The organism is Fulvivirga sedimenti (assembly GCF_020328055.1).
On sequence record NZ_JAIXNE010000004.1, the window covers coordinates 692,056 to 922,741 of the forward strand.

At 45.1% G+C, this 230,686-nt stretch carries 210 protein-coding genes, 3 tRNA genes, 1 other RNA gene and 1 riboswitch (2 of these 215 running past the window's edge); of the genes, 132 read left to right on the forward strand and 82 right to left on the reverse strand.

The genetic code is table 11. The annotated features are described in order from the left end of the window. Positions 1 to 915, forward strand: the 3' portion of a protein-coding gene (gene solA / locus LDX50_RS21095) for an N-methyl-L-tryptophan oxidase (protein WP_225698190.1). 300 nt of this gene lie to the left of the window's left edge; 915 of the gene's 1,215 nt are visible here — the last part of the coding sequence; its start codon lies off the left edge, out of view; the stop codon is at positions 913 to 915. A 96-nt stretch (positions 916 to 1,011) separates the two neighbouring features. Continuing rightward, positions 1,012 to 1,779, forward strand: coding sequence for a gluzincin family metallopeptidase (locus LDX50_RS21100; protein ID WP_225698191.1), 768 nt, complete (start codon positions 1,012 to 1,014; stop codon positions 1,777 to 1,779). A 16-nt stretch (positions 1,780 to 1,795) separates the two neighbouring features. On the opposite strand, the gene LDX50_RS21105 is transcribed toward LDX50_RS21100, so the two are convergent. Next, positions 1,796 to 2,656, reverse strand: coding sequence for a phytanoyl-CoA dioxygenase family protein (locus LDX50_RS21105; protein ID WP_225698192.1), 861 nt, complete (start codon positions 2,654 to 2,656; stop codon positions 1,796 to 1,798). 351 nt (positions 2,657 to 3,007) lie between these two features. Here LDX50_RS21105 and LDX50_RS21110 point away from each other — a divergent pair, with 351 nt between their 5' ends. The 16 genes from LDX50_RS21110 (at position 3,008) to LDX50_RS21185 (ending at position 20,206) form a co-directional block, all read left to right on the forward strand. Continuing rightward, positions 3,008 to 4,297, forward strand: coding sequence for a Gfo/Idh/MocA family protein (locus tag LDX50_RS21110; protein ID WP_225698193.1), 1,290 nt, complete (start codon positions 3,008 to 3,010; stop codon positions 4,295 to 4,297). 50 nt (positions 4,298 to 4,347) lie between these two features. Then, positions 4,348 to 5,841 (forward strand): glycoside hydrolase family 30 protein, encoded by a 1,494-nt coding sequence (locus LDX50_RS21115; protein WP_225698194.1) that lies wholly within the window; start codon positions 4,348 to 4,350, stop codon positions 5,839 to 5,841. Between the two features lie 21 nt (positions 5,842 to 5,862). Next, positions 5,863 to 6,642: a 3-keto-disaccharide hydrolase gene (locus tag LDX50_RS21120; RefSeq protein ID WP_225698195.1), complete on the forward strand. Its 780-nt coding sequence runs from the start codon at positions 5,863 to 5,865 to the stop codon at positions 6,640 to 6,642. A 65-nt stretch (positions 6,643 to 6,707) separates the two neighbouring features. Further along, positions 6,708 to 7,883: an NAD-dependent epimerase/dehydratase family protein gene (locus LDX50_RS21125; protein ID WP_225698196.1), complete on the forward strand. Its 1,176-nt coding sequence runs from the start codon at positions 6,708 to 6,710 to the stop codon at positions 7,881 to 7,883. Positions 7,884 to 7,910: 27 nt separating this feature from the next. Further along, positions 7,911 to 9,887 (forward strand): serine hydrolase, encoded by a 1,977-nt coding sequence (locus tag LDX50_RS21130; RefSeq protein ID WP_225698197.1) that lies wholly within the window; start codon positions 7,911 to 7,913, stop codon positions 9,885 to 9,887. Positions 9,888 to 10,182: 295 nt separating this feature from the next. Continuing rightward, the gene (locus LDX50_RS21135) at positions 10,183 to 12,189 is read left to right on the forward strand and encodes a copper-translocating P-type ATPase (protein ID WP_225698198.1); all 2,007 of its coding nucleotides are present in this window, start codon (positions 10,183 to 10,185) and stop codon (positions 12,187 to 12,189) included. A gap of 114 nt (positions 12,190 to 12,303) precedes the next feature. Beyond that, positions 12,304 to 13,023: a DUF6090 family protein gene (locus LDX50_RS21140; RefSeq protein ID WP_225698199.1), complete on the forward strand. Its 720-nt coding sequence runs from the start codon at positions 12,304 to 12,306 to the stop codon at positions 13,021 to 13,023. Positions 13,024 to 13,106: 83 nt separating this feature from the next. After that, positions 13,107 to 13,766, forward strand: coding sequence for a DUF6090 family protein (locus tag LDX50_RS21145; protein ID WP_225698200.1), 660 nt, complete (start codon positions 13,107 to 13,109; stop codon positions 13,764 to 13,766). A 127-nt stretch (positions 13,767 to 13,893) separates the two neighbouring features. Further along, the gene (locus LDX50_RS21150; RefSeq protein WP_225698201.1) at positions 13,894 to 14,079 is read left to right on the forward strand and encodes a prominin family protein; all 186 of its coding nucleotides are present in this window, start codon (positions 13,894 to 13,896) and stop codon (positions 14,077 to 14,079) included. 237 nt (positions 14,080 to 14,316) lie between these two features. Continuing rightward, positions 14,317 to 15,126: a hypothetical protein gene (locus LDX50_RS21155; protein ID WP_225698202.1), complete on the forward strand. Its 810-nt coding sequence runs from the start codon at positions 14,317 to 14,319 to the stop codon at positions 15,124 to 15,126. A gap of 101 nt (positions 15,127 to 15,227) precedes the next feature. Beyond that, complete coding sequence (locus LDX50_RS21160; RefSeq protein ID WP_225698203.1) at positions 15,228 to 16,205, forward strand: NAD(P)-dependent alcohol dehydrogenase; 978 nt, start codon at positions 15,228 to 15,230, stop codon at positions 16,203 to 16,205. Between the two features lie 23 nt (positions 16,206 to 16,228). Next, a complete protein-coding gene (locus LDX50_RS21165; RefSeq protein ID WP_225698204.1) occupies positions 16,229 to 17,761 on the forward strand; it encodes an alpha/beta hydrolase in 1,533 nt (510 codons plus the stop codon). Positions 17,762 to 17,797: 36 nt separating this feature from the next. Beyond that, positions 17,798 to 18,376 carry a hypothetical protein gene (locus tag LDX50_RS21170; protein ID WP_225698205.1) on the forward strand — a complete coding sequence of 193 codons (579 nt, stop codon included), beginning with the start codon at positions 17,798 to 17,800 and terminating at the stop codon, positions 18,374 to 18,376. A gap of 35 nt (positions 18,377 to 18,411) precedes the next feature. Further along, positions 18,412 to 18,750 (forward strand): VOC family protein, encoded by a 339-nt coding sequence (locus LDX50_RS21175; protein WP_225698206.1) that lies wholly within the window; start codon positions 18,412 to 18,414, stop codon positions 18,748 to 18,750. 9 nt (positions 18,751 to 18,759) lie between these two features. After that, the gene (locus tag LDX50_RS21180; RefSeq protein ID WP_225698207.1) at positions 18,760 to 19,077 is read left to right on the forward strand and encodes a TfoX/Sxy family protein; all 318 of its coding nucleotides are present in this window, start codon (positions 18,760 to 18,762) and stop codon (positions 19,075 to 19,077) included. Between the two features lie 28 nt (positions 19,078 to 19,105). After that, positions 19,106 to 20,206, forward strand: coding sequence for a serine hydrolase domain-containing protein (locus LDX50_RS21185; protein ID WP_225698208.1), 1,101 nt, complete (start codon positions 19,106 to 19,108; stop codon positions 20,204 to 20,206). A 71-nt stretch (positions 20,207 to 20,277) separates the two neighbouring features. Here LDX50_RS21185 and LDX50_RS21190 read toward each other — a convergent pair whose 3' ends face one another. The 3 genes from LDX50_RS21190 to LDX50_RS21200 form a co-directional block, all read right to left on the reverse strand. Then, positions 20,278 to 21,006, reverse strand: a complete 729-nt coding sequence (locus LDX50_RS21190) for a DUF6090 family protein (RefSeq protein ID WP_225698209.1) — start codon at positions 21,004 to 21,006, stop codon at positions 20,278 to 20,280. Between the two features lie 115 nt (positions 21,007 to 21,121). Then, positions 21,122 to 21,784 carry a hypothetical protein gene (locus LDX50_RS21195; RefSeq protein ID WP_225698210.1) on the reverse strand — a complete coding sequence of 221 codons (663 nt, stop codon included), beginning with the start codon at positions 21,782 to 21,784 and terminating at the stop codon, positions 21,122 to 21,124. A 127-nt stretch (positions 21,785 to 21,911) separates the two neighbouring features. Next, on the reverse strand, positions 21,912 to 23,744 hold the full coding sequence (locus tag LDX50_RS21200; protein ID WP_225698211.1) for a helix-turn-helix domain-containing protein: 1,833 nt from the start codon (positions 23,742 to 23,744) through the stop codon (positions 21,912 to 21,914). Between the two features lie 141 nt (positions 23,745 to 23,885). Here LDX50_RS21200 and LDX50_RS21205 point away from each other — a divergent pair, with 141 nt between their 5' ends. The 26 genes from LDX50_RS21205 to LDX50_RS21330 all read left to right on the forward strand — a co-directional run bounded on the left by LDX50_RS21205 (position 23,886) and on the right by LDX50_RS21330 (position 55,208). Then, positions 23,886 to 25,094, forward strand: a complete 1,209-nt coding sequence (locus LDX50_RS21205) for an MFS transporter (RefSeq protein WP_225698212.1) — start codon at positions 23,886 to 23,888, stop codon at positions 25,092 to 25,094. A gap of 34 nt (positions 25,095 to 25,128) precedes the next feature. Continuing rightward, on the forward strand, positions 25,129 to 26,094 hold the full coding sequence (locus LDX50_RS21210) for a proline iminopeptidase-family hydrolase (RefSeq protein WP_225698213.1): 966 nt from the start codon (positions 25,129 to 25,131) through the stop codon (positions 26,092 to 26,094). Positions 26,095 to 26,153: 59 nt separating this feature from the next. Beyond that, on the forward strand, positions 26,154 to 28,682 hold the full coding sequence (locus tag LDX50_RS21215; RefSeq protein WP_225698214.1) for a c-type cytochrome: 2,529 nt from the start codon (positions 26,154 to 26,156) through the stop codon (positions 28,680 to 28,682). Positions 28,683 to 28,835: 153 nt separating this feature from the next. After that, complete coding sequence (locus tag LDX50_RS21220) at positions 28,836 to 29,765, forward strand: hypothetical protein (RefSeq protein WP_225698215.1); 930 nt, start codon at positions 28,836 to 28,838, stop codon at positions 29,763 to 29,765. 51 nt (positions 29,766 to 29,816) lie between these two features. Further along, complete coding sequence (locus LDX50_RS21225) at positions 29,817 to 30,584, forward strand: NIPSNAP family protein (RefSeq protein WP_225698216.1); 768 nt, start codon at positions 29,817 to 29,819, stop codon at positions 30,582 to 30,584. Positions 30,585 to 30,690: 106 nt separating this feature from the next. Further along, positions 30,691 to 32,850, forward strand: coding sequence for a DUF5916 domain-containing protein (locus tag LDX50_RS21230; RefSeq protein ID WP_225698217.1), 2,160 nt, complete (start codon positions 30,691 to 30,693; stop codon positions 32,848 to 32,850). A gap of 6 nt (positions 32,851 to 32,856) precedes the next feature. Next, positions 32,857 to 34,104 (forward strand): DUF418 domain-containing protein, encoded by a 1,248-nt coding sequence (locus tag LDX50_RS21235; RefSeq protein WP_225698218.1) that lies wholly within the window; start codon positions 32,857 to 32,859, stop codon positions 34,102 to 34,104. Between the two features lie 16 nt (positions 34,105 to 34,120). Beyond that, positions 34,121 to 35,443 carry a polysaccharide deacetylase family protein gene (locus LDX50_RS21240; RefSeq protein WP_225698219.1) on the forward strand — a complete coding sequence of 441 codons (1,323 nt, stop codon included), beginning with the start codon at positions 34,121 to 34,123 and terminating at the stop codon, positions 35,441 to 35,443. 14 nt (positions 35,444 to 35,457) lie between these two features. Next, positions 35,458 to 37,074, forward strand: coding sequence for a M28 family metallopeptidase (locus LDX50_RS21245; protein ID WP_225698220.1), 1,617 nt, complete (start codon positions 35,458 to 35,460; stop codon positions 37,072 to 37,074). Positions 37,075 to 37,183: 109 nt separating this feature from the next. Continuing rightward, on the forward strand, positions 37,184 to 38,470 hold the full coding sequence (locus LDX50_RS21250; protein ID WP_225698221.1) for a serine hydrolase domain-containing protein: 1,287 nt from the start codon (positions 37,184 to 37,186) through the stop codon (positions 38,468 to 38,470). 48 nt (positions 38,471 to 38,518) lie between these two features. Next, a complete protein-coding gene (locus LDX50_RS21255) occupies positions 38,519 to 39,547 on the forward strand; it encodes a DUF3500 domain-containing protein (protein WP_225698222.1) in 1,029 nt (342 codons plus the stop codon). Next, on the forward strand, positions 39,547 to 39,960 hold the full coding sequence (locus LDX50_RS21260) for a VOC family protein (RefSeq protein WP_225698223.1): 414 nt from the start codon (positions 39,547 to 39,549) through the stop codon (positions 39,958 to 39,960). The genes LDX50_RS21255 and LDX50_RS21260 overlap by 1 nt, the downstream gene beginning before the upstream one ends. A gap of 187 nt (positions 39,961 to 40,147) precedes the next feature. Then, on the forward strand, positions 40,148 to 40,948 hold the full coding sequence (locus tag LDX50_RS21265; RefSeq protein WP_225698224.1) for a dioxygenase family protein: 801 nt from the start codon (positions 40,148 to 40,150) through the stop codon (positions 40,946 to 40,948). Between the two features lie 118 nt (positions 40,949 to 41,066). Continuing rightward, positions 41,067 to 42,836 (forward strand): NAD(P)H-dependent oxidoreductase subunit E, encoded by a 1,770-nt coding sequence (locus LDX50_RS21270; protein ID WP_225698225.1) that lies wholly within the window; start codon positions 41,067 to 41,069, stop codon positions 42,834 to 42,836. Between the two features lie 5 nt (positions 42,837 to 42,841). Beyond that, positions 42,842 to 44,110 (forward strand): NADH-quinone oxidoreductase subunit B family protein, encoded by a 1,269-nt coding sequence (locus LDX50_RS21275; protein WP_225698226.1) that lies wholly within the window; start codon positions 42,842 to 42,844, stop codon positions 44,108 to 44,110. A gap of 1 nt (position 44,111) precedes the next feature. Beyond that, entirely contained in the window at positions 44,112 to 45,569 is a 1,458-nt protein-coding gene (locus LDX50_RS21280) for a Ni/Fe hydrogenase subunit alpha (RefSeq protein WP_225698227.1), read from the forward strand. Beyond that, a complete protein-coding gene (locus LDX50_RS21285) occupies positions 45,559 to 45,993 on the forward strand; it encodes a hydrogenase maturation protease (RefSeq protein ID WP_225698228.1) in 435 nt (144 codons plus the stop codon). The genes LDX50_RS21280 and LDX50_RS21285 overlap by 11 nt, the downstream gene beginning before the upstream one ends. A 97-nt stretch (positions 45,994 to 46,090) precedes the next feature. Beyond that, positions 46,091 to 46,654, forward strand: coding sequence for a nuclear transport factor 2 family protein (locus LDX50_RS21290; protein ID WP_225698229.1), 564 nt, complete (start codon positions 46,091 to 46,093; stop codon positions 46,652 to 46,654). Between the two features lie 85 nt (positions 46,655 to 46,739). Beyond that, the gene (locus tag LDX50_RS21295) at positions 46,740 to 48,269 is read left to right on the forward strand and encodes a sulfatase family protein (protein WP_420828562.1); all 1,530 of its coding nucleotides are present in this window, start codon (positions 46,740 to 46,742) and stop codon (positions 48,267 to 48,269) included. Between the two features lie 15 nt (positions 48,270 to 48,284). Continuing rightward, positions 48,285 to 49,919 (forward strand): hypothetical protein, encoded by a 1,635-nt coding sequence (locus tag LDX50_RS21300; protein WP_225698230.1) that lies wholly within the window; start codon positions 48,285 to 48,287, stop codon positions 49,917 to 49,919. Positions 49,920 to 50,030: 111 nt separating this feature from the next. After that, the gene (locus LDX50_RS21305; protein ID WP_225698231.1) at positions 50,031 to 50,222 is read left to right on the forward strand and encodes a hypothetical protein; all 192 of its coding nucleotides are present in this window, start codon (positions 50,031 to 50,033) and stop codon (positions 50,220 to 50,222) included. Between the two features lie 51 nt (positions 50,223 to 50,273). After that, complete coding sequence (locus LDX50_RS21310) at positions 50,274 to 50,792, forward strand: nuclear transport factor 2 family protein (protein ID WP_225698232.1); 519 nt, start codon at positions 50,274 to 50,276, stop codon at positions 50,790 to 50,792. Positions 50,793 to 50,795: 3 nt separating this feature from the next. Next, on the forward strand, positions 50,796 to 51,716 hold the full coding sequence (locus tag LDX50_RS21315) for an alpha/beta hydrolase (protein ID WP_225698233.1): 921 nt from the start codon (positions 50,796 to 50,798) through the stop codon (positions 51,714 to 51,716). Positions 51,717 to 51,750: 34 nt separating this feature from the next. Further along, the gene (locus LDX50_RS21320; RefSeq protein WP_225698234.1) at positions 51,751 to 52,515 is read left to right on the forward strand and encodes an alpha/beta hydrolase; all 765 of its coding nucleotides are present in this window, start codon (positions 51,751 to 51,753) and stop codon (positions 52,513 to 52,515) included. Beyond that, positions 52,515 to 53,966, forward strand: a complete 1,452-nt coding sequence (locus LDX50_RS21325; RefSeq protein ID WP_225698235.1) for a leucyl aminopeptidase family protein — start codon at positions 52,515 to 52,517, stop codon at positions 53,964 to 53,966. Before LDX50_RS21320 ends, LDX50_RS21325 begins: the two co-directional genes overlap by 1 nt. A gap of 27 nt (positions 53,967 to 53,993) precedes the next feature. Continuing rightward, positions 53,994 to 55,208, forward strand: coding sequence for an ATP-grasp domain-containing protein (locus LDX50_RS21330; RefSeq protein ID WP_225698236.1), 1,215 nt, complete (start codon positions 53,994 to 53,996; stop codon positions 55,206 to 55,208). A 65-nt stretch (positions 55,209 to 55,273) separates the two neighbouring features. On the opposite strand, the gene LDX50_RS21335 is transcribed toward LDX50_RS21330, so the two are convergent. From LDX50_RS21335 to LDX50_RS21355, 5 genes are all read right to left on the reverse strand, one after another. Further along, complete coding sequence (locus tag LDX50_RS21335) at positions 55,274 to 56,470, reverse strand: hypothetical protein (protein ID WP_225698237.1); 1,197 nt, start codon at positions 56,468 to 56,470, stop codon at positions 55,274 to 55,276. Next, positions 56,467 to 57,288: a type 1 glutamine amidotransferase gene (locus tag LDX50_RS21340; protein WP_225698238.1), complete on the reverse strand. Its 822-nt coding sequence runs from the start codon at positions 57,286 to 57,288 to the stop codon at positions 56,467 to 56,469. The genes LDX50_RS21335 and LDX50_RS21340 overlap by 4 nt, the downstream gene beginning before the upstream one ends. Positions 57,289 to 57,293: 5 nt before the next feature. After that, entirely contained in the window at positions 57,294 to 58,394 is a 1,101-nt protein-coding gene (locus LDX50_RS21345; protein WP_225698239.1) for a carboxylate-amine ligase, read from the reverse strand. Positions 58,395 to 58,458: 64 nt separating this feature from the next. Next, the gene (locus LDX50_RS21350; RefSeq protein WP_225698240.1) at positions 58,459 to 59,607 is read right to left on the reverse strand and encodes an ATP-grasp domain-containing protein; all 1,149 of its coding nucleotides are present in this window, start codon (positions 59,605 to 59,607) and stop codon (positions 58,459 to 58,461) included. A gap of 9 nt (positions 59,608 to 59,616) precedes the next feature. Further along, positions 59,617 to 60,324 carry an esterase family protein gene (locus LDX50_RS21355; RefSeq protein WP_225698241.1) on the reverse strand — a complete coding sequence of 236 codons (708 nt, stop codon included), beginning with the start codon at positions 60,322 to 60,324 and terminating at the stop codon, positions 59,617 to 59,619. A 184-nt stretch (positions 60,325 to 60,508) separates the two neighbouring features. Between LDX50_RS21355 and LDX50_RS21360 the strand changes: the two genes are divergently transcribed. Together LDX50_RS21360 and LDX50_RS31100 are read left to right on the forward strand one after the other, a co-directional pair. After that, complete coding sequence (locus tag LDX50_RS21360; protein ID WP_225698242.1) at positions 60,509 to 61,369, forward strand: alpha/beta hydrolase; 861 nt, start codon at positions 60,509 to 60,511, stop codon at positions 61,367 to 61,369. A 112-nt stretch (positions 61,370 to 61,481) separates the two neighbouring features. Next, complete coding sequence (locus LDX50_RS31100; protein ID WP_225698243.1) at positions 61,482 to 61,598, forward strand: copper amine oxidase; 117 nt, start codon at positions 61,482 to 61,484, stop codon at positions 61,596 to 61,598. Here LDX50_RS31100 and LDX50_RS21370 read toward each other — a convergent pair whose 3' ends face one another. Next, positions 61,599 to 63,104 carry a Gfo/Idh/MocA family protein gene (locus LDX50_RS21370; protein WP_225698244.1) on the reverse strand — a complete coding sequence of 502 codons (1,506 nt, stop codon included), beginning with the start codon at positions 63,102 to 63,104 and terminating at the stop codon, positions 61,599 to 61,601. Between the two features lie 155 nt (positions 63,105 to 63,259). On the opposite strand from LDX50_RS21370, the gene LDX50_RS21375 reads away from it, so the two are divergent. The 5 genes from LDX50_RS21375 (at position 63,260) to LDX50_RS21395 (ending at position 69,068) form a co-directional block, all read left to right on the forward strand. Next, positions 63,260 to 64,216 carry a succinylglutamate desuccinylase/aspartoacylase family protein gene (locus LDX50_RS21375; protein WP_225698245.1) on the forward strand — a complete coding sequence of 319 codons (957 nt, stop codon included), beginning with the start codon at positions 63,260 to 63,262 and terminating at the stop codon, positions 64,214 to 64,216. Further along, the gene (locus tag LDX50_RS21380; RefSeq protein ID WP_225698246.1) at positions 64,213 to 65,766 is read left to right on the forward strand and encodes an FG-GAP repeat domain-containing protein; all 1,554 of its coding nucleotides are present in this window, start codon (positions 64,213 to 64,215) and stop codon (positions 65,764 to 65,766) included. The genes LDX50_RS21375 and LDX50_RS21380 overlap by 4 nt, the downstream gene beginning before the upstream one ends. A 36-nt stretch (positions 65,767 to 65,802) precedes the next feature. Next, entirely contained in the window at positions 65,803 to 67,290 is a 1,488-nt protein-coding gene (locus tag LDX50_RS21385) for a pyridoxal phosphate-dependent decarboxylase family protein (RefSeq protein ID WP_225698247.1), read from the forward strand. A 138-nt stretch (positions 67,291 to 67,428) separates the two neighbouring features. Continuing rightward, a complete protein-coding gene (locus LDX50_RS21390; RefSeq protein WP_225698248.1) occupies positions 67,429 to 68,070 on the forward strand; it encodes a DUF2306 domain-containing protein in 642 nt (213 codons plus the stop codon). Positions 68,071 to 68,165: 95 nt separating this feature from the next. Next, entirely contained in the window at positions 68,166 to 69,068 is a 903-nt protein-coding gene (locus LDX50_RS21395; RefSeq protein ID WP_225698249.1) for an alpha/beta hydrolase, read from the forward strand. 112 nt (positions 69,069 to 69,180) lie between these two features. Here the strand turns inward: LDX50_RS21395 and LDX50_RS21400 are convergent, their stop codons facing one another. Then, on the reverse strand, positions 69,181 to 71,214 hold the full coding sequence (locus LDX50_RS21400; protein WP_225698250.1) for a S9 family peptidase: 2,034 nt from the start codon (positions 71,212 to 71,214) through the stop codon (positions 69,181 to 69,183). Between the two features lie 156 nt (positions 71,215 to 71,370). On the opposite strand from LDX50_RS21400, the gene LDX50_RS21405 reads away from it, so the two are divergent. The 10 genes from LDX50_RS21405 to LDX50_RS21450 all read left to right on the forward strand — a co-directional run bounded on the left by LDX50_RS21405 (position 71,371) and on the right by LDX50_RS21450 (position 80,986). Continuing rightward, complete coding sequence (locus tag LDX50_RS21405) at positions 71,371 to 71,928, forward strand: RNA polymerase sigma factor (RefSeq protein ID WP_225698251.1); 558 nt, start codon at positions 71,371 to 71,373, stop codon at positions 71,926 to 71,928. After that, positions 71,929 to 72,702, forward strand: a complete 774-nt coding sequence (locus LDX50_RS21410; protein ID WP_225698252.1) for a HEAT repeat domain-containing protein — start codon at positions 71,929 to 71,931, stop codon at positions 72,700 to 72,702. A 6-nt stretch (positions 72,703 to 72,708) separates the two neighbouring features. After that, positions 72,709 to 73,551: a DUF4097 family beta strand repeat-containing protein gene (locus LDX50_RS21415; protein ID WP_225698253.1), complete on the forward strand. Its 843-nt coding sequence runs from the start codon at positions 72,709 to 72,711 to the stop codon at positions 73,549 to 73,551. A gap of 33 nt (positions 73,552 to 73,584) precedes the next feature. Beyond that, entirely contained in the window at positions 73,585 to 74,391 is an 807-nt protein-coding gene (locus LDX50_RS21420) for a DUF4097 domain-containing protein (protein WP_225698254.1), read from the forward strand. A gap of 122 nt (positions 74,392 to 74,513) precedes the next feature. Beyond that, the gene (locus LDX50_RS21425; RefSeq protein WP_225698255.1) at positions 74,514 to 75,500 is read left to right on the forward strand and encodes a hypothetical protein; all 987 of its coding nucleotides are present in this window, start codon (positions 74,514 to 74,516) and stop codon (positions 75,498 to 75,500) included. 145 nt (positions 75,501 to 75,645) lie between these two features. Continuing rightward, positions 75,646 to 77,469 (forward strand): DUF885 domain-containing protein, encoded by a 1,824-nt coding sequence (locus tag LDX50_RS21430; RefSeq protein ID WP_225698256.1) that lies wholly within the window; start codon positions 75,646 to 75,648, stop codon positions 77,467 to 77,469. A gap of 109 nt (positions 77,470 to 77,578) precedes the next feature. Next, the gene (locus LDX50_RS21435) at positions 77,579 to 79,141 is read left to right on the forward strand and encodes an amidase (protein WP_225698257.1); all 1,563 of its coding nucleotides are present in this window, start codon (positions 77,579 to 77,581) and stop codon (positions 79,139 to 79,141) included. A gap of 4 nt (positions 79,142 to 79,145) precedes the next feature. Beyond that, positions 79,146 to 80,120 (forward strand): substrate-binding periplasmic protein, encoded by a 975-nt coding sequence (locus LDX50_RS21440; protein ID WP_225698258.1) that lies wholly within the window; start codon positions 79,146 to 79,148, stop codon positions 80,118 to 80,120. Between the two features lie 35 nt (positions 80,121 to 80,155). After that, positions 80,156 to 80,443 (forward strand): TIGR03643 family protein, encoded by a 288-nt coding sequence (locus tag LDX50_RS21445; protein WP_225698259.1) that lies wholly within the window; start codon positions 80,156 to 80,158, stop codon positions 80,441 to 80,443. Between the two features lie 36 nt (positions 80,444 to 80,479). After that, positions 80,480 to 80,986, forward strand: a complete 507-nt coding sequence (locus LDX50_RS21450) for a GNAT family N-acetyltransferase (RefSeq protein WP_225698260.1) — start codon at positions 80,480 to 80,482, stop codon at positions 80,984 to 80,986. Positions 80,987 to 80,993: 7 nt separating this feature from the next. Here LDX50_RS21450 and LDX50_RS21455 read toward each other — a convergent pair whose 3' ends face one another. Continuing rightward, positions 80,994 to 81,722 carry an NYN domain-containing protein gene (locus LDX50_RS21455; protein ID WP_225698261.1) on the reverse strand — a complete coding sequence of 243 codons (729 nt, stop codon included), beginning with the start codon at positions 81,720 to 81,722 and terminating at the stop codon, positions 80,994 to 80,996. Positions 81,723 to 81,882: 160 nt separating this feature from the next. On the opposite strand from LDX50_RS21455, the gene LDX50_RS21460 reads away from it, so the two are divergent. From LDX50_RS21460 to LDX50_RS21475, 4 genes are read left to right on the forward strand one after another with little or no spacing between them, the layout of a single operon-like run. Next, the gene (locus LDX50_RS21460) at positions 81,883 to 82,503 is read left to right on the forward strand and encodes a class I SAM-dependent methyltransferase (protein ID WP_225698262.1); all 621 of its coding nucleotides are present in this window, start codon (positions 81,883 to 81,885) and stop codon (positions 82,501 to 82,503) included. Between the two features lie 48 nt (positions 82,504 to 82,551). Beyond that, complete coding sequence (locus LDX50_RS21465) at positions 82,552 to 83,340, forward strand: N-formylglutamate amidohydrolase (RefSeq protein ID WP_225698263.1); 789 nt, start codon at positions 82,552 to 82,554, stop codon at positions 83,338 to 83,340. Then, positions 83,324 to 84,685, forward strand: a complete 1,362-nt coding sequence (gene hutF / locus LDX50_RS21470) for a formimidoylglutamate deiminase (RefSeq protein ID WP_225698264.1) — start codon at positions 83,324 to 83,326, stop codon at positions 84,683 to 84,685. The genes LDX50_RS21465 and hutF overlap by 17 nt, the downstream gene beginning before the upstream one ends. Further along, a complete protein-coding gene (locus tag LDX50_RS21475) occupies positions 84,682 to 85,131 on the forward strand; it encodes a hypothetical protein (RefSeq protein ID WP_225698265.1) in 450 nt (149 codons plus the stop codon). Before hutF ends, LDX50_RS21475 begins: the two co-directional genes overlap by 4 nt. Before the next feature lie 3 nt (positions 85,132 to 85,134). On the opposite strand, the gene LDX50_RS21480 is transcribed toward LDX50_RS21475, so the two are convergent. After that, a complete protein-coding gene (locus LDX50_RS21480; protein ID WP_225698266.1) occupies positions 85,135 to 87,999 on the reverse strand; it encodes a M16 family metallopeptidase in 2,865 nt (954 codons plus the stop codon). Positions 88,000 to 88,135: 136 nt separating this feature from the next. On the opposite strand from LDX50_RS21480, the gene LDX50_RS21485 reads away from it, so the two are divergent. Further along, positions 88,136 to 88,882 carry a hypothetical protein gene (locus LDX50_RS21485; protein WP_225698267.1) on the forward strand — a complete coding sequence of 249 codons (747 nt, stop codon included), beginning with the start codon at positions 88,136 to 88,138 and terminating at the stop codon, positions 88,880 to 88,882. Positions 88,883 to 88,936: 54 nt separating this feature from the next. Here LDX50_RS21485 and LDX50_RS21490 read toward each other — a convergent pair whose 3' ends face one another. Then, positions 88,937 to 90,121: a 1-acyl-sn-glycerol-3-phosphate acyltransferase gene (locus LDX50_RS21490; protein WP_225698268.1), complete on the reverse strand. Its 1,185-nt coding sequence runs from the start codon at positions 90,119 to 90,121 to the stop codon at positions 88,937 to 88,939. Beyond that, a complete protein-coding gene (locus tag LDX50_RS21495; protein WP_225698269.1) occupies positions 90,094 to 91,020 on the reverse strand; it encodes a bile acid:sodium symporter family protein in 927 nt (308 codons plus the stop codon). Before LDX50_RS21495 ends, LDX50_RS21490 begins: the two co-directional genes overlap by 28 nt. A gap of 157 nt (positions 91,021 to 91,177) precedes the next feature. Between LDX50_RS21495 and LDX50_RS31045 the strand changes: the two genes are divergently transcribed. Next, entirely contained in the window at positions 91,178 to 91,879 is a 702-nt protein-coding gene (locus LDX50_RS31045; RefSeq protein ID WP_225698270.1) for a CPBP family intramembrane glutamic endopeptidase, read from the forward strand. Here LDX50_RS31045 and LDX50_RS21505 read toward each other — a convergent pair. Together LDX50_RS21505 and LDX50_RS21510 are read right to left on the reverse strand one after the other, a co-directional pair. Further along, a complete protein-coding gene (locus LDX50_RS21505) occupies positions 91,867 to 92,085 on the reverse strand; it encodes a helix-turn-helix domain-containing protein (protein ID WP_225698271.1) in 219 nt (72 codons plus the stop codon). The two genes, LDX50_RS31045 and LDX50_RS21505, sit on opposite strands and share 13 nt — an antisense overlap. 4 nt (positions 92,086 to 92,089) lie before the next feature. Continuing rightward, positions 92,090 to 92,851 carry a DUF2975 domain-containing protein gene (locus tag LDX50_RS21510; protein ID WP_225698272.1) on the reverse strand — a complete coding sequence of 254 codons (762 nt, stop codon included), beginning with the start codon at positions 92,849 to 92,851 and terminating at the stop codon, positions 92,090 to 92,092. A 220-nt stretch (positions 92,852 to 93,071) separates the two neighbouring features. On the opposite strand from LDX50_RS21510, the gene trhO reads away from it, so the two are divergent. The 9 genes from trhO (at position 93,072) to hisF (ending at position 101,732) form a co-directional block, all read left to right on the forward strand. Next, positions 93,072 to 94,127, forward strand: coding sequence for an oxygen-dependent tRNA uridine(34) hydroxylase TrhO (gene trhO / locus LDX50_RS21515; RefSeq protein WP_225698273.1), 1,056 nt, complete (start codon positions 93,072 to 93,074; stop codon positions 94,125 to 94,127). A 63-nt stretch (positions 94,128 to 94,190) separates the two neighbouring features. Beyond that, positions 94,191 to 95,171 (forward strand): peptidoglycan DD-metalloendopeptidase family protein, encoded by a 981-nt coding sequence (locus LDX50_RS21520; protein ID WP_225698274.1) that lies wholly within the window; start codon positions 94,191 to 94,193, stop codon positions 95,169 to 95,171. A gap of 203 nt (positions 95,172 to 95,374) precedes the next feature. After that, on the forward strand, positions 95,375 to 96,235 hold the full coding sequence (gene hisG, locus LDX50_RS21525; protein WP_225698275.1) for an ATP phosphoribosyltransferase: 861 nt from the start codon (positions 95,375 to 95,377) through the stop codon (positions 96,233 to 96,235). Beyond that, on the forward strand, positions 96,235 to 97,533 hold the full coding sequence (gene hisD, locus LDX50_RS21530; protein WP_225698276.1) for a histidinol dehydrogenase: 1,299 nt from the start codon (positions 96,235 to 96,237) through the stop codon (positions 97,531 to 97,533). Before hisG ends, hisD begins: the two co-directional genes overlap by 1 nt. Continuing rightward, the gene (hisC, locus tag LDX50_RS21535; RefSeq protein ID WP_225698277.1) at positions 97,523 to 98,554 is read left to right on the forward strand and encodes a histidinol-phosphate transaminase; all 1,032 of its coding nucleotides are present in this window, start codon (positions 97,523 to 97,525) and stop codon (positions 98,552 to 98,554) included. The genes hisD and hisC overlap by 11 nt, the downstream gene beginning before the upstream one ends. Positions 98,555 to 98,556: 2 nt before the next feature. Then, entirely contained in the window at positions 98,557 to 99,678 is a 1,122-nt protein-coding gene (gene hisB / locus LDX50_RS21540) for a bifunctional histidinol-phosphatase/imidazoleglycerol-phosphate dehydratase HisB (protein WP_225698278.1), read from the forward strand. Continuing rightward, positions 99,678 to 100,265, forward strand: a complete 588-nt coding sequence (hisH, locus tag LDX50_RS21545) for an imidazole glycerol phosphate synthase subunit HisH (protein WP_225698279.1) — start codon at positions 99,678 to 99,680, stop codon at positions 100,263 to 100,265. Before hisB ends, hisH begins: the two co-directional genes overlap by 1 nt. Beyond that, positions 100,262 to 100,984 carry a 1-(5-phosphoribosyl)-5-[(5-phosphoribosylamino)methylideneamino]imidazole-4-carboxamide isomerase gene (gene hisA, locus LDX50_RS21550; RefSeq protein WP_225698280.1) on the forward strand — a complete coding sequence of 241 codons (723 nt, stop codon included), beginning with the start codon at positions 100,262 to 100,264 and terminating at the stop codon, positions 100,982 to 100,984. The genes hisH and hisA overlap by 4 nt, the downstream gene beginning before the upstream one ends. Next, positions 100,977 to 101,732, forward strand: a complete 756-nt coding sequence (hisF, locus tag LDX50_RS21555; protein ID WP_225698281.1) for an imidazole glycerol phosphate synthase subunit HisF — start codon at positions 100,977 to 100,979, stop codon at positions 101,730 to 101,732. The genes hisA and hisF overlap by 8 nt, the downstream gene beginning before the upstream one ends. Before the next feature lie 197 nt (positions 101,733 to 101,929). Here the strand turns inward: hisF and LDX50_RS21560 are convergent. From LDX50_RS21560 to LDX50_RS21575, 4 genes are all read right to left on the reverse strand, one after another. Continuing rightward, positions 101,930 to 102,003, reverse strand: a tRNA-Cys gene (locus LDX50_RS21560). Between the two features lie 154 nt (positions 102,004 to 102,157). Next, positions 102,158 to 104,179 (reverse strand): 30S ribosomal protein S1, encoded by a 2,022-nt coding sequence (rpsA, locus tag LDX50_RS21565; protein WP_225698282.1) that lies wholly within the window; start codon positions 104,177 to 104,179, stop codon positions 102,158 to 102,160. A 199-nt stretch (positions 104,180 to 104,378) separates the two neighbouring features. Beyond that, complete coding sequence (locus LDX50_RS21570) at positions 104,379 to 105,740, reverse strand: TolC family protein (protein WP_225698283.1); 1,362 nt, start codon at positions 105,738 to 105,740, stop codon at positions 104,379 to 104,381. After that, positions 105,740 to 106,432 carry an ABC transporter ATP-binding protein gene (locus tag LDX50_RS21575; protein ID WP_225698284.1) on the reverse strand — a complete coding sequence of 231 codons (693 nt, stop codon included), beginning with the start codon at positions 106,430 to 106,432 and terminating at the stop codon, positions 105,740 to 105,742. Before LDX50_RS21575 ends, LDX50_RS21570 begins: the two co-directional genes overlap by 1 nt. Positions 106,433 to 106,674: 242 nt before the next feature. On the opposite strand from LDX50_RS21575, the gene LDX50_RS21580 reads away from it, so the two are divergent. The 3 genes from LDX50_RS21580 to leuS all read left to right on the forward strand — a co-directional run bounded on the left by LDX50_RS21580 (position 106,675) and on the right by leuS (position 113,447). Continuing rightward, positions 106,675 to 107,883 carry a serine hydrolase domain-containing protein gene (locus LDX50_RS21580; RefSeq protein ID WP_225698285.1) on the forward strand — a complete coding sequence of 403 codons (1,209 nt, stop codon included), beginning with the start codon at positions 106,675 to 106,677 and terminating at the stop codon, positions 107,881 to 107,883. A gap of 115 nt (positions 107,884 to 107,998) precedes the next feature. After that, the gene (locus LDX50_RS21585; RefSeq protein WP_225698286.1) at positions 107,999 to 110,464 is read left to right on the forward strand and encodes a zinc-dependent metalloprotease; all 2,466 of its coding nucleotides are present in this window, start codon (positions 107,999 to 108,001) and stop codon (positions 110,462 to 110,464) included. A gap of 214 nt (positions 110,465 to 110,678) precedes the next feature. Beyond that, positions 110,679 to 113,447 (forward strand): leucine--tRNA ligase, encoded by a 2,769-nt coding sequence (gene leuS, locus LDX50_RS21590; RefSeq protein ID WP_225698287.1) that lies wholly within the window; start codon positions 110,679 to 110,681, stop codon positions 113,445 to 113,447. A gap of 62 nt (positions 113,448 to 113,509) precedes the next feature. Here the strand turns inward: leuS and LDX50_RS21595 are convergent, their stop codons facing one another. The 4 genes from LDX50_RS21595 to LDX50_RS21610 are packed head-to-tail and all read right to left on the reverse strand — an operon-like array spanning position 113,510 to position 120,347. Then, positions 113,510 to 115,915 carry an ABC transporter permease gene (locus LDX50_RS21595; RefSeq protein WP_225698288.1) on the reverse strand — a complete coding sequence of 802 codons (2,406 nt, stop codon included), beginning with the start codon at positions 115,913 to 115,915 and terminating at the stop codon, positions 113,510 to 113,512. 41 nt (positions 115,916 to 115,956) lie between these two features. Then, the gene (locus tag LDX50_RS21600) at positions 115,957 to 118,332 is read right to left on the reverse strand and encodes an ABC transporter permease (RefSeq protein ID WP_225698289.1); all 2,376 of its coding nucleotides are present in this window, start codon (positions 118,330 to 118,332) and stop codon (positions 115,957 to 115,959) included. A gap of 50 nt (positions 118,333 to 118,382) precedes the next feature. Beyond that, the gene (locus LDX50_RS21605; protein WP_225698290.1) at positions 118,383 to 119,072 is read right to left on the reverse strand and encodes an ABC transporter ATP-binding protein; all 690 of its coding nucleotides are present in this window, start codon (positions 119,070 to 119,072) and stop codon (positions 118,383 to 118,385) included. Between the two features lie 24 nt (positions 119,073 to 119,096). Further along, positions 119,097 to 120,347 carry an efflux RND transporter periplasmic adaptor subunit gene (locus LDX50_RS21610; protein ID WP_225698291.1) on the reverse strand — a complete coding sequence of 417 codons (1,251 nt, stop codon included), beginning with the start codon at positions 120,345 to 120,347 and terminating at the stop codon, positions 119,097 to 119,099. 240 nt (positions 120,348 to 120,587) lie between these two features. On the opposite strand from LDX50_RS21610, the gene LDX50_RS21615 reads away from it, so the two are divergent. Then, the gene (locus tag LDX50_RS21615; protein ID WP_225698292.1) at positions 120,588 to 121,973 is read left to right on the forward strand and encodes a sigma-54-dependent transcriptional regulator; all 1,386 of its coding nucleotides are present in this window, start codon (positions 120,588 to 120,590) and stop codon (positions 121,971 to 121,973) included. Then, positions 121,963 to 123,306 carry a sensor histidine kinase gene (locus LDX50_RS21620; RefSeq protein ID WP_225698293.1) on the forward strand — a complete coding sequence of 448 codons (1,344 nt, stop codon included), beginning with the start codon at positions 121,963 to 121,965 and terminating at the stop codon, positions 123,304 to 123,306. The genes LDX50_RS21615 and LDX50_RS21620 overlap by 11 nt, the downstream gene beginning before the upstream one ends. On the opposite strand, the gene LDX50_RS21625 is transcribed toward LDX50_RS21620, so the two are convergent. The 5 genes from LDX50_RS21625 to LDX50_RS21645 all read right to left on the reverse strand — a co-directional run bounded on the left by LDX50_RS21625 (position 123,303) and on the right by LDX50_RS21645 (position 126,348). Next, positions 123,303 to 123,677: a hypothetical protein gene (locus tag LDX50_RS21625; protein WP_225698294.1), complete on the reverse strand. Its 375-nt coding sequence runs from the start codon at positions 123,675 to 123,677 to the stop codon at positions 123,303 to 123,305. The two genes, LDX50_RS21620 and LDX50_RS21625, sit on opposite strands and share 4 nt — an antisense overlap. Before the next feature lie 93 nt (positions 123,678 to 123,770). Next, positions 123,771 to 124,319, reverse strand: coding sequence for an HNH endonuclease (locus LDX50_RS21630; RefSeq protein ID WP_255647361.1), 549 nt, complete (start codon positions 124,317 to 124,319; stop codon positions 123,771 to 123,773). Then, positions 124,319 to 125,113, reverse strand: coding sequence for a C40 family peptidase (locus LDX50_RS21635; RefSeq protein ID WP_225698295.1), 795 nt, complete (start codon positions 125,111 to 125,113; stop codon positions 124,319 to 124,321). The genes LDX50_RS21630 and LDX50_RS21635 overlap by 1 nt, the downstream gene beginning before the upstream one ends. Further along, complete coding sequence (gene smpB, locus LDX50_RS21640) at positions 125,110 to 125,580, reverse strand: SsrA-binding protein SmpB (protein ID WP_225698296.1); 471 nt, start codon at positions 125,578 to 125,580, stop codon at positions 125,110 to 125,112. The genes LDX50_RS21635 and smpB overlap by 4 nt, the downstream gene beginning before the upstream one ends. A 105-nt stretch (positions 125,581 to 125,685) precedes the next feature. Continuing rightward, positions 125,686 to 126,348 (reverse strand): peroxiredoxin, encoded by a 663-nt coding sequence (locus LDX50_RS21645; protein WP_225698297.1) that lies wholly within the window; start codon positions 126,346 to 126,348, stop codon positions 125,686 to 125,688. Between the two features lie 26 nt (positions 126,349 to 126,374). Between LDX50_RS21645 and LDX50_RS21650 the strand changes: the two genes are divergently transcribed. Beyond that, a complete protein-coding gene (locus LDX50_RS21650) occupies positions 126,375 to 126,566 on the forward strand; it encodes a hypothetical protein (protein ID WP_225698298.1) in 192 nt (63 codons plus the stop codon). Positions 126,567 to 126,592: 26 nt separating this feature from the next. Here LDX50_RS21650 and LDX50_RS21655 read toward each other — a convergent pair whose 3' ends face one another. Genes LDX50_RS21655 through tsaD form a run of 4 tightly spaced genes read right to left on the reverse strand, consistent with a single transcriptional unit; the run spans position 126,593 to position 129,512 of the window. After that, positions 126,593 to 127,435: a 1,4-dihydroxy-2-naphthoyl-CoA synthase gene (locus LDX50_RS21655; protein ID WP_225698299.1), complete on the reverse strand. Its 843-nt coding sequence runs from the start codon at positions 127,433 to 127,435 to the stop codon at positions 126,593 to 126,595. A 60-nt stretch (positions 127,436 to 127,495) separates the two neighbouring features. Beyond that, positions 127,496 to 128,125 (reverse strand): DUF2306 domain-containing protein, encoded by a 630-nt coding sequence (locus LDX50_RS21660; RefSeq protein ID WP_225698300.1) that lies wholly within the window; start codon positions 128,123 to 128,125, stop codon positions 127,496 to 127,498. After that, on the reverse strand, positions 128,122 to 128,511 hold the full coding sequence (locus LDX50_RS21665) for a thioesterase family protein (RefSeq protein ID WP_225698301.1): 390 nt from the start codon (positions 128,509 to 128,511) through the stop codon (positions 128,122 to 128,124). Before LDX50_RS21665 ends, LDX50_RS21660 begins: the two co-directional genes overlap by 4 nt. Further along, positions 128,508 to 129,512 carry a tRNA (adenosine(37)-N6)-threonylcarbamoyltransferase complex transferase subunit TsaD gene (gene tsaD, locus LDX50_RS21670; protein ID WP_225698302.1) on the reverse strand — a complete coding sequence of 335 codons (1,005 nt, stop codon included), beginning with the start codon at positions 129,510 to 129,512 and terminating at the stop codon, positions 128,508 to 128,510. Before tsaD ends, LDX50_RS21665 begins: the two co-directional genes overlap by 4 nt. 14 nt (positions 129,513 to 129,526) lie before the next feature. Here tsaD and LDX50_RS31050 point away from each other — a divergent pair, with 14 nt between their 5' ends. The 4 genes from LDX50_RS31050 (at position 129,527) to LDX50_RS21690 (ending at position 136,565) form a co-directional block, all read left to right on the forward strand. Further along, on the forward strand, positions 129,527 to 134,068 hold the full coding sequence (locus LDX50_RS31050) for a translocation/assembly module TamB domain-containing protein (protein ID WP_225698303.1): 4,542 nt from the start codon (positions 129,527 to 129,529) through the stop codon (positions 134,066 to 134,068). Continuing rightward, positions 134,055 to 134,933 (forward strand): DUF2279 domain-containing protein, encoded by an 879-nt coding sequence (locus LDX50_RS21680; RefSeq protein WP_225698304.1) that lies wholly within the window; start codon positions 134,055 to 134,057, stop codon positions 134,931 to 134,933. Before LDX50_RS31050 ends, LDX50_RS21680 begins: the two co-directional genes overlap by 14 nt. A 66-nt stretch (positions 134,934 to 134,999) precedes the next feature. Continuing rightward, an RNA gene (gene rnpB, locus LDX50_RS21685) (RNase P RNA component class A) lies at positions 135,000 to 135,382 on the forward strand. A 22-nt stretch (positions 135,383 to 135,404) separates the two neighbouring features. Further along, the gene (locus LDX50_RS21690; RefSeq protein WP_225698305.1) at positions 135,405 to 136,565 is read left to right on the forward strand and encodes a sigma-54-dependent transcriptional regulator; all 1,161 of its coding nucleotides are present in this window, start codon (positions 135,405 to 135,407) and stop codon (positions 136,563 to 136,565) included. An 8-nt stretch (positions 136,566 to 136,573) separates the two neighbouring features. Here the strand turns inward: LDX50_RS21690 and LDX50_RS30865 are convergent, their stop codons facing one another. Together LDX50_RS30865 and LDX50_RS21695 are read right to left on the reverse strand one after the other, a co-directional pair. Continuing rightward, positions 136,574 to 136,699: a hypothetical protein gene (locus LDX50_RS30865; protein ID WP_255647362.1), complete on the reverse strand. Its 126-nt coding sequence runs from the start codon at positions 136,697 to 136,699 to the stop codon at positions 136,574 to 136,576. A 98-nt stretch (positions 136,700 to 136,797) separates the two neighbouring features. After that, positions 136,798 to 137,730: an acyl transferase gene (locus LDX50_RS21695; RefSeq protein WP_225698306.1), complete on the reverse strand. Its 933-nt coding sequence runs from the start codon at positions 137,728 to 137,730 to the stop codon at positions 136,798 to 136,800. A gap of 108 nt (positions 137,731 to 137,838) precedes the next feature. Here LDX50_RS21695 and LDX50_RS21700 point away from each other — a divergent pair, with 108 nt between their 5' ends. Further along, positions 137,839 to 138,645, forward strand: coding sequence for a hypothetical protein (locus LDX50_RS21700; RefSeq protein WP_225698307.1), 807 nt, complete (start codon positions 137,839 to 137,841; stop codon positions 138,643 to 138,645). A gap of 40 nt (positions 138,646 to 138,685) precedes the next feature. On the opposite strand, the gene LDX50_RS21705 is transcribed toward LDX50_RS21700, so the two are convergent. Further along, on the reverse strand, positions 138,686 to 141,088 hold the full coding sequence (locus LDX50_RS21705; protein WP_225698308.1) for an alpha-ketoacid dehydrogenase subunit alpha/beta: 2,403 nt from the start codon (positions 141,086 to 141,088) through the stop codon (positions 138,686 to 138,688). A gap of 309 nt (positions 141,089 to 141,397) precedes the next feature. On the opposite strand from LDX50_RS21705, the gene ald reads away from it, so the two are divergent. Further along, positions 141,398 to 142,513 carry an alanine dehydrogenase gene (ald, locus tag LDX50_RS21710; RefSeq protein WP_225698309.1) on the forward strand — a complete coding sequence of 372 codons (1,116 nt, stop codon included), beginning with the start codon at positions 141,398 to 141,400 and terminating at the stop codon, positions 142,511 to 142,513. An 18-nt stretch (positions 142,514 to 142,531) separates the two neighbouring features. Here ald and LDX50_RS21715 read toward each other — a convergent pair whose 3' ends face one another. Continuing rightward, complete coding sequence (locus LDX50_RS21715; protein ID WP_225698310.1) at positions 142,532 to 142,990, reverse strand: type I restriction enzyme HsdR N-terminal domain-containing protein; 459 nt, start codon at positions 142,988 to 142,990, stop codon at positions 142,532 to 142,534. 34 nt (positions 142,991 to 143,024) lie between these two features. Here LDX50_RS21715 and LDX50_RS21720 point away from each other — a divergent pair, with 34 nt between their 5' ends. Continuing rightward, on the forward strand, positions 143,025 to 144,908 hold the full coding sequence (locus LDX50_RS21720) for an SLC13 family permease (RefSeq protein ID WP_225698311.1): 1,884 nt from the start codon (positions 143,025 to 143,027) through the stop codon (positions 144,906 to 144,908). Here LDX50_RS21720 and LDX50_RS21725 read toward each other — a convergent pair. From LDX50_RS21725 to LDX50_RS21760, 8 genes are all read right to left on the reverse strand, one after another. Next, entirely contained in the window at positions 144,905 to 146,227 is a 1,323-nt protein-coding gene (locus LDX50_RS21725) for an MFS transporter (protein WP_225698312.1), read from the reverse strand. The genes LDX50_RS21720 and LDX50_RS21725 overlap by 4 nt on opposite strands. Positions 146,228 to 146,270: 43 nt before the next feature. Then, positions 146,271 to 146,729, reverse strand: a complete 459-nt coding sequence (locus LDX50_RS21730; protein WP_225698313.1) for an ExbD/TolR family protein — start codon at positions 146,727 to 146,729, stop codon at positions 146,271 to 146,273. 1 nt (position 146,730) lies between these two features. Then, positions 146,731 to 147,321: an ExbD/TolR family protein gene (locus LDX50_RS21735; protein ID WP_225698314.1), complete on the reverse strand. Its 591-nt coding sequence runs from the start codon at positions 147,319 to 147,321 to the stop codon at positions 146,731 to 146,733. After that, entirely contained in the window at positions 147,321 to 147,647 is a 327-nt protein-coding gene (locus LDX50_RS21740; protein ID WP_225698315.1) for a hypothetical protein, read from the reverse strand. The genes LDX50_RS21735 and LDX50_RS21740 overlap by 1 nt, the downstream gene beginning before the upstream one ends. A 30-nt stretch (positions 147,648 to 147,677) precedes the next feature. Continuing rightward, complete coding sequence (locus LDX50_RS21745) at positions 147,678 to 148,517, reverse strand: MotA/TolQ/ExbB proton channel family protein (RefSeq protein ID WP_225698316.1); 840 nt, start codon at positions 148,515 to 148,517, stop codon at positions 147,678 to 147,680. 100 nt (positions 148,518 to 148,617) lie between these two features. Next, a tRNA-Ser gene (locus LDX50_RS21750) sits at positions 148,618 to 148,705 on the reverse strand. Positions 148,706 to 148,774: 69 nt separating this feature from the next. After that, on the reverse strand, positions 148,775 to 149,857 hold the full coding sequence (locus tag LDX50_RS21755) for an asparaginase (RefSeq protein ID WP_225698317.1): 1,083 nt from the start codon (positions 149,855 to 149,857) through the stop codon (positions 148,775 to 148,777). Continuing rightward, complete coding sequence (locus LDX50_RS21760; protein ID WP_225698318.1) at positions 149,854 to 150,618, reverse strand: TatD family hydrolase; 765 nt, start codon at positions 150,616 to 150,618, stop codon at positions 149,854 to 149,856. Before LDX50_RS21760 ends, LDX50_RS21755 begins: the two co-directional genes overlap by 4 nt. A gap of 104 nt (positions 150,619 to 150,722) precedes the next feature. Between LDX50_RS21760 and LDX50_RS21765 the strand changes: the two genes are divergently transcribed. Both LDX50_RS21765 and LDX50_RS21770 read left to right on the forward strand, forming a co-directional pair. Beyond that, on the forward strand, positions 150,723 to 151,073 hold the full coding sequence (locus tag LDX50_RS21765) for a helix-turn-helix transcriptional regulator (RefSeq protein WP_225698319.1): 351 nt from the start codon (positions 150,723 to 150,725) through the stop codon (positions 151,071 to 151,073). Positions 151,074 to 151,141: 68 nt separating this feature from the next. Next, on the forward strand, positions 151,142 to 151,303 hold the full coding sequence (locus LDX50_RS21770; RefSeq protein ID WP_225698320.1) for a hypothetical protein: 162 nt from the start codon (positions 151,142 to 151,144) through the stop codon (positions 151,301 to 151,303). On the opposite strand, the gene LDX50_RS21775 is transcribed toward LDX50_RS21770, so the two are convergent. The 5 genes from LDX50_RS21775 to LDX50_RS21795 are packed head-to-tail and all read right to left on the reverse strand — an operon-like array spanning position 151,296 to position 156,298. After that, entirely contained in the window at positions 151,296 to 152,357 is a 1,062-nt protein-coding gene (locus LDX50_RS21775) for a glycosyltransferase family 2 protein (protein ID WP_225698321.1), read from the reverse strand. The genes LDX50_RS21770 and LDX50_RS21775 overlap by 8 nt on opposite strands. A gap of 11 nt (positions 152,358 to 152,368) precedes the next feature. Further along, positions 152,369 to 153,001, reverse strand: coding sequence for a polysaccharide deacetylase family protein (locus LDX50_RS21780; RefSeq protein WP_225698322.1), 633 nt, complete (start codon positions 152,999 to 153,001; stop codon positions 152,369 to 152,371). Continuing rightward, positions 153,001 to 154,221: a GAF domain-containing SpoIIE family protein phosphatase gene (locus LDX50_RS21785; protein ID WP_225698323.1), complete on the reverse strand. Its 1,221-nt coding sequence runs from the start codon at positions 154,219 to 154,221 to the stop codon at positions 153,001 to 153,003. Before LDX50_RS21785 ends, LDX50_RS21780 begins: the two co-directional genes overlap by 1 nt. A gap of 38 nt (positions 154,222 to 154,259) precedes the next feature. Further along, a complete protein-coding gene (locus LDX50_RS21790) occupies positions 154,260 to 155,372 on the reverse strand; it encodes a glycosyltransferase (RefSeq protein ID WP_225698324.1) in 1,113 nt (370 codons plus the stop codon). After that, positions 155,369 to 156,298, reverse strand: a complete 930-nt coding sequence (locus LDX50_RS21795; RefSeq protein WP_225698325.1) for a lysylphosphatidylglycerol synthase domain-containing protein — start codon at positions 156,296 to 156,298, stop codon at positions 155,369 to 155,371. The genes LDX50_RS21790 and LDX50_RS21795 overlap by 4 nt, the downstream gene beginning before the upstream one ends. 17 nt (positions 156,299 to 156,315) lie before the next feature. On the opposite strand from LDX50_RS21795, the gene ruvC reads away from it, so the two are divergent. After that, complete coding sequence (gene ruvC / locus LDX50_RS21800; RefSeq protein ID WP_225698326.1) at positions 156,316 to 156,882, forward strand: crossover junction endodeoxyribonuclease RuvC; 567 nt, start codon at positions 156,316 to 156,318, stop codon at positions 156,880 to 156,882. A 30-nt stretch (positions 156,883 to 156,912) separates the two neighbouring features. Continuing rightward, complete coding sequence (locus LDX50_RS21805) at positions 156,913 to 158,373, forward strand: lipopolysaccharide biosynthesis protein (protein ID WP_225698327.1); 1,461 nt, start codon at positions 156,913 to 156,915, stop codon at positions 158,371 to 158,373. Here LDX50_RS21805 and LDX50_RS21810 read toward each other — a convergent pair. Both LDX50_RS21810 and LDX50_RS21815 read right to left on the reverse strand, forming a co-directional pair. Next, positions 158,338 to 159,552: a glycosyltransferase family 4 protein gene (locus LDX50_RS21810; RefSeq protein ID WP_225698328.1), complete on the reverse strand. Its 1,215-nt coding sequence runs from the start codon at positions 159,550 to 159,552 to the stop codon at positions 158,338 to 158,340. The genes LDX50_RS21805 and LDX50_RS21810 overlap by 36 nt on opposite strands. Positions 159,553 to 159,615: 63 nt before the next feature. Continuing rightward, complete coding sequence (locus tag LDX50_RS21815; protein WP_225698329.1) at positions 159,616 to 160,527, reverse strand: sulfotransferase domain-containing protein; 912 nt, start codon at positions 160,525 to 160,527, stop codon at positions 159,616 to 159,618. Between the two features lie 22 nt (positions 160,528 to 160,549). On the opposite strand from LDX50_RS21815, the gene LDX50_RS21820 reads away from it, so the two are divergent. Continuing rightward, positions 160,550 to 161,185 carry an O-methyltransferase gene (locus LDX50_RS21820; RefSeq protein ID WP_225698330.1) on the forward strand — a complete coding sequence of 212 codons (636 nt, stop codon included), beginning with the start codon at positions 160,550 to 160,552 and terminating at the stop codon, positions 161,183 to 161,185. A 1-nt stretch (position 161,186) separates the two neighbouring features. Here LDX50_RS21820 and LDX50_RS21825 read toward each other — a convergent pair whose 3' ends face one another. The 4 genes from LDX50_RS21825 to LDX50_RS21840 all read right to left on the reverse strand — a co-directional run bounded on the left by LDX50_RS21825 (position 161,187) and on the right by LDX50_RS21840 (position 164,986). Beyond that, on the reverse strand, positions 161,187 to 162,302 hold the full coding sequence (locus tag LDX50_RS21825) for a DegT/DnrJ/EryC1/StrS family aminotransferase (protein WP_225698331.1): 1,116 nt from the start codon (positions 162,300 to 162,302) through the stop codon (positions 161,187 to 161,189). Continuing rightward, a complete protein-coding gene (locus tag LDX50_RS21830; protein ID WP_225698332.1) occupies positions 162,292 to 163,575 on the reverse strand; it encodes a glycosyltransferase family 4 protein in 1,284 nt (427 codons plus the stop codon). The genes LDX50_RS21825 and LDX50_RS21830 overlap by 11 nt, the downstream gene beginning before the upstream one ends. 29 nt (positions 163,576 to 163,604) lie before the next feature. Then, positions 163,605 to 164,288, reverse strand: a complete 684-nt coding sequence (locus tag LDX50_RS21835) for a TIGR04283 family arsenosugar biosynthesis glycosyltransferase (RefSeq protein WP_225698333.1) — start codon at positions 164,286 to 164,288, stop codon at positions 163,605 to 163,607. Between the two features lie 188 nt (positions 164,289 to 164,476). Next, on the reverse strand, positions 164,477 to 164,986 hold the full coding sequence (locus tag LDX50_RS21840) for a hypothetical protein (RefSeq protein ID WP_225698334.1): 510 nt from the start codon (positions 164,984 to 164,986) through the stop codon (positions 164,477 to 164,479). Positions 164,987 to 165,038: 52 nt separating this feature from the next. Here LDX50_RS21840 and LDX50_RS21845 point away from each other — a divergent pair, with 52 nt between their 5' ends. The 5 genes from LDX50_RS21845 (at position 165,039) to paaD (ending at position 168,665) form a co-directional block, all read left to right on the forward strand. Continuing rightward, a complete protein-coding gene (locus tag LDX50_RS21845; protein WP_225698335.1) occupies positions 165,039 to 165,617 on the forward strand; it encodes a TetR/AcrR family transcriptional regulator in 579 nt (192 codons plus the stop codon). A 42-nt stretch (positions 165,618 to 165,659) separates the two neighbouring features. Then, entirely contained in the window at positions 165,660 to 166,646 is a 987-nt protein-coding gene (gene paaA / locus LDX50_RS21850) for a 1,2-phenylacetyl-CoA epoxidase subunit PaaA (RefSeq protein ID WP_225698336.1), read from the forward strand. Between the two features lie 138 nt (positions 166,647 to 166,784). Then, positions 166,785 to 167,396, forward strand: coding sequence for a phenylacetic acid degradation b (locus LDX50_RS21855; RefSeq protein ID WP_225698337.1), 612 nt, complete (start codon positions 166,785 to 166,787; stop codon positions 167,394 to 167,396). Next, complete coding sequence (gene paaC, locus LDX50_RS21860; protein WP_225698338.1) at positions 167,393 to 168,148, forward strand: 1,2-phenylacetyl-CoA epoxidase subunit PaaC; 756 nt, start codon at positions 167,393 to 167,395, stop codon at positions 168,146 to 168,148. Before LDX50_RS21855 ends, paaC begins: the two co-directional genes overlap by 4 nt. A 31-nt stretch (positions 168,149 to 168,179) precedes the next feature. Beyond that, the gene (gene paaD / locus LDX50_RS21865; RefSeq protein WP_225698339.1) at positions 168,180 to 168,665 is read left to right on the forward strand and encodes a 1,2-phenylacetyl-CoA epoxidase subunit PaaD; all 486 of its coding nucleotides are present in this window, start codon (positions 168,180 to 168,182) and stop codon (positions 168,663 to 168,665) included. A 5-nt stretch (positions 168,666 to 168,670) separates the two neighbouring features. On the opposite strand, the gene LDX50_RS21870 is transcribed toward paaD, so the two are convergent. After that, a complete protein-coding gene (locus LDX50_RS21870; RefSeq protein ID WP_225698340.1) occupies positions 168,671 to 169,309 on the reverse strand; it encodes a DUF6503 family protein in 639 nt (212 codons plus the stop codon). A 138-nt stretch (positions 169,310 to 169,447) separates the two neighbouring features. Here LDX50_RS21870 and LDX50_RS21875 point away from each other — a divergent pair, with 138 nt between their 5' ends. From LDX50_RS21875 to argH, 12 genes are all read left to right on the forward strand, one after another. After that, the gene (locus LDX50_RS21875) at positions 169,448 to 170,509 is read left to right on the forward strand and encodes an alkane 1-monooxygenase (RefSeq protein WP_225698341.1); all 1,062 of its coding nucleotides are present in this window, start codon (positions 169,448 to 169,450) and stop codon (positions 170,507 to 170,509) included. Continuing rightward, on the forward strand, positions 170,443 to 172,854 hold the full coding sequence (locus tag LDX50_RS21880; protein ID WP_225698342.1) for a TonB-dependent receptor: 2,412 nt from the start codon (positions 170,443 to 170,445) through the stop codon (positions 172,852 to 172,854). The genes LDX50_RS21875 and LDX50_RS21880 overlap by 67 nt, the downstream gene beginning before the upstream one ends. After that, the gene (locus LDX50_RS21885; RefSeq protein ID WP_225698343.1) at positions 172,838 to 173,908 is read left to right on the forward strand and encodes a DUF4249 domain-containing protein; all 1,071 of its coding nucleotides are present in this window, start codon (positions 172,838 to 172,840) and stop codon (positions 173,906 to 173,908) included. The genes LDX50_RS21880 and LDX50_RS21885 overlap by 17 nt, the downstream gene beginning before the upstream one ends. Before the next feature lie 234 nt (positions 173,909 to 174,142). Then, positions 174,143 to 174,796, forward strand: coding sequence for a GNAT family N-acetyltransferase (locus tag LDX50_RS21890; protein ID WP_225698344.1), 654 nt, complete (start codon positions 174,143 to 174,145; stop codon positions 174,794 to 174,796). Next, positions 174,793 to 176,004 carry an argininosuccinate synthase gene (locus LDX50_RS21895; RefSeq protein ID WP_225698345.1) on the forward strand — a complete coding sequence of 404 codons (1,212 nt, stop codon included), beginning with the start codon at positions 174,793 to 174,795 and terminating at the stop codon, positions 176,002 to 176,004. The genes LDX50_RS21890 and LDX50_RS21895 overlap by 4 nt, the downstream gene beginning before the upstream one ends. After that, positions 175,997 to 176,959 (forward strand): N-acetyl-gamma-glutamyl-phosphate reductase, encoded by a 963-nt coding sequence (gene argC / locus LDX50_RS21900; protein WP_225698346.1) that lies wholly within the window; start codon positions 175,997 to 175,999, stop codon positions 176,957 to 176,959. The genes LDX50_RS21895 and argC overlap by 8 nt, the downstream gene beginning before the upstream one ends. Continuing rightward, positions 176,959 to 177,786 (forward strand): pyrroline-5-carboxylate reductase, encoded by an 828-nt coding sequence (proC, locus tag LDX50_RS21905; protein ID WP_225698347.1) that lies wholly within the window; start codon positions 176,959 to 176,961, stop codon positions 177,784 to 177,786. The genes argC and proC overlap by 1 nt, the downstream gene beginning before the upstream one ends. Further along, complete coding sequence (locus tag LDX50_RS21910) at positions 177,773 to 178,936, forward strand: aspartate aminotransferase family protein (RefSeq protein ID WP_225698348.1); 1,164 nt, start codon at positions 177,773 to 177,775, stop codon at positions 178,934 to 178,936. The genes proC and LDX50_RS21910 overlap by 14 nt, the downstream gene beginning before the upstream one ends. After that, positions 178,911 to 179,849, forward strand: a complete 939-nt coding sequence (locus LDX50_RS21915) for an N-acetylornithine carbamoyltransferase (RefSeq protein WP_225698349.1) — start codon at positions 178,911 to 178,913, stop codon at positions 179,847 to 179,849. Before LDX50_RS21910 ends, LDX50_RS21915 begins: the two co-directional genes overlap by 26 nt. Then, positions 179,846 to 180,619 (forward strand): acetylglutamate kinase, encoded by a 774-nt coding sequence (gene argB / locus LDX50_RS21920; protein ID WP_225698350.1) that lies wholly within the window; start codon positions 179,846 to 179,848, stop codon positions 180,617 to 180,619. The genes LDX50_RS21915 and argB overlap by 4 nt, the downstream gene beginning before the upstream one ends. Next, a complete protein-coding gene (locus tag LDX50_RS21925; protein WP_225698351.1) occupies positions 180,612 to 181,676 on the forward strand; it encodes a M20 family metallo-hydrolase in 1,065 nt (354 codons plus the stop codon). Before argB ends, LDX50_RS21925 begins: the two co-directional genes overlap by 8 nt. Positions 181,677 to 181,680: 4 nt before the next feature. Then, positions 181,681 to 182,967: an argininosuccinate lyase gene (gene argH, locus LDX50_RS21930; RefSeq protein ID WP_225698352.1), complete on the forward strand. Its 1,287-nt coding sequence runs from the start codon at positions 181,681 to 181,683 to the stop codon at positions 182,965 to 182,967. On the opposite strand, the gene LDX50_RS21935 is transcribed toward argH, so the two are convergent. Then, complete coding sequence (locus tag LDX50_RS21935) at positions 182,956 to 185,250, reverse strand: FdhF/YdeP family oxidoreductase (protein WP_225698353.1); 2,295 nt, start codon at positions 185,248 to 185,250, stop codon at positions 182,956 to 182,958. The two genes, argH and LDX50_RS21935, sit on opposite strands and share 12 nt — an antisense overlap. A gap of 214 nt (positions 185,251 to 185,464) precedes the next feature. After that, a riboswitch (SAM riboswitch) is annotated at positions 185,465 to 185,571 on the forward strand. Between the two features lie 151 nt (positions 185,572 to 185,722). On the opposite strand from LDX50_RS21935, the gene LDX50_RS21940 reads away from it, so the two are divergent. Next, positions 185,723 to 186,913, forward strand: coding sequence for a trans-sulfuration enzyme family protein (locus LDX50_RS21940; RefSeq protein ID WP_225698354.1), 1,191 nt, complete (start codon positions 185,723 to 185,725; stop codon positions 186,911 to 186,913). 5 nt (positions 186,914 to 186,918) lie between these two features. On the opposite strand, the gene LDX50_RS21945 is transcribed toward LDX50_RS21940, so the two are convergent. From LDX50_RS21945 to LDX50_RS21960, 4 genes are all read right to left on the reverse strand, one after another. After that, a complete protein-coding gene (locus tag LDX50_RS21945; protein ID WP_225698355.1) occupies positions 186,919 to 188,676 on the reverse strand; it encodes a glycoside hydrolase family 2 protein in 1,758 nt (585 codons plus the stop codon). Between the two features lie 103 nt (positions 188,677 to 188,779). Next, complete coding sequence (locus LDX50_RS21950) at positions 188,780 to 189,148, reverse strand: DUF7009 family protein (RefSeq protein WP_225698356.1); 369 nt, start codon at positions 189,146 to 189,148, stop codon at positions 188,780 to 188,782. Then, positions 189,145 to 189,978, reverse strand: a complete 834-nt coding sequence (gene fdhD, locus LDX50_RS21955) for a formate dehydrogenase accessory sulfurtransferase FdhD (RefSeq protein ID WP_225698357.1) — start codon at positions 189,976 to 189,978, stop codon at positions 189,145 to 189,147. Before fdhD ends, LDX50_RS21950 begins: the two co-directional genes overlap by 4 nt. Next, complete coding sequence (locus LDX50_RS21960) at positions 189,978 to 191,648, reverse strand: formate--tetrahydrofolate ligase (protein WP_225698358.1); 1,671 nt, start codon at positions 191,646 to 191,648, stop codon at positions 189,978 to 189,980. The genes fdhD and LDX50_RS21960 overlap by 1 nt, the downstream gene beginning before the upstream one ends. A gap of 61 nt (positions 191,649 to 191,709) precedes the next feature. Here LDX50_RS21960 and LDX50_RS21965 point away from each other — a divergent pair, with 61 nt between their 5' ends. The 3 genes from LDX50_RS21965 to LDX50_RS21975 all read left to right on the forward strand — a co-directional run bounded on the left by LDX50_RS21965 (position 191,710) and on the right by LDX50_RS21975 (position 194,089). Next, complete coding sequence (locus tag LDX50_RS21965) at positions 191,710 to 192,417, forward strand: tRNA1(Val) (adenine(37)-N6)-methyltransferase (RefSeq protein WP_225698359.1); 708 nt, start codon at positions 191,710 to 191,712, stop codon at positions 192,415 to 192,417. A 118-nt stretch (positions 192,418 to 192,535) separates the two neighbouring features. After that, a complete protein-coding gene (locus tag LDX50_RS21970) occupies positions 192,536 to 193,663 on the forward strand; it encodes an NAD(P)/FAD-dependent oxidoreductase (RefSeq protein WP_225698360.1) in 1,128 nt (375 codons plus the stop codon). Between the two features lie 174 nt (positions 193,664 to 193,837). After that, complete coding sequence (locus LDX50_RS21975; protein ID WP_225698361.1) at positions 193,838 to 194,089, forward strand: RNA recognition motif domain-containing protein; 252 nt, start codon at positions 193,838 to 193,840, stop codon at positions 194,087 to 194,089. 43 nt (positions 194,090 to 194,132) lie between these two features. Here LDX50_RS21975 and LDX50_RS21980 read toward each other — a convergent pair whose 3' ends face one another. Next, positions 194,133 to 194,654, reverse strand: a complete 522-nt coding sequence (locus tag LDX50_RS21980) for a D-glycero-alpha-D-manno-heptose-1,7-bisphosphate 7-phosphatase (RefSeq protein WP_225698362.1) — start codon at positions 194,652 to 194,654, stop codon at positions 194,133 to 194,135. Between the two features lie 123 nt (positions 194,655 to 194,777). On the opposite strand from LDX50_RS21980, the gene LDX50_RS21985 reads away from it, so the two are divergent. Beyond that, positions 194,778 to 195,521, forward strand: a complete 744-nt coding sequence (locus LDX50_RS21985; protein WP_225698363.1) for a polyprenol monophosphomannose synthase — start codon at positions 194,778 to 194,780, stop codon at positions 195,519 to 195,521. Here LDX50_RS21985 and LDX50_RS21990 read toward each other — a convergent pair. The 5 genes from LDX50_RS21990 to LDX50_RS22010 are packed head-to-tail and all read right to left on the reverse strand — an operon-like array spanning position 195,509 to position 201,530. Further along, entirely contained in the window at positions 195,509 to 197,425 is a 1,917-nt protein-coding gene (locus LDX50_RS21990) for a RecQ family ATP-dependent DNA helicase (RefSeq protein WP_225698364.1), read from the reverse strand. The two genes, LDX50_RS21985 and LDX50_RS21990, sit on opposite strands and share 13 nt — an antisense overlap. Next, on the reverse strand, positions 197,425 to 198,204 hold the full coding sequence (locus LDX50_RS21995) for an enoyl-CoA hydratase/isomerase family protein (RefSeq protein WP_225698365.1): 780 nt from the start codon (positions 198,202 to 198,204) through the stop codon (positions 197,425 to 197,427). The genes LDX50_RS21990 and LDX50_RS21995 overlap by 1 nt, the downstream gene beginning before the upstream one ends. Continuing rightward, positions 198,201 to 200,105: a ComEC/Rec2 family competence protein gene (locus LDX50_RS22000; protein ID WP_225698366.1), complete on the reverse strand. Its 1,905-nt coding sequence runs from the start codon at positions 200,103 to 200,105 to the stop codon at positions 198,201 to 198,203. Before LDX50_RS22000 ends, LDX50_RS21995 begins: the two co-directional genes overlap by 4 nt. Before the next feature lie 29 nt (positions 200,106 to 200,134). Then, positions 200,135 to 200,590 carry a GNAT family N-acetyltransferase gene (locus LDX50_RS22005; RefSeq protein WP_225698367.1) on the reverse strand — a complete coding sequence of 152 codons (456 nt, stop codon included), beginning with the start codon at positions 200,588 to 200,590 and terminating at the stop codon, positions 200,135 to 200,137. Further along, positions 200,547 to 201,530, reverse strand: coding sequence for a PhoH family protein (locus tag LDX50_RS22010; protein WP_225698368.1), 984 nt, complete (start codon positions 201,528 to 201,530; stop codon positions 200,547 to 200,549). The genes LDX50_RS22005 and LDX50_RS22010 overlap by 44 nt, the downstream gene beginning before the upstream one ends. Positions 201,531 to 201,663: 133 nt before the next feature. On the opposite strand from LDX50_RS22010, the gene LDX50_RS22015 reads away from it, so the two are divergent. From LDX50_RS22015 to LDX50_RS22025, 3 genes are all read left to right on the forward strand, one after another. Continuing rightward, positions 201,664 to 202,437 (forward strand): SAM hydrolase/SAM-dependent halogenase family protein, encoded by a 774-nt coding sequence (locus LDX50_RS22015; RefSeq protein ID WP_225698369.1) that lies wholly within the window; start codon positions 201,664 to 201,666, stop codon positions 202,435 to 202,437. After that, complete coding sequence (locus LDX50_RS22020) at positions 202,437 to 202,733, forward strand: putative quinol monooxygenase (protein ID WP_225698370.1); 297 nt, start codon at positions 202,437 to 202,439, stop codon at positions 202,731 to 202,733. The genes LDX50_RS22015 and LDX50_RS22020 overlap by 1 nt, the downstream gene beginning before the upstream one ends. 82 nt (positions 202,734 to 202,815) lie before the next feature. Further along, positions 202,816 to 203,811, forward strand: a complete 996-nt coding sequence (locus tag LDX50_RS22025) for an NADP-dependent oxidoreductase (RefSeq protein WP_225698371.1) — start codon at positions 202,816 to 202,818, stop codon at positions 203,809 to 203,811. Between the two features lie 39 nt (positions 203,812 to 203,850). Here LDX50_RS22025 and LDX50_RS22030 read toward each other — a convergent pair whose 3' ends face one another. Next, on the reverse strand, positions 203,851 to 204,816 hold the full coding sequence (locus LDX50_RS22030) for a hypothetical protein (RefSeq protein WP_225698372.1): 966 nt from the start codon (positions 204,814 to 204,816) through the stop codon (positions 203,851 to 203,853). 75 nt (positions 204,817 to 204,891) lie between these two features. On the opposite strand from LDX50_RS22030, the gene LDX50_RS22035 reads away from it, so the two are divergent. Next, positions 204,892 to 205,212: a hypothetical protein gene (locus LDX50_RS22035; RefSeq protein WP_225698373.1), complete on the forward strand. Its 321-nt coding sequence runs from the start codon at positions 204,892 to 204,894 to the stop codon at positions 205,210 to 205,212. On the opposite strand, the gene LDX50_RS31105 is transcribed toward LDX50_RS22035, so the two are convergent. Both LDX50_RS31105 and LDX50_RS22045 read right to left on the reverse strand, forming a co-directional pair. Beyond that, complete coding sequence (locus LDX50_RS31105; protein ID WP_225698374.1) at positions 205,182 to 205,529, reverse strand: four helix bundle protein; 348 nt, start codon at positions 205,527 to 205,529, stop codon at positions 205,182 to 205,184. The two genes, LDX50_RS22035 and LDX50_RS31105, sit on opposite strands and share 31 nt — an antisense overlap. Before the next feature lie 206 nt (positions 205,530 to 205,735). Next, a tRNA-Leu gene (locus LDX50_RS22045) sits at positions 205,736 to 205,817 on the reverse strand. Positions 205,818 to 206,003: 186 nt separating this feature from the next. Between LDX50_RS22045 and LDX50_RS22050 the strand changes: the two genes are divergently transcribed. Then, a complete protein-coding gene (locus tag LDX50_RS22050; protein WP_225698375.1) occupies positions 206,004 to 207,485 on the forward strand; it encodes a M20 family peptidase in 1,482 nt (493 codons plus the stop codon). 39 nt (positions 207,486 to 207,524) lie between these two features. Here the strand turns inward: LDX50_RS22050 and LDX50_RS22055 are convergent, their stop codons facing one another. Next, positions 207,525 to 207,911 carry a hypothetical protein gene (locus LDX50_RS22055; RefSeq protein WP_225698376.1) on the reverse strand — a complete coding sequence of 129 codons (387 nt, stop codon included), beginning with the start codon at positions 207,909 to 207,911 and terminating at the stop codon, positions 207,525 to 207,527. A 134-nt stretch (positions 207,912 to 208,045) separates the two neighbouring features. Here LDX50_RS22055 and floA point away from each other — a divergent pair, with 134 nt between their 5' ends. Together floA and LDX50_RS22065 are read left to right on the forward strand one after the other, a co-directional pair. Next, positions 208,046 to 208,951: a flotillin-like protein FloA gene (floA, locus tag LDX50_RS22060; protein WP_225698755.1), complete on the forward strand. Its 906-nt coding sequence runs from the start codon at positions 208,046 to 208,048 to the stop codon at positions 208,949 to 208,951. A gap of 72 nt (positions 208,952 to 209,023) precedes the next feature. Then, entirely contained in the window at positions 209,024 to 209,833 is an 810-nt protein-coding gene (locus tag LDX50_RS22065) for an FRG domain-containing protein (protein ID WP_225698377.1), read from the forward strand. A gap of 111 nt (positions 209,834 to 209,944) precedes the next feature. Here LDX50_RS22065 and LDX50_RS22070 read toward each other — a convergent pair whose 3' ends face one another. The 3 genes from LDX50_RS22070 to LDX50_RS22080 all read right to left on the reverse strand — a co-directional run bounded on the left by LDX50_RS22070 (position 209,945) and on the right by LDX50_RS22080 (position 212,196). Continuing rightward, entirely contained in the window at positions 209,945 to 210,544 is a 600-nt protein-coding gene (locus tag LDX50_RS22070) for a nitroreductase family protein (RefSeq protein ID WP_225698378.1), read from the reverse strand. A 3-nt stretch (positions 210,545 to 210,547) separates the two neighbouring features. Next, positions 210,548 to 211,258: a pirin family protein gene (locus LDX50_RS22075; RefSeq protein WP_225698379.1), complete on the reverse strand. Its 711-nt coding sequence runs from the start codon at positions 211,256 to 211,258 to the stop codon at positions 210,548 to 210,550. A 95-nt stretch (positions 211,259 to 211,353) separates the two neighbouring features. Continuing rightward, the gene (locus tag LDX50_RS22080) at positions 211,354 to 212,196 is read right to left on the reverse strand and encodes an AraC family transcriptional regulator (RefSeq protein ID WP_225698380.1); all 843 of its coding nucleotides are present in this window, start codon (positions 212,194 to 212,196) and stop codon (positions 211,354 to 211,356) included. Between the two features lie 117 nt (positions 212,197 to 212,313). On the opposite strand from LDX50_RS22080, the gene LDX50_RS22085 reads away from it, so the two are divergent. From LDX50_RS22085 to LDX50_RS22105, 5 genes are all read left to right on the forward strand, one after another. Then, positions 212,314 to 213,054 (forward strand): hypothetical protein, encoded by a 741-nt coding sequence (locus LDX50_RS22085; RefSeq protein WP_225698381.1) that lies wholly within the window; start codon positions 212,314 to 212,316, stop codon positions 213,052 to 213,054. 228 nt (positions 213,055 to 213,282) lie between these two features. Further along, positions 213,283 to 213,600 carry a hypothetical protein gene (locus LDX50_RS22090; RefSeq protein ID WP_225698382.1) on the forward strand — a complete coding sequence of 106 codons (318 nt, stop codon included), beginning with the start codon at positions 213,283 to 213,285 and terminating at the stop codon, positions 213,598 to 213,600. A gap of 73 nt (positions 213,601 to 213,673) precedes the next feature. Continuing rightward, the gene (locus LDX50_RS22095; RefSeq protein ID WP_225698383.1) at positions 213,674 to 215,230 is read left to right on the forward strand and encodes a SulP family inorganic anion transporter; all 1,557 of its coding nucleotides are present in this window, start codon (positions 213,674 to 213,676) and stop codon (positions 215,228 to 215,230) included. 66 nt (positions 215,231 to 215,296) lie between these two features. Further along, positions 215,297 to 215,947, forward strand: a complete 651-nt coding sequence (can, locus tag LDX50_RS22100) for a carbonate dehydratase (protein WP_225698384.1) — start codon at positions 215,297 to 215,299, stop codon at positions 215,945 to 215,947. A gap of 163 nt (positions 215,948 to 216,110) precedes the next feature. After that, positions 216,111 to 217,769 (forward strand): S41 family peptidase, encoded by a 1,659-nt coding sequence (locus LDX50_RS22105; RefSeq protein ID WP_225698385.1) that lies wholly within the window; start codon positions 216,111 to 216,113, stop codon positions 217,767 to 217,769. Between the two features lie 478 nt (positions 217,770 to 218,247). Here the strand turns inward: LDX50_RS22105 and LDX50_RS22110 are convergent, their stop codons facing one another. Next, complete coding sequence (locus LDX50_RS22110) at positions 218,248 to 220,407, reverse strand: glutamine synthetase III family protein (RefSeq protein WP_225698386.1); 2,160 nt, start codon at positions 220,405 to 220,407, stop codon at positions 218,248 to 218,250. Positions 220,408 to 220,883: 476 nt separating this feature from the next. On the opposite strand from LDX50_RS22110, the gene LDX50_RS22115 reads away from it, so the two are divergent. Both LDX50_RS22115 and LDX50_RS22120 read left to right on the forward strand, forming a co-directional pair. After that, positions 220,884 to 221,864: a glycosyltransferase family 2 protein gene (locus tag LDX50_RS22115; RefSeq protein ID WP_225698387.1), complete on the forward strand. Its 981-nt coding sequence runs from the start codon at positions 220,884 to 220,886 to the stop codon at positions 221,862 to 221,864. Next, positions 221,836 to 222,711: a lysylphosphatidylglycerol synthase transmembrane domain-containing protein gene (locus LDX50_RS22120; protein ID WP_225698388.1), complete on the forward strand. Its 876-nt coding sequence runs from the start codon at positions 221,836 to 221,838 to the stop codon at positions 222,709 to 222,711. The genes LDX50_RS22115 and LDX50_RS22120 overlap by 29 nt, the downstream gene beginning before the upstream one ends. Here the strand turns inward: LDX50_RS22120 and LDX50_RS22125 are convergent. After that, positions 222,703 to 223,755: a DUF4407 domain-containing protein gene (locus tag LDX50_RS22125; RefSeq protein WP_225698389.1), complete on the reverse strand. Its 1,053-nt coding sequence runs from the start codon at positions 223,753 to 223,755 to the stop codon at positions 222,703 to 222,705. The genes LDX50_RS22120 and LDX50_RS22125 overlap by 9 nt on opposite strands. Positions 223,756 to 224,200: 445 nt before the next feature. Beyond that, positions 224,201 to 224,893 (reverse strand): head GIN domain-containing protein, encoded by a 693-nt coding sequence (locus tag LDX50_RS22130; protein ID WP_225698390.1) that lies wholly within the window; start codon positions 224,891 to 224,893, stop codon positions 224,201 to 224,203. A gap of 173 nt (positions 224,894 to 225,066) precedes the next feature. Here LDX50_RS22130 and LDX50_RS22135 point away from each other — a divergent pair, with 173 nt between their 5' ends. Beyond that, positions 225,067 to 225,462 carry a tellurite resistance TerB family protein gene (locus tag LDX50_RS22135; protein ID WP_225698391.1) on the forward strand — a complete coding sequence of 132 codons (396 nt, stop codon included), beginning with the start codon at positions 225,067 to 225,069 and terminating at the stop codon, positions 225,460 to 225,462. Between the two features lie 15 nt (positions 225,463 to 225,477). On the opposite strand, the gene LDX50_RS22140 is transcribed toward LDX50_RS22135, so the two are convergent. Next, entirely contained in the window at positions 225,478 to 226,563 is a 1,086-nt protein-coding gene (locus tag LDX50_RS22140; RefSeq protein WP_225698392.1) for an alanine racemase, read from the reverse strand. Further along, entirely contained in the window at positions 226,553 to 228,283 is a 1,731-nt protein-coding gene (locus LDX50_RS22145) for an amidohydrolase (RefSeq protein WP_225698393.1), read from the reverse strand. Before LDX50_RS22145 ends, LDX50_RS22140 begins: the two co-directional genes overlap by 11 nt. A 75-nt stretch (positions 228,284 to 228,358) precedes the next feature. On the opposite strand from LDX50_RS22145, the gene LDX50_RS22150 reads away from it, so the two are divergent. Continuing rightward, entirely contained in the window at positions 228,359 to 229,057 is a 699-nt protein-coding gene (locus tag LDX50_RS22150) for a hypothetical protein (protein ID WP_225698394.1), read from the forward strand. On the opposite strand, the gene LDX50_RS22155 is transcribed toward LDX50_RS22150, so the two are convergent. Continuing rightward, on the reverse strand, positions 229,058 to 230,686 hold the 3' portion of the coding sequence (locus LDX50_RS22155; protein WP_225698395.1) for a PD-(D/E)XK nuclease family protein. Its footprint extends 1,158 nt past the window's final position; 1,629 of the gene's 2,787 nt are visible here — the last part of the coding sequence; its start codon lies beyond the right edge, outside the window; it ends in the stop codon at positions 229,058 to 229,060.

Here is a 230,686-nt window from a genome sequence, read left to right on the forward strand (position 1 = left end):
ACAGGTGAACAGGTTTATTTCCAGACCGGTCTCGCCTACTTCGGAAGCCGGGAAAATCCATTCTTCGAAACCATCCGGCAATCAGCACAGGATTACGATATACAGTTAAATCAATTGACTTCGGAGGAATCTAAAAAGCAGTTTCCTCAATTTAACCTTCCCGACGGTCATCAAAAGCTATTTGAACCTGACGCAGGATTCCTAACTTCTGAACGTTGTATTCTGTTATATATCCGCCAGGCTCTTTCAAAAGGAGCGGTAATACGAACCAATGAAAAAGTGACCGACTGGAGATATGCACAGGGAATGGTGAATGTAAAAACCACGGCAGGAAACTACAGCGCCAAAAAGCTAATCATCACCACAGGGGCATGGGCCGGCAAAACTGTGCCGGAATGGTCAGACCTTTTCCGTGTCACCCGGCAGGTACTCGCCTGGGTTGAACCGAAAAACCCTGAAAGCTTCCGGCTGGGTTCACTCCCATGCTGGTACATGGAGGAGAATGGCTTTGACTTTTACGGGTTCCCTATGCTGGAGCAAGAAATATTCGGCGGTCCGGCCGGACTCAAGGTAGCACTGCACTATCCCGGAATGAAAGTATCTGATCCCGATCAGGTTGACAGGCATACGGGTTCTTCGGATGAAAAAGTGCTGATTGATTTCCTGGAGAAATACCTGCCCGGTTCATACAGCAGGACAGTGGAGCTGAAAACTTGTCTTTACACCTATTCACCAGATGAAAACTTCGTCATTGACCATCTACCTGGCTTTGACGGGAATGTTATCTTTTCCGGGGGCTTTAGCGGCCACGGCTTTAAGTTTGCCAGTGCCGTTGGAGAACTGCTGGCTGAGATGGCTGAGTCGGGCAAAACATCACCGGCAGCAGCATTCCTCGCTGGTAACCGGTTCAAATAAGTCCTGATTTTAACGCTGAATAGCCTTCCACCGGGTTGGGCCGCGAAAGGATTAAAAGGATGGCAGAATGGTTTATATAATTTAACTTTATTGGCCATGCGCAGCCTGATTATTTCCCTGATTCTCTCACTCTCTTTTTCACAAGAAATTTTATGCCAGGATCCGTTGTCAGAAGAACTCAGAAGGAGTCCGTTTGAATGGAACAAAGACAGTATCGAAGGTTTTACCATCTATTTTATTGCTGCGAGCTGGACGGAGGAAAATCTCGGGACAATCCGGCAGCGCTTACCGGAAATGAAAACTGCTATTTTAGAATTCATGAAGAGCCCGGAATATGACCACAAAGTGCATGTTTATATAGTTAATTCCCGTGCTCAAATGAAAGACCTCCTGGGTTATGAAACCAATGGAACGGCCTTTCACAAACTGAATGCATTCACAGCCATAGGCTCAGGCGGAATTCGGAGCATATATTCATCTCATGAATTGTTCCATGTTATGGCCATGAACGAGTGGGGTGTTCCTGACAGATGGATCAACGAGGGTATGGCCGTCTATTCCGATGGAGGATGGTTCGGCTATGAACTGCATGCACTGGCCCATTACCTGAAGGATTCCGGCCGTTTTTTAACACTGAAAAAACTTACCGGTCAATTTGGAAAAACAGACGACCTGCTCTCCTATCCGTTAGCGGGAAGCTTTATGAAATTTCTCGATGAAACGTATGGCAGACCGGTTGTACAGGATATCTGGCAAGGCAACAGGAAAAGTCTTACCGACAGAACGGGTAAAAGTCTGAAGGAGCTTGAGACAGAATGGATCGAAACCATCAATCAGACAGATTACAGCAACATTACCTATTAACGGGGAATCTAAAAGGTCACTTAATGATTTCATCCCAATTCACCTTATCGTTATGTGAATGGGTGAAACCCATAGCCCTTTCTTCATCAATAGTTTTGGTATCTCTGTAGGCCACTACATATGTTTTGCGCCAGTGAGGCGAGCTGTTACCTCCTGATCCATGCACAATGCGTTCATCGTGAATGGTCACGCTTCCCCGCTTGACCGGCAAATAAACCACCTCATCGTCCGGATTTGTCTCAATTACAAGGGTATGCGAATCTTCCCTGTTTATTCCCGCATTACCGTCACCATCACTGTATTTCTTCGGAACATGTTTGCGCAGTTCGGGCTCCTTGTTGGTGCCGGGCAGCACCTGCAAGCACCCATTCTCCAGGTCTGAATCCGTCAGGGCCAGTGAAAACGTAGCCGTCCATGTATTCTTCGTTTTTGGCCAATAGCCCAAATCCTGATGCATGGCAAATTCTGCCCCCTCTTTTGATGGTTTTTTGGCCAGAAATTGCTCATAATCGATAGCTGCCTTTCCTCCGGAATACAATTGATCAGCTATATTTTGGGTGATCTGGTGAAAGATATTATTTTCCAGCTCCTTCCTGTAGGTACTAGGAAGCATCGCGTTCACCAGCTGAAAATCCTCCATAGGAGTGCCATACGGCTGGGACATATCACAAAAATCCCTTCCCATCCGATCCATTTCCTTTCCCTCGACAAAATGATCGAACCACGGCTCGAGAAAAGCCACCTCCTCCTCGGTAAGGACATCATTCAAGACCAGGTATCCCTGCTCATGATATTGCTCAATTTCTTTGTTCGTGAGTTTATACTGAAGTCCTTTTCTGCGGTGCGCACCCGAGTCGTCATTGGCTATTCGTTTCATGGCCGAAAATTCTTTTTGATGTTTATCAACCATAATATACATTGATTATTTTATTGACAATTCAAATCGATGCCATAATCCTTTCTTAAAAAATCTTCCTGCCATCTTCGAAAGAGGTCTATGAACATGAGAGGCCGGCGTAGCGAGCAAAATCATAAAAATACCTTCTGGGGAACTTGCGCTATGGGACTAGCAGCTCTTGTCGGATATTTATTTGGCGTAAATGTCGCCTGAGCCCGTTAGATACGCGAGATTCAAAATCAAAAATATATATTGAACAGACCGGGCTTGTATTTCCACTGTACTATTTACATATTTCAACCAGGAATCACCTCTTAACCATACCATCCCATGAAAAGAAGACATTTTATAAAATCTGCCGCAGCGTTTTCATCCATTACCCTACTGCCTTCCCATGTCTGGTCCACTGTAAAAAAATCCACCTTACGAACCGCTCATATCGGCGTGGGCGGAATGGGACTGGCCGATCTTGGAGATATATCCTCCCATGAAATGGTGAAAGTGGTTGCTTTGTGTGATGTGGACAGCAATAATCTCGCGGCCGCCTCATCTCTTCATCCAAAAGCAAAGACATTCAGTGATTACCGGGTTCTCTTTGATAAAATGGCCAAAAAGATCGATGCTGTGATCATATCTACTCCCGATCATACACATGCCCCGGCATCCTTAATGGCTATGGAAATGAATAAACCTGTATATTGTCAGAAGCCTCTTACCCATCATGTACTTGAGGCCCGGGCAGTGCGGAAGATGGCAGCAGACAAAAACCTGACAACTCAAATGGGGATACAGATCCATTCCTTCAAGGAATATCGCTCCGCAGTTCACCTCATCCAGAACGGAATCATCGGGAAAGTCCATACGGTTCGGGCCTGGTCTCCGAAAAACTGGGGGTACGACGGCCCCATACCCACCGGCAGCGACCCTGTTCCGGCAAACCTCGACTGGAATCTTTGGTTGGGAACTGCCCCTCAACGTGAGTATAAAGATGGATACTATCATCCCGGCAACTGGCGCAAGGTCCTCGATTTTGGATGCGGAACCCTGGGTGACATGGGTGTGCATATCTTTGATACACCCTACACGGCTCTTTCGCTGGACGTTCCGGCAACCATCACGACCCAATGCCGGGAACCCAACGGATTTGGCTACCCCGAAAACAACGTCGTCACTTATGAATTCCCGGGAACGGAGTTTACAACCGATACCTTGAAATGGGTCTGGTATGATGGGCCGGGAGCACCAACGGACCATGAAGAACTTCGGTTGCCAAACATGGAAAGTTTACCCGAACAGGGTTCTATGTTTATCGGCGAAAAAGGTCGCCTCCTGCTTCCACACTGGGATTTCCCAAAATTGATCGTTGATGGTAAATATGAGCCGGTTGATTATCCTGATCTGGAACCGGCAAATCATTACCACCAGTTTGTTGACGCCTGCCTGGGAAATGATACCTGCAGTGCGCCATTTTCATACGCGGCAAGGCTTACAGAAGCCATACTCCTAGGAGTTGTAGCAAACCGATTTCCAAATAAAACTCTCCATTGGAATAACGGCACCCAACTGTTCGATGAATCTGAAGCAAATCAATACCTGACAAGTTCATATCGTAAATTTTGAGGTATCCTTACACGAAACCGTTCCAATATATAAAGGTAAATACACAAGCTATGAATACACTCTTTCGCTCCCTGATCATAATCGGATTATTTTGCTCCTGCAGCACAGAAAACAGCAGCAGCACGGAAACAGACTCGTCTTCACCATCAGAAAATTCGCAAACCGATTTTGTCATAACCGGTCGGAAATCTGTTGTATATACCACGGCCAGCAACTCAGAACTGCGGCTTGCAAATACAAATACATTGTCTTTTGAAGCAGCCGCCCAACCGCTGGAAAATGAAGTATCTGTATTCGTAAATCCACATGTTAAATTCCAGTCTCTTGTCGGAATCGGAGGGGCGATAACAGATGCCTCTGCAGAAGTATTCGCCAAACTGCCGCCGGAAAAGCAGGCTGAATTTCTGAAGGCATATTATGACATTAACGATGGCATCGGATACTCTCTATGCAGAACCCCAATTCACAGCTGTGATTTCAGCAGTGAAAGCTATACCTATATTGAGGAAGGTGACGCCGAACTGAGCACATTCAGTATCGATCACGACAAAGCCTATAAGATCCCAATGATCAAACGTGCTATAGAAGCAGCCGGAGGTGAACTTATGTTGTATGCGAGTCCGTGGAGCCCCCCGGCATTCATGAAAGACAACAATAACATGCTGCAAGGAGGAAAACTTCTCCCGGAATATGCCGATGCATGGGCTCTTTATTATACAAAATTCATTAAAGCCTACGAGGCCGAAGGAATGCCGATATGGGGAATTACTATACAAAATGAACCCATGGCTACCCAGCGATGGGAATCATGCATATACACTGCCGAAGAGGAACGTGATTTTCTGAAAAATCACCTCGGACCAACAATGGAGCGCGAAGGATTGGGTGACAAGAACATTATCGTTTGGGATCACAACAGGGATTTAATCAATCACAGGGCCAATGTAATCTTCGAGGATCCGGATGCAGCAAAATACGCCTGGGGCGTGGGCTTTCACTGGTATGAGACCTGGACCGGCGGCACGCCGATGTTTGAAAACCTGGGGATAATAAAGGATGCCTTTCCGGATGTAAATCTTATGTTTACCGAAGGATGCCAGGAAGGTTTTACTCAGGAACGATACCAGTTCTGGGCTCATGCAGAAAGATACGGACGGTCGATGATCAATGACTTCAATCAGGGTACCAGGGGATGGACCGACTGGAATATCCTTCTGGATCAGAACGGCGGCCCCAACCATGTGGGTAATTTCTGTTTCGCTCCTATTCATGGTGATACCGACTCCCAGGAATTGATCTACACCCCATCCTATTATTATATCGGTCACTTTTCAAAATTCATTCGTCCTGGTGCCAGTCGCGTAAGTACCGCCAGCAGCAGAAGTCCGATATTGAGCACTTCGTTTTTAAATGAAAATGGAAGCCTGATCACGGTGGTAATGAATCAAAGTGATCAGGATATCGAATACAAACTGTATGTTGATTCAGAAGCCGTAACCGTTACAATTCCCGCGCATGCCATACAAACACACGTAGTGGGATAAAGTGTTAACTAATAAATGACCTTGAAATTCATTTGTACTGTCTGGGTATACTTGCTTTCTGTTTGTTCCGTTCTCGCACAAGGGCAAACCTGGGAAACAATTTTCAATGGAAAGGACCTCACGGGATGGACAATCAAAATTTCAGGTCAGGAACTGAACGACAACTATAAAAATACCTTTCGGGTTGTTGATGGTAAACTCGTTGTTTCCTATGATGAATATGTCACATTCGATGAGAAATTCGGTCATATCTTCTATGACGAGAAATTGTCTCACTTTAAACTCCGACTGGAATACCGGTTTATCGGCGATCAGGTGGCAGGAGCACCTGAATGGGCCTACAAAAACAGCGGGGTAAAATTTCATTCCCAGCCTCCTGAAGATATTCCAAAAGACCAGCGATTACTGGTTGCCATTGAAGCCCAGCTGCTGGGAGGCAACGGCACAGATCCCCGGCCTACCGGTAATGTTTGCACTGCAGGCACTCATATTGAAATGAACGGAGAGCTTATCACTGAACACTGCATTAATTCAACCTCGGAGACTTTTCATGACGACCAATGGGTTTCACTGGAAATTGAAGTGCATGGGAATGATCAGATTATTCACAGGATAAACGGGAGAACAGTACTTGAATATTCACATCCCCAGCTCGATGATTCCGACCCATTCTCTGCACATCTGCTCGAGCAAGGTATTCCACGTATGCTTAAGGAGGGATATATTGCCCTTCAGGCGGAGAGCCATCCGGTGGAATTCAGAAATATACAGCTGCTTCGCCTACAGGAAGCAGATCAATGAAAATGTAAAAGCATTTTTGGTTTTAGTATCTTTTTCTCTTCTTGTGCATGTAAACCCCTAATCATATGAAAGATCAAATCTCCAGAAGAACTTTCGTGGAAAAGAGCCTTGCCATTGGTGTTGCATTGCCGCTGGCCGGTTCTCAGCTGCTCTCATGTGCATCTCCGTCTGAAAAGGATCGACCCGTTGATTCCCTGAAAAAACTAAATATTCTGATACTGGGAGGAACAAGTTTTTTAGGTCCGCACCAGATCGCCTATGCCATGGAACGTGGCCACTCCATTACCACTTTCACCCGTGGAAAGACCATGCCAACAATTCACCAGGATCTCTTCGATCGTGTTACCATGCTTGCAGGTGACCGTGCAAGCGACCTCTCAGCCCTCGAATCAGGCAAATGGGATGCCGTCATTGATAATTCCGGACATAATGTGGACTGGGCAGTGGAAAGTGCGAAGCTCCTGAAGGATAAGTGTGACCTGTACCTGTTCACCTCCTCAACCGGTGTTTACTATCCCTACCTCAGCAGTGATATCAAAGAAGATACAGAGTTACTGACAGCAGAACCGGAGGGAATTGAGGATGAAGAAATGAAAATCGAGTACTGGTATGGCGTCATGAAAACGAATTCGGAAATAGCAGTTCGTGAAAATTTTGGTGCCGACAGAACCATTGTGGTTCGCCCAACCTATATGATCGGTCCGGCCGACAAATCCAACCGGTTTATTCACTGGCCCGTACGCCTTGCGCGTGGTGGTGAAGTGCTCGTTCCCGGAATGCCGGAGGATCCTGTACAATATGCCGACGTGCGGGATGTGGCAGAATGGATGATACGACTTATAGAAGAGAAGAATACAGGCACCTTTAATGCGGCAGGCCCGGCCTCACCCCAGGGAATACAGGATTTTGTACAAAAGGCAGCCGGAGTTTTTGATGCTGAATCAACCTTTGTAAACATCTCAGATTATGACTTTCTGAAGGCAAACCGTGTAACAGATATCGTTCCCTGGATTATCCCAATTGGTAATAATTACGGTTCCGCAAGGATCAACAATGCTAAAGGAATGACGAACGGACTTACTTTCAGAAAGCTTCAGGATACCGTTGCAGATACATATGAGTGGTGGTATTCTGACGCCCTTACGGATGAGGATAGAATTAAATTTGAACAGGATCCTGATTCTGTACTTGCCAGGGAAAAAGATCTGCTCGAGCGGTGGAAAAAAGTTGCGCAATCCTGATTATTGAAATGAACATTAAATATCACCATGAAGCACCCTAAAAGACTCTTATTCCTGCTGGCGCTCACCATCACCTGCGCAAGTGCCCAAACTGAAAAGGGACATATTAGCCCCGAAACCATCATCAAGTCTGATATCGAACCCGCCGCGAAACATCGGTATACAATTTCAATCCAGAAAGATCAGTTTGTAATTCTGAAGGTTAATCAGATGGAGGCAGACGTCGAGGTTGTCACCTATGATCCATCAGGAACCAGGCTGGAGACATTCGACGGTCCGAACAGCATCGAACATATAACCATTGGTTCAGAAACATCCGGGGATTACTCACTCGAGATTACCTCTCTGGAAGAAAATGATACCGGCATGTACTCCATTACTGTGGTTGAGACCCGGAAACGAGCCACTGCCCAGGCGGGTAAGGTGGATGAAATATTCAGCGCATGGGATACTGACCACACTCCTGGCGCCTCGGTTGCGGTTATGAAAGAGGGGAAGATTATCTTTTCTAAAGGCTATGGAATGGCCACACTGGAATATGATGTACCGATTACACCTGCCACAATCTTTCATATCGCATCTGTATCCAAGCAATTCACTGCTTTTTCGATATTGCTGTTACAGGATGAAGGTAAATTATCGCTTGATGACGATATCCGTACATATATCCCCGAGGTTCCTGACTTCGGCACAACGATCACACTTCGGCATCTTGCATCACATACAAGCGGACTTCGGGATCAATGGAACCTGCTGGCAATGGCAGGGTGGCGCCTCGATGATGTAATAACAACCGAACAGGTTCTTAAACTTGTAAGCCGGCAAAAGGAGCTGAATTTTCAGCCAGGGGAAAAGTATACTTATTGCAATACAGGATTCACGTTGCTTGCAGAAGTAGTCGCCCGCGTTTCAGGCAAATCATTTCCGGAATTTACAGAAGAGCAAATTTTCAAGCCGTTAGGAATGAAGAATACCTTATTCTATGATGATCATGAGCGAATTGTACCAAACCGCGCCTACTCGTACGGATCATCTGAAGATGGATATGAGAAACGTGTATTGAGCTACGCAATTGCAGGTGCAACCAGTCTTTTCACTACCGTTGAAGACCTGAGCCTGTGGGCTGATAATTTCAGGACACTAAAAGTTGGAAATGCCGGAATCGTAGAGGAAATGAATACACCCTATGTACTCAATAATGGCGAAACGTTTGGCGGTGCGCTGGGTCAGTTCGTCGGTGAATATAAAGGCCTGAAAGAAATTCAGCATGGAGGGGCCGATGCCGGGTACCGCACGTACCTGGCGCGTTTTCCGGATCAGAACGTGGCAGTTTCGGTATTTAGCAACGACGGAGGATTCAATTCCGGGGCAATGGCGCATAAAGTGACTGATGTTTTTCTGTCTGATCTGCTGATTGAAGACGTTAAATCCACCGATTCAGAAATGGCGGATGTTCCGTTGGATGATACAATTCTGGAGCGTTATATCGGAAATTATGAAATGGATGCCGGTTTTATTGCCAAAATAACCAGTGAGGATCAACACCTGTTCTTCCAAACAACGGGTGGAAAGAATAAATTGCTGGCCCGAAATGAGAACACCTTTTACATACCAAACGCAGATGTGGTATTCAACTTTGAGAACATCACCGAAGAAAAGGCAGCCACGCTACGGGTAGAGGCCGACGGAGAAACTTATCCGGGAAAGCGCATAGCACCTTTCGAGCCTTCAAGCGTGGATCTGTCAGAATATGAGGGCGAATATTTCAGTGAAGAGTTGTTAACCACTTATACATTCAAGGAGGTTGATGGTAAACTGATGGCTCAGCATATCCGTCATAGCGATTTTGAACTTATCCCTGAAAAACCAGATGCATTCCGTTCCACCACCTGGTTCTTTGGACAGGTCGAGTTTTTACGTAATGAAAAAAATGAAATTACCGGATGCCAGGCATCATCGGGACGGGTTCAAAACCTCAGATTTAAAAAAGTTGGAAATGAATAAGGTTAGTATTCTCTTGTATCGCGCGGGCTTTTTGAGTTGCCCGGATACCTTATACACTGGATATTAATGATACTTTCAACCACTGTGGTGTAGATGTTTTTACACTGTTCAAAATGAACGAGGGATGGAAAATCCTGAATATTTCCTTTACAGTGGAGCCTGAGGGATGTGCGGCCCTCGAATAGTATTTAAAAGAGTTCATGAATTTGTCTTTGATTCTTTGGATTTGAACCATTTATAGTGGTAGCTTATCTATATCTCTTACCATTAATCAGAGTACCCTACCCATACCGTCATGAATAGTCATGCTCACCATACAAATTCAAAACCAGAAAAGTCAAATGATCACCATGATCATCACGATCACATGATCGGTGACTTCCGAAAACGTTTCTGGATTTCCTTAATCATAACAATTCCCATCATTGTTCTTGCGCCGATGATTCAAAGCCTGCTGGGCTATGAACTTGGTTTTAAAGGAGACCGGTATGTTCAATTTGTGCTGTCATCGATAATATTCTTCTATGGCGGCTGGCCGTTTCTTAAAGGAATGGCAGATGAAATAAGGGAAAGGTCACCGGGAATGATGACCTTGATCGCACTGGCAATTTCAGTTGCATATTTCTATAGTTCTGCAGTGGTTTTTGGGCTCGAGGGAAAAATATTCTTCTGGGAACTCGCCAGCCTGATAGTTATTATGCTTTTAGGTCATTGGATTGAAATGAAATCGGTGATGAGCGCATCTAATTCATTACAGGAACTTGCTAAAATGATGCCATCAGAAGCCCGAAAAATAAATGAAAACGGCGAAGATCAGGATGTGCCAATCTCTGAATTAAAGAGTGATGACATCATCCTGGTAAGACCCGGCGAAAAAATTCCAGCCGATGGTCTCATTATCAACGGCGAAAGTAATGTTAATGAATCTATGCTTACCGGTGAATCCATGCCCGTCCCTAAGAAGGAAGGAGACGAGGTCATTGGCGGGTCGATCAATGACAACGGATCTCTTAAAATCCGGGTAAAGCATGGCAGCGAGGATTCCTACCTGTCGAAAGTGATCACAATGGTCAGGGAAGCCCAGCAATCCAAATCAAAAACACAAAACCTGGCAGATAAAGCAGCTTCATGGCTCTTTTATTTAGCACTTGGCGCAGGGATCATTACATTGATTGTGTGGCTCCTGTTGGGGAAGGATTTTGAGTATTCACTTGAAAGAATGGTGACTGTAATGATTATTTCTTGTCCGCACGCGCTGGGGCTTGCCATTCCCCTCGTGGTAGCAATTTCTACGGCCGTTTCAGCAAAAAATGGATTATTGGTTCGAAACAGAACAGCGTTTGAAAATTCAAGAAAGATCACGACTGTCATATTTGATAAAACCGGAACGCTAACCAAAGGTGAATTTGGGGTAACCCGGTTTAAAAGTACTCAGGATGGCATGAGTGATGATGAACTTCTCCAGGTAGCCGCGTCCATCGAAAACAACTCAGAACACCCGATTGCTGCAGGGATTGTTAACAAATCCAAATCCGGTAACCTTGAATTGGATGAAGCAGAGAATTTTAAAAATATAACCGGAAAAGGAATACAGGCTTCCGTAAATGGGAAGGAATACAAAATTGTAAGTCCCGGAATGCTTTCCGAATTGGGAATAGATCAACCGGAGGATGCATTCAAATCAGATGATGAAACAGTGGTATTCGTTGTTTCTGAAGATAAACTACTGGGTTACATCGCGCTGGCTGATGAAATACGTGAAGACTCTTTCGAGGCAATCAAAACACTAAAAAACAGGGGAATCAAGGTTTTAATGGCCACCGGAGATAATGAAAAAGTGGCCAGGGCAGTTAGCGAAACACTTGGCCTGGACGATTATTATGCTGAGGTTCTTCCGGAAGACAAGCAACAAATCATTAAGGATTTGCAGGAAAAAGGTGAATTTGTGGCTATGACGGGTGATGGTGTGAATGATGCCCCAGCACTGGCTCAGGCGAACGTTGGAATTGCAGTTGGTTCGGGCACTGATGTAGCAGCTGAAACTGCGGATATTTTACTGGTCAACAGTAATCCGAAAGACATCTCCAACCTCATTCTTTTTGGTACTGCTACCTATAAAAAGATGATGCAAAACCTGTGGTGGGCGGCTGGATATAACATCGTTGCGGTACCGCTTGCTGCCGGTGTGCTGGCAGGTATCGGGATCATTCTAAGCCCGGCAATTGGTGCTGTCCTGATGAGTCTGAGTACTGTTATCGTGGCGCTGAATGCCCAACTGTTACGCAGGCAAATGAAGCATTGACCCTAGCATGAGTCTGGTACAGGTTCATTACTGGAAGACCCGGGAAAAATTATTCCTATATTACGATCACAACTAAGCTAAGACTGAATGCTGAAAAGGGTCAAATTTGCTCAAATGGGAAACGAAAAAGTATCCAGGTATTTAAAATATGCCATTGGAGAGATCATACTTGTTGTAATCGGAATTCTGGTTGCACTCCAGGTAAATAACTGGAACCAGGAACGTATTACACGCATTAATACCCGAAATCTGCTGATTGCCCTTGAGTCGGAGGTGCAACAGAATAAAGCTCAGCTGCAAATTGTTTTTTCAAAGCATTATGAAAACCTGGAAGCAGGAAAGAAACTGATGCAACTTTTTGGCCGGCCGGTGGATCACCTTAACCAGGATAGTCTTTTTCAACTATTCAATAAATTCGGAGAAAACTTTACGTTTGACCCAAACAAAGGGGTATTAAAATCGGCCGTTTCAACAGGTCAGATCGGGAACATTCGAAATGAGGAATTACGGTCATTGCTGGCATCATTTGAGGATTATGCATTAGATGCCGGGGAAAGTGCACTGGAATTCAAGGATGTTCGCAACAATCAGTTTCGGCCCATACTTTTCAACTATATTGGATTCAGTGATGCCTGGCATCAACGGTACTCCTCCATACCGGTAAGCCAGTTTCCACATGAAATGAATAAAGTCTTTATGAGCCAAACGCTTGAGTCCTATACGGCAAATCTGCTTGTGTTGCGGCATGAATCCATTGAAGAGGAAGAAAGTCTCATGGCTTCCATCGACAGTATGCTGGTCCTTTTGTCCGAAGAAAAAGAGAGACTACGGTAGGTATTGCTCTTCCGGAAAACATCCAATATGGGATGTGAAAAAATTCCAAAGCTTATTATATTATCATTCTGAAATATGGAGCAATGAAAAAAAACAGGATCAACTGGACCAATCATTTAATCGAATTATTCATCGTAATCATTGGCATTACCATTGCATTCTGGCTGAATAATGTGTCGGTACGTGAAAAAGAACGTGTTCAGGAGATCGTTTATTTAAAAGACATTCTTCATGATCTGAAAATTGACAGCGCACGGTTGTCCAGAAACGTACGTATTAATGAATTAAAACAGGAAAAGCTTTCCGCGGGTCTTGAATTAATTTCAGCCAGGGCACCCGTTGACAGCATCTTATTTAAGGTGATCGAAATTGGAAGCTATGATTTTTTCACTCCTGACAATCTCACCCTCATATCGATGATGCAAAGCGGAGACCTGAAACTTATCCAATCGGAGGAAATTAAACGGGAGCTGCTTCGATTGCTGAAAATCTATGAAAATATTGACTTCATGCAGAAGAATTTTCTTCAGGCACTGGATGATAATTATTTCCCGATGCTGTTGAGGCAGGTGGATATGTCAAATCTGGAAGTGGCGGATCCCGATTTTTTCTATGGTATAGAAATTCGAAACTATACGATCTTCGCACTCAATGAGACAGATCAGCATATTAATTCCTACAACCATGCACAAAGGCAGATTGGAAATCTGATGACCCTGATTAAATCTGAAATTTCGAACTGAATTGTAGTATCTTCCTGCCACCCTTGTCCAAAGGTCTTCTGATTAAAGTAGTTTTTCGCATTGATGATCATCAGGTTAAAATTCATCTGATGATGGTAATTTATCTCATCATCAAAACCATTTTACCATGTCTGCGCAACAAAAACAGGATCGGAGCACATGGGTCATCGGCGGAACGACCCTGATGGGGCTTGGAGTTGGATTTATTTTCCTCACCATATCGCCTTTTATCATGGTTGCATCGCTGTTGATCGGCATTGGACTGGGGCTGGTCATCGTTCCCTTCCTCTCGCATTACAGTGAGACGCATTAGCGGTGTACCCCATTCCCCCTTCAGGGGAAAATATAGGTACCTAAACGGACAACCACAAAATTGATCCGTACGGGATTTAAGTATCTAAGAAAAAACTATCGCTGTTCAGAAAAATACAGCAACAAGCATAGAAAGTGCCCAAAGCGGCAAGCCTGCCTCATCAAAATCCAGCCTGCAGATATTCTGCCAACAAAAACCACGTGAGCTAATTAAATATTTTAGTACCTTTTGATCCATATGCTAAAATTATTCAGAAAGGATCGGTTAAAGCTTCTGTCCGAAAACAGAATAAGCAAATACCTCGTCTACGCGACAGGTGAAATTATTCTGGTTGTAATCGGCATTTTAATAGCTCTTCAGATCAATAGTATGTACGCCGAATCTGTACGGCTGGCCGCTGGAAACCAAGCCAGGAACCGGCTCGCACAGGACCTCAGGAGCGATCAGGAAATTTATGCCATCCGCACACGTTATTTCATGGAAGCGTTGGCCTTTGGAGAAAAAGCGCTTCCCTTGCTCAACGGTGATCCGGAAGCATTGAACGACCCCTGGGAATCTGTCTACGCCGCATACCAGGCAAGTCAGATCTGGCCTTTCCGTCCGAAAGATCAAACATACGTGGAACTGCAGAACGCTGGAAACCTGGATCTTATAGGCGGCCCGCTGGTTCAGGATGTGATGGCTTCCTATTACAAGGATGCCCAGGAAGAAATAGGCATAACATTCGGAGGACCCGATTTCTACAGGAAAATGATCAGGGAGCGGACTCCCTGGCGAATCCAGCGTTATATTTGGGAAAATTGCTATTCATTTGAACAGGTGGCAAATACCGCTACGAATATCAGTGAAAGCGCCAAATACCTTCCTGCCTGTCCTCCACCCCCGAATTCAGATGATGTTTTGAGGACCGCCCAGGCTTTGTCTGGTGATCCGGAACTGGCCAATGCACTTCGCGGCAGACTGGCCGAACTTCATGTAACTTTGAGTTATATCAGGAATCGCCAGGCTGAGGTCGACTCATTACTAATCATGGTTCGAAATAACTGAAGTGTGCATCACTTTAAAATCATGATTCATCGCTGAACTTTGAATAAACCCATTTATCATCAGACCGTTTGAATCCTGATCAAAAATGAATTACTAGCAGTATGAAAGCCGCATACCGCACATCCTATGGAAACCAGGAAGTTCTTCAAATCAAGGAATTACCGGTTCCTGGCCCCTCCGAGAATGATGTGATCATTAAAGTGACAGCAACCACAGTGAACCGCACCGATTGCGCCAATCTCACGGGGAAACCGCTGATCATGCAACTTATCATGGGACTCGTCACGCCCAAATACCCGGTTCCCGGAACAGATTTCACCGGTGAAATTGTGGAAGTCGGCGAAAAGGTAAAAAAATTCAAACCAGGTGACAGGGTTTGGGGGTTTGATGATTCCGGAAAGGCTGCTTCCCAGGCGGAATATATGATATTCAATGAAAACAGGGGTATCGAATTGATGCCTGACTCCATTAACCCAATTGAAGGAGTCGCTTGTATTGAAGGTGTTCATTATGCCTATAATTTCATAAACAAAGTATCCTTAAAACCCAGCCAAAAAGCCATGGTGAATGGCGGCACCGGCGCCATTGGCTCAGCCCTTATTCAGATGCTGAAATACCATGGTCTCAGTGTAACTGCCACCTGCAGAGGTGAACATGCAGATATCGTAAAAGAACTTGGCGCGGACAGAATTATTGATTACACCTCTGCCGACTTTACCAAAGAGAATGAAATTTATGATTATGTTTTTGATGCGGTAGGCAAAAGCAGCTACGGAAAGTGCAAGCGACTCCTGTCCGCCAGGGGAATATACATTTCTTCAGAATTAGGACCGAATTATGAAAACCCGTTTCTTGCAATGATAGCACCAGTATCAAGCGGGAGAAAAGTTAAATTCCCGATACCTCTCAACATAAACGAAAGCCTGAAATTTTCCGCGGAACTGATCAGTGCGGGAGCATTCAAGCCTCTTATCGACCGGATGTATTCATTGGAAGAAGTAAAAGAAGCCTATGCCTATGTACTCTCAGGACAAAAAACAGGAAATGTAATTCTGAAGGTCCAAAACCCGGAAACTTAACGCACGCAAAACCATTACCAATCATGAAAATTATATACCGCAGTGCTGCGCTCATGTTCATCCTGATGACGTTCTCTTTTGGATCTCATGCGCAGGAGAGTAAACTCACCATCACTATTTCCGTTTCAGATCAAATGAAAGATGACTTCAGGGACGCCGGGCGATTGTATATCTTTCTGTCGCAGAATCCTCAGGTCGAACCAAGAACTCAAACCTGGCCAAACCCGATGTCACGAACTGAAATTTTCGCTAAAAATTTATCGGGATGGGATATGACCAATCCCCTGATTATTGGAAAAACGGAGGACTGGTCTTCCACAGCAAGCTGGAATCTGGATAATGTTCCGGCTGGTGAATACTTCGTGCAAGTATTGTGGGATCAGGATGAAGAGGAATCCCGAATCAATGCGCCGGGAAACCTATATTCAGAAAAACAACCGGTCAATTTGTCCGACGATGCGACCGCGGTATTTTCACTTGATAAAAAAATAGGTGAAAGGTCGATCACTGAAAGTCCACTTGCCACGGTAATAGATTTCAAAAGCGATACGTTGTCGAGCTGGTGGAAGAAACCAGTTCACCTGAAAGCATCGATCCTGTTTCCACACAACTATCAACCGGGGAATGTCTATACCATTCGCTACAATGTAGCGGGGTATGGAGGCCGTTATACCAGGATCAATTACCTGCTGAACGATGAGAAATTTATGTCCTGGTGGGATTCAGAAGAAGCTCCGCAAATCATCAGCGTATTCCTCGATGGAGAAGGTCCATACGGTGACTCCTACCAGATGGATTCTGAAAACAGCGGTCCGTACGGCTATGCTCTCATCAATGAACTGATTCCCTATATCGAAAGCAAATACCGCGGTACCGATGACGCGGCTACACGGTTTGTTGACGGATGCTCAACTGGCGGATGGGTATCACTGGGTCTGCAGCTTTATTACCCTGATACATTCGGGGGTGTTTTTTCCTTCAGTCCGGATGCCATTGAATTTGAGAATTATCAACTCATTAACATTTACAAGGATGAAAATGCCTATTACAATGAATTCGGATACAAGAGACCTGTGATGCGTAGTGTCCTGGGCGAGCCGATGCTTTCCCTTCAGGATTTTATTAACTATGAAAATGTTTTGAGCACAACGAATACTTATGTCAAGTCTGGCGGCCAATTCAGTGCACACACCGCACTGTACAGTCCCAAAGGGTCTGATGGTTTACCCCTGCCGGTATTCGATCCCGAATCGGGTGAAATAGATCATGAGGTTGCTGAACACTGGAAAAAATATGATTTTAAGATCCATGCAAAGGAGAACTGGGAAACACTGGGGCCGAAAATTCAGGGCAAAGTATATATCTGGATGGGTGATATGGATAACTTCTATCTTAATCCCGCAACCCGTGCCTTTGCTGATTTCCTGGAAACTACTGAAAACCCGAAGTCAGACGCGGTCGTGGAATTTTCCCCGATGAAAGGACATTGCGAGAACTATAACTACCAGTTGACCCTTCTTAAAATACAGGAAAAAATGGCCGAATCCGTACGCTAAACAGAAATTTTATCGCGTATTTCATTAACTTCTCCTATGAAATACGATATGCTTGTTATCCTGATACTTATTGTCGCAGGGTGTCAGAAAAATAGTAACTCAACAGAAGCTGGTAATGACAATCAGTTTGCTGAGGCAGTCATTGATATGTCAGGTCTTTCAGTCTTTCAGACAGATGGAATGACGCTGGACAGTATTTATGCCTACGGCGGCGGTGATTGTTTTGGGGACGTTTATCATTTCACAGGAAATAAAAGGATCATCGTGGTTGATTCCCTGACCTGTGGAGAATATGGATTTACATTCACCCATTACCTGTTGAATAGAAGTAACGATATACAGGCTGTTCGGAAATTGAAATGGGAATCCATCATCAATAATGATGCAACGGGTTACACGCATATTCTTTCGGAGCATCTCTATGATTTCCAGGGGGAAACACCAACTTTCTATAACAAAAGGGATACGATGGATAACCATTTTATTTCAATGGGGCACTACCCTGACAGTGTTTCACTTAAGTTCAGCACTGAATCTTCGGAAGATTATCAGCCCGTTTATGAACAATTAAGAGCGCAACTTGAAAATTTATGGAAAAGGGAATTGGTTGAATAAAGGCTAACCATACTAACGATAATACATTCTACGCTATGGAAATAATCAATTGTAACCTGACAATCATGGTCCATTCGTTGGAAGCATCGATACGATTCTATACCGAAACCCTCGGTTTTACACTGAAACACCGGTTTGGCAACAACTGGGCAGACATTGAAGGCCCGGGCATTAACCTGGGACTTCATCCGACTGCCGATGAAATTATTCAGGGAAATAACCTTCAGATAGGAATCAGGGTATCGGATTTAAAAAAAGCTACGTCAGACTTAATGGAAAAAGGGTTAAGGATGCAACCAAATAAAAATGATCAGGCGAATCTGAATTCCTTTTGCGATCCCGATGGTAATATTTTGTACCTTATCGAAATTTAATTCGGATTTATGGCTTCAGACCAGGAATTTGTTTCTTTCGTTACAGACCAGCTTGAAGCTGCCGGAGACGTGTTTGCTAAAAAAATGTTCGGGGAATATGGCGTCTACCTCGACGGGGTGTTTTTTGGTTTGATTTGTGACAATCGATTTTTTGTAAAACCAACGGAAGGCGGAAGGGCATTTATTGGAAAACCGGCTGAAGCTCCCCCCTATCCCGGGGCAAAAAACAGTTTTTTAATAGAGGACAAACTGGAAGACAGGGACTGGCTTTGTGAACTTGTAAAAATTACTGTGAAAGAACTTCCTCCACCAAAAAGGAAAAAATAACCACTTTACCACCCACACTTAAATTCATATGAATCCAGCCCGAATCCTCCTGATCATACTGCTCACTTTTTCAATTGGATGTAATACTTCGGAACCACCCACGAATGAACCGGACAAATCCGTGGACATCGGCCTGGATATGGCTAATATTAATTTACTCCTTGACAGTATCCGATCGGGGGTTTATCCGAATCGCCATAGTCTGCTTATTTACAAGAATGATAGCCTGGTTGTCGAAGAATACTTTCCGGGAGAAGATGAGATCTGGGGTGAAAAGATTGGTTTTGTTCAGCACACAGATACAGTTCTTCATGATATGCGGAGTGTTTCAAAAAGTGTCGTTTCGGCTTGTATAGGAATAGCTATCGATATGGGCTTGATTAAAAGTACTGACCAATCCGTATTCGACTTTTTTGAAGACTATCAGCAGTACAAAAATGATGGCCGCGAAAATATTACGATCAGGGATTTGCTTACAATGACTGCGGGATTGGAGTGGAATGAAAATGTTCCCTACACAAATCCAGAAAACAGCGAAATCCAGATGGATGAAAGCCCGGATAAGGTGGACTTCATTCTGAGTAGAAAGATGGTCACCTCCCCGGGAACCGAATGGAATTACAGCGGTGGGACCACAGAGATTCTGGCGGAAATTATTCATAAAGTGAGCGGAAAAAATGTCCATGAATTTGCGAAGGAATACGTTTTCACTCCAATAGGAATCACGCGGTCTGAATGGACAACCTTTCCTGGTTCAGAGATGCCTGCCGCAGCATCCGGCTTACGACTCACTTCGCCGGATTTGTTGAAATTAGCAATTCTTTATCACAACAAAGGGATGTATAATGGAGATCAGATTATTCCCGCTTCCTGGGTTGAAGAATCACTTAGCCCCCATGTAGAAAGACCCGGTGGCGGAGGATATGGTTACCAATTCTGGACGTACAATTTAAAAGACTCAAATGGAGAACATGTAATTCCTGCTGCTGTCGGAAATGGTGATCAGCGCATTTTCTTTGACTCCGAAAATGATATGGTCATTGTTACCACAGCAGGAAACTACAACCAGTGGGACATTGAAAAAAATTCATGGAGTATTCTGAAGAACATACATACTTCGATTAAATAATTTAGGCTGCTGACAGGAAGGTTCTTCCCGAAGCCGTTCAAACAACCTTTTGCCGATGGACAAACCAGAACTCAGCTGTCCTCCAACTCTTTGTCAATCATTTCAACAGTATCCAGTATTTCCTGCCTGAGGTTTAGCAATGTCCTGCTGATATTTCTAAAATTTAGCCGTGCCGTCTGAACCGTATTCAGGAAAAGCTGATCCTGGCGCAATGTGATATAATCGATCGGGTAATATTGAACTGAGTCCAAATCTTTATAAGCGAAAACAAATCGATCCCTCATCATTGGCCTGAAATATTCAATAAGATTATTTCCAAAATTGTCAACGGCATTCCTGGCAGAAGGAAATTTAACATTGTATAGTTCTACAATTCGTTCTTTCAGCAATGGATTCTGGATGACCTTAATGCCCTCATTCTCCAGTGTTTTGTTGGCAGTCACCCCCCAAACGAGGTCCTTGCTAAACATAAATGAACGGAATTTAAGACTTATGGAATCAGGCATTTCCTTCATATTATCCAATACAAACAGAATCTCATTCGAATTCCTGACGTCCTGAAGCGCCTGGTCAATTTCCGGTTGTAACTCATATTCGATGTCTGAAAGAAGTGATTTTTTAATTTCTACCAGGATCTCTTTTTCAAGATTCCTCTCCTTTCTGAATCCATTCCAGTTATTGATTTGAAGGGCAATCAGAATACCAATCACTACCAGGACAATCTCACCTACCGCATAACCCAGGTAGTGCCGAATCCGGTCAAGAGACTTTCTTCTATTACCTTTTAAAAAAGTACGCATGGCCGTCAAGATGCAGGAAAAAATATATATTTCAAATTCTCCATTTGATAATAACACAGGTCTGTAAAATGAAAGCGCGGACCAAAATGATCCGCGCTTTGCTTAAGTAAGCCAACTATCGGAGCTTATATTTTCCTAAACCCGGACTTAGAGGGCTTTTGAAATAAGGTGGTTGACCGGCGTCATGGACTTCTATCATTATGAGCGTATCCCAATCGTGAAATATTCCAATAAGATTACCATCCTGGTCGTACCACATACCGTCTTTTATATAATCCGTTGATTTTGCCGCCACAAACTTTTGAAATTGAAACCATTTATCACTTCCCTTACCAAGCTTGTAGTGGAATGTGATCCATGCGTCTGAATCCAGCCAATCCTGATATTCACCATCCTTTGAAATCAGACCCTCATTCCAGTGCATGACGAGTTCCATATTCCTGTATGCCCAAAATGGCATCTGATCAGCCCACGGATATTTTTCAAGATAGGATTCATCATCCCCGGTATAGGGATCAATCCGCCAGAAGAACTCACCCTGGTAGAGGTAATCTGCAACGATAGCATTCCAGACATTACCATTAAAGTGATGCGCATTCCAGTTATAGCCCCACTGGTCAAACCCATAGACCCTGGATTGATCGTTGCCTTTTTGATCGGAAGAAACTGTTTCACTAACGGGTTCTTCAACAATTTCATCATAGACACTGTCTTCACATGCTGTTATAAGCAAGAAAGACAAAGCCCAAATTCCTGTAAAAATTATAAAGTTTCTCATAGCTCTGATTGTTTAATTTACAGGATCAATTTCGCTAAACAGGCTATGTCATTCTTATCAAATTTGCAGCGAATCATGTCAATTTTAATACCAAAATAAGACTGATGGCGCAGCAGGCAATTTCATTTCAGAGATCAGTACTGAAGGCGGGTTCCGGCAGGGTTATATCCAGTTGACCGGCAATGAATTTGAACCTCGGATTAATTCTAAGATTATAGAAATCCGGTCTTATCAGCATTAGCGGAAGCCTTTCATCCCGAAACTCAAAGGCGATTTCAAGATAATCAATGGCCTCCACAGGTTGATCCAGCATCATATATACTGTCGCAACTACTGTCGGGTTTGAACAGGTCTGAGGTGTTGGGCCCATTGCTTTCTCCAGCCAATAGCGCAGACTGCTGTTAAAGGATTGTTCCGTATAAAATTCTGCGATAACTTCATTGCCAATGACATTCTGAAAATTTTGCCAGCACTTTAAGGCTTGTTGTTTATTGCCTGAGTAAAAATATGCGTAACCCAGACCGTCCCAGGCATAGCTGTAATCAGGAAAAAGCTCCAATACCCCCTGATAGGTGTCGATGGCATTTTCGAGTTCAGATGCAATATAATATCGATCAGCCAGTAACGTTCCGGCTGCAGGGTTTAATGGATCCAGTCTGCGGGCTGTAGCGGCCTCTTCAATGGCTTGTGAATATTCACCCTGCAAGGCGTAATAATGAGACATCAACTCATGAGCTTCTGAAAGGCTTGGATTGATCATAAGGGCTTGCTGCAAATTCCTCTTTAACGCGCCCCAATCCCAGTCGATCAATAGATTAACCCTGGCCATCGCTATGTAGGCCGATGCGGAATTTTTATTTAATGCCAATGCATTTCTTGCAGCCTTGAGACTTTTTTCGTGATTTATTTTCTTTTCCCCGATATCCTGTAGAAAACGGTTTTGTGAAATATACGCCCTGGAAAGTGCCGAAAAGGACGGGCTATATGTTGAATCCAGCTGGATAGATTGAAGCAGATATTTTATCGACTTTTCCAGTCCAGCAGGGGTTTCATGTTGCAGGAAGTAAGCGCCCTTCAGATACAACTCTCTTGATTCTGAATACTCATTTATTTCCATTTCTGAAAGCACCGGAAATTCAGGGTCAAGTTGATTTTTAATATCGGCAGATATAAGTTCCGAAAGACTCAATATATCAATGTTGGAAAAGGAATATCGCTTAATCCATCGTTGATGTTCTTCAGGCAAAGGTTTTATGAGCTGAATATTTACCCAGATACTGTCCTTTATTTGCTGAATGGAGCCACTAACGATCAGGTCAACATCCAGTTGCCTGGCAATTTCCGCAGTTCCTGGAAAATCATCCTTAAAGCGCATTACCGATGCCCGCGATATAACGCGCCACCTGTCTGCACTTGCAAGATCATTTATGACCGATTCAGTAAGGCCATCGGAAACAAATTCCTCCGCTTCACTCAGGTTTGAGAATGGCAATACCGCAATTGAATCTGGTACCTCATCGCGATTCAGGGGAAAATATATTCCCAGCAAGATCGCCAGAATTAAAAATACACCTGTTAGTGAAATAATGCCCAGCATAGGAACCGATCTTCGACGTTCCGGCGTCCCGGTTAATTCAGACGGTCCTGACCGAAAATCCCCGGGCGTTTCACCATAGCTATCATGAAAGCATTTGACAAAATAGGAAGGGCTGCTGAAGCCAACCAAATAAGCAATTTCAGAAATTGAATGGTCACTTGTTTTTAATAAAACTCGTGCCTCTCCGAGTCTTTCATTTCGAATAAATTCTGAGACAGAAAGCCCTGTGGATTCCTTAATCCGGCGCAAAAGCTGTGATCTGCTCATACCCATATCCACTGCCAACTCATTCACCCCATAATGCTCCCTGGAGAGATTGTTCTGTATGGTAGATCTCACGGCCTCAATAAACATGGTAGGCATGATTACACTTCTTGTTATTCCGGCAGGTTTAATGTAAACCAATCAGGACTCTTTTACACTGATTTAAGTCATTCGCAACGGTAACTATTTTAATGATTCCTGATACCCCCATTGATAATTAAATCTTTTTATCTTACGGCCATGCCTGTGCGAAGCCATATCCTTCCTGTCATCGTATTTTCACAGTTTTGTTGTACCTCGCTTTGGTTTGCCGGTAATGGCGTGATGGCATCACTTGTTGCCACGTATGACCTGCCCTCCTCAGCACTTCCACACCTTACTTCGGCTGTTCAATTCGGTTTCATTTGCGGAACGCTTGTATTTGCCCTGCTCACTATATCCGACCGGTACTCCCCTTCCCGGGTCTTTTTTATCAGCGCTCTATTTGGCGCTTTGTTTAATGGCTTAACCATATTGGATTTTAACACTTTCGCCACGCTGATCAGCTGGCGTTTCGCTACCGGATTCTTCCTTGCAGGGATTTATCCGGTGGGCATGAAAATAGCTTCAGACTATTTTGACAAGGGACTGGGTAAATCTTTGGGATTTCTCGTTGGAGCTCTTGTACTGGGTACGGCTTTTCCCCACCTGCTGAATCAATGGACCGGTTCCCTGCCCTGGAAATCTGTGCTGATCATAACATCAATACTTGCAATTCTTGGTGGAACGCTGATATTAATTTTAGTTCCTGATGGCCCCTTTCGAAGGAAAAGTCAGAAACTCCAGTTTTCAGCTTTTTTTAAAGTATTCAGTGCGCCTGATTTCCGCTCAGCCGCTTTTGGCTATTTCGGACACATGTGGGAACTGTATGCCTTTTGGGCTTTCGTTCCGGTAATGCTCACAACCTATAAGTCACTTCACCCGCAGGCAACATTTTCAATACCGCTCTGGTCATTCCTGATTATCGGCGCAGGCAGCCTCGCATGTATTGCGGGAGGATATCTCTCACAACTCTTCGGAACGAAACGTACCGCACTTACCGCCCTTTCGCTTTCCGGAATTTGCTGTCTGATCAGTCCGGTTGCCTTCATGTCCGGCTCGCAGTTAGTTTTTCTCATATTTCTTCTTTGCTGGGGAATGGTGGTCATCGCAGATTCACCCCTCTTCTCTACACTTGTAGCTCAAAACGCGATCCCGGAAAACAAAGGAACAGCACTAACCATTGTAAATTGTATTGGCTTTTCTATTACCATATTCAGCATCCAGCTTCTGAATGTTTTGCAAAACAACATCCCTGTCCAATATATATTTTTAGCCCTGCTCATCGGACCTCTCACAGGTCTGCTATCAGCTAAAAGTAGGAAAAAGAATTTATTGAGGCCTGATCAGGACGCCTTCCAAACTCAATAGTTTTTGTATATTGTTTCAATCAAAAAACACGTTTATGACAAAAAGAAATCACTACCTCATTCCTTTTGCACTCGCTTTACTCACACTCATCCTCGTTGCAGGATGTCAACCTAAGGAATCCACCAACACTCTTCAAGCAGGGGAAGGTTTCGCAGAAGTCGAAGGAGGAAAAATATGGTATAAAGTTTCCGGCAGCGGTGATGCCGTTCCGTTGGTATTATTACACGGTGGACCAGGTGTGGGAAGCATTTACCTGAAACCATTTGAGGATCTGAGTTCAGACAGGCCCGTGATACGATACGATCAACTGGGATGTGGAAAATCTGATTATATCAGTGATACAACCTTATTTACTGTGGACAGGTTCGTTGGTGAACTGGAAGCATTGAGAAACCATCTTGGTATTTCAAAATGGCACATTATGGGTCATTCATGGGGCACTATGCTGGCCGCAGCCTATTATGAAGCGCACCAGGATGCCGTAGCATCCCTTACCTTTGCCAGTCCGTGCCTGGTAAGCCAGGACTGGATGAGCAGTACCCGGGAATTACTGGAGTCCTTCCCTGATTCCCTGAAACAAGCAATCAATGAAGCAGAAATTTCTGGTGATTTCAGTAACCCTGGTTATGAAACGGCCATGAATATGTTTTACGAAAATTATGTCTGGGGAGCTAATCCGCCAGCGGCTGATTTTGACAGTACAATTACAACGATGAACAATGAGATTTATGGGTATATGTGGGGAGCCAGCGAGTTTAACGTTACTGGCACACTGGAAACGTTTGACGCTACTGAAACCCTGAAAAAGATCAATGTACCAACCCTGTTCACTGCGGGCGAATTCGACGAAATAAAGGAAAGTTATGTACGTAAATGGGCAGACATGGTCCCCGGATCAAAGGTGGAAATAATAGATAATGCAGTTCATCTCACTACCTGGGGCAACCCCGAAAAAACGATTGCTGTCCAGCGAACCTTCCTGAATCAACTTGAAGAATGAGCTGTTCCAATTCAGTCACAGTGAACTCGTAAAATTTTAACCTCCCTGAATCGACCCGAATGAAATTTTTGAATATTACCCTCGTCTTTTGCATAATTTACTGTTCCTGTTCCACAAAAGAGACAGGCAATCCTGCTAATGGCGATTACCCCATAATCACTGTTCCTGAAGGATTCGAAGCCACTATGTTATACTCTCCAACAGAACACGGACAGGGTTCATGGGTTTCTCTGACCTATGATGACAATGGCCGGTTAATTACTTCAGATCAATATGGCCGCTTGTATCGCATTACCCTGGAAGGTGCCGGGGTAACCGTAGATAGCATTAACCTTAATATCGGAAGCGCCCAGGGACTTCTCTGGAAAGACGGAGGTCTGTTCGTTTCCGTAAACGCCCGCCCCAATGATACCTTCAATGGAAGCGGGGTTTACAGGATCACTGATTCAGATGGTGACGATGAACTGGATGATGTGAAACAATTGATTTCCCTGGAAGGCGAAGGCGAACACGGTCCACACGCCATTATTGAAGGCCCCGACGGGAAGTCACTTTATCTCATTGCCGGAAACCATACACTGGTACCCGAAAACTCCACATCAATTTTAAATGCGAACTGGAAAGAGGACCGGTTGTACCCGGCAATTCTGGACCCCCGCGGACATGCCAACAACATAAAGCCTCCGGGAGGATGGATTGCGCGATCAGACGATGATGGACAATCCTGGAACGTCATTGCTTCAGGATTTCGAAATGCCTATGATATTGCTTTCAACGTTGAAGGTGAGCTTTTCACCTATGACTCAGATATGGAATGGGATCTGGGATCTCCCTGGTATCGGCCAACACGAGTATGTCATGTCATACCCGGTGCAGAATTTGGGTGGCGAACAGGCTCAGGGAAATGGCCCGCATATTATCCCGACAACCTGCCTCCCGTTATCGACATCGGACAGGGCTCACCTACCGGAATCACGTTTGGTTATGGCGCAAAATTTCCAGCTGAATATCAGAGCAGTCTGTATATTTCCGACTGGAGTTTCGGAACGATCTATAAAGTCGATCTGTCGGAAAACGGAGCCTCCTACTCCGCTAAAAAGTCGGAATTCCTATCCGGCACACCTTTGGCAATCACCGATCTGGTTATCGCTCCGGATGGCAATATGTATTTCACCACCGGGGGAAGAAGAGGAACTTCCTATCTCTACCGTGTCCGGTATACCGGTAATGCTGCAACCGATCCTGTTCAAATGGCTTCCGCCAATAGTTCGGCACGCACAGCGATGCATGCGCTTATGGAACCTGCTGTGCCGTTGGACGAAATCTGGAACGGACTTTCAAGCGATGACCGTTTCATCCGTTATTCAGCGCGCGTTGCCCTGGAGAAACATCCTGCAGATTCATGGCTTTCCAAACTTGAGGCAGAAAGTCAACCCTCCATCATATTTGAAGCTGCCATCGCGGCTGCACACTCGAATGATGTCCGTCTGAAGAATCCCTTACTTTCAAAACTTAAATCAGTCGATCCCGAAAAGCTGGATCTCCAGAGTAAGCTGGCCCTCGTACGCGTATATGCCCTGATTTTTTCAAGGCTCGGCGCACCAGACAATGACATCCGTTCAAACCTGCCCGCATATCCAGGCGGCAATGCCGCCCTTGACCGGGAGATGAGCGAAATGCTTGTCTATCTCGACCATGCGGAAGTAATTGAGCCTACACTCACCTTAATGGAGCAGGCCGAGGCGACCATTGAAGCCGACCTCACCCCGGTAGATGTGCTGGAACGAAGTGAACAATACGGTCCTACCATCAAAGCGATGCATGAAAACAGGCCAGCTGAGCAGGGAATCGCCCTGGCACGAGCACTCAGCCATCAGGAGTCCGGCTGGACGCCGGAACTTCGGGAACGATATTTCCGGTGGTTCTATCGGGCTTTACAAAAAAGCGGAGGGTGGAGTTATATTGGTTTTGTAGAGCGCATCCGCCTGGAGGCGCTGGATCAGGTTCCGGCTGATGAACGTAAACAACTGGCTGAGATTTCGGGGGAAGCACTTTTGAACCAGCCCTCGTACGATTCAAATGTTCCTCCTCCATCAGGTCCTGGAAAAAACTGGCAAATCAGCATGGCACTGGAGGCTGTGAACGGTCAGCTCGAAGGAAAAGACCTGAAACGTGGCGAGGAGTTATACAAAGCGCTGCTCTGCGCATCCTGCCACAGCATGGATGGCCTGGGCGGTAATGTAGGTCCGGACCTCACACAGGCAGGTACGCGTTTCTCCAATTATGACCTGTTAATGGCAATGATCTCGCCAAGTATGTCAATTTCAGACCAATATGCTGCAACATTATTTGCGCTGAGAGACGGGAATACTGTAGTCGGAAGAACAACACGAACAACCGATGATACTGCATATGTGAATGTGAATCCATTTGGAAATGATGAAATTTCCATTGCTGCCGATAACATTGAATCCCAGGTGCCATCTCCGGTATCGTTGATGCCCGGGGGCCTGATCAATTCACTCAATGACGAAGAATTGCGCCAACTGATGGCCTATCTGAGTAAAAGCAGAAACGATTCTAAATAAGACCTGCGATATTGAAACGCTCTGCGAGATTTTTGGTGACCGTCTTTATAGCTTTGATGTTGATTCTATGATAAAATTTAATTGGCGAACTCGAACCTGTCACTTGACATAAAAGCCGCATACTTACTATATTATTGGAAAAAAACCTTTCTAATGAAACACCTTCATATACTGATCGGCTTTTCTTTGGTTCTGTTTTGTGGATGCAGCACTGAGACAAGCAATGATAAAGCTGAAACTCCTGCTTACACCCCGATAGTTGTGACTACCCGATCGATGGAGTTCAACCTGCCGGATACGATTCCATCGGGCTGGCATACTTTTGAATACGACAACCAGTCGGGGGACATCCATTTTTTTGTTTTTGAAAAATTACCGGAGGGCATCACCCTGGAGAATTATAAAAGCGATATTGTTTCTGTTTTTGAAAATGCACTTGATCTTTTCGACGAAGGCAAAATGGATGAAGGGTTCCAGGAATTCGGCAAGATACCGGAATGGTTTAGCCAGGTAGAAAATGTAGGTGGCGTCGGTCTTCTCGGCCCTGCCAGTAAAGCAGATGCCACATTTTTCCTGGAGCCGGGCAGATATGCCATGGAATGTTATGTTCGTATGCCCAATGGCCGGCCTCATGCACTGATGGGTATGCTGAATGAAGTTATCGTAACCGATGCTGTATCTTCCCTGAAAGATCTTCCATCTGATTTGGGAATCTCTGTTTCCAGCACAAATGGAATTCAATTCAACGATACTATTCCGGCTGGTGAGTATACATTTTCAGTCCATTTTGAGGATCAGAAGAAGTACGAAAATATGATGGGACATGATGTTAACATTGTCCGCCTTGACGCTGCCGATACAGATATCGCTCCCCTGGCTGCCTGGTTGAACGCAGCAGATTTTACAGCATTGCGAACACCGGCACCAGAAGGTTATACTTTTCTGGGGGGCATACAGGAATTACCGGGCGGTCAGACGGGTTACTTCAGCGCTTCTCTTCAAACCGGGAGCTACCTGCTTATATCTGAAGTGCCACAAGCGCTTGAGCGAAATATGTATAAACGATTTGAGGTTATTGAATAAAGTCATTCAAGGGTTATTTGTAACTTACACCTGAACTAAAGACCATGCCTCATGAAACGACGCAAATTTATTCAGGCCGCTTCCCTTACTTCAGCAATACCTCTTTCCATGACATTTGGAAAGGCATCGGCCACCTCATCTCTTGCCGAGGAAAAAGAGCTTTATGAGCTCAGAACGTATGAGGTGAAATTTGGAAGCAACCAATCTTTACTTGTCAATTATCTGAAGGATGTGCTACAGCCGGCATTGAAGCGAACAGGTGTCAATCATTTCATCCTTTTCAGCGAATATGGCATGAGCAACCCTTCAAATCTGCACGTATTGATTTCCTATCCTACAGTAGCCATTTACCTGGCCGGGCAAAATCTGCAAAACGATCAAACCTTCAATTCTGCCGCACAGGAATATGATGCTATACCCGCAGACCGCCCGTTGTATAATCGATACACTTCATCACTCCTGCTTGCATTTGACGGTCTTCCAAAAATGAATAACCCGATTGAAGGGGCATCAATTTTTGAACTGCGCACCTACGAAGGCTACTCGGAAGATGCAACACGCCGTAAAATAAAGATGTTTAATGTCGAAGAAATCGATCTCTTCTATAAAACCGGACTTCATCCTGTGTTTTTCGGGGATATGATCAGCGGACCGTTCCGGCCAAGCCTCGTTTACATGCTTGGGTTTAAAGATATGGAAGAAAGGGACGCCAACTGGAAGGTATTCGTTGACCATCCGGAGTGGAAACGGATGTCGGCGAAACCGGAATATGCCAATTCGGTTTCCAATATTCGCCGGTTGTTTCTACAACCTGTTTAGGACGCATCCGGCGATACCGGTTCAATTCAAAACATTTATATACCTGTCATAAAAATTGAATTTGAAATCTATTGGCATTTAACTAACCTTCCTGTTTACAATCATAGTGAACAGAGCTCTTCTCATATTTTTAATACTGATATCTCCCGCTGGAATACTCCGGGCCCAGGAGAATAATTCTGAAAAATTTCATCTGAATATCAAGGAAGCAATAGATCCGATCAGAATTGATGGTATTCTGGATGAGAAAAGTTGGGAGACAGCAGATGTTGCAAAGGATTTTTACAGAATTACCCCTATGGATACTGGTTTTGCGGAAGCAAAAACAGAAGTTATGATGACCTATGACCAGGAAAACATATATGTGGCAGTAATTTGCTGGGATGATCTGCCCGGCAAGAACCTGATCGCATCGCTGCGCCGTGATTTTAATTTTTCCGCTAACGATAATTTCATCTTTTTCATGGACACGTTTCAGGATAAAACCAACGGCTTTTCCTTTGGTGCATCTGCAGGCGGGGCACAATGGGATGGTTTGCAATCCGACGGTGGTACAGTCGGACTTGAGTGGGACAATAAATGGTTTTCAAAAGTTAACCGGGAAGAGGGACGCCAGGTACATGAATATATGATACCTTTCAAATCGATCCGGTACAAGGAAGGTATAGATGAGTGGGGCATCAATTTCTCACGTTTAGACAACAAGCGAAATGAAAAATCCTCCTGGGCCCCGGTTCCCAGGCAATTTCCAAGCGCTTCACTGGCTTTCGTTGGTACCCTTCACTGGGATAAGCCACCTCCACCACCAGGAACAAATATATCTGTAATACCCTATGTATCCGGAAGAGCAATCAAGAATCAGGAAGAAGGCAGTGAAACCGACTATACCTTTGATGCGGGATTTGACGCCAAGATCGCCGTTACCTCCTCGCTTAATCTGGACCTTACCCTGAACCCGGATTTTTCACAGGTTGAAGTGGATCGCCAGGTGACGAACCTGAGCAGGTTTGAATTATTCTTTCCGGAACGCCGGCAGTTTTTCCTCGAAAACAGTGACCTGTTTGCCAACTTTGGTGACCGCAATATTCGCCCGTTCTTTTCACGACGAATCGGGCTTACCAATCCGATCCTTACAGGGGCACGCCTGAGCGGAAAGATCAATAAGGACTGGCGGATCGGCGTGCTGGACATGATCACCAATCGGGTAGACAGCGTGAATTATCCCGGACAGAATTATTTTGTGGCGGCCTTCCAGCGGCGCGTAATGGAGCGATCCAATATTGCATTCATGGTGGTGAACCGTGATGGCCTTGACGTGATGCAGGGCGATAGCCTGGCCAATAAATGGAACAGGGTCGTGGGTGCCGACTTCAATCTCTTCTCTGCAAACAATCTTTGGCAAGGAAAAGTATTTCTACATGGGTCTTTCACACCGGATCAGCAGGATCTTTCGCATGGATTACAACTGGAATACACGGGTCAGAACCTCACGTTCGAATGGGAACATCAATATGTGGGAAGTGATTATGTCGCCGAGGTAGGATTTGTTCCCCGAACGGGATACCTGCGGCTTAATCCGGATGTCGGTTATAAATGGTTCCCTAAATCAACCGTGGTGAACCGACATGGCCCCACCCTGCGCAATCAATTCTATTTCACCGAAGGATGGGGGTTTACCGATCATATTCTGAGTCTGAACTATGAGCTGTTATTATTGAATACCGCAAGCTATCAGGTTGGTTACGAAGAAAGTTTTATCCAGCTGACCGAACCATTCGATCCTACTAATAACGATAAAGAGCCCCTGCCGGCCGGATCAGAGCACCGTTTTCGCCAGGTTGAGTTTCAAATGACATCAGACCGACGCAACCGGTGGACCTATAATGCCGGCGTGAAGTATGGGGGATTTTTCAATGGAACGCTTACAAACCTCCAGGGTTCGCTCAGTTATCGTTTTCAACCCTATGGAAGTATCGCTGTGACGGCCGATTTTAACCGTCTGACTTTCGATGAAGAAGAAAATAATTCAGACTTTCTGCTGGTTGGGCCCCGTCTCGATGTCACATTTACCGACAAGATATTTCTCACTACCTGGCTTCAGTACAATAACCAGATCGATAATGTAAATCTTAACGCCCGTTTTCAATGGCGATATGCCCCTGTATCTGATCTATTCATTGTCTACACGGATAACTACTATTCCAATAATTTTAAGGTGAAAAACAGGGCGATAGTGATTAAACTTAACTACTGGCTCAATCTTTAACATCAAATGCAGGGTAATCTAAATGATCCTCAGCCCATACAGGCGACCAAACGACTTGGTTCATTGGATTTCCTTCGGGGAATTGCAGTCCTCGGAATACTGGTGATCAATATTGAATCATTTGCCTATGATGACCCATGGAGTCCGTTCAAATATGGATTTGATTCCGCGGTCGATGCAAATACCCGTTTCTGGGTTTACTTTCTGGCACAGGGAAAGTTCTTCAGCATGTTTACATTGCTTTTTGGAGTAGGCTTCTTCATGTTCCTGGAGCGGCTACAGGGGCTCGGACTGAAAGCCATGGACATTTATGCCCGACGTCTCCTTTGGCTCTTTATTTTCGGAGTAATACATGCTTACGTGATCTGGGATGGAGACGTATTATATCATTATGCCATCTGCGGTTTTTTGCTGTTCCCGTTCAGATCATTCAAGTTGAAACAGTTGATGATTACGGTCCTCATTTTTACTGGTATTTTGTTCTACAACAGTTATCAGAATGCCAAAAGGATAGAATTTCTCCATGAGCAGGCAATACTGGCACAGCGTCTGCCCGCTGAAGACCGTACGGGGCAACAGGCTGAAGATATTGAGATATGGAAAAAGAGGACATCAAAAGGTATTGCCGTAACCGATACTGCCACTGTGAGAAAAAGCCTTGTTGAAAGTATCACGATAAACGCTGACCACTCAGGGGTACATAAGGGAAACATACTATACCCCGGAATACTCTTCAGAACCCTGATCATGATGATACTTGGTATTATTCTCTATAAAACCGGAATTTTTTCAGACATCAGGAATAAAAAATTGTATTGGTCAACCACTCTCCTTCTGTTTTTCGTTGCCCTTGTAATCAATTATTTACGCTATGATCACTGGACATTTCACTACTTCGAACCGGTAGAAAATGTATGGCAATCATGGTTGTTCACGCTGCCAAAGGAAACGTTGGGAGTTGCCTATATCCTGGTGCTGAATGGTTTATACCACCAGGTTTTGAAAGGAAAAGACCTCAACCCTATTTCGCTTGCCGGGCGAATGGCGTTGACAAACTATATTATGCAAAGCATTATTTGTGCCCTGATATTCTATGGATATGGATTCGGAAGGTATAATACCTTCAACAGGTATGAGCTTCTGTTTATCGTATCGGGTATTTGGATATTCCAGCTGATAGCAAGTACATGGTGGATGAAAACCCATAAACAGGGGCCGCTGGAAGCATTGTGGCGCAAACTAACTTACCGTTAATTATAATTTCACAGAAATGAAAAACGCTCTTACAGTATTATTTTTATCATGTCTTGTACTTGCCTGCTCCCCGGAGAAAGAAGGACACTCCGGTGAAACCGTCATTACCAAATGGCCGGACGACAAAAAGGCGGCTTTGTCCATCACCTTTGATGACGGCATTATAAACCAGCTGACCGTTGCCAGACCTATCATGGATCAATATAATTTGAAGGGTACCTTCTTTATTATTACCGGAAAGGTTGAGGGTTCTCAACCAGGTAAATTTATTGGCCGATCACCGGAAGAGATCATCAAAGAGACTGCTGATATTGAAACGAACGAAAACAATTTTTTTGAACGTGCTTCCCTCATCGCCTTTACCGGCACTTCCGAGGCAGAGGACTATCACGCCCGTGTAGGATCGCTTTATGAACAGGGCAAAGTAGAGGAAGCATATCAATTGCTGGATGAGGGTTACTCGAAAATCCGGAATGGTTCGATGAAGGATACTAATGATGTTGTTTTTCACAATAACGTGGAAGACACCACCACCTGGGAACAATATCGTTCCTACGCTGCAGATGGCCATGAAATCGCCAGCCATACGGTTACTCATCCCCGGCTGGCAGTACTGGATGAGATTAACATGAAATATGAACTGGAGCAGAGCAAGGCTGATATTGAAAAATTCCTGGGCCCTGAATACACATTTTCTGCCGAAGGACCGTACGGCACTGAAAACGAACGGGTTATGTCTTATGCCTATGACATTTATCCCGCACTGCGAAACAGGATGCCCGAACCCTATCTTGAAGAATTAAACAGATCCAGCGATAAATCACCGCTGGATTCCGACGAGGAGTATGTACAATGGCAGCGTGGTGCACTTACCCGCCACAGTGTCGACGATATGAAAGGTTGGGTGAATACAGCCTTATCCGGTTCGGGTGTATGGCTCGTGCTTGTTTTTCATGGAGTCGACCAGTTTGGCTGGGAGCCCAAAACGGGAGAAGAGCTGGATCAATATTTCAGTTTTGTGAACGATCAGCGCGACTCCTTATGGGTAGATACGTTTGGGAATGTCACTAAATATATCCGGGAGCGGAAAAATACCGTAATTGAAACGAAATCTGAAGATAACCGCATTTCTATCCGGCTAAGCACTGAACTTGATCCAGAGTCATACAACGTACCTGTAACCCTTAAAACCTATATTCCTGAATCCTGGACAAAGATATCGATCACCGATCCAACCGGTAAAAATATTCAGGCTATCTTTAAGGATGATGCGAATGGTAAATACGTTCTTTTCAATGTGATACCATCCGCAGGAGAACTCGTTTTACAGAAAAATTAACCTCAATTATAAACATGAAACACACTTCATTAGTGCTGCTGGTTGCTATCGCTGCGGCATGCTCAACAAAAACAACGGAAGAGACATCGACTGCCACGGTTTCGGAAGAGTCGATTGGACGACACATAGAACGTCTGGCGTCTGATGAGTTCATGGGCAGAATGCCCTTCTCAGAAGGCGAAACAAAAACCGTTGATTACCTGGAAAAGGAATTTTCAGCACTGGGTCTTGAGCCCGGAAACAATGGAAGTTTCTTTCAGGAAGTACCGCTTGTGGAAATTACCGGAACCCCTTCCGAAACCATGCGAATTACAGGATCAGAAGAATTTGATCTGGCCTTTTTTGATGATTTTGTAGCCAATACGACAAAGGTTGTGAACGAGGTAAGCCTTAATAATTCAGAGCTCGTGTTTGCGGGTTATGGCATCGTTGCCCCGGAATATGACTGGAATGACTATGAGGGAATTGACTGGGCAGGCAAGACTGCTGTTGTACTTGTGAATGATCCTGGTTTTGAATCCGGGGATTCCAGCTTGTTCAAGGGAAATGAGATGACCTATTATGGCCGCTGGACCTACAAGTATGAAGAAGGTGGCCGGCAGGGTGCCGCCGGAGTCCTGATCATTCACGACACCAAACCTGCCAGCTATGGCTGGAATGTGGTGCAGTCAAGCTGGACTGGTCCACAGCAAAGCCTCGAAAGTAATGCCCCTAAGTCGGATGTAATCGGGTGGGTAACGGGCGATGCTACAGCAAAGCTCTTTAGCGGTACAGGCATTTCGGTAGATGATCTCAGAACCCTCGCACGCCAGCCCGACTTTAAACCTGTCCCGTTAGGAAAAAGCGCTTCAGTAAACATTACCAATACCATCAAACGTGATGAGTCTAAAAATGTGATCGCTGTACTGCCGGGCACGACACGGCAAGATGAATACATTTTATATTCAGCACATTGGGACCATCTTGGTATTGGCAGACCCATCAATGGAGATTCAATCTATAACGGTGCTGTGGACAATGCGTCAGGAACAGCTTGCCTGCTTGCCATAGCAGAAGCATTTACCAAGGGGCCGCAACCGGAACGATCCATTATTTTCCTGGCAGTAACGGCAGAGGAACAGGGTCTGCTCGGATCTGCATACTATGCAGAAAATCCTATCTATCCTCCGCAGAAGACAGTGGCAAATATCAACATGGACGCATTGGAAAGTCCGGGTCCAATGAAGGATCTAACCATTACAGGCTTCGGTCATTCAGAAATGGATGAATATGCAGCGCGCGCTGCCGAGAAACAGGGCCGCTATATTATACCGGATCCCGATGCTGAAAAAGGATATTTCTTCCGTTCCGATCATTTTAACTTCGCGAAAATTGGAATACCCGCATTGTATGCAAGCGGGTCCTATGAAGATTTCGAACATGGAGTAGATTATATTGCCGAGCAGAAGGAAGATTACCTGCAAAATAAATACCATCAGCCTGCTGATGAATATGTCCCGGGAGAAACGCCGCTTTCAGGAATTCAATTCGATGCTCAACTTTTATATGAGGTTGGTAACACCCTGGCCAGCGAAGATTATTTCCCGAAATGGTACGAAACCAGTGAGTTCAGGGCCGCCAGGGAAAAGTAATCTTCTCAGATACCGCATTTGCATCCGCCATTGCTTTTCAGCAATGGCGGTTTTTTTTATAAAAAAGATTATCTTATAAAATCAAACCTCTCGCTATAACTTTCAATACATGAAATACTTATGCCTTATTGCCATGCTCACCGTCTCAATCACGGTGAATGCCCAGACTAAGTCAATCAAAAATTCCCCTCCCCTCACTGAAGCTTCCCCTGAAAGCGTTGGCATGTCCTCTGAAAGACTTGCAAGAATTGATAAGATGCTTCAGGAATCAATAGAAAAAAATGAGATCCCTGGAGCTGTTGCCCTCGTAGCCCGCAATGGCAAGATAGTATATCTTAAAGCCTTTGGAATGAACAAAAGTAATGACCCATTCAAAACAGATGATATTTTCAGGATTGCATCACAGACAAAGGCTATTACCGCAACCGCGGTTATGATGCTTTGGGAAGAAGGAAAATTTCAACTGGATGACCCAATCGCAAACTATATCCCTGAGTTTGAAAATGCGGGTATTCTGGCCTCGTTCAATGAGGCTGATTCTACCTTTACTATCTCACCAACGGATAAACCCATAACCATTCGGCACCTGATTACTCACACATCCGGAGTGGGCTATGGTGTGATCGATGGCGACAAAAGATTTACCAAAATATATCAGAAAGCAGGGATTGTGGATGGCATTACAAAAGAACCTGTTCTGCTGGCCGACAACATAAAGAAGCTTGCAACTATGCCCCTTCACCATAATCCCGGTGAAAAATTCACCTATAGTGAAGGGCTGGATATATTGGGCAGGCTGATTGAAATTATTTCCGGGAAACCATTGGACCAATTTTTTCAGGAAAGAATATTCAAACCCCTGAACATGAATGATACTTATTTCTATCTCCCGGAAAACAAATATGATCGTCTGGTAAACGTTATGACAAGAAAAGACGGCAAACTGGTAGCCTATGAGTCGGGCGGACTGGGTGATTCCGACTTCCCTAAAGCCGGGGCTAAATCCTACTTTGGCGGGGGAGCGGGACTGGTAAGTACTGCCACTGATTATGCTTCATTTTTACAGATGTATCTGAATAAAGGCGAATTGAATGGCGTTCGCCTTCTAAGCCGCACAACCGTTCGTTCGATCATGAGCAATCAAATTGGTAATATCTGGGGTAATTCAGGGGCATATTATGGTCTCGCCTTTAGAGTAATTGATGAACACGGCGAAGGAATTGGAGGAGAAGGTAGCGAAGGCACATTCAGTTGGGGAGGCGCATTCAACACCCAGTATTTTGCCGATCCGAAAGAAAACATTATTGGAATATTACTGAAACAAACCCTGAATATCGGGGAAGAGCCTACCGGCTGGAAATTCAAGGTATTAGTTGAAGCAGCAGTGGATGACTGATCATTTCAAATAAACACGCCAACACCTTAACCCTTAACCGCTACATTCATGAACTATCGATTTATTCCCCTTTGCATAGCGCTGACCCTCACAGCAGGCTCAGCCATCACTTCTTATGCGCAAAATCTGGCCGCAGAAGCCAACACGTTGATCAGAAACCTATCCGAACCTTTGAAGGAGCGCATGCTCTTCAGTCTCAATGACGAGGAACGCATGAATTTTCACTTTGTTCCACGCGAAAGGAAAGGGATTAACTTTCATGACCTGAATGAAAGTCAGCAGGATATGGCTTTCTCCCTGATCAGATCCTCACTCAGCGATGAGGGACTTCGTAAGACAACAGAAATTATGGCCCTGGAAAATGTATTGTACAAGATCGAGAATAACCGTTTTAAATGGCCTGATGGAAGCCCGGGCAGGGATCCGCTGAATTATTTTTTTTCAATTTTCGGAACACCTTCTGATACTGGGTTTTGGGGCTGGCGCTTTGAAGGACATCACATATCGCTCAATTTCATGCTGAATGATAATCAGATCGTTTCCTCAACACCATCCTTTTTCGGCACGAACCCGGCTAAAGTGGATGTAGAAGGTTTTGACAAAATCGAGGTGCTGAAGCTTGAATCCGACCTTGGTTTTAGGTTACTCGGTACCATGAGTGATGAGCAGATGAAAATTGTACGGTTTTCCGAAGAAGCGCCGGAAGGCATATTTTCGGGAGCTAACCGGACTGCTACGGCCCTGGAACCAAGAGGTATACTGTATCCTTCCATGACACAGGATCAACAGGAGATTTTCATGGACCTGCTAAATGTTTATATCGACAATTATGAGCTTGGATTTTCAAAACGACTTCGCGCTAAAATTGAAGCGGCCGGAATTGACAACCTGTCATTTTCCTGGGCTGGCAGCCTCACAGAAGGTAGTGGCCATTACTATCGCATCCAGGGACCTTCCCTGCTCATTGAATTTGATAATACGCAGAACAATGCCAATCATATCCACTCGGTGGTTCGTGACCTCACAAATGATTTCGCAGAAGATCTGCTGAAACAACATTATGAAAATCACCATTAATGCATGAATCCCGGGATCCGTTTCAAGGTTCTGAAATCACGACCATACTCGTTACTTCAGACCTTGAAAAGTCAAAAGACTTTTATCTTCAAGCATTAGGCGCCAGCCTCTTCAGGGAATATGGCGGCGATTCTGCGGTTATCCAACTCATGGGACATTGGATTTTATTGGTAAAACCCGGCGGGCCAACAGACGACAAGCCCGGTACGTATTTTAAAACACCGGGCAATAAAGAAGTCGTGAGCCACTCCTTTACCATCCGAGTTAACAATTGCTGGCAATCCTATGAAATTCTTTCAGGCCGTGGGGTTGAATTCATTACACCTCCAATTAGCCGGGGGAATGAAACCCGGTGTTTCTTCTATGATCCGGATGGGCACCTGTTTGAGATCAGTGAATATCGTATTGACTGATTGTTCAGTTTTTGCAGAATCAATACCTAATTCAGTTGTCTATTAATTTATACCTTCAGAGGGCATTGAACGACTGCCATGAATACCACCTTCGAGGGTATAAGGTAATCGTGTGATCGTAACTCTTTTCTTGGTTATTTACCTGATTTTGATGTAATTACCGCGAATCTCTTCCTCTTCACAACTTATGGCAAAATCAAACAGACGAAAATTTATCATTGGGACAGCAGGTATTTTAGGCACGACTGTTCTGGGCACCTGGCTCCTCCGAAGGCCTATATTAAGGCAACTGATGAAAGGTGATTTTAATCCGGAATTACTTACCTCAGCCCCCGGCGAAGAAGACTATTGCATTCTTACCGTTCAGCAGACTGAGGGGCCCTTTTTCTTTCCTTCTCCGGCCCGATCGGATATCCGGGAAGACCGCAAAGGAAAAGAACTTCAGCTAAAATTTCAAATAGTAAATCACCCCGACTGCACCCCGGTTGAAGGCGCCAACGTAGAAATCTGGCATTGTGATGCCGAAGGCACCTACAGCGGATATCCGGAAGAAATAACGCATGATGAATGGGCCTCTGCTATGTTTTTATTGAACAACAGTGAAACCATGGATGACAAGATGCACGTGAATCCTGTGAATGAAAATAAGTTCTTACGTGGAAGACAGCAATCTGATTCGAATGGTGAAGTGGCCTTTACAACCATTTTTCCTGGATGGTATGTAGGACGTGTTCCGCACATCCATGTGAAAATTACCACCCGTGAAAACAGGGAGGTACTGTCCCAGTTTTATTTTGATACCAACCTTTGTGATGAAATTTACACATCAATTGAGCCGTACTCCCAATATGGCAAATGTCCGCTCAAAATAGAAAATGACGGAGTTCTTGCTTCGACGGAAAATGCATTCGGACTGATGTTCAGTATCGCTCCGAATGAGAATCAGGTCCTTTCCACAGTTACCAAAATTGGAATTGTAAACTCCTGACAAGAACATCCCGGACAAGCTCATTATTCACTGTTCATTGACATCTGAAGAAATGATAGAGGTCATGTGACGCCGACTGAATATGCGGTAAATTCAATCATTACGCATTCACGTTGTCATGCATACCCTTTCCCGACAGAAATTTTTCCCTATCGATCCGCCAGGAGCGCGATTACTTTCAGAATTATGGCATTACCAGCGCCAGGACAGATATATTTCCGCAGATACCATCCGGGTTTTGGCCAGGAAGCATCGTGTATCTGAAATTGAAATACAGGGAGTTGCCTCTTTCTATCACTTCTTTCACCTCAAGCCAGCCGGTAAGCATACCATTTACCTGAATACCAGTGTAATTTCAGAATTCCGGGGATACGAACGGGTTAGAACAGCATTTGAGCAGGCTACCGGTGCGCGTATGGGCAGTACCGATATATCTGGTACATTCGGGCTCTTTCCTACCGCGTGCATCGGATTATCAGATCAGGAACCCGCTGCGCTCATCGACTTCTATCCCTTTACCAATCTGAACGTGGTTCGGGTAAAGGAAATCATTCAGCAAATACGAGAAGGAATTCATCCGGCTGAAATTTGTGATCATCCCGCAGATCATATACGATTTACCCCGCCCGATGGCAAGTCAGTTTTCTTCACACCCTACCTCCGGGGAAATGGAATCCGGCGTGCCCTGAAAATCGGTCGCCAGGCAATTATTGAAGAAATTAAAATTGCCGGTCTCTCCGGACGTGGCGGTGCATTTTTTCCCACCTGGAAAAAATGGGATGCTTGCAGAAGTTTTACCTCAGATCCCAAGGTGATCATATGCAATGCCGATGAAGGTGAGCCGGGAACCTTCAAGGACCGGGTACTTCTCAATAAACAGGCCGGATCTGTGATCGAGGGAATGATCATTGCCGCATTTGCCGTTGGCGCGACTTATGGAATGATCTATCTCCGCGGTGAGTACCAGTGGCTACTGAATCACCTTGAAGATGAATTGGTCGCCTTTCGGGAAGCCGGATTGCTCGGAAAGAATATTGCCGGTACCGACGGCTTTGATTTTGATATCCGGATTGAACTTGGCGCGGGCGCCTACGTTTGCGGAGAAGAGACCGCACTTCTCGAATCCATGGAGGGGCGCAGGGGCGAGCCCAGAACCAAGTGGTTCTACCCGGTGGAACGTGGTTATCTCCAATTGCCTACAGTGGTAAACAATGTTGAAACATTTGCTGCGGCATGCAGAATACTTGAAATGGGATCCGGAGAGTATTGCAAAAGAGGAATCCCCTCTTCGCCCGGTACCAAAATTATCAGCGTCGCTGGTGATTGCCAAAAACCCGGCATCTATGAGATTGAATACGGCACCTCTGTTGGCGAATTACTTGACATGTCAATGGCGATCGACCCGCTCTTCATACAAGTGAGCGGGCCTTCCGGGGAAACGCTGACAACCACAGACAGGGACCGAATTTTTATTCCACGCTCAATTAACCCTGAACGGGAGATTCGCTGCGGCGGATCTTTGATGGTTTTCAGTAAAGAACGGGATATACTTCAGATCATTATGAATTTCAATGCTTTCTTCAAGCATGAGTCCTGCGGAGTCTGCACACCCTGCCGGGCTGGAAATTTCATCATTCAGCGGAAACTGGAAAAATTACGGTCGGGGCTTGCCGATCATCATGACCTCCATGAACTGAAGAGCTGGACTCATATTATGCGCAAATCCAGCCGTTGCGGATTAGGCAAGACTGCTGGTAACCCTGTACTGACCGCCCTGGAAAAATTCGGTGAATATTTTGAAGGTACTTATGGCGCCTATCACAATGACCTGATTCACCCGTTTGACTATACCCGGGCAATCGCACCTTTTGAACAATACAAACCCTGAGAATTGTGGCTCAATGTACATTCTATATCGATGGTAATCCGTGTTATTCCGAGGAAGGAACCAACCTGGTGGATGCAGCAAAGGCAAATGGAATTTTCATACCCTCCTTGTGTTATTATGAACACATCGATCCCCCACTGGGTACCTGCCGTACCTGTACCTGTAAGATCGATGGCCGGTATGACCCTGCGTGCACGGCAAGTGTTAAAGAAGGACTTTCGGTAGAAGTAAATACCGAAGAACTAATCGATTTGCGCAAAGCGCTCATAGAAATGATGTTTGCCGAAGGAAATCATTTCTGTCCGGCCTGTGAGAAAAGCGGTAATTGCGACCTGCAGCACATGGGCTACGAACTCGGAATTTCTGTAACCAGATTCCCGCACCTCTTTCAGGACCGACTGATCGACTTTCAACCTAAAAGGCTCGTACTGGAACACAGCAGGTGTATTAAATGCAAAAGATGTATCGAGGAAATCCACACGTCAGACGGCCGGCGGGTTTTCACCTCTGTGAACAGGGGATATCATACTTCCATTGGTATTGATTATAATGCAGAGGCGTCGCTTACCACTGAACAGGCTGAAAATGCAGCCATGATTTGTCCGACAGGCGCAATTCTTGTCAGAGGCAAAACCATGACCAGGCCATTTGGTGAACGTGCATTCGATACGGCCTCCTCGCAATCGGATTTCAAATCCAGGATTGTTCCAAAAGGGCACAAAGGTCCACTCGAAAAGAAAACGATTGCAACCGTTTCACTTGCCGGGTGTTTCGGCTGCCATATGTCGATGCTGGATATTGATACAGAATTACTTGATATCATTGAACTTGTTGAATTCAACAAATCTCCGTTAACCGATATCAAGACCTTCACACGCCGGTGTCACCTGGGAATCGTGGAAGGAGGATGCTGCAATACTGAAAATATTGAAACCCTCCGCACATTCCGGGAAATGTGCGATATACTGGTGGTAATGGGAGAATGTGCAGCCTGGGGCGGCCTTCCGGCAATGAGAAATACCATACCTCTCGGAGAATGCCTGGAGGAAGCATATCTCAATTGCGTTACAGCAGAGCCCGGCGAGCACACAATCCCCTACCACGAAGACCTGCCGAAGATTCTCGACAGGGTATATGGCTGCAGCGAAATCGTTAAAGTCGATTATACGATCCCCGGGTGCCCGCCGAATGCCGCACATATCTGGAAGGTGATAAAAAGCCTTCTTTGGGGTGAATCATTCTCCGTACTTTATTCCGAATTCAAATATGACTGACATGAGCCGTAAAGTGGTAATTGATCCCGTAACACGGGTAGAAGGACATGGACGTGTAACCATACACCTGGATGAATATGGTAAAGTTGAAGATTCATTCTTCCATATCGTTGAATTCAGGGGATTTGAACGCTTTATTCAGGGACGTCCTTACTGGGAAGCACCTGTACTGGTACAGCGTTTGTGCGGAATTTGCCCGGTGAGCCACCACCTTGCAGCCGCCAAAGCAATTGATCAGATCGTTGGTGTTGATCCTGAGGATTTATCACCTACTGCGACTAAACTCCGCAGACTCATGCACTACGGACAGATCTTCCAGTCACATGCGCTGCATTTCTTCTACCTGGCATCACCGGATCTGCTGTTTGGTATGGATGCACCGGTTCAAAAACGAAACGTTTTCGAAGTTGCCATTGAAAATAAGGAGCTGGCAAAAAAAGGTATCCTAATGCGGAAATTTGGCCAGGAGATCATAAAAGCAATTGCCGGCAAGAAAATTCATGGGGTGGCCGCTGTTCCCGGGGGAGTTTATAAAGTTTTCAATCCGGAGGAAAGAGAATATTTCCTGAACGGTAAGGATATCCCGAATATTGAAACCATGATCCAATGGTCTCAGGAAGTGCTGGCATTCATAAAAGCCTATGCAGAAAAACACCATAGCCTGCTGGATACTTTTGCCGAATTCCCATCCGGACATCTCGGAATGGTGGATGATCAGGGAAACCTGGAAATGTATCATGGTCTTTTGCGCGCAATAGACTCCACTGGTAACACAACGCTTAATGACGTAAGTACCAACGATTACCAGCAGTATTTCCTGGAAGGTGTTGAAAGATGGTCTTACATGAAGTTTCCATACCTGAAAAATATCGGTCCCCAAAAAGGATGGAACAGGGTTGGCCCACTTGCCCGGATCAATGTTTGCGACAAAATTTCTACACCGCTTGCCGAACAGGAACGCAGGGAATTCTTTTCTTTCTCAGCAAAAAAGGTGAATAACAGCACACTCTATGCGCACTGGGCCCGTCTGATCGAAATTTTACATTGTGCAGAGATCATGAGAGACCTCCTCAATGACGATGAGCTTCTCAGCGACGACCTTTTCCGCGAAGGCACTCCGCGAAACGAGGGAATCGGTATCATCGAGGCGCCAAGGGGAACCTTAACACACCACTATCAGGTAGATGATCATGGAATGATCACCAAGTGTAACCTCATTGTTTCCACCACCCATAATAATGAAGCCATGAACCATGCCGTCAGGTGGGTAGCAGACCATGTTATCAGCGAAAAGGGTACCATTACCGAAGGCATGCTCAATCAGGTTGAAGTTGCAATCAGGGCCTATGATCCCTGTTTGAGCTGCGCAACCCAGGCTTTGGGACAGATGTCGCTGAAGGCAGAGCTCTACGATCATACGGGAAGTCTGATCCATCAGATTGTAAGAAATGGCGAATAATACACTCATCATAGGTATAGGTAATTACGGCAGGTCAGATGATGCCCTGGGATGGAAAGTGGCTGACTATTTTGCTGAATTCCACCAGGAGTTTGATGTGGAATATCGTTATCAGCTCCAGATTGAAGACGCTGAACTTATTGCACGGTATGATACCGTTATTTTTACCGATGCCTCCCGGGAACAGCACAAAAAAGGATTTGAATATTCATTGTGCAAGCCTGAATCATTTACCCTTTATACCAGTCATAAACTACCGCCTGAACATGTATACTGGCTCGCAAAAGAATTGTACGCCGCAAATACAGAGTGCTGGGTCATGGCGATAAGCGGTTATCAATGGGAACTGAATCAGGGACTTTCAACCAAGGCTCGTATCAACCTTGATAATGCCATTCGCTTCTTCGATAAAATTACCCTCTGAAGGGTGTGAAGTTCGACATCCACTAAGATTTTAATCACATTAGGGAAATTACTATATTAATGGTAAGTACATCATTTCCAATCTATTATATTCCATCATGAAACAAATACTCATTTGCATCCTTCTTCTAACCTGCAGTTCTCTTGCTCACGCTCAAACTAATGAAATTGAAGAAAGTAATAAAGCCCTTGCCCGTGGCTTCTATGACGATCTTTGGTTTTCAAATAATACCGACAACTATGTAAAATACATGGCAGACACTTACGTTGCCCACGACATTGGTGACCGAAAGGGTGTGGTGGAGCCCGCTGTTGAGCAAAAAAATATTGCCGATTTCTTCTGGGAAAATGGGGAGTGGCATAGCCGCTATGACTACCAGATTGCGGAGGGTGACCTGGTCGCCACCCGGTGGATCGCCCGGTATGAGCCAAAAACACTGTTCGGGAAAGTGGTGTTGGGCGAACACGAAATACCAATTATCAATGTATTCCGGTTTAAGGACGGAAAAATTGTTGAGCTATGGAATCATCGGCATGATATTGACGGTCCGATGACCCGTAGATATACCCTCCAGGGTTTTGCCATTGGCTTATTAATCGCTCTGATTCCGACTATTCTGGCCTTCAGGTATCGGCGGAAACTAAAAAGACTAACGGCCTGAACTAATGAATGGAGTATCAGGCAGTCTTAGCTACTGTCTGGAGCCATTGCTTTGAAACCATCAAAAAAAGCGCGAATTTATTTCCATGAATTCCGGACCCGTTTATGCCTGCATCTCCCTCCTGTTTTACAGTACAATGGCTGTGCTTTTTTCATCCTGTGGCAAACAGGATAAACAACCATCGCCGGAACGACCAAATATTATCATTATTTATCTCGATGACCTTGGGTATGGAGATGTAAGTGCATATGGTTCAACGACCATATCCACCCCTAACATGGACCGACTGGCCAATGAAGGATTAAAATTTACACGTGGCTATGCGGCCTCCGCGACGTGTACTCCAAGCCGGTATGCGCTGCTCACAGGTACGTATCCATGGAGAAATAAGAATGCCCGAATTTTGCCTGGAACGGCCCCCCTTTTGATTGATACGTCCATGATCACTTTACCAAAAATGCTCCGCCAACAAGGTTACAAAACAGGTATAGTCGGCAAATGGCATCTCGGTCTGGGAGATGGATCTATCGATTGGAATGAACAGATTTCTCCCGGTCCGAATGAAGTTGGTTTTGATGAATCCTACATTCTGGCTGCAACCCAGGACAGGGTACCTACTGTCTATATAGAAAACGGCAATGTTGTTGGGCTTGAAGAGACTGATCCGATTATGGTTAGCTATTCAGAGAATTTTGAAGGTGAGCCCACTGCGCTGGACCATCCTGAAATGTTGAAAATGAAATGGGATCATGGTCATAACAACAGCATTGTAAATGGGATTCCAAGAATTGGTTTCATGAAAGGCGGGCAGAGGGCCAGGTGGATTGATGAAGATATGGCAGATGTATTCCTGGAAAAAGCACGGGAATTTATTCATAATCAGCGAGAGTCTCCATTCTTCCTGTATTATGCACTGCAACAACCGCATGTTCCCCGTACACCACATCCCCGATTTGTTGGAGCAACCTCGATGGGCCCGCGCGGTGATGTGATCGCAGAAGCGGACTGGTGCATCGGGGAACTAATGAAAACCCTGGAAGAAGAAGGCCTGTTGGAAAATACACTCATCATTCTGAGCAGTGATAACGGACCAGTCATAAATGACGGATATTTGGACCAGGCTGTGGAGTTGCTCGGTGATCATAAGCCCTCAGGCCCTTTGCGCGGCGGTAAATACAGCCTTTTTGAGGCGGGGACACGTGTGCCCTTTCTGGCATTCTGGAAAGGCTATATTGAACCCGGAACTTCTGATGCGATGATTTCACAAATCGACCTGGCCGCATCTCTTGCTGAACTTACGGGCAGCTCCGCAACATTTCGGGATAGTGAAAACATGTTACCTGTCTTATTGGGCAGGAGCCAGGATGGAAGAAAAACGCTGATCACCGAAGCCACGGGACGAACTGCATTACACTATGAGAACTGGTTAGTGATCCCCCCGAACAATGGGCCTGAGGTATTTCAAAATGTAAATATTGAATCAGGAAATTCAGCGGAGTATCAGCTCTATGATCTCACAACAGACCTTTCGCAACAGAAAAATCTTGCTCCCGGTGATTCTGCAAGACTAAACCAGTTTATTCAGATCTATAAAAATCTTACCGCAATAAATTAGAAATCCCGAAAACCAATGATAACCATAGGTAAGAAAATTGGCATAATCATCCTTATCACGATCACAAGTATTGTGTTACTCCATGTTGTGCTTGGGTTTTGGATAGAAAACCGCCTGGAGGATCTTCTTAATAACAATACCGAAGGCAGTTATCAAATCGGCTATTCAGGCATTGACTTGCATTCCCTTTTTAATGGTGCAACGATTGAGCGCTTGGAAATTAAACCGAATACGGGTATCCATGATCAGGCGGTTAGCATATATGGCACCACCCGGCGTGTCGAAATTAACGGTCTGCAATGGATGAAACTCCTGACTGGAAAAACACTTCAGATCAAAGATATGATTCTGGAAAGGCCGGAGTTTACCGTTTATATAAGCACTGATACCACCCGACGTAGAGAACCTGGAAAAAGCTTTCAGAACCTCTTCAAAAATATTATTTCTGCCGCAGAACTACAGGGATTTTATCTGGAATCAGGCCGCGTTAAATTTTTAAAATTTGATGCGAATGACACTATTCAGTATGCCAGCATTGACAGGGTTGATATTGAAGCGCTGAACATTGAAACTGATTCGGTGATTATGTCCTACATCATTCCATTTCAACTGGGGCGAATAAAAACACACTTTGCCGGCATACAATACCAGCCCGATGAATTTTCCATTATCACTGCAGATTCTGTTAGCTTCGATTCACAAACAGAAGACTTCTCGGCATCAAATGTGTCGATGAAACTCACCAATGATTGGATCGATGTAAGTCGGCAAATGGGGGATCAGCAGGATATCATTGAATTTGATCTGAAAAAACTCAAAATAAATAACCTTGTGGCAAAGAGTACCCTCTATGACACACTGGACATCGAAGCATCCTCCATCTATATTGACAGCCTGATCCTGAAAGATCACAGGAATAAAAATATTCCAAGAAAGAATGAACCTGTAAAACCGCTCTTTGCAGGAATGATCCGCCAGATACCATTCCCCCTGAACGTAGATTCGGTAGTCATTTCCAATAGCCATATATCCTATACAGAACTCGGTGAAGGCAGAACAGAACCAGGAACACTTCAATTTGGAAACCTTAACGGGAGATTCAGCAGAATTACGACATCGCCGGCAATCCAGGGACCACTTGAAAAAATTGAGGCAACTATTTCAGGAAATATTAATGGCAATGCCAGTATACAATTGGAACTGTTAATTCCATATGAAGATGACCGGTTCTATGCCCATGCTAAAATTTCTAACATGAACGCACTTGTACTGAATAAAACAATCATGCCACTGGCTGACGTGAGGATTAGCTCAGGTAAAATACATGGTATCGAATTAACCATGGACGCAAATTCCAATACTTCTGGAAATTCTTTGAATTTGGATTACGAGAATTTAGGAGTTGAGTTGCTCATCGAAAATAAAAACGATCCGGGACAGCGGTATGGATTCCTTTCCGGTTTGTTCAATACCGCGATACGTCAGAATAATCTCCCCTCAGAAAACGGATATAAATCAGCGAATTACGTTACAACCAGAAACCTGAAAAGGGGGCCATTTAACTTCATGTGGCAAAGTATCAAAGAAGGAATGGTGGTAATCATACCCTCCAATACAGCATCCCTGTTTATTAATAAGAGTAAGAAGTAACTCTAATCACCCAGGTGTCTGTAGAGTGATGGTCAACAATTCATGTTGAATCAGCGTATAATATCAAGATGCTTCAAGTGTACATCATATAAAACAAGATACATTATCACTATGGGATTATTCTGGAACCTAATTCAACAAAGTCAAATAAGTCAGCAAAGCGACCGCGCCTCAACGTTGGAAGCGCGGGTTCAATATTTGGAAGTGGAACTTCGAAAGACCCAGGAACTTCTGATTAAAACACTAACCACCCTGGAGGAGTATACGGGGCGTGATATCAATAAGGATGGCAGGATAGGTTAATTTCCTGAATCAAATCTTTGGGCTCCGAATCTTTTTATCCGGCAAACCCCAATGAAATCGCGAGAAATACGTACTTTTCGCACTCACCCACTCTTGCTCATGAAAAGTACTATTGAAAAATTCTATCGCGCATTCGGAGACCTGGATGCTGATCGTATGCTGGAGTGCTATCATAAGGAAATCATTTTTGAAGATCCCGCCTTCGGGAAACTCGAAGGTGAACACGCCTGTAACATGTGGCGTATGCTTTGTCAGTCACAGCGGGGCAAGGATTTTCAAATTCATGCCTCAAATTTCGAATATGCTGAAGAGAAAGGCAGTGCACACTGGGAGGCATACTATATTTTCAGCAAAACCGGAAGAAAGGTCCACAATATCGTACGTGCATCATTTGAATTCAAGGACGGGTTGATCATTCACCATGTCGATGATTTTAATCTTAAATCATGGGCGAAGCAGGCACTCGGCCTTACCGGTCGCTTATTTGGAGGCACGAAAAGCTTTAAAGTTAAAATGCAGCAGCAAACGCAGGCCATGCTAAAAGAATATGAACGACGTACCGCAGAATAACAGATGAAGACCAATTCTTTCTTCAGGGGAATTGGACACCAAACCCTATTATACACAGTGGTATTTTCCCTTCTTTTGAGCTGTTCTTTCGACCATTCATTCCTGAAGCCTACCAGTTTTTCCAGGGCACAGAATCGAATTGTTGCTGCCTCCTCCTCAGATACGACTGTTCTTACTATTTCAGGACGTGACCTTCAGCCTTCCATTACCAAAACATCCGATAATGGGGATCTTTCTGAAACCTCCATCAAGGGGGTAACCTTCATTTCAGGATCGGGCAACAACCTGAATGGCTGGTTGTTGAGCCCTGTGAGTAAAAAAGCAATTACCACTATCATTCATCTCCACGGAAACGGTGGTTTTATGTTATCCCACCTGGGTTTTGGCACATCGATGGTTAAGCAGGGTTACCAGGTATTTATGTTTGACTACAGTGGTTTTGGGTATTCAAGCGGTGAGGCAACAAGGGAAAACAGCATGAATGACGCCCTCTCCGCAATTGATTTCGTCCTTTCGATGCCCGAGGTGGCAGGAACCAAAATCGTCCTGTACGGACAGTCATTTGGCGGCCATCTGGCACCAATGGTTGCAGGGGAACGACTGGAAAAGATCGACGTTTTGGTCCTTGAAGGCGCCTTCACCTCCTATCCTGCAATTGCCGGAAAGCAAGTACCCCTGCTTGGGCCGGTATTGGTAAAAGGTGGAAATTCAGCATTAAAGTCGATTCCTAATATTACCATACCAGTGTTAATCATCCATAGCAGGGAGGATAAAGTAATCCCTTTCCGGATGGGTGAAAAACTTTATGAGAAAGCCAGCGAGCCGAGGGAATTCATGGCTATCGATGGATGCCACATTTGCGGGCCTTCCCTATACCCCGAAGAAATTTCTAAAAAAATAGATGCATTAGTTGACAGTTACTGAGTACAGGTAAGTACTTTTGTCGCATTCGCACAGTATGGAAGATTTCAGGCCAATTATAAGGGTAATCGAAGAAGACTATGAAATCCCGCAGTTAGGAAAACACCGTCGCATATCAGCCCTGTTACCCTATGATTACGAAAAGACAGATAAGACATACCCCGTTCTTTATATGCAGGATGGTCAGAACCTGTTCAACCCGAATGCACCATTCGGAGACTGGGGAATCGATAAGTCGATCTCATCGCTTGCAAAACAAGGAATGAATGATCTGATCATCATTGCGATTGATCATGGGGAAAAGGAGCGTATTAAGGAATACCTTCCATTTAAGGATACCCGACTGGGGCCCGGAGACGGTGACCGCTACGTCGAATTCATGATCAAAAAGCTTAAGCCTTATGTAGACCGAACATTCCGGGTGAAATCCGACCGGCTCAATACCGGTATCGGCGGAAGTTCCATGGGCGGTCTCATCAGTTTGTACGCCGGTTTAACACAATCAGATCATTTTGCCAAGCTCATGGTATTTTCGCCCAGTCTGTGGATCTCTCCCATTATTCATGAACATGGCCTGCACTTTTCGCCATCAGCCCCCACTTACCTGTACCTGTATGCCGGCGCTAAAGAAAGTAAATTCCACATACCTAACGTAGAGCGATTTAAATCTGCCTTATTAAAAGAAAAACAATCCTACCCTAACCTGAATTTTAAGCTTTCCATAAATGATCATGGTGAACACAATGAATATTTCTGGGGCCAGGAATTCCCAAAAGCCGTGAAATGGCTATATTATAATTAATGAAAACGACATATATCTCTTCCGAAAAGAATCCAACGTATTCAAACGTGATACTTCCCTTCTATGAGGATAATATCGATGCATCACTGATAGAAGAAGTATCCGGACATAAAGTAAATCACTCATTCTCAGGGACCTTTAAGGAGATCAACATCCTGTTTCATCCAACTACAGAAAAAACAATTTACCTGCTTGGATTGGGGAAAAAGGAAGATTTTGGCCGGCAGCATATCGCATTCCGACTGCTGGCACATCAACAACAGAAGAACTGGAAAAAGGGAATTTCAATTCTTGCCTCACACCTCGACAGTCATTCACTTGAGGCTGTCGGACTCGGCTTGGGCCTTGCCGCCTACAAGATCGGCAGGTTTAAAACCGGTTCAGATACCAGCCCCTTCTTTACAGACAAATTTGTAGCCCAGTGTGTGGTTCCGAAGGAAAAAAAGGAACTGGTCTCGCGGGGATTTGTGATTGCAGAAACGCTCAGCTCAATCATGACCCTGGTAGATGCACCCGGAAATGAAAAGCCGCCGGCTGTACTGGCAAAATGGGCTGAGGACTCGGCCAAAAAACATGGATATAAGGCGAGTATCCTGAACAAAAAAATGCTGGAAAAAGAAGGGTTACATGCCTTGCTCGCTGTTGGGCAGGGAAGCAAGTTCCCGCCTGTCCTGATTAAAACTGAATACCGTCCGAAAAAAAATTTGGCAAAAATACCGATGGTCGGACTTGTAGGGAAGGGTATTACCTTCGACACGGGTGGATTATCGATCAAAGGTTCCCAAAACCTGCATTATATGAAGAGCGATATGGGCGGGGCAGCAGCTGTTTTGGGTGCGGTTGAACTGGCGGCGCGCCTGAAGCTGAATATTCATGTGGTGGGCATTGTTGCGTCTGCTGAAAATGCAGTGGACGCCAACAGCTACCGTCCCGGGGATGTGATCAAATCGTACTCAGGGAAAACCATTGAAATTATTGATACCGACGCAGAGGGACGGCTTGTTCTTGCCGATGCCCTCGCATATATGGAAAAAAATTACACACCGGAACACCTGATCGATCTGGCCACATTAACTGGAAACGCGGTTATGGCGCTGGGTTATTCGGCCGGGGCCATGTTCTCAAATAACGATGAGCTTGCTTTACTGCTGAGCAAAGCGGGTGAAAAGGTTCATGAACGGGTGTGGCGTTTACCCTTGTATGACGATTTTGAGAGTGAACTTGAAAGTGATATTGCAGACGTACGGAATTTTAGCGGCAAACCCATAGCGGGCGCGATCACTGCAGCTAAATTTCTGGAGTATTTCGTGAAAGAACACCCTCGGTGGGCGCACCTTGATATTGCCGGCGTTGCGTTCGGTGATTCAGAATTTTCAAAAATGAAAAGTGCCAAAGGTTTTGGCCCCAGATTGTTACTCGAAGTGATGGAACAACTCTCCGAAAAATCGTAAATTTAGTATATACAAATACCCACTAACATGTCACGACCGCTTAATTTTCTATGCGTTTCGACCTACTTCAAAGGGGAAGCTTTTCTTCGTGCCTGTAAGGAAGCCGGAAACAATGTTTATCTGCTTACAGTACCAAAACTGGAACATGCCGACTGGCCGAGGGAATCGATAGATGATTTCTTCTTTATGGAAGTTGAAAAGAATGGAAACTGGCACAGGGAAGATGTGATAAACGGTCTGGCTTATAAATTCCGAACCATTCACTTCGACCGGTTTGTCGCACTGGATGATTTTGATGTGGAGAAGGTGGCCCTATTGCGGGAGTATTTTCGCTCTCCCGGGATGGGTGAAACCACCGCCCGCTATTTCCGCGATAAACTCGCCATGCGAATGAAAGCACGGGAAGAAGGTATAAATGTTCCGGATTTTACCGCTTTATTCAACGATGACGAAATCAATGCATTTGCAGATTCCGTCCCCACTCCCTGGCTGATAAAACCCCGGGGAGAAGCAAGTGCAACCGGGATAAAAAAGATCCACAGCAAGGATGACCTCTGGAGGATCATCAATGAGCTTGGCGATAAACGGCACCGGTATCTTGTTGAGCGATTTACACCGGGCGATGTATACCATGCCGATGCCCTCACCTTCGATGGAAAAGTGCAATTCTGTCGTGTTAGTCAGTACCTTGACACCCCCTTCGATGTTGCGCATGGCGGTGGAATATTTCGATCCCATACCATTGAAATGGGGTCGGATGATGACAAGGCACTGCAGCAAATGAATACGGATGTCATGAGGGCCTTTGGAATGCAATACAGCGCTTCCCATACCGAATTCATCAAGGCACATGAAGACGGAAAATATTACTTCCTGGAAACCTCCTCGAGGGTTGGCGGTGCAAATCTGGCAGAAATGGTAGAGGCAGCGACCGGTATCAACCTGTGGGCCGAGTGGGCACGACTGGAAACAGCAAAGGCACTGAAGAAAAAATATAAGGCGCCGAAAGACCGTAAACTCAATGCTGGAATTGTGGTTTCCTTAAGCCGGTTTGAACAACCGGATACCAGTTCTTTCACTGATGATGAACTTGTCTGGCGTATGCGAAAGGATTGGCATATCGGTCTCATCGTGCAATCGAAAAAACGGGAACGTATTCTTGAATTACTGGACGCGTACACACATCGCATCGCCGGAGAATTTCATGCCAGCGCGCCTGCACCGGAACGACCGACAAATTAGATTGACAAGGAATAGGGAGTAGTGAATAGCTTGTATTCCACCTACTCCCTACTCCCTACCACCAATTATCTGCTAAAAAACCCTACACTAGCCCCTACCCAGTCCTTGTCTTTATTATATTTCACCCCAATCATTTCGCCCTTGCTGAGACGTATCAGGTTATTCACAATAGTTGCCTGGGTTTCGCCTTTCTTCCAAAGCATCAGCATTCTGATCTCGCATTTTACCGGTTCATTAATACTTCTGATCACCGGCTCATACTTAACCCTCCGCTGTAAAATATAATTGTGCTTATCGGCAAGTGCATCCAGTTCTGCCGCAGTAACATTCAACCGAACTCCGGCACCCGCAAAAGAATAAAGGGGTTTCAAAACATAGTTTTCCAGGTCTTCCGGATATTTCTCGAGTTTATCGAGATAATGACATTCAGGAACATATTTGCTCTTAAGAAGCGGCATGGTGTATTTGCTGATACGGAAAAACCAGTTCGGGTGCCCTACCCATTCCACATCCACATCATCCTTAAAACTAAATTCCAGTTCAAGGTCGGTACGCTGATCCAGTTCATCAAAAATTACCCTGTTATAAATTTTATGGATCGTAACTTCATTCCCATCGTCATCAAGATAGTACAATCGGCGTCCATCTTTTTTAAGCCGGGTAATGCAAAGGATCTTTATTCCGAGATAGGCTTCTGCACCAAGAAAATCGATATACGTGTTTTGTTTTTCAGGCTCTATTTCCAATAAAACAACATTCCTGGGATTGCTGTCGCCGACAATGATTTCACGCAGCATTTCTACATACGTCTCTCTGTCAATATTGTTGACGTGTACTGTTAAGCCCTGGGGTATTTCAAAGAACTTCTTGTATGCAGATGAAAGAAGGTCCTGAAAAAAATATAATGAAGGGAAACCCTGAACCTCAATGAGCTGAGGGAACGGTTCTCCATTTTCATCCAGGCATATCCCAAAATCCATTTGGAGAAATCGTGTGTGATAATCCTCTCCCGGCACCTCAAGCATAGGATGCTTTATAGCCTCCCGGGTAATTTCCTTAAAATCGGGCTTGCAAATGACAGCGTTGATATCCTCACAAGCCTCAATCAATCGTTTTTTAAGAATGTCCGGGATGAAGACCGGTGTTTCAGCAATTCTGAAGGGTGGCTTGTGACCATATTGCTCAGTAATAAAATCCAGGAATGCCTGGTATTTCTCCTGTGTAAAGTTGCGGTTAAATTCTTCTCTGATTGATGGTATCATGATGCGACCGCCCCCACTGGCACAAGATTTTCCAATGCTGATTCGATGAAGTGTGGAATAATGAATCGATGCGTCAACGCGATTTTATCAGGATCCTCAAGATGGGTCATCATATTGGTATACTTCCGTTTGCTGAAGTTCCTGATAACAGTTTTTCTGTTTTCCTCCTTTTTAAAATGTTCCCTCATACCTATGGGGTCCGCTTCAGGATGAAACTGAGTACCAACGAACTCTTCAGAAAAACGCACAGCCATAATAGCGCGTTCGAGCTCCACATGAGTGCGTATTTTTTCAAGACTCAGTATCGTCGCGCCATGTTCCTTAAAAACCTTCAGATTTGGCTGAATCAGCTGCCAGTCCCTCGAATCAACAGCATAGTAGGGATCGGGAAGTCCGGCCAGGATCGGATCTTTTTTACCGGCAGCCGTTTTATGAACAGGATAAACACCGAATGAGGTGGATTTACGGCGTACAATATCACCCAGCTCAAAATGATTACATGCCATCTGAAACGAATGGCAAATAAAGAAGAAATACTTTTTCCTGGAAGCGCTGGTCTTGTTATGGTCCCAGGCGCGATCCAACAGGTCATAGAACTTCACATCCCAGTCACCATTCCCTTCAAGTGGATTCCCCGGCCCCCCGCTGCAAATGAAGATGTCATAATCAAGTGATGGAACAACATTATCCACACGCACATTGAACTCATCCCATTGCAACTGATCAGTATATTCATTGGCAATATCACGAAGACAGCGCATTCCCTGATTAGGATGGCCGTTATTCATATCGAGAATTGCCAGTTTTATGGTATTCATTATTATTACTTATTAATGCCTCTCATTGTTTCCTCTATAATAAAGTCAACAACTTTTTCGAGGCTTCCGGTTTCTTCATACACTTTTAATTGACGATCAGCACCGGTACCATTTTCCAGGATCTGAACCACCTTCTGCAGTTCATCCCTCGAACCAAGGTCATCGGCCACATCATCAACAAAATCCAGTATTTCATGGATCAACGCCCGGGTATCCACTTCCTCCTCCTTGCCAAAATCAATGAGCTTTCCGTCAAGTCCGTAACGGGATGCCCTCCATTTATTTTCATTGAGGACAATTCGTTTATAGCTCATAAAGTTCAGGTTTTGCGTGCGCAGCTTGTAAAGCTTGGCAACGAGAGCCTGAATAATCGCTGTAATAGCCACGGTCTCATCTGCGGTGAGAGGAATATCGCAAATCCTGATTTCCATGGTCGGATAGAAAGGATGAACCCGAAGGTCCCACCAGATCTTCTTCGCATTGTCGATACTCCTTGTCTTGATGAGCAAATTCACATAACTGTCGTATTCGGCCACACTTTCAAAATGGTCCGGAATACCTGTTCTGGGAAATTTATCAAATACTTTCGATCGAAATGCCTTGAAGCCCGTATTCCTGCCTTCCCAAAAGGGAGAATTGGTAGAAAGTGCGTAAACATGGGGCAGGAAATAACGCATGGAATTGGCTATATGCAGAGCCATATTCCGGTCATCAATACCAACATGCACATGCAAACCAAAAATGAGGTTGGAACGCGCCGTATCCTGCAATTCATGGATTATCTCATTGTAACGGGGATGTGGCGTGAGCAACTGCTTTTGCCAGGCAGAAAAGGGATGGGTCCCTGCTGCACCAATCCTGAACCCAAGTGACCGGGCTATACTGTCGACATCTCTTCGCAGTCCGGTAATCTGCTCGCGTGCATCGTGGATGTCGGTACATATATTGGTACCCACTTCCACAACTGCCTGGTGCATTTCGGCCTTAACCTGCTCACCAAGGGTTTCTGCTGCTGCTTCAACTATTTTTTGTTCATGTGAGGCAAGTTCCCGGGTCTCCGGATCGATAACCTGATACTCCTCTTCTATTCCTAAGGTAAATTTCATAACTGATTGGTTAGCTCGGGAGATTACCCATCTCCCGATACCAATTTAAGCATCCGTTACGACTTTATTTAGCAGAACGGCCTTTTGAAGTCCCTTTTTTTGCTGCCGCCGGTTTAGTTGCCGCAGATTTTTTCGGGGCAGTAGCTTTAGCCGCGCTTGCTTTTGCTGTCGCCTTTTTAACCGGAGCAGCAGATTTGGCTGCAGGTTTCTTAGCGGCTGGCTTGGCTGCTGTTTTTTTAGCTGCCGCCTTCCTGGCCGGTGATTTTACCGAAGGAGCAGTCGCATCTTTGATAAAGGTTCCCCACGTCAGGTTCATCTGACCTTCCTTGTGTGCCTTAGCCCTCTCAATCGCCATGTTCGCCGCATTCTCTACAATCCATTCAAAATTATCCTCGCCCACGGAATGAATATCCGCATCGGGTGCCGGATTGCAAAAATCGATCGCATAGGGGATACCATCCCTGACAGCAAATTCAACTGTATTGAAATCGTAACCCAACGCCTGATTCAACTTAATGCAATAATCCTCAATCTTCTTGAGTAAGGCTTTTTCAACAGGTTGTGCATCACGAACGTACCTGAGATGGTGAGGGTTACGGGGCTCATACTGCATGATGTGGATTTTATTGCCACCCAGTGCGTAGCAACGGAAATATTCAGTAAACTGAATCTCTTCCTGCAACATCATGACCAGCTGACCGGTCTCCTGATGACGTGCGAAGAGCTCATCCTGGTCATTTAATTTATATACGCTTTTCCAGCCGCCTCCTGAAAATGGCTTCATATAGGCCGGAAACCCGATATAATTAAATATACGTTCCCAATCAGTAGGGAATTTCAGGTTCCTGAATGAATTCTCATTGGTATCATCCGGACGATGATGCGAGGGCAAAAGGACCGTTTTCGGAACGGGTACACCAATCTTTTCAGCCAGCGCATTGTTGAAAAACTTCTCATCCGCACTCCACCAGAACGGGTTGTTGATAACCGCAGTACCACTGATCGCCGCATTTTTCAAAAAGGCACGGTAAAAGGGTACATCCTGCGATATTCGGTCGATGATTACAGCATATTCCGACGGATCCGCTTGTTGTACGACATCAATGGATACCGCTTCCGCCTGTATACCACTTATCTTTTTTTCATTTACACGCTCAATAAATGCCCAGGGGAAGGTATTTTCCTGTCCGAACAGAATCCCAATTTTTTTCATGATTTTATGTTATTTAATTAAAGACAAATAATGTGGAAACATGTCCCGCCATATCGGCCAGTCATGTTTTGCCCAGCGACGAAGGTCATACCAGTGATGTATACCCTTGCTGTTCAGTATTCCGGATAACCGCTCATTTGCATCCAGGCAAATATCCCACTCACCTACTCCCAGAACAATATTCATATTCCACAGTTCCGGATGGCTGCTGCCAGGCAGGTAATCAACCGGATTATGGAAATAAACGGTATCATCATAATGCCCGTCCATAAATGATTTAACGTCAAATGCTCCGCTCATACTGAACATATGACTCACACTTTCCGGATGCCTGAAAGCGAAATTCGCCGCATGGTAGCCACCAAAACTCGCCCCGGCAACCGCAACTTTGGGTATTTTCTTTTCCAACCGGATGTGATGTACAAGTTCGTTCATGATGAACCTGTCATATAATTCGTGATTCCGAACCCTGTCGGCCGGATGTATAGACTTGTTGTACCAGCTCATCTTATCGATACTGTCAGGACAGTATAACTGGATAAGTCCCTGCTCCAAAAACCAGCGGGCAGACTCAATCAAATCAAAATCTTTGCTTTCGTAATATCTTCCCATGGTTGTAGGGAAAATAATTACCGGGTATCCCGCATGTCCGTAAACCAGCATCTCTATTTCCCTGCCCATTGCATGAGAATACCACCTGATATATTCCTCTTTCAAAATGATATTTGGTTAAATAATGACGATCCTTTCAAATCGGCTGCAAAGTTCGTATTAATCCTGATCAGATCAAAACATTATTTGGTACTGCTGTTCCTATAAGTTACTGCATTCGTTTGAAATAGACATATTGAGAATACTTTTTTTCTATGAATCTCGAAGAAATGATAGATTTGCTTCTATCATGTCGGATCATAAAGAAAAACGGGTTCAAAAAACCATTATCAGACACCGCTCGGAGGAACACGTCAACTCGTTCCTGATGCATTGTCATCTCGGTATGCATTCTCGTTTTTTAAAGCGAAATGTTAATGTTGACATCTTTTATCCTGCAGCGAATGGTCACAAAAATCAGAAGGAGACCCCTACCCTCTTTTTAAATGACGGACAGGATGCACGGCAGCTCCGTCTGCAAAAAACACTTACTTCAAGATACAGGAATAAAGATAAAGCAGACATCGCAGTGATCGGTATTCATGCAGGCGACCGTATCAATGAGTATGGCACCTCCGGAACACCGGATTACATGGGACGAGGCTGGAAAGCAGGACAGTATACTTCATTCGTCCTCGAGGAACTCATGCCTTTCATCCGTAAAGAATATGGCTTCGCCATGGATTGTAGTAAAACAGCCATTGCAGGATTTTCACTGGGCGGCTTAAGTGCCATGGATATTGCCTGGCATCATCCGGAATACTTTACGCGCGTCGGCGTATTTTCAGGTTCCTTCTGGTGGAGAAAAAAAGGCCTGGAGGATCATTATAAGGACAGTGACCGGATCATGCATGCGCGAATCGATTCTGGCTCCCATAAACCGGAACTGGAATTCTGGTTTCAGGCAGGCACCAATGATGAAAAATCCGACCGCAATAACAATGGAATCATCGATTCCATCGACGACACGCTGGACATTATGAAAAGCCTTAAAAACGCAGGGTACACGGATGCATCCATGACGTACGTTGAGGTTGAGGGCGGAGAACATAACTTCCATACGTGGTCTGAAGTTTTCCCTGAATTCCTCAAGTGGGCTTTTGACCGATAGATCTCCTGATTTAACCTCACTATAATTTACGAAATCAGGGATCACAGATCTGGTTAAAAATGACTACCTTACCTGTCTACCCAACCAACAACTTATAAAGACCAATGCACGGATGCATCACATGGTTCGTGCAAAAGACTGGCCCCTAATGCCAGTTCTCTGGCACTCATTTGAGATCCGGCCATTTGACTTCTTCGACGGGAACCCGGCGCTGGATTTGCCTAAATAATCAGGACAGTTCCCAGCCCTTTCTGTATTCCCGCTTCAGCAATGCATTGGCTTTCGCATCATTGGTAATTTTCATAGCCACCGGATCGAAGTCGATGCGCTGATTTGAGCGCAAGGCAATTGCAGCCAAATTGATGGTATCTGTAATGGTCTGTGCACGGAGGAAACTTCCGGGCGTTTGTTTCTTTTCGCGAACACGATCTATCCAGATTTCCGTATCTCTTTCCACATTCGAAGAATCTACAGATTCATGACCCGCCATCCTTGAATCGGGGATTAAACGCGGGTCTTCACCACGAAATCCACCCAGGATTTTACCTTTGTCTCCTACGAACATCAGTCCTTCGCTGGGAATATCCTTCCCGTCTGCCTCCAGTTCTTCTGTAGCAAATGGCTTCATTCCTCCATCATACCATATCAGATCAAATGACGGAAGGGACTTCTGTTCCGGGAATTTCAACTTTATCATACAGCTATGGGGAAATGCCACATCATTTTCAACCCAGTGATAAACATTGTCCTTCGCCTCGCGCGTAGTAGTACCAAATGCACGGGCACTGACGGGGGACCGGTCTATACCTAGCGTTTCGAACAATGGAAATAAGCTGTAGTGTCCCATATCAGCGATACTGCCTCCACCGAAATCATACCATCCCCGGAAGACATTATGTGTATAATTCGGATGATAGGGCATATCCGGAACCGGACCAAGCCAAAGATCCCAGTTGAATCCAGCCGGGACCGGAGGAGTCCCCGAAGGACGTTTGGTCCATTGTTCCCAAACGGGTCGGTACGACCAGTTGTGAATTTCTCTGAGGGTACCAATCTCACCGGCATTGATCCAGCCCTTTATTTTTTCATATTCCGGGCGGTTACTCCATGCCAATAAATGTGTAATTACACCCGTTTCCCGAGCCTTTTCTATAGTCAGGCGCCCCTCTTCCATCCGGTTTGCAATGGGTTTATGTGTAACCACATGAATCCCCCTGTCCATAGCCGCGATGGCAATCGTTGCATGCAGATGATCCGGCGTCATTATTTTCACCACATCAATATCCTTCTCCCGTGCAAATAACTCACGGAAATCCTCGTAGGAACCACATGCTTTCGATCCTTTTTTTCCGGCCTTTTTTGCGTAGTAGGCATTTACATATTCCTCAGCCACATCACGACCACCCGGAATCCCCTGTACGCCTTCCCACCAGGAATTATCACCCAATACCCGCCTGATATCATCGCGAATACCGTAGGGTGACCAGTCAATGTAGTTTGTAGTGTATTTGTTTGGATCACATACCGCAACAAGCTGTATCCTTTCATCCTGGAGCATGCCACCCATTTCCCTCAGACCCTGTGTACCGCACCCAATATTGGCAACAGTGATTTTATCGGATGGTGCAATTTTGCCGGATCCCCCCAAAACATGGGATGGCACAATGCTGATGGTTGCCGCGGAAGCAGCAGCTGTCTCAATGAATTTTCTTCGGGTAAGATTTTCTTTTTTCATGATATGCCTTTTTCTGCAGTTCTGAAGTTAAATATCCATTTTAAAGATTCCTAAAATGATTTTATGAATGGTTTACCGACCGCATAGAAAGGCATCGCCCTGTGGATATTGTTTTCATCGGGGCTTTTAACGTAATTGGATTACATATTATTTCTATGACAAATATCCACCAGCATTACACATTTATAAAAATACTCACGGGTTCAGATTTGTCGAAACGCCGTATGCCGGCCATGACGCTTGAATCAGATAAGAAAGGTCCTGTTGTATGGCTTACCGGCTGTATGCATGGTGATGAAATCGGGGGAACAGTGATCATTCATGAGGTATTTAAACGTCTGAAAAAAAGCTTACTGAAAGGCAAGGTTCATGCATTTCCCCTGATGAATCCTTTTGGTTTCGAGGCTATTTCCAGAAACATCGTATTGAGCAAGGAGGATTTGAACCGTTCATTCCCTGGAAATGAGAATGGTACCCTGGCGGAACGCATTGCATCAAAAATTCTGAGTCTCATTCTGCAGACCAAACCCGATCTTGTAATTGATCTTCATAACGACTGGAATAAATCAATTCCTTACGCGGTTCTTGATCGCAGTGATAACGAAAGGGTCGATCAAAAGATCCTGGAAATTGCAGGTGCTTCCGGAATGATTCAAATTGAAGAGACAGACCGGATACATTCAACACTCACCTACAACCTGATTCGCAATAATGTACCCGCATTTGTCCTGGAACTCGGAGAGTCATTTATCATCAACGAAAAAAATATTGAAATAGGAATCCGGTCCATATGGAACATACTGGAACATCTTAAAATGGTGGAAAACACAGAAGCACCCTACCGCTACCCCTCACTTGAACATTTACCAGATCATCCGCTGCAGTATTCAGCCCTTCCGCTGAGCTCATCAAGTGGAATTGTGCGCTTTCTTAAAAAACCCGGGGACCTTGTAAGCAAGGGTGCCAAACTGGCAAAGGTTTGTAATGCTTTCGGAAAACAAGTAGAACTGATTACCGCCCTTTCTGATGGCATCGTACTGGGTCATACCGATAATGCATTGGCCTATCCCGGATCCCCTGTAATGGCTTTTGGACTGACTTCAAAAAAATGAAATACTTAACTACTTTATCACTGATTATTCTTACAGCGTGTTCAACACCAGAAACCAACACCATTTCCAAAAGGATGTTAAACTTGTGGTCGGATCAAACCTCCGCTTATCTTCCGGAAACATCAGAATGGACCAACCGCGCAGAAGCGGCAGATTTAAACGGAGATGGAAATATTGACATAATATTTGCGAACGGCGGGAATTATTCAGAACCCGGAGAACCGGAATATTGCCGCATTTTTCTGAATCAGGGATCCGAAAAGCCATTTAAAGAAATAACACAGGAAGTATTTGGTGAAGAAAAATACCATGCCCGTGTGGCGAAGGCCATGGACCTTAACGGCGACGGAAATACCGACATCTTTATCGGTACAACTTTTCAGTCACAAAGCCAGCTCCTGTTGGGTACAGGCGATGGTGACTTCATGAATGTGACGTCAACACATCTACCGCAAAAGCCTGCGAGTATCGGTGATATAGAATTTGGAGACGTCGACAAAGATGGTGACCTGGATGTGGTTTTGGCTGATTGGGGCGCCGGTAATAATATGGAAAATGAAGGTGGCAGAACCATGCTCTGGCTTAATGACGGAGAAGGCAAGTTCACGGATGTTACTGAGACCCGTATGCCTGATCTGCTGATCCGGTTTTCCTGGGATCTCGAGTTTATTGATTTCGATAATGATTTTGACCTTGATGTGGTCATTTCCTGTAAAAGATGCGCAACAAGCCGGTTATTCGAAAATGATGGAACAGGTAATTTTACAAATCGCAGAGGCATTCCGGCATATACCAACAATTATGAATTTGAAGTGATGGATGTGGATGGCGACGGTTTTATGGACCTTGTTACCGTGAATGACGGTGATATTGTAGGCCCGAGATCCTATTCACGACGGGAACATCTTTTCCTCAACGACAGCGGCAAATATTTTATCGATGCCACCCAAACACATTGGCCACCGTCAGAAAACATTGGTGAAGATGATAATAACATCGTTTTCCTTGATTTTGATTCAGATGGTGATCCGGATTTTCTTCTGAGCTCACTCACCGGGGAAGATCGTTTGCTGGTCAACGACGGAGAAGGACATTTTACGCTGGAGCAACCGGTGATGAAGGGTGAGCCGACCCCTCATACTCTTTCATTGATTCTTGCTGATCTGAATAATGATAACAAACCCGACATCATCATGGGACAGGGCGAGGGTGACTCTGATCTGGATGAACGTATTTTTATGGCGGATTCGCTGGGTGCAGACACCGCCATTCCGCGCGTGGGACGCTATCGCCTAAAACGTGACAGCGTATCCAATACAGTGCGGATCGACTTACGCATACATGATAATAAAAGTCCGAGTATGCCCGGGGATTGGTCGACGGTCAATTACCAGGAAGACAACGCAGACAAAGGTGTGATGACCCATCTGACATGGTATGGTGAATATTTGTGGTATATGGAATTACCCAACGATGAATTCAAGTCGGGATATCTCTGCGCCACCGACCGGGCGGGAAATAAAAGATGTGTACGCATCATCAACCGATAGAAGTATTAATTGAAGAATTGAAATAACTCATCAGCTATGGATCAGGAAAGAACATCCGACATCAAAATATCGAAAGAAGAGTTTATTGCCCTCGGCCATAAACTCGTCAATGAGATCGCCGCACTTCTGAGCCGGCTTCCTGATATGCCGGTAACAACCGGTGAAACACCCGCCCGGATCAATGATCTGATGCCGGATGACACTTTTCCCGAGAACGGATCCAGCCCGGCAGAACTTCTCAGCGAGGCCGGATCATTGCTGATGGATCATTCGCTTTTCAACGGGCATCCAAAGTTCATGGGTTACATAACCTCTTCGCCAGCGCCGATTGGGATTCTCGGCGAACTTCTGGCATCCTCCATCAATCCGAATGTTGGGGCCAACATCCTCAGTCCGGTTGCAACGGAGATTGAAAAGCAAACCATCCGCTGGCTTTGTGATTTCATCGGTGTAAAAAATAATTATGGCGGCATCCTGGTCAGCGGAGGTAACATGGCCAATTTCACTGCATTTCTTGCTGCGCGTCAGACCATGGCACGTGGAAACTTGAAGGAAGATGGAATGGCTTCCTGCGCTCGCATGACGGTATACTGTTCGAAAGCCACACATACATGGATCGATAAGGCCATGATTTTATTTGGGCATGGAACTAAAGCGCTGCGATGGATCGAAACAAACGATCAAAACCAGATCAACCTTGCGTTACTGGAATCTGCAATTATAAAGGACCTGGAACAGGGCCTGGAACCCTTTATGGTTATTGGCACAGCCGGTGATGTGAGTACCGGTGTGGTCGACGATCTGGCAGGCCTGGCAAAAGTATGCAGGCAATATGAATTATGGTTTCATGTAGACGGCGCTTACGGCGTACCTGCCGCCATTGTACCGGAATACAAAGAGATCTTCAACGGCCTCACAGAAGCCGACAGTATTGCGATAGACCCGCATAAATGGCTCTATGCTCCGCTTGAGGCCGGGTGTACGCTCGTCAGGAACCCGAAGCATCTGCTGAACACCTTCAGTTCACATCCCGAATACTATAATTTCACTCAAACAGGAGATGAACCAGCCCATAATTTTTACGAGTTTGGATTGCAGAATTCCCGGGGCTTCAGGGCACTTAAGGTCTGGCTCGCCTTGCGACAGGTAGGGCGCAGTGGATTTGAACAACTAATCCGTGAAGATATTCTGCTGGCGGCTTATATGTATGAATTGGCGAGCAAACATCCGCGTCTTCAGGCAATGAGTCATAACCTGAGTATTACTACATTCCGCTATATTCCTCCTGGAAACGCTACCGAATCATACATTAATGAAGTGAACAAAGTACTGTTAAATCAGCTCCAGTTAGGCGGCAAAGCCTTCCTTTCAAACGCAGTCATCGGAGGCAAATATTGTTTGCGCGGTTGTATCGTCAATTTCAGAACGACGAAGAGGGATATCGATGAAATTCTCGCAATAATCGATTCAACAGGGATGCAGGTGGACAAAGAATTGCGGATAAGCAATCCGGCATTGCGATAATGCTGGATTGTTTGAATAATAATCACTATTTTCATTACGCTCAATTGATGCTGATGTAGGAATGGCAGGAGATGATGATCGTTTAGGAAGGAATGATTGGGCGAGTAAAAGAGAACCTAATCAACCAACCTGATAAACATGAATACTATTGAATCAACGCCAGCCGTTCAAAGACAATTAATCCTGAAAGTCGCTTTCTGGATCTTTCTGATTGTATTTGCAGCCCGTTTTGTCATTCGTGACGCCCTTCCCTACTTCGGTTTTTCCGAGGACGTTTTTGGCCGGTTCTGGGGTATGAAATGGTGGTTAACCGGCCATATTACCGGGGGTTTACTGGCCATCGCCATTGGACCTTTTCAGTTCTGGCCTGCCTTTCGCAACAAATACCTCAAAGTTCACCGCATGCTGGGCCGGTTCTATCTCGGGGGTATTCTTTTAGCATCACTATCTTCCATTGGACTTATTTTCACCACAGCTGTGGCAATCCACTGGACCTGGAGTGTAGCACTTGGATCGCTGTCATTTGCCTGGCTAGCGACGGCATCTATGGCCTATATCGCGATCCGAAAAAGACGCATCAATATGCACAAAGAATGGATGATCCGAAGTTATGTCGTCACCTTTGGCTTCGTACTGTTCAGATGGATGGTCGATCTTCCCTTTCTTTATGAACTATCACCTGAATTTGTCTTTCGCGGACCGACCGTAGGATGGGCATGCTGGGTATTTCCCCTGTTTATTACCGAAATGATACTAAGCTGGTATCGGGACAAAAACTAGCGGGACAAGCAATTAACATTGATTGATTTTACAACCTGAATACCGGGAAATACATTGTTTTTCGCGCAATTTTATATTTTGCAAAAAACGCTTCTATGGAAACGACACTTTCTACGAATACTAAATACTTCAGATTTATTTTGTTGTCGGCCCTCGTCGTCTTACATATCTGTGCTTCAGGCGCATCGGTTGATACTATTTTTGTGAAAAACAATGCTTTGAAGGAATCACTTCCGACTGCGGTAGTGCTGCCTGACTCCTATGCCGATTCAAACAGGGAATACCCTGTCCTGTACTTGTTGCATGGCGGGTCTGGTAGTTTCCGGGACTGGCTTACAAAAACCCCGGACCGAAACCTTCTGCACGATCTGTCAGATAGGTACCAGATCATTATTGTTACGCCCGAAGGATCTTCGCTGGGATACTATTTCGACAGTCCGCTTAATGAAAAAAGCCAGTACGAATCCTTCATCGCCGTGGATGTCGTAGCGGAAATAGATGCCACTTTCAGGACGGTTGGGGAACGGAAAGGTCGCGCCATCGCGGGCTTATCAATGGGTGGCCATGGTGCCTTTTTCATCTCAGCCAGGCATCCGGATGTTTTCTGCGTGGCCGGCAGTATGAGCGGAGTGATGAATCTCAATACAGAAACCTGGAAGGTGCCAAAGGAATTTGCAGATATGCGCAAAAAGACCTTCGCTGAATTACTCGGTGCCCCTGCTGAAGGTATTATATCCTATCCTGATTATTCAGCAGTTGGACTTACAGAAAATATGAAGACCAACAATGTAAGACTGATCTTTGATTGTGGAGTAGACGATTTTTTAATTGAGACTAATCGCATGCTGCACCAGAAACTCCTGGATAACGGCACAGCCCATGATTATACCGAACGCCCGGGTGGTCATACCTGGGAATACTGGGGAAATGCCCTGCCCTATCAGGTACTCTTCATTACCAATGTGTTCCGGGAAAACGGAGTTTTAATACAAGACTAACCTAATAATAACCTCGGCAATTCGACCGCCCGCTCCACCATCGCATTCGCTATGGTGGATAATTCTGTAATCAATAAAAAGGCCGTCTGGTGTTGACGGCCTTTTTATTGACTTACTTTTCTGAATTTCGATATTTATCGAACCAGTACAATACTGCGGCAACTTTTGCCACAAGATTACTTGGCCGGTTGGCGATACCATGCGAGGCATTAGGTATCCGAACCAGCGCAGTTTCTACCTTCTGAATTTTCAATGCGGCATAGAACTGCTCCGACTCAGGAATGGGAGTACGAAAGTCCTGTTCTCCGGTTAGCAACATCGTGGGAGTCTTCACATTGCCAACGTAGGAAAGAGGTGATCTTTTAAGATAGGATTCAGGGTCTTCCCAGGGCTTCTTATCAAACCAGTATTGATAGAAAAACCCTGGTCCATCAGCATAAAGCACGAAGCTGTACCAGTTAATCACCGGCTTTGCGACTACAGCTGCCCGGAAACGGTCTGTTCTACCCACAATCCAGGCAGACAGGACACCTCCACCGCTTCCGCCGGTAACAAACAGCTGATCACTGTCGACATAACCCTGGCTGATCACTGCATCAACACCCGACATCAGATCATCATAATCATGATTTGGATAGTCATGATGAATCAGGTTGCCAAATTCCTGACCATATCCGGTACTTCCACGCGGGTTGGTATAGAGCACTACATATCCGGCCGCGGCATATAATTGTATTTCCGCTGAGAATACCGATCCATAGCTGGCAAACGGACCACCATGAATTTCCAGAATCAACGGATACTTTTTCGAAGGATCAAAATCTGGCGGTGTTACTACCCATCCCTGTATCTCCCGCTGGTCATAAGATGACTTCCAGCGGATTTCTTTAGTCTGACCAATTTTGCGAAACGAAAACAGATCGTCATTCACATGGGTCAGACGTTGTACCTCTCCTTTATTCCAGATGGCCAGATCAGCAGGATGGTCGGGTCCGCCCAGCGTAAAGGCAAAGCGGTTATTGGTTGATACAGAAAACGACGAAGCATTATAGGGTCTTCCCAGTGATAAACCACCCATTCCCTCCAATACCGTCCGAACTTTGCCAGTAAGGGCAACATGCCCGATCTTATCATTCCCGTTGTCAGTATACTGGAAGTAAATCCCTGATCCGTTGGCTTCCCATTGTACATTATCAATGTCCCTGTCGAGGTCTGCCGCCAGTAATTGTTTACCACTTCCGTCGGTATTCATAACATACAACTTAGTAACAGTATATCCCTGGAATGTATCATCAAAACCTGTATAGGCAATTTTCTTTCCATCGGGCGAGAGAACCGGCGAGGCATCCGGACCGAAACGATCGGTAAGCGTCTCGATAGACCCATCCGATATCCGAAGCCTGTGTATTTCACTATTAAGCGGTTCAAATTCATGATTTTCACCCAAATTCGCTGAAAAATAAAGATGTTGTCCGTCCGCAGACCATTCCGGCGCTCCATGATCATGTTCTGAATGTGTTAGCTGACGCGGCGTACCTCCATCAGTAGACAGTACAAAAAGTTGCATAAAGCCATCCTTGAGATAGCCCTGACCGTCGGCGCGGTAATTCAACTCATCAATATAGACGGGCGGTGAATTCCAGACAGCCCCCTCAGGCTTGGCAGGAAGTGCAATTGGCGAAGGATCCGATTTCGGAACAAACATATTAAAGGCCAGGTACTGATCATTTCTTGACCAGGAAACAGCACCCGGTGCCGTTGGCGTATTGGTCAGCGCCACGGTCTTTTCGGTGTCCATCCACATCATAAAGAGCTTCATCCTGTCGTCCTGCATATTTGACTTAAATACGATCCTGGTTCCGTCATGAGACCACTTAGGTGCAACATCATTATGGTTTCCGGTCGTGAGAGGCCGGTTTCCGGTTCCATCCGAATTAATGATCCATAGATTGGACAGGTTTTTATCGGTCATAATATCCTTGAAACTGCGCACATAGACGATCTTACTGCCATCAGGTGAAATCTGGGGGTCGGATACCAGCTCCATGTTGTATATATCGGTGAGTTCCAGGCTTGCGCCTGTTTGAGCCAGACTGGCAAAGGCAATCAACAGAAGTGCAACAAGAGGTGTAATTCGTTTTGTCATGATATACGGTTTGTGGTTGAATACGTAATATATTGAAAATCACTTTCAATCAGACTGTTTAATAAAAGCAGTTAAAAATTTATTGGTTATTTTTTGTAACCTTCCTGATACCTGCCGGTACTACAGTTAGGCAATTAAATATTTAACGCTATTATCTTGACAGATTTCTCGGACAATGCATTAATGCAGCAAGTAAAAGCCGGTGAACTCGATAAGCTCGGGCTTTTATTCGAACGGTACAAAAAGCCTGTCTTTGGTTTCTATTACAATATGTTCCGGGATATGGATGAATGCGAGGACCTGGTTCAGGTTTGTTTTATGCGAATACTGAAGTACCGTAATTCATATGAGGCAAACGGGGAATTTAAATTATGGCTGTTTCGGATTGCACGAAATGTGGGCAACGACCACTTCCGCAGAAGGAAGAATGTCATTGAAGATAGCCTGGAACATTCACTGACAAAAATTTCAGATTTAGCTCCCAGCAGTGAAGAGGATATTACGAGGGAAGAGGAATTGATCATCCTTCGGCAGGCCATGAATCGCCTCGACCATGAAAAACGGGAGATTCTAACGCTCAGTAAAATTGAAGGGATTCGGTACAAGGAAATTGGCGAGATCATCAACTGTTCGGAAAATACGGTTAAAACAAAGGTTTTCAGGGCACTTAAGGCCCTCCGGTCTGAATATGATGCAATACAATCTAAAGTGTAGATGATGAGAGATGAACTAATTAAGAAATTTGACGAGGGAACTGCCAGTGAGCAGGAACTCAGGCTCCTCGAAGAAATGATCCATGCTGGCGAGGTTGAAATTGCGGAATTGGCATCCCTTAAAAAATTTGGAGAGATGTTTTCAAATGTTCCGGAACCTTCAGAAACAATGACTTCCAGGTTTTATTCAAGCCTTGCAAAAGAATTGAAAAAGGAACGCCGGCCATCAGTTTTAGTAAGAATAAATCAAGCCCTTCAATTCAATCCGATCGCACGATGGGCTTTTGGGATAGTGCTGATCGCGGTAGGTTTCATCGCTGGAGAATACGTCAATACGCGTAATAATGTAGATGAAATTAAAACCCTTACCGCAGAGATTAACAATGTGAAGGAAGTCATGCTTCTGACCATGCTGGAAAAGGAGTCTATCAACGACCGGCTTAAAGCGGTGAACCTCACACAGGATATGCCCACGGTGAGTGATAAAGTGACAGAAGCGCTCCTTCAAACACTGGGGAATGATGAGAATGTTAATGTACGGCTGGCTGCTATTGAGGCACTGATACCTTATGTAAACCAACCGGCTGTGCGAAAAGGGTTGATAAATTCGATCTCGAAACAGGAATCACCCCTGGTCTTACTGGCACTTTCTGAATTGATGGTGGCTCTGCAGGAAAAAGGCGCAGTTGAGGAATTCAACCAAATATTACGGAATAACAACACACCGGACGATGTCAGGTCACAATTGAAAAGCAACATCGACATACTAATCTAAAAACTCATGAAAAACATTCTACCCCTCCTGTTGATGCTGCTTGCCACGAGTGCGCATGCGCAATTCACCGATGACAAGCAGCTGAACATACCTACAGAAAAAGTACTTTACCTGCCCAACATAAACGGATCCATCACGGTGATCGCAGAGAACCGGTCAGATATTATGGTTTCATACCAGCGGGAACTCAACGCACCCGACACCGAAATACTTGAGAGAGCAAAATCTACCGTGGTGTTACAAACTAAATCTGTGAATGATACTGTCTTGGTATACATCGATGGAATTTGCGGTTCTGAAAAATGGAAAAACACCACCGCAGCGATAAATAAACGGTCCTGGTACACTGAAGATTGCAACGATAAATTCCGGTTCAAATTAGATATGGAACTGCGTGTTCCTGCGAACCAGGATCTTCATCTGTCAACGGTCAACAATGGCGACATTTCAGTGAGCGGAGTATCCGGAATGATGAGCCTTCACAATGTGAATGGTTCAATCCGTGTGGATGATGCCGCGAACGTGATTAAGGCGCGAACGATCAATGGAGATGTGGATATCGCTTTTTTAAAAACACCACAGTCGGGCTCATACTACACCCTGAACGGAGATATCAACATGAACCTGCCCAAAGGTTTCAGCACACGGGCTACTTTCAAGAGCTTTAACGGAGACATTTATACCAACGTACCTGATGTTCGGCAAGAACCGATGATCACAAAAAAGGAAGAAAAGGGAAAAGGAACATCATTCAGGGCAGAATTAAATACGATGATCACAATACGTGAGGGAGGCGGGCTGCTCGACATTGAAACATTCAATGGAAACGCCTATATCCGTGAAAATTAAACAGGTCAATTTTAAACACTAAAATATTTCAGCATGAAAAAGCTCATTATCATACTTACGATCCTTGTTATCTCGGGCGGATACTCAGGGTTCTCCCAGGATTCAGGGGAACTTGTGGTACCCTTTAGTGACCCGGCAAAACCAAAGAAGGTGATTGTCGACCTCAGACGCGGATCCATCGAAGTTGTTGGTTCAGATCGCCAGGATGTCAAGATCTATTATGAACCCACTGATTCCAAAATGAATGAGAACGGAACGTCATCTGATGGTCTGAAGCGGATTGCCAGTGCGTCACTTAATCTTGAAATCAGTGAAAAGGATAATACAGTCGAAATTGAATCAGACTCCTGGAATAAAGGTGTAAATGTGAAGATAGAGGTTCCCTACCGGGTAGATCTGCATGTAGAATCGTATAACGACGGGGATTTGTTTGTATCAAACATCAAGGGAGAAGTTGTTGCCGATTCCCAGAATGGACGCATCACTGCTGAAAACATTTCCGGTTCTTTGATCGCAGATACATACAATGGCGCAATTCGCGTGACGTTCGATGAGATCAAACCCGATACACCCATGGCATTTTCCACTTACAATGGGGACATCGATCTCACTCTTCCAGCCAATTTCCGAGGTTCGATGAAAATGAAAACCGCTCGTGGTGATATCTTGTCCGGATTCGATTTCACACTTGAAAAATCAGAACCTGAAACGAAAAAAGACACAAAATCCGGTACTTATAAGATTTATATGGATGAATGGGTACGAGGGAAAATCAATGGGGGCGGACCGGAATTTATGCTTAAGAATTATAATGGGAATATTTACCTGAGGAAAAAGTAACCAATAAGAGGCGGATCATTGATTCGCCTTTATTGTTTTTTGTCCCCGCTCCGGCTAATATTTTCTATTGCAAATGCATTGAATCATAAGTATATTATGATGGATTAACCAACATCAACACTATGACATTCAATGCACTAACAATTAAAACAAGCACATTGATACCGATCCTGTTAATTTGTGCAGGATTTTTTTATGGGTGCAATACCAACAAGACCGAAAACGATTCGGATGAAGACATTGTGGAAGCACTCGCTCCGGAGCCGACCTATATTGAGTATACCGTAACCGGGATGAAATTCGACGGTCCGACTACCATACCTTCGGGCTGGACCACCATTCGATTGAATAATTTGTCGGCCATGACGCACTTTGCCCTTGTAGAAAGAATTCCGGACTCCATTAGCGTGGCGGATCAGCAGCAGCTCGTGGCACCTGTATTCCAGAATTTTATGGATAACTACAATGGAAAGCCTTTGAGTGCACCGGATGCCGGAATGGAACTCCCGGCATGGTTCGGCGGCATTGAATATCTTGGCGGACCGGGACTGGTAGCTCCTCAGTACGCAGCTGAAACCACTGTTTTCCTGGAACCTGGAAATTATATGCTGGAGTGTTATGTAAAAACTGACGGCATTTTTCATAGTTACAATCCCGATCCCGATCAAATGGGAATGGTTCTTGGGCTAACAGTTACCGCTGAAAATAGCGGACTGGCAGAACCAGTACCAACAATGGAGGTTTCCGTTTCTTCTACTGAAGGGATCACCGTAAACGGATCTCCCGCGGAGGGGCTCAATATCGTGAAGGTAACGTTTACCGACCAGGCCGTTTATGAAAATTTTGTCGGCCATGATGTACACATCGTCAAACTTGATGAAGATGCAGATCAGGCCGCGGTTGCGGCGTGGATGAACTGGACCACGCCCGATGGATTACAGACACCATCGCCCGCCACTTTTGTTGGTGGTGTAAACGATATGGCTGCAGGGGGAGTAGGCTATATCCACGTAAACCTGGAACCCGGAACCTACGCCTGGGTTGCTGAAATTCCGGACCCCGCATCCAGGGGAATGTTTCAGGTCTTTACTGTTGGGGGTGCAATGTAGATAATTAGGTTTTATTGAAGACAAGACAGCCTGTCCGTGAGATTTTGTACATACAAAATCTCACGGACAGGCTTCATTGCTTTTTAGAGTTATGCATTCCCTTTGAAGGAATATGTGCTATATTAAATGAGAAATAAAAACCACCATGAGAACATATTCCCGGATATTACTACTTGTTATGCTCACGGCCTGTTCCCAGCCATCAGAACAGAAAGAAAATACAAGTCCCGAAATACCCATTGAGGAGATTTTTGAGGATTTTTATGAGGAACGCATCCGTTTTAATCCGTTTGAAGCAACGGCTGCAGGCGACAACCGCTATAATGATACGATTCCAATATTTATATCAGATAGCTATCAGCAACGCCTGCTTGACTTCTATACATCCTATGCAGAGAAGACCCGCGCCTACCCGGAAGATGTATTGTCAGAATCGCAGAAGCTGTATCGGGATGTTCTTCTGTGGGAATGTGATGTAAAAAAGGAAGGGCTTGAAAATATCTACGGCGTGGTTACCACCCCATTATTCGGACTCCCTGCAATCGACGTAGCACCCATCAATCAGATATTCAGCTTTCACCTCTATGTCTCACAGCTGGCTAATGGAACCGGTGCCCAACCATTTAAAACCACTGAAGACTATTACGACTGGCTCAGCCGCCTGGAAGATTATTTACAATGGCTGGATACAGCCAAAGCGAAAATGAAAGAAGGTATATCGGCAAAATTTACTCTTCCCCGGGTGATTGTTGAAAAAATGATCCTGCAGCTGGATGCCTTTATTGATACGCCGGTCAAAGAACATACATTCTACCAACCCGTAGCCAACCTCTCAAATGACCTTCCTCCTATTGAACATGAGGTACTGCCCGCGAAATATGCCGAATTCATCGAAAAAAAATTAATCCCCGCCTACACCGATCTGAAGAATTTCCTGAGAGATGAATATTTGCCGCAAGCGGTTGAAACAGCGGGCATAGGAGCACTTCCCGGTGGCAGCGAAACATACCGGTACCTGGTGAAATACCACACCACGACGAATATGACACCGGATGAAATCTTTGAACTTGGAAAATCAGAGGTGGAACGCATCTCCGCAGAAATGGAAAAGGTAAAGACACAGCTGGGATTTCAGGGAACCCTGTCCGGGTTTTTTGATCACCTGAGATCAAAGCCCGAACTCATGCCTTTTTCTTCAGCAGAAGAGGTACTGGCTAATTTCCGACAGATCCATGACCGAATGCAACCTCAACTGAACATTTTGTTTAATCAGAAGCCAAAATCTGCTTTTGAGATCCGTCGCACGGAAGCCTTCCGTGAAGCATCTGCCTCTGCAGAATATTTCCCGGGGAGCATAGATGGCAGCCGGCCGGGCATATTCTATGTACCCGTACCCGATGCGACTTCCTATAATATTGTCGGCGACGAAAGCCTCTTTCTTCACGAAGCAATTCCGGGGCATCATTACCAGCTGTCCCTTCAGCAGGAGAATCAGGACCTTCCAAAATTCATGCACACCGAAGGCCTTGGAGTGTACGTGGAAGGCTGGGCACTCTATGCAGAATCACTCGGTAAGGAACTCGGACTGTATGAAGATCCGTACCAATATTTTGGAATGCTCAGCGCAGAAATGCACCGCGCGATCCGACTGGTCGTTGATGTGGGAATGCACGCAAAAGGATGGACCCGCGAGGAAGCAATTCAGTACTCGCTCGATCATGAAGCCGAAAGTGAAACGTCCATCACTGCAGAGATTGAACGGTACATGGTTGCACCAGGACAAGCACTGTCGTATAAGATCGGCCAGCTCAAAATCATCGAGCTTCGCAACCGCGCCGAGGTGGAACTGGGCGATGCATTTGACATCCGCGCATTCCATGACCAGGTCCTCGGAACAGGAAGTTTGCCACTGGTGCTGCTCGAACAAAAAATAGACGGATGGATTGATGCGAAACAGGTAAACCCGTAAATTATAATTTTTAGATTAGTCTAAATTTACATTCGTTTTAAATTATATTTTATTATTAATCAAATGATTAATTAACTTTAACTAACTCATTACTTTAATTAAAAGACACATGCCACATATCACAGCAAACAGGTCTGATCTTCTTCATTATCTTCCTGTCACCATCTGTCTCTGCCTGTTTTTCGCCCTGACATCCTGTGAAAAACCACAAGAAAAAATACAGCTGGAAGAGCTTACAATTGCTGAAATACACCGTGCGTTTCAGGCAGGTAACTATACAAGCGAAGACCTTGTAAACGCGTACCTGGAACAGATCGAAATGCTCGAACCCAGGCTTAATGCCATCACCGTTTTGAATCCTGCGGCCGTGGAGGAAGCCCGAAATCTTGACAAGGAATTCAGGCAGACCGGAAAGCTCAGGCCCCTTCACGGGATTCCTGTAATCGTTAAAGACAACATCAACACTGCCGGGATTTTAACGACCGGCGGATCCCGTGCACTGGAGAATTTCGCTCCCTCGGAAGATGCCCCGATAATACAAAAACTGAAGGACGCCGGGGCCATCGTTCTGGCAAAATCGAATATGGCGGAGTGGGCCTTCTCCCCCAGGCATTCGGAAAGCACGACGTTCGGAACCACCCATAATCCATACGACACTGCCCACGTACCAGCCGGCTCAAGTGGTGGAACCGCAGCAGCCATTGCAGCGAATATGGGAACTGTCGGACTCGGAACGGACACAGGAAATTCCATCCGGGGCCCCTCCTCCCATTGCTCGCTTGTTGGTTTCCGTACAACCCTTGGACTGACCAGCCGGTCCGGGATCATACCACTCTATCTTCGTAATGATGTTGTCGGTCCCATGTGCCGTACCGTTGAAGATGCAACACGGGTGATGCAGGTAATGACCGGCTACGACCCCGCCGACCCCATTACAAAATATAGTGAAGGCAGAACCCAAACTGATTATCTGCGCTACCTGGATAAAGATGGACTAAAGAACAAACGCATTGGTGTCTTGCGCATCCTCAGTGATAATGATCCTGATCCGGAAATCAGTGCCCTGTTCAATCAGGCTGTTTCAGACCTGGCCGGACAGGGAGCGACCATCATCGATCCTCTCAATATTCCGGATTTCAATGCCCTTCGCCAGAATCAGTGGTGCTCCGTCTTCCAGCAGGATGTCGAGGAATTTCTTGCCACATACGTGAAATCAGATTCTGTTCAAACCATAGAAGACATTATCAGGATCGGCACGAATAGTGAATTCGCCCTTCAGCGGCTTCAAAATTCCCTCGATTTCGTTGGGAGGTACAGCGATGCAATTGACGCGCCCTGCGGTGATGCTTATTCTGACAGCCTTCGTATTGCTTTCAGAAACGCCATTGAAGGCGTAATGGACAGTCTCCAGCTGGATGTGATCGTGTATCCATCCTGGAATAACCCCGCTGCACTGATCAATGATTTCCAGGAAGGCTATCGCGGAGATAACAGTCAGATCATTTCTCCACATACCGGACAGCCGGCTTTCACGGTCCCCATGGGATTTACCTCTGCCGGTCTGCCCGCCGGAATCCAGTTCCTGGGAAGAATGTACAGTGAGCCCGTTCTGATCCAAATGACCTATGCCTATGAACAGGCAACGCTTCACCGTAAACCCCCAAAACTTTAGAAAAATGAAACTAATCACCGTTTTATTCCTTTTGATCGCCTCTTCTGCTTTTGGCCAGATCACAACACTTAAGCTTGGCTCGGATATCTGGCCGCCATTCACCAATGAAAAGCCCGAAATGGCCTTTGCGCTGGATGTTGTATCATCCGCGCTGGAACGGTCATTTGTCAAGCCTGAAATCGTCATTCAGGATTTTGAAAAAGTTCTTGATGACCTTGAGGCCGGAAAGCTCGATGGCAGTGCCGCCCTGTGGAAAACTCCTGAAAGAGAATCCTTCCTGCTTTTCTCACAGCCTTATTTACAAAATCAATTGATCCTGGTTGGCAGGAAAGGATCTGATGTTTCGGCAGCCACCCTGAACGATCTGAACGGAAAAAAAGTAGGCATAGTTTCAAATTATGCGTATGGCGATGACCTGAAAGGTGAGACGGCAGCCAGCTTCATTGCCGGCACGAGCGACCAGGAAAACCTGGAAAAACTCCTGGAGAATGAAATAGATTTTATGCTCGTAGACGCCCTGCTCATACAGTATGTTTTGCGATATCAGTCAGAAGAAGCGGCGCGATACCTGGAAATCGGCACAAATAGTCTTCTGACAAAGTCCCTTCATTTCGCCATTCGAAAGGATCATCCGGACGCTGCAAATATCATTGTAAAATTCAATGAGGCTATCTTGAAAATGATTGGAGACGGCAGTTACAATGAAATCCTGCAGCTCAACTGGATAAAGGCAGATGTTGATGGAGATGGAAATGTAGAATTGCTCCTGAAAGGTTCCGCGGCAGGCACACAGGTCCCCTCAGGCAGCTATAGCGTTTGGTTTAATTCCGAACAACCTACCAACACGCTTACAAGCGGGTTTTATATTGATGGAAAGTATTATGATTCCTGGAATGACATTCCTTCCCAATATAAAACGCCGCCTTCAAACCCACTCGACGTTCAGCCGGTCAACATTCTGAACTTTAAAATCAAATAGCCAGAACGTCTTCCCTTTAATCTTGTTAACCTAATATGGAAGGAAAAAGCAAGGATTTGTCGGCACTGGAAATAGACAGGATCATTGAAATGGCATGGGAAGACCGTACCCCTTTCGATGCCATTGAAAACCAGTTCGGCGTGAATGAAAAGGAAGTCATTCAGATAATGAAGCGCGAAATGACGCTGAAAAACTGGAAAAAATGGCGCGAGCGGGTTCAAAACCGGGCAACCAAACACCAGGCAAAGCGAAACTCAGAAACAGATCGCTTTAAATCCAATGCCCAACGTATCATCACAGGCAACAGGATCAGTAAACGTTGATGCGGAATTTTGCGCAACTCATGTTATTTTTAGTATATGGACTCGCTGTCAATCAATGATCATCTGAAGCTCCAGCCTATTAGCAGGAGCTTTTCAAAAGAGATCTTTACCCATTTCTCCAGCGACATCGTCCGATATCTTCTGGTAGAAAAACCTCCGGAGGCTATTACCGATACGGAAGCATTCATTGATCTTTCGGTATCCCAGTTAAAAAAAGGAACGGATATCGTATGGGTGATTCTGCATCAGCAGGAATTCATCGGGTGTTGCGGCATCCACAATATCCCGTCGCGTAAACCACATTTCGGACTTTGGATCAAGAAGGAGGCTCAAGGCAGGGGTTTTGGCAGCAGTGTTACTGAATATTGCATGAAATGGGCCGTGAAGACATTGGATATAGATTATATTCGATATCCGGTTGATATCCACAACAAACCAAGCATAGCGGTGATCGAGAAGCTCACCCCGACGATTCATGGATCTTACAAGATGGGTGAAGGCAAAGTCCTTGAAGTGAACGAATATCGCCTTTACAGGGAATAATTAAAGATTACTTGTTTCTAACATAAATCAGCTTAAACCTTCCCCCACTCTGATCTTTTTGCTCAATCTCAAACTGGTTGGTTGATTTGAAAAGCGGGGTAAGCTTGTCGAAACCAAAATTTCGCGAGTCGAAATTCGGTTGCTTCTTGAGAATCAGCGATCCCACGTCGCCCATGAAAGCCCAGCCATCCTCATCGGCAGCGTCATCCACTGTTTGTTTCAGTAAACGGATCACTTTTGGCGTGATCTTATCTACATTTGATTTTATGGTCTTTCCCTTGGATCCGTCAGACTCCTGATCGGTGTGGAGAATTTCAAGATAAATAAATTTATCACAGGCAACGATAAAAGGATCCGGTGTCTTCTTTTCCCCAATTCCGAATACCTGCATTCCTGCCTCCCGTAATCGTGTCGCCAGCTTTGTAAAATCGCTGTCGGAAGAAACCAGGCAAAATCCGTCGACACTTCCTGAATAGAGGATATCCATCGCGTCAATGATCATGGCTGAATCCGTGGCATTCTTCCCGGTCGTGTAGCTATATTGCTGAATAGGGTTAATCGCTGTTTCAAGCAATACATTTTTCCATTTTGCCAAATGAGGCTTGGTCCAGTCACCGTAAATCCGCTTGATGGTGGGTGTCCCGTATTTGGTGATCTCCTCCATCATTTCCTTAATATATTTTGATGGCACATTATCCCCGTCGATGAGGACTGCCAGCTTGTTATCTTTTTTCATATACCTAAAGATACGCAAATAATAGCCCCTGATAATGAAATAGTCGCCATTCTCTGTATATATACGCCAAAATCAATACATATATATTCAAAATGTGATTGATTCTTGGAGAAGTAACAAAAAGGTTTGATACATTTGAACTAAAGAAATTCACAAGTAAATGAAAGATTTTTGGGATGAGCGATACCGAGAACCGGAATACGCTTATGGAACCAAACCGAACCAATTTTTTGCACACGCTCTAAAAGAACTTAACCCTCACGGAAAGATTTTTTTACCTGCAGAAGGCGAAGGCAGAAATGCCGTTTTTGCGGCATCTTTAGGCCTGGAAGTCGTAGCATTTGACATCAGTGAAGAAGGAAAACGCAAGGCGGAAGCACTGGCAGCAGATAACTTTGTGGATATTAATTATACGGTAGGAAATCTGAACCAGCTCAAGCTCGAACCGGAATCATTTGATGTGATCGGCCTGATCTATGCGCATTTCGAAACATATATCAAGGTTGCTTATCATAACCAGTTTATATCACTGCTTAAACCCGGTGGATTTGTAATCTTTGAAGCTTTCAGCAAGAACCATATCAAATTCCAGAAATTAAACCCTCATGCAGGCGGTCCGAAAAACGTAGATATGCTTTTTTCCATTGAGGATATGCACAAGTTATTCGCGGGCCTCGAAACCATTACCCTGGTAGAGAAACTGATCGATCTGGAAGAAGGTAAGTATCACAATGGTAAAGCATCAGTGATTCGTTATATCGGACAGAAACCCGTGGAATAGCCAAGTATTACGGTAGCGTCTTTGGATGAAATCCAATACCTTCGTCAAATGGAAGTATTCAGGATTACCGCACCACGCGCCAAAGAAGTCCCCGTCATCGTAAGTTCTCCGCATTCAGGCATCCGGTTTCCCGATTCTATTTCCATTAAAGCGGAATTTGCCGGGAACCCGGATGATACCGACTGGTTCATAGATCAATTGTATGATTTTGTTCCGGATATGGGTGCTACCCTCATTTCAGCGGTTTATAATCGATGGGTGATCGACCTGAACCGGGACCCGGCTAATAAGCCGCTGTATTCCGACGGCCGTGTGATCACCGGACTTGTTCCGCTAACTACATTCAATGGAGCAGCATTGTACGATTTGAATCCCGGCGAAAAAGAAATTCAAATCAGGATTGATCAGTATTTCCGGCCCTACCATGATAAGCTCTCGGAACTCATCAGTGAAAAGGTCAAAAAATTCGGGAAAGTGATTCTGTTCGACGCTCACTCCATCCGAAAGAATGTACCTGGAATCAGACCTGAGCCATTTCCCGATTTGATCCTCGGTGATGATGAGGGAAGATCTGCGAGCGACAGTGTAATAACCGCAGCCATGAAAGCCCTGACAGATTCCCCGTTCCAGGTAGCACATAATGAACCTTTCAAAGGCGGATATATCACGCGCAACTATGGCGATCCTGAAAAAAATATTCATGCCCTTCAGCTTGAAATGGCTAAATTGAATTACCTGGATGATTCCGAAAGGCTTTATGATCATGCACGTGCCGGACAAATCCGAAAAGTGCTTGAAAATTTATTTACCAATCTGATCCATGAAGTATCAATTTAAAGCGCTCTTAACAAACCATGGCTGGATGGAGAATGCCACCATAACAGTTGATGAAAATGGACTGATAAAGTCGATTGCAACGGACGAAGACAAGGAAAGTAACGAAGGTGTGAATGGATTGGCACTGCCAGGGTTCCAGAATGCGCATTCCCATGCCTTTCAGTATGCGATGGCCGGACTTGCTGAAGTTCATCCGCATCACAAATCGGCAGACGACTTCTGGAGTTGGCGCAATACCATGTACGAAATAGCACTGTCTATCAGTCCTGATACGTTATTTGAAGTAGCTCTTCTACTGTATCGACAAATGCTGCGGCATGGATATACCTCAGTAGCAGAATTTCATTACCTGCACCATGACCCGACGGGTGAACCGTATTCAAATTTAGCTGAAATGGGGGAACGTCTTGCCGCCGCCGCAGGACAAGCTGGAATTAAGATCACGCTTATTCCCATGTTTTATCAGCGTGGCGGTTTCGGAAAACCAGCTGAAAAGAATCAGCGGCGGTTTATTTCCAGAGATCTGGATACTTACATGAAACTTCTTGATGCATCCCGTTCTGTCATCAAACAATACGCGGGTGCGACACTCGGCATGGGTGTCCATTCACTTCGAGCAGTTGATGGCGATCTCATCCGGGAATGTTTCCAACTTCGGCAAAACGGAATACCTTTTCACATCCATATCGCTGAACAATTGAAAGAGGTTTCAGAATGTGAGGCATTTTACGGAAGACGGCCGGTAGAATGGTTCCTTGAATCCTGCCAGCCGGATCATACTACACATCTTGTACACGCCACTCATTTGACGGAATCCGAGGTTTGGGGTATCGCTGCCTCCGGAGCAAATGTCGTTCTTTGTCCCTCAACAGAAGCGAATTTGGGCGACGGATTATTCCGTTTTCACGACTTCAAAATGGCTGGCGGTAAATGGAGCATCGGGACTGACAGTCATATCGGTCTTAACCCTTTTGAGGAATTGCGGATGCTCGATTACGGTCAGCGCCTGATCAGTCACCGCCGGAATACCTTCACCCTTGAAGATAAAGCTGACAGCGGATTTAATGCTATTGAAATGAGCATATCCGCAGGGCGTTTGGCAATGGGCAGAACAGACCATCAATTTTTCGATATAGGTATGCCCTTCGACGCCGTTGTGATAGATGCAGACTCACCTCTGTTGGCAGGATCATCACCGGAGCAATGGTGCAGCACCCTCATTTACACCGGTGATGTTTCCGATGTCCTGGGCACTATTGTAAACGGTCAGTGGAAATATCACCGCGAAAGTCATGATGCCTTTCCGAAAACTGTTCAAACATTTCTGAACCTGCGTAAAAGATGAAGACCATTCATGCATTGACACTCATGATCCTTTTCCTGATCGGATCAGAAAACACAGTTCAAACAAAAGATCGCAGCCGAGATTCCATGCTGGTTGGCACCTGGAAATTTGAAGGCAGTGAGATACTTTTTACTCATCATAAGGATCGGGTGGATAAGTGGCTGACCGATACTCTTTATTTTTATGAAGATCACACGATGAAATTCTCGTACCGGAAGGAAGATGGCATATTACGAACTCATCACAGCAAATGGAAGCTTGTGAACGATAACGAGCTGGTATTTTACGAACGGAAATTAAAACACAGTATCACAGAAGAGCTGCCGGAAACTTCGTTACGTATCGACATGTTTTCACGAAGGAAACTGACCTTGCAATCTCCCATATTCAACAACACCAATGCCGTACAGGTAATGAACGTTTATTTCCGAAAAATCAGGGACTAAAGTCTATTGCATCTCACCTACCGGAATGCTTTCCAAATCCCTGATTAACACAGGCTCACCGAACCCCAGATCTTTAAGCTTTTCCATCTGAGTCGCGGCATCACCCACGACTACATAATACATGTTGTTTGGATTCGCATACTTTTTGGCAAGCTCACGGATTTCCTCAATCGATATATCCTTAACCGCTTGTTCACGATCCTTTATGTACGATGCATCCCATCCGTATTCGCTCAATTTCTGAAGCATATTCAGCTTTGCGCCCGCCGTTTCAAATGCACGTGCATTACTTTTCAAATAGTAGCTTTTAGTGTTTTCAAGATCTTCTTCGCTAAACGTCTCCGGATAATCCTCAAGGATTTGTTTTACAAGAGCTGAAGACTCATACGTTACATTGGTACGAACTCCACTGAAAATTCTGAAGGGCCCGGGCAACGCGTCTCCCTCGAAACCGGAGCCAATTCCGTACGTATAACCTTTACCTTCACGAAGTTCCTGGGTAAACCGGGAGGCAAATCCCCCGCCTCCGAGAATATAATTCATAACTGTCGCAGGGTAATAATCCGGATCCGTCTCAGGCATGGCCAGGTACCCGAAATACAAGACCGACTGCTTGGCACCGGGAACATCATAAAAATATACTTTAGAGGATGCCGGCTGAGATGCATTCAGTACATCCGGAAAATCAACATCCTTCGGAACCCATCGTTCCTGCAGCCCGTCAAGCTGAGCTACGATCTCATTTTGCCCCAGTGAACCCACCACATGCATGTTTGCCAGGTTGGGAGTAAAATTGCGCTCATAATAATCTTTCAGGTCATCCATTGATATCTCCTGCACACTCTGAATAGTACCAACTGAATTGCTGGCAAGGATATTATCACGATAGATCAGCTTCCGGAAAACTTCCCCGGCAAGCGCATTCGGGTTTCCCTTTGACTGCTCAATCTGGCTTAAAATTTCCTGCTTTGTAAGTACAAACTCAGTCGAATCCCAGCGTGGTTCCATTAACATTTCCTCCACCAGCTCCATGGTGGCGGCATAATTCCGTGATAATGTTGTTCCCGAAACCGATATATGCTGAGCGCTGGCATAAATATTGATCCGGGCGCCCAACGCATCAATCGCCTGTTCAAGCTCAAGCGGAGTCTTTCCTGCTGTACCCTTGGTAAGCATCTCAGCTAACATGTTTGAAACCCCTGTACGGGAAGGATCCTCAAGCAACATACCACCCTTAATGTCGATTACAAACTGTACTAAAGGAAGTTCATCCGACTGAATCCCCAGAATTTTCATGCCATTGGAGAGCTCTGTTTGCCATACATCAGGCACAACAACTTCCGCACTCTCACCATAAGGAGGCTCGACTGTCCGGTCGAATGATGACGCCGTACGTTCATAACTACTCTCACCTGGCGTCTCGAACGTCTCGCCTTCACCGCTTTCGACAATCTGTTCTTCAATCACTTCAGCCAGGGTAGATTCTGCCAGGGCAAGGCCGGCCGTTCCCTTCGGCACAAAACTGGTGACCACATAATTCTTATCACGTAAATACTTCTGATATACCCGCTTCACATCCTCAACGGTAACAGCAAGCGTCTTTTTTATATCTTCATTGATATACCCGGGGTCACCGGCAAAAATATTATACTGCGCCAATTGAAATGCCTTACCTAATACGCTCGAAAGACCATTGTAATAATTGGTTTCAATTCCGGCCTTGATCCTGTCCAGATCAGCCTCATTAAACCCTTCCGTTTCAAACCGCCGCAATGCTTCCCAAACAGCCGCCTCAACTGTATCCAGATCCACACCGGGATACGCGCGAACCTGCAGCCTCATCTCCCCTGCAATTTCCGATGTATAGTCATACATCGAGACATCTGAAGTGAGTTGCTTCTCCTCCACCAGCACTTTGTAAAACGGTGCATCCTTTCCGGTAGTCAGAAGTTCAGATAAAATACTGAGGGCATAGGAATCCGGGTGGTAAAGCTCAACCGCAGGCCAAACCATGTTCAGTTCAGGCAGTCGCGCAAAATTATCCTCATGATAGAGTCTGCGCGTTTCAGGCAATTCAACAGGCATAACGGGCAAAGACTCAACCGGTTCGCCGGATGGAATCTCATCAAAGTACTTATGAACCAGTGCTTTTGCATCCTCAAGATTAAAATCTCCGGCAATAACGAGCGTGGCATTATTCGGACCGTAATACTTCTTGTGAAACTCCTTGACATCAGCCAATGTAGACTGTTGGAGGTCTTCCAGCGTACCAATCACCTCCCAGCTGTAGGGATGTCCTTCGGGATACAGATTTTTTGTTATTACGTAATTGGTGTGCCCGTACGGCCTGTTATCATTACTCTGTCTCTTTTCATTCTTCACCACTTGCTTTTCCTTTGTCAGAACCTCATCCGTTACCGTATTGATGAAATAGCCGACCTTATCAGCCTCTGCCCAGATCATCTTTTCCAATGCATCCTTTGGAACGGTTTGAAAGTAATTCGTCCGGTCTCTGCTTGTGGAACCATTTGCTCCCGAGCCACCGATCCGACTGCTCATCTTATCCAGACCACCCTTCCCGAGATTTTCAGATTCAAGGAAAAACAAGTGTTCAAAAAGATGTGCAAATCCCGTTTTTCCCGGCTTTTCCCGTGCCGACCCAACATGAAAAGTAAGTGCCACAGCCACAACAGGATCCGAATGATCCTGATGAAATACTACTTCAAGACCGTTGTCCAGCGTGATCTTTTCATATTCAATGGACAAGCCAGTGCTCTCACCTGAATCCTCAGATGTTTCCTTGGAACAACCTGAAATGATGATGGATGCCATTAAGGCGAAGATGGAAATTCTTACGAATCGAATCATAGGGGTAGAATTGAATAGACAGCGAATATACACAGTGTGGATTTTGATTTAAAATTATAATGGTCCGGAGACGCATAAACTATAAACTTTTTAATTTGTATATTCCTGTTAGCAGCAAATTATTATCATTTTCAGAATGAAGACCTTCCGATTCATCCTGCGTATTTTACTGAAATTGATAGCGATCATTCTGGTACCTGTCGCGATACTGCTGCTGATACAGGTACCTGCCGAACAGAAACTTGACTGGAACGAAAGCACACAGATTTACCAACCGGATTTACAAAAAGTCTTTGAAGGAAAGGCTGACAGCCTGAGCAAAATCTGGGGTGGGAAAAAGAGTATACCTGAAGCCTATTCCCTTCAATGCCTGATCGCTCTCAGCGCCTTCCCGGAATTGAAGAATACGGAGATCCATTTCATCCTATCCAGCGAAGGCTATCCCATGCAATCCAGCATTTATCTGCCAACCCTTGTGGGGGCGAAGGAAGACCGCGTTTACAAAATAATGCTCAATGACAGTGGCGGTTCATTTCTCGATCCTATTTTGTTGAAGAACCTGCCTTTTGATGCCCAGGTAGCCATCCTGATTCATGAAATAGGGCATACAGCATATTATGAGAAGCTTTCAACCGTGAAATTTTTGAGCTGGGGCCTTAAGTATGCCTTGTTCCCCTCCTATCGGAAATCTCATGAGTCATCAACAGACCGCCTGGTGATCTACCGTGGATTTGGATATCAACTGCTCAATTATGCCCGGTTTGTCCGTTATGCAGACAGTACCAATGAACTGTACCAGGAAGCAAAATATTTTATGAACACTTATTATCTCACACCTTATGAAACTCAGGATTTCATAAACAAATTATACGACCGACGATGAAATTGAAAAGAACTAATAGTGACCCAAGGATAAGGATCAATTTCCTGTGGAGGATCATTCAGGCAAATAAACTGCACCAAGACTGCGGGTAGGAACATAACTGTTACCCCGAATCAACAAATCCCAATAATCATAGGCGATTATCCCTAACAATGGAATCGCGAAGAATGGAATCCAGAAGGTGCCAAAAAAAGAATAAATAATTCCTGCCTCCAGTGCCGAAAACAAAGGTACACCAGCCATGGCGCATACGAATTTTACCGACTGCAAAAAATGTGGATCCCGTACCGATTTTTTCAGTATGAGTCGGGTAATAATAAAAACCGGGAGATTCAAAACAAAACCGGCAATGAATATGGGTAAACCCAGGATCCGCATTATCCATTTGATCCATCCCGTTTTGGCTTGCCCTTCATCCGAAAGACTGTCGCCTGCGCTAATGGCGGCAATAATTTTTTTATCGGAATTGAATCGCTGTAAAAGACTATTCTCTTTCCTTCGGTGCAACATCCACTCCTTTTCTGTCTGGTCATAGCGTTCAACAGGAGTTATGTTCAACATTAATTCCGACATCCTTTCCTCCAGATCCCTGTTAAATTGATTAAATGCCTCAGACCTGCTTTGCTGGAATATCGACTTAAAGGATTTGATACTATAGGGCTTGCCACAGTTTATCAGTACATCCGTCCTGAATTTTGTAGGATGTTCATAATTAATACCCACCGGAATAATCTGTACTCCCAGTTGAAAATCATGAGTCGATTCGGCCTCAAAAACAATACGCGCCAGCCCTTTTTTCAGGGGCGTCCGAAGATATTTCAACATCCCATGATTACCCTCCGGAAAAATTAATACTGAGCCCATTCCGCCGAGGATCTTTACACATTCATCAAATGTATCTTCATTGGCATGCTTAACATTTACATTATCACGCTGCCGGTAAACCGGCAACATATGGATGGCTCGAAGCAAAAACTTCACGAACTTACCCTGGAAAACCCCTGCCCTTGTTAGATACCAGGGCTTGCGGCCGCAGGAAATACCTATAAGTACGGGATCAAGGAATGCACTTTGATGATTTACAGCAAATATTACAGGATGATCCCTGGGTACGGGCGCTTCTTTCACCACCTTATACCTTCGAAAAAAGAATATCGCCGTAACACCTGCCCAGATTCTCAGGAAAGTAAGAAACAGATAATTCCCGATGTTTACGTATTCATACTTACCAGTTGCCATCGCTTATAAATTTGTGCAATGATGAGTCCTGAAATTATATCCCAAATACCCCACCAGGCAACAAGTAAAACCATTCCACCTTTCCCGCCAAAAAATGTAAACACGATAAGCAACCCTAAACCGCCATTCTGTATGCCCGTTTCAATAGATATTGTTTTCGCATCCGAAAGAGATCCGGTGGTCAACCGACCGAAAACATATCCCATCAACAAGGCCAGACCATTGTGGATAAATACAAGGAAAACAAAATATTCCCAGTAATCCGCAAAAACATCAAGATTACCAACAAAGGCAACAGCAATGAACGCCAGGAGTATAAGTACACTCAGTACCTGAAGCGGTTTAAATAGTTTTTGGGCAATGTCAGGGAAACGATTTGCGAGATACATCCCCAGCATCAGGGGAATTACCATGATAAGCAGCACCGTAAGTGCCAGGTCGTAATAATTGATTGATATGGTCGACAATAACGGCTTCACATATTCCACTTTTCGAGCCCAGAAATGGAAGTTAAAAGGAGTCATCAGCGGCGCAAGCAGCGTAGCCATAACCGTTAAGCTTACGCTCAGTGCTACATTACCGCGACTCTGAAGCGAAAAGAAATTGGAAATATTGCCTCCGGGACAAGCCGCAATGAGAATCATTCCCAATGCCAGTCCCATATCCGGCCGCATCACCAGCACCAAAAGGAAGGTCATAAAGGGAAAAAGCAGGTATTGTGAAATGAGACCGGATATGACTCCCCTGGGATTTCTGAATATTTCCTGAAAATCTTTGAGATTGATAGATAAGGCCACACTGAACATAATGATCGCCAGGCAGATGTTCATTAACCACATATTATCATCGGAAAAGTCGATATGAACATCCTGAAGCGGCAAAGGCTGATTTTCACTCATTGCTGCAAAATACAAATATTTTTATATGAGAACAGTAATCTCAAATCATAACCGTTAACTCCTCCGTTGAACCCTGATTTCCCCCACTGGTCCATCCTTGCTTGAATCAATGGACATTCTGTTGGAAATTGAAACAGACTCAGAATAATATCAAACAGTGTTTTCCCAGCCAGAATATGTACTGCCCGGCATAACAGCGGCAATCTTTGCAGTTGCTTATCCCCTTTTCTGCGTCCTTACATTCCGAAAAACGTATCATAAAATTAAAACTGGTCGGATTTCCAGGCTTACGTACTACCAGCGATCCATTGCTCTTCTTATGCTGATGGTCTTCATCGTTGTGGTGAACCACCTTTTCGGCACCTTGCAACCGGTGATCTGGTTCTCCGGGATAAATAATGCCACCATCGTTTTTTCCATACTCATTACTCTCTTTATCCTGGCCCAGATTCGGCAAAAAATTAAACCAGCGGATGCGCTGGAAATACGATCCGGGATGGAGGAAATATGGATATTTATCCCAAAATCACCGATTGAATACAAGTGGTTTGTAGCGCTGTCAATCACTGCCGGTATATGCGAAGAAATTATATTCCGTTACTATCTTTATCATTATTTCCACCTGTTCCTTCCGGCACCGGTGTCCATCCTGATCCTGAATTTCTTGTTTGCACTTTCCCGTATTCAAAGCGGATTCCAGAACATGGTGGGGGCATTTGTACTCGGACTGATATTCAGCGTGATCTATTATTTCTCGGGATTCCTAATCCTGCCCATCATCCTGCACACGGCTATTGAAATTCAGACCGGGACCATTGGATTCAGAATTCAGAAATATATCAATTCTCAGTCACTCTGACCCTCTTCGATATATTCGAGGATATCTCCGGGCTGACAATCAAGCTCACGGCATATTGCTTCGAGTGTACTGAAACGAATAGCCCTGGCTTTTCCTGTTTTCAATATGGAAAGATTGGCTTCGGTAATTCCAATCCGCTCAGCGAGCTCCTTCGATGGCATTTTCCGACGGGCGAGCATTACATCAAGATTTACAATAACTGCCATAATGTTAAATCGTTAAGTCGGATTCCTCTCTGAGCCGGCTGCCCTCATACACCATGCCGGCCATGAGTAACAGAACTACCCCAAAGATCATTGGGGTCAAATCCAGCCCTCCGTATAAATACACACCCCCGTTGACCACTCTGAAATTTTTCTCAAAATAGTTGCTGGAAAACAAGTCTCCAACATATTTAAAAACAGGTATCAGAAAAGATACAAGACTCAACAGTAAAAGCCTTTTGTAATTAGACCGAATAAAAAACTCTCCACGGGACAGACTTAAAAGAAACCGACGGAAAGTGATGAGCACAAACAGACTCAATGCGAGAGAAACAGTTAAATAACCAATAAAAAGCCAGATGATTTTTTTGATATCTTTTTCGCCAAAAAACTCATAGACTACTGGAAGGTAAAACCGATCCTCATAGGAAGCCCTGACAGTAACGTCCGTCCTGGGAACTATCTTCAGATTTTGACCGGTTGTGTCCGTGTTCATTAAATATATCCGGGGATGAGGCACCCGCAATTCCAGGTAATCACGGTAAACACCATCCTTAAACTCAGAAACCTTGGCCAGATAGTACTGGCCTACTTTAATCTCACTTGTATCCGACCACCCCACCATGCCTTCATCACTTTCAGGGCGTACTCCCTCCCCCACAAATCCTGATAACATGTAATAGGAAAAAAGTGACCCCGCTGATATTACGATGATCGCAATGTTGACTACCCAGAGAGAAACCGTGGAAATTCTGCTTATTCTTTTCATAATAATGTTGATTATTATTCAAAGGTAATAATTTATTATTGTTTTTCAATAATTTTTTATTCTTTATTGATGATTATCCTCATCCTACGAATGTATGAAGTCTCTCTCTATCGAAGCGCCAATTTGATCGTCACTAATAAAATATTTCGTAACTTTGCACCACCGGAAGAATACCGGATATTTTATTGAAAGTAAGTGAGTTATTAATCATTCATGCAAAATGATCCTACATAACCGCGTTAATCGTGATGTGCTCAAAGAGCAGATCCGAAACAGCACACGCAAACGTACAACCCTGTCTTTTTATCGATATGTTCAACTGAGTGATCCGGCATCATACCGGGATCAGCTGTTTATTGATTTCAGCAAACTGGAAGTATTGGGGCGGATTTATGTCGCCCATGAGGGAATTAATGCCCAGATCAGTGTTCCCGATGACCGGTTTGAGGAATTCCGACAGTTTATAGAAGAATCAGCAGAGCTCACGGGTATTCGCCTGAACATTGCTGTAGACGACGATGGTAAGTCGTTCTACAAACTTAAAATTCAAATCCGTAAAAAAATTGTTGCCGACGGACTAAACGATGAAACGTTTGATGTGACCAAACGGGGAACACATTTATCGGCAGAAGACTTTAACCGCCTGGCCCAGGATCCCAACACGATCATCATCGATATGCGTAATCACTATGAAAGTGAGGTGGGCCATTTTGAAAACGCCATATGCCCCGATGTTGACACCTTCCGGGAAGCACTTCCGCTCGTTGAAGACATGCTTGCCGACCAGAAAGATAAAAACCTGGTAATGTATTGTACCGGGGGCATCCGGTGTGAAAAAGCCAGTGCATATTACAAGCATAAAGGTTTCAAAAATGTATTTCAGCTGGATGGAGGTATCATTGAATATGCACGGCAGGTAGAACAGAAACAGCTGCCAAACCTTTTCAAGGGCAAAAATTTTGTGTTTGACGAACGACTAGGTGAGCGTATCAGCGATGATATCATCAGTGTTTGTCATCAATGCGGAAAACCCGCCGACACACATACAAATTGTGTGAATGAAGCATGCCACCTCCTGTTCATTCAGTGTGCTGAATGTGCCGAAAAAATGGAAGGATGCTGCTCTACGGAATGTGTGGAAGTGATTCACCTTCCTGAAGAGGAACAAAAAGCACTAAGGAAAAAGGTTAATCTCGGACGTCAGGTCTATCGCAAAGGACGATCGCCGAAGTTACTTTTTAAGGGAAGTACAGAATTAAAGACAGAAAATAAATAATTCCTGAACCCTGCAAGAGCATAATTCGTTAACTTAAGTTGGTCAGAAGGAATTAAATGATTTATGGCACGTATAAAATATTATTACGACACCGAAACATGTAAATACGAGCGGATCAAGGTACGCACCCAGGATGTAATCTGGAATGTGCTGGGCCTTGCTTCACTCATACTTGTATCCAGTGTTGGAATCGTTTTCCTGTTTTTCTCCTACTTCGAATCACCGAAGGAAGTTCGGTTAACGAATGAAGTAGAGGAAATGCAGCATTACTATGAAAACCTTGACAAAGAGGTAACTCAGTTGCACGAGGTTCTCGCAGCCCTGGAAAGACGTGACGACAACCTTTATCGGGTTGTGCTGGGGTCTGAGCCCATAGACCCTTCCGTCCGGAATGCAGGTATCGGTGGCACAGACCGCTACACGGAACTCAGAAATAAGGATCTCGATAACAAGGATATCATAGTGGAATTGAAGGAGGATGTCGACAAACTTCGCAGGAAGATGTATATCCAGTCTAAATCGTATGATGAGATTGCTGATCTGGCCGAAAGTAAGGAAAAACTTTTCGCAGCGATACCGGCCATCCAGCCAGTTTCCAATGAGGAATTGATCCGTTTGGCCTCTGGCTTTGGATACCGAACACACCCGATTTATAAAGTGCGCAAAATGCACCCCGGAATCGACTTTTCAGCTCCTCCCGGAACACCCATTTATGCCACTGCAGACGGTACTGTCGTAAAAGCACAGGTACGTTTTAGCGGTTATGGGAAACTGATTGAGATCGATCACGGGTTCGGATATAAAACGCGGTATGCGCACATGCAGGAATTCGAAGTGAAGAGCGGTCAGACCGTAAAGCGTGGTCAGGTTATTGGCTATGTGGGAAGCACGGGCCTGTCAACAGCGCCACACCTCCACTATGAAGTTCTCAAAAACGATAAACAAATTAATCCGGTTCACTATTTCTTTAATGACCTTAACCCGGATGAATACGAAAAAATCATCGAACTGGCATCCATTGAAAACCAATCACTGGGAATGTAAAAATGATTTGCTGATTTTTTTTGGTTCACAATGAACAATTAATTTATTTAGCAGTTAATTAAGAAAATGAAATTTAACGCTGTACATCATATCCATCATCATTCAGTCGCAACCTGAAAAGCGTGGTGGAAAGATTATGCGTAAAACATAAGAAAAGGCCTGCCATGCGGTGGGCCTTTTTTATTTACAACGAATTAAACTAAATGAATACAATGCTTCGTATCGCTGTACAGAAATCAGGGAGATTACAGGAAAAGTCGATTAAATTACTCTCAGAATGCGGACTGAATTTCAGTAACGGAACCAACCGGCTCAAAGCCGTATCGTACAATTTTCCGGCAGAAATCCTCTTCCTTCGTGACGACGACATCCCCCAATATGTGGAGGACCAGGTAGCGGATATCGGTATCGTCGGGGAGAATGTCTACGCGGAAAAAGGTAAGGCAGTTGACCTGGTGCAACGCCTGAATTTTGCGAAATGCCGTCTGAGTATCGCCGTTCCTAAAGGAACACACTATTCAGGTCTTGCAGACCTTGCCGGTAAGCGTATCGCCACTACCTACCCCAACATCGTTCGCAAGTTTTTATCCGAAAAGGGAATCTCATCCGATATACACGAAATCAGCGGATCTGTAGAAATAGCACCGGGAATTGGCCTGGCTGAAGCTATTTGTGATATCGTAAGCACGGGAAGCACTCTTCTAAGTAACGGACTGAAGGAAGTTGAAACCGTAATGAAGAGTGAGGCAGTAATGATCGCAAATCCAAACCTGGATGATGAGCGGCAAAAAATTCTTGATCAGCTGATCTTCCGGATCAAGTCGGTAAACACCGCAAGAAATAATAAATACCTCCTGCTGAATGCCCCGAATTCAGCTATAGAGGCAATTACCGCCATTCTCCCTGGCATGAAAAGTCCGACTATCACCCCGCTGGGCATGGAAGGCTGGTCTTCCCTGCACTCAGTAGTAAACGAAGATGATTTCTGGGATATCATCGATCAGCTGAAATCGCTCGGTGCCCAGGGAATTCTGGTAATTCCAATTGAAAAAATGATTATCTGATGAATCTGAATATCAGCAAATATCCCCAACTATCAGAATGGGAGTCGCTCTTCAAGCGCCCCACGCTCAATGTCACAAACCTGTTCAGTACGGTTCAGGAAATTCTGGATGAGGTTAAAAGCAATGGAGATCAGGCGTTGCGCCAATACACGGAAAGGTTTGACGGAGTGTCCGTTCAGGATATACAGGTTTCTGAACAGGAAATCAGTGATTCTGAAACCCGGTTAAGTGAGAAACTGAAAAATGCCATCCGTCAGGCAGCCGCAAATATTGAATTATTCCACAAGGCTCAAAGAACCGAACCCCTTTTCGTGGAAACCATGCCTGGAATCCGCTGCTGGCGAAAGGCAATTCCTATTCAGAAAGTCGGACTCTACATTCCGGGAGGCACGGCCCCTTTATTTTCAAGTGTCCTCATGTTGGGTATTCCGGCAAAAATTGCCGGCTGCAGGGAAATTGTTCTTTGCTCCCCTCCGGATAAAACAGGAAATATTAATCCGGCCATTCTCTTCGCTGCCAAAATTATAGGTATTACCACCATTATCAAGGCGGGAGGAGCTCAGGCTATTGCAGCCATGGCATATGGTACGAAGAGTGTTCCCCGAACCGACAAGATATTTGGCCCTGGAAATCAATTTGTAACAGCCGCCAAGCAACTCATTAGTTTGTCGGGAACCGCTATCGACATGCCCGCCGGTCCTTCAGAAGTAGCTGTAATCGCCGATGAAACAGCCAACCCCGCCTACGTTGCTGCGGACCTCCTCTCACAGGCTGAGCATGGCCGGGACAGCCAGGTAATTCTTTTCACAAACTCAGAATCGCTGGTTGACGACATACACACGGAAATTGACCGTCAGTTGGAACAACTTCCAAGAAAGGAAATGGCCGCCGAAAGTCTTGGCAATAGCCGCGTGATTCTCACAAAAACCATTGAGGAAGCAATGGAAATGAGTAATGCCTACGCGCCTGAACATCTGATCCTGGCAACAAAAGATGCTGAAGAACTCGCGGAAAAGGTCGTGAATGCAGGCTCTGTTTTCGTAGGGCATTATACGCCTGAATCTGCAGGGGACTATGCCTCCGGCACCAATCATACCCTTCCTACAAATGGCACCGCACGAGCCTATAGCGGTGTTTCGCTGGATAGTTATATGAAAATGGTGACATTCCAGGCCATTTCAGAAGAAGGAATTGAATTACTCGGTGACACCATCGAGGAAATGGCTGCCGCTGAACAGCTCGACGCCCACAAAAATGCCGTATCCATTAGACGAAAAAAATCATACAATGGAGCTTGATGACCTCATACGACCCAATATCCTGGCGATGAAGCCATATAGCTCCGCCCGGGATGAATTTAGCGGACAGGCAGGGATATTCCTGGATGCCAATGAAAATCCCAACGAAACGGGACTTAACAGGTACCCCGACCCCTATCAGAAAGAAATCAAAAGAAAACTTTCCGCACTTAAAGGGGTGGCCGAAAACCGGATTTTTCTCGGTAATGGAAGCGACGAACCCATCGACCTGCTGATCCGGATATTTTGCAGGCCCGGAGTGGACTCCATTCTGATTTTGGATCCCACCTATGGCATGTATCAGGTGGCGGCGGCTGTTAATGATGTGACGGTCATTAAGGCACCGCTAACGGAGAACTTTGAACTGGATCCGGAAACGGTACTCAGTCAAATCCAACGCGATACAAAGATCATCTTTCTCTGCAGTCCGAATAACCCAAGCGGAAACCTGCTTTCTAAAACGGCCATGCAGAGAATCATGGGTAACTTCACCGGCATTGTGGTTGTAGATGAGGCTTATATTGATTTTACAGATGATCCAGGCTTCATAGATGAGCTGGATAAATATCCACACCTGGTAGTTCTTCAGACATTTTCGAAAGCCTGGGGTATGGCCGGTCTGCGTGTAGGAATGGCGTTTGCTTCAGAACGGATAATCCAATTACTCAATAAGGTAAAGCCACCTTACAACATCAATATTCTGAGTCAGCAGAAAATCCTCAATGCGCTCGAAAATCCGGAAAATGTAAAAACTGCAATGACTGAAATTATTTCGCAGCGGAGCTGGCTGAGGGAACACCTGGCAAACCATCCCTCGGTCGAGAAAATATATCCGAGTGACAGTAATTTCCTGTTGATAAGATTCAGAGACGCACAAAAAATATTCCGGGAGTTACTAAGCCTTCAAATCATTACAAGAGATCGTTCTTCGGTGCTCCACGGCTCCAATTGCCTGCGAATTACTGTTGGAACACCGGAAGAAAACAAGAAATTAGTAGAAGCATTATTTGAAATGACGTGATAATGGAGAAACTATTATTTATAGACCGCGACGGCACTATCATTCTGGAACCGGAAGATGAACAGATCGACAGCCTGGAAAAACTCGAATTTTTTCCGGGAGCCATCACAGGACTTCAACGCCTCGCTGCATCCGGTCAATTCAGTTTGATAATGGTGAGCAACCAGGACGGACTGGGAACCGATTCATTTCCGGAAGATACCTTCTGGCCGGCGCATACTAAAATGTTAAAAACCCTCAACGGGGAGGGTGTTCACTTCAGCAGTATTCATATCGATCCGTCATTACCGGCCGAAAATAGCCGAAACAGAAAGCCCAATACAGGAATGCTTGAATCCTACCTGGAGAATGGATTCGATAAATCTTCCAGCTACGTGATCGGGGACCGCCTTTCTGATGTGATGCTGGCCAAAAACATGGGCTGCAAGGCCATTTTAATCAATGATGGCAGTATGAAGCCCCAGCTTGAAACAGATGGACTTATGGAGATCTGTTCGCTCATTACCACCTCATGGCAGGAAATCACTTCTTTTCTTCTTTCACCTTCGCGAAAAGCATTCGTAAAACGGACAACCAATGAAACCGATATTGAAATCTCATTGAATCTGGACGGTACAGGCAAGAGTTCGATATCAACGGGTCTGGGATTCTTTGATCATATGCTTGATCAGCTGGCACGTCATGGATCTGTAGACCTTAATATTTCCGTGAAGGGAGATTTACATATCGATGAACACCATACCATAGAGGATACCGCACTTGCACTCGGTAGTTGTTTTGAAAAGGCATTGGGTGATAAACGCGGCATCCAGCGTTATGGATTTCTGCTTCCAATGGATGATTGCCTGGCCCAGGTGGCCATTGATTTCGGTGGTCGGCCGTGGCTGGAATGGGACGCGGAATTTAAGCGGGAGAAAATCGGGGAAATGCCTACAGAGATGTTCATGCATTTCTTTAAATCATTTTCTGATACTTCACGCTGTAATTTGAATATCCGCGCAGAGGGAAATAACGAGCACCACAAAATAGAAGCAATCTTTAAAGGGTTTGCTAAGGCCATAAAAATGGCCATACGGAAAGACCCTGAAAGTATGCAATTGCCATCCACAAAAGGAGTCTTATAATGGATATCGCTATCGTTCAATATAACGCCGGAAATACCCAATCGGTCATTAATGCCCTGAACCGGCTGGGTGTGGAACCACGTCTCACTCATGATGCCGAAGAACTGCGAAAAGCCGATAAAATAATTTTCCCGGGTGTGGGTGAAGCGGGTTCCACCATGAGGCACCTGAAATCCATGGGGCTCGATCAGGTCCTGCCTACCATTAAGCAGCCGTTCCTGGGAATTTGCCTGGGAATGCAACTGATGTGCCGGCACTCCGAAGAGAATGACACGGAATGCCTGGGAATGTTCGACCTCGAGGTTAAGCGATTCATCCCTGCCCGTCACGAAAAAGTACCTCATATGGGATGGAATAACCTGGAGCTTAGGGCAGACAAGTCTATTTATGAAAACATGGAGGATCTGCATGTGTATTTCGTACACAGCTACTATGTTCCCGTATCAGAATTCACAACTGCCAGGTCAAATTATATACACCCCTTTTCTGCGGGAATTCATCGTGACAATTTTCACGCCGTTCAGTTTCATCCGGAAAAATCAGGTGCTCAGGGTCAGAAAATTCTTGAAAACTTTCTTAAGCTATGAGAATTATTCCAGCTATTGATATCATCGATGGTAAATGCGTCCGCCTCTCACAAGGCGATTACAGTCAGAAAACTGTTTATGCCGACGACCCCCTCGAAGTAGCGCGTCAGTTTCAGGGTGCAGGATTAAAGTACCTTCACCTGGTAGACCTTGACGGGGCCAAATCAGGTGGCATAGTTAACTGGAAGGTGTTGGAATCCATTACCAGTAAAACGGATTTAATCGTGGATTTTGGGGGCGGGATCAAGAAGGGTGAAGACATTAAAATTGCACTGAATGCCGGCGCCACACAGGTTACCTGCGGAAGCATCGCTGTTAAAAATCCGGCGATCGTTTATCAGTGGCTTGAAAATTACGGTCCGAATAAATTAATCCTGGGGGCAGATGTAAACAACGGAATGATTGCTGTACATGGCTGGACAGAAAAAACGACCCTGTCCATAGAAGACCTGATCCACTCCTACATTGCCCAGGGAATGGATTATGTGATCTGCACCGACATCGCCACTGACGGAATGCTGAAGGGACCTAATTTCAAACTTTACAATGATATTCTGGAGATCTTCCCCCATATTCATCTTATCGCCAGCGGTGGAGTGACTACCATGGATGACCTGTTGAAACTGAAGGAGAACGGACTTGAAGGTGCGATCGTGGGAAAAGCCATTTACGAAGGAAAAATATCATTAAAGGACCTAGCAACATTTCAGGATGCTTAAGAAAAGAATTATACCGTGTCTCGATATTAGGGACGGCCGTACGGTCAAGGGAGTAAATTTTGTCAATATCCGTGACGCCGGAGACCCCGTGGAACTGGGCGCATTCTACGCGGATCAGGGCGCCGACGAACTGGTATTCCTCGATATTACTGCAACACACGAGGGGCGCAAGACTTTTGTAGAACTGGTTAAGGATATCGCCCGTCACCTGAATATTCCCTTTACGGTAGGCGGTGGCATCAGCTCGGTAGAGGATGTTTCACCCCTGCTTAAGGCAGGGGCCGACAAAGTCTCGATCAATTCATCAGCGGTAAAGCGGCCGGAATTAATCGATGAACTTGTGCAGGCATTCGGCAGTCAGTGCATCGTCGTAGCAATCGACGCCCGATTCACCGAGGGTAAGTGGATTGTTTATACCCATGGGGGAAGGAAGCCTACGGATAAGGAATTGTTTAGCTGGGCCAAAGAAGTTGAACAGCGGGGCGCTGGTGAGATTTTATTTACCAGCATGGACCACGATGGTACCAAAGAAGGATTTGCCACAGAGGCGCTTAAAACATTATCGGAGCAGGTGAATATTCCGGTGATTGCAAGTGGCGGTGCAGGAACTATGGAGCACTTCACTGATGTGTTTAAAGACAATTGTGCCGATGCTGCACTGGCGGCCAGCATTTTTCATTTTAAGGAAATTGCCATCCCTGATTTGAAACGTTATCTGCAACAACAAAATATTCCGGTTAGAATCTGATGAAAAGAAATAATGTGCTTTCATTTATGTTAAGTGCATTGATACTTTGCTTACTGCACTTCGGTTTTTATTCCATAATTCCACGTCTCGAACCCAACTGGGCAAAATCCTTACTTTTTGGCATATTAATGGGCCTGGTCTTTCTCTGGATTCAGCATAAAAACAAAAAACCCGGATCAACAGACCCGGGTTCATGATGGAGGCGCTGAGCGGATTCGAACCGCTGTAAAAGGTTTTGCAGACCTCTGCCTAGCCACTCGGCCACAGCGCCATCTTTACAGGCGCAAAACTATGCATAATCACTTTTACCTCAAAGATAAAGATGGAAATGTTTCAGGCATGCCACATTTATATGTCGAGGAGCACGTAAAAGAAAAAAGGCACCGAAATTCGGTGCCCTTTTTATTGTATGATGTTTCGACTTCTTAAGCTTCGCTTTCTTCTTCAGAAGCATCATCTTCCTTCTTGGCTGCCTTCTTGGCTTTGGGAGCTTCTTCTTCATCAGCCTTCTCAGCTTCAGCCGCTTTACGCGCCTTCTTGATCTTGGCTTCTGCTTCACCTTCCATCTGCTCTTTCAGCGCACTTAGTGCCTCAAGATCACCTAATGTAGATTTCTCAACATCAGGGGTTGTCTTGTTGGAAGCTCCACCGGCCGGACGAGCAGTTTTCTTCGCAGGCTTAGGTGCTTCTTCAGCTTTGCCGTATACCGCTTTATGTGAAAGAAGAATACGCTTGTCATCTTTAGAGAATTCCATCACTTTGAATTCCAGTGTTTCACCGGGCTTCGCTTTGGATCCATCCTCTTTCTCGATGTTCTTCATGGTTGCGAATCCTTCGATACCGTAAGGCAGTTCAAGAACCGCTCCTTTTTCATTCACATTGATCACAGTACACTTATGTACAGATCCCGGGGTGAATACAGTTTCGAATGTATCCCATGGGTTCTCCTCAAGATGCTTGTGGCTCAGTGCCAATCGACGGTTGTCAACATCCAGTTCAAGAACAACCACTTCCATTTCATCACCCACTTTCACGAATTCCGAAGGATGCTTAATCTTCTTGGTCCAGCTAAGATCTGAAACGTGAACCAATCCGTCAATTCCCTCTTCCAGTTCAATGAACAGGCCGAAGTTAGTCAGGTTGCGAACGATACCTTTGTGGCGTGTTCCAACCGCATATTTAGTAAGCACATCCTGCTTGTTCCAGGGATCTTCTGTAAGCTGCTTAATGCCAAGTGACATTTTGCGTTCTTCCTTATCAAGGGTAAGTACTACTGCTTCCAGTTCATCTCCAATGTTGATGAAGTCCTGAGGATTCCGCAGGTGCTGTGACCATGACATTTCCGAAACGTGAATCAGTCCTTCAACACCTGGCTGAATTTCGAGGAACGCACCGTAATCTGCAACGTTTACAATCTTGCCTTTAACCTTGCTTCCTACTTCAAGCTCTGCAGGAAGTGAATCCCACGGATGAGCAGTCAGCTGCTTCATGCCAAGTGAAATACGCTTCTTGTCTTCGTCGAAGTCAAGAACTACCACCTTCACTGTTTCATCAAGATTCAATACCTCTTCAGGGTGATTGATTCGTCCCCATGAGATATCTGTAATGTGCAACAGGCCATCAACGCCACCCAAATCGATAAATACACCGAAGTTGGTCATGTTCTTAATGGTTCCTTCAAGAACCTGTCCTTTTTCAAGGTTGTTCAGGATCTCAGCTTTCTGCTGCTCAAGATCTTTCTCAATCAGTACCTTGTGAGAAACAACCACGTTGTCGTTAGAGTAGTTAATCTTAACTACCTTCACTTCCATCGCCTTACCCACAAATACATCAAAATCACGGATAGGCTTCACATCAATCTGTGAACCCGGAAGGAATGCTTCCACTCCGTAGATATCCACGATGAGACCACCCTTGGTTCTGCGCTTCACAAAGCCTTCAATCACCAGGTCATTCTCATACGCTTCCTTAATTTTTTCCCATGCCTGAACGATCTTCGCCTTTCTGCGTGAAAGTACGAGCTGACCGTTTGCATTTTCCTGCTCTTCGATGAATACCTCTACAGTATCGCCTACTTTCAGGTTTGGCAGGTCACGGAATTCCGTAGCAGATACCAGTCCGTCTGATTTGAACCCAATGTTAAGGATCACATCACGGTCGTTGATTCCAACTACTGTTCCGGAAACCAATTCCTTTTCTTCAATGGTAGTCAATGTATTATCATACATCGCTTCCATTTCTTCACGCTTCTTGCGGGAATACCCTTCACCAAATCCTTTGGTTTCAAATGCTTCCCAATCGAATTCCTCAGAATCCTGTGCAGCGCTGGCCGGAGCCTCAGTTGCAGCTTTCTCAGCTTTTTTCTCTTCAGCTACTACCTCGGTTGCGGTAGTCTCTTCAGCCTGGTTCTGCTCGAGCTCCTCGGCTTTTTTGTTTTCTTCTGCCATAATAAGTTAAAAACGCCCTTAAATACATGTTTTACCCGGGCTGTGTAAAACACATTTGGTTTAAATAATCCTCTTCCGAAAATGGAAAAGACCCTTTCACCTGAAAGGGAGCGCAAAATTAATAAAATTATTAGTCAAATCCCACAAAAAAGATCCCGACAATATCTGCCGGGATCTCAGAGTTGGTTGATTGGTTTTTTTAATTTGCCGGGATATCATCCGTATCCAGCGTACCCAGTGTAAACTGCAGTAAAATATCCTGGAACAGCAAGACATATTTCGCCTGGGCATGGGCTCCCTTTGCAGCCACATAATCGGCATTTGCCTGTGTATACTCTACAAAACTCGACGCCTGCAGACGGTACCGCTCCTCCTGCAATTGAAGATTCAGTTCGGCAGCCTCCAGCTGAACCTGGGTTACTTCAAAATTTGTCAGGGCATCCTGCAAGTTCTGATGTGCATTGAGCACCTCCAGCTTTGCTGTATTCTCCAACTGCCGGGTCTCCAGCTGAGCATTCTGATAATTTACCCTGGCGCGCACCACCTGATTCCTGTTTTGTAATCCCTGGAATATGGGAATAGAAATGGCTAATCCATATGTATTATACCTGTTATCATTGAAAAATTGCTGATTAAAATCCCTTGAAACACTGTCCGGGGTACCCACAATCTGGTTAAAGGCCGATCCATAGTTAAAGAATGCCGACAGCTGTGGATAATACCGACCGCGCTGAGCACCAAGGCCATACCGGGCAGATTCTTCACTGGCACGAACTTGAAGAAGATCACGTCGCTGTTCAAGTGCAATTTCATATAAAGAATCACGCTGATATTTTTCAAAGGCAAAATCGGAAAGCTCCCAGGTCGGATCAACCACGTCAAAGGTGAGGCTTGGATCCAGCTGCAATAACTGTGAAAGTGTAGCCTTACTGTTGCGCAATTTAATTTCTGCCTGAAGCACGTTAAGCTCCGAATTCTTTAGCTGGTAGCGCTGGTTTACCAGGTCCACTTCTGCACGGCTTCCGGCATTAACCAGTTCACTCATCTGCCTGTAAACTTCCTGCTGGTTCACCAGGTTTTCCTGAGCAATAAGCACAAGCTGCTTGTCAAGCAGACATCGCAGGTATTGATTTGATACATCACGGATCACTTGCTGCCTCGTACGTGTGACCAGATGGGCCTGCGATTCCAGGGCACTGCTCGCCTGTTTGGTTTGCTTCAATCGGTTAAACCCGTTGAAAAGCGGCATATTCATATTGACTGATCCATTCATGAAATCGAGTTGTCCGTTCACCACACGCCCCTCCTGCTGGTTAAAGGAGTTACCGTCATTGCGGCCATAGTTTCCGGTGATCGCAACAGTCGGCGCCATTTGTGCATAACTGGAGGATTTGTCTGACTGGAAAATATCCAGCCGATTCGATTCCTGACGCAAACTGATGTTATTCTCGAGCGCGATAGTTACCGCATCCGATAAATGAAGGAATTGAAGGGTATCCTGCGCATAAACGGCACTCGCAAGAAAAGACAATAGTATACCGAATAATGTTCTCATCTTCATCACGCCTGATTTTGTATAGAAGAAACCTGATCAGATACAACCTGACCGTCCACCAATCGAATAGTTCGCTTGCCATAGGATGCACACCGCTCCGAATGCGTTACCTGGAGAATGGTCATTCCCTCGTCGTTCAGCTTTTTAAAGATCTCCATGATCTCGTCACCCTGCTCCGAATGAAGGTTTCCTGTGGGCTCATCGGCAAGCAACAGCTTTGGCTGGCCGACTATCGCACGTGCAATGCCCACGAGCTGCTGCTGACCGCCTGAAAGCTGCTCGGGAAAAAGATCTTTTTTTGCCACCATCTGGAATCGATCGAGCATTTCAGCCACCATGCTCTTCCGCTCAGCACTTTTCACCCCCTTGTATAGCAGAGGCGTTTCAATGTTTTCATATACCGTTAGTTCATCAATGAGGTGATACGCTTGAAAAATGAAGCCGATATGATGCTTATGCATCTCAGATTTCTGACGTTCCTTCAACTTATGCACCGGGTTATCCAGGAAATAGAATTCACCGGCACTGGGCTCATCGAGCATTCCAATGATGTTCATAAGGGTTGACTTTCCTGCACCACTTGGCCCCATGATCGTGACAAACTCCCCCTGCTGTATATCAAGATCAATACCCTTTAAAATAAATGTGCGCTGATATTTCGAATCGACATATTTATCAAGGTCTCTCAGTTTTATCATTTTCGTTTGATTAAATTATTGCAATGCACTTAATCACTTGCCAATTGTATGCCAAGCGCCTCAAGACGTTTAAACCGCCTTTTTACTCATTTTGATTGTCCGAAATTGAATGGAGGTGTCCGATTTCAGACACTTTCAGGCATGTATGTGCATTTGATAAATATTAATTAGATTCGCAGGGATTGAATGGAAAGGGAGCATAAAATCAGGTGAAGGGTAAAAGGCAAATCTGGGTTTTGCTGATGATAACCGGGATGGCTGTCGCTGCAGCTCTTTTCTGGTATGCTCGCCTTAATGCCGAACCTGATATTGAAGAAGAAGTTCTGATCGTTCCCCCGAGAACATCTCCACCGGTAAATCCCCATCAGGAACAACTCATTAACGATTTCGAACGTTTTATTGACAGCCTTCGCACAGAAAGGGACATCCCCGCTATTGCGGTTGCCATCGTACGTAAGGGTCAGCCGATCTACATTAACGCGATGGGGCACAAAACGAACCATACCAATGACGCAGTAAATCTTAAAACAAAATTCCGGCTTGCCTCCGTTTCCAAAGGATTTACATCCATACTTGTGAGTAAAATGGTTCAGGAGGGAGTCATATCCTGGGAGGATCCCATACATTATTATTTGACAGATTTTCGGCCTGAACCATTCAGCTATTCCGATTCCATCACCATTCGCAACATCATCTCCCAAACCAGCGGCTTTCCGTACCAGGCATATTCGAATCTCATTGAGGATGGTTGGACACTCCCGGAAATGATCAATGCACTTGCGGAATTAAAAGTGGCAACGAAGCCCGGAACACAATACAGCTACCAAAATGTTGCTTACAGCATCATTGAACCGATTCTTGAACGCCAGACAGGAAGGGAATTTCCGAAACTGCTGAATACCTATTTATTCGGTCCGCTTCAAATGGAAAATGCCTCGGCTGAATTTGAGGATATGAAAGATTCCCCAAACGCCGCAAAGCCACACAGGAGAACACGTTATTCCTATATTCCTGTCCAGCTCTCCTCTTCCTATTACAATACAGCCGCCGCAGGCGGGGTGAATGCCAGCATCGAAGATATGGCCAAATACCTGCAAATGCTTCTCGGGGATCACCAGGAAGCGGTGGATTCTTCGGTTCTTGATGAAGTCTTTGAACCACGCATCATCACTCCGCTCCTGAATCGTTACTACAGAAAATGGCTTCGCGCACGCAGGGCATATTACGGACTGGGATGGCGGATTCTTCCTCTGGAAAATGATACAATTGTCTACCATGGCGGTTATGCCAATGGCTTCAAAAGTCACATTGCTCTCGACAGGGATGACGAGGTCGCCATCTGTATTCTTTCAAATTCATCAGACAACCTGGTCAATGAAGCCGGACCCTATTTTTTTCACCTCTACTATGAATACAGAGATGCAATAAACCTCTGGGACAAGAATCCCTGATAATACAATCCTTTTCCTCCACCATTCATATAATTTTACAGCAGTTTGTCATTAAAGCACCACGTAACTCGTTGTCATTGGGGACTTTTAAGGTTCCATTAAAAGTACTCAACCTATGCAACGAATATTTACTTTACTACTTGTTCTCCTGCTGATTTCCCCTGCAGGGTTCGGACAAAAAAAGAAGAAGAAAAAAGACAAGGATGCCCCGGCAGCCGAGGCACCAAAAAAGAAAAATGATTCTCCTTTCAAACCCTACAGCGAAATCGTTACTAAAGATGCGATCACCGATGAAGGATTGTTTACTACCCACAAGGTAAAAGATAATTACTACTTCGAAATCTCTGATTCCCTGATGGAACGCGAAATCCTGGTTATCAGCCGGATTTCAGGTACCGTTGAGAATCTCAATTTCGGTGGTGCGGGTATGAAGGCACGCGGACAGCAGGTAATTCGCTGGCAGCGAAAAGACAACCAGCTGCTGCTACGCTCCGTTTCCCACAACAGTGTAGCAAGCGAAGAAACACCAATCTATCAGTCTGTTCGAAATAATAATTTTGAGCCGGTTATTGCCACTTTTGACATCAAGGCTTTATCTAAGGATTCCGCCGCGTATGTGATCGATGTCGCCGACCTGTTTACATCAGACGTAGAAATGATCGGTGCGTTGAACGATAACCAAAGAAAGCAATTCCAGGTTCGGGGAGTCGACAAGAAACGCTCATTGATCATGTCATGGAAAAGCTTTCCCCTGAATACAGAGGTTCGCCATATTCTTACCTACAATGCCGGCAACCCTCCTGCAAACGGAAATACCGGTACACTCAGTATAGAAATGAACCAAAGCATGGTACTGCTGCCCAAAAAACCTATGACGCCCAGACTATACGATGAGCGTGTAGGGTTTTTCTCGGTTTCTCAGATAGACTACGGACTCGATGAGCAAAAAGCCACCCAGCGACGTTACATCACACGCTGGAGACTGGAGCCGTCAGATCTTGAAGCTTACAAAAGAGGTGAACTCGTAGAGCCTAAGAAACAAATAGTCTACTATATTGACCCGGCAACTCCTACCAAGTGGAGACCCTACATCAAGCAAGGGATCGAAGATTGGCAAAAGGCATTTGAAGCCGCCGGTTTCAAAAACGCCATCATCGCGAAGGATCCTCCTACCAAGGAAGAAGATCCTGACTGGAGTCCGGAAGATGTTCGCTACTCAGTGGTGCGCTACACAGCAAACCCGATCCAAAATGCGCAGGGACCTCACGTTCATGACCCGCGATCCGGCGAAATCATCGAAAGTGATATCATATGGTATCACAACGTTATGAATCTGCTTAGAAACTGGTACTTCGTTCAAACTGCAGCAGTTAATGAGAAAGCCCGCAAGGTGAAGTTTGATGATGCCGTAATGGGTGATCTGATCCGTTTTGTTTCCGCACACGAAGTAGGACACACACTGGGTTTCCCCCACAACATGGGAGGCAGCTATTCTTACCCTGTTGATTCACTGAGGTCACCTTCATTCACAGCACGCATGGGAACAGCACCTTCGATTATGGATTATGCCCGTTTCAACTATGTTGCTCAGCCCGGAGATAATGCAGCGCTGTACCCTCAGATCGGTGTTTACGACAAGTGGGCTGTGAAATGGGGTTATACATATTTCCCGGAAACCACAGATCCCGACTCTGAAGAAGCAACCCTGGACGGTTGGGTGAAAGAACACTCGGGCGATCAGATGTACTGGTATGGACGACAAACTTTCAACCCTGTTGACCCAAGGGCGCAAACGGAAGATCTTGGAAATGATGCCATGCTTTCAAGCTCCTACGGAGTGGCTAATCTTAAGCGAATTGTTCCTAATCTTATTGAATGGACAACAACAGAAGGCAAGAATTACGATGACCTTAATGAGATTTACGGTCAGGTGATTGGGCAGTGGAACCGATACAACGGCCACGTGCGGAACAACATCGGCGGATTGTACGAGACCTTCAAAACTGCCGACCAGGATGGAGCAGTATATGAATTTGTTCCGAAGGAAAAACAAAAGAGAGCCATGACGTGGTTGCAGGAAAATACCTTTGCAACACCAACCTGGATGCTTGAACGCGACATTATCGATCGTATTGAAGGCGTAGGATCAGTTGAGCGCATCAGTAATGCACAGGAAAATACACTGAACCAGGTGCTGGATCCTGCACGTCTCGAACGTATGTTTGAAAATGAGGCAATGAATGGTTCAGATGCCTATACACCGATTGAAATGATGAGCGATTTGCGCAATGGAATCTGGTCTGAACTAAGATCCGGAAGCACTATCGATATCTATCGCCGTAACCTGCAGCGTGCCTATATCGCGCGTATGCACTACCTGATGACCGAAGAGCCTTCAGGACGCTTTGGCGGATCTGTTGATATGGAAAAATCAGATATTCGTCCGCTGGTACGTGCTGAGTTAAAAACTCTCCGCACACAGGTTCGGAACGGGTTGAACCGGACTACAGACCGGTTAAGCCGTTACCACCTGGAAGACGCGATCGAAAGGATTGATATGATTCTGGATCCTAACAATTGATTCAGAACAGAAAATGATTAGGAAGGAAGGAAGGTCCGGCAAACGCCGGACCTTTTTTATTCCTGCCAATACAAAGATAACAACCCGCTTTTCCGCGTTCCCATTTCTCAACAGCATGTGAATTCAGACTGCGTAGATTCGATTATCCCGAATCCTACCACCAATTTGATCTGAATTATGTTAATTTTGCACCTTCATAATCTGAATACAACTGATGGCGATATATCAATTCAAAGAGACTGAAGCAAAGTGGCGCAAGTATTGGGCAGATAACGAAATCTATAAAACATCCAATACCAGCAAAAAACCAAAGTTCTATGCACTGGATATGTTTCCGTATCCTTCCGGAGCAGGATTGCATGTAGGACATCCACTCGGCTATATCGCATCGGATATTGTAAGCCGCTTCAAGCGCCTGAAGGGATACAATGTACTGCACCCGATGGGTTTCGATTCTTTCGGCCTTCCCGCTGAACAATATGCCATCCAGACAGGACAGCATCCCGCAGTTACCACAGCCAATAATATTGAACGATACAAAGAACAGCTACAGCAGCTTGGCTTTTCATTCGACTGGAGCCGTGAGGTTCAGACCAGTGATCCGTCTTTCTACAAATGGACACAGTGGATCTTTATGCAGCTCTTCAACAGCTGGTATGATAACGACCTTGATAAAGCCAGGCCGATAAATGATCTGCTTGATCACTTCTCAGTACACGGGAATTCAGGGATCAATGCTGTTTGCGACGAAGACACCCCGGAATTTACGGCTGCCGAATGGAAGGCATTCTCTGGTAATGAACAGGGGAAAATGCTCCTGAAATACCGGCTGGCATACCTGGCCGATATGGTCGTGAACTGGTGTCCCGCACTGGGCACAGTACTGTCCAATGACGAGGTTAAGGATGGTTTCTCAGAGCGTGGAGGACACCCCGTGGAGCGTAAAAAAATGATGCAGTGGATGATGCGTATCACCGCTTATGCAGAAAGATTGTTGAACGGACTGGATGTGGTCGACTGGCCTGAACCATTGAAAGAGATGCAGCGTAACTGGATTGGACGGTCGGAAGGCGCTGAACTCGATTTCAACCTGAAGGGCCACGATGAAAAAATCCGGGTTTTCACTACCCGTATCGATACGATTTACGGAGTAACCTTCCTGGTCCTCGCACCTGAAAGCGACCTGGTTGAACAGATCACCACAGTAGAACAGAAAGAAATCGTTGCCAGCTACGTTGAGCAGGCTAAAAACCGGTCGGAACGCGAACGAATGATGGATGTAAAAACAGTTACAGGTGTTTTTACCGGCGCCTATGCTATTCATCCATTCTCAGGAGAAGAAATTCCTGTGTGGATCGCAGATTATGTCCTGGCAGGTTACGGAACAGGCGCAGTGATGGCCGTACCCGCGGGTGATCAGCGGGACTATGATTTTGCCAAACATTTCAGCCTGCCCATCATCCCAATCAATGATTCAGCTGATATTTCTGAGGCGGCCGATGCCACCAAGGAAGGAACCGTCATCAATTCCGGATTCCTGAATGGTTTGTCACCATTGGAAGCCATGAAAAAAGGCATTGAAGAAGTAGAAAAACGAGGTATCGGAGTAGGCAAGATTAATTTCAGGATGCGGGATGCGATCTTTACCCGCCAGCGTTATTGGGGAGAGCCGCTGCCGGTTTACTTTAAAGACGGCCTGCCCTACCTCCTGGGTGAGGACCAGCTTCCCCTCGTACTTCCGGAAGTTGATAAATACCTGCCGACTGAAGAGGGTGAACCTCCCCTCGCTCGTGCTGCCAGTTGGGAAACATCCGAAGGATTTCCCTATGAACAAAGTACCATGCCCGGGTGGGCCGGCTCCAGCTGGTATTTCTTCCGGTACATGGATGCCCATAACAATGATCGTTTTGTTGGGAAAGAAGCCCAGGAATACTGGGACAGTGTAGACCTCTACATAGGGGGTTCAGAACACGCAACGGGCCACCTCTTGTATTCACGCTTCTGGACAAAGTTCCTGTTCGACATGGGTCTTGTAACCGTGGATGAGCCTTTTAAAAAGCTGATCAACCAGGGTATGATCCAGGGACGGTCGAATTTGGTTTACCGCATTAAGGAATCAGACACCTTCGTTACTTATCAGAGACGGCACGAATACGATACCATACCGATGCATGTGGATGTAAACATCGTTCACAACGACGAGCTCGATATGGAAGCCTTTAAAAAATGGCGCCCTGAATTAGCCAATGCTGAGTTCATTCCCGAAAACGACAAATTCATGTGCGGACATGAAGTGGAGAAGATGTCCAAGAGCAAGTATAATGTGGTTAATCCGGATGATATTATAGAACGATACGGTGCCGATACACTTCGCATGTACGAGATGTTCCTTGGTCCGCTTGAGCAGTCAAAGCCCTGGAATACCAATGGTATCGACGGGGTGTTCAAGTTCCTTCGTAAACTCTGGAACCTGTTCCATGATGATGCAGATCAGTTTGTTGTCTCAGATGCCCAGCCAACTGAGGCGGAACAAAAAATCATTCACCGCACTATCAAAAAAGCCCAGGAAGACATTGAACGCTATTCCTTTAATACTTCGGTAAGTGAATTCATGATTTGTGTAAATGAGCTGACATCACTAAAATGCAATAAAAGGGAGGTACTGGAAAAACTAGTCATCATTTTAGCTCCTTATGCCCCTCATATTGCAGAGGAACTCTGGCACAGACTGGGACATACTACTACAGTGAATGACGCCGAATATCCGGCTTATGATGAAAAATTCCTGAAGGAGGACTCATATGAATATCCGGTATCCGTAAATGGTAAAATGCGCGCCAAAATGCTATTTCCGGTCGATATGCCGACAGATCAGATTCAGGCCGAGGTATTGGCGTCTGAAGCAATTCAAAAATGGCTCGAAGGCAAATCCCCCAGAAAGGTTATCATAGTACCTAATAAGATAGTGAATGTCGTAGTTTAAAAGCCCCTCCCCCGTTACTCATCTTCACATCAATAATGAGAAACGGGGGAAGAGTTTTATTATTATTCGTATCTCAGCGACTTGATGGGGTTTGCACTGGCCGCGAAATAGGAAATTATGCTTACCGTAATGTAAGCGATGGCTATTGAGATCAGACCCGCAATCAGGAAAACCCCCACCCCGAGTTCGATACGCAACGGAAATTCCGAGAGCCATTCCTGCATAAAGTAATATGCCGGAAATATGGCGAGCACGAACGCAATTACAACGAACTTGATAAACTGGATTGACATTTTATTGGTAATATCCCAGACAGAAGCGCCCATCACCTTCCGAACTCCAATTTCCTTGGTCCGCTGTTCGGCAATGAACGATGCCAGTCCGAATAACCCCAAACACGCGATGGCGATAGCGATGGCGGTAAATATGGTAAAGACACTGCCCAGTCGCTGTTCCTCACGGAACAGGTTATCAAAATCCTGATCAAGGAAGGAATATTCAACCGGCTCTTCCGGTGCGAGCCCCGCCCACTTTTCTTCAACGAGGTTCACAAGGTTTTCAGCATTGCCGGTATATCTGACGTACATGGTCGAATTGTCACGGGAAAACAGTAGCAGCAACGGACGAATTGGGGTTTTGATGGTTTCGAAATTAAAATCCTTCATCACGCCTATCACCTGAAGTGACACGGGTTCGTCTCCGTTAAAACTCATGATACGCTCTTCCAGCGGATTTGCAAATCCAAATTCCTTTACCGCAGCCTCATTCATGATAATGGCCAGCGAATCCGATGGAAAATCCTTCGAGAAATATCTGCCCTCAACCATTTCAATGCCCAGTGTGGATGCAAATGTTTCATCTGTAAAGAAGGTTCCGCAAATATGATCGTAGTCACTTCCCTGAGCCCTGAAAATCGTCGTATTATTCACACCCGGCAGTTCATTGTTCGAGAAACTAACCTGCTCCACTACCGTATTTGCCATCAATTCATTCTTGAATACGTCGGCATTATCGGCAAGTCTTCCCACATTTTCGATAATCATCACCTTGTCCTTATCAAAGCCCAGCTTTTCATTTTGCATAAACGTTATTTGGCGGAATACCACTGCTGTACAGATGATGAGAACAATTGAGATCCAGAACTGGAAAGTGACCAGGAAACTGCGGATTTTTCCTCCCCGAACCCCTTTTAGTTTCCCTTTCAGCGTTTCAGCGACATCGAATGAAGTAAGGTAGAAAGCCGGATAGGATCCTGCGAGAAATCCAATAATCAACATAAGCGATACCATGATGACAACCATGGTTGGCGTAAAGAGTGAGGCAAGTGCCATTTCCTTACCCGAAAGCTGATTAAAATAAGTAAGTAAGCCCGAAGCTATTGCGATGGCCAGGATAGTAGAAAGAGCGCTGTAGAGCACAGATTCTGAAATAAACTGTCCAACAAGTGACTGTCGGAGTGATCCCATCGTTTTACGTAAACCAACTTCTTTCGCCCGGTTGGCATACTTGGCAGTCGACAGGTTCATGAAATTTATGGCTGCGATGACCAGTATGAAAAGGCCGATGGCTCCCAGAATGTACACATATTTAATATCACCTACCGGAACAGGTTCATCGGTTAATGTGGAATAGAGATGAACACGCTCCATCGGAAATGAAAAATATTCGTATATGCTACCTTCCGCCTCCATTTCTGCCAGCGTCTTACCCATGAATTCCTTCAGGATAGGTGAAACGTTCTTATCAATTATCGGGCGGAGCTTTTCGTCAACCACGTCTGCACTAGCCCCTTCACGAAGCACGTAATATCCGAGGAAACTATTACTCAGCCATGCCCCCTGTTTAGGATTCATCCATTCAAAGGAATCCATGGAAAGCAAAATCTCAAACGGGATTTGTGTATTGGAGGGAATGTCTTCAATAACCCCGCTAACCACGTATTCCAGTTTATCATTTCCGATCAGAAGTGTTTGGTTCAATGCGGGCGCATCGCCAAAGTACTTCTCTGCTATTGAACGCGTGAGAACCATCTTATTAGGGCCGGTTAGTGCACCTTCAGGATTTCCCTCTACAAATGGCAGCTGAAAGACCTGGAAAAATCCCGAATCAGCGGCATAAACCTGGCGCTCAGTATAAATTATATCCGATTTTCTGAAGACCCATTCTCCGAATTGAAACAAACGGGTAGCTTCCTCCACCTCCGGAATCTCCGTTTCAAGCGTATAAGGTATTTGTGAATTGGTAGATGTTGTATACAGCTCCTGCCCTGCCAGCTTTCCATGAAGATTGAGGCGGTAAATCCGTTCAATATTCGGATAAAACTTATCATAGCTGAGCTCATCAGCAATGTACATGGCAATGAACAGACATGCCGTTATTCCCAGGGTAAGTCCGAACATATTAATGATTGCGAAGAATTTGTGCTTCGCCATATTCCGGAATGCGACTTTAAAGAAATTCCTGATCATGATTGTTGTTGTTGAGTTTTTGAGTATTTGAGTTTTTGTTGTTATTCGCTTCTCAGTGATTCGACCGGATTCACTGATGCTGCTTTAAACACTTTGCCAGTTACAGTGACAAGTGCGACGACTACGAGTATCAGACTTCCAATGAACATCGAACCCGCATTTGGAGACGCATAATGCTCCCAGATCATAGACAGCAGTCCATCCACCAGAAAGTAAGACGTTACACAACCAAGTACGACCGATGCTAGAACGATAATCATGAAGGGTTTATTTAGCTTCATAATTAGGCTCGGAACCGAGGCGCCCACTACTTTCCGCACCCCGATCTCCTTGGTACGCTTGAGCAAATTCAGGGAAATCATGGCATACAGTCCTGTGACCGAAAGGATAAGAGCCACGACGCCCAGAAAAGTAAAGATGGTAACAATATTCCTGTTCACTACCTTTTCCTCGGCCATCTCATCATTCATATATACCCCGTTGTAAATCCTGAAAGGAAACAGCTTACTATATTCCTCTCCAAGGATCTCATGAGCCTTTATCATATTCTCAGGTGACGTTTTCAAAACAATTCTTTGAAAATCTTCCTTTTTAGCTGGCCGGAAAAGTATTGGTTCAACGGGTCCCCACAATGCATTGGTAAACGTGTTCTCCACTACTCCAACGATGTAAAGTGATACCGAGTCATTCCACATGATCCTCTGACCAATTGGATTCTGAATATTGAATTCCTTTAAGAACATTTCATTCGCGACCACCGACTCATTCATATCCGTTTCAGAATCTTCCCTAAATCCACGGCCCTCAAGGACTTCTATGTCCATGATATCGAAATAGTCGTGCCCTACCCTATAGGCTTCAACCTGGTATTCCTCGTCATTTAAATCGATAGTCATACCACCTGTATAGGAAAGAATATGCTGTTCCGTTCCTGCGATTTGATCAATTTCCTCATAGGAACGGAGAGCGTTGGAAAGGTTTTCATATTCCTGCCCATTGTTCACATAGGTGTAGATGATTTGATCTCTGTTAAACCCGAGATCAAAATTCTCCTGAAATTTCGCATTATGGATGAAAACAAATGCCGCAACTATGGCTATCAGGGAAATACTCAATTGCAATGAAAGAAGCACTTTACTCAACACGGTATTCCCTCCGAACTTCACTGTCCCACGAAGAATTGGAGTCGCTTCGAAACTGCTCACAAAGTAGCTGGGATAGCTGCCGGCAATTAATCCTACGAGAAGAATCAGGATAAACATGAAAAGCAGTAAGTCCCGGTTTTCCAGGTAGTCAATTCGAAGGGTAACAAAATCCCACATAGAATTGTAATAGGGAATTATGAGTTCCGCAATCATAATTCCAACAAAGAGTGCAAACAGGCACAGCACCATGTTTTCAAGAATGAATTGAAACATGAGTTGCTTCCTCAAACCTCCCATTACTTTACGCAGTCCGATTTCCTTTAGCCTTCTGCCCGACATCGCAATGGATGTATTTGTATAATTGAAACAGGCCAGCAGCATCAGAAGCAGTGCCATCACCATAGGGCCTACTATTGCTGCGGCAGGAACACCCCGTGTCAGCCACATGGACCATATTTCGGAGTTCTGCCCGCGGTCGGCCATGCCGTCAAGTGGCATCAATTCAAACCGCAGGAGTTTAAAATCCTCCCGTGCTTCATTTTGTTCGGGAATGATCTTATTCATCTCCGCTTCCACCAACGCCATCTTTGATGGATCTTTCAGGCGTACGAATGTAGTAGACCAGTAATTCCACATTTGATCATACAGGTCTTTTACCACATAACGGTAATTATCCATCGGGGCGATCGCCTCTACAAATTCAAGACTTGAGTTTTCAGGCAGATCTTTTATGACCGCTATTACCGTATAAGGCTTGGGTTGATCATCCACGATATGTTCTACCGTCTGACCGATAGGATCTGAATTGCCAAAATACTTCAAAGCAGCCTCCTCAGTAATCACAATTTCCGGCCCTTCGAAATCACGAATCCCGCCTTTTAGTATTTCAAAACTGAACACATTGAATACTGAAGGATCCGCAAATAGTATATTGGTCTCTAGGACTTCCTCTTTGATCTTCACCGATCCATATGCTGGAATAATCCGCACGATCTCATCGATGGCGGATGTCTCAGGGTCCATAAATTCAGAAAACTTAAGGGGAGTAATTCCATAAGGTTGTTCTCCGTCGTTATAATCCCTCACAGAAACTACGTGATAGATTTCATCGAAATGCTCCTGGTCTCTGTCAAACTTATTATTAAAGTCATAATTCAGATAGGCAATGATACAGGTTGCAATAGCTGTACCCATTCCCAGGGTATTGATGATCACGTAGGACTTATTCTTTAGAAGGCTGCGGAATGCAATCTTGATGTAATTCCTGAACATACTATTGTTGTTTTGAGCTTTTACTGACCTTGAAGCACTTTTTCAATCCATCAGATATGAAATTGCTCCTTAATATTCTCCGTTACTACCTTACCATCGAACAGGTTAATGATCCTGTGCGCGTAATTGGCATCATAGGGTGAGTGCGTTACCATGATGATGGTTGTTCCTTCCTCGTTGAGTTCTGCAAGGAGCTTCATAACTTCCTCTCCGTTCGCACTGTCGAGGTTTCCCGTTGGTTCATCGGCAAGGATCACCTTAGGCTTTGCTACAATCGCACGTGCGATAGCCACGCGCTGCTGCTGTCCACCAGACAACTGCTGCGGGAAGTGATTTCTACGGTGCATAATGTTCATGCGTTCCAGTACTTCTTCCACTCTTCTTTTCCGGTCGGCAGAGGGCACCTTCAAATACAGGAGGGGCAACTCCACATTTTCAAAGACAGTGAGCTCATCGATAAGGTTAAAGCTCTGAAATACAAACCCTATTGATCCCTTACGAAGTTGCGCCCGCTGACGTTCACTGTAATTACTCACCTCGTGCTCACCAAAATGATACTTGCCATCAGAAGGATTATCCAGCAGTCCCAGGATGTTCAACAAGGTAGACTTACCGCATCCCGAAGGTCCCATAATGGCCACAAATTCACCATCCTTAATTTCAACATTGATGTTGTTCAGTGCAGTTGTTTCCACTTCGTCGGTGGTGTATACTTTCTGCAGGTTCTCGATTTTAATCATGATTATTTTAGTTGTTGTTATTACTTATTTTAAAATTAAAACTTCACTGTCTCCGAAGTTGTCGTACGATGAGGTAATTACCTTATCTCCGGGCTCCAGACCCTCCAGTACTTCAAAGAATTCTGTATTCTTACGGCCAAGTCGTATGTTCCTGCGCTCAGCCTGTGTTTCGTCTTCATTTACTACGAAGACCCAGTTTCCGCCTGAATCTTTGTAAAAGCCACCAACCGGCAACAATAGCTCTTCCGACGATTGCCCGAGTTCAATCCGCAGACGAACCGATTGTCCTCTGCGAATCCGTTCAGGAATCTCGCCTGTGAATTCCATATCTACTTCAAATCGTCCATTGGTGATGGTTGGATACAGATATGTGATTACCAGTTCATAGTCCGTACGATTGAACGGAGCCGTGGCTTTCAGGCCTTTCGAAATTCTTGGAAGGTACAATTCATCGATAGGGGTACGTACTTTGTAGGCGCCCACCTTGTCGATCTGACCGAGCCGCTGTCCGGGATTTACAGCCATTCCCTCAAATAATTGGGGAGTAGATAGCTGTCCGTCAATCGGGGACCGTATCACCAGGTTATCCAGAATCTGCCCTACCCCATCGAGACTTGCCGACATCCGGCGCTCCGATTCATTCAGCTGCACGAGCTGGCGCATCCTTGAAATTGAGTCATTCTTATAACTGGAATAGGTGATCTCTTTTCTCTTAAGATTGTACAGAAAATCGGCCTCGGTTCGTTCGAACTCCTGCTTGGAGATCAGCTTTTTTTCATACAACATCTTCTGACGCTCATACTGAGGTTCGAGTTTGGCCAGTTCATTTTCGATCTGTGCCAGGGTTTGCTGCTGTTGCAGATCATTCTGCTCAAGGGAAAGACGGGTTTGCCGAACCCGGTTGATGCTTTCGTTCAAACTGGCTTCCTGGCTGAGTACACTTAATTCGCGGTTAAGGTTGGTCAGTTCAAGAATGATATCCCCCTTTGCCAGCATGGCACCACTTTCAGCATGCACCTTTTTAATAGTACCGCCTTCAATGGCATCGAGGTAAAAGGTTACGGCAGGCTCCACTGTTCCGGTCTGAGGTATGTAGTCCTGGAAAACGCCGCGTCTGACTTCCTGTATTGTAATTTTCTCACGCTCCACGTTAAGCTTCTGGCGGCGATCAGCCCAGCCGAGCTGGTAAATAATAAGCGCAACAATAAGTATTCCTCCAGCTACCAGGGCGATGCGCTGTAAAGTCCACTTCTTCTTTTTAATCTGTCTGTCCATGCAATAGAAAATAAATTCTTCACTTACTGATTGCCAACAAGTGTGCCAATACTCAAGAATTGCCTGTATGAGCAAATTTGAGCATTATCGACGTTCAGTACCGTTCAGGTTTGAACGAAGGCGTCCGATATCGAACAAATTAAAAAACTGATTAATAGGAGAAATGGCCTTGAATTGGTAATATCGAAGAAAGCAAAGAACGGTATCAGTTTTGCAGTGGGTAAATAAAAGTAAGTTTCAATGAGCGAAGCTAAAACAGGGAAGATACTCATCGTTGACGACAATGAGGATTTATTGAAGGCAGCCAAACTGTTTCTGAAGCGTCATTTTGGCCAGGTTGACCTGGAAAAAAATCCGGAAGTGATCCCCGCATTACTCAGCAATGAAAATTATGATGTGATCCTGCTGGATATGAATTTCACCAAAGATGTCAGCAGCGGAAAAGAGGGCTACTATTGGCTTGAGCGTATCCTTTCGATAGATCCTTCGGCGGTTGTGGTTTTGATTACAGCGTATGGCGATGTGCAGATGGCTGTGAAAGCGATCAAGGCCGGCGCTACTGATTTTGTACTGAAACCCTGGGAAAATGAGAAGTTACTGGCGACCATCTATTCTGCGATGCGCCTGCGCGAATCCCGTATTGAAGTTGAGGAACTTCGCACACGCCATAAGGAATTAAGTCAGAAACTCAACGACCGCTACGGAGATATTATCGGTGACAGCCAGGCGATGATCAAGGTGTTTGAAACCATAGATCGTGTCGCCGCCACTGATGCCAATGTGTTGATCCTTGGTGAAAATGGAACAGGTAAGGAACTGGTGGCCCGGGCAATTCATCAGAATTCTTTACGCAAAGATGAAATTTTCGTTAGTGTGGATCTGGGCTCCATCAGCGAGAGTCTTTTTGAAAGTGAACTTTTCGGACACAAGAAAGGCTCTTTCACCGATGCAAAGGAAGATCGAGCAGGAAGGTTTGAGAACGCCAACGAAGGAACCCTTTTCCTGGATGAGATCGGGAACCTGACTATGAATTTGCAAACCAAATTATTATCTGTTTTACAAAGCAGGAAAGTAAGCCGCGTGGGCGAACACCGTGAGCGCCCCATTGATATACGGCTGATATGCGCCACCAATATGCCCCTGTACGAAATGGTGAAGGAAAATACATTCCGGCAGGATTTATTGTACCGAATTAACACCATTGAGATACGGTTACCGGCATTGCGGGAACGCCTGGAAGACATACCGGTTTTGGCCGGGCATTTCCTGCAGGTATATAACGATAAATATCAGAAGGAAATCAGGAAGCTGAGTGAGGCGACAATTGCACGCATGCAGAAGTATCAGTGGCCGGGGAATGTTCGGGAACTACAGCATGCCATTGAAAGGGCCGTAATCATGAGTCAGTCACAGGTTCTGCAACCAGAAGATTTCAATTTTGGCGGAAGCATGAGCCGCCCTGATGATGAAAATGTAACACTTGACCAGTATAACCTGGAAGACGTTGAGAAAATTTTGATTCGGAAAGTACTTCAAAAATATAATGGGAATATTACGCAAGCCGCCCAGGCACTCGGACTAACCCGATCATCTCTTTACCGCAGACTTGAAAAACATGGGCTTTAAAGGATTCAGGATTCGTGTAATCATTCGGGTTATTCTCATTGCTGCGACACTGGCGGTAATGACATATACATTGATCGGGCTAAATGCCTGGTTTGCTTTTGTCGTATTGAGTTTTATTCTCGCAGCTCAATTAGCCGACCTGTTTCATTTCGTTGAAACAACCAACCGAAAACTCACGCGCTTTCTTGAATCCATCCGGTATTCCGACTTTGTTTCCACCTTTACTACCGACAGTCGGCTGGGGGATTCTTTTAAAGATTTAAATATTGCCTTTAACGAAGTATTGGAAGCATTTCGTCTGGCACGTTCTGAGAAGGAAACCAACCTGCATTTTCTCAACACCATCGTCGAGCACGTGAGTACCGGGTTACTGGGATTTGATAACAACGGAAATATTGAACTCATCAATGCCAGTACGAAGCGGCTGATCGGCATTTATGCGATTCACAATATTGAGGATCTGCTGGAAAAACATCCAAAATTCTACAAGACCATTTTTGATCTGCCAACCGGTAAAAGCACTATATACCGTAATCAGGAAGAAGAGCAAATCTCTGTAAGTGCGACGGAAATCATTCTTCGGGGAAAGAAAGTTAAGCTTATTTCCCTTCAAAATATTCAGACGCAGTTGCAAAAGAAAGAAATTGAAGCCTGGCAAAACCTGACTCGGGTGCTGCGCCATGAGATCATGAATTCCATCACGCCCATTGCTTCACTTACCACCACGCTGAGAACCATCCTGGCTGAAGACCTTAGGGCCCAGGGTTCTGAATACGTTTTGGATGAGGAAACCAAGGATGATTTAACGGATGGTCTGGGAACTATTGAGGGAAGAAGTAAAGGCCTGATCAGTTTTATTGATGCCTACCGGGATTATACATCCATCCCACTGCCCGATCCCGAACCGATCGTCGTAAAAGACCTGCTTCACCGGATCGAGACGCTTCTCAAGTCTTCGCTGGATAGCCACAATATTAACCTGAAACTCTACCTGGTTCCGGAAAATCTTGTCATCAATGCCGATGATAAACTCATTGAACAGGTATTGATCAACCTGGTGAAAAATGCCATTGAAGCCTCGCCGGACGATTCTGCCATACACCTTTACGCCGGAAAATCGGATGATGGAAACGCACGCATAGTGGTGGAAGATCACGGACAAGGGATTATCCGGGAAGCACTCGATAAAATCTTTATCCCATTTTATACTACCAAAAAAACCGGTTCCGGTATTGGATTAAGCTTGTCAAGGCAGATTATGCAGCTCCATAACGGGTCTCTGACAGCTGATTCAGAACCCGGAAAATTCACCCGCTTTACGCTGAAATTTTAGCGCGACCCGTATGCACTTCGGTCCTGCCGCTGGAGATCACCTTCCTTTACCAAAACATAGATCGAATAAATACTGAGTGCGGTACCAAATGGAAAGTTGAAAAGATTGAATATGGAAAGTACCACAGCCAGGATCAATGCCCATCGTTTATTATTCAACAGCCCGATTCCCGCGATAATACCCGGGATACTCAGCACCATCAGCAGAGCGGGCAGGAATGACAGCAGAAATGCAAATACCATTTCGGCCTCCGGATCATTCGCGATCGGAATTAAAAACCTGAAAACAGCAGCTACAATGAATCCGGCCAGGAGAAGATAACCACTCATCACCAGATGAAGAATCCCGAGAACTTTATAATGTTGTTGCATGGCGTGTTGTTTTTTATCTGTAGAATAAAGTAGTCAGCCTTCCATCAAATTCAAAGGATTTACCCATAAGCGGTCCAATTCCAAGCTGGTCAATTATTTTCCAACCTTCAGGTAAGGTCGCCATTCATCACAATGGTACCCGGAGTAATCCCGAAGGAACATCACGTAGCTTGGCCTGAAGGGTTTATACTGGAGACTGATGCCCGCTTCTTCCGGTGTGTAATCCCCCTTGAATGCATTACAGCGCTTACAGGCCGTAATAAGGTTATCCCAGGATGATTTGCCACCCCGGGAACGAGGCATAACATGATCCAGGGTAAGTTCATTATGCGTACCGCAATACTGACAATTGAAATTATCCCGCTTAAATACATTCTGACGTGTCAGGGCGACACCTTTATAGGGTATATGAATATATCGGGTGAGCCGTATGACTGCGGGCATGGGATAGCTCTGCGACACGGATCTTATGACATGACCGTTCGCGGATTCCACCATCTCCGTTTTACGCAGGAAAGTAAGCAAAAATGCCCGTTGTACTGTACATACAGAGATTGGTGAATAGTCCTGATTCAATACCAACACCTTTCGATTCACCAGATAAAAATACATTTCCGCTTGTTCCCAAGCAAAAACGGTCATCAATTTTTCAGGATCCGCCGGATGGAGCTTAAGAAGTGAGTGTACTCTCCGCTTGATTCAACACGAATACCCTGTTCGTCCAGCTGATCAATGCGAACACGCCCCGAAGCATGTATAATCTGTCGATCTTCCATGATCATTCCCACATGATAGATCTTACCGGAATCGTTTTTAAAAAAGGCAAGATCACCGGGGCGGGCCTCAGATAAGTTTTTTATTTCCCTCCCCTGGGTAGCTTGCTGACTGGCATCACGAAGCAGGGAATAGCCTGCGATCCGATAAATAATTTGAGTAAATCCGGAGCAATCGATGCCAAATGGTGAACGGCCACCCCACATGTAGGGGGAATTGAGATACTTCAGAGCAACATTTCTGAGATATTCATACCCCATTCGCTGTCCGAGCCCCTTGGCATCCCCATTGAATGCAAGTTGTTCCTCCATCTTAAAAATTTCATTCGTGCTGATTGGAAGAACACTGCCTATTAAAATTTGAAGGGCCTGCTTCTGGTAAAGAATAGTAGTGGTGAGCTCGAGGCACACTTTATAATTTGAAATATTAATTTGATCGTAGTAGGCATCTGATATAGTGGTATGTTGCCGGTGGTCTACCCATCCTTCATACCCGTCATAGTTGATACGGATACGAAACCATTTTTGGTTTTTGGATATCTCCAGAATCTCATAGTGCTCCCCAAAGAGCAACTGCGTTACCTGTTCACTCGTGTCGGCGGCTGCCGCCCTTACCGGCATCAATGCCAGTCGGCAAATACCCTTCGTTCCTGTTGTAATCATTGAAGTCTTAATCGGTCGAGTTCACGCTTTGTATCACGTTCCTTGATGGAATCGCGTTTATCAAATATTTTCTTGCCTTTGCCCAGTGCGATCTCAAGTTTGGCAAATCCCCTGTCATTAATAAATAAACGGATGGGCACCAGCGTAAGGCCCTTTTCCGCAATTTTAGCCTCAAGCTTTTTCAATTCCTGCTTTTTGAGCAACAACTTGCGCTCCCGCGCCTCTTCATGGCTGTAAAAGGAACTGTTTTCATACGGACTAATATGGATCCCTTTGGCATAGAGCTCTCCTTTTCTGAAGTAACAGTAACCATCCGTCAGGTTTACTTTACCTTCCCGGATCGATTTTATTTCAGTACCCTTCAGAACCAGACCGGCAATATATTTATCAAGAAACTCATATTCAAAACGGGCCTTGCGGTTCTTGATCTGAATTGTATTTGAAAATCTCTTGCTGTCCTTGCTCATAAGCACCAAAGGTAGAAAAATTCATTGAATGTTATGGCAATCAGGCAAATAAGCAAAAGGCCTCCCAACTAGTCGGGAGGCCTCCTGTACACTCACATCACAACCCTAATTCAACGATCTTCGGGCCAGGTAAAAGTCCACCTTTTCAAGTGAATCATCTTTTATCCGGGCATCCATCTCGTCGAGTGTTTTGGGAGGAGGGACAATAACCTTATCCCCCTTCTTCCAGTTCAAGGGCATTGCCACTTTATATTTATCAGAAACCTGTAATGCTTCCAATACGCGTAGAATTTCGTCCATATTACGGCCGACATTCAGCGGGTAGTACATAATTAAACGGATCTTCCGTGAGGGGTCAATAAAGAAGACAGCGCGAACGGCAGCGGTTTCACTTTCATTCGGCTGCAGCATTCCGTACAGCTTTGAAACCTTCATGTCAAGGTCGGCAATTATTGGAAAATCAAGGTAAACTCCTGTATTCTCCCGCACATTATTTACCCATGCCAGATGTGAATGAACACTGTCGATACTCAATCCAAGCAAAGCAGTATTCAGTGCTTCAAATTCGCTTTTACGTTCCGCGAATCCGCTCATCTCAGTGGTACAAACTGGAGTAAAATCAGCCGGATGCGAAAACATCACCACCCATTTACCCTTTTCATATTCAGAAAATTTGATTGGTCCTTTTGTCGTAACCGCTTTGAAATCCGGCGCCTGATCACCGATTCGCGGCATTGCTGTAAAATTCAGGGTTTGTTCTGCTTCCATGGTACATTTTTGATTGTGATAGTTAAATGTACCTGATATTTCATCATGAAAGCGTGACTTTTGTTACCGAAAAAACCGGGGGCGGGAAGACGCAGGGATCCCTGTTCGCCTTCCGGCAGGCAGGCCGGCGGAACTCCATGCGGGACCCGGTTGTACCGGGGACATTCAGGGAGTCGGGCCGGGATCTTTATCCGTCGCTAATTCTTTATTTGTTTTAGCAGGTAAAGAAAGCGCTCCACTAAAATTAAGGTATCCACTTGATATTACTGAAATCCGGCTTGCGCTTTTCAAGGAATGCATTTCTTCCTTCTTTGGCTTCCTCGGTCATATACGCCAGACGTGTTGCCTCTCCGGCAAAGACCTGCTGCCCAACCATTCCATCATCGGTGAGATTGAAAGCAAATTTGAGCATTTTAATCGAAGTAGGTGATTTGGCCAGTATTTCCTGTGCCCACTGCCAGGCAGTACTTTCCAGTTCATCATGGGGTATGACGGCATTTACCATTCCCATCTCATAGGCTTCCTGCGCAGAATAATTTCTTCCCAGGAAAAAAATCTCACGCGCCCTTTTTTGTCCGACCATTTTAGCCAGGTAGGCCGAACCATAGCCACCATCAAAGCTTGTTACATCGGCATCTGTCTGCTTAAAAATTGCGTGTTCCTTGCTGGCCAGTGTAAGATCACAAACCACATGCAAGCTATGGCCGCCGCCCACTGCCCATCCGGGAACGACAGCGATCACAACCTTCGGCATAAAGCGAATCAGTCGTTGTACCTCCAGAATATTAAGTCTTGGCATCCCCTCCTCATCCACATACCCCTGGTGACCCCGGGCATTCTGATCTCCGCCGCTGCAAAAAGCATACTTGCCATCTTTAGGTGAGGGACCTTCCGCAGAGAATAATACAACCCCGATGCTGGTGTCTTCCCGGGCATCCAGGAATGCCTCAAAAAGTTCAGCCACCGTTTTTGGCCGGAATGCATTGCGTACTTCAGGGCGGTTAAATGCAATCCGGGCAACGCCTCCGGATTTCTTATAGGTAATGTCCTGGTACTCCTTAACCGTTTGCCAATTGATTTCGCTCATTTCGATGTTTTTAATTCCAAAATTACAACATTTGCCAGTTTAACCGACAGCTAAATCGGATTAACCGGCGAATCTAACCAGTTTATTTCTACGCGCCACCAACAATTCGGCGACAACAATATTCGGCACCCAGCAGAGCCATGCAATGATGGGGTATGCCACCGGAAAATCCAGGTGCAGCACTATCCCGAAGAAAGGCATCCATAATCTCAGCATTACCGCTGCAAATGTGAGTGCATAACTCCGAATCATCCAATTCCCATGCTGGAATGGCCGCGAGTTCAGGATATTTTTAAACGCGACCACGGTTGTCACAAGCCAGAGAATACCAAGTATTCCAAACCCGAGTTTACCTGTAAGTCCGCCTTCAGCAAAAACAGCCAGGATGACAGAAGCCATACCACTTGACAGAACGGCAATCAGGTAAATAAAGCCCAGAATACGATGCCAACGGAGGTATTTCCTGCGAAGCTTGCCGCTAAACTGTACCCAGCCAATCAGTAAGCTGACGCCCCCAAAAATAATATGCGTATAAAATGTCGTTTGCCACCAGCCAGTATCACGAATTTCTGGAGGTTTCGCAGCTAACAGTCCCTGATTCATATCGACAATTAAATACATGAATGGATATAATCCGATGGTAATACCAAAGAATGCCATAAGATAGAAGGCAAACCGCGGATTCTTCATGGTGTAAATATTTTCTGTATGAGCGTTCGATTCAATATTTTTTGTCCGGTCTTACCGCGTGCAATTTCCCGGCCATCCTTTCCTGACACGAATACTGAACAAATCAGCTCATTCCCCTGCCATACCGTAACTTCTGCCATCAGTGTTAGTTCCTCGCCCGGAAAAGCTGGTGCAACATGTTCCACCAGCACATGAGTACCCACTCCCTCTTCATGGTCTTCCCGAAGTTCCAGGACAAAGAGCCGTCCCGCCCATTCCATTTCCCTGGCAAGTACATAGGTTGAACAGACCGGGTGAACCACTTCATTTTGAAAGGCAGCTACATCCTCCGGTTTTACCAGGTACTTGTGAAATTTCCTGTCACCAATGCTAAAAATACGTTTCATAAAGGCAGTCTCGCTTCAGGTGTTACCGATAAATCCGAAAAATCAGCTGCCAAATATTTGAAATGTGCAGCCATAGCGATCATTCCGGCATTGTCGGTGCAATACTGAAAATCAGGAATAAATACCTCCCAGCCGCTCTGTTCACCTTCCTCCGCCAGCGCTGCCCGTAAGCCCCGATTCGCCGAAACTCCTCCCGCAATAGCAATCTGCGAGATATTCAGATCAGATGCTGCCTTTCGTAATTTTATCATGACCATTTCAATCAGGTGCCGTTGAACACTTGCACAAATATCCTGAAGATGGTTCTGAATGAAATCAGGATCCTGCTTAATACGATCCTGCAGAAAATAAAGAATGGCGGTCTTTATTCCACTGAACGAGAAGTTATAGCCCTGCATTTCCGACAATGGAAAATCATAGGCAAACGGATTCCCATCTGCCGCCAGTGAATCAACCATCGGACCTCCCGGGTAAGGCAATCCCAGCAATTTGGCAGTCTTGTCAAAGGCTTCGCCGATTGCATCATCCACTGTTTCACCAACCACCTCCATATCCAGATAATCCTTTACAACCACCAGCTGTGTATGACCACCACTCACCGTCAGACATAGAAACGGAAAAGTAGGTTTTGGTTCATCAATAAAATGCGCCAGGATATGAGCCTGCATATGATTGACTTCGATCAACGGTATATTCAACGCCATTGCCATTCCCTTTGCAAATGAGGCCCCTACCAGCAATGATCCAAGGAGTCCGGGACCACGTGTAAAGGCCACTGCCGACAGCTCATCTTTCTGTACACCCGCCTGGCGCAACGCCTCCTCAACTACGGGGACAATGTGCTTTTGATGCGCCCTCGAAGCGAGTTCAGGAACTACTCCTCCATATTTTTTGTGTACTGATTGTGTGGCTACGATATTATTAAGTACTTTACCGTTTTTGATAATAGCGGCAGAAGTATCATCGCAGGATGATTCTATGGCGAGAATGGTGCAATTCATGTTGAGCAACTTTGGTGCAAGTTATTAAAAAACGATTTCTCAGGGTAGTTTTAAAGGCGCTGCTTTATTTCTTTATCTTCCTATTGATCCTGATAGGTCTGATCCAATTCCCCTATGTACAAACCCGAATCGTTTCGTGGTTAACCCAAAATTTTTCCGAAAGTACCGGATACACGCTCTTCATCGATAAAGTAGATATCGACTGGTTTGATAAGGTTGCCATTGAAGGAGTTGGCTTGTATGATCCTGAAAACAACCGGTTGCTGAATGCCGACCGTATTGAAATAGATTTTGCCATTCGTTCACTTATCGACCGTTCAAACAGAAATATCGATGAAGTGAATATTTTAGGAGCAGAAATATTCCTTACGAGGATCAATATTCAGGACAGCATCGAAACGCTGAATATCAACGAGCTGGTGAGACGCGTCAAGGCCCTGATCAAAAAGGAAAAGAAAACACGAAAATACGTCTCCGTTGATTTAGTAACCCTGGATAATGCAACCTTCATTTATGACGATCCCCGTAAAGATTCGATTGACGGATTCGATTATAACCACTTCCGGCTTAATAAGATCAACGGTTCCTTTCGGAACCTTCTTTCCATATCCGATACCCTTGCGCTTGACATATTACAACTGAGTGCTACTGACGAAAAAACGAATCTTGAACTTCATGACATGGAATCATTCTTCCGAGTCTCCCAGCAGGCAATGGAATTCTATGACCTGTCACTGAAAATCGGGCAGTCTGAAATCAACGACAGCATACGCTTCCTGTATAACGGTACTGCCGAGATGAGTGAATTCATTACGAAAGTACGTATGGAAGCACATATTGCCGACACGCGTATTTACAGCAAAGACCTGGCCCTCTTTGCACCTGTATTCGAAAATTATGAAGACAGCTATACCATATCCGGGGTATTTGAAGGGCTGGTGAACAGCTTCAATTTCACCGAAGCCAGTGTGAAGTTTGGGAAGAATACATCCATTAACGGCCGTATCCGTATGGCGGGTCTTCCCGATTTCTCTGAAACATTCATTGATTTCGACCTGGAGGATTCCTACGTGAGGATCGCAGACCTGAAAGATTATGTCCAACCAGCCACCTATCAGCGCCTTGAACCATTTTCAACCGTTCGCTTCAACAGTCAGTTCCTTGGTTTCCCGAGTGACTTTGTTGCCAATGGAGATTTCTATACCGATTATGGAAATATCAACTCAGACATAAACCTGAAGCTGGAAGAGGATATCAATCAATCCCGTTACACGGGCCGTCTGTCGGTCACCAACTTCAACCTCGGAGGTTACACCGGGGAAGATGTTTTTGGTCGGGTGACCATGAACGGGGAGATCGAAGGAACGGGCTTTACCCTCGAAAGTGCAAACTTCGTGTTAAAAGGACGAATTGATAGAATCGGGATCAACAATTATAATTATGTAAACATCAACACAGACGCACGCTTCGCGAAAGAATATTTTGAAGGATTCCTGCAGATCGATGATCCTAACCTGAAGCTGACTACCACAGGATCCATCGACCTTCGGGAGGGTATTGATCTCTTTAACGTGCGGGCACAACTTGATACTGCTCGTCTGGATCTGCTAAATATTACCGATGACGAGTTCTTTCTTCATACCCGACTCACAATAGACGCGACCGGCCTTGAACTGGATAGTATTCGCGGAGTGGCGCGTCTGTCTGATACATTTGTCCGATATAAACAGAAAAGCCTTCAGCTGGACTCCCTTATGCTGGAGTCAAATATATATGACGACCGGAGGACGATCGATCTCATTACCTCTTTGCTGAATGCGCGTCTTGAGGGTACATTTGATATCACAACACTCATAACCGATGTAAAAAATCTTTATACAGAATTCAGATTGAATTTCGAAAATGACCCGGATGCACTCCGAGGCTACTATGACGCCAAAACAGAAATCCCTGACAATCATGATATCGACTATTCTATCGAATTGGTGAATGGACAACCACTCTTCGACGTATTCTTACCCGATATTTATGTCTCTGGAAAGACCGGTATCCACGGACGTTATATCAGTGGCTATACGTCAATTTTTTCCATGCAGACAAATCCTGATACGGTAACCTACAAAGGCAATTCATTCTTTGAAAACGACATTCAGCTGAATATCTCAAAGGTGAGCGACAGTACGAATGTGCTGGCGATGGCTTTTGGAAGCAGCGGAAGGCAATCAATTGAAAATATCTCAACCAAAAACCTTTTTGTTGAAGGCATCTGGAATGATGATCATATTGATTTTGAATTCGACATAGATCAGTCTGCCTACCCGAACTATGCCAGACTATACGGTGAGGTCGATTTTCTGGACGACCTGACGCGAATACGCTTTGCCCCTTCAAATCTCACCATCCTGGATAAAATGTGGACGATCGAACCATCCAACAGCATTGAGATCCGGAAAGAGCGAATCGAAATCCACAATCTGGATATTTCTCACCAGGGCCAGGAACTGTCATTCAACGGAATACTTTCAGCAGACCCATCCGATGTTTTTAATATCAGAATCGACAGCATTCAGCTCGATAATATCAATACCATCATAAATCAGCAACTTTCGGGTACCATCAACGGGTTTGCGGATATCCGGGAGTACTATGGCGAAACGAAAATACAGTCCACCGGAACATTACAGGCACTTACTATTGATAATTTTCTGATTGGCAATATTGAAGGAACCAACAACTGGAACCATTTACGCCAACAGTTTGAGACATCCCTTCGTATTGAACGGTCGGAAGACCGGATCCTGGTCATCGATGGAACGTATACGCCATCCGAAGAAACAGAACAACTGAATCTTACCGCCAACCTGAATAAAACGAGTCTGAAGATTCTTGAACCCTTTTTCAACAGTTACTTTACTAATATCCAGGGGACGGTATCTGGTCTGGTACGCGTAACAGGCAGACTTGGTTCCCCGTATATTCGGGGTGAAGGTATTATTGAAGACGGTCAGGTTCATGTGAATTACCTGAACACCGATTATTTACTGGAAGGAACTTTCTTCCTGGAACCTGACAAAATCGGTTTTCAGCGAATTAACCTGACTGATACCCGTGATCAGAAGGCGTTTCTAAGCGGTATTATTGGTCATACCAACTACAAGGACTTTTATATGGACCTGCAAGGGGTTATGAATCAGTTTACTGTCCTCGACACCCGTTCGCAGGATAATGATCTGTTTTATGGTACGGGTATCGCAACAGGTGAAATCAGCTTCGAAGGACCTGTTAAGAACATGAGCATCACTGCGCAGGCCAGAACCGAGAGGGGAACACGCATCTTTATCCCGATCGGAGATACAGAATCCTTTGAACAAAAGGATTTCATACAGTTCATGAATTTCAATGACACCACCAATCTAGACCAGGATAACGTGGTAAAACGAGTTGATCTTCGCGGGTTAAAACTGGATTTCGATCTGGAGGTAACACCAGCGGCATATGCAGAAATAATTTTTGATATAAAGGCAGGTGATATTATCCGTGGCCGGGGAAATGGGGATATCAAGCTTCAAATCGATACGAAGGGAGATTTCAACATGTTCGGCGATTTTGAAATACAGGAAGGAGGATACAACTTCACCCTGTATAACATCATCAATAAAGAATTTGAGATCTTGCCCAACAGTAAGATCTCCTGGTACGGAGACCCCTACCAGGGCATACTCGATATTAATGCCACCTACAATCAGCTGGCTTCGTTCCTTCCGCTACTTATTCAACAGGAAAGTGATGAAGTCTACAGCGAATCGGTGGAGCTAAGAAGAAAATATCCGGTACAGGTACTCCTGGACATTGAAGGACCACTGCTGTCGCCAGCTGTTGATTTTGACATAGTGGCACAGGAACTTCCCCGAAATATTACCATTGCCGAACGAAATGTTGATCTGGAATTTGAATTTTTAAGATTCAAGAACAGTATCGACGAACAGGAACTGAAGCGACAGGTATTCAGCCTTATCGTTCTTCGTAAGTTCAGTCCGTTACAGTCATTCAATACAGGAGGTGCGATTACCAGCAGTGTGAGCGAACTCCTTTCCAATCAGCTGAGCTACTGGATCACGCAGGTGGATGAAAACCTCGAGATTGATGTAGATCTGGGTGCTCTTGATAATGAAGCATTCAACACGTTCCAGCTACGCCTTTCCTATACATTCCTGGATGGACGCTTGCGTGTAACACGTGCAGGTGGGTTCACAAACCAGCAAAACAAGGTTGACATTTCAAGTATTGCCGGCGACTGGATGGTTGAATATTTATTGACGCCGGATGGCAAGTTCAAGGCAAAAATGTACAACCGAACAAACTATAACCCGATCTATCAAACGGATGATAACCGAAATACCATTACCACCGGGTTCGGATTCATCTACACACAGACATTTGATGAAATAAAAGATCTCTTTCAGCGATCCAGGAAAAAGCAACCCGATACCCCGGAGGAAAATCAGGAAGAGACAGACCCCCTGATTCTCACCAATCGCGAAGATGAAAGTGAATAAACTGATTACGGGGCTTCTGATTTTTTTCCTTGTGCTGGAGGGATATGCGCAGGAAAATGACAGCATCAATTATTCCAGGCGGCTGACCTACCTTTCTGTGGGCACAGCGGTAGCTTACACAGGCTCGATCCTCTGGCTAAGCAATCAATGGTATTCGGATTTTGAAAAGCAACCTTTTCACTTTTTTAATGACAGTAAGCAGTGGAAACAGGTTGACAAGGTCGGGCACCTTTACGGCGCTTTTCAGTGGCAAAGTACATCCTTCCAGGCTTTGAAGTGGGCGGGGCTGGAAGATAACAAGGCTATACTCTGGTCTGCGGTTTCTTCCTTTACCTTTATGGCCACCATAGAAGTTCTCGATGGCTTCTCAGCAGAATACGGCGCTTCGGCAACAGATCTTGTTGCAAATACCCTTGGCATCGGGCTTTACACCGGACAACGTTTGCTTTGGAAGGATATCAGGATTCATCCCAAGTTCAGTTTCAGGCGAACGGGCTATGCAGAACTCCGGCCGGAAGTATTGGGCAGCGGTCTTGCAGAAGAGATTCTGAAAGATTACAACGGACAGTCATACTGGCTCTCATTCGATCTCTCTGAATTTATCAACAAGCCCTTCCCGAAGTGGCTCAACCTGGCCATTGGGTACGGCGCAGAAGATATGATCTATGCAAACGACGACCAGAACCGGGAAGCCGGCCTTGATCCATATCGCCAGTGGTATGTGGGCATTGATTTCGACCTCACGCACATCCGGAGCAGATCAAAGTTTGTGAATACAGCCCTGTTTTTTGTGAATATGATACGTATTCCCGCCCCGTCCGTTGAATTCAGCAGGAAAGATGTGCGTTTTCACTGGCTATACTGACATCTGACATAGATTGGCACAATAGGTGTGGTGTATGTGAGGGATTTACGTAATTTTGAATAAGATAATGCAAGCCGCCCTGTCGCTCGTTATACGGGAGGAAAGTCCGGGCAGCATAGAGCAGCGCACTTCCTAACGGGAAGGATCCTGATTTCGATCGGGGTACAGAAAGTGCCACAGAAAACAAACTACCTCAATTTCGATTGAGGAAAAGGTGAAAAGGCGGGGTAAGAGCCCACCGCTCTTCGGGGTGACCCGGGAGGCATGGTAAACCTTGCGCGCTGAAAGGCCAAATAAGTCCGGCCCAGAGGGCGGCTCGTCCAATGTTCTTCGGAACGGACCGGATGGGTAGGCTGATAGATCCTGGTGGTGACGCCAGGACCAGATAAATGACAGGGCTGACGGCGAAAGCCGGCAGACAGAACCCGGCTTACAGGCTTGTATTATCTTATTTTTTAACCAAACGATCTTATGCCGAAAATACTGATAATCGACGACGAACAGAGCATCCGGGATACCCTTAAGGAAATCCTTGAATACGAAAAGTATGAAATAAAGGAAGCTAAAAATGGCGCCGAGGGACTTGAAATGCTTAAGAAGGAGCAGTTTGATGTAGTCCTCTGCGATATTAAGATGCCGAAAATGGATGGCATGGAGGTGCGGGACAAGGTAATGGAGGAGGGACTTGATGTTCCGTTCATAATGATCAGCGCACACGGCACGATCGAAACCGCAGTTGATGCCACCAAAAAAGGAGCGTTCGATTTCATTCAAAAACCGCCGGATCTGAATCGTCTGCTTATCTCGGTACGGAACGCCATGGATCGTTCAGACCTGGTCCAGGAAACAAAAACCCTTAAGCGAAAAATATCAAAGACTTTCGACATTGTTGGAGAGTCCCGGGCTATCAGCGAGGTAAAGGAAACAATCGAAAAAGTTGCCCCCACCGAAGCACGCGTATTGATCACTGGTGAAAACGGTACGGGGAAGGAACTTGTTGCCCGTTGGCTTCATGAGCTCAGCACCCGTCAGAAAAATCCAATGGTAGAAGTGAATTGCGCCGCCATTCCTTCAGAATTGATCGAGAGTGAACTTTTTGGTCACGAAAAAGGATCCTTTACATCTGCTGTAAAACAACGTATCGGTAAATTCGAGCAAGCCAATAACGGAACACTTTTCCTTGATGAAATTGGTGATATGAGCCTTTCTGCTCAGGCGAAAGTATTGCGGGCCCTGCAGGAAAATAAAATTACCCGGGTTGGCGGGGACAAGGAGATCAAGGTAAATGTTCGGGTCATAGCTGCTACGAATAAAGACCTGAAAAAAGCCATCGAGGAGAACAAGTTCAGGGAAGACCTGTATCACAGGCTGAGTGTAATACTGATCAAGGTGCCACCGCTTCGGGAACGTAAAGATGATATTCCCCTGCTGGTTGAACGTTTTCTAAATGACATTGCAAACGAATACGGAACAAAGCCAAAGTCAATTAACAAGGAAGCAATCGAACTTCTTCAAAAACACGAATGGACAGGGAACATCCGTGAATTACGGAATGTTGTGGAACGACTGGTAATAATGAGCGGGGAAACAATAAATGAAAAGGACGTTCAGCGCAATACTGACATAGGGTAACCTTCAGATCAAATGTGTTGCTCTTCGCTTACCTCTTTCTTAACATCTTCCTTTGAATAGGTCGGACAGGTATACTGGCTGCATGCAGATAATCCGAAAACAACAAACAAAAACAGGGCGATTCGAACTTTCATGTGTACAATTTTAAATTTTCGAATTCGAAATATAGTGAAATATTTACTTTTAGTACTTTAAAACCACAAAAAAGTACATTCTGTTCCAAAGTACACCATTAAAACGAACTCTGAACCATTAAATTGCAACCGCGAACATCGGAATTATCCATCCGGCCGAGAACCCGGAATCCGTTGGCTGTTTTCTCAGCTAAATCCCCTACCTGAAGAAAAGAACAACTGTGCACATTTGCCAGGTCAATGATATTGATGGCACCCCTGCTCACTTCATTGCTGCTGTCAAGCGGATCATTTGCATCACGAAGGTAAATACGCATGCTGAAAGGCATACGGAAGATACCTCCGCCCTTTGAATATGACTGGGACAAACACTCTGTCATGCCGTATTCAGAGTGAATTTCTGTGACATGAAAGGCCTTGCAAAGTGTTTCATGCAATTCCTCCCGCAAAATCTCCTTTCGTCTCCCCTTCATCCCTCCGGTTTCCATTACGATAAGGTTGTTCAGCTCCGGAATATCACCTTCCTCAGCGAAATCAAGGAGTGCAAAGGATACGCCAAGCAGTAATATTTTTCGATCACTGTTCTGCGAAAGCCAGGTAATCCGCTCACGTAATTCATCATGATTATGAAGAAAGAAACCACCATGGCTGTCTTCAGATCGCTCTATGAAATACTGAACCATCGCGATAAGGGATGACCCCTCCCGTTCAAGGTATCCAGGGAGAAGAGCGAGGATGTGGTAGTCAGTTACCGCACCGTAAAACGACTCAAAGATTTGCAATGAATGGCGCAGGTAAAACCCAGGATCCTCTATGAAGTGCTGGCTAACACGCATTCCGGTTGTTCCACTGCTTGTAAATACTTCCTTCTCCTCCCAGTTGCCCGTGGCGATACGGTGTTGCTTAAAAAATTCAACCGGCATAAACGGAACCTGATGAATCTGCGTTATATTAGTTGGATTGACACCAAGATAATGAAGGAAAGCCCGGTAAACCGGGTTTTGACCGGCCTGCAGATGGAATACCTCCATTGCCAGCCTGTCGAAATCGATGAGTTCACCGCCGTCAATCAGTCGCTTGATATGTTCAAAAGGGGCCAGTGTTTTCGGATTATCTTGGATTAAATAGTAATTTTAGGCATGAAGATAAATGTTTTATGGTTATCCGTCCTTATGCTTGGCATGGTTTCCTGCGTTGATACGGAGGAATTCCCGATAACACCCAACATTTCGTTCAACGATATAAGGTATGTGGAGGTCGGAGGTTTTCTGGAGTCTGATTCACTGATTTTAAAAATTGATTTCGAGGATGGAGACGGAGATTTGGGATTACGGGCAGAGGATCCGCGTGACCGTGAGTCACCTTTCAATGATTTCTCGCTTTTTGCCTTCAATCCTGTTTCGGAAAGAATTACTGAATATGCACTGGATACACTATCCGGGGCATCTCAATCAGATCTCGAACTCGTAAATAATATTATCCGGTTTTCCGATCGTCGCAACATTCCTGAACTGGATACCTTACCCGATTACAGCTTCCCCGAATATTGCCAATATTGGAGGGAGATACAGATTTTCGGACCTCAAAGTGATCAGCCGATTGTCGATGATACTGTCTACTATCAAAAAAATCCGCGATTCAATAATATGTATGTGAAATTCTTCGTGGAAAATGTTCCAGGAAGCAATGATTTCGAAGAGTTCTTTTGGGAATTTTCCCGTCCGCCAGAATGCAACGTTAATTACAACGGCCGCTTTCCGCTCATTAATGAAATTGGCAGGGACAAATCATCCGAAGGTGTAATTACATATCGTATGACGAGTGTCGGCTGGAGAAGCACCTTTCAAAACAATCGAATAAAACTGAAGGTATTTATCTATGATCGGGCAGGACACAAAAGCAACGAAATTGAAACGCCTGCATTCCGACTCGATGAAATTCAGTAATCCATCGGGTAACCCGGACAGATCATCCATTTATACATCTTTAGTAAATATCAGGAAAACGGTTGGGTAAAGCCTCAGCCATCATTTTATAAACCGCATCAAACACGGTTTCGGTATTTGGCTTTGAATAATAATCCCCATCCGAAGCATACGCTGGCCGGTGCTCTCTTGCGCTGATAGTCACCGGTTTCGAATCGAGGTATCTCCAGGCATTCTGTCCTTCAACCACCTGCTGCATCATAAATGCGCTGGCACCACCGGGAACATCTTCATCGGCGAATACCAGGCGATTCGTCTTCCTGACAGATTCTACGATCTTGTGATTAACATCGAAAGGCAGCAATGACTGAACATCGATCACTTCACAGGAAATACCTTCTGATTCAAGTTGATGGGCTGCCTCCATGACTATTCTGCACATAGAACCATAGGTCACAATGGTTACATCATTCCCCTCACGCAATATATCGGGATGGCCGAGTGGTACAGTAAATGTCCCGATATTATCAGGAACTTTCTCTTTAAGCCGGTAACCATTCAGGCATTCGATGATCAGGGCTGTATCGTCTGACTGCAGCATTGTATTGTAGAAACCCGCTGCCTGCGTCATGTTCCTTGGAACCAATACGTAAATGCCACGCAAGCTATGTAAAATCATACCCAGCGGAGATCCGGCATGCCAAACACCTTCAAGTCTGTGACCCCTTGTACGGATGATAAGGGGAGCTTTTTGCCCGCCTTTCGTACGATACTGAAGCGTTGCAAGATCATCACTCAGGGTGGGCAGGGCATAAATCAGGTAATCAAGATATTGAATTTCAGCGATGGGCTTCAATCCCCTCAATGCGGCTCCAATCCCTTGTCCGATAATGGTCGTCTCCCTGATTCCGGTGTCTGTAACTCTTAATTCACCATACTTTTGCTGAAGACCTGCAAAAGCCTGATTAACATCTCCAATTTTCCCAACATCTTCACCGAAGGCAAAGACACGCGGATCGCGTGCAAGCGCCTCGTCAAAACAGGCCTGGAGTACTTCCCTGCCGTCAACTAACTTGCTTGATTCGGAATATACCGGGGGAACAACCTCAATATTTGTGGCTGCCTCCTCAGACTGACTATACAGATGTGAGCTGAACCTGTCGAAATTTGCATTCTCCTCCCGCTTTATCCAGGTTCGCAAGCGATCTTTTACCTCGAGTTCCTCTTCACGTATAGTACGTAAGGCTTTACGAACCGCACGATCCGAATCCATCCGGATGGGATTTACGGTAGTTGCCAATTCCTGCCTGATTTCTTTCAGTGCAGTTTTATGGATACTTTGTTCCATGGCCATATCGATCAGCGCCAGGGCTTCATCCTCTGCAGCCTTTAACTGGGAGTTAAAGGCTTTCCATGCGGCATCCTTTGCCGCTTTTGCGGTGGATTTAGCTTTCTTTTCAATCTCATCAAGAGTGGCCTCATCAGCAAAACCCTCCTGAAGGATATAGTTACGCATCATACGAATGCAATCATGCTCTGCCTCCCATTCAAGACGCTCCTTGGATTTATAACGCTCATGGGATCCGGAGGTGGAATGGCCCTGTGGCTGGGTAACCTCTGTTACATGCAGTAGCACGGGCACATGATCCTCCCTGCAAATTTTGGCGGCTTTCTCATATGCAGCAATCAAGGCACGATAATCCCAACCTTTCACCGTCATGATCTCAAGCCCCGGTTCGTTCTTTGTCCGCTGCATACCTGCCAGCGCTTTGGAGATACTATATTTTGTTGTGTGATATTCCTTCGGAACGGAAATACCATAATCATCATCCCAGACCGAGGTTAACATCGGTACCTGAAGAACCCCCGCCGCATTGATGGATTCATAAAACATACCCTCCGAGGTAGATGCATTTCCAATCGTACCAAAGGCTATTTCATTGCCCTTATTAGAAAGTTCAGTGAATCGATGGAGATCTTTCCGTTGACGAAACAGGCTTGATGCCCAGGCAAGTCCGACCAGCCGTGGCATTTGTCCGGCGGTTGGTGATATATCGGCACTGCTGTTTTTAAGCTTGCTGATTTCCTTTAAACGGCCCTCATCATCCAACATACGCGTTGCAAAGTGACCATTCATCAGTCGCCCGGCAGAAGCCGGATCCGCTTCAACATCTGTATGAGCGTACAACTGTGCGAAATATTGTTGCAGTGTGAGTTCACCTATTGCCAGCATGAAGGTCTGATCGCGATAATAACCTGACCTGAAATCACCGGGCTGAAAAACCTTAGCCATTGCGATCTGCGCCAGCTCCTTGCCATCTCCAAAAATACCGAATTTGGCCTTGCCCATAAAAACCTCTTTCCTGCCAAGTAAACTGGCTTCCCGGCTTTCACAAGCTAACCTAAAGTCCTGTAATACTTCGGTAGAATTTTTCGTCTTTCTGGCTGTCTTGGCGATACTCACTTTATTTAATATGTTTTAAAAAATTCCCGTTCGGATTTCCGGCTCTAAATTACATTAAAAGGTATGATCTGACAAATAGAGATACTTTTCCAAAATAGAGCAGATAAAAAATCAGGAAATTTTTTTCCCAATATTGATAAATAAAAACGCGATTTACCAATCTATTATTTTGTATAACATACATTATATAAAATTTAATATGGTTTTAATTTTTTTTATCGATGCCTGCAAAACCATCATTCATAAATCTATGTTCCGAACGGTCATGAGTGATTATATTTGTGGCTGGAATGCTAAAATCACTATATCATGATCATTGGAGTACCCAAGGAAATTAAAAACAACGAAAATCGCGTAGCCCTCACACCCGGAGGAGCTCAGGAACTTGTCAAAAGGGGACATGAGGTATATATTCAAACCCACGCCGGGGAAGGCAGTGGTTTTCCTGATGACGAATATGTACAGGCAGGCGCAAGCATATTGCCAACTATCGAGGCTGTTTATGACAAAGCCGAAATGATTATGAAGGTGAAAGAGCCAATTGAACCTGAATATGAATTAATTAAGAAGGATCAACTGGTTTTCACTTATTTCCATTTTGCATCCTACGAACCGCTTACACACGCTATGATCAAGAGCGGGGCGGTATGTCTGGCATATGAAACAGTTGAAAAGGCTGATCACAGTCTGCCCCTTCTGGTTCCCATGTCGGAAGTTGCAGGCCGTATGGCTATCCAGGAAGGTGCTAAATATCTCGAAAAACCCCTCAAGGGCCGGGGTATCCTGCTGGGAGGTGTACCCGGTGTTCGTCCGGCAAAGGTGTTGATCCTTGGTGGCGGTGTTGTTGGAACCAACGCTGCGAAAATGGCTGCAGGTATGGGTGCCGATGTGACCATCATGGATGTTAACCTTCCCCGCCTGCGTTACCTTGACGATGTGATGCCAGCCAATGTGAACACATTCATGTCAAACGAATATAACATCAGGGAACTGGTACCCACACATGACCTTATTGTAGGTGCCGTACTCATCCATGGAGCCAAGGCACCACACCTGATTACACGTGATATGCTGAAGGAAATGCGGGAAGGAACAGTACTCGTAGACGTTGCGGTTGACCAGGGCGGATGCATTGAAACATGCAAACCGACGACTCATGAAGATCCGACATACGTGATCGATGGCATTCTACATTACTGCGTGGCAAATATGCCTGGTGCTGTACCCTATACCTCCACTCTAGCACTCACCAACGCCACACTTCCTTATGCTATAGAACTGGCTAATAAAGGATGGAAAAAGGCATGCAAGGAAAATCGGGAGCTGTTATTGGGTCTTAATGTTATCAAAGGCGATGTCGTTTACGAAGCTGTTGCCGAAGCATTTGACCTGCCATTTGTACGTGTGGAAGAGCATCTGATCTAAAAAAATATACAGTAACTTTTATCCCTGCCTGTTGATCTCATTCCAGGCAGGGATTTCTTTTTCCTGGCGGATATCCCCTTCCCTGAATGACCAGCAATAATACCCCCACCCATTGGTGATAACAAGGTACGGTGCTTTCATTTCCCGGTTATACATGGCAGCCTGTTGAAAAACCTTTTCCCCCATGTCTTTCATCTTGTAGGACTTACACTCAACCAGTACGGCAGGATTACCCTGTTTATTAAACACGAGGATATCGGTTCTTTTCTGAAGTTTATTGTACTTCAACCCGCCTTCTATCTGAATCAGTGAGAGCGGATAGTTCAGATCATTTTTGAGGTAATGCACCATATGCTGACGAACCCACTCCTCGGGGGTCAGAACGATGAATTTTTTCCGAATTACATCGAAGATCTCCAGCCTCCCCTGGCTTTTGCGCACATTGATATTAAATGGAGGAAGATTCAGCCTTACCATATTCGCTAAGTTACGACTACATCTTCGGAAATATATGTCAGACGGTCCCTATTCAAGAAAGATAGAGGTTCGGATTGAGAATTTTGAGCTGAAGTCACTATATTCGAGCGCAGTAGAAGACGAAATGATTTTTACACTTTCCCCTGAACTTCAGCCCTATTTTGTCATCGGAATCCTGATTCTGATGTTTATCCTTTTATATACGGAATGGATACAACACACGGTGAGTTTTCTGCTGGCTGTGATTTTGTTCATCCTGCTGGGTATTTTGTCACCGGGGGATGTATTGATCGGATTTTCAAATCAATCGATCGCAAGCGTGATCATCCTTGTCCTGATTACGGCAGGGATCCGTTCCAATTTTAATACCGAACGGATATTGGACCGCGTCTTTGGCAGGGCTAAAACTTATCGGCGATTTCTGGCCGGGATGCTGGCCAAGGTTGCCGTTTTATCCTCGTTTGTAAATAACACCCCAGTCGTCGTTCTGATGACGCCCTATGTATTTGAATGGGGTAAAAAACACCGTATATCGCCGTCGAAACTCCTGATTCCACTATCCTATGGAACAATCGTTGGCGGTATGATCACAATCATTGGAACCTCCACCACCCTGGTATTGAACGGTTTCATGATAGAGAACGGGCTTCCCGGACTGCATTCACTGGATCTGCTGATCACCGGACTATGCGTTGCGGTCGCAGTAATCCTGTTTATGGTCATTTTCGCTCAGCACATACTTCCGGATAATAAAGATCTCATTGAAGAGTTCAAGGTAAACCAGCGGGAATACCTGATTGAAAAACGTCTCGACCGAAACTCCTCACTGATTGGAAAAACTGTAATTGAAGGTGGGCTGCGAAACCTTAGAGGCATTTACCTGGTGGAGATTATACGAAGCGAAGAAACGATCTCTCCTGTGAAGCCGCAGGAAATTATTGAACAGGGGGACATTCTGATTTTTGCTGGAAATACAGATCCCATCGTTGATTTGAAATTGGGTGAACTTGGCATCCGGTATCCCGAGCAGGTTCAATCTGATCCTAAAAAGCAAATTCACATCGTGGAAGCAGTACTGAGTGGAAACTCGAGTATCAATGGAAAAACAGTGAAGGAAGCGAATTTCAGGGAACGTTATGATGCGGCCGTCGTTGCCATACATCGAAACGGTGAAAAACTCAGTGGTAAGATTGGTGATGTGAAATTGCGGGCAGGCGACGTTCTGCTTATGTATGCCGGCGAGCAATTCGGTGACAGGGTCGACCTCTATAAGGATATGTATGTGATTGCCGGGGATCAAAAGGAAATTCAGCCCCGCAGGTCCAGTGTAAGAAGGCTGATTACTGTGGCCTGTCTTGCGCTGATTTTACTCATTACCCAGGCGTTTAACCTATTTACCTCACTGCTGATCATTTTCGTTGTCATGACCGCCATGAAACTGATAACGGTAAAAAACATCAAGCGTGATCTGGATATTAATATGGTTGCGATACTTGTTCTGTCGATATCAATCGGTGAAGCCATGATCCGTACGGGTACAGGTGATCTGCTGGCATTGGAGGTAGTACGATTACTGCAACCCTATGGAAGTATTGCAATCCTTGCCGGTGTAATGATCTTCACAACCATTCTCACCTCCTTTATCACCAATGTTGGTGCTGTGGCCATTATTTTCCCTGTCGTATATGCGGTGAGCAATAGTATTGGTGTGGATGGCACCCCATATTACCTGGGATTAGCCTATGCTGCATCCGCGGCTTTCCTCACACCGATTGGATATCAGACGAATCTTATCGTCTTTGGTCCCGGAGGATACTCATTCAAAGATTTTCTGAAGTTTGGCTTCCCGATCGTAGTGGTATACCTGAGTGTGGCTATCAGCGTAATTCTTTATTTGTATCAGGATTCCTTTATTTAAAGAACCGATTTCCTGCTATGCGGAATTCGTACCGCCAGCATCAATAACAGTCCGATCACAAAGAATATCATCAGTGCAAGAGTACTGCTTCGCATGCTACCGGTAAGTTGTTCAATAAGGCCGTAAACGAAGGTGCCAACCACTGTGGAAATATAATAGGTGACATCATAGAAACTGAAATAAGACGCGTGATCGATGCTGCTTTCAGGAATCAGCTTTGCATAGGTTGCCCGGGAAAGGCTCTGGATACCTCCCATCACGAGTCCGACTGCAAAGGCAAGCGCGAAAAATTGAGGTGTGGTATATACAAAATAAGCTGCCAGACATATCAGGATCCAAATATTAATCATGATAATCAGTGAATACCGGTTTCCCTTCCGTTGAGACAGATGAGCGAAAAAGTATGCCCCTGCAATGGCTACAAGCTGAATGATGAGCACAATGAGAATCAGGCTTTCAGAGGCCATCTTTAGCTCTTTTGATCCAAAGCTGGCGGCCAGGTACATCACGGTTTGAACACCCATATTATAGAAAAAGAACGAAAACAGGAACTTCTTCAAATTTGGAAGATCCGACAGGGAATTATACACCCGCTGAATTTCAAGATAACCTTCAGTCAAAATATTTCCTTCTGCCTTCCGGTTATACGGATTATTTGGAAGTCTTATGAAGGTGATAATAGAGAACCCAATCCACCAGAGACCTACCATTAGAAATGATATACGTGCCGCCAGGTCTCCCTGTTCTTCCGGTATTCCAAACAGATCCGGTTTCATGAGCATGAATATATTGAACAGCAGCAGGATCACACTGCCAACGTAGCCGAATGCATAACCACGGGCAGATATTTTATCAAAGCGATCCGGGGTGGCAATCTCTGGCAGAAATGCGTCATAGAAAACAAGGCTTCCGCTATACCCGATACTAGCGAGCATGGAAAGTAAAATTCCCAATTCAATATTGTCTCCCCTGAAAAAATACAACCCCATACATGCCAGACCTCCTACCAGGACAAATCCCTTCATGAAGTTCTTCTTTCGGCCACTGTAGTCTGCCATCCCCGAAAGCAGCGGCAAGATGATCGCTGTGATCAGAAAAGAAGCCGACAAGGCATAGGAATACAGGACTGTATTTGAAATACCAAATCCGAAGAACTGAACGGTATCTGAGAATTCAGATGCGGTAACCTCCTGGTAATAAACCGGAAAAATGGCCGATGTGATCACGAGTGAGTACACTGAGTTTGCCCAGTCGTACATGCACCAGCCGTTAATTATTTTCGGATCGTTGAGCTTCATACCATTAAAAAAGGGTTCCATGATCAAATGGAACCCTTTTAATTTGCATTATTTATTTCAACACTTACTCCGTTTCCTGAAGCGTAGTGTACAGCAGTTTACGGGCATTGGCCTTACGCAACTGCAACTCGATGTCGGATATAAGTCCGCGTTTCGCTTCCTTATCAACCTTCATAGCAATCGTGATCTGGTCACGTTCATTTTCATCGAGCTTATCCTTTTCCTGGCTCACCCAAAGAATAACATCTTTTGGTTCGATGAACTGGTCATTCGCCTGAATTCGCGGTTCTGATCCCCACTGTTCTGTTTTCTTCGGTTCACCTACATACAGGTAACTTACCAGTGACTTGCGCTCCAGCTTTCTCAGCTGCGAAGCTTCGGGGATACGCTGTTTCACGTTGATGGTCACTTCACGCAACACCGTGGTCACCATGAAGAAGAACAACAGCATGAAAATAATATCCGGCAGTGCCGAGGTAGGTATTTCCTGTTTGGTATTTGCTTTTTTCTTGAATTTCGACATATCACCCTCCGATTTTAGTAGGTTCTGCAATTGAAATATTCATGGGGAATTCAGGTTTGCCTTCCGGCGTCATACCTCTTCCCACGTCATACAATCGCCTGTTCTCCGGATCGTTCAGGTTATCGATGATCTTACGCCATCCCTGGTTTGTTACCCCGGCACGGTCTGCGTAGATATCATAGTAGGCTCCCTGAATTTCATCCAGAACCTCAATGAATCTCGCCTGTGTGGTACCACGGTCGGTCTTCAGTGAAACGATGGCTTCTTCCGGACTATCCGAAGACTCAGGATCTGCGCCATAGTTAAGCACAAACTCCTTAATCATAGGTTTGATCGCGGATACATCTTCTAACGGTTCTCCTTCAACCAATAAGCGGTCAGCCGAGTTGATCTGGATCTTGAAAAGGTTCCTTTCAGGAATCTTAATATCCACATCTTCCATCGTTTCCGGATCCGGGGGAAGCGGAATAAACAGACCTCGATCATTGGCAATGGTAGTCGTCACAAGAAAGAAGATCAGCAGCAGGAAGGCAATGTCTGCCATCGAGCTCGAATTGATTTGGGGATCTTCCCTTTTCCTGTTTCTGGCCATTATTTCAATGCTTTATTAAACTCACTAAATACAATTCCGATTACTGCGAGTATAAACAGAATATACATCGTGGTAAGTGCACCGCCTACCAGTTTAGAACCGCTTTCGGTGATACCTTGTGACGCATATTTTGCAGTAACTTCATCTCCGGCAATTGCCCAGCCAATCAGGAAAACCACTGCGATGGCAGCAACTCCCAGAAGGCTCTTCAAGAGTACTTTAGGCTCACCCAACGACTTGATCAATGGTAATGCGAGTGACAATACTGCCGCTGCCAACACCATAATCAAGGCTACAGGGATCGCTATGTTTACAAAAGTTTCCATGTGTTAATTAATTTTAATTCCAACATTAAATCAAGACTTGCCGCTGAGCTTGTGTTTTACAAGCAGGTCAACAAGTGTGATGGATGCATCCTCCATCTGATTAACCAGGGAATCAATTTTAGACACAAGGTAATTGTAGAAAATTTGCAGTATGATACCTACGAACAGACCCGCTACCGTGGTAAGGAGGGCCACTTTAATACCGTTCGCAACAATCTGGGGTGAAATATCACCCGCAGCTTCAATCGCATCAAATGCCGCGATCATACCAATTACAGTACCGGTAAAACCAAGCATCGGAGCCAGTGCGATGAAAAGTGAGATCCAAACAAGACCTCTCTCCAGGCGGCCCATTTCTACGGAACCGTAAGCAATAATCGATTTTTCAACCATTTCAATACCTTCAGACATACGCATCAATCCCTGAGTAAAGATTGAAGCAACAGGGCCTTTAGTATTGCGTGTAACTTCTTTCGCAGCTTCCACACCACCATTGGCAAGGGCATCTTCAACGTTTGCCAACAATTTGTTGGTGTTGGTGGTTGCCATGTTCAAGGTAATGATCCTTTCGATTGCAATGGCCAGTCCGAGAATTAGACAGATCAATACAGGCGTCATCCATTCCACACCACCTTCGATGAATTTCTCCTTGATGATCTGCTGGAATGACTTAGCCTCTTCTTCAACTTCAGGTTCAATTTCCGTGACAGCGACAGGTGCGGCTTCTTCCACAACTTCCTCAACCGCAGCAGCAGTAGAATCAACTGTTTCTTCAACCATATCTGACGTTTCCTGCTCGTCCTGAGCCTGAGACTGGTAACCTAGGGACATCATCCCTGCAATCGCCAATAATGCAAATAGTTTTTTCATAATTTAAGTTTTAGGATTCTCAAGGTTTGAGATGATTAAACGTGTTTGGTAAAGTGCTAATTAAAATTTATTAAAGTTAGTAATTTTTTCGAACATTCAGCGGAGAGGAAGGGATTCGAACCCCCGGTACCCTTTTGGGGCACACTCACTTTCCAGGCGAGCACCTTCAACCACTCGGTCACCTCTCCGTTCCCCAAACCTTACGTTCAGGCAAGTCACAAATAAATCAATAAAAAAGACTTTATGCAAGGATAAAATTAATTTAATAGCGCCTTCAAATCAGTCATTTCGCCACATACGGGCTGTATGAACCGCTTTTTTACACGAACGGTATCCGTCTCCTCACCCAGGACCATCATCAGCTTCGTCACAGCTGACTCCGTCGTAAGATCCTCACCGCCAATAACACCGATCGCCTCGAGCTGCTTGCTGGTTTCATATCTGCCCTGCATTACCCTTCCTCCATTGCACTGAGACACATTAACGATAACCACACCTTTTTCAATAGTCACACGTAACAAGTCGATAAACCAGTCAGCGGAGATTGCATTGCCAGCGCCAAAGGTTTCCAAAACCACCGCTCTCAAGCCCTCCACATTTACAATGGCCTCCACTACTTCCCGCGGAATGCCCGGGAATAATTTAAGTATGGCAACACGGTTGTCCAATTTGTCATGCAGTGTCAACGGTCCTGCAGGGGTCTGAAGGATCATGGCATGATTATAATGGATCACAACACCAGACTCCGCCAGCATTGGATAGTTTTCAGACTCAAAAGCATCGAAGTGTACACTTTCAACTTTCTTTGAACGATTTGCACGCAGCAACACATTATTAAAATAGATCGCCACTTCGGGAACAACTGGAATTCCGTTATCCTGAGCGGAAGCGATTTCCAGGGAAGTAATAAGGTTTTCGCGGGCATCACTGCGAAATGCTGTAATGGGCAACTGAGCGCCTGTGAAAATCACTGGTTTATTCAGGTTTTCGAGCATAAAGCTTATCGCCGAAGCCGTGTAAGCCATGGTATCAGTTCCGTGCAATACAACAAAACCGTCGAAATTGAGATATTCATTATGTATGATCCTGGCTATTTCCGTCCAGTAGGACGGTGTCATGTTAGAGGAATCGATTGGGGGATGGAACGAAATTACTGTAAGATTAAGCCCGAGTTGCCGCAATGAAGGCACATGGGATAAAATACTTGCAAAATCAAACGGAACCAGGAGCCCCTGGTCATTGTGGATCATACCCAGCGTTCCACCGGTATAAATGATCAGCACACTGCGATCCGGAGCATGGGCTGAAGACGTAATAACCTGGATTCGTTCTGTTTTCATTTGATGCCGAATAAACGTTGACAGTTTTGCGTGGTTTCTGCGATCACTTCATCCAGTCCGACCGTCCTCACGCCAGCGATCTTTTCAGCAACCAGCCGTACAAACGCCGGTTCATTTCTTTTGCCGCGGTGCGGCACAGGGGCAAGATACGGACTATCTGTCTCCAATAATATACGATCCAGCGGGATTTCTTTAAGTACCTCATCCAGATTTCCGTTTTTAAAAGTAGCCACTCCTCCAATACCCAGATGAAATCCCATGCCTGTGATTTTTCGGGCCTGCTCAAGTGTACCGGTAAAACAATGAAAGACACCCTTATATGCGGACAGCTGAAGGGACTCTGCAAGTTCTATCGTCTCATCGATTGATTCACGGCAATGAATAACAACCGGCAAATCCCTTTCCGCCCCCCATGCCATCTGGATCTTAAATGCTTCCTGCTGCTGCCCCCAATAAGTACGATCCCAGTACAGGTCGGTTCCAATCTCGCCAATAGCAACAAATTCGCGGCTTCCAAGCCAGCTTTCCACTTCGTATAACGCCCGTTCAAAATGCCGGTCCACACTGCACGGATGCAGCCCCATCATGGCCATGCATGATTCCGGATATTTCATCTCAGCCTCAAACATGATTTCAATAGTCTCATGGTCAACATTGGGCATGAGAATCCGCGTGATTCCGTTATCAAGTGCTCGTCCTACGACTTCATCCCTGTCTTCATCAAATTGCTTCAGATATATATGTGCGTGGCTGTCAATCAAGGGTTTGAATTTATAATTTCTGCGAAATTAAGGATTCTTAAGAGATTCACGCATACAATCATCAGGTGTATTGAATTCTCCCTTTAAAATGATTAAATTGTTCCATGCATGGATTCAGAAGTGACTCCGAACAAAACTTTCTGGAGCAGATCAACGACCTGCTCGATGCACATCTTGCTGATCAGCGATATACCGTTTCGGACCTGGCCTCAGATCTCAGGATCAGCCGTGTTCAACTCCATAGAAAGATTAAGAAGATTACCGGAAAGTCCAGCAGCCACCACATCCGTGAGCGAAAATTACGCCGTGCATTTCAGTTATTAAAGGAGTCAGGGAAGTCTGTCACAGAGATCGCCTATGAGGTAGGATTCAATAATCTATCCTATTTTGCCCGTTCATTCCGTGAAATGTATCATTATAATCCTTCAGAAATCGCAAAAAAGAGGATTTCCTGATGTAACAATAGTGTTATCGTGCAATAGAATTTAATCTATATATTGGGATAACCTAAACAAGCACCAACATGAAATTTTATTCTGCCGTCTCGAACAATGAGCTTCAGATCGTATTTTATATGATCCTGCTGGGCTCAGTTTTCTTTATATGCCATGAATGTATTGGCATGTTTCTGAACTGGGTGACCGACTCCTACAGCTCGATAAGCGCACAAGCCAATTTCAGGTAAATTCCCGTCCTTTCCACTTCACCTTACCTGGGATCAGGTAAGCAATAATTTCTGCCCAGGAAATTAGAAAGGCATACAGCTCATACATCATGAGCGGAAAAACCATAAGTTTTCTTCCAGATTCCCTGTTAACCGCACGGATCAATCCCGCCTGAAAAAGTGTTTTGACTAAAAAAGCCACCGCAGCAATTTTTGGAAAAAGGATAAACGCACTTATAATGGCAGGATAATACAGCGCTCGCACCAGCAAAAGGAACACAATAAAAACAGGCATTCTCACAGCCCCCTGCATCCAGCGTTTACGTTGAGACAGCAACGATCCAATATCATTTCTGGCAAGAGTAGTCCCCCTTGCCTTGTTGCATAACCGGCTTGAAAGGGAGAAACCCTCCTCTAAAACTCTTCGCGTGAGTGCAAAATCCTCTGTTACCGAAAATGCGATAGTTTCAAAACCTCCCGTGGCCATATATGCCTCCCGGGTAACCAACATGTTATTTCCAATTCCTGTAATGGGAATAAACCGCTGCAGAACATGTAACATACCCTGTGCCTGAAGCCATTCATAATGTTGAAATATATTCCCAGAAACACCGGTCAGTCCGTTAATCACCCCAACCTTTTCAGGTATGTTTCCGACCATGGTTTTGGCCCAGGCCGGGTTACATTCGACATCAGCATCAGTGATTAAAAATACACTGCCAGCCGCTTTATTTATTAAATGCGCAAGAACATTCGCTTTGCCCCTTGCCAGTCCGAGCTCCTCCCTAACAGAAATCACCTGTATCCTGTCATCTTCCATTTCATGTTTTCTCAGCAATTCCAGGGTCTTATCTGATGAGTCGTCATCACCGACCAGGATTTCAATTTTGCCTTTCGGATAGTCAAGGTTCCGTATTGCATTCAGACAACGATCCACATTTTCCTCCTCGTCACGCATGGCCAGGAGCACACTCACATATGGCAACGAAACAGGATCCGTAGTTCCGGGTTTATACGGCTTGAAAAGAAAATACAGGAGGATGTCCTGCAAGATTGCAAGACAGAGGATCCCCATGATGGAATTAATTAATATGGGATTACTGAGCATTTCAATCCGGATTCAAGAAGGTGATCAATAAGTCGCGGCAGAACATAAAAGGTTCTTTCCGCCGCTTTAGGGTTATCGTGCAGCACAATAATGGATCCCGGGCGGACAGCGCTTAGTGTTTTTGACAAACATTTCACCGGTGATAAAGCCGGATCGAAATCTCCACTGAGCACATCCCACATGATGATTTTATTCTGTTGAAGGATCTCCCGTGCCTGGCTTCTTTTCACTTTACCGTAAGGGGGTCTGAATAAGGTGGTTTGAACGCCTCTTTCCCGAAATACAGTGGTGCAGGCATCCACATCTGCGAGATATGTTTCCCGGGGTGTTGCCCAGCCATTTAAATGATGGAAGCTGTGGTTTCCGACGTGATGTCCTTCCTGCAACATTCTGTCCAGAATATCCGGGTATTTCTTTACATTGTCACCCACACAGAAAAATGTGGCCTTCACGGATTTCTCGTGTAAAATATCCAGTATTGCAGGGGTCATTTCAGGAACCGGGCCGTCATCAAAAGTGAGATACACCCGATCGGAGTTTCGTTCCATTTGCCATATATGATCGGGATAGAGCCATTTCAGCAGCTCCGGTGTTCGGTGAAAATACAGCATCAGGGATTAATCTTGCACGACAATATAGTAATATCATCCCTGTATCCATTTTTACCCTTGAAATTATCCAGTGCAATAATGATATCATGATGGATCTTCTTCAAGTCGCGGGTATGATGGTCTTTGAAAAAATTTGAAAGTCGGTGTTCGCCAAACTCCTCCTCTTCCTCATTCTGCGTTTCGGTAACTCCATCCGTATAACAAAAGAGAACAAAGTCTTCCAAATCGGTAATAAATCCCTCGTTAATAAATGGCAGCGGATGCATTGCCCCTAAGACAGTGGAACCTTCTTTGAGCCATTGTACATCTTCTCCATTAATTAATACCGGCGGGTTATGGCCTGCATTGATATAGGCCAGTGTCTTTAATGTATGATCATAAATGCATACGAAAAAGGTGATGAATTTTTCTCCCTTGGCATTTTCAAGGATCTGATAATTCAATTCCTCAATGATCTCTCTCAAATTACCGGTTTGGCGGACCAGTGTGCGAAGGGAAGCCTGGAAATTCGACATCAGGAGCGCTGCCGGAATACCTTTCCCGCTCACATCTGCGATACATAGCAAAAACTGATTTTTGTTCAGGGGTATATAATCATAATAATCGCCTCCAATCCGGTCATGCGGTAAATAGCTGGCTTCAATTTTCAAACGGGGACCGTACGGCAAAGACTCCGGAAAAAGAAAATGTTGCACGTCACTGGCGATTTCAAGTTCCTTTCGAAGAGATTCCTGTTCCAGTTGCTGGCGTGCCAGTTTCTTGTTTTCAATAGCCACCAGGATAATGTTACTCAAGGCCTGTATAAACCTCAGGTTGCTCGACGTGGTTGCCTGATCATGATTCGTTAACATGCCTCCCACAAAAACAATGGCCAGGGTGCGATCTTTATGAATCACGGGCAGCGCATAATCAAACTCCCCAAAAATATCATCCCTTTCTTCGCTGAGTTTTGTCACTGTCTTCAGCCCAAGCATATCTTCAGCAGGTATTTCCTCCTCACAGCTCCTGCTGGTTCCGAACCAGATCTTACACCCCCACTCATCGTCTAAAACAAACAGGGCCAGCTTCTGTGTGCGCAGGTTCGCGCGCAAGGTAAACTCATATATTTTATACAGGGAGGTTTCCGACAGGTTGTTATTGATTGCCTGTGTAATCTCCAGCAAGGCATTAACCTGAAGTTCTTTGAGATTATACTTTGATTCTATCGATTCAGCACTCATGAAATTTCAATGACAAATTGAATATACGAATTTCCTGGTCAAACTGCGGAGGAATACCTGCGGTCCTTCCATATGTAATTTCCGCGAATTGATTTCCATACCACAAACAACGTATAAAACGGGTAAATGACCTGAATTATTGGCCAATAAATATATAATCCTGCATGTATCCTCTTCCCGGCTACAGCTGCCACAAACAACGCATCTGCAAAAAGTTTGGTCAACAGAATTCCCGGCAGATATTCACCAATCATGCTCTGATGTGTAAAGAATAATGAAACCAGGAGGGAGAAATAAGTTAATGCAATAAATACAGCCATCACAGAAACCATACCTCCGGTCGATTTCCATTTTGCAGCCCATCTGATCCGCTGATGCAACATTTCATCCCATTCTGTGATTGCCCCCGTTCTGACAGCCGCCTGCGGGTCTTTCATAAAAATTGCCGAATCATGGAACCTCGATGTTACCTTCTTTAACAGAAACTGATCATCTCCACTGGGGATTTGCTCATTACCTTCATATCCGTTCACTGCCAGGAATGCTTCCTTCGTGAAACTCAGGTTAGCTCCGTTACACATGGTTGGATACCTGGAATGCATGGTTACACCTGTCAAACCCGTGAGAGCATATTGTTCAAACACCTGGAATATCACCGGCAGAGTGGGTTTTTCATAAGCAAGCTCTATGGTGCCTGCCACGAAATGTGTATCTGGCCGTGTGTAAGCCTGATCATAGGTTCTGAGCCAGCCGGGACGTACATTACAATCAGCGTCTGTCGTAATTAAAATCGGATATCTGGCTTCCTGAACCCCTTTTAACAGCGCAGACTTTTTCCCGGTCTGCTGTTTGAGATTTATAATTTTCCAGTTTTGATAATTATTACAGGCTGATTCAATCATTGCCTCCCCCCCGTCGGAGGAATGATCATTAATAAATATAACCTCGAATTGATCTGCCGGGTAATCAACTCCAAGCAGAGAATTCATCAGAGATTCCAGTTTCTGCTCTTCATTTCTAAATGGTATCAAAACAGAAAAACTATTCCTCGCCTCAGTATTTACACCCACAGAAGGTATCCTGGCCCAAAGGATGATCGACACCAGTAGGAGTATACAGTATAATGCCGGAAAAACCAGGAGTATAATCATTTGAACCTTATTTTCAGCATCAGAAATGCTCCTGCCAAGGTAGGCAATACTATATTTAAACACCAGATCAGCAAGGTGGCAGCAATTACAGGCACTGGTGACACCTGAAAATTATCAAAGAAATATATACCGGAAAATTCCCGGATTCCAAGATCACTAAGAAAATTAAACGAGGGGATAACCGACTTGGCCAGGAGGATCCATGTCGTACCAGCAAAAGACAGCCACCAATCCTGATCAGCAAAAACACGAATGGCCAGGGTCATCTGAAAAGCAAAAGTCATATAACGAAAGACAGATAACACAAATATAACTGCGTAAGATCTGATGGTAAGTGATCTTAATATTTCAAAGTACCGGCCAATAAAATCGAGGTAACGTTTTCGTTTTTTTGAGGAGATATACTTGAGTAACACAACGACTGCCACTCCCACTCCTGAAAACAATCCCAGCAGCATGGCAATTTCAGCCGAACTCAAAATCACCGTAACGCCCAACATACCGAAACAAACTGTAACCGATAATTGGGCAAAACGACTTGCCATAATTAAACCTATAAAACTGGATTTTCCTTTTAAATCAATAGAAGTGAGCCGTCCGAAATAATCGCCGATTCCATGGGGTGTGATAAAACCCATTGCCAGTCCGGAAAGCACCCCCTCGGTACTTGCCTTCCAGCTTATTGGATATTTGGTCCGCACCAGGTAACGCCATTTCACAATTTCAAGGCCCCAGTTCACGGGGATCAATAAGGCAAGCAGAACTAACATACCAACGGATAACCGATCCTGAAGAAAATGCTGCAGACTCTGGAAATCTTCCGGATGTTCCTCAACTTTTCGGTAAATGAAATAAAGGATCAGCAGGAAAACCGCTGATTTGATCAGGTATAGATAATATTTTCTGCTTTCATTTTTCGTGGCCATATAGCTATATTGCAACGGTGGTGAAGATAGAGAAAAATTCGAATTTGGAACGGATCATCCTGGGCCTTGATCCGGGAACAAATGTGATGGGCTATGGAGTAATCCTCGTTCAGGGAAATCGCCTGAAGTTGCTTCAGCTGGGGGTCATACACCTCTCAAAATATCGGTCCCATGAACTAAAGCTGAAAAAAATATTTGAGCGTGTTAACCACCTGATAGAGGAATTTTCACCGGATGAAGTGGCCCTTGAAGCGCCTTTTTACGGCAAGAATGTACAGTCAATGCTCAAGCTCGGCCGGGCACAGGGGGTAGCCATGGCTGCCGCACTGAACAGGGACATTCCCATAACGGAATATGCTCCTAAAAAAGTGAAGCAATCTGTAACGGGAAATGGAAATGCATCGAAAGAACAGGTGGCGCAGATGATTATGACGCTGTTGAGCTTCACAGAGCAACCTAAACTTCTGGATGCGACTGATGCCCTTGCTGTAGCCCTCTGTCATCACTTTCAGTTCGGCACCAGAAAGAATGGATCTAAAAGCTGGAAATCATTCATCAATGAAAACCCGGATCGTATTAAATAAATTTTTGCAAGTTTGTGCTAAGCGCATATTATGGGAATTGTCCGCAGAAACAGTATTTGGCTCAGCATAATCCAGTATCTGGGCATTCTCCTGGGGTATGTGAATACGGTCATACTGTTTCCCAACATCCTGGATAGTGACCAGTTCGGACTCACCCGGATTCTCCTTTCTGTGACCATCGTGATTTCACAGTTCTCCCAACTGGGAACACCCTCGATGATCGTTAAATATTTCCCATACCTGCATAGAAAGGTATTGTATTACGGGTTTTTGATTTGCGCGGGCGGACTTACGCTGGTACTTTCTTTGATCTGGATATTTAAACCTGAAATCACGAGCTGGTATATCGAAAATTCCAGCCTCTTTGTAGAATATTTTTATTTACTGGTGCCTTTCAGCATTGCGATGGTGTTTTACAACCTTTTTGATGCCTATCTGAAAGCCCTGTTCAAAAATGTTTTATCTGCCTCCCTGCCATTCATATTTCTGAGAATACTGTGGATGATCCTGATATTGCTCTATGCCAAAGGAGAATTTGACTTTGAAACGTTTATCATCGCTTATACCGTATCTTATGCATTGATCGCCTTAATTACTCTGATCTATATTGGGATACTTGGGGAATTACCTACGGAACTGACCATTGCTCCGGGTGACCGTACCTTCTTAAAAGAAATTAGGAAATTCAACTCTTTCAATGTACTCAGCGGCCTGTCTGCACACATGATCAATAAGGTGGATGGTCTCATGCTGGGAAGTCTTGAAAGTCTGTCTTCGGTGAGTATCTACGCTATCGCCGCTGCTATGGCTTCTGTTATCCGCGTGCCTGCAAGTTCGATTGCCCGTACCGCACCGTCACTCATTGCCCATGCATTCAAGGATAACGACCATAGGACTATTTCAGAATTATACAGAAAATCATCCATAAATCAGCTTATTCTTAGCAGTGGAGTCTTCCTGCTGATCACTCTGAATTACTCCTTATTGTTGTATTATATTCCGGAAGAATATGCCGATAGTTTTCTTATATTCATCATGCTTGGCCTGGCACAGGTGATCGATACCGGTGTGGGTATCAACGGATATATCATGGTCAACTCAAAATATTACAAGGTGGATGCCATCTTGTCGGTACTGCTTTTGGTGATCACTGTCGGACTGAATTTCGTCTTTATTCCCTTGTACGGAACACTTGGTGCAGCAATGGCAACCACCATGGCAATTCTTGCCTACAATATTGCGCGATTCTCCTTCCTGAAGATCAAAATGGATCTTAATCCATTTACAGGAAAAACGATGGAAATAGTTCTGATCATGATTGCTGCCGGCATAATTTGTTATTTTCTTCCCTTACCTGAAAACCTGTGGGTCGCCAGCATTCTGAAATCCTCATTATTCCTGATATTAACCGCCCCCGTCATTTACTGGAAGCGATATTCACCGGAACTGAGCGAATTAGTTGATTTGATTCTTGACAGGTTCAGACGCTAACCCGGCATACAAGGCTCTCAATTCATTGGAAGTATGATTCCAGTTCCACTGCTCCATCACCGCTCGTCTGCCACGTTCACCCATTTCAAGAGATTCTTCAGGATGCTCATGGATATAAAAAATTGATTCTGCCAGTGAATTCCGGCTTTCTGCCTGATGCACAAGCCCGCACCCACTATTCTCGACAACCCTCACCTGGGGCGGGCAATCACTCACAACAAGTGGTTTACCTCCGGCCATATATTGGAAAATCTTGTTGGCAAATGTTGTGTCATGGTGGCGGTTCCTTTTAAGCGGCGACAGGCATACATCGGCAATTTCGACATAACTGGGAAACAGGGACACATCCTGCCATCCGGCGAAATGTACATAGGGTTCAAGGTTCTTTTTCCGAACGATCTCCCTGAGCTCCGCATCTTCGGTATTGCTGCCAACTAAAATCAGCTTTACATTCTGAATCGAATCCTTCAGCAACTCGATGGCAAGAATAGCCGTATCTGTTCCGCGCCGGAGACCTGTATCACCCATGTAAAGTATATTAAAGGTATCCTTGTATGCCTGAGTAATTCCGGGATCCGGTTCATAGGAAAGGTAAATAGAGGTGTCGACGGTGTTCGGAACAACTGCAAATTTTTGCTCAGAAATTCTGTATTCGCTGGCAAGGTCCTGTCTGGCCTCATCAGTTACTACGATCACTGCATCCGCTGCATGGCAGTATTTCTTCTGAAATGAATTCCATCTCCTCGTAGAGATGAGCCATTTTCCAGGCCATTTCTGCAAATGCACATAAAACTTCATGATTTCGGGACGATTTTCATGCAAATCAAGAACCACTCTTTTCCCGGCTTTTCTGGCCTCCGCAAAAGCAGCTCGGGCAATCGTAAGATCATGTATGTGGATAACCTCCACCTGTGTTTCGTTAATAAACGTCTTGATTTTAGGCCGCATCAGCCAGTGATATAAGGGTATCGTGTAAGCAAGTGCAGAAAGCTTATATTCGAACTTATTGGTTGGAAAACGATGAATTTGAATTCCATTGATTATTTCCTTTTCAGGCTGATCACCGGAATTCAGACAGAACAAAAACACCTCGTGCCCTTCCCTGATCAGGCTAACAGCTTCATTCTCCACCCTGGAATCCGGCGGAAATGTATTGTCCAGGATCATCCCGATTTTCATAAAGCGAGTATAGTATTAATTAACTACTTTTTCCTAATATACCCTTACAAACTGCAGGAGAAACTAATGCATCCATTGTGAAAGATCACGATTGATGAGATCCTGTAATCTTCCTATATCGGATCGGTACAAATCCAGTAATTTCTGCCTGGTGCTGTTTTCAAGCGGCTCCTTTGGCGCAGTATTCATCTGGTGTATCTTCTCCATAAGCTTTGTTTTAGACTTCTCAGAAAGCACCACATCCAGTACCGGACGGATCAAATCCCGGAATGGGTTCTTCTTCCGTAAAAATTTATTAAGCCCCTTCATCCTTGGGTTGCCTGATACATTATATACAACATCCAGTGAGGGCTCAAAATCATCTTTAACATCCAGGAATTGAAAAATTCCTTTTATGACATGCTCCGGGTTTGCCTGGAGTTCATCCAGAAGCACAATATGAACATCTGAAAATTCAGCCAGAAAGGCTTCAACAGGCCTGTGATAAAAACCGAGTGCCTTGTAAAAATATCCATAATGATAATTTTCCTGCATTCGCTTCTCCTCAGCGTCAAGGGCATCTGAAAATGTCAGATTTTCCTTCACATCCCGTTTTTTGAATGTATAATGGCTGTAGGCACGGTCAACCGGATTCCGAAGAATGATGATTATTTTTGGATTATCAAGGCGCCGTTTTATTTCAGGAATGGCCTCGGCAAAGTAATAAAAGCTACTCGGACTCGCCTCACCTTTCAATTTTCCCTTTCCTTCCCTGAATAAGGATAGGTATTCATCCCAATCCTGATAAATTTGTAACTTCGGATCCGGGCCATAAATATCATTTAACGGTAAAGACCAGAAGTGCCCGCCAAAATAGTCGGGTTCCTTTACCGGAGACATAAAAATTTCCGGATGCTGATTCAGGTAGTGATAGAGCGATGTGGTACCTGCCTTGGCAGCTCCTGCAATAAGAAATTCAGGCTTTTCCGATACCATAAAACAAGATTTTAACAAAACTATGGATAAGTATTCGATCACCAAAGATATTGCCGGGAGAAGCTACTTTACACAAAAAAATTACAAGACTGCACAGCTGCCGTATTTGGTCTTCAGAATAGTCCGCCCCGCCCTAAAGGTTTACAGCAGATCCTGGCGCTTCTTTATGGGTAAAGTTCCATGGACTTCACCTGCTTCCATCGCAATATTCAGAAAAATTCTATCCAGTGACATGAAGGGCTTTGAATACGGCAGTGGCGGTAGTACGCTTTTCTTCGCTAAACTACTGAACCACCTGGTAAGCGTTGAGCATGATACAGGGTGGTATAGGAAAGTCGAGGATCAAATAAAAGGTCTTTCAAATGTGGATTACGAACTCATACCCCCAAAATTGAATTCGGGCAAACCTGATTACACCGAATACAGCGATTACATTCTCCAATTTCCGGAAAATTCATTTGACTTTGTACTTGTAGACGGCCGCAATCGGGTTCAATGTTGTAAAAATGCCATCGACAGGTTAAAGCCAGGTGGCATTCTTGTCCTGGATAATTCGGAACGCGAATATTATGCTGAAGTTTTTGAATTGCTGAAGGGCTGGAAAATGGTGAATACAACTACCGGACTTACCGACACCACCTTCTGGTTTAAGCCCTGAGTCATTTCTGACCAAAGGCAACGAGGGCATCATTAATCCGACCGATTTCCCCGTCCGTTAATTCAGGAAATACCGGAAGCGAAACAATAGTTTTTGCCCTCCTCTCGGCCACCGACCATACTCCCCTGTAGTTACCCGATTGAAATGCAGGAGTTATCGGAATAGGCAACGGGTAATGAACAGCTGTTCCAATCCCGCGCTTCTTCATGAATTGTATGAATTCATCCCGCTCGCTGGTTCTCAATATAAACAAATGAACCACAGCGTTTTGATTCAGGTCAAACCCCATTTGAATACCCTGGATTGATTCTATGGTTGTTGCATATGACATTGCGATATCACGCCGCCGGGCATTCCATTGATCTACGTAAAGGAGCTTCTTAAACAGTATTGCCGCCTGAATTTCATCCATCCGACTGGTTTTACCGACAATCAGGTGAGTATCCTTGACAGGCTGACCATGATCACGGATTAGGCGCACCCGATCAATAAACCGGGAATCCGCAGAAGCAATGCAACCGGCATCGCCAAATGCACCAAGATTTTTTGTTGGATAAAAGCTGAATACCGCTGCATCCGCAAGTGTTCCGGCCATTCCCCATTGGGTTTTGAGTCCGATGGCGTGGGCACAGTCTTCCAATACAAGGATGTTATGCCGCCTGGCAATTTGCATGATGGATCCCAGGTCACAGACGGAGCCGTACATATGAACTGCAATGATCACCCTTGTCTTTTCCGTGATCAGAGGCTCAAGGCCGGCTGGATCAAGTTGTCCGGTTTCATCAAGTACATCGGCAAAAACAGGCGTAGCCCCGGTGAACAGCACAGCCTCGGCATCGGAAACCCATGTATTGGCAGGAACGATGACTTCATCCCCGGGGCCAATCTGCCAAGCGCGAAGAGCGACCTCCAGGGCATCGGTACCACTCGCACACCCAACAACATCCGCTGCTCCAAGCCATTCTGCAAAAGCTTTCTCAAATCCGGGTACTTCCGGGCCCGATTGAAATTTACCGGAACGAACGATGCGCTCAATTTCATTCATCCACTCGGATATGTGCTCAGCACCCTGCCGTGAGAGGTCAAAAAATGGTATGAAATCGTCGTTATCCTGCATGTTTGTTCATCAATGATGCAAGCCGGGTGGTGAGCTCCTTTCGGGAATACCTGTTAATCACATTCCTGTCCGGACCAGGCAATGAGCCAGTTTTTTTATACTCCAGGTACCATTCATTAAGAATTCCACAGATCCCCTCCGTATCGTCCCACCTCAGCACTACTCCTGCCCCGGTGTCACGAATTATCGTTGCAGCATCACCTTCAGGATCTCCGATTGCAAGAATGGGTTTACCGGCAGAAAGGTATTCAAATAATTTCCCCGGGATGTGGCCTTTCGCATTTGAACTTTTATTCATAAACATCAGAACAACCGTGCACTTCCGGTACGATTCAATCACCTCTTTATGGCTTATGCTTCCATGAATAGTCACCTGTTCTCCCGACTTATCCCAGGATTCAATAAATGTGTGAATTTCCGGGTCCATGACTCCATATAAATCAATTTTTAAAAGGTCATGAATCTCCGGATTCAATAATTGAAGTTGTTCCAGGGCCTCCCAGAAAGCCGGTGCATGGCGAAACTGATTGATTAGCCCAAAGTGTGCCAGCGAAAAGTTGTCGGGCCCGGTGTCTGTAACATTGCTGAAATCGGCCGTATCAAATCCATTGGTAATGACTTCTACCTGCCGATCGTACCTTTTATGAAGCGTTTCTGCCCAGGAAGGGCTTACGGTGAGAAGAATATCCGCTTTTCCGGCAACCTTCCTTTCCATTTTACGATGATAAGACCGCGCCAGCGCAGAGGTATGAAATTCATCGAGCATATCCCAGTCGCTCCACGGATCGCGGAAATCAGCAAGCCAGGGAATATTGAATTTCCCTTTCAGTGAGAGGCCGATCAAATGTATGCTATGGGGTGGTCCGGTCGTAACGATGAAATCAACGCGCCTGCTTTTCAGGTAATCCTTCAGGAACCTGACAGCCGGTTTTCGCCAGAATACCCTTGGGTCCGGAAGAAAAAAATTACCCCTTATGAACTTTGCAATTGATGACACAGACCCAGAAGTATTTCCCTGGGATACATTTGGGTTGCCGCCGGCTTTTTCGAATAACTGATATGGTTCCCAAATAGGTATGCGCAGCACTTCAATATTTTCATTCACTTCTTGTTCAAGTGAATCATCCTTAACAACAAATTGTGGATTTTCGGGGGTAAGAATTACCGGGTGCCAGCCTTCGTCTTCCAGGTAATTTGCAAATTTCATCCAGCGCTGCACACCACTTCCACCACTGGGTGGCCAATAATATGTGATGATCAGCACTGTTTTCATGTGGCAAAGATATAAGGCTGCAGTTTAAATCAATTATAAGGATAAAATTTTTGAAGCCATGCCGCGGGGACTCCTGCCCTGAATGCAAATACCAGAAAAATATTCATCAGCTGTTGGGAAATTATCCCGTTTTTACGGAATCTGCGTGAAGAGGTAACGATGGTGCTTTTCATTTTAACTACAGGCCCCATCTTTTTCAACCGCCTGTAGATTTCCACATCTTCCATAATCGGGATTTCCTTAAAACCACCTGTTTCAATGAATGTAGTGCGATGTAGAAAAAGCCCCTGATCTCCATAAGTAAAAAGCGAGTGATTCAATTTGCTCAGTTGACCATAGGCTCTCAACAAAACAGATTGCTCATCAAACTCCAGCGAAAAGGTGCCCGCAACGACGCCCGATGAAAGTGCTTCATGAAGCTCCTGATACCAGCACTCCGGCAAACGACTGTCGGCGTGCACAAAGAACAAAATATCTCCGGTGGCCATTGCCGCCCCTTCATTCATTTGTTTCGCCCTCCCACGTGAGGTAGAAATAAACTTCACACCGTGGGATTCACAAATCTTCCGCGTTTGGTCGGTACTTCCCCCATCGGCAACAATAATTTCCACAGGAACCCGTTTTGCCAACACAGACTTTAAAAGACCTGGTAACATGTTCTCTTCGTTGAGGGCAGGGATGATTACCGATATGGACTTTTTAAGGGTTTGCATGCAACCAAATCAAGATGTTACGGGTCTGTAGACAAAATCGTTCGTTCAACTTATGGATTTCGTGAGCAAACAACAAAGACAACAACTGATCATTTTAATCGGCATCCTGCTTGCGATTATGATTGCCGCTGCATTTTATTTTGAATTCATCCGAAATGCCGATGATGCCGTATCGGTAATTACACAACTTACAAATCCTCCTCAAACGCCAGGGTCATCTTTCTTACTGCCAGTGCATCTTCCTTAGATAATTTAAGATCCCGGCTATACCGGTCGTAGTAGGGTCTGATGAGTGACAGGGTAAAAAGATGCAGAACGTAAGTGCCGATCACATAATCTGACCCTGTAAGATAATAACCTACGACAAGCAGGAGACTCGCAGCCAGATTTCCAAGATATAATTTTTGGTATTGACTATATAATGCCCTGAATTGGGCTGCCAATCCATCTTCTTCCCTCACTTTTTCCAGATTACCCTGGTAATGAGTGTAGGCAAATGCAGTGACTAAAAGTGCTGAAATGATCGATGCAATCACCAGAAGTTGATTTTCACCCAATGGTGGTTCAAAATCATCGTGATTCGATTCCAGGAAAATATATCCCATCGGCAAAAGGGGCAATGCCAGGGTCAGGTGAAAAATGTTGTTCACCTTTTCATGGAAATTACGAATGTTTTTAAAACCCATATCTTTATCCATTCAAAACTAATAAATTACTTCCGGTTCACTGCCGAATAATTATTTTTGTATCATGCCGTTCTCGGAATCAAGAAAAGATCAGGTCATTCAGGCCGCTGCTGAATTATTCAGGGTTCGCGGCTATGCCGCCACTTCAATGCGCGATCTGGCGACAGAATTGGGCATCGAGGCAGCCAGTCTTTATTCCCATATAAAATCGAAAGAAGAAATTCTGATCACGCTTTGTTTTGGAATGGCCGAAAAATTCATGGATTCGCTCGATCAGGTTGAAAAGAATCAAAGCGGCTATGCCGGCCAGCTGCGTGCGGGCATTTTAGGGCATATTGCCGTAATGGCTGAAAACCTCACTGCATCAGCCGTCTTCATGAATGAACACAGGCACCTGAGCGATAAGTATCTGAAGGATTTTCTATTGCTGCGGATTAACTACATTAACCGGTTCAAGCGGATCATTGAAAGAGGAATTCGTGCTGGAGAGTTTAATCCTGTAGACACCAAACTCGCTGTAATGACACTGTTCTCATCCCTTAACTGGATGCCCCACTGGTATGATCCCGAAGGAATTATCGATCCGGAAAAACTTGGAAATCAGCTGGCTGACATGTTAATTGAAGGATTGAAAACGAAATAGCAAGTTTTTTTGTTACTATTGCGATAACCAAATAAATACCTAATGTACGGAGGAGGAAATACTTTTGAGCCGGTAAACAGTAAAGAACTTACCAATGAAGATCCGGTAAAACTTGAAGCCTTTGAAGCCCGTATTGAACGGGGTGAAAAAATTGAACCAACCGACTGGATGCCGGATTTATACCGAAAGCAGTTGATCCGCATGATTGAACAACATGCACACAGTGAAATTATTGGCGCTTTACCTGAAGGAACATGGATTACCCGTGCGCCCGGCTTCCGGAGGAAACTTGCCCTCATGGCAAAAGTTCAGGACGAAGTAGGTCATGCTCAACTTCTCTATGCTGCTGCTGAAACACTGGGCAAACCCAGGGAAGCGATGATCGATGACCTGATCAACGGTAAATCAAAATATTCAAACATTTTCAACTACCCCGCTTATACCTGGGCAGATGCGTGCTTTATCAGCTGGCTTGTTGATGCCGGTGCGATCGTGAATCAGCTGGCAAATGCCCGCGGAAGCTATGGTCCGTACTGCAGGGCACTCGACCGTATTTGCGCCGAGGAGTCATTTCATTTAAAATATGGCCATCACTGCGTAATCCACATGGCAACAGGAACAAAAAAACAGCGGCAAATGATGCAGGAAGCAATCGATCGCTGGTGGGCGCCCATGATGCACTTTTTCGGCCCGCCCGATAAAATGTCTGCCCATACAGAAGTTCTCATGAAATGGAAGGTTAAAATGGCCAGCAATGATGACATGAGAAACCAGTTCCTCGATATGTATGTGCCGAAAATATGGGAACTTGGTTTTACAATTCCGGACCCCAAATTAAGTAAAGACCAGGAAACAGGCCGGTGGGTTTATACCGAGCCGGACTGGGAGGAGTTCAAAAGGGTTATCAATGGTGACGGTCCGTGTAATGCCGAACGACTCGCTGTGCGAAGAACCGCCGAAGAGCGTGGACGCTGGGTTCGCGAGGCTTTGAAAACTCCGAAAACAGATTATGTAAAGCCCCTGGTATAACAGGAAAAATAATTGAAGAAACCCGCAGGCAAACCCTGCGGGTTTTTTTATTTATTCCTTTTGCCGCAGACATTGTTTCCTGTTGCTTATCCTCCGAAAACGATTGCATAGGAGCTACAAAAGGCGGATATTTGCAGTATGAAATCACTTGACCCCAGGGTAAACAGACTTCCCGAACTAAATGGCGAACTGGCACCTAAAGCACCACTGGATCAGCTGGGCACATTTGAGGTATTCACGCAGCTTCACGAAAACAAGCCGTACATTCATACCGGGGCAGTTCATGCGCCAAATGAAGAAATGGCTTTCCTGTTTGCCAAGGAACAGTTTTCCAGAAGACAAACATGCACAGGCCTTTTCGTTGTTGATACACGCAATGTGTATACAACCGGATTCACCGAAGATGATCAGAATATTTACTCATCTGTTCCCGACCAGACTCCCGGAACGGGCAATACGGAGTCCTATGAAGTGTTTCACCTGATGCGGCGTGGCAAACAACACGAACATATCGGTTCGGTGGAGGCAGATAGCTATCAGGGTGCGCTATCACTGGCCAAACCAGAATTCATTGATGGTAAGCCGGTGTTTAATGTCTGGGTCGTTAAAACATCAGACATCCTGTTCAATGACGAAGAGGATAAAATTATCTGGAATACCCTGCCGGAAAAACAATTCAGGGATGCAATTGCTTATAAGGCAGGGGATAAATTGAAAGATTTCAAGGAACGTAAACAGGCAGACCAATGAATACCGAGGCACTGAAAGAGATGTTATATAAAATGGCTGATGATCAGCTGATTATTGGCCACAGAAACAGTGAATGGACAGGTTTTGGGCCTCTTCTTGAAGAAGATATCGCATTCAGTTCAATGGCACAGGACAAAGTTGGACAAAGTTACGCCCTGTATCAAATGCTCAATGAACTCGGAGAAGGTGAACCCGACACAGTGGCTTTCATGCGAAATGCCGATCAGTTTCATAACTGTACGCTCACCGAACTGCCCAATGGCGAATACGACTTCAGCCTGATACGGCATTTCCTATTTGACGCTGCCGAAGCTATTCGCTTTGATATGCTTACACGTTCATCCTACAAACCACTCGCTGATCTTTCAATAAAAATCAGAGGCGAGATCCGGTATCATACAATGCATGCCCGAACGTGGATCCGGCAACTGGGCAATGCCACACCGGAAAGTGTAGAACGTTTACAGAATTCATTAAATGAAGCTTTGCCCCATGCCCTTGGCATATTTGAGCCCTCACCATTTGAGGATGAAATCATCTCTTCCGGTTTATTTGAAGGAGAACGTGCACTGCAGGCCGCATGGGAAATCGAAATAATGAAGGTACTCTCTGAGACAGTCCTGCAGGTTCCTGATTTAACCGCATTATCACCCTCCTATGGCGGCAGAATTGGAAAACATACACCCCATTTGCAACCGCTCCTGGATGAAATGGCAGAAGTATTCAGATCAGATCCTACCGCCGACTGGTAAACGAAACATCCTTAAAATCTGTTATTACTGTATGGGAAAGATAAGCGACGATCAAATTTATGACTGGCTTCAGGATGTCAAAGATCCGGAGATACCTGTAATATCGTTGGTAGACCTGGGTGTAATAACCCGTCTCGACTGGCAGGAAGAACACCTTACAGTTCATATGACCCCAACCTTCGTCGGCTGCCCGGCAATCGACTACATGAAACAGGATGTTATTGATGTATTGCACCAGCATGGCCTTCAGGAGGTGGATGTGAAAATAACTTATGAAACTTCCTGGAATTCAAATATGATTTCCGATCAGGGAAGAGAGGCACTGCGAAAGTTCGGATTGGCTCCTCCGCCAAAACACAATCTCATCGTTGATATAGATGTGCTGGAACATGCGACCTGCCCGGTATGTGGTAGTGAAAACACACAATTGAAAAATCCTTTCGGACCGACCGCATGCCGCTCCATTCACTATTGCGAGAATTGTAAGGAAACTTTTGAGCAGTTTAAACCTGTCTGAGTCCCCTACTCTCCTGATAATAGCAAATCCCGGCCGAGATATGCGCTGTCACTGAAAACATACCATGCACGGCTCTTGGGCAGTCTCATGCCCTGGACCTTTTCAATACCCTCCAGCTCAATCCATTCACCGGAACCATCATTTTTCAGGAAAGAATACCCCCGCAGCTGATAATCAGTTTGGTCAATATAATATGTCCACCTGTCTTCCTCATATTCTACCTGAAGTGTAAGAACATCATACCCATTCCATCTAATGGAATCCACCCGATCAATTAAAACCGTTCCACTATCTCTCAACTTCATAGGCAGCCCCCAGAGATAGAGGTAGTAATTTCTCAATCTTTCTGCACGGTTACAGTCAACGTTCCCTGAATTAATGAAACAAGAATCCTGAACCATGCCGTGATCCTCCACACTTCCGCGTCGAACTCTGAAATAGCCTGTATTATTGTCAATCCATACGGTAGTCTGCCGGGGACCGTTAGCCCCTTCCTCTTTGAAGTTCAAAATAGTTTCGAGTGATTGCCATTGGTTTTCCGGATCATGAAAACCGATAGAACGTTCCAGAATCTCCTCCGAAATAAGCTTTTGCTCACCGCAGCTAAGAAGAACAGAAATCAGCAGTAGAAAACTTAATTTCATTTCACAATATACAAATCATTGGCGTATTAATAATTTCAGCAAAACCCAAACCCCACAAAACCATAATTTGCCATATTTGGTTATCTTAAAGCGAGTAAACAGGAAGAAATGAATCCTATTCGGAAAATCGGCTTTTTTATGGCATTTATAATTCCTGCATCGGTAATTGTGGGTTATTACCTGGCAGGATGGTGGAACATGCTTTCGCTTGCCCTGGTATTTCTGATCATTCCTTTTCTTGACTACATGATCGGTACTTCCGATTATAATATCCCAAAGGATCGCATTTCAATCATCTCAGAGCAGTTCTTTTACAGGTTTGTCACCTATCTCTGGACGTATTTTCAGTTGCTGTTCCTTGCATGGGCCTTTTACGTGGTCACCTTTGGCCATCTTTCCTCCGTACAGGAGTGGATTGGGTTTACACTTGGAACCGGATTAGTAACGGGCGGAATCGGGATTACAGTAGCCCATGAACTAGGCCATAAAAAATCAGCTCTTGAAAGGCTGTACAGTAAAATTTTGCTGCTGACCGTTTGTTACATGCATTTTTATATCGAGCATAACAAGGGTCATCATGTTACAGTGGCAACACCCGAAGATCCCGCTACTTCACGTAAAAATGAGTCATTCTACGCATTTTGGTTTCGGAGCGTATTTCACGGGTATGCCCATGCATGGAAGATTGAGAATAATCGACTTAGAAGAAAAGGTGTTTCGGCCCTGAGTATTCATAACGAGATGATCTGGTTCAGCATCCTGCCGCTGATCTTCATCGCTGTGGTTACCGGAATATTCAGTATCTGGGCAAATCACTTTGTATGGCAGCTGCCTGTATTTTTCTTTGTGCAGAGCTTTATCGCATTCACACTCCTCGAACAGGTCAACTATATTGAGCATTACGGGATCGAGAGAAAGGAGATCGCGCCCGGTAAATATGAACGGGTTACCCCAATACACTCCTGGAATGCTTCCCACGTAATCAGTAATTTCTTCCTTTTTCAACTGCAACGGCACTCAGATCATCATGCAAATGCTATAAAACGATATCAGGTCCTGTATCATTATGATGAAAGTCCGCAGCTGCCCGCCGGTTACTCAACCATGATCATTCTGGCGTTGGTCCCCGGTCTGTGGTTCCATCTGATGAATCCACGGCTGGAATCCTGGCAATTGAAAAGCGAAAGGGTTCAGCAGTGATTCTTCGGGTCACTGTACTACTTACTCTACTCACTTTCTCCTGCTTCGGACAAAGCAAAGTTGTCCTTGACGGAATTATCGAGGATCAGCAGCGTCAACCTATAGAAGGTGCGACGATACTTGACCCGGCGGGCAATTTATTGGCGGTAACAGATCAGAATGGGAAATTTAGGGTTCAGATGCCACTGGGGACACATCTGCTGACGATCACACACATTTCATTTCTGAGTCGTACCTATCAGCACAATTTCCAAAGTCCGGAATTCGTGCGAATAACACTTGAAGCTACCACCCTCAGCCTTGAAGAAGTGATCATACGCGACAATAATCCGAAGGAGAATCTTCAAAGTACAATCCCGGGAGCATCAAAGCTTACCATAAAAAATATTGAGGCGATACCCGCTTTTCTGGGCGAAGTGGATGTGATCAAGGCGATCACCCTCCTTCCCGGGGTAAGTACCGTGGGTGAAGGTTCTTCGGGGTTCAATGTTCGTGGAGGGGCCATCGATCAGAATCTGGTCACTATCGATGGCATGCAGCTCTTTAATACATCACATGTACTCGGGTTTTTCTCCATCTTTCATCCGGATGCTACGCGCGACTTCACCCTGTACAAAGGGTATATACCAGCTGAATATGGCGGGCGGGCTTCATCTGTGCTTGCTGTGAACAGTCTTCAGGGGCAAACAGATGTCTGGAGTGCTGAAGCCGGGATCGGAAGTGTTTCAGGAAAGTTGACATTGCAAGGGCCCATTACCAAAAAGACGAGTATCCTGGCCGCGGCGAGGGTTACATATTCCGACTGGGTTCTTGGTTTGGTGAATGACCTTGATATTCAGAATAGCGCTGCAAACTTTTATGACATTTTCGTACGGGGTGATCATTTCTTCAATGATAAGCATCATGTCATGTTCTCCTACCTGGGGAGCGCAGACTCTTTCGACTATTCCAATAGTTTCGGATATGACTGGAGCAATTACGGATTTAACTTTAAGTATGATTTCCAGCCCTCAGCTGTGTGGCGTTTTGACGTAAATGCCAACTATCTTCAATACACAAACTCACTGCTCGATTATCAACCGGGCCTGGAATCTGAACTTCGGAATCAGATGGAAAAAATTCAGCTCAGGGTTAACGGAAAGCATACGACAGCTGCTCATGAGCTGGACTTTGGCCTCGAAATGACTGATTATAACCCGGGTGATGAAATACGAAATCCGCTAAATGAGGGCTCGTTCATATCACCTGACGGCATCAGCCGGGATCGCGGGCGTGAGCTGGCTTTTTACGTACAGGATATTTTTAAAGTCAGCGAACGCTTTGATATCAATGCCGGACTGCGCTTTAATTTATACAGCCAGATCGGACCATCCACTGAATATGAATACGACGGTGTTTTGAGCGATGATAACATTTCAGATACGCTCTTTTATAATGCGGGAGAAAAGATCATCACCTACAATAACCTCGCTCCACGGATCGCTTTTCGTTATGAATTGAGTGATCAGACTGTCCTGAAACTGGCGTACAACCGGATGTATCAATATATTCACCTCATCTCTAATACGACTTCCCCAACTCCTGTTGATCAATGGCAGGTAAGTACCCGATACATCCCTCCCACCCAATCCGATAATTTTTCCATCGGTGTTTATAAGAATTCTAAAAACGATCGCTGGGTTACATCGGTGGAGGCTTTTTACCGGAAGCTGGACAAAGTAGTCGAGTATCAGGATTTCGCGGAACTCATCCTTCAGGAGAACATTGAGGCTGAATTACTGATTGGTCAGGGCCGGGCATACGGACTTGAATTCTTTGTGAAACGACTCACACCGATCTGGACCGGGTGGGTTTCCTACGTCTACACAAGAAGCGAAGTATCCTTTCCGGGTGATGTGGAAACCATCAATTCCGGAGACTGGTTCCCGGCATATTACGATCAGCCTCATTCATTCAAATTTGTTTCAGATATACGAATGGGTAAATCCCGTAAAGGTAGTTTTGGGTCGACTATCGTTTATAATACCGGAAGACCGATCACGGCGCTTACATCTGACTATCTGCAGGGACCCCTGGTTGTTCCTCACTACTCAGATCGAAATGAATACAGGATTCCAAATTATTTCCGGATTGATGTGTCAATGACATTGGGCAGTATTATCCGGAAACTGGATGACCGCCTGACGATAAGCCTGTACAATTTACTGGGAAGACGTAACGCATATTCTGTATTTTATCAGCGGAATGATAATTCACCAATTCCCCGTGCCTACAAATTATCTGTTTTGGGATCCATTTTTCCATCAATCACTTATAGTTTGAAACTGGATGTCAGGAAACGCTAAACGATATTTTTATCTAATAGTGGTTTTCATCCTGGCCGGATGTGTTGAACCCATTGAATTTGATATTGATCGTGAAGGCCGGCAGTTGGTTGTGTATGGGCATATTGATGACGGTTCCGACAGGATGTTTGTTCAGCTTTCAAGAACCACTGCGGTGCCCAACCGTTTTCAACCGGAACCTGGCGCGCGAGTAACCCTGCATGATAACCTGGGAAATGAGGGGAGATTTTTTTCCGCCAACGATGAGGGAATTTATTATTACAGTGAGTTCACCATGCAAATTGTACCGGGCCGAAGCTACGTCTTACGGATTCGTACAGCTGGAGGTGATTTTTATGAGTCGGTCCCGGAAGAGATTCCCTTGCATCAGGCACAGTCAGATATATATGTGAATTTTGCCCGCATTGAAGTCAATACCGGATCTTTCAACGCGGTAATCACCAAAGACGTGATGCAGGTTAGTGCTGAAACGTTTCTTGAAGATCCATCGAAGCAGTATTATGTACGTTACACCCCCATCCAGACCTTCCGTTTCGACCCGACCAATTTTCCGGATATATTTAACACTATTCCCCCGGCATGTTTTGTAAACCGACGTATTCAGCCGGAGAATCTTGTCCTGTTCAATTCAAATGGTTTCCAGGGGACAGCTGTGCCACGGCAGTTTATCGCGCAGAATGAAATCGATTACGCTTTTATCGCAAAAAACGTGATCACGCTTGAAACCCACTCGATGACGCCCCAGGCCTACGACTATTGGAGAAAGATCAGGATCCTGCTGAATAATAACGGATCTATTTTCGACACTCCACCTGCCGCGGTAAAAGGAAACATTTTCAACATCAATGACCCGGATGAACAGGTCTTAGGTTATTTTGAAGCCACCAATAAGTCCATCAGCCGTGTGACAGCCTGGCGGGGAGATTTCCCATATCCTGTGCCTGATGATCCTTGTATCTACATACCAGGACAGGACGAAGAGAAGTATCTGAGGGAATGTATTGATTGCAGGATTCTGGAAGGCAGCACGTTTAACCAACCCTCTTTTTACTAAAATTCCCAAATAATTCATTGTATTCTGAATTAAGTTTATACTTTTGTCAGTCATAATGAAGTCTAACCAGTCATATAGCCCAATTTCAAGTGCTTTCCGCCCGGAAAGTGCGGTGTCTGTATTAAGGATCAGGCCATTCAGGCCCCTTGTGGGGTAATCGACTTTAGCGAAGGTACGTCCTTTGCATGCGCAATAGCTTTTATAATCTTTCTATTTAACTGAATACACTCTGTAATGAATCTAGTCATTACGGTTGCAAGTGAAAAACATCTTCACTTCGCCGAAACTATTTGTACATACATGCAAACTGCCGCTGAACAGCGGGGAACGGGAATTGCTAAGCGATCGCCTGAATATGTCTCCAAAAAAATGGAGGAAGGCAAGGCTGTAATCGCAATGGATGGCGACCAGGTCGTAGGGTTTTGCTACATTGAGACATGGAGCCATGAAAAGTATGTGGCCAACTCAGGTCTTATCGTCCATCCCGACTATCGGGGCCAGGGCCTGGGTAAAAAGATCAAGGAGGAAATTTTCAAGCTAAGCCGCAAGAAATATCCCGAGGCTCGAATTTTTGGTATTACCACCAGCCTGGCCGTGATGAAAATCAATGCTGAACTTGGATATAAACCCGTTACCTTTTCGGAATTAACAACGGATGAGGCGTTTTGGAACGGATGTCAGAGTTGCAAGAACTTTGATATTCTCACCCGCACAAACCGTTCACACTGCTTGTGTACAGGCATGATGTACGACCCTGAGAAGGCAAAGACACAGGCAGAAAAAGTAACAAAAGAGCAGCGCTGGCAGCGGTTTAAGAGATTTCTGTCCATAGAAAACTGGAAACCGACGAAGAAAATAATAGCAACAATCAAATCTTACGTATTATGAGTTCAAATGGTAAAGAAAAAGTGGTATTGGCGTTTTCAGGCGGACTGGATACGTCATACTGCGTAAAATACCTGATTCATGAAAAAGGACTGGAGATATACTCCATCCTGGTAAATACTGGTGGTTTTTCGGCTGAAGAACTGGAAGAAATCGAGAAGCGTGCATACTCCCTGGGCGTAAAGGAGCATAGAAATGTAGACGTTCAGCAAAAATTCTACGAGGATGCAATTCGCTTCATGGTATTCGGAAATATTCTGAAAAATCACAGCTATCCGCTCTCGGTAAGCGCGGAACGAACCATTCAGGCGGAGACTGTTGCTGAATATGTAAAAGAAAAAGGCGCCGACTACGTGGCACATGGTAGCACTGGCGCAGGGAACGATCAGGTCCGGTTTGATTTTATCTTTGAAGTTTTGATCCCTGATGTTAAAATTCTAACTCCAATCCGGGACCTGAAGTTATCCCGCCAGGAGGAGATTGATTACCTGAAATCACACGGTGTGGAGTCTTCCTGGGAAAAATCACGCTACTCCATCAACCAGGGGCTCTGGGGCACCAGTGTGGGTGGTGTTGAAACCCTAACTTCGAACACTGATTTACCTGAATCGGCTTATCCAACCCAGCTAACAGAGACTGAAATATCAACCCTGAAGATATCTTTTAAAAAAGGTGAAGTCTGCGGTGTGAATGACCGCAAGATGGATCCGGTTTCAGCTATAAAGGAAATCAGCCGGATCGCAGGGCCTTATGCGATAGGTCGGGATATACATGTGGGTGACACCATCATCGGAATCAAGGGACGGGTAGGATTTGAAGCGGCTGCACCGTTGCTGATCATCAAGGGACATCATGCCCTTGAAAAACATACACTCACCAAATGGCAGTTATACTGGAAAGAACAACTGGCCAACTGGTATGGTATGATGCTACACGAGGCCCAGTACCTTGATCCTGTCATGCGCAATATTGAGGCATTCCTGACTGACTCACAGCAAACAGTTACAGGAGACGTTTTCATCGAACTGCGACCCTACCATTTTCATGTCAAGGGAATTGAATCACCACACGATTTAATGACATCCAGTTTCGGTGCGTACGGAGAAATGAATAAATTGTGGTCCGGAGAAGATGTTCGCGGATTTACCCGGATCCTTGCCAATACATCCAAGATTTTTCACACCGTGAACAAAGACGTTTCGAATGACTGATTCAACAATAAAAGCCGCTGTCATTGGCGCCGCCGGATATACCGGCGGAGAGCTGATACGACTGCTTCAATATCATCCAAATACAATTATTACATCCGCCGTCAGTGAAAGTCAGGCGGGCAAAAGGGTATCCACAGTACACGGTGATATAACCGGTGACATGATTTTTTCTGCAGAAATTGATCAGGATGCCGACGTGGTATTTCTATGTATGGGCCACGGCAAAAGCAGGGAGTGGCTGCAGAACAATAAGGTATCGGGCAAGGTCATTGATCTCAGTCAGGACTTCAGATTAAAAGCAACTGCCGGGGATTTCGTTTACGGACTGCCGGAAATAAATAAAGCCGAAATAGCGGCGGCCAGTTATATTGCCAATCCGGGTTGCTTTGCCACCGCCATACAGCTTGCACTACTTCCACTAGCCAGTGAGAACCTGGTAAAATCAGCCATTCATATTAATGGAATCACCGGATCAACCGGGGCAGGACAATCCCTTTCTCCGACCAGTCATTTCAGCTGGAGAAATAACAATATTTCGTTATATAAAGTATTTGACCATCAACATCTTAACGAGATAGGAGAAACACTGGAAGGATTACAAGGCGATTTGCCGGAACTCCTCTTTGTGCCGGTTCGCGGAAATTTTACACGTGGGATCTTTATCACTGCCTATACCGAATACGACGGCACCCAATCCGATATTACTGATCTGTATAATAACTTCTATCAGGGTGCTCCGTTCACGCATGTTTCCTCCGGGGAAATACACCTGAAACAGGTGGTAAACACAAATAATTGCATGATCAATGTAACTGTTAAAAAAGGCCAGGTACTTGTAACTTCTGCGATAGATAATTTACTCAAAGGAGCTTCCGGTCAGGCAGTACAGAATATGAATTTAATGTTCGGACTTGATGAGAGCTCCGGGCTGAATCTTAAAGCTTCCTATTTCTAATGAAAAAACTCAAGAATATTGCCATCCTCGGCGCTGGAAATCTCGGTCTGGCGATTGCAGATGGTTTACAACGGGCGGGATTTCTCGCCGACAGAAAATTGTTTCTTACACGGAGAAACACGCGTAGCATTGAGTCCTGGAAGTCGGATAATGTAGAAGTTACTTCTGACAATAAATATGCTGTAGCAGGTGCGGATATTGTCCTTCTTTGTGTACAACCGCATCAGATTGAGCATCTTCTCAAGGAACTCCGCCCTGTGCTCGACAGCGATCGGCATATTCTTGTTTCTGTAATCACTGCTGTAGGAATAGAACAATTATCATCGTACGCGGGCGGGCCGTTTCCTATTATTCGGGCTATGCCCAATACGGCTATATCAGTCCGTGAATCGATGACCTGTATGGCCCATAACGGTGTGGCCGAATCGGTTCAGACAGAAGTGGAAAATATCTTTGCCTGTGTTGGAAAAACCCTGTGGATAGAAGAACCTCTGATGCAAGCCGCCACCGTGGTTTGCGCAAGTGGCATCGCCTTCTGGATGCGGTTTATCAGGGCAACAATGCAAGGCGGTGTACAACTGGGTTTTGATGCACATGATGCCAAGGAAATTGCGGTGCAAACCTGCCTTGGCGCTGCAAGTCTTTTGAACGGAACCGGCAAACATCCTGAAGAAGAGATTGATCGCGTTACTACCCCGATGGGATGCACGATCGTCGGTTTGAATGAGATGGAACACAATGGTCTGAGTTCAGCCCTTATAAAAGGACTGGCTACTTCCTTTGAACGGATTAACCAAATGAAAAAACCAGACAATGAACCTGTTTGATGTTTATCCGCTACTGCCAATTGAATTGGTGAAAGGGCGGGATTGCTATGTATATGATCAAAATGGCGTAAAATACCTCGACCTGTACGGCGGACATGCGGTAATCTCCATTGGTCACTGTCATCCGCACTATGTAAAAAGGATCAGGAAACAGCTCAAGAAGATTGGATTCTATTCCAACTCTGTAATTAACTCACTTCAGCTTGATCTGGCAGCGAAGCTGGGGAAGCTAAGCGGTTACGACAACTACCAGCTTTTTCTTTGCAACTCAGGAGCCGAAGCGAATGAAAATGCCATCAAAATTGCCGCATTTCAAAATCCGGGTAAGACGATTATTGCCTTCGAGAGGTCCTTTCATGGCAGAACTTCAAGAACCCTTTCAGTAACGGATAATGAAAAGTACCGTTCACCTCTGGACGATTTTGATAACGTGATCTTCATCCCCTGGAATGATATCGAAGCATTGCAAAATGCATTTCGCACACAGGATGTTTGTGCTGTTATCATTGAAGGAATTCAGGGACTGGGAGGTATATACGTTCCGGAAACTAATTTCCTGAAAAATTTACATGCAATGACCCAGGAATATGGCGCATTGCTGATATTGGATGAGGTACAATCTGGATATGGTCGAACAGGAAAATTCTTTGCACATCAGTATGCCGACATCCGGCCTGATATTATTACAGTAGCTAAAGGAATGGGTAATGGATTTCCGATTGGAGGTGTACTCATAAGCCCCTCAATTGAATCCTGGCACGGGATGTCGGGAACGACCTTCGGAGGAAATCATCTTGCCTGCGCAGCAGGTCTGGCAGTCCTTGAAGTCCTTGAATCGGAAAAACTCATTCAACGTGCCGGTGATGAAGGTAATCGCTGGATAGACGCCCTGCTGAATTTACCCGGTGTAAAGGCCGTACGCGGCAAAGGATTGATGATAGGTTTGGAAATGGACTTTGCAATCCGTCCCCTGCGGGAAAAGCTATTCCGTGAACATCATATTCTCACGGGAACATCAGTGAATCCCAACACCATCCGTTTATTACCGCCGCTTACAGCAGGGAAAAAGGAACTGGATAAATTAATCACCGCATTGCAGTCGGTGCTCAATGAATATAAAAAGCATGAATCAATTCACCCGTCTGAGTGACGTAAAAGATCCCGCAGCATTAATTAAGCGCGGACTGGAATTAAAGGCAAATCCCTTCACATCCAATGTCGGAGAACGAAAAGTGCTGGGATTGCTTTTTCTGAACCCGAGCCTCAGAACACGATTAAGCACGCAGAAGGCAGCCATGAATCTTGGAATGCAGGTAATGGTTATGAATATGAACAGTGAGGGCTGGAAACTGGAGATGAATGATGGCACCGTCATGAAAGGAGATGCCCAGGAACATATCAAGGATGCAATCCGTGTGATCAGTGAATATGTGGATGTCATAGGTATACGTACATTTCCCGGACTCAAAGACCGCTCGGCTGATTATGACGAAGCGGTATTATCGGCCGTTCTGAAATATGCCACAGTTCCGGTGATCAGCCTCGAGTCTGCGATCCGTCACCCCCTTCAATCTCTGGCGGACATGATAACCATTAACGAACTTGGAATCCAAAAACCCAAGGTTGTACTGTCGTGGGCTCCGCATCCCCGGGCGCTGCCACAGGCAGTTTCAAATTCATTTCTTGAATGGGTAAAGGTAATTGATGCTGAGATCATACTTGCCTGCCCTAAAGGATATGAACTGGCTGATGAATTCATCCAGGGAGTACCTGTTGTTCATGATCAGCTGGAAGCCTTTGAGAACGCCGACATTATTTATGGGAAAAACTGGTCGAGCTATCATCATTACGGAGAGATACTTCCGGTACAGGAAGACTGGACTATCGATGGCAGTAAAATGAAGGTCACCAATCATGCCCGCTTCATGCATTGTCTGCCTGTTCGCCGGAACGTGGTGGTATCAGACGATGTACTGGATAATCAATCTATAATCTATCAGCAGGCTGGAAACAGAACCTGGGCTGCGCAAGCTGTTCTGGAATCAATACTTGATCAGCTATGAACGATGTTACCGTAATTAAAATTGGCGGAAATATCATCGATGATCCCGTCTCACTGCAGAAATTCCTGCACAGTTTCAGTAAGGAAAAAGGGGCCCGGGTGTTGATCCATGGTGGAGGGAAAAAAGCAAGTGAACTCTCCAGAACGATGGGAGTCGAACCCAGAATGATCGAGGGGCGCCGAATAACCGATGCCGCCACCCTTGAGATCGTTACCATGGTTTACGCAGGACTCATCAACAAAAACATTGTGGCCCAATTACAGTCACTTCAAGTGAATGCGCTCGGATTAACCGGTGCAGATTTAAATCTGATTAAGGCCAGGAAACGCGAAAATGCGCAGGTGGATTATGGGTTCGTAGGCGATTTTGTTACAGAAGATGTAAATACCGGGCAATTATCCCGATTGCTTGAGAATGGTATCACACCCGTTTTTTGCGCCTTGACGCACGATATGCATGGATCCCTGTTGAATACGAACGCCGACAGCCTTGCTGCCGGCATAGCGATTGCCCTCAGTGAAAAATTCAATGTTCATTTACACCTGTGCTTTGAAAAACCGGGTGTGTTACGGGATGCTGAAAACGACAAATCAGTTATATTACAATTGGACAAAAATGAGTATTTGTCATTGAAGTCAGCAGGTAAAATTTTCGAGGGGATGATTCCTAAACTGGATAATGCATTCAAGGCGTTTGATAAGGATGTGGATGTCACAATCCGGCATGCATTGAATAATTCCACCGGAACAAAATTGATCAGGCATGAATGATCTTGAATCAGCCATCGTACTACTGAGTGATCTGATCCGGATTCCTTCGTACTCGAAGGAAGAAGCGGGTACACTCAGATGCCTGAAGGCATTTTTTGATAACCGGCATGTTCCCTATAACACCGTACGTAATAATATTTTTGCCGCAAATAAGCACTTCTCACCTGCGAAACCCACTCTGCTTCTTAATTCGCATCATGACACCGTCCGGCCCAATTCAGGCTATACGAATGATCCCTTTAAGCCAATTCTTGCGGATGGAAAGTTATTCGGTCTCGGCAGTAATGATGCCGGAGGAGCGCTGGTATGTCTTATTTTTACATTTTGCCATTACTATGATGCTGAGGACCTGCCATTCAATATCATTCTGGCCGCGAGTGCTGAAGAGGAAATCTCAGGACCCAATGGCATTGAGATGCTTCTTCAGCATCTGCCGAAAATTGATTTCGGAATAGTAGGTGAACCAACTTCAGGAGAAGTGGCAGTGGCTGAAAAAGGACTTCTTGTACTTGATTGTGTGAGTAGCGGTATATCGGGGCATGCAGCAAGAAATGAAGGCGAAAATGCCATATACCATGCCATTCCGGATATCGAATGGTTTAAAGGTTTCACGTTTGACAAAGTATCGGATATGCTTGGTCCACTGCATATGAACGTTACCATGATCCAGGCAGGCAGCCAGCACAATGTTGTGCCCGACAGCTGCCGGTTTACCGTGGATGTACGTACCACCGACGCTTACACGCTGGAGGAAACACTTGATATCATTCAGGCAAACGTGAAGGCGGAAGTCACGCCCAGGTCGGTGCGATTGCGCCCTTCATCTATTCCCCTGGATCACCCGCTTGTGAACGCCGCACGGAAGTGTAATTTCAAACTGTTTGGCTCCCCTACTCTCTCGGATCAGGCATTAATGAGCTTTCCTACCATCAAGATGGGCCCGGGTGATTCTTCCCGATCACATTCCGCTGATGAATTCATTTTTACAGAACAGCTGAAGCAGGGATTGAACGATTACCGCAGATTATTAGATATGTTGACAGACACTTTAAAATAACAGTATGAAGCTTTGGGATAAAGGTTACAGCATTGAAAAAAAGATAGAGCAGTTTACCGTTGGAGATGATCGGATATACGATCTTAAACTGGCCACCTATGATGTCGAGGGCTCGCGGGCACATGCGCGCATGCTCGCAAAACAAGGCCTTATTTCAAACGATGAGATAGCAGAAATTGAACAGGCACTGGACCAAATTCAGGGACTGATTCAGTCTGGTGACTTTCTGATCGAGGATGATTTTGAAGATGTTCATAGTAAAATTGAATACTTACTAACGGAATTACTGGGAGATGCAGGAAAACGGATCCATACGGCCAGGTCCAGGAATGACCAGGTTCTTGTAGATCTCCATCTGTTTTTTAAGGATGAACTCAGGGATATCACAGAGCTGGTGAAGAACCTCTTCGACCGGCTTATGTTGCTTGCCGATCAACATAAAGAAATTATTATACCCGGTTACACGCATATGCAGGTAGCTATGCCATCATCATTCGGATTATGGTTCAGTTCGTATGCAGAAACATTGATTGATGATATCTATTTCCTGCGAGCGGCTCAGCACATCGCAGATCAGAATCCATTAGGATCAGCGGCCGGATACGGGAGTTCATTTCCTATCGACCGTTCCATGACCACACGTGAATTGGGATTCTCCACAATGAAATATAACGTGGTCGCGGCACAAATGGGCCGCGGGAAACTCGAGCGAAGTGTAGCAATGGCAATGGCCTCTGTTGCATCCACAATAGCACGTATGGCCATGGATGTATGCCTGTATAACAGTCAGAATTTCGGCTTCCTCTCATTTCCCGACGAGCTTACAACCGGGTCGAGCATCATGCCTCATAAGAAGAACCCGGATGTTTGGGAACTTATACGGGGACGTTGTAACCGCATTCAGGCAGCTCCCACGGAAATAACCATGCTCACCAACAACCTGCCAAGCGGGTATCACCGGGAGTATCAGCTTTTGAAAGAGAGCATCTTCCCATCCATAGACTCGCTTAAAGCCTGTCTTGATATGGCCGAATATATGCTTCAGCATGTTATCATCAACAAAAATGCCGCGAATGATGAACGTTACCGCTACATGTATACGGTAGAAAATGTAAATGAAGAGGTTATGAAAGGGGCAACATTTCGTGATGCCTACAAAACTGTGGGCAAGCAGGTGGGCGACGGAACCTATAAGCCTATTTCAAATCTAAGCCATACCCATGAAGGCAGTATTGGAAATCTTTGCCTTAAGGAGATCCGGGAAAAGATGAACTCGGCCCTAAGCAGCTGAAGGAATAAGGCGGACAATAACAGATTTTGAAATCGGAGTTCTGCTCGTGTGGGCAAAATGATTGTAGGGAACCACCGAATTTGCTTCCGGAAAATAGGTAGCTATGCAGGTTGCCGGGATGTCATATGGAATGATGATAAACCCCTCTGCTTTTCTTTCAATGTGGTCATACTCACTAATAATATCCACTTTATCTCCGGAACGAAACCCCTGCTTGAGCATGTCCTGTTCGTTTATAAGTACGATACGTCGTTCATTGTGTATCCCGCGGTACCTGTCATTCAATCCGTAAATTGTGGTGTTAAACTGATCATGGCTCCGAATGGTCATCATGATAAATTCATTTTCAGACATTTGATGCGCCGGCAATTGATTGGCGGTAAAATGCGCCTTGCTGTCCCTGGTATGGAATTCACCTTCCCGGGCACCATTGGGCAGGTAAAACCCGCCCGGCTTTCGTACACGTTCATTATAGCTGGCAAACCCGGGTATGGTTTTTTCAATGGCATTCCTGATGAGGTCATAATCAGCAGACCAGGCTTGCCAGTCGACCTGTGAACGTTCGCCCAGCGCTGCCAGGGCCAGTCCGGCTACAATGGCCGGCTCACTCTTCAAATGATTCGAAACAGGCCGCTTATTTCCGCGGGATTGATGAACAACTCCGGTAGAGTTTTCCACCGACACGAATTGTTGCCTGCCATTCTGTATATCCGCTTCGGTTCTTCCCAGGCAGGGCAAGATATAGGAAGTTTGCCCATGGGACAGGTGACTCCGGTTTAGTTTGGTCGATACATGCACCGTAACATCACAATTCATCAGAGCCTTACCGGTGAGTTCAGTATCCGGTGATGCACTGAGGAAATTACCACCCATGGCCATGAAAAATTTCACTTTACCCTGATGCATTGCCTCAATGCTGCCAATAGTATCAAATCCTGTCTCTTCAGGTGGCTGGAAATTAAAATTCTCTTTCAATTTTTCGCGAAGTGATGGTTTCAGGTATTCCCAGATGCCAACGGTCCGGTCGCCCTGAACATTACTGTGGCCGCGAACAGGACAGGTTCCCGCACCCGGTTTTCCAATACTGCCTTTCATCAGCAGTAAATTGACCACTTCCCGGATATTATCTACCGCATTCTTATGCTGAGTAAGACCCATCGCCCAACAAGCAATAATTCTCTCACTGGAAGCAATCAAATCTGCAGCCTTCCTTACCAGGTCCTCACCGATACTTGTTTGCGCAATAAGCTCATGAAGTGAATATGATTCGAGGTCTGACAGGAAATCGGAATAGCCTGTAGTCTTTTGTTCAATAAAATCACGATCCAGAATCTGACCGGGCTGGTCGCGTTCTTTCTCCAGTAAGAGTTTCATGAGTGCCTTCAATAAGGCTACATCTGCATTTACACGTATCTGAAGATATAAATCTGTGATCTCTGTTCCGGACCCAAGCATATCACCAACATGCTGGGGATGCTTAAATTTTAATAAACCGGTCTCCCTTAACGGGTTTATCGCAATGATCTTTGCGCCATTAGCCTTTGCCTTTTCCAGGGCCGTAAGCATCCTGGGGTGATTCGTTCCGGGATTTTGCCCGATGATAATAATCAGGTCTGTACGATAAAAATCTTCGAGCGTAACAGAACCTTTACCGATCCCCACGGTTTCCGAAAGTGCGGCCCCACTGGACTCATGACACATATTTGAGCAATCCGGAAGATTATTTGTTCCAAACTGACGTACGAATAACTGATACATGAATGCCGCCTCATTGCTCGTTCGCCCTGAGGTATAGAAAATGGCCTGGTCAGGAGATGGAAGAGTTTTAAGATGTTCTCCAATTTCCGTGAAAGCTGTTTGCCAGGAAATCGGTTCATAGTGATCACTTCCAGGGGATAATTTCATCGGCTCAGTGATCCTTCCGCTTTTTCCGAGTTCATAATCCGACCATGCAGAAAGCGCACTCACTGAATATTTTTTAAAAAATTGTGGATCGGCTTTGGCAGTGGTAGCTTCCTCTGCCACTGCTTTTGCTCCATTCTCACAGAACTCTACAATGGCCCTGTCACCATCCGGATCAGGCCATGCACAGCCCGGACAATCAAATCCGTCGAACTGATTTAATTTAGCCATTGTACGAATTCCTTCCATAACACCCACCTGGCTAAATACATGGTGCATAGAAGACTTCACCGCCCTGATTCCCCCTGATACGGCTGCCGGATCTGAAACTCTCAACCCGGTGTAATTCACCGGCGGCTGAACAAAAACCTTCTTCGTCATATGGCTAAAAATACAGAGAATTTTACATTTCAACCACCCTGCACATTTAACCCTAAAATCAATGAAAGACGCCTTCAAACCGCCAATGCATTCATTTCTGCACGGTATATCTATTACGCGATCAGACCATGCTACTAACATTTTTTATTTGAATTCTTTGAATGTTAAAAAATTGAATTTATGATTGTAGCGTCAATTCCAAGAAATGGTGATTGATTTATAAAGAAGCGCGGAGAGATCAGGCTCAATGAAACGCTAGCAACCTCCCGGGTGTGGAACGGTGCTAAATCCTGGTTCGTAAGGTACGGACAGCTATAAATTTTAATTACCTTGAAACATTCAGTTAAATTTTTTCGCCATCCGCACTATCAGCCCACGGGTCTGTTCGGGAGGGATTGTACATTCAAACTTTTATTACTAAAAAAATGAAAGGGAAAGAGCCGTCCAGGTTCAGCTTCCGTTCACCTGCTTTATGAAATCACATTCAGAATCAGAACATTTCGAAACCAACGCGATCAGGACGCAGTCTGACAACGCTTCGCACAAGGAGCATTCCACTCCAATTTTCATGACTTCAAGTTTCGTCTTTGACGATGCTGAAAATGCACGGGCGATGTTTGCAGATGAAATTAGCGGTAACATATATTCACGCTTTTCCAATCCGAACAGCAATGAACTCGTTGAAAAATTATGTCTGCTTGAAGGCGGAGACGACGGAATAGCCACTGCCTCAGGTATGGCGGCCATGTACAGCAGTATGGCTGGCCTGCTACAGCAGGGCGATCATGTGCTTGCATCCCGATCCCTGTTTGGCAGTACCCATCAGGTTTTGACACAGATATTTCCAAAATGGGGTATTTCACACTCCTATGCCGATATCCATGATCCGGAATCGTGGGAATCACTGATCAATGAAAAAACGAAACTGATCTTTGTTGAAACACCATCCAATCCGGGTCTTGACCTTGTAGACCTGGAATGGCTGGGGAACCTGGCAAAAAAACATAACCTGATCCTGATTGTGGACAATTGCTTTGCAACGCCCTATCTGCAACAACCCCTGAAATATGGTGCACATCTCATTTGTCATTCAACCACAAAATTCATAGACGGGCAGGGTCGAACAGTTGGCGGCGCAATCATTGGCGACAAGGAACTGATTCAAAAGATCCGGTTTTTTTGTCGGCATACCGGCCCTGCCATGTCGCCGTTTAACGCGTGGGTTCTTTCAAAAAGCCTGGAAACCCTGGCTGTTCGAATGGACAGGCATTGCCAGAGTGCGCTTGCCATCGCAGGCCAGCTTGAAAAGCATCCTGAAATCAATTTTGTTAAATATCCTTTTCTCCCTTCCCACCCGCAATATGAACTGGCCAAAAAACAGATGCTTCATGGCGGAGGTCTGTTCACGTTTGAAGTGAAGGGTGGTGTTGAACGTGGGAGAAAGTTCCTGGATAACCTTCAAATGTTATCACTCACCGCGAATCTGGGTGATACCAGAACGATAGCCACGCATCCGGCCTCTACTACTCATTCTAAACTGAGTGATCAGGAACGTGCGAATGTAGGTATTACACCGGGGCTTGTTCGTATATCGGTGGGACTGGAACATCCGGAAGATATTATCAGGGATATCGAAAATGCCCTGAAGCTATCGGAATCTTAAGCCGATTATTCAGACAAAACTTCAATCACAGACTGATTGGCTTTTCGTACTCTTTCGACATTGAGCTTATTGACTTTTCTGTCATAGGTCATCAGGCCGTTCACTTCCATCTCCACATCGGTTGTCTGGGTGTAGATTGCTGCAGAAAATCCCATTTCAATCATTTTGGCAAGCATATCGGCATATTCCACATATTTATCGGTGGCTTCCTTAGAGGTTTTATATTGTATGTAACCCCAATTGCGGTCGGCATTCCATAAATGCCCGTCGATAACAAGCCCTATTCCCCCATATTCGCCAAGGACGGTCGCGCGTTCGGCATCGTACATATACATTTCGGGTTGCGGATAGTTATGAAGATCAAGCATGTCACCGACCCTGAAGTGGTTCCCTCCCGAGGCTGCATTCACCAATCTGTCCGGGTCATATTCCTTCGTAAAAGCGGCAATGTATTCGGTCTTAAACTGGCCCCATCCCTCATTAAATGGCACCCAGGTCACAATACTGGGATACGGCTGCAGATAATCCATGATTGCGCGCCACTCATTCCGGAAAATCCTTTCCGATTCCGGTGTCCGGAAAAGCTCTGTACCCTCATAATAATTTCGGTTCTGCCAGCTGTGTGTTCTGTCGCCGCTGGGCATGTCCTGCCAAACCAGCATACCCACTTGATCGCAATGCATATACCAGCGTGCCGGCTCAACCTTTACATGCTTTCGTATCATATTAAAGCCGTACTTCTTCGTTTGCTCAATATCATACTTAAGCGCCTCATCGGAAGGAGCAGTATATAATCCGTCTGGCCACCACCCCTGATCAAGTGTTCCGAACTGGAAGATATCCTTGTTATTCAACTGAATTCGCCAAATACCCCGTTCATCCTTCTTCCTGCTGATCTTCCGCATAGCCACATAGCTGTCGATTCGGTCGATGACCTTACTATTAGAGATCACTGAAATACGCATGTCGTAGAGATAAGGATCTTCCGGTGTCCATAAATGTGCATTCGGCAAAGAAACAGTAGCGTCCTGCCCTGTTGCCGCCATGGCTTCACCAACTACCTTTCCATCTTCGATTATTTCCACCTTGAATACATCACCATAGCGAACATGTTTAATGAAGGGTTGTACCTTTATCACCTCATGATCAATATCCGGGTAAATCTTTAAATTATCGACATAAGCAGCGGGAACCGGTTCAATCCAGACAGTCTGCCAGATACCCGTGACGGGGGTATACCAGATACCTCTGGGATTGCGCACCTGCTTGCCGCGTGGTTGCGGGCCTTCATCGGTAGGATCCCAAACCTTTACCACAACCTCCTGCTCCCCTTCTTTCAGGAAAGGCGTTATCTCGAACGAGAATGGATCATAACCGCCTTCGTGCGAACCAATCTTGATCCCATTTATCCACACCTCTGTCCGCCAGTCAACTGCACCAAAATTCAGCAGGATTCTTTCACCTTCCCAGTAGGGCTGTATGTTGAAATTGCGTCTGTACCAGACCTCCCGGCCTGATCCCACTTGTTCCATGATACCTGAGAGACTTGATTCTACAGGGAAAGGAACCAGGATTTTGCGATCATACTCCATCGGCCTCGCGGCGCCCTGTTCGGTCATCTGAAAATCCCACAGACCATTCAGATTTAACCAGTTATCCCTTTTAATAATCGGTCGGGGATACTCAGACCATACATTTTCCGGATCAAGTTTCTCTCCCCATTCGGTCTTAATTTTATCACCGGCAGGTTTCCATTGGGACATGGATGGTAAATAAATCAAGCTAAGAACAGACACAATCAAAAATCCACAGAGTGTAGATTGTGCAGGTAGGTTTAACAGCAGGTTTTCAAAACGTTTCATAGTATTATTTGTGCTTCCCTTCCTGAGGATTTGGAAACAGGTCCTCCTCCCCTTTTCGGGGCACCAGGCAGGCAAAGTCTTTTTCAACCAATATGTTCAGGTAGCTATTATCCGTCAATTTCTGGCGATGGTCAAATCCCACCTGTTCGGAGGCAGTCCATTCTCTGATCTGGCTTTCCGGAACGTTAACCGTAATAATATCACCGTTATACTCTGCACTAATCGATTCCACATCTGCTCCCTGCAACGCATAAATAAGCTTTCTTCCGCCAAAGTTAATGCTGTCTGAGACGTGCATATCTTCGGCCAGGTTAGCAACTTCCGACTGGCTCAGTCGAAGTCTCAGGCTGTTTCCAAGTATTCTGATCTTCATATTTTCAGATGTTCCCTCCCACAATATATATTAAAATTTCCCCTTTTCACGAATCCGAGAAGGGTCATATTACCTTGCTTTGCCAGTTCCACGGCCAAACTACTGGGCGCACCCACCGCTGCAACCAGCGGTATGCCAGCCATCAGGGCCTTCTGAATGAGCTCAAAACTGGCACGGCCACTGACCACCAAAAAATGGTCTCGCAATGGAACTTTATTCATCTCCAGCGCCGCACCGATCACTTTATCCAGTGCGTTGTGCCGACCGATGTCTTCCCTGAGCAGGATCAGGTCGCCGGATTTGTCAAACAACCCGCTTGCATGTAACCCGCCGGTATATTCAAAGACTTTTTGCCCCTTTCTTAAAAGGTCAGGAGCTGAGATCACCCGCTCTGCGACAAAAGTATAATCATTCTGAACAGAAGCACAGAGCTGCTTTACCTGATCTATGGACGTTTTTCCACAAACACCACAGCTACTGGAGGTAAAGAAATTACGCTTCAGTCTTTCAAGGCCGGGATCCACACCCGGCTTCAGGGAGATTCTTACAACATTGTCCCTTTCCCGCACATCCTTTACCTGAAGACAATACCGGATCGTCTGAATGTCATTTCGGTCTGTAACAATTCCCTCGGTGAATAAAAATCCCAGCGCCAATTCAAAATCATTCCCGGGGGTACGCATAGTTACGGCGATATCAGCTGTGGAACGATCCGACGGGTCACCATATTCAAGGCGAAGCTGCAACGGTTCTTCTACGGCCAGCAGATCTTTATCATGATTTAGCTGTCGCGTTCTCCAAACATCTACAGATGTTACCGCCGCCTTCATCAGGAAAGTCCGGTTATCCGGCCGTCGTTATCGATATCCATACCTGTGGCTGCAGGCAAAGGAGGCAGACCCGGCATACGCAGCATATTACCCATGATGGGAATGGAAAATCCGGCACCTGCTGCAATCTCTATCTCGCGCACAGTTACCGTAAAATTCTGTGGACGCCCAAGAGCACGTGGATCATCACTGAAGGAATTTTGAGTTTTTGCGATACAAACGGGTTTGTCATTCAGACCGATCCGCTCGATCTTGGCAAGGTTTTGTTTTGCCTTTGGAAGATATTCAATATCCTTTGCACCATAGATCTTACGGGCTATCGCCTCAATTTTTTCCTTGACCGACCAGTCCCAGTCATACGTACTTTTGAATTTTCTCGTCGTACGTTCTGCGGCTTCGGAGACCTTTTCCGCCAAATCAATGGCTCCTTTTCCTCCTTTCTCCCAGCCCTCACACAATGCCATAGGCACTTGTTGCTTTGCACACCAGTCTGTGAGAATTTTAACCTCTTCCGGCGAATCACCAGAAAACTTATTAAGAGAAACGATCACTGGCAAACCAAAGACCTTCATGTTTTCTATATGTCTTTCAATATTTACAAGGCCTTTAACCAGTGCTACTGTGTTGGGCTCTTTCAAGTCCGCCAGTGGCTGTCCGCCATGATATTTCAACGCGCGGATGGTTGCAACAAGCACGACAGCCCTGGGAGAAATATCCCCATAACGGCATTTAATATTAAGAAATTTCTCAGCCCCGAGGTCGGCACCAAATCCTGCTTCAGTAACGACATAATCGGTGAGTGACATACCCATTTTGGTGGCGATCAATGAATTGGTGCCTTGCGCAATATTAGCAAACGGACCGCCATGTATAATGGCGGGATTTCCCTCCAGGGTCTGCACCAGGTTAGGTTTGATTGCATCCTTGAGGAGGACAGCCATTGCACCTTCTGCTTTCAGGTCACGTGCAAATACAGCCTTCCCGTCATAGGTATCGCCGATATAAATGTTGCCCATTTTCTCCTTCAGGTCATCGATGTTCCTGGCCAGACATAGAATGGCCATTATTTCAGAAGCCGCTGTGATATTAAAGCCGGTTTCACGCATTACTCCACCTGGCTTACCCCCCATACCGGAAACTATATTTCTTAATGACCGGTCATTCATATCCATCACACGCTTCCATTCCACCGTTCGGGGATCAATTCCAAGATTGTCTTTTTTCGACTGAATGTTATTATCAACCAGCGCAGCAAGTAAGTTATTTGCCTTTTCTATGGCAGCGAAGTCGCCGGTAAAATGCAGATTGATATCTTCCATGGGTACAACCTGGGCATATCCGCCACCGGCGGCACCCCCTTTCATTCCAAAGACAGGTCCAAGCGACGGTTCCCTGAGAACGACTGTAGTCCGCTTACCAATCTGGTTCAAGCCCTCTGTAAGTGCGATCGACGTGGTTGTTTTGCCTTCGCCAGCAGGTGTTGGTGTCATGGCTGTAACAAGAATCAGCTTTGCCGATTTTACACGTTCTTCATCGATCAGCTGAATGGGCAATTTTGCCTTATATTTACCAAAAAGCTCCAGGCTTGATTCTGGTATATTTACTGATTTAGCTATTTCAATAATTGGCTTAAGCTCCTTTGATTGCGCTATGATCAGGTCTGATTTCATTATTTATTATTTTCAGGTTTAAGTGGCTACTAAAATTAGCAGTTATGACTGAATTTGCAGCATGAATGATCGCAAATCAAATTTCCGCTTCAAGGAATTCACGGTAGTCCATAATCAAAGTGCCATGAAAGTTGGCACAGATGGTGTTCTACTGGGAGCCTGGGCTGCAATTGATCAAGCCGATAGCATTCTTGACGTAGGAACCGGCACAGGACTCATCGCTCTTATGGCAGCACAACGGAATGCCCGCGCAGGAATTCACGCCATTGAACCGGATGAACCTGCGTATGCGGAAGCAAGAGAAAACTTCCAAAATAGTCCCTGGAAAGAACGGCTCACCATTGAGAAGGCAAAACTGCAGGAGCACATCGGAATGTATCAGGCAATACTCACAAATCCTCCCTACTTTCATCCGGGAAAGAATAACAAAGAATCCTCAAGAAATCAGGCAAGGCAGATGCATGAATTATCCCAAATGGATATAATCGAAGCAATGCCACGGCTGCTCACAGACGCAGGGAATCTGCATATCATCTTACCGGTAAAGGAAGGTAAGGATTTTATGGACCTGGCACTGGTCAATGGTCTTTTTCTGAATCGCCACTGTTTGGTTTATTCTGATCATGATCAGGCTGTCAGAAGAATGATGTCTTTCGGAAAAACTCCGGGAAGAATTCACCAGGAACATCTGTTCATCAGAAATAATGGAGAATACACCGAGGAATATAAAGCCCTTACATCTCCCTTCTACTTAGAATTGAAGGGCTAATTCCTGCAGGGAAGCAGGCTCATCGATAGATCATAATAATCAATTTTATCCGGCGTCATTTCCATCTTCAGGTTTCTGTTGTTGAAATCTCACCGTTCCGATGTAAATTAGGTGTTCTATGGCGCAGCAATTTGATACTATCGTGGTTGGTGCCGGTCCGGCGGGTGCAACTGCCGCACGTTATCTTGCTTCCTCAGGTGCGAAGGTTTTACTTCTTGAGAAGGAAAAATTGCCGAGGTACAAAGTTTGTGGTGGCGGATTGGTTTGGCGCGCACGCGAAGCACTGGAAATCCCTATCAATGATATTGTACACCAGGAATTTTACAGGATTGACTGGAAATTCCGGCATGATTTACATTATATCGTTGAAAGACCCTTTCCACTGGTATCCATGATTATGAGGGATCAGTTTGATGCATTTCTCACAAATGCCGCGGGTAAGGAAGGTGTGGTTATTCATGACGAGGAATCATTCGAATATTTTACAGAAGATGGTGAATCCATTTCTGTACGAACTGATAAAGATGAATACAGGGCCCGTCACTTAATTGCCGCAGACGGATTGCGCAGCAAAGTATTCAAACAGCTCAACATTAATGATCAGCGGATCAAAATACCAGCCATTGAGGCAGAAATAGAGATTGAAGATGGAAATGAAGATTTTTTCAAACAGGTGATCTTCGACGTTACTGCGATTCAAAAAGGATATGGCTGGATCTTTCCGAAGGCCAATCACCTATCTGTGGGTGTCGCTGCGATGCCCCATGCAGGCATGTCACTTAAACGAGCATTTTTCGACTACCTGATGAAAACCGGGCTGGAGCCGATCATCCGTGAAAAAAGACAATATGGCTTTCAGATCCCACTTTATCCTCACGGACAGTTATATCATAACAATATTCTTTTCACGGGTGATGCAGCGGGATTAGCCGACCCACTGGTGGCGGAGGGCATCTCGCATGCTATTTTTAGTGGCAAATGGGCAGCACGGGCAATCATTGAAAATCCTTCAACAGCTGCAGGTCCGGCTTATCAGCAGCTAATAAAGTCTGAGCTCGCACCGCAAATACGATCGGCACGTATGTTCTCAAAACTATTCTATGATTATCCCTCTTTTTGTGCCCGGATACTGAAAAATAAAGGACAGTATATTACCGAATATGTATCGGATGTTTTTGCCGGAACACGGCGATACCCTGATAATATAAATATGGTTGGGAAATCCATCAGGAAACTGATTCTGTGATATGATTCAAAGAAATTGTGCAACATTTTGTATTGATTTTTTTTATACCTTTGTTTAACAGGTAGATCGGCTGATTTGATTCGGCAAGGCCAGGTCCTAAAAAACTAAAACCTCTTCCGGCTTCTCATTCTTTTCTCCTTCCAAGAGTATTATTTTATTTTATCCTAATTTCAAATGAACATTTTCGTAGCCAAGTTGAACTTCCGCACAACCAGCGAGCAACTAAATGAGTATTTCTCCGCGTATGGCACCGTGACATCCGCAAAAGTTATTTTCGATCGTGAAACGCAACGTTCCAAAGGATTTGGATTTGTTGAAATGCCTGATGATGAAGAAGCAGAAAACGCAATTCGTGAACTGAATGAAAGTATGATGGATGGGCGAACCATCGTTGTGAAGAAAGCACGCCCCAAAGAAGAGCGTTAATCCATAGATATTTCCTGAAAGCGATCCGGAAGGGTCGCTTTTTTTATGCCTTTTCCAAAATCAGACCTGCCGCTTCGCGAAGATTCTCCGCATAATGATCGGCATTCACACTGTTGGCATATTTCACCTGTATCGTGTTCAATCCAATTTTTTTCGCCGGAACAAGATCCCTGTCTTTGTCACCAATCATCCAGCTGTAGCGCACGTCAAAATGATACCTCGCAAGGGCCTTTTCAAAAAGCAGTGACCCTGGTTTCCGGGTGAGACTTTCTGTTAATACCGGATGCCAGGGCGAATAATAAAAATGTTCAATGATGCCTCCGGTGGCTTCACGTATGATGTTATGGCAAAGTTCCATATCCTCACGTTTGTAGAGCCCTTTGGCAATTCCTGCCTGATTTGTGATCACAATAAGCCCGTATCCTGCCCGATGCAGATCTTTCATTGCATCAACCGCGCCTGGAATAAAGACAAAATGATCCGGAGAATAAACATAGTCGTCCCGGTCCATGTTGATCACACCATCCCTGTCGAGTAATACATACTTATTGCGCAATTGAATCATGTTATAAAGTTGTGTATTTCTTTGCTAAGTATTCCAATTTCCGGAATAATCTCTAAAATGGTTTCCAACGGCAATCTGATTTCCGTCGATTTTAGTATTTTAGCCGACCAGCCATGAACTGATGTGAAGAACGACAGCCTCATTATAATACCTACATACAATGAAAAAGAGAATATCGAGCTCATCATCGAGGCTGTATTTGCTCTTCCCAAGCGATTTGATGTACTAATAATCGATGATAATTCACCCGACGGAACTGCGGCGATTGTGAAGCATTTAATGAGCCAGGATCAGGAGGCCAGGACCATCCATCTTATTGAAAGGGAGGGGAAATTAGGGCTTGGTACTGCCTACATCATGGGATTCCGCTTTGCTATAGAACATGGCTATGACTATATCTTTGAGATGGATGCGGATTTTTCGCATAATCCGATGGATTTGCAGCGTCTTTATGATGCCTGTGCGATTGATGGAAACGATGTAGCGGTTGGTTCCCGATATGTGAGTGGGGTTAATGTGGTAAACTGGCCGATGGGAAGGGTAATCATGTCCTATTTTGCGAGTAAATATGTACAATTCATCACGGGAATGCCCATTAATGATACAACTGCCGGTTTTGTATGTTTTAAACGCAATGTGCTGGAACGAATCGACCTGGATTCAATACGTTTTATTGGATATGCTTTCCAGATAGAAATGAAGTTTACTGCACTTTCCCATGGATTTAAAGTAGCTGAGGTCCCGATAATATTTACAGACAGAACACGTGGAAAATCAAAAATGTCGAGCGGGATATTCAAAGAAGCTTTTTTCGGTGTTATACTGATGAAGGTGAGCAGCTACTTCAGAAAATATCAACCGGCATAATCCATCCTGGCAATTTTCCAGTTATCAAGGTATTTAAGCTCCTGGTAATCCACCATTTGTCGTATGAGTTCAATAACCTGTTCCGGCTCTTCGGGATCGAGCACATTGAGTATATATTCCACATCTCTGGGAGTTGAGTCTACCAGTTCCAGAATATGCTGCCGGAAACGCTCTTCTTCCTCTGCATGCTCACCTTTCAGTCTTGCCAGGCAAATGTCACAGGTCCCACATCGTTTGTCAGACTCCTCTCCAAAATATCGCTGAATAAATCGCGTTCTGCACATCTTCCTGTTACGGAAATATGCCGCCATAATACTCCATTTTTCAAAGGCCTGATCTTTTCGACTATCCAGTGCATGCTGACTAACCGAAAGCACCCGTACATCCTGCCTGGGCTGGAGAAACATGATCTGTGGATTATCTTTTCGCTGCTGATAATCCAGAATACCAGCTGAAACCAGGTAATTCAGTTCCTTATAAACACTTTCTACGGACATTCCCAGCAATTTGGCTATCTGCTGCTCATATATGGTTACATAATGCGTATACAATTCACCACCATATAAACGGAGCAGGCCTTTAATGAAGTTTTCACTTCTCTGATGGGCAATCTCAAATTTGTATACTTCTGTTTTATTGGCCAGAAAGATCGCCCTGGAAGGCAGGTGAATTCCCATATTCAGCTGAATCAATCCATTTTCCTCCAGCTTTTTCAGCGCATTGAACAAATCCATTGCAGGAATCCGATACCGTTCAGAAAAAGCAGAAATATCAAAATCAAGAGATCGTTCCGGCAGACTTCCAATTGCAAGTGAATAATAGTTCGCCAGTGCCTGGTATACGCGCTGTAGTGTTTCCTTATCAGGGTGTTCACTGTCAAGAATCTTTTTCTGAACACCCAGGTCCTGTTCATTACATATAAGGACAGCAAACGCTTTAAGACCGTCACGCCCTGCTCTGCCCGCCTCCTGGTAGTATGATTCCATGGATGAGGGAATGTCGTAATGGATTACAGTGCGTACATTCGCCTTATCAATACCCATACCAAATGCGCTGGTGGCTACCATTACTGTAACCTGACCGTTCACCCATTGCTGCTGTCGTTTCTGGCGCTCCTCTGCTGCCAGGCCTGCATGATAGAAAGTACAGGAAATCCCATTCATGAACAGGAATCGGGCAATGTCGGATGTCGACTTTCTGGATCTTGTGTAGACAATGGATGAACCTTCTATCTTTCGAAGGATCTCAAGGAGCTTGTGATCCTTATCGTCTTCCTCCCGTACCGCATAGGATAAATTCTTTCTTCCGAACGTTTCCCTGAAAACACCATATCCTTGCTTAAAGTGAAGCTGTTCGCAAATGTCTTTCTGTACTTCAGGGGTCGCAGATGCTGACAAGGCGATTACAGGAACCCCGGGGCAAAGCTTACGCAGTTCGGCAATTTCTCGGTAGGCTGGCCTGAAATCATGCCCCCACTGAGAAATGCAATGTGCTTCATCGACGGCAATCAGATTCACGTTCATCTTTGCGACCCGTTGCTGAAAAAGTTCTGATTTCAGGCGCTCGGGTGAAACATATAAAAAATGAATGGCACCGTAAGCACAATTATCAAGTGTTACATCGATTTCCCTCGAGGTCATCCCGCTGTGCAGGGCATCTGCGCGAATTCCGCGCCGGTTCAACTGATACACCTGATCCAGCATCAGTGCGATCAGGGGAGTAACTACAATGCAAATGCCGTCTTTAAGTAACGCCGGGATCTGAAAGCATACGGATTTCCCTCCGCCGGTCGGCAGAATTGCAAGCGTATCCTTTCCATTAAGAACATTTTGGATGATCTCTTCCTGACCTTTACGAAAATGGTCATATCCATATACCTTCTGCAGGACCTCAAGCGGGGTCATCACCAGTCCAATGATGTTTTATCCAAAAAAGAGGCAATGCCTTTCCTGCAATCGTCTGTTTCACGCGCATGGGCGTTCATCTCAGCCGCATATTCCAGTGCCTCGTCCAGTGGCATAGATGGTATCGCAGCGATCATTTCCTTGGTCAGCGCCATAGACTTTTCACTGTTTCCTTTAATTAAGCGCTCACTGAATTCAGCAATAGCAGTATCCAGATCACCTGAAGAAACCAGATACTGCGCAATGCCAATATCACAGGCTTCAGCCGCATCAATCAAATCCCCTGTGAGTAAGAGTTTTCTGGCTTGTGCCTCTCCGAGTTTACGAAGCAGAAAAACTTTAACCAATGCCGGAACAAATCCGATTTTTACTTCTGTATATCCAAACTTTGCTTCAGGTACAGTAAAAACAAAATCACATACCGTTGCCAGTCCGCACCCACCCGCAATAGCATGACCATGAACACGACCAATAACCACCTTTGGAAACGTATAGATCTTCAGGAACAGGGACTTGAGGTGTCGCGAATCAGCCAGGTTTTCATCAAAGGTGTTCGACTGGAGCTCCTGCAAATAAGCCAGATCGGCACCTGCACAAAACACCTTGCCTTCTGCACCCAGGATAACAACCTTACAGTCAGAATCCAGGGCAGCCTTGTCAAATGCATCCAGTAATTCTGTTACAACCTCTCCATTGAGCGCATTACGCTTGTCAGGCCGGTTCAAATTAATATATGCCCTGCGTTGATCTGTTTGGTATGTGATATACTTATATTTCATGATGCTGTTATTTTCAAAAACGTCCCCATCGTACGAAGGTCATGAATCTTACAACCTGTTTCTAATCCCCATTCCCTCCACATTTTTCGTTCGGAAAAAGATAACCCGGGGGCAAGGACGATGACCTGCCCGCTTTCAATTACGTGATTTCCCGGAATCGGTCCCCCGTTGATAATAATAATGTCAGCCGATATCGGCACGGTTAACCGTTCACTGGTTGAAAATACACGCGTATTACCAAATTTATATAATTGTTGGGTATAGTTGCCGTATTGAATTCTTTTTACTGATGAAAGCTCCCTGTTTAAAGGCACGGATTGGTCGGAAACAACTACCGACAGTACGGGTGAATCCATCCTGATCACCGGCATCCGGATGCCGCGGGATATTGTGATTTTATTCGTTTCAGCTAAATTACGGGGCAAGACCGTCAAGACAACTATTAAAAACAGTATTCCTGCCAACAGCCGGCGCCCCGGAAAATAAAACAAAATACCTGTCGAAATTATGATTCCAACCGCCAGCATCAGCGTTATATTTTGAAAATCCATGTACTGATACATTCCTTCCTGATCACTCAATAGAACCACAGCCTCATTCAATTCAGAAACCACATAGGATAGTATCGAAGAAACGCCCCTTGAAAAATAGGGTACGCCGAAAGAAATCAGACCCAGAACAGATAGGAATATGACAACGAATACTGCCGGTATGAGAACCATGGAAAAAAGAATACCTCCTGGTGAAATACCACCAAAGTAGAAAATAATGAGAGGCCAGGTGAGCGCCTGGGCTGAAATGGAAACAGTGAATATTCGCAGAATAAAGGCCAGGATTGAAGAAACATTTATCAGCATCTTTTCAAAAATCGGTTGAAAAAGAGCAATCCCGCAAACCGCTCCATAGGACAGCTGGAATCCAACTGTATATACCTGGAAAGGATCTGTGAGCCAAACTATAAATGCGGTTACCGAAAGTGTATGCACTATGGAAACCGGCCGGAGCATAAGCTTGCCAACGCTGAAAATCGTAAGAAACAATACTGCACGGAGAACCGACGGACTATATCCCACAACAGCCGCATAAAGCCAAAGAAGAATGACAGGAACCAGGATTTTTACCCATTTACCCACAGAATAATTAGGGACTTTGTGCAAAATCAATTGTATGAACAAAAACAATATCGACACATGCATTCCTGAAACAGCAAGGACATGCATACCTCCTACCCGCTGATAGGCTGTTCTAAGTTGATCGGAAAGAATTCGCCGATCTCCCAGCAGAATACCCTGAACCGTGGCCAATTCATCTTTTCCTGCCAGCATCTTTACCAATCGTCTTACGATTTCACCGCGAATGACCTGTACCGACCCCGAGGCAGGCTGAACTACAATTGCATTATCAACATAGATTTGTTTCCTGATATGACGATTTTCATAATAGGCACGTACATCAAAGGTTCCGGATACCGAACGCAGGGAGTCGATCCTGCCTGAAAGAAATACGAGCTCACCTGTCTTCAGCGCAACTTCTCCGTTGAAATTATTCACCAGTATCTTTTGATTGAACCGGCGCCATTCATGGTCCACAAGTATCGCGTATATTCTGGCTTCAAAGCGATGGTCATTTACCTTTTTCAGAATCCTGACGACAACGGGCCCTTTTCGTAGTGGTTGTTCATCAGTTAATTTGAAGATCCCGTAATGAACATAGCCCCCCAGAATAAGGACTACGGGGATAATGCCCCGGGCATACCTATGAATAAAATATTTTTGGCAGATCAGTGCTATGATAAGCATCAACAGAAGAGAACCTGCTACACAAAGATCCCCGGGAAATTGTCTGCTCAGGATAATCCCGGTAAAAAAATAAAGCGTAATTCTCAGGAATAATGTTCTCACGACAGAAGGTCGTGATCAGTACGGACAAATTATACGATCGGAACAGACATTTCCATTCGCTGATGCTTGATATCACATTCGAGGAAAATATCTCCAACAGGTTTGAATCCGAATTGCGCGTAGAGCGGCTGAACGTCCCACTGGGCATTCAGATACAGCGTCTGATGGTTAAATTTTGGATGACGTTTGATATCCCGGATAACCTCATCCACCAGTTGAGAAGCGATGCCCCGCTTTCGGAAATCAGCGAGCACGGCAAACCGCTCAAGCTTGATCCCCTCGTTTGTAAACCGCCAGCGGGCGGCACCCACAGCCTCCCCATCCTGCAGCGCGACAAAATGACGGCAAACAGGTTCAAATTCATCGAATTCATCTTCCCGGTCGATATTCTGTTCTACAATGTACACAGCTTCACGAACGGCAAAGGCCTGTTTCAGCTCTTCATTCGTTTGAACCAGACGTATTTCCACGGGTATGCGATTCATGACTATTTTCATAAGTATCGTAGGCGGCTATGATGTCCTTTACAATCTTATGACGGACAACATCCTTTCCTGACAAGGCTACAAATCCGATTCCATCAATATCTTTCAGGATTCGGGTAGCTTCAATGAGCCCGGATTTCTGTTTTTTCGGAAGGTCGATCTGGGAGGTGTCACCTGTAATAATCACTTTGGATTGGGGGCCCATCCGTGTAAGGAACATCTTAATCTGATTAGGCGTGGTATTTTGAGCTTCATCCAGCAGGATAAATGCATTATTCAATGTGCGGCCGCGCATGTATGCCAGGGGAGCAATCTCGATTACATTATTCTCCATGTAGTACCGGAGCTTTTCAGCAGGCACCATATCGTAGAGGGCATCATAAATCGGCCGGAGGTACGGATCCAGTTTCTCCTTCAGATCACCGGGCAAAAATCCCAGTGTTTCTCCCGCTTCGACAGCAGGGCGGGTAATAATGATTTTTTTAACCTGTTTATTCTTAAGCGCCTTCACCGCCAGTGCAACGGATATATACGTTTTACCCGTTCCAGCCGGCCCAAGGGCAAATACCAGATCATTGTTGGATACAGCATAAACAAGTTTCTGCTGATTGATGGTCTTCGGCTTGATCGTAAACCCACGGGTACCGTAAATGAGTACCTCTTCCTGCTCGGGGAGCTCTGCTTCGGCTTCCATTGCCAGGTAATTCTGCACGTTTTCCTCCGTAACCTTACCAAATTTGTGATAATGTTCAATCAATGAATTCAGAATATCATTGATCTTCAGAATTTCCGTCGTACTTCCCTTAATACGGATCTCATTGCCCCGTGACACAATCTTGCTTTTGGGAAATGCTGAAGCAACTTCATTGATGTTTTTATTCTCAACTCCAAGAAAGTCGATCAGAGAAACGTTCTCCAGTGTAATAACTTTTTCTACCAAACTTGAATAAGGTTTAGGATAAATTTTTAATGGGTAAAATTTACTTAATTTTGTCAACAAAAGTAGGCAATGCCTGCAGTTCCTTTAAGTACATTAACGTTTTATCTGACGAAATTTTTCATACAGAGGTTTTATGGCCATAGTTACATTCTTATCAGACTTCGGTGAAAGTGATCACTATGTGGCAGCCGTAAAAGCAAAAATCCTGTCTGTAAACAGTGGAATACGTATAATCGATATCAGCCATCAAATAGGAAAATGCGATCTCGCCCACGGCGCCTTTGTAATCCGGTCGGTGTTTCGTGATTTTCCCCGCGGAACAGTGCATCTTGTCGCCGTGAACAGTGTAGGTGGTTCGGAAGATAATTTCATAGCACTGGAAATGCATGGGCATTATTTTGTTGGGACAGATAATGGGATTTTCGGGTTAATAAGTGATGAAGAGGCTCGTATTATTGTCAATATAAATACGCTCAACCCCGTACGTTCCACATTTCCCACGCGTACCGTGCTCGCCGTCGCGGCAGCCAAAATTGCCAGTGGTACAGCCATTACAGATCTGGGCCCCCGGGTTGCAACCTATCGACGTATGATGGGCAGACAACTGAAAGCCAACAAAAAGATGATCACAGGGCATGTGCTAAGGGTGGATCATTATGGCAACCTTATCACTAATATCGATCGGGAGACATTCAATATACTCAGCAAAGACAAGAAATTTACCATCAGCTTTGCCCGTGAACGTATAAGCCGGATCCATGAATTTCTTCACCAGGTAGATCCGGGGGATGTTTTTGTGATTTTCAATGACCTTGGCCTGATGGAAATCGGGGTGAATATGGGTAATGCGATGAATTTGCTTGGACTCAAATACGACAGTCCCGTCATGATAAACTTCGAAGAATAATGCTGATCCGTATCGTCAGAATGACCTTCCGCGAGGATTCAGTTCAGGCATTCCTGAACATTTTCAATAATAGCAGGGATAAAATCCGCCATTTCCCCGGTTGTCGCCATCTGGAGCTTCACAGGGATGCCAATGACCCCAATACCTTCTGTACCTACAGTCACTGGGAAAGCCAGGACCACCTGGACCGGTACCGGGATTCTGAATTATTTGGATCCGTTTGGCCAGCGACAAAAGCCCTATTTGCCGAAAAGCCCTTTGCATTCTCGAATCACATAGAGCAGGTGGTGGAATAAACCTTCTTCAGGTTATACCGTCCGACCGCTCATTAAATCGTAACTTACCATCTATCATTCAGTTAAAATTAACCACTCAACAATGAGCAATACGATTTTATTAGATAAAAGACCCGTTGGAACACCTGAATTATCAGACTTTAAATTCACCACCGAAGAAGTTCCTGCCCTGCAGGACGGACAATTTTTATTGGAAACAAAGTACGTTTCGGTAGATCCGTATCTCCGGGGAAGGATGAATGACGCGAAGTCATATATCCCCCCGTTTGAGTTGCACAAGCCCATCGTTTCCGGAATCATTGCCGAAGTTCTGGAATCAAAAAATGACGCGTTTAACAAAGGTAATTATGTTTCGGGTATGCTTCAATGGAAAAAGCAACAGGTTTCTTCAGGAAAAGGGCTTATGAAGGTTGACCCCCGAATGGCGCCGTTATCGGCCTACCTGGGGGTTCTTGGTCTCACGGGTTTAACAGCCTACACAGGCCTCATGGAAATCGGAAAACCGGTGCAAGGAGAAACCCTGGTGGTTTCAGGCGCCGCCGGTGCTGTTGGTAGTATTGTCGGACAAATCGGGAAAATACTGGGATTACGGGTTGTAGGTATCGCCGGGACTGATGAAAAGGTAAACATCCTTAAATCTGAATTTGGATTTGATGAAGGCATCAACTACAAAACCACCAAAAATATGAGAGCAGCAATCGCCGCTGCTTGTCCGGATGGCGTGGATATCTACTTTGACAATGTAGGGGGTTCGATATCCGATGCAGTTTTATTCAGCATAAATCGTTTTGCCCGGTTGATCATCTGCGGAGCCATCTCCATGTACAACGACACGTCTATGCCAACCGGCATCAGCGTACAGCCGTTCCTGATCAGGAACAGCGCGCTGATGCAGGGGTTTATTGTTTCAAACTATGAGGATAAATTCCCGGAAGCCATTCAAAAACTAAGCGGATGGATGAAGGAAGGAAAATTAGCCTACAATGAAACCATTGTGGAAGGCTTTGAAAATATTCCGACAGCATTTCTTGATCTGTTTTCTGGTAAGAACAAGGGCAAAATAGTGGTAAAGGTGTGACCTCCGGGAGGTCGCATTACATCGCCTAAGGACGGACAGCTAACGAATCTCAATCTTCCCCCCATCCCATGGATTTCCTTCAAAGTAAAAATCAATTCCTGTTGATTCCTGGATATCGACCAGTCCGTTTCTTACTTCAATGGGTCTGATCCAGGCATCTGCCCGTAATTGATTGGTAAATTCCACCCTGGATTCCATCGGTGCATCCAGAAAACCATAGAAAGCTTTGCCAGTATCATCCACAACCTGCAGATACCATTCATCGATCATTGCATAATGGTAGGATGAAAGCTGTCCGTTGTTTACGGCTTCCATGAGTTTTGGCTTAAGCCAGGCATAGATTGTATCTTTTTCAGCGTAGGACTGCGAGATAGAATTATGATGACTGAGGATCGTCGACATCCAGACATCATTACCGATCAGCTGTTCTCCGGGATACCCGTAGGTTCCCAGGATTTCAATGAATTCAGCCAGCTGGCGTTCACTGTGTGGCGCAAATTTATTCTCGGCGTACCGGTCCTGCGCTTCGGGGCTAAAGGTAAACAGGGCAAGAAAGGCTTTCTTCTGATCCTTTACAATCATCTTTTTCACCTGTTTCCTAAGGGGTTGGTTCAATGAAGCCTCATATTCTGATCTTAGTTCGGGATATTCCTTCTGGATGCTTTTCCATTTATCGCCTTTCCTGAGGGCTGACAAGACTTCATTTTTCTTGATTGACTTCTTCTTCCATCCCCTGCGAATTCCTTTTCGCAAATAATCGGCCGCTTTTTGATTATCACCCAGGTAAGCTGCAAGCTGGGTTGCGACCTGATATTCCCTCAGGAAAACAAAATCGTAGGATACAATCAGCTGATTATAGATATCCAGTGCCTGTCGATATTCCTCCTGTGTAATCAGGGTCTCCGCGGCAATCACCTGTTGGTGGTAGTGTTGGTAGTCGGGCGAATCCTGAGAAAATCCCGGGGCACCCATCATCACAAGAAGTAAAAATGCGAGGCGATACATTGAATATTATTTCATTTAGAACAAGGTACGGACACGGAAGGCAGGAACAAAGTTGTGGAGGATAGCAGAATGAGAATGGGAATGAGAATGGGAATGGGAATGGGAATGAGAATGAGAATGGGAATGAGAATGAGAATGGGAATGAGAATGAGAATGGGAATGAGAATGAGAAGGAGAATGGGAATGAGAATGAGAATGGGAATGGGAATGAGAATGGGAATGAGAATGAGAATGGGAATGAGAATGGGAATGGGAATGAGAATGGGAATGGGAATGGGAATGAGAATGAAAGTCTATATGGGTTATTTTAGGAGTTTTCTGAGGTACGCTCGTAGTAGCCCAAACATTGAATTTCAATTAATACTTTATTTTTTAAGGTTATTGATCATTGAATAAAGTATCCTGGACATTTCATCACATTCAGCAAGGAGTGTTTCATAATTGGATCTAATTTCCGGGATCTGATTTTTTAACATTTCAAGAAGTGCCACGCATTCAAAAATTGAGCTTCGTGAAATAATAAAAAAATTCCTTCTATCCGGTTTTGTGAACCGACCCGAGCCCTCAGCAATATTCAAAACTACGCTAAGTGATGCCCTATGTAATTGATTTCGATAGGTATGATCAATTTTCTTTGACTTTAGCAACCTATTAACCTCCTGATGAAAATTTACAGATTTTCTATAAACCTCGAGATTCTGAAACTCAAACATTTTTCGAATTAGCTATCACGACGGACAAACCGAAATTGGGAATATCATTCTGCTTCTAAATATGTTTGAGTTAGAAAGAATGATATCATTCTTTCTAATGAATAATATTAATAATGAGAACGAAAATGAGAATGGGTCTTAAACTGATCTAAAATGAAAATGAGAATGAAAAACATCATTCTGCTTCTCATTCTCATTCTCAAAAGTACCCAGGGCCGGGGTCGAACCGGCACGGCCGAAGCCATTGGTGTTTGAGACCAACGCGTCTACCAATTCCGCCACCTGGGCGTATTCCGGGATCAATCAATCCCGAATGGGATGCAAATATGATTAAACCTGAATTCTTATCCAATATACATGTGGGAATTTCACTGTTCAGGACTTGATTTAAATTGAAATAGCAAATCACATCAATACTAATGTTAATTTCTATTCAGATTTGCATTATCCCCCCGGATAACTAACTTTCGAAGAATGATAAGACCCGACATGAAAAAGATTTTCCTTTCCCTCCTTACCATATTTATTTTCCTGATTGCCGTGATGCTTTTTAACACATTCACTTTCGATTCTCAGCAGGTTCATGTGGATCCGGTACCGAAGATCGATATCCCGGCATCCGCTAAAGAGCACATGTCGCAGGCGATCACCATTCCCACTGTATCCAATGAAGATCCTTCAAAGATCGATTCTGCCGCATTTTTCCGGTTTCATGAATTTATTAAAACCACCTACCCGCTGGCTGACTCGCTGCTTGGTATCACCAAAATCAATACTTTCAGTCTGATCTATGAGTGGAAAGGCACAGACCCATCCCTAAAGCCGGTGATTCTTATGGGTCATATGGATGTAGTGCCTGTTGCCGAAGAAAATATCGATAAATGGGACCACCCTCCTTTCGGCGGTGAGATCCGGAATGGCATGATCTATGGCCGCGGCGCCATCGACGATAAGGTGAGTGTCATCGGAAACCTGGAAGCGGTCGAATTATTATTAAGCCGGGGCTTTCAGCCCAACCGAACCATATATCTCTGTTTCGGTCACGACGAGGAGATCGGTGGTATAAACGGTGCCACTGCCATTGTTGAACATTTGAAAAATAAGGGAGTAAAGGCTGAATTCGTGCTGGATGAAGGATTCGCGATTTCACAAGGACTTGTACCCGGTATCGACAAAGACGTGGCACTTATCGGAACCGCAGAAAAAGGATTTGTATCACTAAAGCTATCGGTTGCCCTCGAAGGCGGACATTCATCCATGCCCGGGGAGGAATCAGCGATCGATGTATTGGCCAGGGCAGTTGTCAAACTTAAGGACAACCCTTTCCCGGCAGAAGTAACCCAGCCTGTAAATGATTTTATGGATCATCTTGGTCCCGAAATGCCCTTCACTCAAAAAGTGGCCTTTGCAAACCGGTGGTTGCTGGAGCCGGTCATCATGAATTCTTTTTCTGAATCAGCATCAGGTTCGGCCATGCTGCACACCACCACGGCACCCACCATTTTTAATGCAGGAATCAAAGAAAATGTAATCCCCTACACGGCCAATGCCACTGTCAACTTCAGGATTTTGCCAGGAACAAGCATCCAGGACGTAAAAAATCGTGTTGCAAGCCTGATCAATGATGACCGAATTGTAATTGGTGAGGGAAGTTTTAATTCTGAAGCACCTCAATCCTCATCTACCGATTCTCATGGTTTCGTAACCATACGCAACACAATTAAGGAGATATTCCCGGAAGCGCTCACTTCGCCGAACCTGGTGGTTGGTGCCACGGACTCACGGTACTATTATCCGCTTAGCGATGATGTTTACCGGTTTACGCCTATCCATCTGACACCGGAAACCATCAAGACATTTCACGGAATAAACGAGCGGCTCTCAGTGGAGGATTTTGAAAATGCGATACGCTACTATGTTCGGCTGATTGAAAATGCAACATCCTCCATTGAGTAGCGCAAAACAACATGATATAATCAACTAAGATTTAGCAGATTATTTTCTTCTGAATTTATAAGCACAAGGTTCGATACAGGGAAAATAGACATATAATTCACCCTCCTCGACTTTAAAACCCAACGAATAATTACAATTCACAGGATAGATTTTGCCCTCCTCTATATCAAAGGTGCCGCTCATTCCGGATCCCGCGTTGCAAAGTGATTCAGACGAGATATAGAGGCCTGAAGAAAAGATTTGCAGCTTCAATTCCTGTGTTGTTGGCTGAAAGGTGCCACTGCCGTCGCCCGGATCTGCTAATACTTCCGCCAAATACCATTCCCCGGAAAGGGTATTGTCGAAAATCTCCTTCCCGGAATCGTTTGCACATCCGGTGATCCATATCAACACTACAATCGGAACAAAATATTTCAATGCCGCCATTTTTGATTTTCTTTCATGACCCGGAAGCAGGCTTTAAGGTTGGAAAAATGGCACAAATGCCAAATAAACATTATGAACATCAAAATTATGATCAACATGATGTACCTTGCCGGAACACTCATTACAAACTTACTATGGCTGTACCTTCTCTTCTTACTATTGCAGTCATTCTGGCAGGAATCTGGTTACTGAATTTCATTTTCCCCATCAATCTCTGGATCACCGCCCAGTTTACAGGTGTTAAGATCAACCTGTTCGACCTGGTTTTTATGCGATTCCGGAAAGTTCCTCCCGGCTTGATTGTTCGTTCCATGATTATCGCCCATAAAGCTGGCATTGAACATATTTCCACCAATCAGATGGAAACACACTACCTGGCCAACGGGAACCTGGAAGCCGTAATTAAAGCACTCATAGTTGCCGATAAGGCGAACCTTGATCTGACCTTCAAACAGGCTACCGCCATTGATCTGGCGGGCCGAAATGTACTGGAAGCGGTACAGGTTTCTGTAACTCCATATGTCGTGATAGTACCAGCCATCACAGGGGTTTCAGTCGATGGTATCCAGCTGGTGGCCGTGGCCCGCGTAACCGTTCGCAGTAATATCCAGCGTCTTGTTGGAGGAGCGGGCGAAGAAACAATCAAAGCACGCGTTGGCCAGGGCATCATCTCACGGATCGGAACCGCGCGACATTACGCCGAAGTACTTGAAAGTCCCGAAAGCATATCCAAGCAGGTGCTTGCCAACGGCCTTGACAGTGGTACAGCCTTTGACATTCTCTCCATCGACATCGCCGATCTGGATGTGGGGGAAAATATTGGAGCGGCACTTCAAATTGACCAGGCAGCGGCCGACCTGAATATCGCGAAAGCGAAAGCCGAGGAAAAAAGAGCAATGGCCGTGGCACTGGAACAGGAAATGGTAGCACGTACACAGGAAGCCAAAGCCAAAGTGATTCAGGCAGAGGCTGAGATACCGGCGGCATTATCTGCTGCCTTCCGGGTAGGTCAGCTCTATGGAAAGCGTAATTCAGAATAACAGATTTAATAAAATATTCGGAGGAATCGGGAAAAATTAGATAACTTTTCAATCGATCATCGCAGAAAAACTATGGATTTGAAGGAGGCCCTTACCCCATCCAGCTGGCTGGAATTACAGGAACTATTGTTTCAGGATGCTTTTAATGACCGGCTTGGCAGAGTGCGTTCCCCTTTTATTTATCGTGGCTTATCCCAATTTGAGTACCGACTAAAGACATCGCTGACCCGGCTGGGAGGACCCTACGAAAAACTGGAATTCCACCTGCTGAGAAATTTCAAGAAATACGCGCACCGGCCGGATATTGTTAATAATACCGACTGGGACTGGCTCGCGCTGGCACAACATCACGGCCTTCCCACCCGGCTGCTCGACTGGACCTATTCACCCCTGGTGGCCTTACATTTTGCTACGGCTGATATAACCCAGTTTAATCGTGATGGGGTCATATGGGCGCTAAATTATGAGGAACTTAAGAATTATCTTCCGGATAATTTACGTAATCAGCTTCGACTTGTTGGATCGAATTCCTTTACGACAGAAATGCTGAATGAAGCCTACAATAATATCACCGAGCTTACCAGCCAGACAGATGAGTTTGTAGTTCCTTTTGAACCACCATCACTTGACTCAAGGATTGTTAACCAGTATGCAATATTTACATTTATGTCGCACCCCGGGCTTATGCTTGATGACTGGCTTTTGAATAAACCTGAAATGTACTTTCGCATCCGAATACCCTCTGAGTTGAAATGGGAAATCCGGGACAAACTCGACCAGGTAAATATCAATGAACGCGTTCTTTTCCCCGGATATGAAGGACTGAGCAAATGGCTCAAACGACATTATTCACCAAAAGTCAACAGGGCCGAACCGGAATAAAAAGAAATGTCCGCAGCGCGAACTGCGGACATCCTGATTTCAACACTTCATGCAGTCACGACTCTTCCCTGACGAAGCGCTTTATTACTATAACCGGCTTTGACTAAAAAGTCACATCTCCGGAAAAGATATTACTGAATCTTCCACCGAACGGCGGGTACGAGGACTCTGTTCGCGTGAGTAATACGGTTCTTCAAGCAGATCCGGAACATCCAGCCGGCCAAGTGCAAGCATGGTTAAAGGCCGTATATTATCGGGTAATTGAAATTCCTCTATAACCCGATCCTTGTCAAAACCCTCCATCACATGGCCGTAAACATCCATACTTACGCCCTGCAGCAGCAGGTTCTGGGTGGCCATCCCAACATCATGCCCGACGTTGATATTTTCCTTCCCATTTCTGGCATAGGTTGTTACCCCGAAAACAACCATTAATACAGCTGCATTTTCGGCCCATACCCGGTTTCCGGGAACAAGAAAATCTGCCAGCTTCCTGAACTTTTCCTCATCCTCTTTTGAGGCCACTACAAACCTCCATGGCTGTTCATTCATCGCACTTGGTGCCCATGTAGCCGCTTCAAGCAGCGTCTCAATTTCCTCTGGCATGAGCGGGTATTTACTGAATGACCTCGGGCTCCACCTCTTGCGGATCACATCGAGTACATTGTACCTCGTTTTTGCCTGTTTTATATCTATTGTTTCTATCATCATTTCTCAATTCATAGGTACTTCCATTAACAGAACACGCGATGGCGATGATGCCTTCAGCTGGAATGCATCCGTTTCCAGAATGCCCAATCCGTCACGCGTGGCAAGTTTTTGTTCACCAATCTCTACTTCCCCGTCAAGCACAAATGCATAAACACCGTTTCCTTCCTTATGGATCGAATATTCAGCAGCAGCGCCCTGATCAAATTCACCAATATGGAACCACGCATCCTGGTGTATCCAGACACCCTGGTCATCAGCGTTAGGTGACAGGATCTGATAAAAGGCATTTTTCTCGGCAATTTCGCCAATTGAAATCTGGTCATACCTGGGCTCCACATTCTTTTTATTCGGAAAAACCCAGATCTGAAGGAATTTCACTTCCTGATCCTGATTCTTATTGTACTCGCTGTGAAATACGCCCGTTCCGGCGCTCATCACCTGAACATCTCCCTGCTTGATTACTGTGGTATTTCCCATACTATCCTTATGCTCCAGGTCTCCGGATAACGGAATGGAAATAATTTCCATATTGTCGTGGGGATGTGTTCCAAATCCCCTGCCCGGGGCAACAGTATCATCATTCAGCACACGGAGTTTACCAAAATGTACCCGCTCCGGATCATAATAGCCTGCAAAACTAAACGTATGATATGAATTGAGCCATCCGTGATTGGCGTGACCCCTTGTATTTGATTTGTGCAATATTGTTTTCATAGCTCAAATTTTCTATTTATATGTTATAACGCATAATTTGAAGAAATGATCATGGAGATATCACTTGTTATCATAGCAAAATGTCGGAAATTGTCTCAGATTCTGAATTCACTCGGGGAACGGCCCGTATGATTCTTAAAGTAGCGACTGAAATGAAGGGGATCGCTGAAGCCAAGACGGAAGGCAATTTCCTTAACGGTAAGGTCGGTATGCAGCAATAACCTGCGGGCTTCGGTATCAATCCGGTCCTGAATAAATTCCTTTGCGGTTTGTCCGAGCAGATTCTTGACAACTGCATTCAGGTGTTTGGGTGTAATGAACAGGGCTCCAGCGTACCATTGGACTTTATGCTCCCTGGAATAATTTAATTCCACCAGGTTACGAAACTGACTGAGCAACGAAGTTCCCTGTTCATGCTGATGATTCGTTTCCGGTCTCGCGCATGCTTCATTCGAAAGCACAAGGACAAGCTTCAGTAATGAGCCAAGAGCTTCAGACCTGTAAGATATGGAAGATTCATACAAGTCATACATCAGCGTAAATAGTTGATCAAATCTGTCGATCAAATTTTCGGGAATGATGAGCGGGGAAGAGTCACTACCTGTTCTGAATAAATTGATGCGTTCCAGAAAGCTCATGGAAATATTATTGGCAGAGAGAAATTCTGCGGTAAAGCTGATTACACAGCCCTGTGGTCTGTTGTTTGTCACCAGGTGATGAATCTGACCGGGGTATATGAAATACATCTGATTCTCACCTAACGAGTAATTGGTAAAGTCAATCAAATGAGTTCCGTTACCCTTGTGTACCCATACGATGGTGAAGTAGTCATGCCGGTGGGGTTCACCGGGCCTCCCGCCGGATCGGTCATAGATATCCTCCATGCGATCCATTCGAATGCCCTGAAATGACTCACTGCCAATAGTTCGATCGTTCATTATTATGTGAAAATATACAACAGAAAGGAATCAAGTCCACAAGTGGTGGATTTAATCGTTGAATGACGGTTACGCCTCCACAAAACGGTGTATCAACATGGAACAAATTTTTTAACAATGAAGAAGAACATCCTATTTTTGTCAGCACTGATTACCGTTGGTTTCCTCACCGCCTGTAATGATGAAGGTGAAAAAATCAGTCCCGAAGCTTCCGAAGAAGTTTCACTGTTGGTTGCAGCATCGGTAGCCTCCAACACTTACGGTGTTAATGCACTCCTCCAGGAATCAGTGGCCCTTTACCAAACGGCGCAGGGTTCTGCCAATGGGCGAAGTGCGGTATGTGATTATACAGACAGCGGGTCTGAGCAAATATCGAGTACTGATGGAAGTATGGTAACGTATAATTACAGCTACAGCTACGACGTATCTGTAAATTGCAGTTCCATACAAGTACCCGTCAGCCTTTCCGTTGATTTTACCTACAGTGGCTCCTTCGACGGCCCAAAACTCACCTGGTCACATGACGGAAACGGAGATTTTGAAATCTCACTGGATGCCAATCAAAACCTGGTTTACAACGGAACCTATGACCGATCCGGAGAATATAACGTGAAGGAGCGGGAAAATATCAACGGCAGCTCAAATGTGGATATTACGCTTACCTCACTTACAATTGACCCTGAAACACAAACCATCATTTCAGGATCCGGCCTTTATGAAATTCAGGTTACCCGTAGTGACCGATCCTATACCTTAAAGGGTTCCATCACCTTTAATGGAGACGGAACCGCCAGTCTTATTATCAATGGATCAACCGTTACATTTAATCTGATAAGCGGTAATCTCATCCAGGATTAACAACGCTTATATAATAAAGCAGGCTAAAATTCGAAAAGAATAAATTAATTATATACTTTAAGTAAATGATTCTATATATCTGATTTATAGTATTTTATATACTTACAATAATTGCCCGTTTCCCTAAACCAAATAATATTTGGTTTAGGGAAACTATCTATTTACATCCATTATAATTAAATTGAAAGTATATCAATCCGGGCAATAGCACGAATGCCTGATCATTATATGAATAAATCCACCATCCTAACATTTCTGATCAGTCTCAGCCTGGTATTGTCCTTCGTTACACCCCCTATCCTTTCGGTGGTTTATTCAGAAGACTCAGCATGTTACCACCTGCCGGCAGACGATCATCAACCCGCAGGAGATCAGCATGAAAACGAATGTGAGGACGGAAAGGACTTTTACGCTTATTCGCCTGGATTAACAGACGGAATTACTTTGCAGGAAAACAACAACATTCCGGAATTACTGAATCCATATTTAAGCATGGTTCATTCGGATGTGTTCACTCCCCCTCCGGAGCGGGGCAGCGATACCTGACCAGTTAACGCCACAAGATCAACTCCATAACTTTAACCTGTATTCCTTCGGGATTACATTCAATCAGCCATTTATGAAAACGGGATTATTCTCAAATTTGAAAAATGATTTTCCATCCGGACTGGTGGTATTCCTGGTGGCCCTTCCACTCTGCCTAGGAATAGCACTTGCATCGGGGGCACCATTGTTCAGCGGACTTATATCAGGGATCATCGGGGGTATCGTCATTGGATTCTTCAGCGGATCACATGTGAGTGTTAGCGGTCCGGCGGCCGGACTTACCGTGATTGTTCTGGATGCAATTTTCAGCCTGGGTAGTTTCGAAGCATTCCTCGCTGCAGTCGTAATTGCGGGGATCATCCAGTTTGCATTGGGTGTGGCACAGGCCGGAATCATCAGCCATTACTTTCCTTCCTCCGTCATCAAGGGAATGCTTGCAGCCATCGGACTTATCCTGATCATGAAGCAGATTCCCCATGCGGTTGGCTGGGATGCAGATTATGAGGGCGACTTATCATTTTTTCAGGCGGATGGTGAAAATACTTTTACTGAAATTCTTCGTGCGACAGAATTCATACAGCCCGGAGCACTCATCATTTGTGTAGTATGTCTGGCCATTTTACTGATATGGGAGATCCCGGCGATCCGTCAGAAAATGTTATTCAAACTTATTCCGGGAGGTCTTGTAGCGGTTGCTGCCGGCATCCTGCTGAATCAATATTTCGACGGAAATAATTCTGACTGGGCCCTTCATGGTGAGCATCTTGTAACCATACCTGTGGCTGCTTCCACGGCTGAATTCCTGGGGCAGTTTACATTTCCTGATTTCGGGATACTGACCAATATTAATGTCTATATCGCTGGCTTCACCATTGCTATTGTTGCGAGTCTTGAGACGCTGCTATGCATCGAGGCAACAGATAAACTCGATCCCCTGAAAAGGATCACCTCCACCAACAGGGAATTAAGGGCGCAGGGTATCGGGAATATGGTCGCAGGTCTGATCGGAGGGCTTCCGATGACTTCAGTAATCGTGCGAAGTTCCGCGAACATCGATGCTGGTGCACGATCAAAAATGTCGGCTGTAATTCATGGAGTGCTGCTGTTGCTTTCCATTATCTTAATCCCAACAATTCTGAATTTGATTCCATTATCGGCACTCGCGGCAATCCTGTTGGTCGTAGGATATAAACTAACCAAAATTTCTCTGTTTCGTAAAATGTATCAACTGGGGTGGAAACAATTTGTGCCTTTCATTGTGACGGTAGTCGCGATCTTGTTTACAGACCTGCTGCAGGGAATTCTGATTGGTATGGGGGTTGCCATCTTTTATATCTTACGAAACGTTTACCGATCGCCCTACCGGTTCGAAGAAGATAAGGATGGCCACCGGCAAAGGATCACAATCAAACTGGCTGAAGAGGTTACATTCATTAACAAGGGAAGTATGCTACTTACACTTCGGAAATTGCCCGAAAATTCCATTGTAACGATCGATGGGTCGGGCACACGAAATATTGATTACGATGTCCTTGAGGTCATCGAAAATTTTAAGGAAACAGCCCAGTACAAAAATATTGAGCTAAAGCTTAAATCGGTTCATGATAACCAACCGGGTGTTTTAGGGTAGCAGGGACTATCCATGCTATTTAATAAATAATTAAATTGAAGTTAATATCACATAAAGATCAATATCATGCCAAATAGTATTAAAGAATTGCAGGAAGGGAATATCAACTGGGTTCGGAATACCCTTCGAATGAAGCCGGATTTCTTTGAACGACTTTCAGAAGGTCAACATCCTAAGTTTTTATGGATCGGATGCGCCGACAGTCGGGTTCCGGCCACTGAAATAACGAATGCCTTGCCTGGATCCATTTTCGTCCAGCGCAACATTGCCAATATGGTTGTGCACACCGATAGTAATCTTTTGAGCGTGGTAAACTATGCGGTGAAAGTGTTAAAAGTGAAGCATATCATCGTCTGCGGACATTACGGCTGCGGTGGGGTTAAGGCGGCAATGAGCAATGAGAAATTAGGCTTTTTAGACAACTGGCTGATGCATATCAAGGATGTCTATCGCACCCATGAAGAGGAGTTGAACAATATCAAGGATGATCAAAAGAGGTTTGATCGTTTTGTTGAATTGAACATTATTGAGCAGGTTGGGAATCTGGCTAAAGTTTCATTTGTCCAGGAAGAATGGGAAACAGGTGAATTCCCCTACATTCACGGTTGGGTATATAGCCTGAAAGATGGTCTCATACATGATCTGAACGTGTCGATGAATTCAAATGACGGACTAGAAAAGATTTTCCGTTTCAACCCGTCCAATATAACCGCCTGATATTCTCTCATAAAACGATTACAATCATTATAAAACCCGGAGATTCCGGGTTTTATAATATCCGGTTTACACAGAATTGAGTATCTTCAATGTTGAATGAATGCCTTACAAGGGAAACCAAAAGCTTTCTGCTTACGTTTCCCTGATTAAACCACGAGATCATATGCGTACTTCCTTACGAAAAATGGGATGGGTATTTGCCCTGGCCGCTGCCCCGGTAATTTTCTTTTCGTTCAATGGCCCGGATGACCGTTATTTCGATATCGCCCGGAACCTGGACATCTTTGCCACCCTTTATAAAGAGGTAAATGCGCTCTATGTAGACGAGGTGAATCCGAATACGCTGATGCGCTCAGGAATTGATGCCATGCTGGCAAGTCTTGATCCGTACACGAATTATATTCCAGAGGACGACATTGAGGATTTCAGAACCCAAAGCAGTGGTGAGTATGGCGGAATTGGTGCCGTTACCGGTCGCATTAATGGAAAAGTAAAGGTAATCATGCTGATGGACGGATACTCAGCACAGAAGAACGGACTAAAGATCGGTGATGAAGTGATTGCCATCAACGGGGTTTCAATTGAAAATCTATCCCGTGATGAAACAAATGAATTGATGAAGGGTCAATCCAACAAGGATGTGGAAATGACCGTGAGGCGCTATAATACACCAACCCCCATCAAGTTAACTTTCAAGCGGGAAAAGGTGAAAATCGAAAATGTCCCCTATTTCGGCATGGTAACGGCAGATATTGGAATGGTTAAATTAACCGAGTTCACCGACCAGGCAGGGCGCTCAGTAAAAAATGCAGTTCAGGCATTGAAGGAAAAGGGTGCGAAAAAAATCATCCTCGATCTTCGCGGAAACCCCGGAGGTCTGTTACTTGAAGCGGTCAATACCACCAATGTTTTTATTCCCAAGGGCATGGACGTCGTTTCCACCAAGGGAAAAATTGAAGATAACAACCAGACTTACAAAACACTGGACAACCCTGTGGATACGGAAATACCACTGGCTGTACTGATCAACAGCGGCAGTGCCTCCGCTTCTGAAATTGTAGCGGGGACGCTTCAGGATTATGACCGTGCGGTTATTGTGGGTGAAAAGTCATTTGGCAAAGGACTGGTTCAGGTAAGCCGTCCCCTCTCCTATAATTCACAGCTTAAAGTAACTACCGCCAAGTACTATACTCCATCAGGAAGATGCATTCAGGCGCTGGATTATTCTCATCGCAGACCTGACGGAAGCGTAGGTAAAATTCCGGATTCCCTGAAAACCGAGTTTACCACTAAAAATGGCCGAAAAGTGTTTGATGGCGGCGGAATTGATCCTGATATCAGCGTAGAAGGCGAAGATATTTCCGCTATTGCTTATGTACTTCAAACGAAAGGAATACTGTTCGATTACGCCACCCGGTATTACTATGATAACCCGGAAATTCCGGCAGCCGATCAGTTTTCGTTATCCGATAAGGAATATGAGGCATTCAAATCCTGGTTGAAAACTCAGGATTACTCCTATAGAACCCAGGTTGAAAAGAACCTGGAGGATATGATCGAAAATGCCAGTGATGAGAAATACTATGATCTGATCAAGGACCAGCTGAACGAGCTTGAAGAAGTGATTGAGCAAAGCAAGGAAAAAGACCTTGACCTGTATAAATCTCAAATTAAAACCCTTCTGGAAGAGGAGATTGCCGGCAGATATTACCTGGAACGGGGCTCTATTGAGTCTACGTTTGATGCTGATCCGGATCTTCAGGCTGCAGTTCGGGTACTTAGTAATACCGAAGAATTAGGCACGATACTAAATAAAAAGTAATCATTTCGACAGGGCATATACTACTGTCCTTTGCACGCTCCACCTTCGCTGCTCACTGAGAATAATTCTGCAGAGAACGTATCATATGCGACCCCCGTTACACAGGGGTCGTTTTTCTTTACCATATTTCTCTCACGTATGCGACCCCCGTCACTCAGGGGTCGTTTTTCTTTACCATATTTCTCTCACATATGCGACCCCCGTTACTCAGAGGTCGTTTTTCTTTACCATATTTCTCTCACGTATGCGACCCCCGTCACTCAGGGGTCGTTTTTCTTTATCTGAGCAAAAGAGTAATAAAAAAATGACCCATGCGTTAGCGTGGGTCAAATATGATAGAAATGGCAATATATTTTTAACGACCCCCGAGGAGCGGGCGGTCGCATACAAGCTACGTTTCATTAATAAATCACATTCCCATTCAGCATAAAAAAGGCCATTGAAATTTCAATGGCCTTTTCTTTTTTTCCGTTAATCATTAACGAAGGAACAGCATCTCGCGGTATTTCACAAGCGGCCAGTCCTCATCATCAACGAGTAACTCAAGCTTATCAACAGCGTATCTGATTTTATCGAAGTATTTACCTTTGACGTCATCACAATACGCAATGGCTTTTTCACGTGTGTCTTCTATCTTGTTGACACGTTTCCGCTCTTCAATCATGCTATCGACTTCCGTCTGAATGGTATGAATGTATCCCGAAATTTTCTCGATTACTTTCACAACCTCCTTATTCGAAATTCCAAGTCCTTTCAAACCATTCGCATTCTGTATCAGCTTATTCTGATAATTAACGGCCGTGGGTACAATGTGGTTAGCAGCAAGATCACCCATCACACGAGATTCGATCTGAATTTTCATGATGTAGTTTTCCCAGTAAATCTCATTGCGGGCTTCAAGCTCTTTTTCACTCAATACACCGTTGGCCTCAAAAATCTTCTTCGATTTCTTGGTGATATAAGCATCAAGTGCCCGGGGAGTATCCTTCACGTTTTCAAGTCCGCGCTTTGCAGCTTCTTTCACCCATTCATCTGAATAACCGTCTCCCTCGAATCGGATTTTTTTGCTGTCCTTGATGTATTTACGCAATACGTTTACAACGGCCATACGCTTCTCGGCTCCCTTACCTATCTCCTTTTCGACCTCTGTATAGAATTCATTCAGCTGTTGAGCGACGATCAGATTCAGGACTGTCATAGGAGCCGCAACGTTTTGAGCACCTCCAACTGCGCGGAATTCAAATTTGTTACCGGTAAATGCAAATGGTGAAGTACGGTTACGGTCTGTATTATCAAGAATGATCTGAGGGATCTTATCGATACCCAGCTTCATATACATGTTGTCACCTTTTTCGACCTTTACATTTCCGTTTTTCTCAAGCTCGTCAAGAACTGATGTGAGGGTTGAGCCGATGAAGACCGACATGATTGCCGGAGGAGCTTCATTGGCACCCAAACGGTGATCATTGCCGGCAGAGGCGATACTTGCACGGAGAAGATCTGCATATTCGTATACCGCTTTAATTGTGTTCACGAAGAATACAAGGAATAGCAGGTTCTCACGGGCACTGCTGCTCGGCTTGAACAGGTTGATGCCGGTATTGGTAATGAGTGACCAGTTGTTGTGTTTTCCGGTTCCATTGAGACCAGCAAATGGCTTCTCATGAAAAAGGACTTTCAGGTTGTGACCTTCTGCCACTTTAGACATCACATCCATCAATAGTTGATTATGATCTGTGGCCACATTGATATCTTCAAATACAGGTGCCACTTCAAACTGGCTCGGCGCCACTTCGTTATGTCGTGTACTCACAGGGATACCAAGCTTTAGTGCTTCGATCTCAAAATCCTTCATGAAGTTGTATATACGGGGAGGGATTGAGCCGAAGTAATGGTCGTCCAGCTGCTGACCTCTCGCGGGGTTATGACCAAATACGGTACGTCCACCCATTACAAGATCCGGACGCGCGTTATAAAGGTCTTTATCAACGACAAAGTATTCCTGTTCACATCCCAAAGAAGGCTTTACACGCGTTACTTTCTTATCAAAGAGTTGTACTACACGGGTTGCTGCTGCATCAACGGCATCAACTGCCTTCATTAATGGAGCTTTATTGTCAAGCAATTCACCGGTAAAGGAAACAAAAATCGTAGGGATACAGAGTGTTACCCCATAAATAAACATCGGTGAGGTTGGGTCCCATGCTGTATAACCACGTGCCTCGAAAGTGCTTCGAATACCCCCACTAGGGAAAGAGGAAGCGTCCGGTTCCTGCTGTACCAACGCCGTTCCCTTGAATTTTTCAATTCCAGACAGGGCATCAAAAAATGTATCGTGTTTCTCTGCAGTAGATCCTGTAAGCGGCTGGAACCAGTGAGTATAATGTGTAGCTCCTTTAGTGGTCGCCCAGGATTTAGCCGCAGAAGCAACTGCATCGGCTGTTTCAATATCTATCTTTGTACCCGCATCTATTGCCCTGCTTACTTTTTTGAATACATCGGGAGCAAGGAGTTTCTGCATTTCAAGTAATCCAAAAACATCCCGACCAAAATATTCTGAAATCCGTCCAGGCGATTCAACTTTAATCTTCGGACGGCTATTTGCCCTTTCAAGGGCCGTTTTTCGCAATGTAGTCATGTGGTTGTTGATTTATTTAATGTGTGAACAAAAATATCAATATTTTGACCATGTGGGTAATAATTAACCCACGATTTTGAAAATATATCTCCTTAATTTCAGGAATTGCTTTGAAATCGACCTATCTGGCCAATAAAACAACCTGAATACTAAAAATGATTGATCCCAGTATTTATTCCGGGCTGGAATTCTAATCAAATCTTATTAATTGGGCCAGCTCACTGTGTTAAGCAGGCACAATAACATCACCTGGATTGATCATCTCTATTACGACAGCGGCTATAGGATTCATCAGGGAAATAAAGCTGGAAATATTGGCAAAACAGATGATTCTGGTCAGGAAAAACAGTAATACACAGTAATTTCTCCTCAGATGCACCAATTATCCGTAAATTCAGTGTCTAATAAGCAGCTTACTTATTTGGAACAAAAAAGATATTAATTACGTAGCTTACTATATCAGTTTTTAATTGGTGATGGAACTTGCTCCCCTCAAAATTTCGGTGGTTACAACCATGCTTAACGAACGCGAAAACGTTCCTTATCTCGTTGAAAGCATTGATAATGCATTAAAGGGGTTTAATTACGAGGTAATCTTTGTTGATGACGGATCTAATGACGGTACTGTTGAGGAATTACGGCGGCATCTGGATGATCCCCATCACATTGTAGTCCTCAACCGGAATTACGGCCAGACACCAGCCATGGCCGCGGGAATTGAACAGGCCAGTGGAGAATTTATTGTTACCATGGATGCTGACCTGCAGAATGACCCGGCAGATATCCCTCTAATGCTGGATAAACTCATCAGGGAGGATCTCGATCTCATCGTTGGAAATCGGAAAAACCGGAAGGACGGATTTATTCTAAGGAAATTACCAAGCAAAATTGCCAATTACGTGATCAGGAATATCTCGGGTGTTCATGTCCATGACTACGGCTGCACACTCAAGGTTTTTCGGCGGGAAACAGCCAAAAACTTGCAGCTTTATGGAGAGATGCATCGTTTTATTCCTATTCTGGCCAGTTTCGATGGTGCACGAATTTCGGAGATGAATGTAAAGCATCATGCACGCAAGTTTGGCAAATCTAAATATGGGATCGGTCGAACAATGCGTGTGTTAAGCGATCTGATTCTGTTGTTATTTTTTCAAAAATATTTAAAACGTCCCATTCATTTATTCGGACCGGCCGGGCTCATTTCCATAGGACTGGGATCGGTAATTTATTTTTATCTTCTCATTTTAAAAATCCTCGGGCAGGATATATGGGGAAGACCCATACTCATCCTTGGTGCAATCTTCCTGATCGGGGGTATTCAACTTCTTACTTTCGGCATCATTACGGAACTTATTATGCGTACTTATTATGAATCTCAGCACAAAGCAACCTATAAAATCAGGCGCATCATCTCCAAACCGATCAAAATTGAATCAAAGGTTAAAATTCATAATTAAGGTTGCCGGAACCGTCCTTGCGCTTTATCTGCTCCTCAGACAAATTGATTTTAGTGCTTCCCTAAAACATCTCACATCCACCAATCCAATATTTTTGCTGCTTGCGCTGATCGCATTCAACGCATCACAGGTAATCAGCAGCGTACGGTTGAATAATTTTTTTGGCCGGATAGGAACATACCTCTCGGTAAATTTCAATCTGAAACTTTATTACATCGGGATGTTCTATAATCTCCTGCTCCCGGGTGGCATAGGAGGTGACGGATACAAAGCATACCTGCTAAATTCAAAATTTGGCACTTCCTTTCCATCTCTAGTCAGGGCCATGGTCGCCGACAGGATTAACGGGCTTATGGCTATTTATCTGTTGGTTATAACCATGTCACTTTCATTAATGCCGCGATTGCCGGACCACCCGTCCTGGATCAATTGGTTGCTGCTTTTGGCCTTACCATTCGGCATCTACCTGTATTACCGAATATTTCCATCGTTTCGTTCGATTTTACCAGCAACTTTTGGACTTTCCCTGAGCATTCAGGTATTGCAAATGGCCTGCGTCGTCGCCTTGATTTACGGATTAGGCATACACCAAGAATACCTACCCTATCTCGCAATTTTTCTGGTATCTTCAGTAGCGACTATCATACCGATCACGGTAGGCGGACTTGGGTTAAGGGAATTGGTTTTTCTCTACGGAGCGCAGCTATTTGGCCTGAACCAGGAAATTTCTGTTGCGATTTCAATGCTTTTTTTCCTAATAACAGTACTTAGTTCACTTATCGGCCTGGCCATTCATTATTCGTTGAATGAACGGCACTGGAAAGGTGAAGGACGTCAATTACCCTGACTTCAGCAGTACATCAAGTTTGTCATTGGCATGTTTACGATCGAAGTCGGGAAGATCTGAGGTGCGCTCCCGGGTTTCTGCTGTGGTTCGTGCTAGTTTTTCTACCCTGTTGGTTTCAAAAGGATATTCAACTACCCGAATCTGATTATCATACGGACCTTTATACGAGATCAGCTTCACAAAGATCGGGGCAGTTTCAACTGCGAGAAATAATAAAATAATAAAAATATTGGCCATCCATATGGCACTACTCTTGGCAGTAAGACGGCTTAGTGCATCCATTCGGGCCGCAGGACCATCCGCCACCTCGGCATTCATAGCAGCACGGTCGGCCAGCATGGCACTATCAAGAGATACCAGCCTTGTTCGCTGCTCTGCAATCAGGCCCTCGTTCCGTTTGCTGATTTCATTGAATTCCGCCTCGGCCCGGTCGGCATCGGCTTTTTTAATCTTATAGATCGGCCCGGCATTACGTTGCATGGTACCACCTGTTCCATCTGCTTCTTCCCGGGCTATACGGGCAAGATCATCACGTATCGCGGCTTTCTGATTGATTTCATTCTGCAAACTTTGGATTTGATTTTCGGCCAGGTTACGATCTGCCTCATACCTGCCGCGAATCAATTCTTCCTGCTGCTTTTTCTTTTCCTGATGCATCACAAGCAATTCCTCACCAATCTCCTTTTCAAAAATTTTGAGTTCGAGCGGTTTGGCGATTACCAAAGAAATGAGCAGTGCAAGCAACAGTCTTGGTGTTGCTGTAAGCAGTTGTTTCCAAAGTGATCCTTCCTTTCTCATCCCGGAAACTATATAGCGGTCGAGATTAAAAATCATCAATCCCCAGACGATTCCGAACAAGCCTGCCCAAATCACACTGTCGAAAACAGTGTACAAGGCATAACCTGCAGCAACGGCAGCAAATAATCCGGTGAAAAATATGGTTGCCCCGATACCTGAATATTTGGAAGACTCACTGGGACATTGCTCGAGGGTGTCAAGATGTGCTCCTGAACATACCCAAAAAAAACGAGTGATGCGATTCATGCGGTGATAACGTAAAAAGTTCAGTTGTGTTGTTCTACCACAATAGATATGCCATGAATTAAATCAGCCTCCTTAAGCAGCATTGTACAATTCGCAATTTCAGGTATGTTCAAAAACGTACAATATCTGTACGATTTTAACACTTTTTACAATTAGCGAACATTTTTTCCGTTTTACTCGTTATGCATACTTGTTTGGTACTTTATTTAATATTCAAACTGATTTTTTAAAACTGAACAGAAAGAACATGATCAATTTTTCAATTCAGAAGTTGTCAGGCAAATGGAAGAACGTATCACAGTTTGATACATCCGCTCACGCTGTTGCCGATGATTATTTCAGGCATTTTCACGTAGCGTTATTGAATTTTGAATTAAATCAACAGGAAGAGCGCCTTCGCTCTAGACGAAAAAAATAACCCTGACATTATCTGCCAGGGCCTGTTTTAATCTCCTGATTTTCTGACGGAGCCTCCGCTGCTGCTATCCGTCTGTGACCTTGTGGGGTTGCCGCGATATTTCACGGAACCTCCGCTGCTGGCATGAGCCTGGATCGAATTTTTGGCAAAGACCTTGGCATCGCCTGCACTGCTTGCCTGCACCTGAACCGCATCAAGGATAAGGTCATACGCATCTACATCACCTGCACTGGACACATCAATATTGGCATTTTGTGCTTTGCCACTAATTTCAAGATCTCCTGAGCTGCTTACGCTAATCTGGAGCAACTCAGCTTCCACTTCCATTTCGGCAGATGCGGCACTTGATATTGAAATATTAAGTCTGTTCGTACGCAGAACACCTTCGGTATAAACATTGCTGGCGCTGGTAGCCGTAATACCATCAAGTTTTCGATAGGTAGCATATACTTTAACGGTATGCCGGTAATTACCAGGGCGCATACCAATTTTCAATGTGCCGCCCGATACTTTCGTCTCAACATCATCAAACCGGCCATCCTCGATTTCAATTCTAAGCTTGTCTTCAGACCCTGGTATCAGGTAAAGATCAATGGCTTCGCCTACTTTAATTTCACTGAAAGAACCGACATTTCGTTCCTGGGATTGCTGCGAAAATACTGTGCCGGATGCCAGAAACAGTGCGGCTACGAATAAGAATAAGGTATACTTGGTTTTCATGCTTTTAAAATTAATATTCAATCCAAAGACAAAACAAGACATCAAGGGTTGCATCAGTGGTTCATCAAATGTTGAAATAACTACAAGTGTAATAATTCGGCGGTATTTTGACCAGTTCCGTGCCGGATTTTTAAATACATTTAAGCTTTGAAAAACGCAATCATTTTTTAATCATGGTACAAGAAAGACTTAATGTATTGATACAGCTGGCAGCCAGTGATAATCAGGTGGCTGAGAAGGAAGCCCGACTGATCCACATGATCGGACAGTCAAATGGCCTGTCCAGGGAAGAAGTTGACCAAATGCTGGGTAATCCGGCAAAGCCGATTGGAGATCTCAGCACGCTCAGTAGCGATCAGAAATTTGAACATTTGTATCACGTGGTGCAACTGATGAAAGTGGACGGACAGGTATTTAAAAGTGAAATAGCTTTCTGCCAGGATATTGCCGAGCGACTTGGATACAAGAAGGGCGTAATCGCAGAGCTTTCAAGTAAAATTTTCAGCGACCCGGCGATCACCTCCGATCGGGATCATCTGAAGAAGAAAACACAGAAATTTCTGAAATAAAAGAAGGCCGGTGCTTCACCGGCTTTTTTGGTAATGATCAAGGTAGACACCATTAAGTGTCAGGTATTTTGCCATGCATTCAGCTGTAAGGCATGAATGCACCGGTAAAATTGCCAAAACATCCCCCGCTTTGGCTGTTACGCCATCCAGTCTGACCATCCCATGCTCCTGTGAAATTCGTTCCAGGCTGCCCACAACCGAATCCTCCCATCCGGAAGGGTTCAGCATGGCGACCTTTCCGAAGGATTTATCGTCGAGCTGTTCCTTTGAAAAATGGACGGCACCGCCATACAACGTAACCACCGGCTCAATGGTCTTTTCAGTGACAACCGGACAGCATAGAACCACTCCGATATCATCAACTTCGCAGACACCAATATGGACCTGCATCATATCATAAAAAACGAAATTACCCGGACTCAAATCGGTGATAATATCCCCAAAATCATCCAGCACAGTACATCCCGGAGTATCACCATAGCACACGCCGATCTTTTTCTCGAAAACCGCCGCTACCTGCTCGAGACGGTCAATGGCCTCGTTGGCGGTTTTTTTCACTTCTTCCCTGCTACGGCAGGCATACGTATGTCCGGCATGTGAATAAATGCCGGCAAATTCAAGAAATTCAGACTCCTCGATCAGCGCATACAGGCGCATAATCGCTTCAGGATTATCATACCTGATCCCCGTTCTTTCGCTTCCCGTATCAATCTCGACAAATACCCTCAATTTGTGATTAACGAGTTTACTGATCTGTTCAGCGACGTCTTCGCTATCCACCAGGATCGAAATATCAATTTTTGAGGCCAGCTCATCGATACGATCGATCTGCCTCAGGTTGCATGGAAATGCAATGGTAATGTTATTCCAACCATTGGATGCGAAATATTCTGCCATGCCAACGGAAGAAACGGTAATATGGGATACACCCTCATCCCGAAACCATTCCCCAATCGCCCGGGACTGATGAGTTTTAAAGTGAGGCCTGAATACCTTACCCGCCCGGGCAGCTTTTGTAACCATCCTGTGGATATTCCTTCGAACCCGTTTTTCGTCGATCAGGAGCGTAGGTGTTCGAATATGTGACCAGTTATTTTTCATATACAATACGTCCGTCAATGATCGTCATTGCCACGTTTATATTCAAAATGTCGCTTTCAGGAACCGTCATAATATCCTGATCCAGCACGGTAAAATCGGCCAGCTTACCTACTTCTATAGAACCCGTAAGATCTTCCATAAATGCACCATAAGCGGCATCGAGGGTATAGGAGCGTAATGCCTCCTCCCGACTCATCCTTTGATCCGGCTCATACCCTTCCTCCGGTGTTCCTTCAAGGGTTTTTCTAGCCACACTTGCATAGAATGAAGCAATGGGATTTATTGGTTCAACCGGTACGTCTGTGCCGTTTACAATCCTCGCACCCGACTGAAGAAGTTTCTGCCACACATAGGCACCTTCCACAATACGTTTCTCTCCAAGACGGTCAATTGCCCATGGCCTGTCTGAAGCCATATGAATCGCCTGCATGGCAGGTATCACGCCCAATTCACCAAATCTTGGAATATCTTCCGGATGTAAATGCTGGGCATGTTCAATACGGTAGCGGTGATCTGCTGCAGCACCAGGATTTGCCACGAAAGCTGCTTCGTAACGGTCCAGAATTTCCTGATTGGCACGGTCACCAATTGCATGGGAACAAATCTGAAAGCCATATTTCAAGCCTTTTTCGGCCATGTCCTTAACGACAGACATGGGAAGTGTCTCATGACCGTAATGTCCGGCACGATCCGTATAAGGTTCGAGCAACCAGGCTCCACGAGAGCCTAACGCACCGTCACAATTAAGCTTAACTGAACGAATATTAAGCCACCCTGTAGTATCAATTTTTGGGCCCCGCTGAAACCACTCCTCTACATAATCAGGCTCAAATCCTGTAACCATCACATACAGCCGCACACCCAGTGAATCCTTCGCTTCATAACTGCGGTACAATTCAATGGTCTCCCGTCCAACTCCTGCATCATGAAACGCCGTTATTCCATTCTCCCAACTGTTTTGGACCGCCAGTGCGAACGCTTTTGCCTGACGTTCAGGGGTATTTTCCGGTGTGTTCTTGGCTAAAAGCCCCATTGCACGCTCATTAAAGATTCCTGTTGGATTACCCAGTTCATCACGAATGATCTCACCACCTTCCATTTCCATGTTCTGCATACTCTCCGTACTCATTGGCAGTACACCCGCAATTTCCATGGCTTTGTCATTAGCGATCAGGGCATGACCTGAGGCATGCCTCAGTACCACCGGATTATCCGGAGATACTTCATTTAATCCGTCATTCGTAGGGAACCCTTTGATCATTTCTTCAGCTGGCATATTCCACTTGCTCTGATGCCATCCCCGTCCGACGATCCATTCTCCGGGCTGTGCCTTGTCAACCGCTTCCTTCACGCGATCCACCATTTCCTGGTAGCTTCTCACATCCATCAGATCCAGATCCAGCTTGTTATACCCCATTCCCATGAAGTGACCATGTCCTTCCACCCATCCGGGCGTCATGGTTTTCCCGTTCAGGTTAACCTGCCTGGTGTTTTCAGTAATATATTGCTCCAGTCCGGCTGCCGGTCCTGCATATATAATTCGCTTGTTGGCAATTGCCACTCCTTCCACCACCGGATTGGTCTGATCCATTGTGTAGATTGTACCTCCGCTGATCACCATATCGGCGGTCACGGGGTTTTCCTTCGAAGTACAGCCATTCATGGCTATGTAAGAAATGAATGTAAATAACAGTAGCCAGAGCCTTTGTTTTGATACCATGATATGTATGTTTGTTTAGCTTGAATCGTTAAGTTAGTATGCTATGTCAATTTTTCACTAACCTTTCATAAAATTATGAAACGTTTCCTCTCCATTTTTCTTCTGACAACTCTCATTGCAGCTGCAACATCATACAAATCCCGCGCACAGGAAGTAGGTTTGTCCTTTTCATATTTCATCCCGAAGAACGGATACTTTTCCACCCCCATAAGTCCGTTTTCACTGCGTGGAGTGGGCGTCGACCTGAACAGATATATGGCTATTCAGACGGGATTCTCACTTTACCGGATGTCCGGAATGAACGTTAAGGATATTGAAAATATCGAAACAAATGATGCGATCGTAGGTCCTAATTTTACTATTATGGTTCCCCTTGAACTGGTGTTGCAGCTGGTTGGGCAATCGACAGAATTCCGCATCAAAGGAGGCGGCTTCGCTTTCTATGGTTTCGCCAACAAAATCAATAATGGCAACCTGGACAAGGCCATTCGAAAGTACGAATCATGGGATGTGGCCGATTCAGATGTGGATGGCAAACATGGAATTGGACTGGGTTTCTTCTTTGGAACAGAGTTCGTTTTCTATGTTTCCAATCAGTGGGGAGTATCACTGGAGGCTAACTATTTCATCGGGGATGCGCCCTTTGAAATGACTGGAAGCTATATAGGAGGAACGATGAGCGGGCCACTGGAAACGCGACCGATCGACTGGAAAGATGCAAAAATAGATTACACTGGGCTCGAGATTTCTATCGGAATTTTATTTGGCACCTGATCAGACGCGCTGACAGATCATATTATAGGGGCAATATTCACATATTTTTGAATTCTCCGTTTGTACATACACAGCGGAAGGAGAAAAGATTTTCCCGAGCAACTGGTCCAGCTCCTGCTCATATTGCCGATACGCGGAAAGGCTTGTTACGCGCGATTTGAGCTTCTTATCATAGAAAAGGGGGTCTGCATCCTGGAAGAGCACATCTCGGTTATAGACCGCAGGAATAACCTTGTCGGTATCGGCCTCTGACAAATACAACACGGCATAAAACATTGTCTGAAATGCGGCCTTATTCCTTTTTTCCTGAAAAAGACTATCCAATCCATCGAACTCCGATGAATCCGAACCTGTCTTGAAATCCACAATGCGGATCAGACCATCCTTCATGTCAATCCGGTCTACCGTACCCCCAACATAAACCTCAATGCCATCCTTCAGCAATCGCCTTCCCTCCACCTTTTTTTCAAGACCCAGTACCTTGAACGGAGCATAGGCTTCATCCTTATCAAGGATTCTTAGCAGAAATTTCTCAGCGACGCTGGCTGCAATGATATTTTTTCCTTCCGGCTCATACTGCTCACCATCTTCAATCTTATATCGTTTACGGAAACCGGCAATTACGGCATCCTTGATCCTGGGTTTGAGTTTTTTAACGTCCTCAGGGGATACTTCTTTTCCTAAATACGGAGTGTAAAGAAATTCGATACCCTCATGTATCAGCGAACCAAGCGTTCGGGCATCCACATTATCCTCAAGCTCATCGGATTCATAAAGCCTGGCAACATACCTGAAGAAAAATTTTAAACTGCAGTCAAGGTACGTATTCATCGCACTGGGAGCGAGTCTCTTGTTTGTATCCCGCCCTGTATATCTGCTCAATCGGCCCAATGTTTCCTCATCCTGGGGCACCATGATGGGCGATGTTCGCCCGGCATTGGCCTTACTGCGAAGTAGAATATTACTTACTTTCATTGGCCGCTCGTATATCAGTTGCTTGAGAAACCTGCTCATTTCTTCACCACCCAGATCATCCCCTTCCGTATTGTAAATGAATATGGCCTTACCCGCATTATGAAGAAGCCTGTAAAACAAATATGCATAAATGGCGTCCTGCTGATCAAAATGAGGCAAATCATAGGCCTTCCGCAGATTGTATGGAATATAGGAATGCTTGTTCTTTCCTGCGGGAAATGATTCTTCATTCATGCCCAGCACGAATATATGATCGAAATCCAGGTTTCTGGTTTCAAGAACTCCCATGATCTGCAATCCCTCCAGGGGCTCGCCCGTAAAGGGTATTTTATCCATGCGCACAAGTTGCCTGAAAAGACGCCTGAAGGTGTCAACACCGATTTTATAATCCATCATTTCCCGGTAGCGGTTCAGGTGCTTCAGAAAATAATGAATATGTGAGTTTGATATCTGTTCTGCAGAGATCACCGATAATTCCTCCAGGATGGATATCAGGTAGGAAACGAAGTCTCCATCGGTATCCGCGAAAATCTTTCTGTAAAGCGGAGTGATTGCAAGGCTGGGAATATTCCAGTAAAGCCGTTGCTCATGTTCATTTTTCCAGGGCCGTTCTGCCGGCAGGTGATCAGTCATCATCGGATGATTTTCAATTGC

Bases quoted from the DNA above. Each gene is read 5' to 3' on its own strand.
- LDX50_RS21100 (WP_225698191.1), top strand. From the start codon at position 1,012: ATGCGCAGCCTGATTATTTCCCTGATTCTCTCACTCTCTTTTTCACAA.
- LDX50_RS21105 (WP_225698192.1), bottom strand. From the start codon at position 2,656: ATGAAACGAATAGCCAATGACGACTCGGGTGCGCACCGCAGAAAAGGA.
- LDX50_RS21110 (WP_225698193.1), top strand. From the start codon at position 3,008: ATGAAAAGAAGACATTTTATAAAATCTGCCGCAGCGTTTTCATCCATT.
- LDX50_RS21115 (WP_225698194.1), top strand. From the start codon at position 4,348: ATGAATACACTCTTTCGCTCCCTGATCATAATCGGATTATTTTGCTCC.
- LDX50_RS21125 (WP_225698196.1), top strand. From the start codon at position 6,708: ATGAAAGATCAAATCTCCAGAAGAACTTTCGTGGAAAAGAGCCTTGCC.
- LDX50_RS21130 (WP_225698197.1), top strand. From the start codon at position 7,911: ATGAAGCACCCTAAAAGACTCTTATTCCTGCTGGCGCTCACCATCACC.
- LDX50_RS21135 (WP_225698198.1), top strand. From the start codon at position 10,183: ATGAATAGTCATGCTCACCATACAAATTCAAAACCAGAAAAGTCAAAT.
- LDX50_RS21140 (WP_225698199.1), top strand. From the start codon at position 12,304: ATGGGAAACGAAAAAGTATCCAGGTATTTAAAATATGCCATTGGAGAG.
- LDX50_RS21145 (WP_225698200.1), top strand. From the start codon at position 13,107: ATGAAAAAAAACAGGATCAACTGGACCAATCATTTAATCGAATTATTC.
- LDX50_RS21150 (WP_225698201.1), top strand. From the start codon at position 13,894: ATGTCTGCGCAACAAAAACAGGATCGGAGCACATGGGTCATCGGCGGA.
- LDX50_RS21155 (WP_225698202.1), top strand. From the start codon at position 14,317: ATGCTAAAATTATTCAGAAAGGATCGGTTAAAGCTTCTGTCCGAAAAC.
- LDX50_RS21160 (WP_225698203.1), top strand. From the start codon at position 15,228: ATGAAAGCCGCATACCGCACATCCTATGGAAACCAGGAAGTTCTTCAA.
- LDX50_RS21165 (WP_225698204.1), top strand. From the start codon at position 16,229: ATGAAAATTATATACCGCAGTGCTGCGCTCATGTTCATCCTGATGACG.
- LDX50_RS21170 (WP_225698205.1), top strand. From the start codon at position 17,798: ATGAAATACGATATGCTTGTTATCCTGATACTTATTGTCGCAGGGTGT.
- LDX50_RS21175 (WP_225698206.1), top strand. From the start codon at position 18,412: ATGGAAATAATCAATTGTAACCTGACAATCATGGTCCATTCGTTGGAA.
- LDX50_RS21180 (WP_225698207.1), top strand. From the start codon at position 18,760: ATGGCTTCAGACCAGGAATTTGTTTCTTTCGTTACAGACCAGCTTGAA.
- LDX50_RS21185 (WP_225698208.1), top strand. From the start codon at position 19,106: ATGAATCCAGCCCGAATCCTCCTGATCATACTGCTCACTTTTTCAATT.
- LDX50_RS21190 (WP_225698209.1), bottom strand. From the start codon at position 21,006: ATGCGTACTTTTTTAAAAGGTAATAGAAGAAAGTCTCTTGACCGGATT.
- LDX50_RS21195 (WP_225698210.1), bottom strand. From the start codon at position 21,784: ATGAGAAACTTTATAATTTTTACAGGAATTTGGGCTTTGTCTTTCTTG.
- LDX50_RS21200 (WP_225698211.1), bottom strand. From the start codon at position 23,744: ATGCCTACCATGTTTATTGAGGCCGTGAGATCTACCATACAGAACAAT.
- LDX50_RS21205 (WP_225698212.1), top strand. From the start codon at position 23,886: ATGCCTGTGCGAAGCCATATCCTTCCTGTCATCGTATTTTCACAGTTT.
- LDX50_RS21210 (WP_225698213.1), top strand. From the start codon at position 25,129: ATGACAAAAAGAAATCACTACCTCATTCCTTTTGCACTCGCTTTACTC.
- LDX50_RS21215 (WP_225698214.1), top strand. From the start codon at position 26,154: ATGAAATTTTTGAATATTACCCTCGTCTTTTGCATAATTTACTGTTCC.
- LDX50_RS21220 (WP_225698215.1), top strand. From the start codon at position 28,836: ATGAAACACCTTCATATACTGATCGGCTTTTCTTTGGTTCTGTTTTGT.
- LDX50_RS21225 (WP_225698216.1), top strand. From the start codon at position 29,817: ATGAAACGACGCAAATTTATTCAGGCCGCTTCCCTTACTTCAGCAATA.
- LDX50_RS21235 (WP_225698218.1), top strand. From the start codon at position 32,857: ATGCAGGGTAATCTAAATGATCCTCAGCCCATACAGGCGACCAAACGA.
- LDX50_RS21240 (WP_225698219.1), top strand. From the start codon at position 34,121: ATGAAAAACGCTCTTACAGTATTATTTTTATCATGTCTTGTACTTGCC.
- LDX50_RS21245 (WP_225698220.1), top strand. From the start codon at position 35,458: ATGAAACACACTTCATTAGTGCTGCTGGTTGCTATCGCTGCGGCATGC.
- LDX50_RS21250 (WP_225698221.1), top strand. From the start codon at position 37,184: ATGAAATACTTATGCCTTATTGCCATGCTCACCGTCTCAATCACGGTG.
- LDX50_RS21255 (WP_225698222.1), top strand. From the start codon at position 38,519: ATGAACTATCGATTTATTCCCCTTTGCATAGCGCTGACCCTCACAGCA.
- LDX50_RS21260 (WP_225698223.1), top strand. From the start codon at position 39,547: ATGCATGAATCCCGGGATCCGTTTCAAGGTTCTGAAATCACGACCATA.
- LDX50_RS21265 (WP_225698224.1), top strand. From the start codon at position 40,148: ATGGCAAAATCAAACAGACGAAAATTTATCATTGGGACAGCAGGTATT.
- LDX50_RS21270 (WP_225698225.1), top strand. From the start codon at position 41,067: ATGCATACCCTTTCCCGACAGAAATTTTTCCCTATCGATCCGCCAGGA.
- LDX50_RS21280 (WP_225698227.1), top strand. From the start codon at position 44,112: ATGAGCCGTAAAGTGGTAATTGATCCCGTAACACGGGTAGAAGGACAT.
- LDX50_RS21285 (WP_225698228.1), top strand. From the start codon at position 45,559: ATGGCGAATAATACACTCATCATAGGTATAGGTAATTACGGCAGGTCA.
- LDX50_RS21290 (WP_225698229.1), top strand. From the start codon at position 46,091: ATGAAACAAATACTCATTTGCATCCTTCTTCTAACCTGCAGTTCTCTT.
- LDX50_RS21295 (WP_420828562.1), top strand. From the start codon at position 46,740: ATGAATTCCGGACCCGTTTATGCCTGCATCTCCCTCCTGTTTTACAGT.
- LDX50_RS21300 (WP_225698230.1), top strand. From the start codon at position 48,285: ATGATAACCATAGGTAAGAAAATTGGCATAATCATCCTTATCACGATC.
- LDX50_RS21305 (WP_225698231.1), top strand. From the start codon at position 50,031: ATGGGATTATTCTGGAACCTAATTCAACAAAGTCAAATAAGTCAGCAA.
- LDX50_RS21310 (WP_225698232.1), top strand. From the start codon at position 50,274: ATGAAATCGCGAGAAATACGTACTTTTCGCACTCACCCACTCTTGCTC.
- LDX50_RS21315 (WP_225698233.1), top strand. From the start codon at position 50,796: ATGAAGACCAATTCTTTCTTCAGGGGAATTGGACACCAAACCCTATTA.
- LDX50_RS21320 (WP_225698234.1), top strand. From the start codon at position 51,751: ATGGAAGATTTCAGGCCAATTATAAGGGTAATCGAAGAAGACTATGAA.
- LDX50_RS21325 (WP_225698235.1), top strand. From the start codon at position 52,515: ATGAAAACGACATATATCTCTTCCGAAAAGAATCCAACGTATTCAAAC.
- LDX50_RS21330 (WP_225698236.1), top strand. From the start codon at position 53,994: ATGTCACGACCGCTTAATTTTCTATGCGTTTCGACCTACTTCAAAGGG.
- LDX50_RS21335 (WP_225698237.1), bottom strand. From the start codon at position 56,470: ATGATACCATCAATCAGAGAAGAATTTAACCGCAACTTTACACAGGAG.
- LDX50_RS21340 (WP_225698238.1), bottom strand. From the start codon at position 57,288: ATGAATACCATAAAACTGGCAATTCTCGATATGAATAACGGCCATCCT.
- LDX50_RS21345 (WP_225698239.1), bottom strand. From the start codon at position 58,394: ATGAAATTTACCTTAGGAATAGAAGAGGAGTATCAGGTTATCGATCCG.
- LDX50_RS21350 (WP_225698240.1), bottom strand. From the start codon at position 59,607: ATGAAAAAAATTGGGATTCTGTTCGGACAGGAAAATACCTTCCCCTGG.
- LDX50_RS21360 (WP_225698242.1), top strand. From the start codon at position 60,509: ATGTCGGATCATAAAGAAAAACGGGTTCAAAAAACCATTATCAGACAC.
- LDX50_RS31100 (WP_225698243.1), top strand. From the start codon at position 61,482: ATGCATCACATGGTTCGTGCAAAAGACTGGCCCCTAATGCCAGTTCTC.
- LDX50_RS21370 (WP_225698244.1), bottom strand. From the start codon at position 63,104: ATGAAAAAAGAAAATCTTACCCGAAGAAAATTCATTGAGACAGCTGCT.
- LDX50_RS21375 (WP_225698245.1), top strand. From the start codon at position 63,260: ATGACAAATATCCACCAGCATTACACATTTATAAAAATACTCACGGGT.
- LDX50_RS21380 (WP_225698246.1), top strand. From the start codon at position 64,213: ATGAAATACTTAACTACTTTATCACTGATTATTCTTACAGCGTGTTCA.
- LDX50_RS21385 (WP_225698247.1), top strand. From the start codon at position 65,803: ATGGATCAGGAAAGAACATCCGACATCAAAATATCGAAAGAAGAGTTT.
- LDX50_RS21390 (WP_225698248.1), top strand. From the start codon at position 67,429: ATGAATACTATTGAATCAACGCCAGCCGTTCAAAGACAATTAATCCTG.
- LDX50_RS21395 (WP_225698249.1), top strand. From the start codon at position 68,166: ATGGAAACGACACTTTCTACGAATACTAAATACTTCAGATTTATTTTG.
- LDX50_RS21400 (WP_225698250.1), bottom strand. From the start codon at position 71,214: ATGACAAAACGAATTACACCTCTTGTTGCACTTCTGTTGATTGCCTTT.
- LDX50_RS21410 (WP_225698252.1), top strand. From the start codon at position 71,929: ATGATGAGAGATGAACTAATTAAGAAATTTGACGAGGGAACTGCCAGT.
- LDX50_RS21415 (WP_225698253.1), top strand. From the start codon at position 72,709: ATGAAAAACATTCTACCCCTCCTGTTGATGCTGCTTGCCACGAGTGCG.
- LDX50_RS21420 (WP_225698254.1), top strand. From the start codon at position 73,585: ATGAAAAAGCTCATTATCATACTTACGATCCTTGTTATCTCGGGCGGA.
- LDX50_RS21425 (WP_225698255.1), top strand. From the start codon at position 74,514: ATGACATTCAATGCACTAACAATTAAAACAAGCACATTGATACCGATC.
- LDX50_RS21430 (WP_225698256.1), top strand. From the start codon at position 75,646: ATGAGAACATATTCCCGGATATTACTACTTGTTATGCTCACGGCCTGT.
- LDX50_RS21435 (WP_225698257.1), top strand. From the start codon at position 77,579: ATGCCACATATCACAGCAAACAGGTCTGATCTTCTTCATTATCTTCCT.
- LDX50_RS21440 (WP_225698258.1), top strand. From the start codon at position 79,146: ATGAAACTAATCACCGTTTTATTCCTTTTGATCGCCTCTTCTGCTTTT.
- LDX50_RS21445 (WP_225698259.1), top strand. From the start codon at position 80,156: ATGGAAGGAAAAAGCAAGGATTTGTCGGCACTGGAAATAGACAGGATC.
- LDX50_RS21450 (WP_225698260.1), top strand. From the start codon at position 80,480: ATGGACTCGCTGTCAATCAATGATCATCTGAAGCTCCAGCCTATTAGC.
- LDX50_RS21455 (WP_225698261.1), bottom strand. From the start codon at position 81,722: ATGAAAAAAGATAACAAGCTGGCAGTCCTCATCGACGGGGATAATGTG.
- LDX50_RS21460 (WP_225698262.1), top strand. From the start codon at position 81,883: ATGAAAGATTTTTGGGATGAGCGATACCGAGAACCGGAATACGCTTAT.
- LDX50_RS21465 (WP_225698263.1), top strand. From the start codon at position 82,552: ATGGAAGTATTCAGGATTACCGCACCACGCGCCAAAGAAGTCCCCGTC.
- hutF (WP_225698264.1), top strand. From the start codon at position 83,324: ATGAAGTATCAATTTAAAGCGCTCTTAACAAACCATGGCTGGATGGAG.
- LDX50_RS21475 (WP_225698265.1), top strand. From the start codon at position 84,682: ATGAAGACCATTCATGCATTGACACTCATGATCCTTTTCCTGATCGGA.
- LDX50_RS21480 (WP_225698266.1), bottom strand. From the start codon at position 87,999: ATGATTCGATTCGTAAGAATTTCCATCTTCGCCTTAATGGCATCCATC.
- LDX50_RS21485 (WP_225698267.1), top strand. From the start codon at position 88,136: ATGAAGACCTTCCGATTCATCCTGCGTATTTTACTGAAATTGATAGCG.
- LDX50_RS21490 (WP_225698268.1), bottom strand. From the start codon at position 90,121: ATGGCAACTGGTAAGTATGAATACGTAAACATCGGGAATTATCTGTTT.
- LDX50_RS21495 (WP_225698269.1), bottom strand. From the start codon at position 91,020: ATGAGTGAAAATCAGCCTTTGCCGCTTCAGGATGTTCATATCGACTTT.
- LDX50_RS21505 (WP_225698271.1), bottom strand. From the start codon at position 92,085: ATGGCAGTTATTGTAAATCTTGATGTAATGCTCGCCCGTCGGAAAATG.
- LDX50_RS21510 (WP_225698272.1), bottom strand. From the start codon at position 92,851: ATGAAAAGAATAAGCAGAATTTCCACGGTTTCTCTCTGGGTAGTCAAC.
- trhO (WP_225698273.1), top strand. From the start codon at position 93,072: ATGATCCTACATAACCGCGTTAATCGTGATGTGCTCAAAGAGCAGATC.
- LDX50_RS21520 (WP_225698274.1), top strand. From the start codon at position 94,191: ATGGCACGTATAAAATATTATTACGACACCGAAACATGTAAATACGAG.
- hisG (WP_225698275.1), top strand. From the start codon at position 95,375: ATGAATACAATGCTTCGTATCGCTGTACAGAAATCAGGGAGATTACAG.
- hisD (WP_225698276.1), top strand. From the start codon at position 96,235: ATGAATCTGAATATCAGCAAATATCCCCAACTATCAGAATGGGAGTCG.
- hisC (WP_225698277.1), top strand. From the start codon at position 97,523: ATGGAGCTTGATGACCTCATACGACCCAATATCCTGGCGATGAAGCCA.
- hisB (WP_225698278.1), top strand. From the start codon at position 98,557: ATGGAGAAACTATTATTTATAGACCGCGACGGCACTATCATTCTGGAA.
- hisH (WP_225698279.1), top strand. From the start codon at position 99,678: ATGGATATCGCTATCGTTCAATATAACGCCGGAAATACCCAATCGGTC.
- hisA (WP_225698280.1), top strand. From the start codon at position 100,262: ATGAGAATTATTCCAGCTATTGATATCATCGATGGTAAATGCGTCCGC.
- hisF (WP_225698281.1), top strand. From the start codon at position 100,977: ATGCTTAAGAAAAGAATTATACCGTGTCTCGATATTAGGGACGGCCGT.
- rpsA (WP_225698282.1), bottom strand. From the start codon at position 104,179: ATGGCAGAAGAAAACAAAAAAGCCGAGGAGCTCGAGCAGAACCAGGCT.
- LDX50_RS21570 (WP_225698283.1), bottom strand. From the start codon at position 105,740: ATGAAGATGAGAACATTATTCGGTATACTATTGTCTTTTCTTGCGAGT.
- LDX50_RS21575 (WP_225698284.1), bottom strand. From the start codon at position 106,432: ATGATAAAACTGAGAGACCTTGATAAATATGTCGATTCGAAATATCAG.
- LDX50_RS21580 (WP_225698285.1), top strand. From the start codon at position 106,675: ATGATAACCGGGATGGCTGTCGCTGCAGCTCTTTTCTGGTATGCTCGC.
- LDX50_RS21585 (WP_225698286.1), top strand. From the start codon at position 107,999: ATGCAACGAATATTTACTTTACTACTTGTTCTCCTGCTGATTTCCCCT.
- leuS (WP_225698287.1), top strand. From the start codon at position 110,679: ATGGCGATATATCAATTCAAAGAGACTGAAGCAAAGTGGCGCAAGTAT.
- LDX50_RS21595 (WP_225698288.1), bottom strand. From the start codon at position 115,915: ATGATCAGGAATTTCTTTAAAGTCGCATTCCGGAATATGGCGAAGCAC.
- LDX50_RS21600 (WP_225698289.1), bottom strand. From the start codon at position 118,332: ATGTTCAGGAATTACATCAAGATTGCATTCCGCAGCCTTCTAAAGAAT.
- LDX50_RS21605 (WP_225698290.1), bottom strand. From the start codon at position 119,072: ATGATTAAAATCGAGAACCTGCAGAAAGTATACACCACCGACGAAGTG.
- LDX50_RS21610 (WP_225698291.1), bottom strand. From the start codon at position 120,347: ATGGACAGACAGATTAAAAAGAAGAAGTGGACTTTACAGCGCATCGCC.
- LDX50_RS21615 (WP_225698292.1), top strand. From the start codon at position 120,588: ATGAGCGAAGCTAAAACAGGGAAGATACTCATCGTTGACGACAATGAG.
- LDX50_RS21620 (WP_225698293.1), top strand. From the start codon at position 121,963: ATGGGCTTTAAAGGATTCAGGATTCGTGTAATCATTCGGGTTATTCTC.
- LDX50_RS21625 (WP_225698294.1), bottom strand. From the start codon at position 123,677: ATGCAACAACATTATAAAGTTCTCGGGATTCTTCATCTGGTGATGAGT.
- LDX50_RS21630 (WP_255647361.1), bottom strand. From the start codon at position 124,319: ATGACCGTTTTTGCTTGGGAACAAGCGGAAATGTATTTTTATCTGGTG.
- LDX50_RS21635 (WP_225698295.1), bottom strand. From the start codon at position 125,113: ATGATTACAACAGGAACGAAGGGTATTTGCCGACTGGCATTGATGCCG.
- smpB (WP_225698296.1), bottom strand. From the start codon at position 125,580: ATGAGCAAGGACAGCAAGAGATTTTCAAATACAATTCAGATCAAGAAC.
- LDX50_RS21645 (WP_225698297.1), bottom strand. From the start codon at position 126,348: ATGGAAGCAGAACAAACCCTGAATTTTACAGCAATGCCGCGAATCGGT.
- LDX50_RS21650 (WP_225698298.1), top strand. From the start codon at position 126,375: ATGTACCTGATATTTCATCATGAAAGCGTGACTTTTGTTACCGAAAAA.
- LDX50_RS21655 (WP_225698299.1), bottom strand. From the start codon at position 127,435: ATGAGCGAAATCAATTGGCAAACGGTTAAGGAGTACCAGGACATTACC.
- LDX50_RS21660 (WP_225698300.1), bottom strand. From the start codon at position 128,125: ATGAAGAATCCGCGGTTTGCCTTCTATCTTATGGCATTCTTTGGTATT.
- LDX50_RS21665 (WP_225698301.1), bottom strand. From the start codon at position 128,511: ATGAAACGTATTTTTAGCATTGGTGACAGGAAATTTCACAAGTACCTG.
- tsaD (WP_225698302.1), bottom strand. From the start codon at position 129,512: ATGAATTGCACCATTCTCGCCATAGAATCATCCTGCGATGATACTTCT.
- LDX50_RS21680 (WP_225698304.1), top strand. From the start codon at position 134,055: ATGAAAGTGAATAAACTGATTACGGGGCTTCTGATTTTTTTCCTTGTG.
- LDX50_RS21690 (WP_225698305.1), top strand. From the start codon at position 135,405: ATGCCGAAAATACTGATAATCGACGACGAACAGAGCATCCGGGATACC.
- LDX50_RS30865 (WP_255647362.1), bottom strand. From the start codon at position 136,699: ATGAAAGTTCGAATCGCCCTGTTTTTGTTTGTTGTTTTCGGATTATCT.
- LDX50_RS21695 (WP_225698306.1), bottom strand. From the start codon at position 137,730: ATGGAGGTATTCCATCTGCAGGCCGGTCAAAACCCGGTTTACCGGGCT.
- LDX50_RS21700 (WP_225698307.1), top strand. From the start codon at position 137,839: ATGAAGATAAATGTTTTATGGTTATCCGTCCTTATGCTTGGCATGGTT.
- ald (WP_225698309.1), top strand. From the start codon at position 141,398: ATGATCATTGGAGTACCCAAGGAAATTAAAAACAACGAAAATCGCGTA.
- LDX50_RS21715 (WP_225698310.1), bottom strand. From the start codon at position 142,990: ATGGTAAGGCTGAATCTTCCTCCATTTAATATCAATGTGCGCAAAAGC.
- LDX50_RS21720 (WP_225698311.1), top strand. From the start codon at position 143,025: ATGTCAGACGGTCCCTATTCAAGAAAGATAGAGGTTCGGATTGAGAAT.
- LDX50_RS21725 (WP_225698312.1), bottom strand. From the start codon at position 146,227: ATGGAACCCTTTTTTAATGGTATGAAGCTCAACGATCCGAAAATAATT.
- LDX50_RS21730 (WP_225698313.1), bottom strand. From the start codon at position 146,729: ATGTCGAAATTCAAGAAAAAAGCAAATACCAAACAGGAAATACCTACC.
- LDX50_RS21735 (WP_225698314.1), bottom strand. From the start codon at position 147,321: ATGGCCAGAAACAGGAAAAGGGAAGATCCCCAAATCAATTCGAGCTCG.
- LDX50_RS21740 (WP_225698315.1), bottom strand. From the start codon at position 147,647: ATGGAAACTTTTGTAAACATAGCGATCCCTGTAGCCTTGATTATGGTG.
- LDX50_RS21745 (WP_225698316.1), bottom strand. From the start codon at position 148,517: ATGAAAAAACTATTTGCATTATTGGCGATTGCAGGGATGATGTCCCTA.
- LDX50_RS21755 (WP_225698317.1), bottom strand. From the start codon at position 149,857: ATGAAAACAGAACGAATCCAGGTTATTACGTCTTCAGCCCATGCTCCG.
- LDX50_RS21765 (WP_225698319.1), top strand. From the start codon at position 150,723: ATGCATGGATTCAGAAGTGACTCCGAACAAAACTTTCTGGAGCAGATC.
- LDX50_RS21770 (WP_225698320.1), top strand. From the start codon at position 151,142: ATGAAATTTTATTCTGCCGTCTCGAACAATGAGCTTCAGATCGTATTT.
- LDX50_RS21775 (WP_225698321.1), bottom strand. From the start codon at position 152,357: ATGGGGATCCTCTGTCTTGCAATCTTGCAGGACATCCTCCTGTATTTT.
- LDX50_RS21780 (WP_225698322.1), bottom strand. From the start codon at position 153,001: ATGCTGTATTTTCACCGAACACCGGAGCTGCTGAAATGGCTCTATCCC.
- LDX50_RS21785 (WP_225698323.1), bottom strand. From the start codon at position 154,221: ATGAGTGCTGAATCGATAGAATCAAAGTATAATCTCAAAGAACTTCAG.
- LDX50_RS21790 (WP_225698324.1), bottom strand. From the start codon at position 155,372: ATGATTATACTCCTGGTTTTTCCGGCATTATACTGTATACTCCTACTG.
- LDX50_RS21795 (WP_225698325.1), bottom strand. From the start codon at position 156,298: ATGGCCACGAAAAATGAAAGCAGAAAATATTATCTATACCTGATCAAA.
- LDX50_RS21805 (WP_225698327.1), top strand. From the start codon at position 156,913: ATGGGAATTGTCCGCAGAAACAGTATTTGGCTCAGCATAATCCAGTAT.
- LDX50_RS21810 (WP_225698328.1), bottom strand. From the start codon at position 159,552: ATGAAAATCGGGATGATCCTGGACAATACATTTCCGCCGGATTCCAGG.
- LDX50_RS21815 (WP_225698329.1), bottom strand. From the start codon at position 160,527: ATGGTATCGGAAAAGCCTGAATTTCTTATTGCAGGAGCTGCCAAGGCA.
- LDX50_RS21820 (WP_225698330.1), top strand. From the start codon at position 160,550: ATGGATAAGTATTCGATCACCAAAGATATTGCCGGGAGAAGCTACTTT.
- LDX50_RS21825 (WP_225698331.1), bottom strand. From the start codon at position 162,302: ATGCAGGATAACGACGATTTCATACCATTTTTTGACCTCTCACGGCAG.
- LDX50_RS21830 (WP_225698332.1), bottom strand. From the start codon at position 163,575: ATGAAAACAGTGCTGATCATCACATATTATTGGCCACCCAGTGGTGGA.
- LDX50_RS21835 (WP_225698333.1), bottom strand. From the start codon at position 164,288: ATGCAAACCCTTAAAAAGTCCATATCGGTAATCATCCCTGCCCTCAAC.
- LDX50_RS21840 (WP_225698334.1), bottom strand. From the start codon at position 164,986: ATGGATAAAGATATGGGTTTTAAAAACATTCGTAATTTCCATGAAAAG.
- LDX50_RS21845 (WP_225698335.1), top strand. From the start codon at position 165,039: ATGCCGTTCTCGGAATCAAGAAAAGATCAGGTCATTCAGGCCGCTGCT.
- paaA (WP_225698336.1), top strand. From the start codon at position 165,660: ATGTACGGAGGAGGAAATACTTTTGAGCCGGTAAACAGTAAAGAACTT.
- LDX50_RS21855 (WP_225698337.1), top strand. From the start codon at position 166,785: ATGAAATCACTTGACCCCAGGGTAAACAGACTTCCCGAACTAAATGGC.
- paaC (WP_225698338.1), top strand. From the start codon at position 167,393: ATGAATACCGAGGCACTGAAAGAGATGTTATATAAAATGGCTGATGAT.
- paaD (WP_225698339.1), top strand. From the start codon at position 168,180: ATGGGAAAGATAAGCGACGATCAAATTTATGACTGGCTTCAGGATGTC.
- LDX50_RS21870 (WP_225698340.1), bottom strand. From the start codon at position 169,309: ATGAAATTAAGTTTTCTACTGCTGATTTCTGTTCTTCTTAGCTGCGGT.
- LDX50_RS21875 (WP_225698341.1), top strand. From the start codon at position 169,448: ATGGCATTTATAATTCCTGCATCGGTAATTGTGGGTTATTACCTGGCA.
- LDX50_RS21885 (WP_225698343.1), top strand. From the start codon at position 172,838: ATGTCAGGAAACGCTAAACGATATTTTTATCTAATAGTGGTTTTCATC.
- LDX50_RS21890 (WP_225698344.1), top strand. From the start codon at position 174,143: ATGAATCTAGTCATTACGGTTGCAAGTGAAAAACATCTTCACTTCGCC.
- LDX50_RS21895 (WP_225698345.1), top strand. From the start codon at position 174,793: ATGAGTTCAAATGGTAAAGAAAAAGTGGTATTGGCGTTTTCAGGCGGA.
- argC (WP_225698346.1), top strand. From the start codon at position 175,997: ATGACTGATTCAACAATAAAAGCCGCTGTCATTGGCGCCGCCGGATAT.
- proC (WP_225698347.1), top strand. From the start codon at position 176,959: ATGAAAAAACTCAAGAATATTGCCATCCTCGGCGCTGGAAATCTCGGT.
- LDX50_RS21910 (WP_225698348.1), top strand. From the start codon at position 177,773: ATGAACCTGTTTGATGTTTATCCGCTACTGCCAATTGAATTGGTGAAA.
- LDX50_RS21915 (WP_225698349.1), top strand. From the start codon at position 178,911: ATGAATCAATTCACCCGTCTGAGTGACGTAAAAGATCCCGCAGCATTA.
- argB (WP_225698350.1), top strand. From the start codon at position 179,846: ATGAACGATGTTACCGTAATTAAAATTGGCGGAAATATCATCGATGAT.
- LDX50_RS21925 (WP_225698351.1), top strand. From the start codon at position 180,612: ATGAATGATCTTGAATCAGCCATCGTACTACTGAGTGATCTGATCCGG.
- argH (WP_225698352.1), top strand. From the start codon at position 181,681: ATGAAGCTTTGGGATAAAGGTTACAGCATTGAAAAAAAGATAGAGCAG.
- LDX50_RS21935 (WP_225698353.1), bottom strand. From the start codon at position 185,250: ATGACGAAGAAGGTTTTTGTTCAGCCGCCGGTGAATTACACCGGGTTG.
- LDX50_RS21940 (WP_225698354.1), top strand. From the start codon at position 185,723: ATGAAATCACATTCAGAATCAGAACATTTCGAAACCAACGCGATCAGG.
- LDX50_RS21945 (WP_225698355.1), bottom strand. From the start codon at position 188,676: ATGTCCCAATGGAAACCTGCCGGTGATAAAATTAAGACCGAATGGGGA.
- LDX50_RS21950 (WP_225698356.1), bottom strand. From the start codon at position 189,148: ATGAAGATCAGAATACTTGGAAACAGCCTGAGACTTCGACTGAGCCAG.
- fdhD (WP_225698357.1), bottom strand. From the start codon at position 189,978: ATGAAGGCGGCGGTAACATCTGTAGATGTTTGGAGAACGCGACAGCTA.
- LDX50_RS21960 (WP_225698358.1), bottom strand. From the start codon at position 191,648: ATGAAATCAGACCTGATCATAGCGCAATCAAAGGAGCTTAAGCCAATT.
- LDX50_RS21965 (WP_225698359.1), top strand. From the start codon at position 191,710: ATGAATGATCGCAAATCAAATTTCCGCTTCAAGGAATTCACGGTAGTC.
- LDX50_RS21970 (WP_225698360.1), top strand. From the start codon at position 192,536: ATGGCGCAGCAATTTGATACTATCGTGGTTGGTGCCGGTCCGGCGGGT.
- LDX50_RS21975 (WP_225698361.1), top strand. From the start codon at position 193,838: ATGAACATTTTCGTAGCCAAGTTGAACTTCCGCACAACCAGCGAGCAA.
- LDX50_RS21980 (WP_225698362.1), bottom strand. From the start codon at position 194,654: ATGATTCAATTGCGCAATAAGTATGTATTACTCGACAGGGATGGTGTG.
- LDX50_RS21990 (WP_225698364.1), bottom strand. From the start codon at position 197,425: ATGACCCCGCTTGAGGTCCTGCAGAAGGTATATGGATATGACCATTTT.
- LDX50_RS21995 (WP_225698365.1), bottom strand. From the start codon at position 198,204: ATGAAATATAAGTATATCACATACCAAACAGATCAACGCAGGGCATAT.
- LDX50_RS22005 (WP_225698367.1), bottom strand. From the start codon at position 200,590: ATGAATCGCATACCCGTGGAAATACGTCTGGTTCAAACGAATGAAGAG.
- LDX50_RS22015 (WP_225698369.1), top strand. From the start codon at position 201,664: ATGGCCATAGTTACATTCTTATCAGACTTCGGTGAAAGTGATCACTAT.
- LDX50_RS22020 (WP_225698370.1), top strand. From the start codon at position 202,437: ATGCTGATCCGTATCGTCAGAATGACCTTCCGCGAGGATTCAGTTCAG.
- LDX50_RS22025 (WP_225698371.1), top strand. From the start codon at position 202,816: ATGAGCAATACGATTTTATTAGATAAAAGACCCGTTGGAACACCTGAA.
- LDX50_RS22030 (WP_225698372.1), bottom strand. From the start codon at position 204,816: ATGTATCGCCTCGCATTTTTACTTCTTGTGATGATGGGTGCCCCGGGA.
- LDX50_RS22035 (WP_225698373.1), top strand. From the start codon at position 204,892: ATGGGAATGAGAATGGGAATGGGAATGGGAATGAGAATGAGAATGGGA.
- LDX50_RS31105 (WP_225698374.1), bottom strand. From the start codon at position 205,529: ATGTTTGAGTTTCAGAATCTCGAGGTTTATAGAAAATCTGTAAATTTT.
- LDX50_RS22050 (WP_225698375.1), top strand. From the start codon at position 206,004: ATGATAAGACCCGACATGAAAAAGATTTTCCTTTCCCTCCTTACCATA.
- LDX50_RS22055 (WP_225698376.1), bottom strand. From the start codon at position 207,911: ATGGCGGCATTGAAATATTTTGTTCCGATTGTAGTGTTGATATGGATC.
- floA (WP_225698755.1), top strand. From the start codon at position 208,046: ATGGCTGTACCTTCTCTTCTTACTATTGCAGTCATTCTGGCAGGAATC.
- LDX50_RS22065 (WP_225698377.1), top strand. From the start codon at position 209,024: ATGGATTTGAAGGAGGCCCTTACCCCATCCAGCTGGCTGGAATTACAG.
- LDX50_RS22070 (WP_225698378.1), bottom strand. From the start codon at position 210,544: ATGATGATAGAAACAATAGATATAAAACAGGCAAAAACGAGGTACAAT.
- LDX50_RS22075 (WP_225698379.1), bottom strand. From the start codon at position 211,258: ATGAAAACAATATTGCACAAATCAAATACAAGGGGTCACGCCAATCAC.
- LDX50_RS22080 (WP_225698380.1), bottom strand. From the start codon at position 212,196: ATGAACGATCGAACTATTGGCAGTGAGTCATTTCAGGGCATTCGAATG.
- LDX50_RS22085 (WP_225698381.1), top strand. From the start codon at position 212,314: ATGAAGAAGAACATCCTATTTTTGTCAGCACTGATTACCGTTGGTTTC.
- LDX50_RS22090 (WP_225698382.1), top strand. From the start codon at position 213,283: ATGAATAAATCCACCATCCTAACATTTCTGATCAGTCTCAGCCTGGTA.
- LDX50_RS22095 (WP_225698383.1), top strand. From the start codon at position 213,674: ATGAAAACGGGATTATTCTCAAATTTGAAAAATGATTTTCCATCCGGA.
- can (WP_225698384.1), top strand. From the start codon at position 215,297: ATGCCAAATAGTATTAAAGAATTGCAGGAAGGGAATATCAACTGGGTT.
- LDX50_RS22105 (WP_225698385.1), top strand. From the start codon at position 216,111: ATGCGTACTTCCTTACGAAAAATGGGATGGGTATTTGCCCTGGCCGCT.
- LDX50_RS22110 (WP_225698386.1), bottom strand. From the start codon at position 220,407: ATGACTACATTGCGAAAAACGGCCCTTGAAAGGGCAAATAGCCGTCCG.
- LDX50_RS22115 (WP_225698387.1), top strand. From the start codon at position 220,884: ATGGAACTTGCTCCCCTCAAAATTTCGGTGGTTACAACCATGCTTAAC.
- LDX50_RS22125 (WP_225698389.1), bottom strand. From the start codon at position 223,755: ATGAATCGCATCACTCGTTTTTTTTGGGTATGTTCAGGAGCACATCTT.
- LDX50_RS22130 (WP_225698390.1), bottom strand. From the start codon at position 224,893: ATGAAAACCAAGTATACCTTATTCTTATTCGTAGCCGCACTGTTTCTG.
- LDX50_RS22135 (WP_225698391.1), top strand. From the start codon at position 225,067: ATGGTACAAGAAAGACTTAATGTATTGATACAGCTGGCAGCCAGTGAT.
- LDX50_RS22140 (WP_225698392.1), bottom strand. From the start codon at position 226,563: ATGAAAAATAACTGGTCACATATTCGAACACCTACGCTCCTGATCGAC.
- LDX50_RS22145 (WP_225698393.1), bottom strand. From the start codon at position 228,283: ATGGTATCAAAACAAAGGCTCTGGCTACTGTTATTTACATTCATTTCT.
- LDX50_RS22150 (WP_225698394.1), top strand. From the start codon at position 228,359: ATGAAACGTTTCCTCTCCATTTTTCTTCTGACAACTCTCATTGCAGCT.